The following is a 230,686-nucleotide window of genomic DNA, read 5'->3' as shown; positions in this document are numbered from 1 at the left end:
GCTATCCGGCGACCACCGCGACCTCCCTCGCCTCGGTCGGCACCGGTCTGCCGCCGGGCGCGCACGGCCTGCCCGGTTACATGGTGCGCGATCCGGCCACCGGTGAGCTGATGAACCAGCTGCGCTGGCAGCCGTGGACGGACCCGCGCGCGTGGCAGCCGTACCCCACAGTGTTCCAGCTGGCGCACGCGGCCGGTGTGCACACGGCCCAGGTCTCCTCGCCGACCTTCGAGAACACCCCGCTGACGAAGATCGCGCTCAGTGGCGGAACGTTCCGGGGGAAGCTCTCCGGCGAGGACCGGATGGACCTGGCGGCCGAGCAACTGGCCGCCGGTGACCGTTCGCTGGTGTACACGTACTACGCGGAGGTGGACGGCAAGGGCCACCGCTTCGGTGTCGACTCGGACCCCTGGCGCGGTCAGCTCATGTACGTGGACCGGCTCGTCCAGCGGCTGGCGGAACAACTCCCGCCGCGTGCCGCGCTGTACGTCACCGCCGACCACGGCATGATCGACATCCCGTTCGACGAGCAGCACCGCATCGACTTCGACGAGGACTGGGAACTGCGCGCCGGTGTCGCCCTGTTGGGCGGCGAGGGCCGCGCACGGCACGTGTACGCGGTGCGGGGAGCCGAGGCCGACGTACTGACCTGCTGGCGCGAGGTGCTCGGCGAACAGTTCTGGGTGGCCTCGCGCGACGAGGCGATCGCGGCGGGCTGGTTCGGACCGACGGTCGACGAGCGTGTGTACGGGCGGATCGGCGACGTGGTCGCGGCGGCCCGGGACGACGTCCTGATCGTCGCCTCCGAGCGGGAGCCGAGGGAGTCCGTGATGGTCGGCAACCACGGTTCCATGACCCCTGCGGAACAGCTGGTCCCGCTCCTGCAAGTACGCTCCTGACGCCCGCACCCGCCCGACAGCCCCTGCCCAGCCTCCTCGCCCTGCTCCCGTCCCCCGCGAATCTCGCCGAAAGGTGCTCGACCTCCCATGCCCGAGTTGGTGTTCTTCTCCGGAACGATGGACTGCGGGAAGTCGACGCTGGCGCTCCAGATCGGGCACAACCGGTCGGCACGAGGACTTCAGGGTGTGATCTTCACCCGCGACGACCGGGCGGGCGAGGGCAAGCTCTCCTCGCGGCTGGGGCTGGTGACGGAGGCGGTCGAGGCGACCGTGGGCATGGATCTGCACGCCTATCTGGTGGACCAGATGTCCAGGGGCGGCAAGGTCGACTACGTGATCGTGGACGAGGCACAGTTCCTCGCGCCGCAGCAGATCGACCAGTTGGCGCGGGTGGTGGACGACCTGGGACTGGACGTCTTCGCGTTCGGCATCACCACCGACTTCCGCACGAAGCTCTTCCCGGGCTCCCAGCGGCTGATCGAGCTGGCGGACCGGATCGAGACCCTCCAGGTGGAGGCGATGTGCTGGTGCGGCGCACGGGCCACGCACAACGCGCGCACCGTGGGGGGCGTGATGGTGGTGGAGGGCGAGCAGGTCGTCGTCGGTGACGTGAACCGACAGGCTGAGGAGATCGGCTACGAGGTGCTGTGCCGGCGCCACCACCGGCGCCGGATGACGAGCGCATCCGCGCACGCCTCCGTCATCTCTCCGGACGTCCTGCCGGTCAATTCGGCCTGATCGTTCTCCTAGGCGGTTCTTTCCGGCCGCTCTCGATACGATGAAGGTCACAATAACGTATCGGGCATTTCGTGCTTCAACCTTCACCTGAAGCACACAAGTTGGCTAAGTTGACCTCCGAACACCTTCCCAAACCTGTTGTCCGCACCTGACAGTGGGCCGGGGAGACGTACCACGGAAGGAGCTCGTCCCGCCATGGCGCCGGAACGAACCCGAGATGATGGGCCGAGCCGTGAGGAGGTCCAGCAACGGATCAACAGCCTCTACGACCAGGCCGAGAGCTTCACCGGGACCTTCAACGCCACCCGCGCGATGAGGCTCGGGATACGCAAGCGCGTCAACCCGGCGCCCGAGAGCGCGCGCAGGCGCTCCGATCCCGCCCTCGACGAGGTCGCCCGACCGTGGTTCGACGTGGGGCGCGCCCAGTTGGGCCCGACCGTGCCGGCGGTGCTGCCGCCCGACAGGAGGCCCGCCCGCGCGGCGGAGGCCCGGCCCACCCGGCCCGCGGGTCCCGGCGTCGAGCTGGCCGCCCTTCCGGTGGCGGAGTTGACCGCCGGACCCGTCGCCGCGCCGGCCGCCGGACCGACGGCCGCACTGCCTCCCGGGCTCATGGCCGAGCTGCCGCCCGCGCCGGTCGCCGAACTGCCCGCCGCACCCGTGGGCGCGCTGTCGGCCGTGCCCGCACCGCGTCAGGAACCTCAGGGGAGCCTGAACGCGCTTTCGGCCGAGCCCAGTTGGTTCCCGTCGGCCGCCCAGGGCGCCGCTCCTCTCCAGGTAGCCGGCCCCCTGCCCGTCGAGGATGCCTGGCGCCTCCCGAACCACGCGGAACAGGTTCGCCCCCAGCCCGCCGAGGAGTGGCAACTGCCCCAGCCGGCCGGTCTCAGCGCGGACGCGTTCCTGGACGCGGGCACACCCCTCTACGCGGGCACGCTCCGCGACGGGGACTACGCCCTCGTCACCGAACTGCCCCTGGTCACGGAACCGTTCCCGGTCGCCGACCCGTTCCCCGTGACGGAGGCGCCCTACGGCACGCAGACGCCGCCGCACGGGACGCCGTCCTACGGAGCGCACACGCCGCCCCACGGCACGCAGACGTCCTACGCCACGGGGACCTACCACTTCGGCACCGAATCGTTCCCGGGTGCCGGGTCCGGCGCGAGTATCGGCAACGGCCTCGCGCTGGGCCTGGAGCCCGGTGCCAAGGCCGCGAAGGCGGTCGCCTTCGCCCGCGCGCAGATCGGCAGGCCGTGCGTCTGGGGCGCGGTCGGGCCGGGCTCGTACGACAACTCCGGTCTCATCCAGGCCGCTTGGAAGGCCGCCGGGGTCGCGCTCCCGCGTTCCGTGCACGAGCAGGCGAGCGCCGGGATGGCGATCAACGTCGCCGACATCCGCTCCGGTGACCTGGTCTTCTACCACGGGGACGCGGGCCATGTCGGTCACGTGGGCATCTTCGTCGGCGACGGAATGATGATGCACGCACCGAGTCCGGGGGCGAGGGTCCGCGAGGACTCGATCTTCGCGGCCGGCGAGGCCGCGATCCACAGCGTCCTGCGGCCCGCGTAGGCGCCCTCCAGGGGGCCGTCAGTGGGCCCCCTGGATCAGCGAGAACAACGCCCCCTCCGGGTCCGTCACGGTCGCCACGCGGCCGTGTGCGCTGTCGTGCGGGGGGCTGACGACGTGGCCGCCCAGGTCCACCAGGCGGGTGGCCGCCGCGTCCGCGTCGGCGACCTCGAAGTACGTCATCCAGTGCGGGCCCCGGTCGCGCGGCAGGAGGTTGCCCACGCCGTGGATGCCGGCGACCGGCCGGCCCGCGACGTGCAGGGTGACGTAGTCGAAGTCCGCCGACACCACGGGCTCCTCCTCGTAGCCGAAGACGGTCTTGTAGAACTTGGCGACGCTCGACGAGTCGCGCGTCACCAGCTCGTTCCAGGCGGGGGTGCCGGGGACGCCGGTGATTCCCGTGCCCAGGTGGGCGGCGGTCTGCCAGATGCCGAACACCGCACCCGTCGGGTCGGAGGCGATCGCCAGCCGGCCCGCCTCGGCCGCGTCCAGCGGGCCCACGCCCACGGTGCCGCCGGAGTGCCGGACCATCTCCGCGGTGAGGTCCACGTCGTCCGAGGCGAGATACGGCGTCCAGGCGACGGGGAGGTGGCGGTCCGGCGGCAGCTGGCCGATGCCGGCCACCTCCTGGCCGTCGAGCAGGGCCCGTACGTACCAGCCGAGCTGCTGCGGGCCCAGCTCGAACTCCCAGCCGAACAACTCCCCGTAGAACTCCTGGGTCGCTGTCATGCCGTGCACCATCAGACTCACCCAGCAGGGTGTGCCGGGCGCGTGCCGGGCCGGCGCTTCGCTGTTCCGGTCGGCCGACTCCCGTGCCTCGGTCATCGTCACTCTCTCCTCGACCCCTCGCGGTGGCCGTGTCACTTCCGCCGTCCGCCGCGTCGGCGGACCTGCCGCATGCCGCCGTACGGCGTGCTCCGTTGGGTACGTCGCCCGTGCCGTGCCGCGTTCCCGCGTGCGGGCACGCTCCGTGCCGATGCTCGCACCACCCGCGGTACCGCGCGCCCGGGCCGCGCCGACTCCGCACGTCCTCGTCCCGAGGGTGCCCGAACCGGTGTTTCTCGCCTGTTTCCGCGCAATTGCCGCAAGGTGTCCATCAGTTGTACAGCATGTGCCCGATCCCGTACGCCGTGTGATCGAACCTGTCCGGCGGGAGAGTAGCCCGCCCTGGCCGCCGCGGCCACCCCGTGCGCAAGGATGGAGCCATGAACGCCATCATCTCCGCACTCGAACTCGTGAACGAGCTGGCCGGTTCCGACCCGCCGGTCCTGCTCGACGTCCGCTGGCAGCTGAGCATGCCCACCGCGGGCGGTGCGGCGCCCTTCGACGGGCGCGCCGAGTACGTCGCCGGGCATCTTCCCGGGGCGGTCTTCGTCGACCTGGACAGGGAGCTCGCCTCGGCGGCGGGACCGGCCGGCCGGCATCCGCTGCCCGACCCGGAGGTGTTCGGCGCCGCCATGCGACGCGCCGGGGTCTCGTTCGGGGTCCCGGTGGTCGTGTACGACGGCGGACAGGGCTGGGCGGCGGCCCGCGCCTGGTGGCTGCTGCGCTGGACGGGTCACCCGGACGTGCGGGTTCTCGACGGCGGGTTGCCGTCCTGGGAAGAGGTGCTGGACACAGATGTACCGGTGCCCGCCGAGGGCGACTTCACGCCGGTGCCGGGCGGGGTGGGACTGCTCGACGCCGACGGGGCCGCCGCACTGGCCCGCTCCGGACTGCTGCTGGACGCGCGCGCGGGGGAGCGTTACCGGGGCGAGGTCGAGCCCATCGACCGGGTCGGCGGACACATCCCGGGCGCGGTCTCGGCGCCCACGAACGAGAACGTGGCGGCGGACGGACGGTTCCTGCCCGCCGAGGAGCTGACGGCCCGGTTCAAGGCCCTGGGCGCGGCGGACGCCACCGCGGTGGGCGTGTACTGCGGATCGGGTGTCTCGGGCGCCCACGAGGTCCTGGCCCTGGCGGTCGCGGGCATTCCGGCCGCGCTGTACGTCGGTTCGTGGTCGGAGTGGTCGGGGGATCCGGCGCGGCCCGTGGCCGTGGGGCCCGATCCGCAGTAGCGCGGTGGTTCGACAGACCGTTGGCCGGTTCGGCCGGACGAGGGGCGCGATCGACTGTGGGGCCGCATCCGACCGGATGCGGCCCCACAGTCGTATGAGTAACCCGGACGGGTGACTACTCCTTGTTCTTCCGGCGTGTGCCGAACACGATCTCGTCCCAGCTCGGTACCGCCGCTCTGCGCCCGGGACGGACGCCGTCCGCCTCCGCCTGGCGGTCGGTGGCACCGACCAGTCGGTCCCGGTGGGCGCCGACCGAGCGGGGCATGAGCACGTCCGCGTACGCGGAGCCGGCCGAGGCCGCGGGAGCCGGGGGCTCCTCCACCTCGGGTTCGGCTGCCGGTTCCTCCACGACTTCCGTGGAGGAAGGGCGTTCCGGCACGACCATGTCGCCGCGGAAACTCGGCACCGCTTCCAGAAGGCTCGTCAGCGAGTCCCGCTCGCTCGCGCTCACGCCCTCCTCGGTGAGCTCGGACGACGGCGCGGGCAGGACCGGGCGGTCCAGCGGGCGGTCGCGCGGCAGCCGGGCGATGCGTGGTACGAACGGAAAACTGGGCTCGGGCGCCGCGAGGTCGTCCGACTCGCCGATCAGCGAGCGGGCCTCCTCGTCGACGGCCTGTACGAGCCGCCGGGGCGGGTCGTACGTCCAGCTCGCCGAGTGCGGTTCGCCGGCCACCAGGTAGACCAGCAGGACTTCCCAGGTGCCGTCGTCGCGGCGCCACGAGTCCCACTGGACGGTGTCCTTCTCGGCGCCACGGATCGTCAGCCGCTCCTGCACGGCTTCGCCGAGCTGTGGACCGGCGTTCTCACCGGGCCGACGGACCGGAGTCTTCCGGGCCCGCTCGGCCATGAAGGCTCGCTCGGCCAGCACGGGGCCCTCGAAGCGGCGTACGCGGTCCACCGGAATCCCGGCGAGCTGCGCCACCTCTTCCGCGGACGCGCCGGCACGTATGCGTGCCTGGATGTCGCGGGGGCGGAGATGACTCTCCACCTCGATCTCGATCTGGCCGAGGCGGGGACGGTCGCCGCGTACCGCGGCGCGCAGACGCTCATCGATCGGAAGCGTGTACTCCGTGCTGTCCGCAGCCTTCAGCACCAGCCGTGTGCCGTCGTTAGAGACGGCCACGACACGCAGTTCGGGCATGGGGACCTCCCGGGTGGTGCCTGCCGACGTCACGTGCGTCGCTGCTTCCGCTAGTCGAGTGTGGCCTGCCCGGGTGCAGCCTGCCACAACCTTGCCGAGTTGCCCGGCGTGTCGGGCAGGGGCCCGAACTCGCCGTTATACCACGGTTATCTATTCGCAACGCTAAGTGACAAACTCCGTCACCCTGTGCAACGAGCCCCCTCTTGGCGATCCTGGAAGCCCCCGGACGCCCAGGCGGGAGACCGGACCCAGGGCTCGCAACAGTACTCCATTTGGGCCACGTGCGTGGATTGGCACGCCACCCAATTCCAGCCGGAGAGTGCGAGTTGGCCGATCCCCCGCCGGCTCCGTGACCTCGGAGGCAGCGCACTTCACGTAAACATCGGAAACGGAACCAATTCCTTCGCTACGCGCCGAGAACTCGTCGCAAGTAGTCGTTCTGGAACAGGCGTTCAGGGTCGAGCCGGTCCCGCAGAGCGGTGAACTCCCCGAAGCGGGGGTAGACCCCGGCGAAGTACTCGGCGTCCCGCGTGTGCACCTTGCCCCAGTGCGGCCGTCCCTCGTGCGCCGTGAAGATGCGCTCGGCGGCGGTGAAGTACGCCTGGTAGGGCGTCCCGCGGAACATGTGGACGGCGACGTAGGCGCTGTCGCGGCCCGAGGCCGTGGAGAGCGTGATGTCGTCCGCCGGGGCCGTGCGCACCTCCACCGGGAAGCTGATCCGCATGTCCGACCGGTCGACCATCGCCTTGAGTTCGCGCAGCGTCGCCACCAGGGCCTCGCGCGGAACGGCGTACTCCATCTCCACGAAGCGCACCCGGCGCGGCGATGTGTAGACCTTGTACGGGATGTCGGTGTACGTCCGCGCGGACAGGGCCTTGCTGGAGATCTGGGCGATCGTCGGGATCGTGGCGGGCACCGTGCGGCCGACCAGCTGGGCCGCCTGGAAGACGCCGTTGGAGAGGAACTCGTCCTCGATCCAGCCGCTGATCCGGCTGACGGGCTTCTCGGGGCCCGCGCTGCGGTTGTTGCGCTTGGTGTTGGTGTTGCCGGTGTGCGGGAACCAGTAGAACTCGAAGTGCTCGTTCTCGGCCCAGAGTTCGTCGAAGGTGCTGGTGACCTTGTCGAAGGTCATCGGCTCCTCGCGGGCGGTGAGCAGGAAGAGGGGCTCCACGGCGAACGTGATCGCCGTGATGATCCCCAGGGCGCCGATGCCGACCCGGGCCGAGGCGAAGACCTCCGGATTCTCCTTCTCCGAGCAGACGAGCACCGACCCGTCCGCCGTCACCAGCTCAAGACCCTTGATCTGGGCGGCTATCGAGCCCGACTCGCGGCCCGTGCCGTGCGTGCCGGTGCTGGTGGCGCCCGAGACCGTCTGCTCCATGATGTCGCCCATGTTCGTGAGCGACAGACCCTCGCGGGCGAGGGCCATGTTGAGTCTCTTGAGCGGAGTGCCCGCCTCGACCGTGACCGTCATGTTCTCCCGGTCGATATTGCGGATGCCGGTCAACAGTTGAGGGCGGATCAACACCCCGTCCGTGGCGGCGGTCGCCGTGAAGGAGTGCCCGGTGCCCACGGCCTTCACCTTCAGGCCGTCCGCGGCTGCCTGCCGCACGGCCGCGGACAGTTCCTCCACGGAAGCGGGCGTGACCTCCCTGGCGGGCCGGGCGGTGACGTTGCCCGCCCAGTTACGCCACGTGCCGCTCTTGCCGCTCACTGTGCTGTTCAACGGTGCCTCCCCGACACGGAGCCGGTCTGTTCAGCCGGCGGTACCCGAGGAAACCGACCGCGACCGCGACGGCCCCGGACGCCACCGGAACCCCGTACCCGGCACTCGCACCGGCGGCGTCGATCACCCAGCCGGACACGGAGGAGCCGAGCGCGACGCCGACCGCGAGCCCGGTGCTCACCCAGGTCATGCCCTCGGTCAGTTGCGCGCGTGGTACGTGCTGTTCGATGAGGGACATCGTCGTGATCATCGTGGGAGCGATGGACAGACCCGCAACGAACAGCGCCACGGCCAGAGACGGCAAGTTTCCGACCAGTAGGAGGGGGATCATACTCACGGCCATCGCACATATGCCCAGCAACCACCGGCGTTCCAGGCGTCCCGGGAGGTGCAGCAGCCCGAACACGACTCCTGCCGCGCAGGAGCCCGCCGCGTAGAGGGCCAGCACGATGCTCGCGGCGCCCTTGTGGCCACGTTCCTCGGCGAAGGCGACGGTGACCACGTCGACGGCCCCGAAGATCGCCCCGGTCGCCGTGAAGGTGACCACCAGGACCTGGAGACCGGGAGAGCGCAGTGCCGAGCCGCTCCGGTGCCGCGCGAGCGGATGCGGCTTCGGCTCGGTGTCGCGCTGGGAGGTCAGCCAGAAGACGCCGACCGCCAGGAAACAGGCGGCGAGCAGCGGTCCCGCCTCCGGGAACCACGCCGTGGACAGCCCGATCGAGACGATCGGCCCGAGGATGAAGCAGACCTCGTCCACCACGGACTCGAAGGAGTACGCGGTGTGCAGTTGCGGGGTGCCGCGGTAGACGGCGGCCCAGCGCGCCCGGGTCATCGCGCCGACGCTCGGTACGCAGCCGATGCCGGCGCTGCACACGAACAGCAACCAGTCCGGCCATCCGAAGTGCGCGGTGAGCAGCAGACCGGCCGAGGCCAGCAGGGCGCACAGCGTCGCGGGACGCAGCACCCGGCGCTGCCCGTACCGGTCGACAAGGCGCGAGACCTGCGGGCCCACCACGGCGGCGGCCAGGGCGACGGTCGCCGAGAGCGCGCCCGCGAGCCCGTACCGGCCGGTGAGCTGGGAGACCATCGTGACCACGCCGATGCCCATCATGGACAACGGCATCCGGCCGAGGAACCCCGCGGCGGTGAAGCGCCGGGAACCGGGGGCGGCGAACAGGGCGCGGTAGGGGCTGGGCACGGAGGTCTCCGGTCGATCCGGTAAGGCGTGACGGATATGCGGGTAAGGCGTGAAGGAAGCTGTTACAGCTTACGAGTTAGGTGACCCTAACGCACCCTTGAGGACGGGCCGGGATCCCGTCTGTCAGTGGGGGGTGGCAGGATCGGAGCCATGCGAGATGCGCACGACGCCACCCCCTACGACGCCCTGCTCCTGCTCTCCTTCGGCGGCCCCGAGGGCCCGGACGACGTGGTTCCGTTCCTGGAGAACGTGACGCGTGGCCGGGGCATCCCCAAGGAACGCCTCAAGGAAGTCGGACAGCACTACTTCCTGTTCGGCGGGGTCAGCCCGATCAACGACCAGAACCGCGCCCTCCTGGACGCCCTGCGCAAGGACTTCGCCGATCACGGCCTGGAGCTGCCGGTCTACTGGGGCAACCGCAACTGGGCCCCGTATCTGACCGACACCCTGCGCGAGATGGTCCAGGACGGCAGACGCCGCATCCTCGTCCTCGCCACCAGCGCGTACGCCTCGTACTCGGGCTGCCGTCAGTACCGCGAGAACCTCGCGGACTCCCTGGCCGCGCTGGAGGCCGAGGGCCTCGACCTGCCCGAGGTCGACAAGCTGCGGCACTACTTCAACCACCCGGGCTTCCTGGAGCCCATGATCGAGGGCGTGCTCACCTCCCTCGCCGAGCTCCCCGAGGACGTCAGGGAGAGCGCGCACCTCGCCTTCTCGACCCACTCCATCCCGACCGCGTCCGCCGACACCTCCGGGCCCGTCGAGGACCACGGGGACGGCGGGGCCTACGTGAAGCAGCACCTGGACACCGCGCGGCTGGTCGCGGACGCGGTGCGCGAGCGGACCGGGGTCGACCACCCCTGGCGGCTCGTCTACCAGTCGCGCTCCGGAGCCCCGCACATCCCGTGGCTGGAGCCCGACATCTGCGACCACCTGGAGGAGCTGCACGGCGCCGGTGTCCCGGCTGTCGTGATCGCGCCGATCGGGTTCGTGTCGGACCACATGGAGGTCCTGTACGACCTCGACACGGAGGCCAGGGCGAAGGCGGAGGAACTGGGTCTGCCCATGCGCCGCTCCGCGACCGTGGGCGCCGATCCGCGCTTCGCCGCCGCGATCCGCGAACTCGTCCTGGAGCGGGCGGCCACCGAGAGCGGGCAGGACATCACGCCGTGCGCCCTCGGCGAGCTCGGCGCGAGCCGGAACCTCTGCCCTGTGGGCTGCTGCCCGTCCCGTGCCCCCAGGCCCGCCGCCGCGGGCGCCGACAGCCCGTACACGCGAGGACTCCTGTGAGCGGCCCGCAGTCGCCCGAACTGCTCCGGCTCGCCCGTGAGGCGGCCCGCCGCGCGGGAGAGCTGCTGCGGGACGGCAGGCCGGCCGATCTCGCGGTCGCCGCCACCAAGTCCAGCCCCATCGACATCGTCACGGAGATGGACATCGCGGCGGAGAAACTGATCACCGACGTGATCTCCGACCATCGCCCGGACGACGGTTTCCTCGGCGAGGAGGGTGCCTCCAGCGAGGGCACCAGCGGCATCCGCTGGGTCATCGACCCGCTCGACGGCACGGTCAACTACCTCTACGGACTGCCCACTTGGTCCGTGTCCATCGCGGCCGAGCAGGACGGCGAGCGCATCGTCGGCGTGGTCGCGGTACCGATGCGCGGCGAGACCTTCCACGCGGTGCGCGGCGGGGGAGCCTGGGCCACCGGGTCCTGGGAGGGCGAACGCCGGCTCACGGTCCGCCCGGCCCCGCCCCTGGACCAGGCCCTGGTGTCGACGGGCTTCAACTACGTCGCCGAGGTGAAGGCCCACCAGGCCGAGGTGGCCCGGCGACTGATTCCGCTGCTGCGCGACATCAGGCGCGGCGGCTCGGCGGCGGTCGACCTGTGCGACGTGGCGGCGGGCCGCCTGGACGGCTACTACGAGCGGGGTCTCAACGCCTGGGACGTTGCCGCAGGCGACCTGATCGCCCGAGAGGCGGGCGCGCTGACCGGTGGACGCCCCGGAGAGCGCCCGTCACGCGATCTGACGGTCGCGGGCACCCCCGGGGTCTTCGAACCCCTCCAGCGTCTCCTGGAGGACTTCGGCGCCTGGCACGACTGACGAAGGGCAACACACGCACCAGGGGCACCAGCGAGCCGACGGTGAGAGCCCACCAAGGCCCGCAGGGTCGAGCACGGTCGGCGCCTCGACACCGGCTTCCGCGCCCCGCAGGCGAACGAGCAAAAAGAGGTGAGCCCCGGCACTGGATCGATGCCGGGGCTCCTCTTTCTCTCTCTTACGGACTGATCAGACGCCGGCCGCGCCGACCTCCACGCCATGCTCGGCGGCGAGGCGGCGCAGTTCGTCGAGGTCGGCCTCTTCCACCTCGACGAGGAAGTCGTCGCCCTCGTCGCGAGCCCGCGTCAGGTCGGTCTCAGTCGCCCTTATGCGCTGCAGAAGTCCTGCGGTGAATGCGTCCATGCTGCGCCCCCTCGTCCTGGGTCGTGGGTCGACGGCACGGGGGTGTGCCGTCCGGAAGGGGCGATCACGTCTCCAACTGGATGCCCGGCGTTGCCCTGCCGGGCGGCCACGATGCCGGACACCCACGCCGCTCCGCGGAAAGCGGTTCGTTGTACCACTAGGTGTCATGGCACACGCAGAGCGTGATCGCGGGGTGTAAAGCCGTCCTCCCCGTGCTCCCCGCGGAGGAAACCTCCGCCCGCCAAGATTTCTTCCCCCCACCGTCGCCAGGGGCGTCCCCGGTCGCCGGAAAGGAGCCGTGCGGCGATGGTCCGAGGGCCCCTTACAACCGGTTTACGGGCGAAAGCGGCAGGATGGAGGCCTGACCGCAGGAAAAGTTTCCGCCAACGTGCCGTCCCGGCCCGCGGGCGACCCCGAGGAAGGACAAACGACGTGCGCGTACTCGTCGTCGAGGACGAGCAACTGCTCGCCGATGCGGTGGCCACCGGACTGCGCCGGGAGGCCATGGCCGTCGACGTCGTGTACGACGGCGCGGCGGCCCTGGAACGCATCGGCGTCAACGACTACGACGTGGTCGTCCTCGACCGGGACCTCCCGCTGGTGCACGGCGACGACGTCTGCCGCAAGATCGTCGAACTCGGCATGCCCACGCGCGTGCTGATGCTCACGGCTTCCGGGGATGTCAGCGACCGGGTCGAGGGGCTGGAGATCGGCGCCGACGACTACCTCCCCAAGCCCTTCGCCTTCAGCGAGCTGACGGCACGCGTGCGTGCCCTCGGCCGCCGTACGAGCCTGCCGCTGCCGCCCGTCCTGGAGCGCGCCGGGATCAAGCTCGACCCGAACCGCCGGGAGGTCTTCCGCGAGGGCAAGGAAGTCCAGCTCGCGCCCAAGGAGTTCGCCGTCCTGGAGGTGCTGCTGCGCAGCGAGGGCGCGGTCGTCTCCGCCGAGCAGCTGCTGGAGAAGGCCTGGGACGAGAACACCGACCCGTTCACCAACGTCGTCCGCGTGACCGTGATGACCCTGCGCCGCAAGCTGGGCGAGCCCCCTGTGATCGTCACCGTCCCGGGTTCCGGCTACCGGATCTGATCTCCGATGACCACGACACCCGCACCCCCGCAGGCACCTCCGAAGCCCACCTGGGACCCGAGGAAGCCACAGCAGCTGCCCCTGCCCTGGCTGCGCCCGACCATCCGCATACGTCTCACGCTGCTGTACGGCGGCATGTTCCTGATCGCGGGCATCCTGCTGCTGTCGATCATCTACCTGCTGGCCGCGCAGGCCATCCGGGAGGGCAGCGGCAGCCAGTCCTTCCGGATCGACGGCAGTGGCATCAGCATCACCAGTGACACCTGCCCGGCGCTGAACATCGCGACCAACGACGAGCAGCGCAGCGCCGCGCTCAAGGCGTGCTACGACACCCTGCGCCAGCACGCCCTGGACGGCCTGCTCAGCCGCTCCCTGCTCACGCTCCTGGGCCTCGCCGTGATCGCCTTCGCCTTCGGCTACGCCATGGCCGGCCGGGTCCTGACCCCGCTCGGCCGGATCACCCGTACCGCCCGCGCGGTGGCCGGCTCGGACCTGTCCCGCCGGATCGAGCTGGACGGCCCCGACGACGAGCTGAAGGAGCTGGCGGACACCCTCGACGACATGCTGGAGCGTCTCCAGCGGGCCTTCACCGCGCAGCAGAGGTTCGTCGGCAACGCCTCGCACGAGCTGCGAACGCCGCTCGCGATCAACCGCACGCTCCTGGAGGTGCACCTCTCCGATCCGGCGGCACCGCCGGAACTCCAGCAGCTCGGCAAGACGCTGCTGGCCACCAACGAGCGCAGTGAGCAGCTCGTCGAGGGACTGCTGCTGCTCGCCCGCAGCGACAACCAGATCATCGAGCGCAAACCGGTCGACCTCGCGGAGGTCGCCGAGCAGGCCGTCGACCAGACGCACGCCGAGGCCGAGGCCAAGGGCGTCGAGCTCCGCGGCAAGCGCGATCCCGCGGTCGTCCAGGGCAACGGCGTACTGCTGGAGCGGATCGCGCTGAACCTCGTACAGAACGCGGTGCGGTACAACGTGCCGGAGGGCGGCTGGGTCGAGGTGACCACGGCGGTCCAGCACGGGCAGGCGGTGCTGGTTGTCTCGAACACGGGTCCCGTGGTCCCGGCGTACGAGATCGACAACATCTTCGAGCCCTTCAGGCGGCTGCGTACGGAGCGAACGGGCAGTGACAAGGGTGTGGGCCTCGGACTGTCGATCGCGCGCTCCGTGGCGCGCGCTCACGGCGGCCACATCTCGGCGCTGCCGCGTGAGGGAGGTGGACTCGTGATGCGAGTCGCCCTGCCGATCTGAGATCATGTCGCCGACACGCGAGGATGTTCGCTTTGCGCGGAATTTCCGGGGTACCCTCCCGGCGACCTCGTGTGTGATCGATCACAAGGGCGAATTTATGGCCATCCACTCTCCGTGATTGCGCAAGTCGTCGTAAGGCCCGGTAGTTCCGGGTTTTCGAGGGTCTTGATCACGGGAAGTACACGGTGGGGGCCTTTGAAGTATGGCATTCGGACCGTGTACGGTCCCGATCGCCATCCATGCCGATCTCTCTCAGAGGGGCCGGTTGGGTGTCGATTGAGTAACAGACCTTGATGTGAGGCAAAATCTCCGCCTCAGGTCGGGCACAAGTCCGGCCTCTCACGCGTTACCTGCGCTGAGACACCGCAGACACCCAGAGGGGGAGAGCGCGACATGGCAACGGATTACGACACCCCACGCAAGACCGACGACGACGTCGACTCGGACAGCCTTGAAGAACTGAAGGCCCGGAGGAACGACAAGTCGACTTCCTCCGTCGACGTCGACGAGTTCGAGGCCGCCGAGGGCCTCGAACTGCCCGGAGCGGACCTCTCGAACGAGGAGCTGGCCGTCCGGGTACTGCCCAAGCAGCAGGACGAGTTCACTTGCATGACCTGCTTCCTGGTGCACCACCGCAGTCAGCTGGCCCGCGAGAAGAACGGTCAGCCGATCTGCCGCGACTGCGACTGAGGAAGGGTCGGCCGTGACTGGCTCGACCCCACCTTGGAAGCGCCGCTTCCCCCTGCGGGGAGCGGACCAGGGGCCGCAGGACGGCCCTCATGGTGTGCGTGACGACGAGCGGGGCTCATCCGGTACAGGATCGGCCTCGCTCGAACCGGCCGCCGGGCCGGCCGACCACAGGGATGACCTCCCGGTGCCGGCCGAGCCTTCCGCACCCGTCACCGGACGGGCGGCCACGATCCGGGAGAAGGCCAGGGAAGGCGTCCGCAAGGGCGGCAGCCGCGCGAGGGCGGGCCTGGCGTACCTCACGGACCGCATCATCGAGAACGCTCCTCGCATCCCCGTACGCGACCTCGCCACCCTCCGCCGGCAGTTCCCGGGTCTCGGTCCCGAGCAGCTCGCGGACAAGCTCGTCGCGGGCGCCGCGAGCGCGACGGCGACCGTCGGCGCGGGCATCGGGGCGGCGGCGATGCTGCCGGTGCCACCGGCCATGCCGACTGAACTGGCCGCCGAGATCACCGGCGTGGCCGCGATCGAGCTGAAGATGATCGCCGAACTGCACGAGGTCTACGGCGTACGGCCGGCGGGCAGTCTGAAGCAGCGCAGTACCGCCTACCTGAACTCGTGGTCGGGCGAGCGGGGGATCGACGTGACGAAGCCGTCGACGATCAACGCGGCCCTCGGGGGCCAGATGAAGCGCGAACTGCGTCAGCAGATCATGAAGCGGACGATCCGGGACCTGCCCAACCTGATGCCGTTCATGGTGGGCGCCGCCGTCGGCGCGGTCATGAACCGGCGCGACACCAGAAAACTCGCGGACCGCATCCGCAAGGACCTGCGCACGTTCCAGGTCCCCTGGGACCAGCTCCCGGAACTGCCCCCGCTGGAGCCGCCCACGGACGCGCTCAGCCTCGGGGACGGGCCGAAGGAACTCGGGCCGTAAAAGCGCCGACGGGCGCGTACGACCCTGGACGCAGGTGCGGCGGGCAAGTCTTTGCCCGCCGCCGGAGAAGAATTTGCCGACGCGCGCCGAGCCGCCGTGCCGACCGGTTCAGCCCGCGTCGCGCGCGGTCGCCCGCGCCGACTCCAGTGCCGCCACCAGCCGTTGGGGCTCCCGCGTCGACAGGTACAGGTAAGGGGTGGGGTCCGCGGGGTCCGTGACCTCGACGCGCAGCGCCGTGGGGATGTAGGAGCGCAGGAGCATGAAGGCACGTGTGTCGGCCTTGTACGTGCGCCAGGCGCGCGCCTCCTCCGCGTCCAGGATCTCCGCCTCGCCCAGGGCCGCCACCGGGATCTTCGCCTCGCCCGCGATCAACGCGTCCCCAACGACCCGGATCCGGATCGAGCCGTACGAACTCGCCGCCACCGCGGCCACCGCGGTGCCGCCCACCAGGCCGCCGAGCAGGGGCAGAGTGCCGAACGGGAGCAGGATCAGGGCGAAGGAGACGCCGACCAGGAACGAGATCAGCCACCAGGAGCGGGGGGCCGTGAGGCGTTCTTCGTACGGGGAGGCGGAAAGCTGCATGGAACCAAGCTTGGCATGGTGTCGGCCGACGGCCGACTCGCGGGTAAGGTCTGCGGCTGTGAGTGGTACTTCCGCAGCTCTGAAGCCCCCTGCCGACGCCGTGGCGCCCGTGCGGCACCCCGACGCGCCCGCGCCCGGAGAGCTCCTCGGTGCCCACTACGAACAGTGTTTCGGATGCGGCGGTGAACAGGCCCACGGGCTGCACCTCGCCGCCAGGGCCGGAGAAGGTGTCACGGTCACCGCCGAGTTCACCGTGCGGGAGGCCCATCAGGGCGCTCCCGGCCTCGCGCACGGCGGTGTGCTCGCCAGCGCGCTGGACGAGACGCTCGGCTCGCTGAACTGGCTGCTGCGCACCATCGCCGTGACCGGACGGCTGGAGACCGAGTTCGTCCGGCCCGTGCCCGTCGGCACCCTGCTGTACCTGGAGGCCGAGGTCACGGCGGTGGCCCGGCGCAAGATCTACTCGACCGCCACCGGACGCATCGGCGGCCCCGACGGGCCCGTCGCGGTGCGCGCCGAGGCCCTCTTCATCGAGGTCAAGGTCGAGCACTTCATCGACAACGGCCGCCCGGAGGAGATCCAGGCGGCCATGAGCGACCCGGACCAGGTCCGGCGCGCCCGCGCATTCGAGGTGAACCCGTGAACCCCGCACCCATGGGCCGTGAGCCCCTGGACGTTCTCATCCGCCGCGTCGATCCGGACGTACCGCTTCCGGCGTACGCGCAGCCGGGCGACGCCGGAGCCGACCTGCGGACCACCGAGGGGTGCGAACTGGCGCCCGGGGAACGGGCTGTTCTCCCCACCGGGGTGTCTGTCGCGCTCCCGGACGGGTACGCGGCCTTCGTGCACCCCCGTTCGGGCCTCGCGGCCCGGTGCGGTGTCGCTCTGGTGAATGCCCCGGGGACGGTTGATGCCGGGTACCGTGGGGAGATCAAGGTGATCGTGGTGAATCTCGACCCGCACGAACCCGTGCGATTCGAGCGCTTCGACAGGATTGCCCAACTGGTCGTCCAGCAGGTCGAGAAGGTCCGCTTCCGGGAGGTCGCGGAACTTCCCGGCTCGGCGCGGGCCGAGGCGGGCTTCGGGTCCACCGGTGGTCACGCCTCGGTGGGCGGTGCGAGCGGTCACAGCGGTCAGGCCGCAGTAGGCGGCACAACGGGTGGGAATCGATACGCTTCGGTCGTAGCCGACCGGGAAGGACAGTGACGTGTTCGGACGTCGCAAGAAGAAGGGTGCCGCCGAGGACGCGGCCGGCGAGGCCGAGCAGGTCGTCGACAGCGTCGACACTGAGGCGGACGAAGCAGCGGGCGGCCGTGGGCGCGTCCGGCTGGAGCCGGAGCCGCGTCCCGACGGGCCCTGGGACGACACCGAGGTGCGCGAGCCCGGCGAGGGCCGGGTGGACCTGGGCGGACTGTTCGTGCCCGGGGTCGACGGCATGGAGCTGCGGGTCGAGGTCGCGGGCGACGCGATCGTCGCGGCGACCGTCGTGCTGCGCGACAGCGCCGTCCAGCTCCAGGCCTTCGCCGCGCCCAAGCGCGAGGGCATCTGGGGCGAGGTGCGCGAGGAGATCGCCAGCGGCATCACCCAGCAGGGTGGCATCGTCGACGAGGTCGAGGGGCCGCTGGGCTGGGAGCTGCGGGCGCAGGTGCCGGTGCAGCTGCCGGACGGCACGGGCGGTTTCCAGGTCGTACGGTTCGTCGGTGTGGACGGTCCGCGATGGTTCCTGCGAGGGGTCATCTCCGGGCAGGGTGCCGTGCAGCCGCAGGCCGCCGGTCTCCTGGAACAGATCTTCAGGGACACGGTCGTCGTCCGTGGTGAGGGGCCGATGGCGCCCCGCGACCCGATCGTCCTGAAGCTGCCGAACGACGCGCAGATGGTGCCCGAAGGCGTGTCGCAGGTCGAGGAGGAGGCGGGTTCCCGCTTCGGAGGCGGCATGGGCCAGCTGCAGCGCGGACCGGAGATCACCGAGGTTCGCTAGCTCCGCACTTCTCACCGCACGGGCCGTACTCCTCGCAGAGGAGTACGGCCCGTGTTCCGTGCGCCCGTGCGTCAGGGTTGTGTCAAAGACCTGCCTCGGTCTCCCTCTCGTCCCTTTTGTCGACATTGCTGGACGTAGGGTCGACGCTGCGCAATCAGCGGGCGCGGGAAGACAATGAGGCCATGGGACGCGGCAAGCTTCGGATCTACCTCGGTGCGGCACCGGGCGTCGGCAAGACGTACGCGATGCTGTCCGAGGCGCACCGCCGCGTCGAGCGCGGGACGGACTGTGTGGTGGCCTTCGTGGAGCACCACGGACGGCCTCGTACGGAGGTGATGCTCCACGGGCTGGAGCAGATCCCGCGCAAGGACCTGCACTACCGCGGAGCCGTGTTCACCGAGATGGACGTGGACGCCGTGCTCGCCCGCCGACCGCAGATCGCCCTGGTGGACGAACTGCCGCACACCAACATTCCCGGCTCGCGCAACACCAAGCGCTGGCAGGACGTCGAGGAACTGCTGGCCGCGGGTATCGACGTGATCTCGACTGTCAACATTCAACATCTTGAGTCGTTGGGTGATGTGGTTGAGTCGATCACTGGTGTACGTCAACAGGAGACCGTTCCCGACGAGGTGGTCCGGCGCGCGGATCAGATCGAGCTGGTCGACATGTCCCCGCAGGCGCTGCGGCGACGGATGGCCCACGGCAACATCTACAAGTCCGACAAGGTCGACGCGGCTCTCGCCAACTACTTCCGGCCGGGGAACCTGACCGCTCTGCGGGAGCTGGCGCTGCTGTGGGTGGCGGACCGGGTCGACGAGTACCTGACCGAGTACCGCAGTGAGCACCAGGTCTCCAGGATCTGGGGTTCACGCGAGCGGATCGTCGTCGGACTGACCGGCGGCCCCGAGGGCCGCACGTTGATCCGGCGGGCCGCGCGGCTCGCGGAGAAGGGCGCCGGCGGCGAGGTCATGGCCGTCTACGTCGCCCGCAGCGACGGTCTGACCAACGCCTCGCCGAAGGAGCTGGCCGTCCAGCGGACCCTGGCCGAGGACCTTGGCGGAACGTTTCACCACGTGGTCGGGGACGACGTCCCGGTGGCGCTGCTGGACTTCGCGCGGGGCGTGAACGCCACGCAGATCGTGCTGGGCGTCTCCCGGCGCAAGACCTGGCAGTACGTCTTCGGGCCGGGGGTCGGCGCGACCGTGGCCCGGGACTCGGGGCCCGACCTCGACGTCCATCTGATCACCCACGACGAGGCGGGCAAGGGGCGAGGCCTGCCCGTGGCCAGAGGGGCCCGGCTCGGGCGGGCGCGGATCGCGTGGGGCTGGCTGGTCGGCGTGGCCGGCCCGGTGGTCCTCGCGCTGCTGCTGAACGCCGTAGACCTCGGCCTCGCCAACGACATGCTGCTGTTCCTGGCGCTCACGGTGGCGGCGGCCCTGCTCGGCGGCCTCTACCCGGCGCTGGCCTCGGCGGCCGTCGGCTCGCTGCTGCTGAACTACTACTACACACCGCCGTACCACCGGCTGACCATCGCCGACCCGAAGAACATCGTCGCCCTGGTGATCTTCTTCGGGGTCGCCGTGTCGGTGGCGTCCGTGGTGGATCTGGCCGCCCGGCGCACGCATCAGGCGGCCCGGCTGCGGGCCGAGTCGGAGATCCTCTCCTTCCTCGCGGGCAGCGTCCTGCGCGGCGAGACCAGCCTGGAGGCCCTTCTCGACCGGGTCCGGGAGACCTTCGGGATGGAGTCCGTGGCCCTGCTGGAGCGAGCCTCGGACGTCGATCCGTGGACCTGCGCGGGCAGCGTCGGCACCCGGCAGGCGGTGGAACGGCCGGAGGACGCGGACGTGGACATGCCGGTCGGCGACCACATGGCGCTCGCGCTGTCCGGCCGGGTACTGCCCGCCGCCGACCGGCGTGTGCTGGCCGCGTTCGCCGCCCAGGCGGCCGTCGTGCTGGACCGCCGACGCCTCCAGTCCCAGGCCGACCAGGCCCGTACCCTCGCCGAGGGCAACCGGATCCGCACGGCGCTGCTCGCCGCCGTCAGCCACGACCTCCGTACACCGCTGGCCGGGATCAAGGCGGCCGTCTCTTCGCTGCGGTCGGACGACGTGGCGTGGTCCGAGGAGGACCAGGCCGAACTGCTGGCCGGCATCGAGGACGGGGCCGACCGGCTCGACCACCTCGTGGGCAACCTGCTGGACATGTCCCGGCTCCAGACCGGCACCGTCACCCCGCTGATCAGGGAGATCGACCTCGACGAGGTGGTGCCGATGGCGCTGGGGGGCGTACCCGAGGACAGTGTCGAGCTGGACATTCCCGAGACCCTGCCGATGGTCGCCGTCGACCCCGGGCTGCTGGAGCGGTCGGTGGCCAACCTGGTCGAGAACGCCGTCAAGTACAGCCCGGACGGGGAGACGGTGCTGGTGGCCGCCAGTGCCATCGCCGAGCGGGTGGAGGTGCGGGTGGTGGACCGTGGGCCGGGCGTTCCGGACGAGGCGAAGGACCGCATTTTCGAGCCCTTCCAGCGGTACGGTGACGCTCCGCGCGGGGCCGGGGTGGGGCTGGGCCTCGCGGTTGCCAGGGGGTTCGCCGAGGCGATGGGCGGCACCCTGCGGGCCGAGGACACGCCTGGGGGCGGGCTGAGCATGGTGCTCACGGTGCGGGCGGCGACGGCGGGCGCGGGGAACGAGTTCCTGCGGCGCGACGGGGCGGGGGCGACGGAAGTGGGAACAGAAGTGCCGACAGCGGTCGCGGGGACAGCGGTACCGGAGACAGGGGCAGAGGCAGCGGTGGCGGAGACAGTGTCGGCGGAGTCGGAAAGGCAGGTTTCATGACCCGGGTGCTGGTCGTCGAGGACGAGCCGCAGATCGTGCGTGCCCTCGTGATCAACCTCAAGGCACGCAAGTACGAGGTCGACGCGGCCCCCGACGGTGCCACCGCCCTCGAACTCGCCGCCGCCCGCCATCCCGACGTGGTCGTGCTCGACCTGGGACTGCCCGACATGGACGGCGTCGAGGTGATCAAGGGCCTCCGGGGGTGGACCCGGGTGCCCATCCTGGTGCTGTCGGCCCGGCACTCGTCGGACGAGAAGGTCGAGGCGCTCGACGCGGGCGCCGACGACTACGTCACCAAGCCCTTCGGCATGGACGAACTGCTGGCCCGGCTGCGGGCCGCCGTCCGCCGGGCCGAGCCCACCGGGAGCGCCGAGGACGAGGTCATGGTCGAGACCGACGAGTTCACCGTCGACCTGGCCGCGAAGAAGGTCCACCGCGGTGGGCGCGACGTGCGGCTGACTCCCACGGAGTGGCATCTGCTGGAGGTGCTCGTGCGCAACACGGGACGGTTGGTCAGCCAGAGACAGCTGCTCCAGGAGGTCTGGGGGCCGTCCTACGGGACGGAGACCAACTATCTGCGCGTGTACATGGCGCAGCTGCGGCGCAAGCTGGAGGCGGATCCCTCGCATCCGAAGCACTTCATCACCGAACCCGGGATGGGGTACCGGTTCGAGCGGTAGCGCCGGCCGTGGGGAGGCATGGTCCCGGGGTACGTCGCTGTCGGTGGGCGCCGGTACGCTTCAGGTATGAGTGCTGTTCCTCGTTCCGAGAAGCCGGTGGGCCGGTTCCGGCGCATGCTCGACCGGCTCTCCTCGTCGCAGGAGGACCTGGAGTCCGAGGAGCTGCGCGAGGACACCGAGACCGCTGGCTGTACGCGTATCGGTGACTGCCACGACCGACAGATAGTGACGGTTACTGGTACCTTGCGCACGGTCACGCTGCGGCCGAGGGCGGGGGTTCCGGCCCTGGAGGCCGAGCTCTTCGACGGTTCGGCCGCGCTGGACGTGGTGTGGCTCGGCAGGCGTTCCATCGTCGGGATAGAGCCGGGGCGCAAGCTGATCGCGTCGGGGCGGATCTCGATGAGCCGGGGCCGCCGTGTGCTGTTCAATCCGAAATACGAACTGAGACCACTCGGACGGGAGTAGCCGGTGACGTCGCTCGACAAGCCGACCGAAGACGCCCAGCAGGATTCCAGGGCGGTGACCGAGGCCGCCCTCTTCGAGGCGTTCGGCGGTCTGCGGGGCATGATCGAGACGGTCCTGCCGGGGCTGCTCTTCGTCACGATCTACACGATCAACAAGGACCTGCACTCGTCGGCCATCGCGGCCCTCGGTGTCTCGGTGCTGCTGGTCGTGGTGCGCCTCGTCATGAAGGACACCGTCAAGCACGCCTTCAGTGGTGTGTTCGGTGTGGCCTTCGGCGTCGTCTTCGCGATGATGACGGGCAATGCCAAGGACTTCTATCTGCCCGGCATGCTCTACACGCTGGGGCTGGCCCTGGCGTACATCATCACGACGTTGTGCGGATTTCCGCTGCTCGGGGTGATCCTCGGCCCGGTCTTCAAGGAGAACCTCTCCTGGCGCAAGCGGAATCCGGGGCGCAAGAAGGCCTATGCGAAGGCCAGTTGGGCGTGGGGGCTGATCCTGCTCGCCAAGTGCGCGATTCTGTTCCCGCTGTACTGGTGGGCGGACACGGCGTCGCTCGGGTGGGTGCTGGTGGCGTTGAAGATTCCGCCGTTCCTGCTGGCCGTGTGGCTCACGTGGGTGTTCCTGGCGAAGGCGCCGGCGCCGATCGACGTGTTCGCCGAGATGGAGGCGGAGGAGCGGGCGGCCGAGGAGCGGAAGGCTGCGGCTTCCTCTTCCGAGTAGGTTCCGCGGGTTTCGAACAGGGGGAGTGGGGGCGGGCGTGGCTTGTTTCGCCCCCGCCGCCCCTACCCGTCCCATCCCTGGGGGCTGTGCCCCCAGACCCCCCTTTCGCGCTGAAGGCGCTCGTCCTCAATCGCCGGACGGGCTGAAAGCGCCGGTCAGCTCGGGGCTTCCTCCTTGCGCACCGACAGGAGGTCCTCCAGCTGTTCCTCCCTGGCCTGGGCGGCCACGAACAGGAGTTCGTCGCCGGCTTCCAGGGAGTCCTCCCGGGTCGGGGTCAGGACCCGGGTGCCGCGGATGATCGTCACCAGGGACGTGTCCTCCGGCCACTCCACGTCGCCGACCTGGGTGCCGGCCAGTGCCGACTCCGGGGGGAGGGTCAGTTCGACCAGGTTGGCGTCGCCGTGGCTGAAGCGGAGCAGGCGTACCAGGTCGCCGACGCTCACCGCCTCCTCGACCAGGGCCGACATGAGGCGGGGGGTGGAGACCGCCACGTCCACGCCCCAGGCCTCGGTGAACAGCCACTCGTTCTTGGGGTTGTTGACCCGGGCGACGACGCGCGGAACGCCGTACTCCGTCTTCGCGAGCAGGGACACGACCAGGTTCACCTTGTCGTCGCCCGTCGCGGCGATCACGACGTTGCAGCGCTGGAGGGCTGCCTCGTCCAGCGAGGTGATCTCGCAGGCGTCGGCCAGCAGCCACTCCGCCTGGGGGACCCGCTCGACCGAGATGGCCGTGGGGGCCTTGTCGATCAGCAGGATCTCGTGACCGTTCTCCAGCAGCTCGCCCGCGATCGAGCGGCCGACGGCACCGGCACCGGCAATGGCGACCCTCATCAGTGACCGGTCTCCTCTTCAGGGCCCTCGGCGAAGGACGCCTCGACCTTCTCGACGTGGTCCGTACGCATCATCACGTGCACCAGGTCGCCCTCCTGCAGCACCGTCTGCGAGGTGGGCAGGACCGCCTCGCCCAGGCGGGTGAGGAAGGCGACACGCACGCCGGTCTCGTCCTGCATCTTGCTGATCTTGTGGCCGACCCAGGCCGACGACGCATGCACCTCGGCCAGCTGGACGCCACCCGTGGGATCGCGCCACAGCGGCTCCGCACCGGACGGCAGCAGCCTGCGCAGCATCTGGTCCGCCGTCCAGCGGACCGTGGCGACGGTCGGGATGCCCAGCCGCTGGTAGACCTCGGCGCGGCGCGGGTCGTAGATGCGGGCCGCGACGTTCTCGATGCCGAACATCTCGCGGGCCACCCGGGCCGCGATGATGTTCGAGTTGTCACCGCTGGAGACGGCGGCGAACGCGCCGGCGTCCTCGATGCCCGCCTCACGCAGCGTGTCCTGGTCGAAGCCGACTCCGGTGACACGACGGCCGCCGAACCCGGAGCCCAGTCGTCGGAAGGCGGTGGGGTCCTGGTCGATCACGGCGACCGTGTGCCCCTGTTGCTCCAGGGTCTGCGCGAGAGCGGAACCCACTCTGCCGCAGCCCATGATGACGATGTGCACGACCGTCCTTCCGATCCGATGTCGAAGCCCGCCGTTGTCGACTTGGCTTGAACAGGGTCTCAGACCCCCGACCAAGCTATACACGCACGGTGGGCGCGGGGCACCCCCGCGTGCACTCCGTGTGTACCGGTGAGCCGCCTACCTGCGGCTGATGCTGCGCACGCTGGCCACGGTCAGCAGGGCGAGGACGACGAGTGCGGCGGCGGCGCCGATCAGCTCCGCGGCGAGATGCGGCATGAGGTCTCCCGGGCAAGAGGGGGGAAGGGGGAAGCCGGAACGGCGGCTAAAGGGGGCATAAAGGGTGCTGTGGTTTCGTCATATAGCCATGAGGACGCGGTACCAGGCGTGTTCGCCTGTCTCGGATGCCGGGATTTCACTCGGTGGACCGTCGGGTTTTCACCCGGATGTGCCCAGAACAAGGCGGGGAGCTTACGATCCTGTCCGTGTCCAAACTGACCGACGTGCCCAAACGGATCCTGATCGGGCGCGCACTGCGCAGTGATCGGCTCGGCGAAACGCTCCTGCCGAAGCGCATCGCTCTCCCCGTCTTCGCCTCCGACCCTCTCTCCTCCGTTGCCTACGCTCCCGGGGAAGTGCTGCTGGTCCTGTCGATCGCGGGCGTGTCGGCGTACCACTTCAGCCCGTGGATCGCGGTCGCTGTCGTCGTACTGATGTTCACTGTGGTCGCTTCCTACCGCCAGAACGTGCACGCGTATCCCAGCGGCGGCGGGGACTACGAGGTGGCGAACACCAACCTCGGCCCCAAGGCCGGCCTCACGGTCGCCAGCGCGCTGCTCGTCGACTACGTACTCACCGTCGCCGTGTCCATCGCCTCCGGTATCGAGAACCTCGGGTCCGCAGTCCCCTTCGTCGTCGAGCACAAGGTGTTCTGCGCGATCGCCGTCATCGTGCTGCTGACGCTGATGAACCTGCGGGGCGTCAAGGAGTCCGGGAAGCTGTTCGCGATCCCGACGTACGTGTTCGTCGCGGGTGTCTTCATCATGATCGCGTGGGGCGCGTTCCGCGGCCTGGTGCTGGGCGACCACATGCGCGCGCCGACCGCCGGCTACGAGATCAAGGCCGAACACCAGGGGCTGGCCGGGTTCGCCCTCGTGTTCCTGCTGCTGCGCGCCTTCTCCTCCGGCTGTGCCGCGCTCACCGGCGTCGAGGCCATCTCCAACGGTGTGCCCGCCTTCCGCAAGCCCAAGTCGAAGAACGCGGCGACCACCCTCGCGGCCATGGGCATCCTCGCCGTCACCATGTTCTGCGGGATCATCGTGCTGGCCATGACCACCAAGGTGCGGATGGCCGAGAACCCCGCGCACGACCTGCTGGACAAGGGCGTCGAGGTCGGCTCCGACTACGTCCAGAACCCGGTGATCTCGCAGGTCGCCGAGGCCGTTTTCGGTGACGGCAGCTTCTTCTTCATCCTGCTCGCCGCCGCCACCGCGCTGGTGCTCTTCCTCGCCGCCAACACTGCGTACAACGGCTTCCCGCTGCTCGGCTCGATCCTGGCGCAGGACCGCTACCTCCCGCGCCAGCTGCACACGCGCGGCGACCGGCTCGCCTTCTCCAACGGCATCGTGCTGCTCGCCGGCGCCGCCATCCTGCTGGTGTGGATCTACGGGGCGGACTCGACCCGTCTCATCCAGCTGTACATCGTCGGCGTGTTCGTGTCCTTCACGCTCAGCCAGACCGGCATGGTCCGGCACTGGAACCGCCACCTGGCCGTCGAGAAGGACCAGGTGAAGCGCCGGCAGATGGTCCGCTCCCGCGCCATCAACACCTTCGGCGCCTTCTTCACCGGGCTGGTGCTGGTCGTCGTACTCGGTACGAAGTTCACGCACGGCGCCTGGGTGGCGCTGCTCGGCATGGTGATCTTCTACGCGGTGATGACCGCGATCCGCAAGCACTACGACCGGGTCTCCGAGGAGATCGCCGCCCCGGAGGGCCCGAGCGACGACAGCGTACGGCCGTCCCGGGTGCACTCGGTCGTCCTGATCTCGAAGATCCACCGGCCCACGCTGCGCGCGCTCGCCTACGCGAAGCTGATGCGCTCCCACACGCTGGAGGCGCTCAGCGTCAACGTGGACCCGGCGGAGACGAAGGCGCTTCAGGAGGAGTGGGAGCGGCGGGGGATCACCGTCCCGCTGAAGGTGCTCGACTCGCCGTACCGGGAGATCACCCGGCCGGTGATCGAGTACGTGAAGGGGCTGCGCCGGGAGTCGCCCCGCGACGTGGTGTCCGTGATCATCCCGGAGTACGTGGTCGGCCACTGGTACGAGCAGCTCCTGCACAACCAGAGCGCGCTGCGGCTCAAGGGGCGTCTGCTGTTCACCCCGGGTGTCATGGTGACGTCGGTGCCCTATCAGCTCGAGTCGTCCGAGGTGGCGAAGAAGCGGGCCCGCAAGCGGCAGGACTGGAACGCGCCCGGATCCGTCCGGCGCGGGCCGGCCCAGGAGCGGACACACGAACCGACCGCGAAGAACTGACGGCTGTCGGCGACCGCGTCCGGTATCGGCTTGTGGTGAGTGGCCGGGCGGCACCCACGTAGACTGGTGGGCTGTTGTCCGGCCGTTCCCTTTTCTCTCCCCTGGAGTCACCCCGCCATGCAGGCAGAACCGAAGAAATCGCTGGCGGGGCAGGAGTACGAGGTCGAGGTCGGTCCCGTCGCCCATGGCGGCCACTGCGTCGCCCGTACGGACGACGGGCAGGTGCTCTTCGTACGGCACACATTGCCCGGTGAGCGGGTCGTGGCCAGGGTGACGGAGGGCGAGGAAGGCGCGCGGTTCCTGCGCGCCGACGCGGTCGAGGTGCTGACGGCGTCCAAGGACCGGGTCGAGGCCCCCTGTCCGTACGCCGGTCCCGGCCGCTGCGGCGGCTGCGACTGGCAGCACGCCAAGCCGGGCGCCCAGCGCCGCCTCAAGGGCGAGGTCATCACCGAACAGCTCCAGCGGCTCGCCGGCCTGACCCCGGAGGAGGCCGGCTGGGACGGCACGGTCATGCCGGCGGAGGGCGACAAGCTGCCCGCCGGCGAGGTCCCCCAGTGGCGTACGAGGATGCAGTACGCCGTGGACGCGGACGGCAACGCAGGCCTGCGGCACCACCGTTCGCACGAGGTCGAGCCCATCGAGCACTGCATGATCGCGGCGCCCGGCGTCAGCGAGCTGGGCATCGAGAAGCACGACTGGTCCGGCATGGAGTCCGTCGACGTGATCGCCGCGACCGGATCCCAGGACCGCATGGTCATCCTGGAGCCGAAGCCGGGCGCCCGGCTGCCCCTGGTCGAGCTCGACAAGCCCGTCTCCGTCATGCGGGTCGAGGAGCACGACGGCGGCATCCACCGCGTCCACGGCCGCGCCTTCGTGCGCGAGCGCGCCGACGGCCGTACGCACCGGGTCGGCAGCGGCGGCTTCTGGCAGGTCCACCCGGCGGCGGCGGACACGCTGACGAAGGCGGTCATGCAGGGACTGCTCCCGCGCAAGGGCGACATGGCCCTCGACCTCTACTGCGGCGTCGGCCTCTTCGCGGGCGCCCTCGCCGACCGGATCGGCGACAAGGGCGCGGTCCTCGGCATCGAGTCGGGCAAGCGCGCGGTCGAGGACGCCCGGCACAACCTCGCCGCCTTCGAACGCGTCCGCATCGAACAGGGCAAGGTCGAGGCCGTCCTGCCGCGCACCGGCATCACCGAGGTCGACCTCATCGTCCTGGACCCCCCGCGCGCGGGAGCCGGCCGCAAGACGGTCGAGCAGCTGGTGAAGCTGGGGGCACGCAAGATCGCTTACGTGGCGTGCGACCCGGCGGCGCTGGCGCGGGACCTGGGGTACTTCCGGGACGGGGGGTACCGGGTGCGGACGCTGCGGGCCTTCGATCTGTTTCCGATGACGCACCACGTTGAGTGCGTGGCGATTCTGGAGCCTGCCGCCAAGGCCGCCTGAGCCACGGCTCCGTGAGGCCACCGCTCCATGGGGCTACCGCTCCGTGGGGCTCAGGTGACGTTTGTTCTGTACTCGGTCGGGCTGACGCCGTGTTCGCGTTTGAACGCGGTGCCGAGAGCGAAGGCGCGGTGCCGCTGTCCGTGCCCGTGGGCGGGGCGGACCACGGGCACGTCCTTGCCGCCGAGCGGGCGTTCGAACGGGCGGGACTGGAGTGGACCGTGCTGCGCCCGCGGTGGTTCTCCAGAACTTCGGCGAGGACTTCCTGCTCGACCCCGTGCCGAGCGCCGGGATACGGCTGCCGGCCGGGGACGGCAAGGAGGCGTTCGTCGACGCCGAGGACATCGCCGAGGTGGCGGTCGCCGCCCTCACGGAGGCCCGGCACGCCGGGTGGCACTACGAACTCGGCGGGCCGCGGCTGATGACTTTCGGGGACGCGGGCGCGGAGATCGCTCGGGCCACCGGCCGTGACCTCGGCTATGTGCCGCTGACGCCGGAGGCGTACATGGACGAACAGCGGGCGCGGGGTGTGCCGGAGGAGTGGGGGCTGCTGTCGGCCGGCCTGTACGGCCGTGTCCGCTCGGGCGGCCTGGCCTCCCCCGGCGACTGCGTCCGGCGGGCGCCGGGCCGGTATCCCCGGGACTTCTCCGAGTACGCCGACACCGCCGCCAGGCAAGGGATCTGGAGCGGCTGACCTGTTCCGGTGGTCCGGCCGGTTCCCCGCGGGGAACCGACCGGGCGGGCTTCCCTTCCTCAGCGTGTCCCCGGGCGCCCCTTCAGGAACTCCGCGAGCGTCCGCGTCAGGGTGTTGTGGGCCGGGGCCGCGAAGAGCGGGTCGAGGTGGTTCATGCCGGTGTCGGTCTCGTAAGCGGCGTACGGGATGCGGGAGTTGGCCACCACCGTGCGTGCCGCCGCCTCGATCGTGCCGTTGGCGTAGCTCGTCCCGAAGGCGTACAGGGGTACGTCGAGACGGTCGGCGTGGTGCAGGCGCAGGCCCAGGGAGCGGGCGAGCGGGGAGTCGGTGTAGGCGTCCGTCACGTCGAGGTCGACGGAGAGCCTGGCGGGCCAGTACCACTCCCACACCGCCGGCACCGGACCGGCGTACGCCGCCGCGACCCGGCCCAACGGGGTGATCCCGTCGTCGACCCAGCCGCGTACGTCCCCGCTGTCGGCGAGGTGTCCGGAGTGGACGGTGATGGAGTTCGGCCAGCCGAAGCCGGCGTCCACGAAGAAGCCCAGCAGGCCCGCGTTGGTGACGGGGTAGGGCAGGCGCAGGGCGTCGGGCAGGCGGGGCTGGAGGAGGGAGGGGCCGTCGGGGTCGTGGAGCGCGTAGTGGCCGGCGAGCTGGTACCAGATCTGGGTGCTCTCCGCGCGGCTGCCGAGCCCCACGCCGCTGAGGGTCAGGTCGAAGACCGCCCCGGCGTCGATGGCCGCCAGCCGCTCCCGGATCTGCTCCGGCGAGTCGAGGACCGGCTCGCCCGTGCCGTCGAACGCCCCGAGCACACCGCCGTCGACGACCACGAGGCCCGCGAGGTCCCGGTAGCCGGGGCAGCCGTCGAAGTCCCAGGCCGCGTATGCCATCGCGGTCGTCGCTCCCCAGGAGTGCCCGCCGAGCACCACACGCCGGCCGCCGCGCCCCGCCGACCGGACGACGGCCCGGAGATCGGTGAGCGTCAGGGGCAGACCCCAGTGCGCGGCGAAGGGGGAGGCGGCCGGGTCCTGGGTGCGGTAGTGGCCGTCCAGGTAGTGGGCGAGGGGGTCCGGGCCCGCGAAACCCGACCGGTCGGAGAGGTTCTCCTCCCGCCGGTCGAGGGCCCACACCTGGAGCCCGGGCGCGGCCGCTACCAGGTCACGGGCCAGCAGCCGGAAGTCGTTGGCCGCCCCGAACATGCCGGGCACCAGAAGGAGAACGGTGGCCGCCGTGTCGGGGCCGACCTTGAGGACATGCACCCGGTCCGTCCCGGCGGGCCCGCCCCCGGCGCCCACGGCCACCGGCACGTACGGCTCCGGGCCGACGGCCCCTTGCCCGGTGGCGCCCGGTGCGCGTCCCGCGGCCACCGCGGATCCGGCCCCCGTGCCGGCCGCGGCCAGCGCCGCACCGCCGATCATTCCGCCCAGCACCGTACGGCGCGGCAGACGGCTCGTCATCTCACGTACCTCCAGGAAGAGTTGGTCGAGACCAGCTTCCCTCTCGCGCTCGACGGCCCGCGCACCAGGGGTCACTTGCACGACTCCTCGACGGCCATGCTGTGCGGCCCGGGAGGGGCCTCCCTCGGCCGCCGCCGAACGGTCACCGATTCGTCGGGCCTGTGGCCGACGACCGGGTCGAGGCGCCGGCGCCCGTCCCCGCCCTGTCGCGCACCCGTCGTACGAGGTCGGTGGCGGCCTCCGGCCACTCGGCGTGTTCGAAGGTGAAGCCCGCGTCGAGCAGCCGGCCGGGTACGACACGGCGGCTCTTCAGCAGGAGTTCGGTGTCCGAGCGGAGCGCGAACGCGCCGAGCTCCGCCATCCACCGCGTCGCGGGCAGGCCCACCGGAACGCCCCACGCGGCGCGCAGCGCGCGCATGAACTCGCGCTGCGGTAGGGGACGGGGAGCGGCGAGGTTCACCGGCCCGGCGAGGTCGTCCCGGTCGGCCAGGAACTCGACGGCGCGTACGAAGTCGTGGTCGTGGATCCAGGACACGTACTGCGCGCCGCCCGCGACCGGGCCGCCGAGGCCGAGCCGGGCCAGCCGCAGCAGGACGTCGAGGACGCCGCCGCGGTCCGGGCTCATCACCATGGCCGTCCGCAGGGCGACCTTGCGCGTGGCGGGGGTCGCTGCCTGCTCCTGGGCCCTCTCCCAGGCCCTGGCGATGTCGACGCTGTACGCCCAGTAGTCCGGTACGCCGGGTTCGGCGCCGCCGATGACGCCGGTCGCCTCGTCGTTCGGGGCGTCGAAGCGGTGGGCGTACACCGTGGCGGTGCTCATCTGGAGCCAGAGCCGGGGAGGTCGGGCGGCGCCCGCGATCGCCTCGCCGACGACCCGGGCGGAGTGCACGCGCGAGTCCATCATGGCCCGCAGGTTGGCGGGCGTGTAGCGGCAGCTGACGCTGCGGCCCGCCAGGTTGATCACGACGTCGCTGCCGTCGACCGCCTCGGCCCACGCGCCCAGGGTCTCGCCGTCCCAGCCGATCTCACGGTCGTGCGCCGGCCGCCGGGTCAGGACGGTGACGTCGTGACCGGCGGCGGTGAGAGCGCGGTTCAGGATGCCGCCCACCTGGCCGGTTCCACCGGGTATGACTACCTTCACGGCTCCCCCTCAGGGCTTGGAACGTGTGGGAGTGAGAGTAGCCCAATTATTTGAACGCGTTCAAAACATGTTCGGGAGGGGCGTCGGCGTTGCTGACAGGAACTGTGGGTTCGATCTGAGTGTGAGGGCCGGAGTCCGGCGGTGAGGCCTTCCGCGTCAGCCCTCTGGGCTGGGAATTCGCGGGTCCGAGGGGCTGTCCGCCGGGTGTCCGAGGGGGACCGCGCCGGTCGGCCGGGGTACCTCGTCGAAGGGTTGATCGGTACTTTGCGTACCTACCGGTGACGTCCGAGCACCGGCTGGGAGGATGTGGGCCGTCATGACTGCCGGGTGGGGTGTACGCACGCTACGGACCGCGGTGTTCGCGGCTGTCTGTGTGCTCCTCGCCTCCCTCGGCCACGTGCTCATGTCCGGCTCCACCGTCGCCTGGTGGACGCTGGCCCTGGGGGCCCTCGTCATGGGCGCCGCAGGCTGGTCCCTGACCGGCCGCGAGCGCGGACTCCCGCTGGTGGTGGGCGTGGTCGTCGCCGCCCAGGGCGCGCTCCACTCGGTGTTCTCGTTCACCCGGAGCGCGGGCGCGGGCGCGGGCGCGGGTACGGGTTCCGCCGGTGTGCCGATGGGTTCCATGGACATGGTCCACACCGGCGCCGACATGGACATGGCCGTGGGGCACATGGCCCACGGCGGCCACGGCCTGGACGTCCTGTCGTCCTCGTACGGCATGCTCGCCGCCCACACGCTCGCCGCGCTGCTGTGCGGTCTGTGGCTGGCGCACGGCGAGCGGGCCGCGTTCCGCATCCTGCGGGCGGTGGCCGGCCGGCTGGCCGCTCCGCTGCGGCTGGCGCTCGCGCCGCTCTCGACGCCCGACCGGCCCCGTCCGCGCCTGCGCCGCAGCGGTTCGGACCGGGCGCCACGGCTGCTCCCGCTCGTCCACGCGATCACTTCTCGGGGCCCGCCGACGGGGATCGCTGTCGTCTGAGACAGCTGGTTCCCCGGTCCGCTCCGGGTGGCGCCGACGCGATCTCCGTCGGCCGCCGCGGGAGCTCCGGGCCTCGGCCGTACCCGTCCACGTGGACGGCCGTCCTCCCTCTGCCGGTAGCGGCGTGCGCCCACGACCTCTCGTGCACCGCACCGCCCTCGCGTCGCGCTGCCCCGCATCGCGTCGTGCGGGCCGCCCTGCCGGATTCCGGATGATCCGATAAGGACACCAGGTGATCACTCCTGCACGCCCCGCCCCGACCGGCCCCACCGGCCCGGCCCTCCCGACCGCCTCGGCCTCCCCGGCCGTCACGGTCGACGAGTCGATAACCGCCTGGGCGCTCGCCGCCCGTGGCGGAGATCCGGTCGCCGTCGAGCGCTTCGTCGCCGCCCTGTACCGCGACGTGGTGCGCTACGTCGCCCACCTGTGTGCCGATCCGCAGGCCGCCGACGACCTCGCCCAGGACACGTTCCTGCGGGCGCTCGGCAGTCTGCACCGGTTCGAGGGGCGGTCCTCGGCCCGCTCCTGGCTGATGGCCATCGCGCGGCGCGCGGTGATCGACAGCTTCCGGCACGCCGCCGCCCGGCCCCGGCTGCACGACACGGAGGACTGGCGGCTGACCGTCGAACTGGCCCAGCCGCGCGGGCTGCCCGGGTTCGACGACGGGGTCGCGCTCCTCGACCTGCTGGCCGCGCTGCCCGACGAGCGGCGCGAGGCGTTCGTCCTCACGCAACTGATGGGGCTGCCCTATGCGGAGGCGGCCGAGGTCAGCGACTGCCCTGTGGGGACGGTGCGTTCACGTGTGGCCCGGGCCCGCGCGACCCTCGTCGACCTGCTCACGCAGGCCGAGAGCCGGCCGGTGCCGGAGCCCGTGTCCGAGGCCGCGAGCGAGCGCCCGCCGGCAGTGCTGGCCGCCTGACGCGGCGACGCGGGGGATCGGGGACGCAGAGGCTCAGGGGTGCGGGGCGCGGAGCCACGGGGAAACCGGTTCTCCCCGCTCGCGTCCGCCTGCTCCCTGCTCCGTCTACTCCCTACTCCGCTTGCTCCACCCGCTCCGGTGCCGTCGTTTCCTCCGGCAGGAGCCCGCACATCGTCTCGCGCTCCTCGGGGCTGATCTCCGTGAGCCCCGAGGCGACGGTGCCGGCCAGCGTCGGTGAGGCCTCCGTGAACAGGCGGCGGCCCTTGTCGGTGAGGGCCACCTCGACGCCCCGCTTGTCGCCGCACACCGAGCGCCGGGTGACCAGCCCGGCGTGCGAGAGGCAGGCGATCTGATAGGTGAGGCGGGTCTTGGGGCGCCCGAGCAGTTCCGCGATCCGCGTCATCCGCAGCCCGCCGTCGGGACGGTCCGCGAGCAGGCACAGCACCAGGAACTCGTCGTGGGAGACCCCGAGCGTGTCCTTGAGGACGGGGCCGAGCCGTTGCTCGATCGCCCCGGTGGCGGCCAGCAGGACCATCCAGCCCCGTAGCTCGGCCGGGAGCAGCCCGCCCTCCTGCGCGGCGGGACATCGGGTCGGCTCTGCGGAGTGTTCGGGAGGGGCGGCCATGCCGTCGATTCTACCGGTTGTCCAATTTTGCACGAGGGGTTGTTCATATTTGGATAACAGGCTAGCGTGGCGCCATCGCCCCGTCGTCCAAATTTGGATGACTGGGGTATCGCGACTCGCGGAACTTGGCGGAAGTCGCACGACCCTCGTTCCTGTCAGGAGACAGCTCATGACCGTTGCCGTGGAAACCGGCCTGTGGCAGCTCGACCGGACGGCCTCCACCGTCGCCATCAAGCACAAGACGATGTGGAACCTGGTCACCGTGAACGGCACCTTCGCCATCACCGGCGGCGGTGGCGAGGTCCTCCCCGACGGCTCCGCCACGGGCACCCTGACCCTGGACGCCGCCTCCCTGGACACCAAGCACGCCAAGCGTGACAAGCACCTGCACGGGGCCGACTTCTTCGACGCCGAGAACCACCCCGAGATCACCTTCGCGGTGCGCGGCGCCGAACTCCGTGACGGCGACACCGTCCACGTCAACGGTCAGCTGACCGTGCGCGGCATCAGCCGCCCCACGACCCTCACCGCGCGCCTCACCGACGCCGGCGCCGACGCGCTCACCCTGGACGCGGAGTTCACCGTGGACCGGGACCAGTTCGGCCTGGGCTGGAACCAGCTGGGCATGATCCGCGGCCTCACGACGGTCACGGCCACCCTCCGCTTCACCCGCACCCCCGCCTGAGGGGCGGTGCCGCAGGGCCGAGGGCGTCAGGACCGCTCGCCCGGCAGCTCGACGTCCATGCTCGTCAACGTGTCCGGCGACGCCGTGAAGGCGCGCAGCCGGATCCGCGTACCCGGGCGCCGGGGCACCTGGAACACCGGTCCGGGCGGCCGGAGCCGGTAGACGGCGCTCGCGCGGGCGGGCAGCGTGGCCGGGCCCTGGACCACCTTCCACCAGCGGCTCATGCCCTGGCCGGTGGTGAGCGTGAAGTGGGGGGCGAGGGCGCTGCCGTCCACGTTCGTGACCCGGAGGACCAGTTCCGACACGGCGCCCGGCCGGACCGTGAGCGCCCTCGTCACCCGCATCCGCAGCGGCGGCGAACCCGTCGCCGCCACGGCGGCACTCGCCAGCGCGGGTACGAGGAGCAGCGCGGCCGTCGCGATCAGCGCGGGACGCCTGCGCGGACCCGACAGGAAGCGCGGCCGGGGCTGCCACGCGCCGGCGAAGGACGCGGCCGGTGTCGTCACCGCGGCGGCCAGCCACAGCGGCGTCATCAGCAGGTAGTAGCCGTCCTGCGAACGCGTCGCCAGGTAGAAGGCGCACCACGGCAGCACCGTCGCCGCCGGACCGAGCCGCCGCACGAACAGGACGAGCAGCACCAGCAGGGCCCCCGTCAGCAGCATGCTCGCGTGGCTGTACCAGGCCAGCCGGTCGCTGCCGGAGGTGTAGTAGAGCGCGACGCCCACCAGGCCCTGCCCGTGGATCGTCGCGTTCTGCGTCAGCGGCAGCGCGACCCCGGCCGCCCAGGTCCGTGGCTCGCTCACGACGAAGTACGTGTTGATCAGCAGCCATACGGTGACCGCCGTACCGGCGATCCGCAGCACCACCCCGGCGGCGGGCCGCGCGCCCAGTTCGCCACGGCGCACGGCGTAGATCCCGGCCAGCAGGAACGGCACGAGGAACCACGGCAGTTGCTGCGCGGCGCAGGCCGCGCCCAGACAGGCGGCCCGCGCGAGGCCGCCCCACCCGAGCCGCCCGCCCGCACCGAGCCGCGGCCAGTGCACCACCATCGGGATCAGCAGCGCGAGCCCGAGGATCGCCGGGTAGCCGAGCCGCGCGTAACTCGGCAGGAAGCCGAAGCCCAGGCACGCCATGGTCGCCGCCGACCGCCACGGCACCGGCAGCAGCCGCCACAGCGTCACCGCGCCGACGAGCAGCGCCCCGGTCGTCACCGCGGTCGCCGCGAGCGCGCCGTGCCCGAGCCACAGGAGCGGCGCGGTCAGCAGCAGGGCCAGGGGCGGGTAGCCGTACGTGAGGTCGTAGCCGCCGTCCATCGTCGGGGTCAGGGCGACGTCGGGGTTGTGCTGGAAGAGCCACGGCCAGGGCTGCCCGTACACGGGGTGCCCGGCGACGAGTTCGCGGGCGGCCTGCGCGGTGAGGACGCCCTCGTCGCCGCCGGCGTGGTTCAGGGAGAACGTGCACAGGGTCAGCGTCACGGCCGTGACCAGGACGCACAGGTCGAGGCGGGCGAGCGAACGCGTCCGGCGTACGGTCAGCGCCAGTACTCCGCTGACCAGGATCGACAGATAGCAGAGCGAGATGACGGCGGCGACGACGGGCCGGTGGCTGGCGGCCTGCGTCCACACCGCGCGCGTTCCGATGAACAGGCTGACGGTCGCGAGCAGCGTCAGGACGCGGTGCCACTGCGCGGGGGCGTCGGCCGCCGGTGCGTTCGCCGGGGTACGGGACCGCAGGGGGCCGGTGTTCGCCGTGACGTCCGGCGCTGTCTCTGCCAAGTGCACGACACCGGAACGTAATCGTGCCCGGTGTGCCTCGCGCGGGTGGAGGTGAAGGGTCCGGTGTGAGGCCGGTAAGAATGTCCGCCAGTAGTCATTTATGGCGATTTGGTCGGCCTCACGTCACTCAGTACACGTCCCGTACATAGCGCTTCGCCGCCGTCAGCTGCTTCACGTACACGCCCGCCTCGTCCTCGCTCAGGCCGCCGTGCGCCACCGCGATGTCCCGCAGTGCCCGGTCCACGTCCTTGGCCATGCGGGAGGCGTCGCCGCAGACGTAGAAGTGGGCGCCCTCCTGCAGCCAGTGCCACAGCTCGGGTCCGTGCTCGCGCATCCGGTCCTGGACGTAGACCTTGTTGCGCTGGTCGCGGGAGAACGCGGTGTCCAGGCGGGTCAGCGTGCCCTCGGTGACCAGGCCGGCCAGCTCCTCCTCGTAGTAGAAGTCGGTGGCGCGGTGCTGTTCGCCGAAGAACAGCCAGTTCGGCGCCGTGTGCCCGAGCGCCCGCCGCTCCTCCAGGAACCCCACGAACGGCGCCACCCCGGTGCCCGGCCCGACCATCACCATCGGCGTCGAGGCGTCCGCGGGCGGCCTGAAGTGCGGCGAGCGCTGCACGAAGACGGGCACCGCCGTGTCCGGCCCGGCGTCGGCCAGGAAGGGCGAGCAGACTCCGCCGCGCGGCCGGCCGTGCAGGTTCTCGTACCGCACCACGGACACCGTCAGCGACACCCGCTCCGGGTCGACGAGCGGGCTCGACGATATGGAGTAGAGCCGGGGCTGCATCCGCCGCAGTACCGTCACCCACTCCTGTGCGGACGCCCGCACCCCGTACTCGGCGACCACGTCGACGGCCTGCCGCCCCCACGACCAGCGGGCCAGCCCGTCCTTGTTGTCGGACCGCATCAGCTTCTTCAACTCACGGTTGTCCCGGGCCCGTTCGGAGACGAAGCGCAGCAGGTCGGGTGTGATCCGGGTGATGTCGAGCTGCCGGTGCAGCGCCTCGGAGAACGGAAACTCACCGACTCCCTCCACCCGTACGCCGGTTGACGCGTCCAGCCCGGTCACGGCCAGCCATTCCGCCACCAGGGACGTGGAGTTGACGGGCCGTACCCCGAGCGCGTCACCCGCTTCGTACGTCAGTGCCGTACCGCTCGTGTCGAAGGTGAACCGGCGCACCTCCTTGGTCGCGCCGGGCAGGCTGAGCAGCCGGTTGCCGACGAGCCGGGCGGGCGAGGCGGCGGCCTTGGCGGACCGCGAGGCCGGAGGGGGAACGGGAGTCGGGACCTGGGCGGCGGTACCCCCCGTCCGCCGCTCCTGCGCGGTCCCCGCGCCCGTGGTGTCGCCCGTGGTGTTCGTGCCGTCCGTGCCGCTCGTGTCCAGCACGTCGAGCACCTGGTCGAGCCACGCGTCCGCGGACGGCTCGAAGTCGGGCTCGCAGTCGGTGCGCGGCGCGATCCGTACCGCCCCCAACTCGTCGAGCCGCGCGTCCAGCCGGCGCCCGTGCCCGCAGAAGTCGTCGTACGAGGAGTCGCCCAGCGCCAGGACGGCGTACCGCACGCCGTCCAGCCGCGGCGCCTGCTCCCCGGAGAGCGTGTCCCAGAAGCCCGAGCCGTTGTCGGGGGCGTCGCCGTCGCCGAACGTACTGGTGATGAAGAGGAGATCGGCGCTGCGCGCGAGGGCGGTCACATCGGCCTCGTCCATGCCGACGAGCCTCGCCCGGTGCCCGCCGGCGTTCAGCCGCTCGGCGGTGGCGCCGGCGAGTTCCTCGGCGTTTCCGGTCTGCGAGGCCCACAGCACGACGACTTCGCGCCCGTCGACCTCGACCCCCACACCGACCCGCTCCTGCGGCGGGGTCTCGACGGCCCGGGAGTACATGCCGGCGAGCATCCCGTTCACCCAGTCGGCGTGCTCGGCGCTGAAGGGAGCGGAGGCGGGCAGTACGGGAATCCCGGCGGCGCCGGTGGGCAGTCCGGCGAGGAAACCCGAGAGGTACTGGCGCTCCTGCGAGCTGAGGACGGGCGGGGGAGCGGGCGTGAACGCGAACTCCGGTACGGAGACCGGAACTTGGGGGCGGGCCGGCTCGGGGGTTTCCGGGTGCTTCCCCTCGGACTCGGGGCGGTGCACCTTCACCAGGGACACCGCGCACACCTTGAACTCCGGCTGGAGGGACAGCGGATCGACCGCGTCGCTCGTCACCGCGTTGATGCCGAGGTATTCACCGAAGAGGTCGTTCCAGTGGAAGGGCGCGAAGACGCACCCCGGCCGTACCCGGTCGGTGACAACGGCCGGCAGTACGGCCCGCCCGCGCCGCGAGGCGACCTCGACCGAGTCGCCGTCCACGACCCCCAGCTCCCGCGCGTCCTCGGGATGCACCTCCACGAACGGCCCGGAGTTCAGCCTGTTGAGCTTGGCGACCCTCCCCGTCTTCGTCAGGGTGTGCCACTGGTGCTGCACGCGCCCGGTGTTGAGGACGAACGGGAAGTCGTCGTCCGGCAGTTCGGAGGCGGGCAGATGCGGCCGGGCGTGGAAGACGCCACGCCCACTGGCGGTGGGGAACCGCAGCCCCTCGCTCTCCTTGTCGCCGTTGTCGTCGTACTGCTCCCGGTACCGGACGGGATTGCGCGCGGGCCCGTCCACCGAAGGCGCCGGCCACTGCACGGGGGTCTCCCGCAGCCGCTCGTAGGTGACTCCGCGGAGATCCCAGCCGGTCTTCGGGTTCCACGCCCGCTTGAGCTCCTCGAAGACGTCCTCCGCGCTCTCGTAGGCGAACCCCTCGAACCCCATCGCGCGGGCGACGGCCGCGATGATCCGCCAGTCGGCCATGGCGTCGCCGGGCGGGTCGACGGCCGCCTGGGCGAGGGTGAGACTGCGCTCGCTGTTGACGAGGACGCCCTCCGCCTCGGTCCACATCGCGCCGGGCAGGACGACATCGGCGTACGCGTTGGTCTCGGTCTCGGCGAAGACGTCCTGGGTGACGACGAACTCGGCGGCCTCCAGGCCCTCGATGACCGTACGGCGGTTGGCGACCGAGGCGACCGGGTTGGTGCAGATGATCCAGCAGGCCTTTATGTGACCCTCGGCCATCCGCCGGAACATCTCGATCGTGCCGTGCCCGGCGCCGTCCTTGCGGAGCGTGCCGGCCGGCAGCTCCCACAGCTCCTCGACGAACGCCCGCTCCTCGTCCACCAGCACGGACCGCTGCCCGGGAAGCCCCGGCCCCATGTACCCCATCTCCCGGCCGCCCATCGCGTTGGGCTGCCCGGTGAGGGAGAACGGCCCGCTGCCGGTGCGGCAGATCGCGCCGGTGGCGAGATGCAGGTTGACCAGGGCGTTCGTGTTCCAGGTGCCGTGCGTGGACTGGTTGAGCCCCATGGTCCAGCAGCTCATCCACTCACCGGACGCACTGGCCTCCCCGATGACCCGCGCCGCTGCCCGGATCTCGTCCTCGGGGATGCCGGTGATCGCGGAGACGGCGTCCGGCGCGTAGTCGGCGAGGAAGGCCGGCATCTCCTCCCAGCCCTCGGTGTGGGCGGCGATGAACTCCGGGTCCGTGTGCCCGTTCGCGTGCAGGAGATGGAGCAGGCCGTTGAGGAAGGCCAGATCCGTCCCGGGCTTGATCTGCAGGAACAGGTCGGCCTTGGCGGCGGTGGCGGTACGCCGTGGGTCGACCACGATGAGCCTGGCCCCCGCCTTGACCCGCTCCATCATTCGCAGATACAGGATCGGATGGCAGTCGGCCATGTTCGACCCGATGACGAGGAAGGCGTCGGCGTGGTCGAAGTCGTCGTACGAGCCGGGCGGCCCGTCGGCGCCCAGCGAGAGCTTGTATCCGGTGCCCGCGCTCGCCATGCACAGCCGGGAGTTCGACTCGATCTGGTTCGTGCCCACGAACCCCTTGGCCAGCTTGTTAGCCAGGTACTGGGCCTCCAGGCCCATCTGCCCGGAGACATAGAAGGCGACGGCGTCCGGGCCGTGCTCGTCGACGATCGCGCGCAGCCGCCGCGCGGTCTCGGCGATCGCGTCGACGACGGGCGCGGGGACCAGCTCCTCGCCCCGGTCGTCGAGGCCGTCCCTGACCAGCGCGGTGGTCAGCCGGCCGGGCGCGCTGAGCATGTCGGCGGTGGTCGCGCCCTTGGTGCACAGCCGCCCGGCGTTCGCGGGGTGCGCCTTGTCCCCGGACGCCTTGAAGACCGTACGCCGTCCGTCGGGTCCGAGTCCGACGTCCAGCACGATTCCGCAGCCCACCCCGCAGTACGAGCACACGGTCCGCACCTGCGTGGTCGTGGGGGTTGTGGTCACGTGCTGCCTTTCTCCGTCTTCCGTCGATCTCCGTCGATCTCCATGCCGGGCCCGCTACCCGTGAGCGTACGAATTGCCCGTTACGTCGATGTCACGTGATCCGATCATGAGCGGTTACGCCCGCTGCACAGCCGGACTGTCAGTGCTGTGAGGTACGTATGGGTGTTCGGATATTTCTCATACAGGAGGTCGCTGAGCGTGTCGTATTGGGCCGATCGGGTGACCATGAGTAAGAATTGGCTGATGCAGACAGTCAGTGCGAGCCAGGGCGGAGTGTGCCGATGAGAAGCCACGACGCCACCGACGAACAGTGGGAGGGGCTCGCCCAGGTCGTACCGCTGAGAGGCCGGGACGCCTGGCCGTCCGCGGTGGGCCACCGGTCGATACCCGAGGCGGCGACCGAGGCCAGACGCCGTTTCGTCGTCCTGCGCGTCAACGTCTTCGCGGACGCCCGCGAGGTCGCCGAGACACTGATGGCGGGGATACCGGTACTCCTCGATCTGACGGGCGCCGAGGCGGACACCGCCAAGCGCGTCCTCGATTTCAGCACCGGTGTCGTCTTCGGCCTCGCGAGCGGGATGCACCGGGTCGACCGGAACGTGTTCCTTCTCACCCCGCCCGGCACCGAGGTCGGGGGGCTCATGGGCGGAGCGGGGGTCCCGGGGCACTGAGACCGACCGGCCTGACTCCTCACGACACTCCGCACGACGAGATCCGTCCCCCGTTCGTAGGAAGGTGCGGCGGACGGAACGGTTCGCCTCGCGGGCGGAGGCCTACGGTCCGGATATGACCCTGTCACTGGACTTACCGCCCGGCCCGGCCACCGCAGCACGGCGGGCGGAGCGTCCCGACCGGCCGAGCGTCACCGAACTGAGGCTGTCCGCCTACGCGGGGCACCGGCGGGCCAGGTTCCCCCTCGGACAGCTCACGCTTCTCGCCGGGCCGAGCGGCGGCGGCAAGTCGACCGCGCTCAGGGCGTACGAGTCGCTCGCCCGGCTCGGCTCCGGCGCCGCCGTCGAGGAGGCGTTCCCGGACCCGGCGGCCTGCGTACCGGAACGCGCGCGGCCCGACGGCCAGCGCCGCCGCGGCTTCCGCATCGGCTGTACGGCGGACGGCCCGGAGGGTCCCGTACTGCTCGACGTCGCCGTCCAGGCCGAGCCCGAACTGCGCATCGTGGGCGAGCGGTTGAGCGCGGGCGGGGTCGTCCTGCTGGAGACGGCACTGCGCGATCCCAGCCGGCGCACCGTCCAGGCCGCCTGGCACACCGCCGGTTCGGCATCGGTCACCCGCGCCCCGATGCCGGACGACCGGCTCGGCACGGCCCTGCTGCCGCTGCGGGTGGCCGGGAAGACGGACGGGCAGCGCCAGGTCATCGCCGCCGCCGAGCAGATGGTGGTCGCCCTGCGGTCCGTCTTCGCCTGTGATCCCCGGCCCGACCGGATGCGTGCGGCGGTCCGGGTCGACAGTGGACGACTCCTGCCGGGCTGCGACAACCTGGCCGAGGTCCTCTGGCGTACCCGGACCGAATGCGCCATCCGCCACGGCCTGTTGGTCGCCGCGGTTCGCGAGGCCTGCGCGGGCCCGGTCACCGACGTACGGGCCGACGAGGTCGCCGACGGCCGTGTCCGGGCCGTGCTCGACCGGGGCGACGGCCCCCTCACCCACTTCGGCAGGCTGGGCGACGGCGAGTTGAGGTACACGGGTCTGGCCCTGGTCCTGCTGACCGGGCCCGGTGTGCTGGCGGTCGACCGGCCCGGCGAGGTGCCCGACGCCCTCCAGGCGCTCACGGTCCTGGCCGACGGTTTCGACCGGTCCCTGGACGTACGGCAGCGCGAGCAACTCCTGCGGCTGGCTGCCCGGATGTGCGACCGCGGGCACATCCGTCTCCTCGGGACGGTGAGCGACGCGTCCTGGGCGGAGGGCGTGCCGGGAGTGACGGTGGTACACCTGGAGCCGTGACTGATCAGGAACAGGTCGAAGGCGGCGAGAACTCCGGGGACTCCGACAACTCCGGAGGCTCCGGGCAGGCCGAACGCCGGGAGCGCGGCGGGCGGTTGGACGTGGCGAAACTCCAGCGCCGGCTGGCCGAGTTCGCGGCGGCACGCAGCTGGCAGCCGTTCCACACCCCCAAGAACCTCGCCGCCGCGCTCAGTGTGGAGGCGTCCGAACTGGTCGAGATCTTCCAGTGGTTGACGCCCGAGGAGTCGGCACGGGTGATGGACGACCCGGACACCGCCCACCGGGTGACGGACGAGGTCGCGGACGTGCTCGCGTATCTGCTCCAGCTGTGCGAGGTGCTCGGGATCGACGCGCTGGCGGCCCTCGACGCGAAGATCGACCGCAACGAACAGAGGTTCCCGCCCAAGGGATAGTTACTCTCCGAAGTCGAAGTGCGGTTCGTTCCTCGATTGTTGTCCGCAGATTTCCGCCTTCCTCTGGCTTTTCGTCCCACAGCACTTCACTCTGGGTAGTGGACGGTGGAGTTCGGGCGGGCGCGCGGACAGCGCGTCGGGGACAGACTGGGGCAGCGCATGGATGCGGTGCGGCTCATCCTGACGAGCAGACATGCCCTCGCGGGCAGCGAGGGTGTGCTTCAGACCCTGACGGAGGTGTGGCAGGCACAGGCGCTCGCGCAGGCGATAGGCAGCCGCCTCGCGGTCAACGGACCACCCGAACTGCGGGGTGAGGCGCTGGGGCTGACCGAACTGGCGGGCCGGGGCTGCGGCGTACTGGACGAACCGCGCCTCGCCGTCGGCGCCTTACGCGCGGCCCAGCTCACCGAGCTGGGCGACGCCCGCCAGGCCCTTTGCTGCCTCGGCGCCCTCCTCGGCGAGGCGGGCATGGCCCTGGTCGGCATCGCCAGCGCGGCGGACGACGAGACGACGTACTGGCAGTGCATGGAATCGATCGACGCGGCGGACGAGTCCCGCGACCGGGTCCTGGAAATGCTCCGCAAACTGGCGGCCAAGGAGGCGGCGGGGGGAGCGGAGCGGGTGGCTGGTTAGCGGTTCGTTCGTCCCGATGCCCTCTGCACGGGCTCTGTACGGGCTTTGTGCGGGCCGAGCCTTGCAGCTCGGCCCGGGCGTCTCAGCCCGTCCGGCGATTGAGGACGAGGCCGTTCAGGCCGAGCGGGAGTCCGGGGGCGGAGCCCCCGGTAGCGGTCGGCATCAACCCGCCTCAGGCTCCTCCGCGGACGTCGACGACACCCCCGCGGACTGAAGGTCGGCGTCGAGCGCGGACAGGTCCGCGTTCAGCGCGGCCATCAGTTCCTCCATCTGCTGCAGCAGCCCTTTCGGCTGTGTGGGCCCCGCCTGCTGCGGCACGACTTCTTCGGACAATGGACGGCCTCCTCGGCCCCTGGCCCCCGAGGGGGCCGACGCGGGTGCGCCCCGGAGCGAGCGAGCCGGCAAGGGAACTGGCCGACCGGTCGGTGCCGGCGCGGGCGCCGGTCGGGCCGGCTCCGCCCGAGCCAACGATCATCACGGTGGGGGGTCACTGGTACGGACCCGCACCTCGCACGTGGTTGACGGTTTTTCACCCGACCGGGGAGGCGTGGGGCAGGGGGTGCCGGTGAGATTGACCGGGGTCCGAGTGCAGGATGGGGGCATGGATCTTCGCATCTTCACCGAACCCCAGCAAGGCGCGACCTACGACACCCTGCTCGCCGTGGCGAAGGCCACCGAGGACCTTGGTTTCGACGCGTTCTTCCGCTCCGACCACTATCTCCACATGGGCTCCGGGGACGGCCTGCCCGGTCCCACCGACGCCTGGATCACCCTCGCCGGACTCGCCCGCGAGACCAGGCGCATCCGCCTCGGCACCCTGATGACGGCCGCCACCTTCCGCCTCCCCGGTGTCCTGGCGATCCAGGTCGCGCAGGTCGACCAGATGTCCGGCGGGCGGGTCGAACTCGGCCTGGGCGCGGGCTGGTTCGAGCAGGAGCACAAGGCGTACGGCATCCCGTTCCCGCAGGAGAGGTTCGCCCGCCTCGAAGAGCAGCTGGCGATCGTCACCGGTCTGTGGGAGGCGAAGACCGGCGAAACGTTCAGCCATCACGGCACGCACTACGACCTCACCGACTCGCCGGCCCTCCCCAAGCCCGCGCAGGCCAAGATCCCCGTGCTCATCGGCGGCCACGGCGCGGCCCGTACCCCGCGGCTGACCGCGCAGTACGCCGACGAGTTCAACATGCCGTTCTCCTCGGCCGAGGACACCGAGCGCCAGTTCGGCCGGGTCCGAGCGGCGGCCGAGCGCGCGGGCCGCAAGGCCGACGAGCTGACGTACTCGAACGCGCTCGTGGTCTGCGTCGGCAAGGACGACCAGGAAGTGGCCCGCCGCGCCGACGCGATCGGCCGCGAGGTCGACGAACTGAAGGCCAACGGACTGGCGGGCTCCCCGGCCGAGGTCGTGGAGAAGATCGGCCGGTACGCGGAGGCCGGCTCACAGCGGATCTATCTCCAGATCCTCGACCTCGACGACCTCGACCACCTGGAGCTGATCTCCTCGCAGGTGCAGTCGCAGCTGTCGTAGTCCCGGTACGCCGCCGGTGCGCACCCCGTCGACCGGTTCCGGCCGGTTCCCTTCCGGCCGCCGGGGTGCGCCCGTGGCACGCTACGGGCCGGCCGGCACCGGCAGCCCCGGGCCCGCGCAACGCACGTCCGCCGCCGGGACCCGCCCGGCGACCAGGTAGGCGGCGGCCGTCGAGTCGACGCACGCGTTGCCCCGGCTCGCGAACACGCCGTGGGAGTAGTCGTCGTCGAGGGTGACCAGACGGGAGCCGGGCAGCAGGCGGCGCAGCTCGTGGGCGCCCTCGATCGGGGTGACCGGGTCGTGGGCGGAGGCGATCAGCAGGACGGGCGGGGCCGCGGGGCTGCCCAGGGCGGTTCGGCGGGCGGGCCGGTGGTGCCAGAAGGCGCAGGCCGATGCCTCCATGCCGGTCAGCACGGGCTGCGGGTCCAGCCGTCGCGTGCGGCGGAGGTCGGCCAGGACGCGGGCGGGGGCCGGACCTGGTCCGTCGGCGCACTTCACGGTCCGGTTGGCCGCCTCGAAGGTGCGTGAGTCGGGCGAGCCGGGGGCGGTCGGGGGGCGCAGTGTGCCCGGCGTACCGTCCCGCAGATACGTACGCAGTCCGTCGGCCAGGCCCGCCCAGCGTTCGGTGCGGCCGAGGGCGCGGTAGACGGCCCGGTCGAAGGCCGCCGCCCCGAACCCGTCCACGGGCCGCTCGCGAAGTCCTTCCCGCACCCGCAGATACGCGTCCCGAACCGCCCCGGTGTCGTCGCCGAGCCCGAAGCGGTCCGGGTGGCGTGCGGTCCAGGCGAGGAAGGTGTCGCGCCCGCGCAGCAGTGCCCGGCTCTGCACGACGTCGAAGTCGTACCAGTCCCACGGTCCGACGACACTGTCCAGCACCATCCGCCCGACCCGGTGGGGAAAACGAGCCGTGTAGGCGGCGCCCAGATAACTCCCGTACGACACACCGAGGAAGCTCGTCCGGTGCTCGCCGAGAGCGGCACGGATCGCGTCCATGTCCCGCGCCGTCTGCTCCGTGGAGAGATACGGCAGCACCTCGTCGCCGACGCCCGCCGCACAGTCGTCCGCCAGGGCGCGCAGCGAGCGGAGGTACGCCGACTCGGCCCGGGGGCCCACGGGCACGGGGTCCGCGTGCGGGCGGTCGCCGTCGAAGAGGCCCCCCATCGCACCGCAGTCGACGGGTGAACTCAGGCCGGTGCCCCGCGGATCGAAGCCGATCACGTCGAACGCGCGCCGCACGCTCTCGGGAAGCCTGGCCCGCTTCGTGACCGCGTACGGCAGCCCGGCCCCGCCCGGGCCTCCGGGGTTCACCAGCAGGATGCCGCGCCGCTCGGCGGCCGTACCGGAGGCGCGGACCCGGGAGACGGCGATCCGCAGCCGTGGGCCGTCCACCGCCGGAGCGTCCCAGTTCAGGGGCACGTCGAGCCGGCCGCATTCGACGGTCTCGGGCGCCGCCGGTCTCGGTACGGAGTCCGGGCAGGTGCCGAAGTGGACGCGGGTGGGGGTGGTGGGGGCGGCCCGGGCCGCCGGTGCGGGGAGAAGGGCGGCGGCGCCGGCCAGGAAGGCGCAGAGCAGGGCCGTACGGCGTGAGGGCCGTGGCAGCGGGAGGCGTGGGGGAGGCGGCACGGGTCTCGCAATCTCGGCATCGGTAAGAGTCCGGTCATCAGATGACAATGAAAACGATTGTCGATAACGTGTCCACGGTCAAGTCCGAAGCCCTCCCCGACGGGGGTGCCTTCGCGCTGCCCCGGTGGTCTCAACCGCCGCGGTGGAAAGGGGAGTTGTGGCTCATTTGCTGGTGGTCGAGAGCTGGGTCGGATCGATGAGCAGGCTGCTGCCACGGGCGATCCGGGAGAGCGGGCACGAGTTCACCTTCCTCACCCGTGACCTGCACCACTATCTGCGCAGTGCGCCCGAGGGGGCCGCGCATCCGCTGCTCGGCGCCCGCAACGTGGTCACCGCCGACACCAACGACCTCGACGAACTGCTGCCGTACGTCGAGCGGTTGCACGCGGTGCTCGGCTTCGACGGTGTCGTCACCTCGTGCGACTACTACCTGCCCACGGTCGCCCGGATCGCCGGGCGCCTCGGGCTGCCGGGCCCCGGCCCCGAAGCCGTGGAGAACGCCTGCCGCAAGGACGCCACCCGGCGCGTACTGGCGGACGCCGGGGTGCCCGGGCCGCGCTTCGCCGTGTGCGAGGAGTGGGCCGACATCGTGCGCGAAGCGGTCGGCATCGGGTATCCGCTGGTCGTCAAGCCGGTCGACCTCTGTGCGGGGATGTATGTCCGCCGCGTCGACGACGAAGCCCAACTCGCCCAGGCCTGCCGGGCGTTGAGTGCGTTCCCGGTCAACGCCAGGGGGCAGCGGCGCCCGCCCGTCGTACTCCTCGAAGAGCTTCTCGACGGGCCCGAGGTGAGCGTCGAGACCGTGTCCTTCGCGGGCGCGGTCCAGGTGGTCGGAGTGACCGACAAGAGCATCGCCGGAGCACCCGCCTTCATCGAGACCGGCCATATGTTCCCGGCCGGACTGTCCGCCGCCGACACCGAGGCCGCCGAGCAGACCGCGCTGGGCGCCCTGAAGGCACTCGGTCTGGTGGAGGGGGTCGTGGCCCACACGGAGATCAAGCTGACGTCCGCCGGGCCGCGCGTCGTCGAGGTCAACCCGCGTCCGGCCGGCAACCGCATCACCGAACTCGTCCGCCACGTCACCGGCATCGACCTCGCCGCCGCCTTCGTGGACGTCTCCCTCGGCCTCGCCCCCGATCTGCGCCGCACCGACACGGGGCTGCGCAGCGCGGCCGTCGGCTTCCTCGTCCCGGAGACGGAGGGGACCCTGGAATCGCTGAACGGCGGCAGCGAACTCCGGGCCCGGGAAGGAGTGCTGGAGGTCCAGCTCGCCGAACCGGGAACCGTCGTCAAGGCCGCGGGCAGCAACAACGAATACCTCGGGCACGTCATGGCGGCCGACCCCGACGGACTCGGCGCCCGCGCCCGCGTCGACTCCCTGCTGAGCGAGTTGCGGGCCGGACTGGTGATCCGGTGAACGACGGACCGCGAACGCCGGTCATCGCCCCGGCAGCTGCCGCGGCGGTCTCCTCGGCAGTCGCCTCGCCGGATTCCTGCGACGGACTCGTGGCCCGGGCTCTCGCCGGTGACCTCGGACCCGATCCGCGTACGCAGCGCATCGCCGTGGCCTTCGCCACCCGGCAGGCCGTACGGCACGAGGGACGGGGCAGCGGATACCGCAACGAGGTCCTCAGCCTCCGCCTGGGCGCGGCCGTCGGGTCGTGCGCCGTCGAACCCGGGGAACTGCCGGACGACGCGATCGACGACTGCGTCGGCGCGGACGTCGCCCGGCTCCTTCAGCACCCCCTGCCGCCGGTGCGCGTGGCCGCCCTCGACGCCTACCTCATGCACATCACCCCGCACACTCCCGAGCACGGCGCCCGGGCGGTGCGGCTCCCGGCGGGGTCCTCGCTGGTGAAGTCACGGGCGCGGGCGAAGACCGTGGTGGCGCTTCTCGACCTGCCGCCGGGGGCCACGGTCCTCGTCGTCGGAGTCGTCAACTCCCTACTGGAGCAACTGCGTTCACGCGCACTGAACTACGTGCCGTGCGATCTCAAGGGCGGCACGACGGAGTGGGGCGATCCGGTGGTCACCGACGCCCTCGCCGAGGTGGAGAACGGACGCTGTGACGCCGTGCTCGCCTCCGGGATGACCCTCGGCAACGGGACGTTCGAGCCGCTGCGGCGCCACGCGCTCGCCCACGGAAGGCAGTTGGTCATGTTCGCCCAGACCGGCAGCGCGATCCTGCCCCGCCTCCTCGGACACGGTGTGAGCGCGGTCTGCGCGGAACCGTACCCCTTCTTCTGGCTCGACGGCGGCCCCGGCACCATCCACTGCTACGGCGGGAACGGCCCCCGATGACGACGACCGTTGTACGCTCCGCGCCCGCCGCCCGCCATGAGCTGCTGGCGCTCCTCGGCCGCACCCCCCTCGCCCGGATCACCGCCGAACTCCCGGGACCGCAACCGGGGTTCTGGGCCAAGCTCGAAGGGCTCGGGGTGGGCGGCATGAAAGCGCGCGCCGCCGTGTCCATGCTGCTCGGCGCCCGTGAACGCGGCGAACTGCGCTCCGGCGCACCGGTGGTGGAGTCCACGTCCGGCACCCTCGGAGTCGGGCTCGCCTTCGCCGGACAGGCCCTCGGCCACCCCGTCGTACTGGTCGGTGACAGCGAACTTGAGCCCTCCATGCGGCAGTTGCTGCGCTCCCACGGAGTCAGGCTGGAGATCGTCGACCGGCCGGCGGCACAGGGCGGCTGGCAGGCCGCGCGGCTCACCCGCCTCCGCGAACTCCTCGCCGCACTGCCCGACGCCTACTGGCCCGACCAGTACAACAACCCCGACAACATCGCCGGATACGCCTCCCTGGCCGCCGAACTCACCGCCCAGCTCGACCACTTGGACGTCCTGGTGTGCAGCGTCGGCACCGGCGGGCACAGCGCCGGAATCACCGGACCACTGCGCCGGCGCTGGCCCGGGCTGCGGCTCATCGGGGTCGACGCCACCGGCTCCACCATCTTCGGCCAGCCCGCCCGGCCCCGTCTGATGCGCGGCCTCGGCAGCAGCATCCACCCGCGCAACGTCGCCTACGACGCCTTCGACGAGGTCCACTGGATCGGCCCCGCCGAAGCCGTCGACAGCTGTCGCAGGCTCGCCCGCCAGAGCTTCGTCAGCGGTGGCTGGAGCACCGGCGCCGTCGCCCGCGTCGCCGCCTGGGCGGCCCGCGTCCACCCCGGCGCCGTCGTCGCCACCGTCTTCCCCGACGGCCCGCACCGCTACCTCGGCACCGTCTACGACGACGACTTCGCCCTCGCCCACGGCCTCGACCCGAACACGGCGGCGACCCGCCCCGTCGAGATACCCCACCCCCGCGCCGCCGAGGCCACCGGCTGGGTGCGCTGCACCCGCGTCACCGACCCGCTCTCCCCGCAGGAAAGGAACCAGTGAAGGCCAGCCTGCGCACCGTCCGCCTCGAACTCACCGAGCCGCTGCGCATCTCCCGCTCCACCATGGCCGCCCGCGACGCGGTGTGGCTCTGCATCGAACACGAAGGGCTGCGCGGCCACGGCGAGGCCGTCACCAGCGTGTACTACGGCCTCGACGCCGACACGCTCCAACGGCAGCTGAGCAGGGTGGAGTTGAGTCGTTTCGCCGACCCGGAAGACGCCCTGGAGGCGCTACGGGAAGGGGATCTGGCGGGCGGCGACAACACACCGGCCGCCGTCACCGCCGCGGTGGAGGCCGCGCTCCTCGACCTTGTCGGCAGGCGCGCCGGGGTCCCCGTGCACCGGCTGCTGGGGGCACCCGCCGCACCCGAGGCCATGACCGCCCGGACCATCGGCATCTCCTCGGCGCGGCACGCGGCCGGCGAGGCACGCCGATTCGCCGCGAGCGGCTTCCGGATCGTCAAGGTCAAGGCGGGGAGCCCGGACCCGGAGGACGACGTGGAGCGCGTACGTGTCATCCGCGACGCCGCGCCCGGCGTACGGCTGCTCCTCGACCCCAACGGGGCCTGGAACATCGCCCAGGCACGGGAGTTGCTGCCCCGGTTCGCCGAACTCGGCGTCGAGGCGGTGGAACAGCCCGTCGCTCCCGGCGACCCGGAGGCATTCGGGGCGCTGGCCGAGAGGTCGCCGCTGCCGCTCATCGCCGACGAGGACGCGGTGGACCTCCAGGACGCGCGGCGGCTCGCCGGTCGCGTGCACGGCATCAACGTCAAGCTCGCCAAGTGCGGCGGGGTGCACGCGGCCCTGCGTATCGCCGGGTTGATCGAGGGCAGCGGTACGGAGCTGATGCTCGGCTGCCTCACCGCCAGCACCCTCGGCATCGCACCCGCCGTCCACCTCGCCGACCGCGCCCGCTGGGCGGACCTGGACGGGCATCTGCTGCTGGCCCGGGACCCGTGGTCCGGAATCGGCGGCGCCGACGGCGTCGTACGCGCGAGTGACCGCCCGGGCCTCGGAGTCGACGAGCTCGAAGCCAATGAGCTCGAAGCCAAAGAGCTTGGAGTGAAGGCGTTCGGAGTGAAGGGGTCCGGAACTCAGGGGCTCGGAGCCGGGGAGGGCCAGCATGGGCACGTTGCGTGAGATGCGGCGCTTCCCGCTCGCCGTCCAGCTGCTCCTCGTCAACCAACTCGGCGTCAACACCGGCTTCTACCTCCTCATCCCCTACCTCGCGACCCACCTCAGCGAGGACCTGGGGATGTCGGCGGCCGTCGTCGGCATCGTCCTCGGGGTGCGCAACCTCAGCCAGCAGGGCCTGTTCATCATCGGCGGTTCCGCCGCCGACCGGCTCGGCGCGCGTGGGGTGATCATCGCCGGGTGCGGGCTGCGGACGGTCGGGTTCGGGCTGTTCGCGCTCGGCGACGGACTGCCGGTGCTGCTGGCCGCGTCCGTGCTGAGCGGGCTGGCCGGGGCGCTGTTCAACCCGGCCGTGCGGGCCTACCTCGCACAGGAGGCCGGAGGCCGCAAGGCGGAGGCGTTCGCGCTGTTCAACGTGTTCGCCACCACCGGCGCGCTGGTCGGACCGCTGCTCGGCAGCGCACTGCTCCTGGTCGACTTCCGGGCGTCCGCGCTCGCCGCCGCCGGCATCTTCGCCGTCCTCACGGTCGCCCAGGCCCTTGTCCTGCCCGCCCGAGAGGTCGAACCCGCGAAGGGGGGCGTGCTCGCCGACTGGCGCGAGGTGGTGAGCAACCGGGCCTTCGTCGCGTTCGCGCTCGCCATGGTCGGCATGTTCACCCTGGAGAACCAGCTCTACCTGCTCCTGCCCGACGGCGCCCGCCGGGCAACCGGCTGGAACGGCGCGGCGGGCCTCGTCTTCCTCGTCGGCACACTCGCCAACCTCGCGCTCCAGCTCCGGATCACCCGGTCGCTCAAGGCACGTGGCGCGCGGCCTCGTTGGATCTCGGTGGGGCTGGCGCTGATGGGGCTGGCGTTCCTCCCGCCGATGCTGGTGGCGGGGGTGGGAGACGGGTCGTGGTGGGCCGCCGTGCCCGTCCTGGTGGGGGTGCTGATCCTCAACCTCGGTGTGATGGTCGCCTCGCCGTTCGTCATGGAGCTGATCCCCGGCTTCGCCCGGCCCGAGCTGACGGGCACCTGCTTCGGCATCTTCTACGTCGTCTCCGGCATCGCCGCCGCCGTCGGCAACACGGTCGTCGGGTGGGCCATGGACGCCGGTGACCGGGGCGGCTCCGAGTGGCTGCCCTGGGCGTGCTGCGCGGTGTTCGGCCTGGCGTCGGCGGGAGGCGTGGCCTGGCTGCACCGGCTGGGGGCGCTACCGGTGAGCCCGGCTCCGGTGGCGGAGCGGAGCGCGGTGTGAACAGCGAAACCCGGAAAGCTGCTGTGAACCGTGATGACTCGGACCGCCCTGTGAACAGTCGTGACACGGACCGGCCTGTGAACGGTGATGACTCGGACCGCCCTGTGAACAGTCGTGACACGGACCGGCCTGTGAACGGTGATGACTCGGACCGCCCTGTGAACAGCCCTGTCGGGAATCGTCCGGTGAGCAGCGGCAACCTGCTCACCGACCACCCCGAGCTGTACGAGGCCCGCTTCCCCGACCCCGACCGGCTGGCCGGACGCTGGGCCGAGGACTGTCTGCGCCGGCACGGCGGCGGACCGCGCGTGCTCGACATCGGATGCGGTACGGGGCGCGACGCCGAGTACCTGCAGCGCGCCGGGCGGACCGTCACCGGGGCCGACCTCTCCGAGGCGATGCTGGCACACGCCCGCGCGAGGCACCCGGGCCCCGAGTACGTCGGCGCCGATCTCACCGCGTTCGAACTGGGCTCCGGTGTCTTCGACGCCGTCGTCTGCCTCGACAGCGCGCTGCTGTACTGCCACACCAACGAACAGCTCGACGGGTTCCTCGCCTCCAGCAGGCGAGCCCTCGCTCCCGGTGGGCTCCTCGTCGCCGAGATGCGCAACGGCGCCTACTTCCTCGGCCGGACCGACCTGCTCGACACCCCGGCCGTCGGCGGCTTCACCTGGCAGGGCACCGCCTACCGGTCCGTCACCACGCTCACAGTGGACCGGACGGCCGGGCTCCTGCGCCGCGTACGGGACTGGACGGCCGACGACGGTACGCCGCCCGCCCGACAGCGCTCCGCCTGGCGCCTGTTGTTCCCGCAGGAGCTGCGTCACGTCCTCGCCGTGCACGGCTTCGACGTACTCGAACTGCACGACGGACCGGGGCCACGAACCGAACCGCCCTGGCAGGAGGGCGAGTTGCCCGGCGGGAGCACGGACGCGGACCGACTGCACCTCGTCGCGCGCCGAAGGCACTGACACGCACTTCACACCACCCACCACTCACCTCGCACAACTCACCTCACCTCACACGCCGAAGACACCCGAAGGACTCCCATGAACGACTTCCCGGCCCTGCGCCGACGCGGTTTCCTCACCGCCGTGGGCACAACCGCAGCGCTCGGTGTGCTCGGCCTCGCGGGCTGCGCCGACTCCACGGACGACACGTCCGAAGGCAGCGGCTCCGACAGCGGTACGCCCAGACGCGGCGGGCGGCTGCGCGCCGCCTTCGCCGGCGGCGGCGCCAGCGAGACCCTCGACCCGCATCTGGCCGGCCTGTTCGCCGACGCCGCCCGGGCCAAGGCGCTCTACGACAAGCTCGCCGACTACGGCGCCGACCTCTCCGCGCAGCCCCGCCTCGCCGAGAAGTGGGAGGCCAACAAGACCCTGGACCGCTGGCAGGTCACCCTGCGCCCGGCAACCTTCCACGACGGCAGGCCGGTCACCGCCGAGGACGTGCTGTACAGCTACCGGCGGATCGCCGACCCCGACCAGACGTTCCGGGCGAAGGCGTCCCTGGAGCCGATCGACCTCGATGCCAGCCGGGCCACGGGCACGCACGGGATCGAGTTCGTCCTGAAGCGGCCCACGGCCGAATTCCCCAACATCCTGGCCGCGTTCGGCGCGTACATCGTGCCCGACGGCGCGACCGGAACCGACTTCGACACCAGGCCCGTCGGTTCCGGACCCTTCCGGTTCGTGTCCTTCGCGCCGGGCCGCTCGGCCCTGTTCCGCCGATACGACGACTACTGGGAGGGCGCCCCGCACCTCGACGAGATCGAGTTCGTCGTCGCCAACGAGGAGTCCGCACGCGTCAACGCGCTGCTCGGCGGTCAGGTCGAGTACGCCCACGAACTCAACCCGACCACCGCGCGGGCCCATGAGGGCAAGGGGCAGATCGAGATCGTGCGGCTGCGCAACAGCGCCATGCAGGGGTTCGCGATGAAGACCGACCGCGCGCCCTTCGACGACAAGCGCGTCCGCGAGGCCTTCTTCCTCATCGCCGACCGGCAGGAACTCGTCGACGGCGCGCTGTCCGGCGCGGGCGTCGTCGGTAACGACCTGTTCGGGAAGGGGTACGAGTACTACGCCGCCGACCTCCCGCAGCGCGCCCAGGACCTCGACCGGGCCAAGGCCCTGCTGAAGCAGGCCGGAGCCGAGAACCTCAAGGTCACGCTCGACACCTCCGCCGTCGCCGCGGGTTTCACCGAGGCCGCCGGGATCTTCCGTGACCAGGCCGCCAAGGCGGGTGTCACGATCGACGTGAGGATGGGCAGCAAGGACTCGTACTGGAGCGACATCCTCGACTCCGGCACGATCTGCTGCTACCGGTCCGGTGCCATGCCCATCGAGGCCCACATCTCGCAGCGGCTGCTCACCGACTCGACCACCAACGCGACGAAGTGGCACCACAAGGACTTCGACGCGCTCTACCAGCAGGCCCAGTCCACGAAGGACAAGACCGAGCGGACCGCCGTGTACGAGCGGATGCAGCGCCGGCTGTACGCCGAGGGCGGGTTCCTGGTCTGGGGGTTCGCGGACTGGATCCTCGGAACCGCCGACAACGTCAAGGGAGTTGCGGCCAAGGCGCCCGCCAACTCGCTCGACTGGGCGCGGTTCGACAAGGTCTGGCTGGCGTGAGCGGACTGCGCTCCTTCGTCGTCCGGCGGCTGCTTCTCGGCGGCGCGCAGACCGTGGCAGTGGTGCTGCTGGTCTTCGCGCTCACCGAGGCGCTGCCGGGCGACGCGGCCGTCGCACTCGCCGGGGACCAGCCCGACCCGGCACGTATCGCGGCCATCCGTGACGCCATGCACCTCGACCGGCCCGCGTACGAACGGTTGCTCGACTGGGCGGCGGGCCTCGCACACGGCGACTTCGGCACCTCGCTGATCTCCGGGCGCCCGGTCGGAACGTACATCGAGGACGGGCTCGGACCCACCCTGCTGCTCGCGACCGTCACCGTGACGCTCCTGATCCCTCTGGGAGTCGGGCTCGGGGTGCTCGCCGCCCAGCACGAGGGGCGGCTCGTGGACCGGCTCGTCAGCTCCGTCACCCTCGGCGTGTACGCCGTACCCGAGTTCGCCCTCGGAGTGCTGCTGGTGACCGTCTTCGCGCTCCGGCTGGGCTGGCTGCCGCCGACCGCCGTCGGCTACGGCACCGACCTGCTCGGCCACCCCGCCGCACTCGTCCTGCCCGTCCTGGTTCTCCTGTCCCGGCCGGTGTGCTCACTGTCCCGACTCGTCCGCGCCGGGATGGTCGACGCGCTCAACTCGCCGTACGCCGCCCAGGCGCGCCGGTACGGCGTCCCGGGCGCCCGCGTCCGCTACGGCCACGCCCTGCCCAATGCCGTGGCCCCGGCGGCGCAGCAACTCGCGCGCACCGTCGACTGGTTGCTGTGCGGCGTCATCGTCGTGGAGGCGCTGTACGTGATCCCGGGTCTGGGAACCGTCCTGATGAACGCCGTCGCCGAACGCGATGTGCCGGTCGTGCAGGGGATGGCGGTGGTGTTCGGCCTGCTCACCGTCGTCCTCAACCTGGGCGCCGATCTCGTCGCCCACCGGTTCGCACCCCGGGCGGGGGCGGCGGCGTGAAGGGCCGGTCGCGTTTCGTGTTCGGGGCCGCCGTCATCGGCGTACCCCTCGTACTCGCCCTGCTCGGACCGCTGTTCGCGGGCGAACCGGGGCCGCGGGCAGTCTCGTTCACCCTCGGGGACGGGCACTGGCTCGGTACCGACTTCGTGGGCAGGGACGTCTGGCAGCAGGTGCTGCACGGCGGTCGGCCGGTGGTGGTGACCGCGCTCGCCGCGACCGTGCTCGCCTACCTCGTGGCGCTGCCGCTCGGCCTCATCAGCGCGCTCACGCACCTGAGTTGGCTGGAGGAGTTGCTGATGCGGCCCCTGGACGTGCTGATCGCCGTGCCCTCGCTGCTGCTGATCCTGCTCGTGGCCTCGGTGTTCGAGCCGGGCGGGGTGGGGCTCGCCCTGCTCGTCGCACTGGCCAACATCCCCGACGCCGCCCGGATCGTGCGCGCGGCGGCAGCGGAGGCGGCCGCCCGCCCGGCTGTCGAGGCGCTGCGCATGCAGGGCGAGACCTGGTGGCGCATGGCCGTCGGATATGTCGGCCGCGCCATCCTCCGCACCCTCGCCGCCGACGCGGGCATCCGGCTCACCGGCGTGCTGTACCTGGTGGCCACGGCCGCCTTTCTCGGCGTCGGGGTCACGCCGGACGCCGCCGACTGGGCGGTCATGGTGGACCGCAACCGCACCGGGCTGTTCGTGCAGCCCTGGGCCGTGGTCGTGCCCGCGCTGCTGATCGTCGCGCTGACGACGGGCAGCAACCTGCTTCTCGACGCGGCGCTGGACCGGGGCACCGGCCGTATCCGGCGCCCCGGCGACAACCGGCGTACCGGTGAGAAGGGACGACTGGCATGAACGCCGACGTCACCAGCGATGTCCTTGACGTCCCTGTCGCCGAGATCGAGAACCTGCGCGTCGAGATCGACGGCCGTTCCCTCGTCGACGGAGTCAGCCTGCGGGTCCTCCCCGGCCGGGTGACCGCCCTGGTCGGCGCGTCCGGCAGCGGCAAGACCACCACCGGCCTGGCCCTCCTCGGCGAACACCCGCCCGGCGCCCGGGTGTCCGGAGAGGTACGGGTGTCCGGCGGGGGGCCCGTCGGATACGTCCCCCAGCATCCCGGCGCCGTCCTCAACCCCGCCCGCCGGGTGGGCGCCCTCCTCGACGACATCGCCCGCGGACAGGTACGGGACCTGCCCCGGACGGCACGCCGGACGGAAGTGCGCGCGCGGGTGCTGCGTGCATTGGCAGATGCCCAACTGCCGGAAGGCGAAGCCCTGTTGCGCCGATTCCCCCATCAGCTCTCCGGCGGTCAGCAGCAACGGGTGGTCCTGGCGCAGGCGTTGCTGCTGGGCGCCCGGGTCGTCGTCGCGGACGAACCCACCACGGGCCAGGACGCGTTGACCAAGAGCCGCATCGTCGAAGAGCTGGCGGCGGTCGCCGCACAGGGCATCGCCGTGGTCCTGCTCAGCCACGACCTCGACGTCGTTCGCGCGCTGGCCGACCAGGTGCTGGTGATGCGCGACGGCCGGGTCGTCGAGTCGGGTCCGACGGAGCGGGTGTGGCTCGCGCCCCGCCATGAGTGGACCCGCGAACTCCTCGCCCGGCAACCGCGGTTCGGTGTCAGAGTCCGTAACGACGGAGACGGAGACTGCCACGCCGACGACCGGACCGGCGCTCCTGTCCTTCACGTCCGGGACCTGACCGCCCGCCACCACCGCACACAGGTCCTCCACGTCCCCGAACTCGCACTGCACGCGGGCGAATGCCTCGCTGTCGTCGGCCGTTCGGGCAGCGGCAAGACCACTCTCGCCCGCTGCCTGGCCGGACTGCACCGGGAATACGACGGCCGGGTGAGCCTCGACGGCCACCTCCTTCCCCGCAGCCTGCGCGCCCGTGACCGGCGCCAACTGGCAGCCGTGCAGTACGTGTTCCAGGACGCGCGGGCCGCGTTCGACGAGTACCGGTCCGTCGTCGACCAGGTCGCGCGTACGGCCGTACGGCTGCGCGGTGCCGAAGCCCCGGCCGCCGGGACGGAGGCGCTCGCCGTCCTCGCGGAACTGGGCCTCACCGAGGAGCAGGCTCACCGCGTACCGGGCCGTCTCTCCGGTGGCGAACTCCAACGCGCCTCCCTCGCGCGGGCGTTGCTGGCCCGACCCCGGGTACTGGTCTGCGACGAGGTCACCTCGGGCCTCGACACGGTCGCCCGGTGCGCTCTCCTCGACGTCCTCACCGGGCTGCGGCGCGGGCGCGACGACCTGTCCGTCGTCCTCATCACGCACGACCTGGACATCGCGTCGCCGGCCGACCGGATCGCCGTACTCGACGCGGGGGAGGTGGTCGAACAGGGGCCGGCGGCGAGAGTGCTGACCGAGCCGTCGCACCCGTTCACCAGGCGGCTGTTGGCGGCGGCGCGGTAGAGGCGGAGGCCGGGGGACAGGGGACGAGGGACGGGAGGTCGGCTCGCGGTTCGGTGGCTCAGCGGATGCGGTGCTGCCTCCAGAAGGGGCCCAGGTCCTTGTCCGTCACCGACTGGGCGGCCTTCTTGAAATCGGCTGTGGTGGAGACGCCGTACCAGTGGTCGTGGGCGTACTGCTTGAGGAGCCGCGCCATGGTGTCGGCCCCGAGGGCGCGTTCCAGATCGGACAGGGCGCAGGGGCCGGCCGTGTACAGGAGGTGGTACTCGCCACGGTGCGCGGACCAGTAGGCCATCGAGTTGGTGAGCGCGGCGCGGTCGCTCGGCCACTCGTCCTCCGACCAGCAGCCGACGGTGTCCCAGCCGTAGAAGCGCGCGTTGGCGTACTGGGCGAAACTCTCGTCCAGCCAGGGCGAGTTGTATTCGTCGTTGCCCACGATGCCGTACCACCACTGATGGGCCACCTCGTGGACGACGGCGCCGCCCTCCTCGGTGGTGCCGAGAAGGACCAGGCCGGGGTACTCCATGCCGCCGCCGAACCCGCTGGTCATCACGAGGTCGATCTCGCCGTACGGATAGTGGCCGAACTCCCTGCCGAACCGGTCGACGGCGGCGACGCCGTCCTGGCGGTTGAGGCGGACGCCGGCGGCGGGTGTGTCCGGCGACCAGTACGACTTCACGCGCACGCCACCGGGCGAGATCTCGGTCGCGGTGCGGAACGGGCCCGCCGCCCAGGCGAAGTCCCGTACCCGCTGGGCGACACTGTGCGTGACCGTCCGCCCGGGCCGGCCGGGGCGGGTCCAAGTGCGGCCGGTCGCCGGGACCTTGAGGGCGGTCGGGTGATCGAGGCGCACCCGGAAGTCGCCTGCCAGAGCGTAGAAGCTCTCGCCGGTCGACACATACGGATCGAGGTGCCATCCCTTCGTGTCGTGCACGGCCAGGACCGGCAGCGCGTTGCCCAGGAAGCGGAACGCGCCCTCGCGGCCGAAGCGGCTGTTCCGTCCGGGCACGGTGATGGACACGTCGAAGGCGATGGCCGTCCGCCCGCCGCGTGCGAGCGGCTTCGGCAGGGTGATACCCAGCGCCGTGCAACCCACGGTGAGACGGCCCGGAGTGCCACCGCGCACCTTGGACACCCTGACGGGGGACGGTTTGCCGGGTGTGCCGCACCCGTCGTCGCCGTTGCCCCACAGCCGTACGTACACCTCGCGCAGGGGCCGGTCGGAGGCGTTGCGGAACGACACCCGTTGCCGGCCGGTCCAGTGGGAGCCGTCGGCGTCGCCGCGCAGTGTCACGTCGTAGCTGAGGCGGTCGGGCGTCGCGGCCCCGGTCGCGGACGCGGTCCCCGCCCGGGCACCGGGCGCCGTGCCGGCCTCGGCGACGACGGTGGAGCCCGCGGTCACGAGCAGCGCGAGCAGGACGGTCAGCAGACGGCGACCGGATCTTGAGGGCCACGCGGGCAACGTCGACATGGCAGCGGATCTTGTCACAGAGTTCTGACAGCCGACCCCTGCCTGCGACAAGCGAGGAGAGGGGCTCCGCTTGGGCGCGCGGAAAATGCCCGAGTGCTCCGGGGGCGTTCGCTGTACGTTGACGCACAGCAAGTTTTCCCAGTTCAAACCCTTCTCTGAGGCCTGGCCACCGTGTTCCTGACGATCAGCACCACCGGCACCCCCGAACGTCCCGCGACCGACCTCGGCTACCTGCTGCACAAGCATCCCGACAACGCGCAGACGTTCTCCACCTCCTACGGCACCGCGCACGTGCTCTACCCGGAGGCGTCCGACGAGCGCTGTACGGCCGCGCTGCTGCTGGAGGTCGACGCGGTCGCACTGGTCCGGCGCGGCAAGGGCAAGGGACGTGGCGGCGCACCCGACGCGGCACTCGCGCAGTACGTCAACGACCGTCCGTACGCGGCCTCTTCGCTGCTCGCGGTCGCCCTGAGCGCCGTGTTCAGCAGCGCGATGAAGGGCCAGTGCCGGGCGAAGCCCGAACTCCCCGGCCAGGCACGTCCGCTGAGCGTCGAGGTGCCCGCGCTGCCGGCCCGGGGCGGCGCCGACCTCGTACGGAGCCTCTTCGAGCCGCTTGGTTGGGCGGTGGCGGCCGAACCGGTCGCGCTGGACACGGAGTTCCCGGACTGGGGCGACTCCCGGTACGTGCGTCTCGTCCTCGAATCGGAGACGCTGACCCTCGCCGAGGCGCTGCGCCACCTGTACGTCCTGCTGCCGGTCCTCGACGACGCCAAGCACTACTGGGTGGCGTCCGACGAGGTCGACAAACTGCTGCGGGCCGGCGAGGGCTGGCTGCCCGCGCACCCGGAGCAGAAGCTGATCACCAGCCGCTATCTGTCCCGCCGTTGGTCGCTGACCCGGCAGGCGATGGAGCGACTGGAGCTGGTCAGGCTCGCCGAGGCCGACGACAGCGACGTCGAGGAGATCGACAACGCGGTCGGGGAGGAGACGGAGGCGGAACCGGAGGAGAAGCCGACTTCGCTCGCCGCACAGCGCCGGGACGCGATCATCGCGGCACTGAAGGCGTCCGGTGCCGCTCGGGTGCTCGATCTCGGTTGCGGGCAGGGCCAGTTGGTGCAGGCGCTGCTCAAGGACACCGCGTTCACCGAGATCGTCGGGGTGGACGTGTCGATGCGCGCGCTGACCATCGCCTCGCGGCGGCTGAAGCTGGACCGGATGGGGGAGCGGCAGGCGGCGCGCGTCAAACTGCTCCAGGGCTCGCTCGCCTACACCGACAAGCGGCTCAAGGGGTACGACGCCGCCGTACTGTGCGAGGTCGTCGAACACCTCGACCTGCCCCGGCTGCCGGCCCTGGAGTACGCGGTGTTCGGCGCGGCCCGCCCCCGCACGGTCCTCGTGACGACGCCGAACGTCGAGTACAACGTCCGCTGGGAGACCCTCCCGGCCGGCCACAGCCGCCACGGCGACCACCGCTTCGAGTGGACCCGGGAGGAGTTCCGCTCCTGGGCGGGCACGGTGGCCGAACGACACGGCTACGAGGCGGAGTTCGTGCCCGTCGGGCCGGACGACCCGGAGGTGGGTCCGCCCACGCAGATGGCCGTGTTCACGATGAGGACCGAGCCCGGGAGCGGGACCGATTCCGGGACCGGGGCCGAGAGCCGGCACCACCAGAGGGATGAGAAGGAAGAGAAGGAGGCGAAGGCCGCATGAGCAGCATCGAGAGCAACATCGCACGCGTTGAGAGCAAGGCGCGCGTGCTGCCCGTCACCGACCTCTCCCTCGTCGTCCTGATCGGGGCGTCCGGCTCGGGCAAGTCCACCTTCGCGCGGCGGCACTTCAAGCCGACCGAGGTGATCTCGTCGGACTTCTGCCGAGGACTGGTCGCCGACGACGAGAACGACCAGAGCGCCAGCGGGGACGCCTTCGACGTCCTGCACTACATCGCCGGCAAGCGGCTCGCGGCGGGCCGCCGTACGGTCGTCGACGCGACCAACGTCCAGGAGAGCAGCCGGAAGCAGCTCGTCGAGCTGGCGCGGCAGTACGACGTGCTGCCCATCGCCGTCGTGCTCGACGTGCCCGACGACGTGTGCGCCGAACGCAACGCCTCCCGCACCGACCGGGCCGACATGCCACGCCGGGTCATCCACCGCCACATCCGCGAACTCCGCCGCTCCCTGCGCCACTTGGAGCGCGAGGGGTTCCGCAAGGTGCACATCCTGCGCGGTGTGGAGGAGATCGAGAGCGCCGAGATCCGCACCGAGAAGCGCTACAACGACCTGACCCATCTCACCGGCCCCTTCGACATCATCGGCGACATCCACGGCTGCGCCGCCGAACTGGAATCCCTGCTCGGCAAGCTGGGCTACGAGGACGGGGTGCACCCGAGCGGCCGTACCGCCGTCTTCGTGGGCGACCTCGTCGACCGCGGCCCGGACACCCCGGGTGTGCTGCGCCGTGTGATGTCCATGGTCGGGTCGGGCAACGCGCTGTGCGTACCCGGCAACCACGAGAACAAGTACGGCCGTCACCTCAAGGGCCGCAAGGTCCAGCACACCCACGGACTCGCCGAGACCATCGAGCAGATGGCCGACGAGAGCGACGAATTCCGAGTCCGGGTAAGGGAGTTCATCGACGGCCTTGTCAGCCACTACGTCCTCGACGGCGGCCGACTGGTGGTCTGCCACGCCGGTCTGCCGGAGAAGTACCACGGCCGTACGTCGGGCCGGGTGCGCTCGCACGCCCTGTACGGCGAAACGACCGGGGAGACCGACGAGTTCGGCCTGCCGGTGCGCTACCCGTGGGCGGAGGACTACCGGGGCCGGGCGGCCGTGGTGTACGGCCACACCCCCGTCCCGGAGGCCACCTGGCTGAACAACACCATCTGCCTCGACACCGGTGCCGTGTTCGGCGGCAAGCTGACCGCGCTGCGCTGGCCGGAGCGGGAACTGGTCGACGTACCGGCGGAGCAGGTCTGGTACGAGCCGGTGAGGCCGCTGCGGTCGGAGGCGCCGGGCGGGCACGACGGCCGGCCGCTGGACCTGGCGGACGTCCACGGCCGCAGGGTGGTGGAGACGCGCCACGCGGGCCGGATCACCGTCCGGGAGGAGAACGCGGCGGCGGCCCTGGAGGTCATGAGCCGATTCGCGGTCGACCCGCGGCTGCTGCCGTACCTGCCGCCGACGATGGCTCCGACGGCCACTTCCCACGTGGAGGGCTACCTGGAGCACCCGGCGGAGGCGTTCGAGCAGTACCGGGCGGACGGGGTCGAGCGGGTCGTGTGCGAGGAGAAGCACATGGGCTCGCGGGCGGTGGTCCTGGTGTGCCGTGACGCGGAGGTGGCCCGGAAGCGGTTCGGCGTGAACGGCGGTGGTGCGGGTGCAGCAGGTGAAGCCGCCGGTGACGGTCCGACCGGGGCGCTGTACACGCGCACCGGGCGCCCGTTCGTCGACGACCCGGCGGTGACCGAGGAGATCCTCGGCCGGGTACGGGCGGCGGCGGACGGGGCCGGCCTGTGGGAGGAACTCGGCACCGACTGGCTGCTGCTGGACGCCGAGTTGATGCCGTGGTCGCTCAAGGCGTCCGGGCTGCTGCGGTCGCAGTACGCGGCGGTGGGCGCCGCCTCCGGGGCGGTGTTCCCGGGAGCGCTGGCCGCGCTGGAGGGTGCGGCGGCGCGGGGTGTCGACGTGCGGGACCTGCTGGCGCGCCAGCGTGAACGCGCCTCGGACGCCTCGGCGTTCACGGCGGCCTACCGCCGGTACTGCTGGCCGACGGAAGGGCTGGACGGGGTCCGCCTGGCCCCCTTCCAGGTCCTCGCGACGGAGGGGCGCAGTCTGGCCGGCCTGCCTCACGATGAGCAACTGGCCCTGCTGGACCGGCTGGTGGAGCACGACGGTACGGGTCTGCTGCAGGCGACGCGTCGGCTGTACGTCGAGACGGGGGACGCGGAGTCGGTGCGGGCCGGAGTGGACTGGTGGCTGGAGATGACCGGGCGGGGCGGTGAGGGCATGGTCGTCAAACCGCTGGGCGGGGTGGTGCGCGACGGGAAGGGGCGGCTGGTGCAGCCCGGGATCAAGTGCCGGGGGCGTGAGTACCTGCGGATCATCTACGGTCCGGAGTACACCCGGCCGGAGAACCTTGCCCGGCTGCGGGGGCGGTTCCTGAATCACAAGCGGTCGCTGGCGATCAGGGAGTACGCGCTGGGGCTGGAGGCGCTGGACCGGCTGGCGGAGGGGGAACCGTTGTGGCGGGTGCATGAGGCGGTGTTCGGGGTGCTGGCGCTGGAGTCCGAGCCGGTGGATCCGCGGCTGTAGGGGGTGGCGGGGGTTTTCGCCCCCGCCGCCCCTACCCGTCCCGTGCTGTTCCTGGGGGCTGCGCCCCGGACCCCCTTCGGCCCTGAAGGGGCCTTGTCCTCAAGCGCCGGACGGGCTGGGTTGCCCGGGCCTGGGCTGGAGGAGTGGCGGGGGTGGGTGGGGGACATGGCTTGGGCGGGTGGGGCCTTGTCCTCAAGCGCCGGACGGGCTGGGTTGCCCGGGCCTGGGCTGGAGGAGCGGCGGGGGCGGGTGGGAGACATGGCTTGGGCGGGTGGGGTCTCGTCCTCAAGCGCCGGACGGGCCGGACTTGGCCGGTGGGCCGGGGTGTCAGCCCACCAGGCGCAGGTGCTCTCCGCACACCCCCACCCGAACCGTCTGCCCCCACGTCAGCTGGACCGCATCCCCCTCCATCCCGTCCCCGAACGCCACCAACCGTTCCGACTCCACCGTGAGCCGAAGCCCCGATCCCGCCGCCAACTCGCCCGACACCAGCGACGTTCCCGTGACCGGCGAGGGCCATGCCTCCCGTACGAACCACAGCAGGCGGTCGTCGGTGGGCCGGGGCAGGGACAGGGTGGCGCCCCGCTCCTGCCACACCGACCGCAGCCATCCGCTCGCCCCGGTCCCCGTTCCCACCAGTACTCCGGAGGAGGCCTGGGCCTCGACGGCACCCCTGTCGTCGTCGAGGCCCAGGCGGTACCGGACCGTCTGGTGGCCTGGTGCCCCCAGGTAGATCTCGTTGAGGGCGACCAGCCGCTGCGTGTCGTCGGCGACCGCCTCGACCATGGTGAGTTCGTCGACCCCGGTGTCCCGCGCGAGCACCGCGGGCAGTAGTCCCGCCATGTCCCCGGGCCGGTGGCGCACCAGCACCCCGGGATTGCGTCCGGGATCGGTGTCGACGCCCAGAACCGGTTGCCCCGTGAGGTACTTGGCGACATTCGCCACCAGCCCGTCCTGCCCGACCACGACGACGACGTCCTCGGGTGCGAAGAGGAACCGGTCCAAGTCGGCGCGCTCGACCCGGGTCTGACGCCAGGTCAGCGGGATGGCCGCCGTCACCTCCGCCATGGACCGGAGGGTGCGGTGGTGGCGTTCGGCGACCTCCTTGATGTCCTGGCCCCGGGAGCGCAGGAAGTAGGCGGCCTGGCCGTGCGTGCCGTGTCGGGCCACCAACTCCTCGTACTCCGTGGTGCGGTGGACCAGGACGGCCCGTGGGGCGAGGCTCACTCCTGTGCTCCTCCCAGCCTGGCGAGCAGGCCGGTCAGTACGTCCGGCGACACCGTCAGGCTGTCGATCCGGGGCAGGTTCTCGGCGAGCCGGGTGCCCGTGAGGGCGTGCAGCATCGCCACGTCCGCGTCGGCGTGGGCGCGCAGCCACGCCGCCTGGGCCTCGGCCCGTGCCTCGCCCACCCCGCGCACGCTCGCGGCCTCCGCCTCCGCCAGCCGTACCACCCGCGCCGCCTCGGCTTCCGCCCGTACCGCGTCGGCCGCCGCGTACTCCTCGGCCTCCCGGCGGGCGTTCGTGCCCCGCTGGTCGACCAGCTGTTCTTCCCTGCGGGCGAGTTCGATCTGGCTGGCCAGTTCGTTCTCGGCGATGGCCCGCTCGCGCTCGACGGCCACCGCACGGCGTTCGTACGTCGCCCGGTCGGCCTCCTGCTGGATCTGTTCGCGGGCGGGAGTCCGCAGGGCCCGCTCCACCTCGGGCTCCGGCCGCAGTGCCACCACCCGTACGGCCACGACCTCGATGCCCGTGGCCGGCAGGCGCGGCTCGGCGGCCAGTCCCGCCGCGACCCGCTCCCGCACCGACGCCACCCCGTCGACCAGCGCGGACGACAGTGCCGTACGGGCCAGGACGTCCAGGGCGTGCTGCTGGGCCGTCTCCGTCAGGAGGGTCGCCAACTGTTCCAGGGGCGCGCTCCGCCAGACGCCCGTGTCCGGGTCGACGGAGAAGTCGAGTCGGGTGGCGGCCAGGGCGGGGTCGCTGATGCGGTAGGTGACGGTCGCCTGGACCGCCACGTCCTGGAAGTCGGACGTACGGGCGTGGAAGGTCATCGCCAGCTCCCGGTCGTCGACCGGGACTTCGGAGAGCGTGGCGGTCAGGGCGCGGTACCAGAAGCTGAGCCCGGGACCGTCGTGCGCCAGTCGGCCGGAGCGGTGGTGGCGGATGTGGGCGGTGGGTGTGCCGCGCAGGTGGCGCCAGCCCAGGCGCCGGGTGATGTCGGCCATGTGCCTGTCGTCCATCCCCTCGTCCGGTGCGGGGCGCCCGTTCGCAGGCACCCCGCACCATTTGTCGTCATGTAGACGATATTCGGTCCACCCCCTTATCGTCAAGGGGACGAGATGGAGGGATGTGCGGAGGGGTGTACGGAGGGGCGGGGTGCCGAGGGTTATCGCACATATACCGCCGACCAGCGGGTGAACAAGGTGCGGAGTGGTCAGGATGGAGGCATGGGATTCCATGTCGACTCCGAGGCCGGGCGGCTGCGCCGCGTCATCCTGCACCGGCCGGATCTAGAGCTCAAAAGGCTCACCCCCAGCAACAAGGACGCCCTCCTCTTCGACGACGTCCTGTGGGTACGCCGTGCGCGCGCCGAGCACGACGGCTTCGCCGACGTCCTGCGCGACCGGGGCGTCGTCGTCCACCTCTTCGGTGACCTGCTCGTCGAGGCCCTGGCGATCCCGGCGGCCCGCACCCTCGTACTCGACCGTGTCTTCGACGAGAAGGAGTACGGGCCGCTGGCCACCGACCATCTCCGGGCCGCCTTCGAGACCCTGCCCGCCGCCGAGCTGGCCGAACTGCTCATCGGCGGCATCACCAAACGCGAGTTCCTGGCCGCGCACGAGGAACCGGCCTCGGTCCGCTTCCATGTCATGGACCTGGACGACTTCCTCCTCGGCCCCCTCCCCAACCATCTCTTCACCCGTGACACCTCGGCCTGGATCTACGACGGCGTCTCCATCAACGCGATGCGCTGGCCGGCGCGCCAGCGGGAGACCGTGCACTTCGAGGCGATCTACCGGCACCACCCGCTCTTCCGTGACGAAACCTTCCATCTCTGGTCGGAGGGGCAGGCGGACTACCCCTCCACCATCGAGGGCGGGGACGTCCTCGTCATCGGCAACGGCGCCGTACTCATCGGCATGAGCGAGCGGACCACGCCCCAGGCGGTCGAGATGCTCGCGCACAAGCTCTTCGCCGCCGGTTCGGCCGAGACGATCGTGGCGCTCGACATGCCCAAGCGGCGTGCGTTCATGCACCTCGACACCGTGATGACGATGGTCGACGCGGACACCTTCACCCAGTACGCCGGCCTCGGCATGCTCCGCTCGTACACCATCGAACCGGGCGTCGGGGACAAGGAGTTGAAGGTCACCGACCATCCGCCGGAGCACATGCACCGGGCCGTCGCCGCCGCGCTCGGCCTGAGCGAGATCCGTGTGCTGACCGCGACCCAGGACGTGCACGCGGCCGAGCGCGAGCAGTGGGACGACGGCTGCAACGTCCTCGCCGTGGAGCCGGGTGTGGTCGTCGCGTACGAGCGCAACGCGACCACGAACACGCATCTGCGCAAGCAGGGCCTTGAGGTGATAGAGATCCCGGGCAGTGAGCTGGGGCGGGGGAGGGGCGGCCCGCGCTGTATGAGCTGCCCGGTGCAGCGGGACGCGGTGACGTAAGGGGGAGCGGGTGTGGGCGTGGGTGTGCGTGTGGGCGTGTTCGTCCGGGGCTTGTCCGGGGCTTGTCCGCGGCTTTCGGTCGGTCTCCTCGGTGGGCTCGAAAACCTGACCGCATAGAAATGTAATGAGTCGTATAGACTTCCATTCGTTCATGTCCCGTACGCCCTGCCGGATCACCTGGAGCGCCCCCATGGCGACTGTCCCGACCGCCCTCGCCGGGCGCCACTTCCTCAAGGAGCTGGACTTCACCGGGGAGGAGTTCCGCGGGCTGCTCGACCTCGCCGCCGAGTTGAAGGCGGCGAAGAAGGCCGGGGCCGAGACGCGGTACCTCGTGGGGAAGAACATCGCGCTGATCTTCGAGAAGACCTCGACGCGCACGCGCTGCGCGTTCGAGGTCGCGGCGGCGGACCAGGGTGCCTCGACGACGTACCTCGACCCGTCGGGCTCGCAGATGGGGCACAAGGAGTCCGTGAAGGACACCGCGCGGGTGCTCGGGCGGATGTACGACGGGATCGAGTTCCGGGGCGACAGCCAGGCGGCGGTGGAGGAGCTGGCCGCGTACGCGGGGGTGCCGGTGTTCAACGGCCTGACCGACGACTGGCACCCCACCCAGATGCTGGCCGACGTGCTGACGATGACCGAGCACAGCGACAAGCCGTTGACGGAGATCGCCTTCGCCTACCTCGGCGACGCCCGCTTCAACATGGGCAACTCGTATCTGATCACCGGTGCCCTGCTCGGGATGGACGTACGGATCGTCGCGCCGCGGGCCTACTGGCCCGCCGAGGGTGTCGTCGCCGACGCGCGGAAGCTGGCGGAGGCGAGCGGTGCGCGGGTGACCCTGACCGAGGACGTGCCGGAGGGGGTGCGGGGCGCCGACTTCGTCGCCACCGACGTGTGGGTGTCGATGGGGGAGCCGAAGGAGGTGTGGGCCGAGCGGATCGCGGCACTGGCCTCGTACGCCGTGACGATGGACGTCCTGCGGGCGACGGGGAACGCGGACGTGAAGTTCCTGCACTGTCTGCCGGCGTTCCACGATCTCGGTTCGAAGGTGGGGCGCGAGATTCACGAGACGTACGGTCTGGAGTCCCTGGAGGTCACGGACGAGGTGTTCGAGTCGGCGCACTCGGTGGTGTTCGACGAGGCGGAGAACCGGTTGCACACGATCAAGGCCGTGCTGGTCGCCTCGCTGGGGTGAGGGGTCTCTCGCCCCGGCCGCCCCTGTCCGCTCCCCCCGTCCTCGACCTGGGGGGGGCTGTGCCCCCGGACCCCCTCGGCCCCTGAACGGGCCTTGTCCTCAAGCGCCGGACGGGCTTGAAAACGTACCCCTACGCCCGGCGCCACTGTGCCGGCACCACCGGCACCCTGAACCACACCGCCTTGCCCGAGTCCGTGGTCCGGTGGCCGCACGACGAGCTCAGGGTCCGGATCAGCAGCAGCCCCCGGCCGTGTTCCTGCCAGGGGTCCGGCTCCTCCGACAACGGCCGTGTGAGATTCCCCGGCGGTGCCGGGTCGGGATCGTGGACCTCGACCTGGCAGCTGGTCGGCAGCAGCTCCACCACCAGCTCTATCGGCGCGTCCCCGGCCGTGTGCTCCACGGCGTTCGCCACCAGCTCCGCGGTGAGCAGCTCCGCCGTGTCGCAGTCCGCCGCCGCGTGTTCCAGCTCGGTCAGAGCCGTGCGGACCAGTGCGCGGGCGACAGGCACGGCCGCGGCGGTGTGCGGCAGGGCGATACGCCAGGAGGCGGGGGCGGGGGGTTCTTGCACGGCGGTTCCGTTCATGGAGCAGGTTGTCCTGCTTTCAACAATAGGAATGGTACGGCGAGGTCCGGCAGGGGCACTGGTCGGGCGCCGCACGGGACTTTCGGCCCCGCTCACCGTTCGGCTTACCCAGACCAACGGCCCGTCTCCCGCAACCACTCCCACTGTTACCGCGCTATTGACGCCTCGTGACGGGACCGGATCACCGGAACGGGCCGCAGCGGCCCCCTGTATCGCGTACTCATGACGACAGTCACAGATGAGTGATAACTTCGTGAGACAGCCGTCCCCGTCACGAGGAGGCCGCGCATGAGTCCCTTCACCGGCTCGACCCCCCGCACCTCCACCTGGCACCACCTCCGCCTCGACCTCGCCCCCACCGGCGTGGCCACCGTCACCCTCGCGCGCCCCGAGAAACTCAACGCCCTCACCTTCGGCGCCTACGCCGACCTGCGCGACCTGCTCGCCGAGCTGTCCCGGGAGCGATCCGTACGGGCGCTGGTGCTCGCCGGCGAGGGCCGCGGCTTCTGCTCGGGCGGTGACGTCGACGAGATCATCGGCGCGACCCTGTCCATGGACACCGCCCAGCTGCTCGACTTCAACCGGATGACCGGACAGGTCGTACGGGCCGTACGGGAATGCCCGTTCCCGGTGATCGCGGCGGTGCACGGGGTGGCGGCCGGCGCCGGTGCGGTTCTCGCGCTGGCCGCCGACTTCCGCGTCGCCGACCCGTCCGCGCGCTTCGCGTTCCTCTTCACCCGGGTCGGCCTCTCCGGCGGCGACATGGGCGCCGCCTACCTGCTGCCCCGGGTCGTCGGACTCGGCCACGCGACCCGCCTGCTGATGCTCGGCGAGCCGGTGCGGGCACCCGAGGCCGAGCGCATCGGCCTGATCAGCCGGCTGACCGACGAGGGCCGCGCCGACGAGGCGGCCCAGACGCTGGCCCACCACCTCGCGGAGGGCCCGGCACTGGCGTACGCGCAGACCAAGGCCCTCCTCACCGCCGAACTGGACATGCCGCTGGCCGCAGCCGTGGAACTGGACGCCGCGACCCAGGCCCTCCTCATGACCGGCGAGGACTACGCCGAGTTCCACGCCGCGTTCACCGAGAAGCGCCCCCCGAAATGGCGGGGACGATGAAACCGACGTCAGGGGCGGCACACCCAGGGGCGCGGGGAACTGCGCGGCCAGCCACAACGAACCCGCACCCGCCGTCGCATCCGAACCACCCCCACCGAATCGCGATCATCGGCGGCGGCCCCGGAGGCCTGTACGCCGCCGCCCTCCTCAAACGCCTCCACCCCGATCGGCAGATCACCCTCTGGGAACGCAACGCCCCCGACGACACCTTCGGCTTCGGAGTCGTCCTCTCCGACGAGACCCTCGGCGGCATAGAACACGCCGACCCCGTGGTCCACGAGGCCCTGCGGCGACACTTCACCCGCTGGGACGACATCCACATCGTCCACCGCGACACCCGCCACACCTCCGGAGGACACGGCTTCGCCGCCCTGGGCAGACGCCGGCTCCTGGAGATCCTGCACGCCCGCTGCCGCTCGCTCGGCGTCGAACTGCGCTTCCGTACGGAGGCGCCGTACCCGGAGTGGCTGGCGCAGACGTACGACCTGGTCATCGCCGCCGACGGCGTGCACAGCACCACCCGCGAGGCCTACGCCCAGGAGTTCCGGCCCAGCCTGACCACCCACCGCTGCCGCTACCTCTGGCTCGCCGCCGACTTCGCCTTCGACGCCTTCCGCTTCGAGATCGCGGAGACGGAGCACGGCGTGATGCAGCTCCACGGATACCCGTACTCCGCCGACGCCTCGACCGTGATCGTCGAGATGCGGGAGGAGGTGTGGCGGGCGGCGGGCTTCGACCGGACGGACGTACCGGAATCCGTCGACCGCTGCGCCAAGATCTTCACGGACGCCCTCGGCGGACGGCCGCTGCGCGCGAACAGGCCCGCGTGGACCACCTTCCGTACGGTCGTCAACGACCGCTGGTCGCACGGCAACATCGTGCTCCTCGGGGACGCCGCCCACACCGCCCACTTCTCCATCGGCTCCGGCACCAAGCTCGCCGTCGAGGACGCCCTCGCGCTCGCCGCCTGTCTGGAGGAGCGGCCGACGCTGGCCGAGGCGCTGGCGGCGTACGAGGAGGAGCGGCGGCCCGTCGTCGCCTCCACCCAGCGGGCGGCCCGCGCCAGCCTGGAGTGGTTCGAGAACCTGCCCCTCTACCTCGACCAGCCGCCCCGCCAGTTCGCGTTCAACCTCCTCACCCGCAGCCGCCGCGTCACCCACGACAACCTGCGGCTGCGGGACCCGCACTTCACCGCCGGCGTGGAGCGGGAGTTCGGCTGCCCACCCGCCACCCCGCCGATGTTCACGCCCTTCCGATTGCGCGGGCTGACCCTCCGCAACCGCGTCGTCGTGTCCCCCATGGACATGTACTCGGCCACGGAAGGCGTCCCCGGCGACTTCCACCTCGTCCACCTGGGCGCCAGAGCACTCGGCGGCGCCGGACTGGTGATGTCCGAGATGGTGTGCGTCGGCGCCGAGGGACGCATCACCCCGGGCTGCGCCGGCCTCTACACGGACCGGCAGACGGAGGCCTGGCGACGCATCACCGACTTCGTCCACTCCCAGGCCCCCGGCACCGCACTCGGCGTCCAGCTCGGCCACTCCGGCCGCAAGGGCTCGACGAAGCCGATGTGGGAGGCCGCCTACGGCGCCGAGCCGCTGGAGGAGGGCAACTGGCCGCTGGTCGCCGCTTCCCCGATCCCGTACCGGCCGGGCAGCCAGACCCCACGAGAACTGACGGTCGCTCAACTCTCAACGATCCGAGAGCAGTTCACGGCAGCCGCCCACCGAGCCGTCCACGCCGACTTCGACCTCCTCGAACTGCACTGCGCCCACGGCTACTTGCTCTCCGGCTTCCTCTCCCCGCTCACCAACCACCGCACGGACGCGTACGGAGGCCCGCTCGCCGCGCGGCTCCGTTTCCCCCTCGAAGTCTTCGACGCCGTACGGGAGGTGTGGCCGGAGGGCCGGCCCATGACCGTCCGCATCTCGGCCACGGACTGGGCCGACGGCGGTACGACGGCCGAGGACGCCGTCGCGATCGCGCGCGCCTTCGTCGCCCACGGAGCCGACGCGATCGACGTGTCGACCGGCCAGGTGGTGCCCGACGAACGTCCGGAGTACGGCCGCTCCTACCAGACCCCGTTCGCCGACCGCATCCGCCACGAGACCGGCGCCCCGGTGATCGCCGTCGGCGCGATCTCCTCCTGGGACGACGTCAACTCCCTGATCCTGGCGGGCCGTACGGACCTGTGCGCGCTGGCCCGCCCGCACCTCTACGACCCGAACTGGACCCTGCACGCGGCGGCCGAGCAGGAGTACGACGGTCCGGGCGCCGTCTGGCCGGCCCCGTACCGGGCGGGCAACCGACGCCCGCGCACCGGGCGCACGGACGCCCCCAAACCCCGTCTCGCACTGGGGAGTTGACCTCGGCCGTCCCTGCCGTCGACGTCGAACCGTCAGCCGGATCGTCCGGCCGGAACCCGCTCACACGAGCCCCCGCTCGGCCAGCACCGCGTACACCGCGTCCGCCGACTCCGCCGGGGTCTGCTCCTGCGTCGGCAGGGTCAACGCCGGGTCCACCGGGGGCTCGTACGGGTCGTCGACGCCGGTCAGGCCGGTCAGCCGGCCCGCCGCCTGCCGGGCGTACAGGCCCTTCACGTCCCGCTCGCCGCACACCTCCACCGGAGTCGCGACATGCACCTCGATGTACGGCGTCCCGCTCGCGTCGTGCCGTTTGCGTACCGCCTCGCGGCTGTCGGCGTACGGGGCGATCACCGGGACGATGGACAGGACGCCGTTGCGGGCCAGCACCTCGGAGACGAGCCCGATGCGCTGGACGTTGGTGTTGCGGTCCTCGCGGGAGAAGCCGAGGCCCGCGGAGAGGAAGCGGCGGATCTCGTCGCCGTCGAGGATCTCCACCCGGCGTCCCTCGGCGCGCAGCCGCTCACCGAGCACCTGGGCGATCGTCGTCTTACCCGCGCTCGGCAGCCCGGTGAGCCAGACGGTGGCTCCCCGAGCCCTGGTGGGTCCCGTGGGCCTGGCCGTGGTGGTCATACGCAACAGTCCTCGTCTCTCTCCCCGCGTGCGGCCCCCCGGACGCTAGGTAAGAAACTTGAGAAGAGGCGAAGAGGAACCTGAGGGTTGCGTGAGTGACGCCCGATGTGGCTGAGGTCACACCCCCGCGAATGCCGCCCCCGCGTCCCGCAGCCGGGCGTGCAGCCCCTGGAAGACGGCAGCCGAGCGTACGCCCGGCCAGTCCGCCGGGAGCAGGTGGGCGGGCAGGCCCGGGTCGGCGTACGGCAGGTGGCGCCAGGAGTCCAGCGCCATCAGATAGTCGCGGTACGCCTCCGCCGGCGGGGTGTCCGCGCGCTTCTCCCAGTCGTGCAGCACGCGCGCGTGGCGGTCGAGGAAGGCCTCGTGCTCCTTGGCGATCGCGGCCAGGTCCCACCAGCGGGAGACCGCCTCGACCGTCGCCGCGAAGCCCAGGTGCTCGCCGCGGAAGAAGTCGACGTACGGGTCGAGGCGCAGCCGCTCCAGGGTGTGGCGGGTCTCCTCGTAGAGGCGCGCCGGGGCCACCCACACACCCGGGGCGGCCGTGCCGAAGCCGAGTCCGGCCAGCCGGGAACGGAGGACATGGCGCTTCTGGCGCTCCGACTCGGGGACGGAGAACACGGCGAGGATCCAGCCCTCGTCGAGCGGGGGAGGGGCGGCGGCGTACACGCGCCGGTCGCCGTCGTCGAGCAGCTGGCGGGCGTCCGGCGAGAGTTCGTACCCGGCCGCGCCCTGGGCCGTACGGGCCGGCACGAGCAGGCCGCGCCGCTTCAGGCGGGACACGGACGACCGTACGGACGGCGCGTCGACGCCGACCGCGGCGAGGAGCCGGATCAGCTCGGCGACGGGTAGCGGGCCGGGCATGAATCGGCCGTACGCGCCGTAGAGCGTGACGATGAGAGACCGCGGGGCGTGCTGTTCGGACACGTTGATCATTTTAGGCCGCCGGAATCACTGCTGCTTGCCATTTCCGCTGGTCAACTACCTCGGGTGAATGACTTTCGGTCAAGATCACTTCAGGGCGGGGCCGGGACGGCGTCAGATCGGCCTCGCGTCGGTGCGCAGCCGGAAGCGTTGGAGCTTGCCCGTCGCCGTCCGCGGCAGGGCGTCCAGGAAGACGATCTCGCGCGGACACTTGTACGGTGCCAGCTCCTCCCTGACGAACGCGCGCAGCGCCTCCGCGTCCTGGCGTACGCCCTCCCTGAGCACGGCGTACGCCACCACGACCTGACCGCGCGACTCGTCCTCCCGTCCCACCACGGCCGTCTCCACGACGTCCGGATGGCGCAGCAGCGTCTCCTCGACCTCCGGGCCCGCGATGTTGTACCCGGCCGAGATGATCATGTCGTCGGCCCGGGCCACATAGCGGAAGTAGCCGTCGCTCTCCCGGACGTACGTGTCCCCGGTGATGTTCCAGCCACCCCGCACATACGCGTCCTGGCGCGGATCGGCGAGATACCGGCACCCGACCGGGCCGCGCACCGCGAGCAGCCCGGGCGTGCCGTCCGGCACCGGCTCGCCGTTCTCGTCCTGCACGCGCGCGTGCCAGCCCGGCACCGGAATCCCGGTCGTGCCGGGCCTGATGTCCTGGTCGGCCGCCGAGATGAAGATGTGCAGCAGTTCGGTCGCGCCGATGCCGTTGATCAGCCGCAGGCCGGTGTGCTCGTACCAGGCCCGCCAGGTGGCCTCGGGGAGGTTCTCGCCCGCCGAGACGCAGCGGCGCAGCGAACCGGTGTCGTACGCGTCCAGCTCGTCGAGCATCGCGCGGTACGCCGTCGGCGCGGTGAACAGCACCGAGACGCGGTGCTCGGCGATGGCCGGCAACAGCTGTTTGGGTCCCGCCTGTTCGAGGAGGAGCGCGCTGGCCCCGGCCCGCATCGGGAAGACCACCAGACCGCCGAGCCCGAAGGTGAAACCGAGCGGCGGACTGCCCGCGAACACGTCGTCCGCGCGCGGCTTCAGCACGTGCCGCGAGAACGTGTCGGCGACGGCGAGCACGTCCCGGTGGAAGTGCATGCACCCTTTCGGGCGGCCGGTGGTCCCGGACGTGAACGCGATCAGCGCCACGTCGTCGGCCGCGGTGTCCACGGCGGGATACGGGGTGCCCGGCACCGGACGGTTCAGCAGGTCGTCGAGGCCGTCGCCGCCGTACGTCGTGATCCGCAGCCCCGGTACCTCCGCCTTGGCGAGGTCGTCGAGGGCCCGGATGTCGCACAGCGCGTGCCGCACCTGGGCGATCCCGCACATCGTGCGCAGCTCGTGCGGACGCTGCTGGGCCAGCACGGTGACCGCGACCGCGCCCGCCTTCAGCACCGCCAGCCAGCAGGCCGCGAGCCACGGTGTGGTGGGACCGCGCAGGAGGACACGGTTGCCGGGGACGACCCCGAGATCCCGGGTCAGGACATGCGCGACCCGGTCGACGCGGGTGCGCAGCTCGCCGTACGTCCACACCTCGCCGGTGGCGGTACGGAACGCGGGGCGTCCGGCCGCGGGCCCGTCCAGCAGCTCGGCCGCGCAGTTCAGCCGGTCGGGGTAGCGCAGTTCGGGCAGGTCGAGGCGGAGGTCGGGCCACTGGTCCGGGGGCGGCAGATGGTCGCGCGCGAAGGTGTCGACGTGGGCCGAGGGGATCCGCCGGGCGGTGGCGTCGGCGCGGTCCTCGGGAACCCTGCCGTACCCGGGCTGCCTGGAGTGCGTGGGGTCCATGGCGGGTCGCCCCCTTGCCGTGGTGGGCGTACTGGTGGGCTCGCAGAACGAGCGTATCGTGTTGGTGACGACAGTCAACGGTGCGCGATACCGTCGGGGAGGGGTCGCGACCGGTGGCCTCGGAGGGAGGACCGGCGATGCCCGCATTCTCGCTCGAACCGGGTCAGGCCGCCTGGTGTGCCGAGCTGCGCACGCTGGCCGCCGACCGGCTGCGCCCACTCGCCGACAAGGGCGAACCGGGCCGAGTCAACCGTCCCCTCGTCGCCGAACTCGGCCGACTCGGCCTGCTCTCCCGGCTGTTCACCTCCGGGGCACTCGACCTGTGCCTGATGCGGGAGTCCCTCGCCCGCTCCTGCACCGAGGCGGAGACCGCCCTCGCCCTCCAGGGCCTCGGCGCCCACCCCGTCCACGCCCACGGGACGCCGGCCCAGCGCGAACGCTGGCTGCCCCGGGTGAGCGAGGGCAGCGCGGTGGCCGCGTTCGCGCTGAGCGAGCCGGGCGCGGGCTCCGACGCGGCGGCCCTCTCGCTCACGGCCACCCCCGACGGCCCCTCCGGCTGGCGCCTCACCGGCGAGAAGTGCTGGATCTCCAACGCCCCCGAGGCCGACTTCTACACCGTCTTCGCCCGTACGACAGTGGGAGCCGGGGCCCGTGGAGTCACGGCGTTCCTCCTCCCCGCCGACCGGCCCGGCCTCACCGGCAGCGCCCTCGACATGCTCTCCCCGCACCCCATCGGCGCCCTCGCCCTCGACGCCGTACCGGTGACCGCGGACGACGTCATCGGCGAACCCGACCGCGGATTCCGGGTCGCCATGGGCACGTTGAACCTGTTCCGGCCGAGCGTCGGCGCCTTCGCGGTCGGCATGGCCCAGGCGGCCTTGGACGCGACCCTCGCCCACACCGGCCAACGGGACGCGTTCGGCGGCAAGTTGAAGGATCTCCAGGCCGTCGCCCACCAGGTCGCCGAGATGGCCCTGCGCACCGAGGCGGCCCGGCTGATGGTCTACGCGGCAGCGGCGGCGTACGACGAAGGCGGCCAGGACGTCCCCGGGCGCGCCGCGATGGCGAAGCTGCTGGCCACCGAGACCGCGCAGTACGTCGTCGACGCGGCCGTCCAACTGCACGGCGCCCGGGCGCTGCGGCGCGGCCACCTCCTCGAACACCTCTACCGGGAGGTGCGGGCACCGCGCATCTACGAGGGCGCGAGCGAAGTCCAACGGACGGTCATCGCGAAGGAGTTGTACAGGGGCTCGCAGGGTTCGAAGGGCTCGCCGGGCCTGGCCGAAGGGACGGGTGCCGAATGAGTGCCGAGCGCGTCAATCCCGACGGTCTCTCGCCGCCCGCCGGCTTCTCGCACGCCGTCGTCGCCACCGGCTCCCGGATCGTGTTCCTCGCCGGGCAGACCGCGCTCGACGCCGACGGGAAGGTCGTGGGGGACACCCTGCCCGAGCAGTTCGAGCGGGCCCTCGGGAATCTCCTCGCCGCACTCCACGCGGCCGGCGGTACGCCCGCCGACCTGGCCCGCGTCACCGTGTACGCCACGGACGTCGCCGAATACCGCGCCCAGGCCCCTCGACTCGGCCGTATCTGGCGGAGCTTGGCGGGGCGCGACTATCCGGCGATGGCGGTGGTCGGGATCGTACGGCTGTGGGACGAACGGGCCCTGGTCGAGCTCGACGGCTTCGCGGTGCTGCCGTAGCGAGTCGGCGGACCGGTGGGCCGGGGCCCCGGGTGGTTCAGGCCGCAGCGGTCAGACGGTGCGGGGTGATCACGCTGCCGTCGGGCAGCAGCTCGCCGGTGTCGTCGAAGACGATCGCACCGTTGCACAGGAGGTTCCAGCCCTGCTCGGGGTGGAAGGCGACGATGTGCGCGGCGTCGCGGTCGGGACGGTCGGCCGAGGGGCACGGGGGCTGGTGTGAACACATGGTGTGCCTCCGGATCGGATGCGGGTGCTCGGGTGCGATGCGGTGGTGCGGTGGTGCGGTGGTGCGGTGGATCCTCGGTTCCTTGCCACTTCTGACGATGCCCGTGCCGGGGGCTCCGCGCCAAGTCGTGCCGGGGAAGCGTGACACCACGCGGACGTGCTGTGACACCACCCTGACATTCGGACCCGACCTGCGGAAATGATCCGAAAAGCGTGGCAGTCGGAGCGCGCGACTCGCCGACGAAGGGGTGATGATCACGCGCGCGGGCGCGTGGGACCAGTACCTGTGGAGTCCCCCCAAGGAGGTTTCCCCATGTCACTGTCCTTCCCGCCGGCCTTCCGGTCCTTCCCGGCGTTCTCGTCCCTCTGCCGTGCCGCGGCCGTCGCCGCCGGCGCCGTGCTGCTGACCGTGGCCCCGGCCGCGACGGCGGCCCAGGCCGCGGACGAGGGCTTCGACCGGGTGACGGTCGAATCCGGCAGCATCACGTCCGACGGCGAGCTCACGCTCTCCGGCAGCTACCGCTGCCTCAGCACCGGCGACTCCGTCCGCGTCGCGGCCTCGGTCGAGCGCGGCGAGAACGTCTGGTACGGCATGGACAGCATCCCCGCCAGCTGTGACGGCTCCTGGCACCAGTGGTCGAACACCAAGGCCACCGAGCCGGGCGCCTACGAGCCCGGCCCGGTGCGGGTGAAGACCAGCCTGGTGGAGTTCCGCCGCTCGGGCTTCATCCCGATGCCGACCGTCCGCTCGGAGCAGGTCCAGGAGGTCGTCCTCACGGAGGTCTGACCCGCGCGCCCGGCCCCACGGGACCGACGGGGGCCGGCCGGTGCTACGCGCCGGTCAGCCCCCGCATCCATGCCTCGACCTCGTCGGACGTACGGGGCAGCCCGGCCGACAGGTTCTCGTGACCGTCCGCCGTCACGAGGATGTCGTCCTCGATCCGGACCCCGATGCCCCGGTACTCCGCCGGCACGGTCAGGTCGTCCGGCTGGAAGTACAGGCCCGGCTCCACCGTGAGGATCATGCCGGGTTCGAGGGTGCCGTCGACGTACAGCTCGGTACGGGACTTGGCGCAGTCGTGCACGTCCAGGCCGAGCATGTGACCGGTGCCGGCCATGGTGAATCGGCGCTGGAGGGCCAGCTCGTACACGTCCTCCGGGTCGCCCTCCAGGAGGCCCCACTCGACGAGCTTCCCGGCCAGGTACCGCTGGGCGGCGACGTGGAAGTCCCGGTACGCGGCACCGGGCTTGACCGTCCGGATGCCGGCCTCCTGCGCCTCGTACACCGCGTCGTAGATCTTGCGCTGGAGCGGGGAGAAGGTGCCGCTGATGGGGAGGGTGCGGGTGACGTCGGCGGTGTAGAGGGAGTTCGTCTCCACGCCCGCGTCGAGCAACAGCAGTTCGCCCGGCCGGACTTCGCCGTCGTTGCGGACCCAGTGCATGATCGTGGCGTGCTCGCCGGCGGCGCAGATCGAGCCGTAGCCGATGTCGTTGCCCTCAAGTCGGGCGCGGCGGAAGAAGGTTCCCTCGATCCAGCGCTCCGAGGTGGCGATCGCGGTCGACAACTCCTTCACCACATCCACGAATCCACGCACGGTCGAGTCGACCGCCTTGCGCATCTCGCCGATCTCCCAGTCGTCCTTCACCAGCCGCAGGTCGGACAGGACCGACTTCAGCTCGGTGTCACGCTCCTCGTCCGTCGGCACGGCGGCTTCCAGCCCGGCGTCGTAGCCGCGCACGATCCTGGTGGGGACGGCGGGGGCCGCGCGCAGCTCGTCGGCGGCCTCGCGGACGTCACGGCAGGGCAGGCCGAGGAGCTGCTCGGCCTCCGCGAGGGAGTGACGGCGGCCGACCCACAGCTCGCCCTTGGCCGCGCCCTGCCAGAACTCGCCGCTCTGCCGGTCGGAGCGGGGCAGGAGGTAGGCGACGGCGTCATGACCGGCGCCGTCCGCGCGGGGTTCGAGGACGAGGAGCGCGTCCTCGGTCTGGTCGCCCGTGAGATGGACGTACTCGGTGGACGGACGGAACGGGTAGTGCGTGTCGTTGGCGCGGACCTTGAGGTTGCCGGCCGGGACGATCAGACGCTCGCCGGGGAACCGGGCGGAGAGGGCGGCGCGGCGCTCGGCGGCGTAGGGCGCCTGCTCGATCGGGCGCAGGTCCCGCAGCTCGGTGTCGGCCCACCCCGTCGTCATCAGCTCGGCCAGCTGCGGGGATACGGACGGGTAGAGGCGGTTCTTGCGGTCCTTGGTCTCGGCGGTCTCGGTGGGCTGGGTGGTCCCCGTGGATTCCCTGGACACCTGTCGGCACCTTCTTCGTCTTGAGGTCGGGGTGGTGAGGGCGGGCCGCTGGGAATGAGAGTCGACAAGTCCTTCGACCTGCCCACTGTCACTTTCACGGTCATCGAAGTGGCTCGGGCTTGTGGAGCTGACAATGAGAGTGTGCCTGACCAGCGTTTATCGAGTGAGGGCGCAGGGCCTCCAGGGGGCGGTGGCCGTCCGGGCGGGGCGTACGACGGAGCGTTCCCTCCAGCGCGGGACGGTGACCAGCACCCGGCCGCGCGTGCCCGCGTCGACCCGTTCGTGGGCGTGGGCGATGCCGGCCAGTGGGTGGCGGTCGCCGCTGCCGACGGCGTGGGGACAGGGACACCTCGACGTGTTGGTGTTCGGTCAGGTCGATTCGGGTGGGCGGGGCTGCTGCCAAGGCGGCCTGACCAGGCCTGTCTCGTAGGCGAACACGACGGCCTGCACCCGGGCGCGGGCGCCGATCTTGGCGAGGATGCTGCTGATGTGGGTCTTGACCGTGGTCGGCGCTATCGACAGCTGTTCGGCGATCTCCGAGTTGCTCCAGCCGGAGGCGAGAGCGGCGAGCACCTCGGTTTCGCGTTCGGTGAGGCGGGACAGCCGCCGGCCTCGGTCGGGCTCGTCGGTGGAGTCCCGTTCCCGGACGGCCTCGATCAGGGCGCGCGTGAGGCGGGGGGACAGAACCGAGCCTCCCAGCGCGACGATGCGCACGGCCGCGGCGAGTTCTTCGGGGAGGGCGTCCTTGAGGAGGATTCCGTCGGCGCCCGCGCGCAGGGTGGCGCAGGCGTACTCGTCGCCGTCGGACGCGATCAGCACGAGTACCCGCGGGGGGAGTGGGCCGGGCGGCTCGGAGCATGACGCCTTGGCATGGCAGTCGGTTCGGGTGATGCGGCGTACGGCCCGAACGCGGTCGGCGTCCGTCGGGCCCGGGTCCAGGAGGACGACGTCGGGCCGGAGGGCGGTGGCGGCCCGGACCGCTTGGGCGCAGTCGGTCGCCTCGCCCACGACCGTGAGGTCGGGCTGGGTTTCCAGGAACATGCGCAGGCCGAGACGTTGCAGGGCCTGGTCGTTGACGATGAGTACGGTGGTCATGGGGGCGTTCTCCCGGCGGACCGGGCCCGGAGGCGTTCGGCCGCCATGTTCGCAGCGGAGCGAAGCGGGGGCGGGGTGGGGCGGAGCAAGGGGGGGGCGGGGCCCGGCCGCGGTCCTGGGGTTCGGGATCCGCGGCCGGGCCCTGCCTCGCACCGGCGCCTGTCCCCACGGGAGCCGGTGCGTACCGGGCGCGCGCTCCGCTTGAGCACACGCGCCCGGAGCCGAGGGTGTGCGAAGGACGTGGACGGGGCCGGCTTCCCGCCGGTTGTCCGCGGTCAACGTCGTTGGCCGGGGTGTCGTCAGTTCCTCATGGCGCTCAGGACGGCGGTGGCCATGCCTCGTTCACCGTGTACGTCGTGGATGCTCGGCTGCGGTGCCGCCGAGGTGGCCGGGCTTCGGGGACGTGGCGGTGAACACGGTTGGGGACGTGGGGAGCTGGCCCGGGCATCCGACGAGCCGGGGGAGCGGGACGAGCAGGGCGAGCGGGGTGGGTCATGCCGGGCGGACGAGTCCGGTGTCGTAGGCGAAGATCACGGCCTGGACGCGGTCGCGGGCGTCGATCTTGGTGAGGATGCGGCCGATGTGCGACTTGACGGTCGACTCGGCGAGGTGGAGGCGTTCGGCGATCTCCGTGTTGGTCCAGCCGCTGGCGACGGCGGTGAGGACTTCGCGTTCACGCTGGGTGAGTTCGTCGAGTCGGCGCTGCTGCTGCGGGGAGTGGCCGGGGAGGCGGTCGCCGAAGGTGTCGATGAGCTTGCGGGTCAGGCCGGGTGAGATGACCGCGTCACCGGCGGCCACCGCGCGGACGCCGGCGACGAGTTCCTCGGGAAGGGCGTCCTTGAGCAGGAAGCCGCTGGCCCCGGCGCGCAGGGCGTCGTAGGCGTACTCGTCGAGGTCGAAGGTGGTCAGGACCAGGATGCGGGAGCGGCCACCGGACTCGACGATGCGCCGGGTGGCCTCGATGCCGTCCATGCCGGGCATGCGTACGTCCATCAGGACGACGTCGGGGCGCAGTTCGGCGGTCGCACGGACCGCTTCGGCGCCGTTGGTGGCCTCGCCGACGACGGTCATGCCGGGCTGCGCTTCGAGGAGCATGTTGAAGCCCATGCGTTGCAGGGCCTGGTCGTCGACGATGAGAACTGTGGTCATGAGCGGTGCTCCGGGGAGGACGGGGGCTCCCCCTGCTCGTGCGAGGACGCGAAGCCGGGGAAGGGCGGGTTGGGGACGAGGAACGCGCGGACGGTCCAGCCCCCGCGGGAGTTGGGGCCCGCGGTGACGGTGCCCTTGTAGAGGGCGACGCGTTCGCGCATGCCGACCAGGCCACGGCCGCCCCCGGACCGTCCGCGCCGGGTTCGCGGAGTACGGGGCGGGCCGTCGTCCTCCACGGTGACCTGGAGAGCTTCCGGGCCGGCGGTGAGCGACACGCGGACGGAGGTGTCGGAGGCGGCGTACCTGACGGTGTTGGTCAGGGCCTCCTGGACGATGCGGTAGACGGACAGTTGGAGACCCGGGGGCAGGTGTGCGAGGTCGCCGTGGGTGTCCAGGGTGACGGTGGGGCCCGCCGCGCGGACGCGCTCCAGCAGTGAGCCGAGGTCGCTGAGACCCGGCTGTGGGGCGAGTGGTGCCTCGTCCACGCGCTCGTTGTCGTCGCCGACGACAGCGAGCAGGCGGCGCAGTTCGGCCAGGGCGTCGCGTCCGCTGGCGCTGATGATGCGGAGTGTCTGGGCGCCGCGTTCCGGTTTCGTCTCGGCGAGGGCGGCGGCGCCGTCGGCGAGGCCGACGATGACGGAGAGGGTGTGGCCGAGGATGTCGTGCATCTCGCGGGAGACGCGGGCGCGTTCCTGCGCGGTGGCGAGGCGTGCCTGCTGGTCGCGTTCCTTCTTCAGGGTGTTGATGTAGGCGTTGGCCAGTCGGCTCAGCAGACCGAGCGCGGCGAACGCCGCCATCGCGGTCATCGCCAGCATCGTCACGACCTCCGGTCGTGTGGCGTACTCCAGTTGGCGCCCGGTGAACACGGCGGCCCACGCGACGAGCTGCGCGGTGGTGACACCGACGGCGAGGGCCAGTTGGCGCGGTGTGCAGTACCGGCCGACGTTGAAGAGGGACACGACGCGTGCGGACTCGGAGCCGGTCAGCACCCCCAGGGGGAGGGCCGCCACGGACACGGCCGTGGTGAGGGCGAAGACGAGCATGGGCCTGCGCTCCCGCCACAGGAGCGGGACGGCGAAGGCGACGACGAGTGCCAACTGCGCCGGGATGTCACCGGTGTTGTAGGGGTTGAGGTTGGAGGTGGCGCCGAGCGCGGCGCAGAAGACCGGCACACCCCAGTGCCGGACCCTGGGGTGTGCCCGGTCTGCCTGCCGCAGTGCCGCCAGCCGGTAGGCGACCGAGGCGATCACGGAGTCGTCGGCCAGTATCTGCAGGGTCCGGTCGTCGTCCGGGCGGGCAGTGGGGGCGCTCGGCACGGTCACGGGGAGTCCTTCACGGGTCGGGGGCCGCCCGCCGGTCCCGGGGGACCGGACCGGCGGGCGGGTCCGGGGAGCCGGCCGGTGGGAGGCGGCCGTTCCGGCGGTGTGGGTCGGGCGGTGGTCGGCGGCTGCCGCTGCGGCCCTACTCTGTCAGCGCTTACGGAACATCTTCTTCCGTATCCCCTTCGGCGTGCCCTTCGTCATGCCTTTCGTCGCGCCGTCCTTCGGCTCGGTCGTGTCGGGGGCCGGGGCGGTGGTGTCGCCGGTGCGTGCGAGACGCCGCTTGAACCGGGACAGTCCCAGCTTCTCGCCGAGGAGCCGCGCACGACGGCTCGGCGACGCCGTGTCGCCGGGGCTGTCGGCGCCGGTGGAGCCGCTGTCCGGGGCCGGGGTGTCGCTCCCGGCGCCCGTGTCCGCGAGGCTCTCGGCACCATGGTGGTCGGCGCCGCGCTGCCTGAGCCCGGACAGACCCCGGGGCCGGCCGTGGTGGTGTCGCGGAAGCGGCGACGCGTACGTGTTCGGGTCGGGGGCACCGGGGCCGGAGCCGGAGCCGCTGCTGAAGACCTGCGGGGCGCTGTGGCCGCCCGAGCCCTGGTGGACCCCGGCGCCCACGCCGGCGAGCACGGGTTCGGGTGCGGTGCTCGTGCTGTCGGAGTCCAGGATGTGGCGCAGCTTCTCGCCCTCGACGTCCACGTCGGGCATCACCCGGTCGAGCCATGCGGGCAGCGCCCAGGCGCGGTGGCCGAGCAGGGCCAGCACCGCCGGGACGATGGTCATGCGGACCACGAAGGCGTCGAACAGGACGGCGGAGGCGAGCCCCAGGCCGACCGACTTGATCAGAGCGGCGTCGTCGAGGAGGAACCCGGAGAAGACGGCGATCATGATGACCGCGGCGGCGGTGACCACCCGGCCGCTGTGCCGGAAGCCCCCGATGACTGCCTGGGCGGGGGCGGCCCCGTGGACGTACTCCTCCCGCATCCGGGTGACGAGGAAGACCTCGTAGTCCATGGCGAGGCCGAAGACGACACCGATCAGCAGGATGGGCAGCACGCTGACGATGGGCGCCGTCTGGTCGACGCCGAAGACATCCGCGAGCCAGCCCCACTGGAAGACGGCGACCAGGACACCGAGGGTGGAGGCGATGGTGAGCAGGAAGCCGAGAGCGGCCTTGAGCGGGATCAGGATCGAGCGGAAGACCAGCAGGAGCAGGATCAGGGCCAGGCCGACGACGATGGCGAGGTAGGGAATGAGTGCCTGGGCGAGCTTGGTGGAGACGTCGATGTTGACGGCGGTGGTGCCGGTGACCATCAGGTCCGCGCCGGCGTCCTTCCGCAGGGCGGCGCTGTGGTCACGGATGTCGGCGACCAGGTCCTTGGTGGCCTGACTGGTCGGGGAGCTCTCCGGGACGACACCGATGATGGCGACGTCACCGGCCTCGTTGAAGGCCGCGTCACGGACCGAGGCGACATCGTCCAGCTTGCCGAGCACCGCGGTCGCGTCCGCGGCGGCGGCCTTCGGGTCGTCACTGCCGCGGGCGTCGACGACCACGGTCAGCGGGCCGTTGAAGCCCGGTCCGAAGCCCTTGCTGAGGGTGTCGTAGGCAAGGCGCTGGGTGCTGCCAGGGGGCTTCATGGAGTCGTCGGGCAGGGTCAGGCGCAGTGACAGGGCGGGGATGGCCAGCAGACCGAGGCCGATCACCGAGACGGCGAGGACCTTGACGGGGTTGCGGGTGACGAACTTCGCCCAGCGCACGCCCATCGACTCGCCCTCGCCGCGCTCCAGGGCCTTCATACGGCGGGACAGCAGCTTGTTCTTCATGATCCGCATGCCGGCGAAGCCGAGCAGGGCGGGCAGCAGGGTCAGCGCGATCACCACGGCTACGGCGACCGCGAAGGCGGAGCCCAGGCCCATGGAGGTGAGCATCTGGATGCCGATGACGCTCAGTCCGGCCAGCGCGATGATCACGGTCAGGCCGGCGAAGACGACCGCGGAGCCGGCGGTGCCCAGGGCCCGTCCGCAGGCCTCCTCCGGCTCGTGGCCGTCGCGGATCTCGTTGCGGTAGCGGGAGACGATGAACAGGGCGTAGTCGATGGCGACGGCGAGGCCGAGCATCAGCGCCAGCGCGGACGTCTGGGAGGCGATGTCGAAGAACTGGGTCGCGACGGTGATCGACAGGATGGCCGCGCCGACGCCGAGGATGGCGGTGAGCAGGGGCAGTCCGGCGGAGATCAGCGAGCCGAAAGTGATGATCAGGGCGACGGCGGCGACGCCCAGACCGATCAGCTCGGCGGCCTTGCTGGCAGCCTGGTCCGCGACGCCGTCGCCGCCCAGGCTCACCGTGATGCCGGCCTTCTCGCCCTGCGCCACGACAGCGGTCTGGACGTCGTGCGCGGCGTCGCTGACGTCGGCCTCGGCGACCTTGTACGTCACCCCGGCGTAGCCGATGGTGCCGTCCTCGCTGACCTGACCGCTGGTGAAGGGGTTGGAGACGCTCGCCACCTGCGGCGACTTCTCCAGCTTCGCCACCAGCGACTCCACCGCCGCCTTGTGGGCGGTGGCGGTCAGCTTCTGCCCGTCGGCCGCCTCGAACACGACCCGGGCGGAGGCGCCGCCGGCGGATGCCTGCGGGAACTCCTCGCCCAGCAGGTCGATGGCCTTCTGGGACTGGGTGCCCGGCAGCGTGAAGCTGTCGGAGGTCTTGCCGGTGGAGCTCATGGCGCCGATGCCCACGGCGGCCAGGACGGCGATCCACAAGATGACGACGAGGCGTCGTCGCCGAAAGGCGAGCCGTCCCAGTCGGTACAGGAAGGTGGCCACGGAGTACTCCCACAGGAGAAGAGATCGTTACGTGAGTGCGTGGGGTCGATCGACCCTTGATCTCAAGCTAGGGGCGGGTTCTCGCGCTCCCTGCCTCCTGCGGGACCGAACTGGCGGGTTGCGGCTAGTACCCCGGTACTAATGCCTCTCGTCCTCGCGGCGCGGTCAGGGGAGTGCCGCTGAGCACCGTGTCGAAGGTGGTGCACCGGCGCCCCGACGCGGGTGCGGCGACGCGCGTACGGGTCGAGGAACTACCGGCGCTGCACGGGTACGTCCGCGCTGGAGGCCGCCCGTCGACCGGCCGTGGTGGCTGGTGGCGGCGGCGGGTCGAACCCGGGTGCCCTTGGCGGGAATAGAAACATGTGACATTGTACTGATGTGAGCAAGCGACTGACCTGCGACGTTGTGGTCATTGGCGCCGGAATGGTCGGCGCCGCCTGCGCCCTGTACCTCGCCCGGGCGGGCCTCGTGACCCTGGTCCTCGACCGGGGACCGGTGGCCGGCGGCACCACCGGCGCCGGTGAGGGCAACCTGCTCGTCTCCGACAAGGAGCCGGGGCCCGAGCTGGAGCTCGCGCTGCTCTCCGCCCGCCTCTGGCACGACCTCGCCGCCGAGCCGGGCATCGGCGGCACCGTCGAGTTCGAGGCGAAGGGCGGCATCGTCGTCGCCTCCGACACCGAAGGCATGGCCGCGCTGACCGGCTTCGCCGCCGGACAGCGGGCGGCGGGTGTCGAGGCCGAGGTGGTCGACGCCGGACGGCTCGCCGACCTGGAACCGCACCTGGCCCCCGACCTCGCGGGCGGCGTCCGGTACCCGCAGGACTGCCAGGTGATGCCCTCCCTCGCCGCCGCCCAGGTCGTCCGGGCGGCCCGGCGGGCCGGAGCCGAGCTGCGCACCGGCACCGCCGTCACGGACATCCTGCGCGCGGCGGACGGTTCCGTGCACGGCGTACGCACGGCGGAGCACGGGGACATCCACGCCCCGGTCGTCATCAACGCGGCCGGCACCTGGGGCGGCGAGGTCGCCGCGCTGGCCGGGGTGCGCCTGCCGGTGCTGCCGCGCCGCGGCTTCGTCCTGGTCACCGAGCCGTTGCCGCCCGGCACCGTCCGGCACAAGGTGTACGCCGCCGACTACGTCGCCGATGTCGCCAGCGGCGACGCAGGGCTCCAGTCCTCGGCGGTCGTCGAGAGCACGGCCGCGGGCCCGGTGCTGATCGGGGCCAGCCGGGAACGGGTCGGTTTCGACCGGACCTTCTCCCTCCCGGTCGTGCGCCGACTGGCCGCCCAGGCGACGGCGCTCTTCCCGGTCCTCGGCACGGTCCACGCGATGCGCGCCTACCTGGGCTTCCGCCCGTATCTGCCGGACCACCTGCCGGCCATCGGGGCGGATCCCCGGGCACCGGGGCTCTACCACGCGTGCGGTCACGAGGGGGCGGGGATCGGGCTCGCGGTCGGCACCGGGCACCTGATCGCACAGTCGTTGACGGACCGGACGCCCGACCTCGATCTGACGCCGTTCCGCCCGGACAGGTTCGCGGGGGAGGAGCGATGAGGAACGTGAAGAGGACCAAACACGTGGAGAAGGCCGAGAAGGTCGAGAAGACCGAGTGGGTCGGGAAGGCTGGGAAGGCCGTGAGGGGCGAGAGGGGGGAGGAGATGACTCCGCTGGAGCTGGCCCGGGCCCGGCCCGGAACCCCGTTCACCGTCACCGTCGACGGGGACGAGACCGCCGCGCTGCCCGGTCAGACCGTCGCCGCCGTGCTCTGGTCGGCCGGCATCACCTCCTGGCGCCGCACCCGGGGCAGCGGTGCCCCACGCGGGATCTTCTGCGGCATCGGGGTCTGCTTCGACTGCCTCGTCACGGTCAACGACCGCCCCAACCAACGGGCTTGCCTCGTCCCGGCCACCCCGGGCGACGCGATCCGCAGCCAGGAAGGCACCGGTCATGGCGAACTCCGGTAAGGCCGTTCTCGCGGTGGTCGGCGCCGGTCCGGCAGGCCTCGCCGCCGCGCTGGCGGCAGCCGACCGGGGTGTCCGGGTCGTGCTGCTCGACGCCGGCGAACAGGCGGGCGGGCAGTTCTACCGGCAGCCCGCGGCGGCGCTGAAGGCACGCAGGCCGCAGGCCCTGCACCACGCCTGGGGCACCTGGAAGAAACTGCGGGACCGGCTGGCGGCCCATGTGGCGGCGGGCCGGGTCACGCACCTGACCAATCGCCATGTGTGGTCTGTGGAAAGGGAGTTCGCGGGCGGCAGCGGCTTCGGTGTGCACGCCCTCATCGGTCCCGGGCAGCTCGTCGGTCCCGGGCGGACCGGGTCGCAGACCGTCACCGCCGACGCCGTCCTCCTCGCCACCGGCGGCTACGAGAAGGTGCTGCCCTTCCCCGGCTGGACCCTCCCCGGTGTGATCAGCGCGGGCGGCGCGCAGGCGATGCTCAAGGGCGGCCTCGTCCTGCCGGGCCGGACAGCGGTCGTCGCCGGGACCGGGCCGCTGCTGATGCCGGTCGCGGCCGGCCTCGCCGCGGCGGGCGCCGAAGTCGCCGCGTACGTCGAGTCCACGCACCCCGCCGACTTCGTACGGCACTCCGCGACGCTCGCCGCCAACCCGGCGAAGGTCGCCGAGGCCGCCCGGTACGCGGCCCAACTGCTGCGCCACAAGGTCCCGGTGACGGTACGTCACACCGTGGTCGCGGCGCACGGCACCGACCGCGTCGATGCCGTCACCGTCGCCGCCCTGGACACCCACGGCCGGGTACGGCCGGCCACCAGGAGGCGGATCGCCTGCGACACCCTGGCCGTCGGGCACGGCATGCTCGCGCACACCGACCTCGCCGAGACCCTGGGGTGCGCGATCGACGCCACCGGGGACCCCTTCGTCGTCACCGACACCGAGCAGCGCACCGACGTCGAGCGTGTCTGGGCGGCGGGCGAGGCCACCGGCATCGGGGGAGCGGTGCTCGCGCTGGCCGAGGGGGAGATCGCCGGACACTCGATCGCCGCCCGGCTGAGGGGAGTTGAGCCAAGCCCCGCCGACTGGTCGACGGCCGCCCGGACCCGTACCCGGCTGCGGAAGTTCTTCGCCGCCCTCGACACCGCCTACGCCCCGCCCGCGCACTGGGCGGAACAGGTCGCCGACGACACCGTCGTCTGCCGCTGCGAGGAGGTCACGGCAGCGGAAGTCCGTGAGGCGGTGGAGGAGTTGGGCGCGACCGATCTGCGGACCGTCAAGCTCCTCACCCGGGCCGGGATGGGCTGGTGTCAGGGGCGGGTCTGCGCGCCTGGCGTCGCCGGGGTCGCCGGGTGTCCGGTGGGCCTGGCGAAGCGGCCGTTCGCTCGGCCGGTGCCGTTGGGTGTGTTGGCGAAGGAGCCCGAGCGCTCATGACCGTGTGTTGTCTGCGGGGCCGTTGTGGCTGGTCGCGCAGTTCCCCGCGCCCCTTCAGGGCGCTTCTCCCTACCCCCGATTCCGAAAGTTGAGGTCCCTCATGAGTAGCACCCCCGCCCCTGTCTGGCGAGGCGTCCTCGTCGCCACCGCGCTGCCGTTGAACGACGATCTGAGCGTCAACTACGAGGCCTACGCGGACCATTGCCGGTGGCTCGTCGAGAACGGCTGCGACGGTGTCGTACCGAACGGCTCCCTCGGTGAGTACCAGGTGCTCACCGCCGAGGAGCGGGTGAAGGTCGTCGAGACCGCCGTCGCCGCGATCGGCGGGGACCGGGTCATGCCGGGTGTGGCCGCCTACGGCTCCGCCGAGTCCGCCCGCTGGGCCGCACAGGCCAAGGACGCCGGCTGCGCGGCCGTCATGCTGCTGCCGCCCAACGCCTACCGCGGCGACGAGCGTTCGGTGCTCGCGCACTACGCCGCCGTCGCCGAGGCCGGTATCGACATCGTGGCGTACAACAACCCGATCGACACCAAGATCGACCTCACCCCCGAACTGCTCGCCGAGCTGCACGCGGCCGGACACATCAAGGGCGTGAAGGAGTTCTCCGGGGACACCCGGCGCATCTACCAGATCCAGGAACTCGCCCCGGAACTCGACGTGTTGATCGGCGCCGACGACGTCCTGCTGGAGCTGGCCACGGCCGGGGCGGTGGGCTGGGTCGCCGGTTACCCCAACGCCCTGCCCAGGGCGACCGTCGAGCTGTACCGCGCCGCCGTGGCGGGCGACCTGGCCACCGCCCTGCCGCTCTACCGGCAACTGCACGCACTCCACCGCTGGGACTCCAAGGTCGAGTTCGTGCAGGCCATCAAGCTCTCGATGGACATCGTCGGCCGGCACGGCGGTCCCGTCCGCCCGCCGCGCATGCCGCTGCTGCCGGACCAGGAGAAGGCGGTCCGCGAGGCCACCGAGAAGGCCGTCGCCCTCGGCCTCGCCTGAGCCGACAGCCCGCCGACCTGAGCCGACAGCCCGCCGACCTGAGCCGACGGCACGTCGGCCCGAGTTGACCTGAGAGGATCGCGATCATGCGCAGCAAGCTCGTCCTGCACGCCGTCGACTCGCACACCGAGGGCATGCCGACCCGGGTCGTCACCGGCGGAATCGGCACGATCCCCGGCGACACGATGAACGAACGCCGGCTGTGGTTCCGCGAACACCGGGACGACGTACGGAACTTCCTGATGAACGAGCCGCGCGGGCACCCCGCCATGAGCGGGGCGGTCCTCCAGCCACCGACCCGGCCCGACTGCGACTACGGCGTCGTCTACATCGAGGTCTCCGGCTATCTGCCGATGTGCGGGCACGGCACGATCGGCGTGGCGACCGTGCTCGTCGAGACCGGCATGGTTCCCGTCGTCGAGCCGGTCACCACCATCCGCCTCGACACCCCGGCCGGGCTCGTCGTCGCCGAGGTGGCGGTGGAGGACGGCGCGGCGAAGGCGGTCACGATCCGCAACGTGCCCTCGTTCGCGGTGGACCTGGACCGCAAGGCGACCCTCGCCGACGGCCGCACGGTGACGTACGACCTCGCCTTCGGAGGCAACTTCTACGCCATCCTGCCCCTCGACGAGTTCGGCCTGCCCTTCGAACGTGAGCGCAAGGACGACATCCTCGCCGCCGGACTCGCCCTGATGGACGCGATCAACGCCGACAGTCCCCCCGTACACCCGGAGAACCCGACCATCAACGGCGTCCACCACGTCTATCTGGCGGCCCCCGGCTCGAACGCGAACCGCTCCCGGCACGCGATGGCCATCCACCCCGGCTGGTTCGACCGCTCGCCCTGCGGCACCGGCACCTCCGCCCGGATGGCACAGCTGCACGCGCGCGGTGAACTCCCGCTGCACCAGGACTTCTTGAACGAGTCCTTCATCGGTACGTCGTTCACCGGGCGGCTCGTCGAGAGCACGGAGGTCGCCGGACGTCCCGCCGTGGTGCCCACGATCACCGGCCGCGCCTGGATCACGGGCACCGCCCAGTATTTGCTGGACCCCGACGACCCGTTCCCGGCGGGCTTCGTACTCTGACACCGCCCGACCCGAGATCCATCAGATCCACCAGGAGAACCCATGGCCGCCGAGCGCACCGGCCCCGCCCTGCCCAGCATCGGCGGGCCGCGGCCCAGTTACCGGGCGAGCGTCGCCGACGCGCTGCGGGCCGCGCTCGTCGCCGGTGAACTGCGGCCCGGCGAGGTCTACTCGGCGCCCTCGCTCGCCGCCCGTTTCGGCGTCTCGGCGACCCCGGTGCGCGAGGCCATGCTCGACCTGGTGAAGGAGGGCATGGTCGACCCCGTGCCCAACAAGGGTTTCCGGGTCACCACGGTCTCCGAGGGGCAGCTCGACGAGTACACCCACATCCGGTCGCTGATCGAGATCCCGACCACCGTGGGCCTCGCCGCGACCGCCGATCCGGTCGCGCTGGAGGCGCTGCGCACGTACGCGGTGGAAAGCGTCGCCGCGGCGGACAGCGGCGATCTCATCGCGCATGTCGAGGCCGACCGCCGCTTCCACCTCGGCCTGCTCGCCCTGGCCGGCAACCAGCACCTGGTCGAGGTCGTCGGCGACCTGCGCAAACGGTCCCGGCTGTACGGGCTCACCGCACTGGCCGAACGCGGTCTGCTGAAGTCGACCGCCGAGGAGCACCTGGAGATCCTCGACGCGCTCCTCGCCCGGGACGCGGAGCGCGTACGGACCGTGATGACCCGGCACCTCGGCCATGTCCGGGGCGACTGGGCCCACTGAACTCCTGAAGCCCCTGTACCTCTCCACCCGTCCACCTCGGTCGAGCCTCCTCCGCGAATGGCGTACACGAACTCCGCGTGCGCGTTCGGACGTGTTCGGTTGTTGCCGTCCGGGTGGGGGAGGACACTGAATCCATGGCCTCCGAGCGCGCTGACGACGACCATCCCGACGGACCTGACCTGGTGGAACAGGCGTTTCGGCAGGCGGCCTTCTCGATGTCCGTCTTCGACATCGAGCAGCGCTACCGGCGGCTCAACGACGTGGCCTGCCAGGTGATGGGCGTCGAGGAGGACGTACTGCTCGGCCAGGTCTTCCCGTACGGCGTACCGGCGGACGTCGAGCAGCTCGGCATGCTGGCGGCCCTGCGGGACGTGGCCGAGACGGGCAAGCCCACGCACTACGAGAGCTTCACGCGGGCACCCTCCGGTATCCGCGAGCACGCCTGGAACCTGGAGCTGTGGCCCGTCCGGGACGCCTCGGGCGAGGTGTGCGCGGTCGGGATGGCCGCGTTCGACAGCAGTGAGCAGCACTGGGCGCGGCAGCGGCTGGCGGTGCTCGACGAGGCGGCCGTCTCGATCGGCACCAGCCTGGACCTCGACCGCACCGCCCAGGAACTCGCCGACCTGGTCGTTCCCCGGTTCGCCGACTTCGCCAGCGTGGACCTGCTGGAGGCCGTCATGCGCGGCGACGAGCCCGCCGAGGCCGGTCCGGACGGCGCCGTCGTGCTGCGCCGCCTCGCCCACGCCGCCGGGAGCGCCGGGGCGCCCGCGCCCGCCCTCGGCCCGGGCGCCACCGACACGTACCCGCCGTACTCCCCGCCCGCCCGGGCGCTGCGCACCGGACAGCCGGTGCTCAGCCGCAGCGGCGCCCCCGACTTCGACCACTGGATGGCGAGCGCGCCCGAGCGGGCCCAGAGCCTGCGCGGAGTCGTCGTCACCTCGCTGGTGGCCGTGCCGCTCATCGCGCGCGGTACGACACTCGGGGTCGCCGTCCTGCTGCGCACCAGGCCCGACGTCTTCAACGAGGACGACTTCGTCCTGGCGAGGGAGCTGGCGAGCCGCGCCGCCCTCTGCGTCGACAACGCCCGCCGCTACACCCGCGAGCGCGGCACCGCCCTCGCCCTCCAGGAGAGCCTGCTGCCGCGCGGCCCCTCCCGGCAGTCGGCGGTGGACGTGGCCTCCCGCTATCTGCCCACCGACTCGCGCGCCGGTGTCGGCGGCGACTGGTTCGACGTCATCCCCCTGTCGGGCGCGCGCGTCGGCCTGGTCGTCGGCGACGTGGTCGGCCACGGCATCCAGGCGTCGGCGACCATGGGCAGACTGCGTACGGCGGTCCAGACGCTCGCCGATGTCGACCTGCCGCCCGACGAGCTGCTGGCCCACCTCGACGACCTGGTGCTGCGCCTCGCCGCGGACGACGACAGCGCCACCGGCGGCGGCCGGGCGGCCGTCGGCGCCACCGGGGCGACCTGCCTGTACGCGGTCTACGACCCGGTCTCCCGCGAGCTGGCCGTCGCCAGCGCCGGCCACCCGCCGCCCGTGCTGGTCCTGCCGGACGGCGAGACCAAGGTCGTCGACGTCAGCGTCGGGCCGGTGCTCGGGGTGGGCGGTCTGCCCTTCGAGACCACCGAGATCCAGTTGCCGGAGGGCAGCCTCGTCGCCCTGTTCACGGACGGGCTGGTCGAGGCCGCCGCGGGCGACCCGGACCTCGGCATCGCCCTGCTGGCCCGGACCCTCGCGGACGGTCACAGCGCGCACGCCTCGCTGGAGGACCGCTGCGACCGGGTCCTGTCCGCCCTGCTGCCGAAGAACCCCGGCGACGACGTCGCCCTGGTGCTGGCCCGCACCCGCGCCCTGGACGCCGGCCACGTCCGCGTCTGGGACCTGCCCGCCGACTTCGAGGTGGTCGCCGAGGCCCGCAGACGCGCCGTCGCCCAGTTGGAGCAGTGGGGCCTGGAGGATGCCGCCTTCGTCACCGAACTGGTCGTCAGTGAACTCGTCACCAACGCGATCCGCTACGGCGCCGACCCGATCCAGCTCCGGCTGATCCACGACCGTACGCTCATCTGCGAGGTCTCCGACGGCAGTTCGACCTCACCGCACCTGCGCCGGGCCAGGATCTTCGACGAGGGCGGCCGGGGACTCCTCCTGGTCGCCCAGCTCACCACCAGCTGGGGCACCCGGCACACCAGGACCGGCAAGACGATCTGGGCCGAACAGGCGCTGGACTGATCCCGTCCGCCGGGGCTCAGGAGCCGGCCGCACCGCCCGTGGTACGCAGCCGCTCCGGTACCGCCCACCACTGGTCCGGCCGGTCCACCACCGCTGCCTCGGGCCCCGTCTCGACGAACCGGGCCAGCCGGAAGAGGTACGCCGCGATGCCCGCCGCGCCCTGCATCCACGAGGTGCCCGGCGGCAGCAGCGGGTCCTCCTGACGGTATTCGATGAAGCGCCAGCGGGCGCCCGCCCCGTCCCTGATCGCCCGCTCCACCAGCGCGTCGCCCATCACGCGCGCCGCCCGCACCAGGGGCTCCGCGGCGTCCGTGTCCCCGCGGTCCTGCGCCGCGTCCAGGAGTACGTCGCCCACGCCCGCCGTGCCGCAGCAGCGGCCGTCGTTGTCCCAGAAGCCGGGACGCAGGCGCTCGGGGAGGCCCGAGGTGAGGAGCGAGGTCATGCAGCGCTGCCGCAGCTCGCCGACGCCGAGCCCCGACACCTCCGCCACGCCCGCGTGCGCCAGCGCCGAGAACAGGTGCGAGGTACCCGCCGGACCGTGGCACCAGGTGTACGTCACCGGCTCGACCTCGCGCTTCGACGGCGGGATCGTGTGCGGAACGACGAAGCCGCCGTCGTCCAACTGGCCAACGGACAGAACGTGTTGGGCCCCCAGGACGGCCGCCTCGACGAAGTCCTCGCGGCCCAGCGCCGCCCCCGCCACGGCCAGTGCCGAGGCCACTCCGGCGGTGCCGTGGGAGTAGTTCGGCGCCCGCCACTCCGTGGTCGCCCCGATGCCCCAGTCCAGGCCCGCCTCCGTGCGGTCCGCCACCCGCAGCAGCGCCTCGCAGCCCGTCGTGGCGATCGGCTCCGCGAACTCGCCGCCCGCCCAGACGGCGGTGAGGACCACGCCCGCGGTGCCCATGATGATGTCGTTGAGGGGCGCGTCCGAGCCGGCTTCGAAGTCGACGGTGGTCCGCCAGCCGTCCGGCGCCGCCAGCTCGGCCAGCCGCCGCAGCGCCACCGACTCCGTGCCCGGTGCGAGCAGCCTCAGCGCCGTCACGTCACCGGACAGGCCGTCGTACAGCGAGGGTTCCGTGCGGGTTTCCGCCGCCGCCGACAGCCTGGTCACGATCCCGGCCGTCAACGACCGCTCCCGCTCGGTCGGTTCGCGGTGGCGGGCGATCTCGGCCAGCACGGGGGCCAGGCCGGCGATCCCCGCGTACAGACAGTCGCGGTCCTTGGCCGGTACGGGGTCCGGAGCGTCCTTCGCCGTGTCCTCGGACACCGTCTCCGGCAGCCACGGGCCGTCGTCGTCGCGGACCTGGTCCAGCACCCACGACCAGGCGGCCTCGCCCAGTTCCCGGTACTCGTCGTACGAACGCTTCGCGTGGCTCACGCTGTTCTCCGGCACCCGGTCACGCTACAACCGCCCGATCACCCACCGGAAGGCGCCCACCTGCGGTGCCGCGATGCTCCCGCTCCGCCGCCACGGTCACGGGCAGGGAAAGTCTGTTCCCCTCGGGTGCGGGAGGGTTCACCGCGGCACGGTAGAAAGGACCCATGGCGGAGCGCGAGACCCCCGCGGGGGACATGGACGATGTTGACGCGGTGACCCGTGCGGTGCTGACCGCGTCGCGGCTGCTGGTGGCGGTCTCCGCCCGTTCTCTCGCGGAGGTCGAGGAGCGTGTGACGCTCCCGCAGTTCCGCATGCTGGTCGTCCTGTCCACGCGCGGCGACACCAAGCTGGTCACGCTCGCCGACCAGCTCCAGGTGGCCCCGTCCACCGCGATGCGCATGATCGACCGGCTGATCGCGGCGGGCCTCGCCGAACGGCACCTCAACCCCGACAACCGCCGTGAGACGCAGCTTGGCCTCACCGAGGAGGGGCGTCGCACGGTCGAGGACGTCACGGCGCGGCGGCGGGCCGAGATCTCCGGGATCGTGTCGCGTCTGGCCCCGGCACAGCGGGCAGCGCTCGTCGAAGCACTCACCGCCTTCAGCGAGGCGGGTGGCGAACCCCCGGCCCCGGCGGCGGGCGACACGGAGCCGCACCCGCTCGGCTGGGCGGACAGCGCGATCGTCTGACGCCGTCCACGGCGGGCGGGATCCGGGCCGAGGTCTCTCAGCCCGCCGACGGCGACGGACCCGACGGTCCCGTGGGCGCCGGGGCGGCCGTGTGGATGTTCAGGTCCGGGCGCGGGGTGAGCGCGACCATCGGTGCGCCCGGCAGGGGCGGCGGTGGGGTCGTGTCGTCCTTGGGCAGTTTCGGGGGCGTGCTCTGCTGGAAGTTGACCTGGTCGATGTTGACCAGGCCGGTGTTCTCCAGCACGGTGATGTGGTCGAGGACGGTGTCGTTGGCCAGGTCGGCCAGGGCGCGGACCATGACGTTCCTGGTGGTGGCGCGGGTCTTGGCGATGACCGGGAAGATCTGGCCGTGGGTCACCCGCATGATGGTGACCGCGGTGGAGTCGAACTCCTTGCCGGCGGCGGCGTCCGCGGTGGCCACGAACTGCTGCTGTTGCGGCGACGCCACGTTGGGCAGGACCACCCCGAGTTCCGGGGCGATCCTGCGGCACATGTCGTCGAGTCCGGCGTGACCGACGATCAGGTGCTTGCCGGCCTCCCGCATCTCCACGGTCGTGCCCCGCTCCATCGCCATCTCGCCCAACGGGTACTCCCACAGCCCCGCCGCGCGCACCTTGACCACGAAGTCCCGGTCGGCCTCGGTCAGCGGTCCGTAGCGGGTGTTGGCGATGACGCGGTCCGGTGAACTCGTCGTGTTCTGCACCCCGACCATGGCGGGGTAGGCCAACGCGGTGAGCGTCAGGCCCAGAGCGCCGAACACGAACACGTTTCCAGCCGTTTTGGCCGATATGGGCATGAAAGCCTCCTGGTGCGAGCGGCTCGTACGTCAGGAGGTACGGGGGAGAGTCGGCTTTCAATCATTGCTCAGGGTAAATTTTGCACTCTGCCAAATCCGGGGACGCGGCATGATCGGTGGATGGCAGCTGTAGAGGACGAGAACGGGGGCGGCGAGGCGGCCCGACGGGCGGAGATCTCGTCGCCGCGAGAGGCCGCGAACAACGCGCTGGTGCTGGCGTTCGGGCGGCTTCAGGGCGCGGCCAACCGGCTGGAGTACATCCTCGGCCGGTCGCTGGAGCAGGAGTGCGGCATCAGCCACCTCATGTTCGAGGTGCTGCTCATCCTGGGGCGGGCGGGAGAGCCCGGGCTGTCCATGCGCGCCGTCGCCCAGGAACAGGTGCTGACCACGGGCGGCGCGACCCGTCTGGTCGACCGGATGGCGGCGGCCGGACTGGTCGAACGAGCCGAGGACCCGGACGACCGGCGCGGCCGGCTGGTGCGTCTGACCCCGCTGGGGGAGGAGACCGCGGTGCGGGCCTCCCGGCTGCACGTGGAGAACATTCGGCGCTATTTCGTGGCGCCGCTGCCGCCCGAGGACTGGGAGCGGTTCGCCGAGGACCTGCGCATCCTCAGTCACTCCGCGCGCGACGAGCTGCCCCGCCTGCCCTGAGGCCGCGGCCGTGTCGCCGCGGCCCGCTGACCCGGTCGGCATTCACGGCGTCTCGTGGAGGCGCCGGTCAGTGCTCCGGCGCCGTCCGGCGCGTCCGCGTCCCGGTCCCGTGGGCGGCCGCCGCCAGGCAGGCGACCGTCGCCGCGACCCACAGGGGATGCCCCACCAGCCAGGTCTGGACGCCCTCGAAGGGGTCGGCGGAGGTGAGGGCCGCGCGTTCGAGCATCCAGGACGACGAGAACAGCAGGCCGACCACCGCCACGGCGACGCGGAAGGCCGGATAGAAGCGGGTGCGGGCCAGGACGAGCAGCGACGGCATCAGCAGGGCCACGACCAGGAGCTGGGTCAGTTCGATGCCCAGGTTGAAGCCCAGCAGGGTGGTCACCAGGGAGCCCCGGTCCAGGCCCAGGCCGGTGATCAGGGAGGCGAAGGCCAGGCCGTGGATCAGGCCGAAGCCGGAGGCGATCAGGACCTCGCCGTGCGCCACCAGGGGGCGGATCGCGTGGATCGCCGACACCGCGATCGAGAGGGCGATCAACGTCTCCACCGGGCGCGTCGGGAGGTCGATCACCCCGGTCGCCGCCAGGGCCAGGGTGAGCGAATGGCCCACCGCGAACGCCGACACCACGTGCACGACCCGCATGATCGCCCGCCGCCGTGACGGAGCCGCGCGCCAGCCGCCGCCGACCGCCACCAGGGGCGCCGGGATCAGCAGCATGAGCAGGAAGAGGAGATGGTCGGCGCCTTCGCCGATGTGCTCGATGCCGAGGGCGGCCGTCGAGGCGAGGCCACGCAGCCAGGAGCCCTCGTCCGCCGGGACCGTGAGGGTCTTCGTCGCGTGGTCGAAGATGCCCAGGGTCTCGGCGTCGTCCGCCTTGAGGATGCCCCGGTCGAAGTCGTACCGCACGGTGACGACGACCTTGTGCGTGAGCAGTTCCTCGACGATGACGTCGTACCGCAGGTCGAAGGCGGTGACCTCGCCGTCGGGCGGACGGATCTCCAGGGGGTAGACGAGGTGGGGCGACGCGTCGATCGACCTGACCGTTCCCGTGCCGAGTTCCACCGTCCAGGGCCTGCCGTCCCTGCCGACGGCGCTGATGTGCCGCGCCGCGTAGCTCTTCAGGAACGCCCGGTCGGCGCCCAGGGCGCGGGCGCCGGTCAGCTCGCGGTCCACCGCGACGGACAGACGGTCCAGGGGGAGCTGGATCTCGCCGTCCACGCTGTCGTCGCCGATGTCCAGAAGGACCGCCGAGGTGGCCATCGGGTGCGCCTCGGCCGCCGGCGCCAGGAGGCCGGTGAGGAAGAGGGCCGCGAGGAGGAGCGCGGGCAACAGCCGGTACGTCGTTCTGCTCATGATCTTTCCTGTGTCCCTGCGTTCCCGTGTGCCGGTGTCCCGTGCTCCTCCTCGCGGCTTCCGCTCGGTCAGTTCCAGCCGTAGTCGGCCGTCTCGTCGCGGAAGATCGTGTGCTGGTGGATCTCGTCGGTCGAGGCGCCGGGCTGGTTGGAGAACTCGATCCAGGCGGACGGGCCGTCGAGGCGCACGTAGGTCTGGTCGTTGTCGAGGGTCGTGCCGCCGCTCCACCCGATGTACGTCTTGTCGTACTCGGAGGCGTACTTGGCGAGGAGCCGCCTGGCGGCGGTCTCGTCGAGGTCGTCCACCCACGCCTTCAGCATCGCGGTCACCTTGGCCTGCTGCTTCCTGGTGAGGGAACTGACGAGTACGCCCTCGGGCTCCGTCGGGAAGGGGCCGTCGTTGCCCGGGCCCAGGAACAGGTCGTCGAAGCTGCCGTCGATCTCGGCGGAGGTCAGCTCGGTCGCGGTCAGGGACTGGATCGCGCCGATGGTGGCGGTCCGCTTGTCCTCCATGGGGGCGTAGAACATCTCCTCCCAGTTGAACTCCATCGGCTCGACGGCCGTCAGGGTCGGGGAGATGGACACGTTCTGGCCGGCGTAGGTGAGGTTGTACGCGGCGTGGTGGCCGCCGTACTGAAGCGTGAACTGGCCGGTCCTGCTGGGCTGCCCGAAGAAGGAGATGTAGTACCACTCCGAGCCGAAGTTGGCGCCTCCGCCGCCTCCGCCACCCCCCGGGGGACGGGTGCCGCCTCCGGTGGGAGTACCGCTCGGGGTGCCCGTCGGAGCCGTGGTCGGGGTGGCAGACGGTGACGGGCTGCTGGTCCCGTCGTCGGCCGTCAGCGAGGCGAGGTAGTCGTCGGCCTTGCGGATCTCGACGAGTTCCTCGTAACCCTGCTTGCTGAGCGCGGCCTCCATGACCTTCAGGGCCGCGGCCTCCTGCTCGTCGGTGAGGTCACCCAGCTTGAGGCCGTTGCGCTCCACGACGGGGGTCGGGAAGTTGGACCAGCCGGTCTTCTTGGCGGCGTCGTCGAAGTCGTACAGGACGGTGTCCTGCTGCTCGGCGGAGAGCGTCGCCAGGAACGCGTCGGCGGCGGCCACGACCTTGGCCGTGTTCGCGCCTCCCACGCCCTTGACCTTCTTCGCCACCTGGGCCGCGTTCAGGGCCGCCGGCGCGGCCGAGGACGTGGTGTTCGCGGCGGAACAACCGGTGACGCCCAGGCTGACGCATACCGCCAGAGCTGTCATGGTGCGGCGCATTGATACTCCTGTGGAGGGGGTGATCAGGAGAACCCATGCTGTGCGGCCGTCCTTGGACCCCGGCGGGAGCTGTTCGGGAATTGGATGAGAACCGAGGACGATGTCCGACGGCCGCCCGTGGGCCAAAATGAAACCCATGCCGAACCGTGTCCTCATAGCCGACGACGATCGTGCGATCCGCGAATCCCTGGAACGCGCCCTGGAGTTGGAGGGATACGAGGTCGTCACCGCCGTCGACGGAGTGGAGGCGCTGACCCAGGCCCGCCGGGGTTCCTTCCACGCGCTCGTCGTGGACGTGATGATGCCCCACGTCGACGGCGCCGGGGTCTGCCGGGTACTGCGCGCCGACGGCGACCGCACCCCGGTACTGATGCTCACCGCGCGGGTCGGGACCCCGGACCGCGTCGCCGGCCTGGACGCGGGCGCCGACGACTATCTGGCCAAGCCCTTCGCGGTGCCCGAACTGCTCGCCAGGCTGCGGGCGTTGCTGCGCCGGGCCGCGCTGACACCGGGCGGCGACGACGAAGCCGACGTGTCCGGGGCCGAACTGCGGATCGCCTCCCTGCGGATCGACCCCTCCGGGCGGCGGGTGTGGTGGGGCGGGGCCGAACTGCGGTTGTCCAAGACCGAGTTCGACCTGCTGGAACTGCTCGTGCGCAACGAGGGCATCGTGCTCGACCACGCGACCGTCTACCGGGAGATATGGGGCGAGGACTTCGCCGTGGACGGCAAGAACCTCGCCGGGTACATCGGCTATCTGCGGCGCAAACTGGGCGACGCCGGTGCGCCCGACCTCATCCACACCGTGCGGGGCGTGGGTTACGCGGTACGGCGGCCATGAGCACCCGGTCAGGGGTGGTCGCGCGGCTGTGGACACGGTGTCGGCGGCTTTCGCCGTCACGGACACGGCCGGTGGCGTGGCTGAGGGGTTCGGGGCCGCGGGCACACCTCGGGCTGAGTCTGAGTCTGCGTACGCGGTTCGCGCTCGCCTTCGCCGCCGTGGGCGCCGTGGTCGCCGTACTCGTCGGGCTGCTCAGCTACGGTGCCGCCTCCGACCGGGTCATGGCGGAGATCGACCGTTCGCTGCGGTCGGCCACGGTGGCCCTGGCCCAGGATCCCGACCAGGCGCTGTCCCTGTCCGAGGCGGTCGAGCGCGCCCCCGACCTCTACCCCGGCCCGGACCTGCCCGGTCCCGGTGACGAGGACGAGCGGACCGTCACCGCGCGGGCCGTGGCCAAGGACGGCACCCTCACCGGACTGGGCGGCCCGCCCGTGCGGTTGCCCCTGTCCGGCACCGCCCGAGCGCTCGCCGCCGGCGGCACCGCCGGACAGGCGGACACCACCGAGGCCGTCGTCGGTTCCCAGACGTTCCGCCTGCTGACCACCGCGCTCGGCGGCGACCGCGGCGCCCTGCAGGTGGCCGTACCGGTCGACCAGACCCACTACGTGCTCGGAGGCATGGCACGCCAGATCGCCGCCGCGAGCCTCACGGTCATGCTCGCGGCGGCCTGCGCCGGCTGGCTGCTCGCCCGGCGCATCACCCGGCGCCTGGAACGCCTGGCCGGGGTCGCCGAGGAGGTCAGCGTCGGCGACCGGTTCGACGGCGCGGGACTGGTGGACGGACGCGACGAGGTCGGGCGGCTCTCGGCGTCGCTGAGCCGGATGCTCGGCCGGCTCGCCGCCGCCCGCGAGGCCCAGGAGCGGCTGGTGCAGGACGCCGCGCACGAACTGCGGACCCCGCTGACCAGCCTGCGTACGAACGCCAGTGTGCTGCGCCGCGTCACCGAACTCTCCCCGTACGCCCGTGACCGGCTCCTCGACGATGTGGAGGGCGAGACCGAGGAACTCGGCCAACTGGTCGACGAACTGGTCGAGTTGGCCATGGCCCGGGACCGCGGGGAAGCGGAGGAGCCGGTGGAACTGGCCGCGCTCGCCCGGCGCGTGGCGCAACGTGTCCATCGGCGCACCGGGCGCTTCGTCCTGCTCGACGTCGACGACACGGTGATCAGGGGCCGCAGGCAGGGGCTCGAACGGGCGCTGGGCAACCTGCTGGAGAACGCCGCCAAGTTCGACACCGACGGCGACTCCCCGGTCGAGGTGCGCGTCCGCCGGGGGGAGATCACCGTCGCCGACCACGGACCGGGCATCGCCGCCGCCGACGCCGTCCACGTGTTCGACCGCTTCTACCGGGCCGACACCGCCCGCGCCCTGCCCGGCTCCGGGCTCGGGCTGGCCATCGTCCGCGACGTCGCCGAGTCCCACGGCGGCACGGCCTTCGCCCGGACCCGACCGGGCGGGGGCGCGGAGGTGGGGTTCACGGTCGAGAACTCCCGGCTCCTGGAACCGGAGACGCCCGGGGCGAAGAAGGTGAAGGAGGCGAAGAAGGCGGGGGAGACGGGAGGGGACCCACGAGTCCCGTGACCCGGTCGCCGGTGCGCCGGTGTTCAGGCCGGCCGGACGGTGAGGAGTACCGTCGCGTCGGTCTCGGCGGTCAGGCTGTGCCGTTGGCCGGGGACGGCGACGATGTCGCCCTGGCCGAGGGGCCAGGCGCGGTCGGTGGTGTGGAGTGTCACCCGGCCGGTCAGGCAGGTGAGGGTGGCGGCGCCGGGGGCCTCGTGTTCGGCGAGTTCGGAACCCGTCGCGAGCGCGATCAGGGTGACGCGGAGTCCCGGCAGGGTGACGACGGTTCGTGCCGCCCGCCCCGAACTGCCGGAGTCCGTGGACCGGGCATCGGCGAGCAGTTCCTTTCCCATGGCCGGCAGGCTGGTGATCTCGCCCGCTGACAGGTGTGTCTCGGGAGGCCGGGCGGAACCGTTGTGGTGGGTGTTCATCAGGTGCGTTCCCATCCGCGCCGGGGCGTGCGGGAGCCCAGCTGCGCGTCCCGGCTGCGATAGACGATGTAGGGGCGGGTGAGGTAGCCGAGGGGGGCGGTCAGCATGTGCACGAGCCGGGTGAACGGCCAGACGCCGAACAGCATCAGGGCGCTGAGCGCGTGCAGTTGGAACAGCGGTGGCGCACCGGCCATCAGCGCCGGGTCGGGTTGCAGGAAGAAGACCGACCGGAACCAGGGCGAGACGGTGGTGCGGTAGTCGTATCCCGAGCCGATGATGTTGCTGGCCACGGTGGCGGACAGCCCGAGTGCCAGGGTCACGGTGAGCATGACGTACATGAGCTTGTCGTTGCGGGTGGTGGCGCTGAACACCGACCCGACCGTACGCCGCCGGTAGACGAGGATCGCGAGCCCGGCCAGGGTACTGACCCCGGCGACGGTCCCCAGCGTGGTGGCCATGAGGTGGTAGGCGTGCTCGCTGATGCCGATGGCCCCGGTCCAGTCCTTCGGGACCACCAGACCGCCCACGTGGCCGAGTACGACCGCCAGGACCCCGAAGTGGAACAGCGGGCTGCCGATGCGCAGGAGCCGGTTCTCGTACAGCTGGCTGGACCGGGTGGTCCAGCCGAACTTGTCGTAGCGGTAGCGCCAGACATGGCCGACGACGAACAGGGACAGGGCGATGTACGGCAGGACGACCCACAGCACGACGTCGAGCGTGTCCGAGTTCGTGTCCGGGGTCATGACCGGCCTCCCGTCGGAGCGGGCATGAACTCCGGCGGCGCGAACGGCGCGAGACCGACCTGCTCCTCGGGCGGTCCCTGGGCGGCGAGTCTGGCGACGGCCTCGCGCTCGTCACCGGCCGGCGGGGGCAGGGTCGCCGATACGGAGTCGAGGACGTCGGCCCAGGCGGATCGCGCGTCGCGCAGTGCCAGGCGCAGCAGTTCCAGACCGGCCCGGTGCTCGGTGAGGAGGCGCCGTCCTGCTTCGGGGTCGCCGATGGCGGCGAACTCCAGGACGACGCACAGGTGGTCGGGCAGTTCCTCGTCGGTCAGCCGCAGTCCGGCGGCGGCGTAGGTCTGCTTGAGGCGCAGCAGTGCGGCGCCGCGGTTGCGGGTGTCGCCGTGGGCGTAGTACGTCAGGAAGAGGCAGTTGCGTTTGCGGTGGTCGAAGGTGGCGACGTAGTCCGCCGCCAGTTCGGTGGCGGGCGTCCGGTCGAGGTGCCCGAGGAACCGGCGCAGCGGCTCGGCGATCCGGTCGGGCAGCGTGTCGGTGACCACCCGTAGCAGCAGCGTCTGTTCGAGCAGCTGTTTGTCGGGATAGCCGAGGAGGAGGGACTGGATCTGCCAGGCGGCATTGTGCCGGGCGGTGTCCCCGCGGGCGGCTGCTCCGCGCTTCTTCGTGGAGGTCATGGACGCGGCTCGCTCTCGGTGTTCGTGTTCGGTTCCGTGCCGTCCTCGCCCTTGGAGGAGCGGGGGAACAGGCCCCGCGGGCGGCCGTTGCCGTCCCAGTCGAGGAGGTTGAGCCGGGTGGACCTGTCACCGGGGGCGGCCGGGGAGTCGGCTGTGGTGTCCACGGCGTCGGCTCTCTGGCGGTCGCGCAGCAGGTGGAAGTTCTCCACGGCGATCGGGGCCGGAGCGCTGCCGGACGCCTCGCCGAAGGGACCGGAGCCTCCCATGCCGGGGCCGTCCTCGGAGTCGAGGCTGCACTCGGTGGCCAACTCCTCCAGGCTGTGCGCCTGTTCGGCGTGCGCGGGCGGGATGACGTATCTGTCCTCGTACTTGGCCAGCGCCAGCAGCCGGAACATGTCGTACATCTGCTCCTCGGTCATGCCCACCGCGGCGGGGATGGTCTCGTCGGGTTCGCGGCCGAGATTGATGTCGCGCATGTAGCTGCGCATGGCGGCCAGCCGTCGCAGCACGGCGTCGACGGGGGCCGGATCACCGGCGGTGAAGAGCTGGGCGAGGTAGTCCACGGGGATGCGCAGGGCGTCGATCGCGGCGAACAGGTTGCCGCGGTCCTCGGCGTCGTAGCCGGTGTCGCGGACCACGTCCACGACCGGGGACAGCGGCGGGATGTACCAGACCATGGGCAGCGTGCGGTACTCCGGGTGCAGCGGCAGGGCGACCTTGTACGTGTTGATCAGGGCGTGCACCGGGGAGCGCCGGGCGGCCTCGATCCAGTCCCGTGGGATGCCCGACCGTTCGGCGTCGGCGGCCACCTGCGGGTCGCCGGGGTCGAGGAAGACCTGCCGCTGCGCCTCGTAGAGGTCGGTGTCGTCGGGGGTGGAGGCGGCTTCGAGGACCTGGTCGGGGTCGTAGAGGACCAGGCCGATGTAGCGGAGCCGGCCGACGCAGGTCTCGGCGCAGACGGTGGGCTGGCCGACCTCGATGCGCGGGAAGCAGAAGGTGCACTTCTCCGCCTTGCCGGTGCGGTGGTTGAAGTAGATCTTCTTGTACGGGCAGCCGGACACGCACATCCGCCAGCCCCGGCAGCGGTCCTGGTCGACCAGGACGATGCCGTCCTCGGAGCGCTTGTAGATCGCTCCGGAGGGGCAGGAGGCGACGCAGGACGGGTTGAGGCAGTGCTCGCAGATCCGCGGCAGATAGAACATGAAGGTCTGCTCGAACTCGAACTTGACCTTCTCGGCGATCCCCGCGAGGAGGACGTCCTTGTCGCCGTGGTCGGCCGAACCGCCCAGGTTGTCGTCCCAGTTGGCCGACCAGGTGATCTTCATGTCCTTGCCGGTGATCAGCGACTTGGGCCGGGCGACCGGGGTGTGCTCCTGGAGCGGGGCGTTGGTCAGGGTCTCGTAGTCGTACGTCCAGGGCTGGTAGTAGTCGTCGAGCGAGGGCAGCGTGGGGTTGGAGAAGATGTTGATCAGCTTCTTGAACCGGCCGCCGCCCTTCAGCTTCAGGTTGCCGCGCTTGTTCAGGTCCCAGCCGCCGCGCCACTTCTCCTGGTCCTCGTAGCGGCGTGGATAGCCCTGGCCGGGGCGGGTCTCGACGTTGTTGAACCACACGTACTCGACGCCGGGGCGGTTGGTCCACGCCTGTTTGCAGGTGACCGAGCAGGTGTGGCAGCCGATGCACTTGTCGAGGTTCATCACCATCGCCATCTGCGCCATGACCCGGCGGCCGGGCACCGCACTTGAGGCCATCAGTACGTCACCTCCTGGTCGGTGCGGCGCCGGATGACCGTGACCTCGTCGCGCTGGTTGCCGGTCGGGCCGAGGTAGTTGAAGGCGTACGTCAACTGGGCGTAGCCGCCGATGAGATGGCTGGGCTTGACCAGCAGCCGGGTCAGCGAGTTGTGGACGCCGCCGCGCCGCCCGTTGGTCTCGGTGCGGGGGACGTCGATGAGCCGGTCCTGGGCGTGGTGCATGTAGACGGTGCCTTCCGGCATGCGGTGGGAGACGACCGCGCGGGCGGCGACGACGCCGTTGCGGTTTACCGCCTCGATCCAGTCGTTGTCGTGCACGCCGATCTTCGCCGCGTCCTCCTTGCTCATCCAGACGGTCGGGCCGCCCCGGGAGAGCGAGAGCATGAACAGGTTGTCCTGGTACTCGGAGTGGATGGACCACTTGTTGTGCGGGGTCAAGTAGCGCACGGTGATGCCGAGTTCGCCCTGGTCGCCGACCGCCGGCTCGTCGAAGAGGGCGTGCATGTTCAGCGGCGGCCGGTAGACGGGCATCCACTCGCCGAGTTCGGCGATCCAGTCGTGGTCGATGAAGAAGTGCTGACGGCCCGTCAGGGTGTGCCAGGGCTTGAGGCGTTCGACGTTGATGGTGAACGGCGAGTAGCGGCGCCCGCCGGACTCCGTCCCCGACCACTCCGGCGACGTGATGACCGGGACGGGGCCCGCCTGGGTGTCGGCGAAGGTGACCCGCCTGCCCTCCGCCTCGGCGGCCAGATCGGCCAACTCGACGCCGGTACGGGCCTCCAGGGTGCGGAACCCCTGGGTGGCCAGGTGCCCGTTGGTGGTGCCGGAGAGGGCCAGGATCGCCTCGCAGACCTGCACGTCCCGGGCGATCGACGGGCGGCCGTCGGCCGGACCGCCGCGCACGGTGCCGTTCTTGTGGCGCAGGTACTCCAGCTCCTGCCGTACGTCGAAGGTGACGCCCTTGGTGGTGGCGCCCAGGGTGTCGAGCAGCGGGCCGAGGGCGGTCATCCGGTCGGCTACGGCCGGGTAGTCGCGCTCGATCACCACCAGCTTGGGCATGGTCCGGCCGGGGACCGGCTCGCACTCGCCGGCCTTCCAGTCCCGGACCCGCCCGTGCGGGGTGGCCATCGCGTCGGGGGTGTCGTGCAGCAGCGGCGCCGCCACCACGTCCTTCACCGTGCCGAGCCGTCCCTCGGCGAGACGGCTGAACGCCGCCGCGACGGTGTTGAAGGCGTCCCAGTCGGTGCGGGTCTGCCACGGCGGCGGGATGGCCGGGTTGAAGGAGTTCACGAACGGGTGCATGTCCGTGGTGTTCAGGTCGTGCTTCTCGTACCAGGTCGCCGCCGGCAGCACGATGTCGGAGTAGACGGTGGTGCTGGTCATCCGGAAGTCCAGGGTGAGCAGCAGGTCGAGCTTGCCCACCGGCGCCTCCTCCCGCCACACCACGTCGCGTGGACGGGCACCGGGCGGTGCCTCGGTGGCGCGTACGGCGGAGTCGGTGCCGAGCAGGTGCTTGAGGAAGTACTCGTTGCCCTTGGCGGAGGAGCCGAGCAGGTTCGCCCGCCAGATGGTCAGTATCCGGGGGAAGTTCTCCGGCGCGTCCGGGTCCTCGCCCGCGAACTTCAGCCGCCCGGCCTTGAGTTCGTCCACGACGTACTCCGACACCTCCTGCCCGGCGGCTGCCGCGTCGCTCGCGAGGGTGAGCGGGTTGCGGTCGAACGTCGGGTAGGACGGCATCCAGCCCATCCGGGCCGAGGCGGCGATGACGTCCGCGGTGCTCTTCCCGGCGAACGCGCCGCCCGCGCCCGCCGCGGCGAGGGTGTCGGCGCTGAAGGGGTCGTAGCGGAACTGGTCGGTGTGCAGGTACCAGTAGGCCGTCTGGATCATCTGGCGGGCGGGCCGGTGCCAGTCGGCGGCCGTCGCGACCGCCGAGTAGCCGGTGATCGGGCGGACCTTCTCCTGCCCCACGTAGTGGGCCCAGCCGCCGCCGTTGACGCCCTGGCAGCCGGTCAGTGTCGTCAGGGTGAGGAAGGAGCGGTAGATGGTGTCGGAGTGGAACCAGTGGTTGGTCCCCGCCCCCATGATGATCATCGAGCGGCCCTTGGACTCCTCCGCGTTGGTGGCGAACTCGCGCGCGATGCGGGCCGCCGTCTCACCGGGCACCCCCGTGATGGCCGCCTGCCAGGCCGGGGTGTAGGGCTGGTCGGGGTCGTCGTAGCCGGTCGGCCAGCTCCCCGGCAGCCCCTCGCGGGCCACGCCGTACTGGGCGAGGAGCAGGTCGAACACCGTGGTCACCAGCTGCCCGGCGACCCGGCGTACGGGGACACCGCGCCGCAGCTGCCCGGCGGTCCCGTCCGGGGTGTCGAACCGGGTCAGCTCGACTGTCACGGCGTCCTCGCCGCCGTCAGCACCGGCTGCGGTCAGCAGCGGGTCGGTGTCGCCGAGGTCGAGGTTCCACTTCCCGGCGCCGGACTCGCCGTAGCGGTGGCCGAGCGAACCGTTCGGGACGACCGGCTCGCCGGTCGCGGCGTCGAGCAGGACGGTCCTGAACTCGGCGTTCTCCGCCTCGGCCGCCGTGCCGCCCAGGTCGGCGGCGGTGAGGAACTTCCCGGGTACGTAGGTCGACTCGGGCCCGGTGCCGCGCTGTTCGAGGGTGACGAGGAAGGGCAGGTCGGTGTACCGCTTGACGTAGTCGGTGAAGTAGCCGGCCCGGCGGTCGACGAAGAACTCCTTCAGGATCACGTGTCCCATCGACATGGCCAGCGCGCCGTCGGTGCCCGGCGCTGCGGGCAGCCACTCGTCGGCGAACTTCACGTTGTCGGCGTAGTCCGGGGCGACCGCGATGACCTTCTGCCCCCGGTAGCGGGCCTCCGCCATCCAGTGCGCGTCCGGGGTGCGGGTCACCGGCAGGTTCGAGCCCCACATGATCAGATAGCCGGCGTCCCACCAGTCGCCGGACTCGGGGACGTCGGTCTGGTCCCCGAAGACCTGCGGGGAGGCGACCGGCAGGTCGGCGTACCAGTCGTAGAACGACAGCATCACCCCGCCGAGCAGTGAGTAGAAGCGGGCCCCCGCCGCATGGGAGACCATCGACATCGCCGGGATCGGCGAGAACCCGGCCAGCCGGTCGGGACCGTACTCCTTGATGGTGTGGACGTGTGCGGCGGCGATCATCTCGCTCGCCTCGTCCCAACTCGCCCTCACCAGGCCGCCCTTGCCGCGCGCGGACTTGTAGCGCCGGGAGCGCTCCGGGTCGGAGACGACGTCCGCCCACGCCAGCACCGGGTCACCGAGCCGGGCCCTGGCCTCCCGGTACATCTCCAGGAGCACCCCGCGCACATAGGGGTAGCGGACCCGGGTGGGCGAGTAGGTGTACCAGGAGAACGCGGCGCCGCGCGGGCAGCCGCGCGGCTCGTACTCGGGGCTGTCCGGACCGACCGTGGGGTAGTCGGTCTGCTGGGACTCCCAGGTGATGATCCCGTCCTTGACGTACACCTTCCACGAACACGAGCCGGTGCAGTTGACGCCGTGGGTGGAGCGCACCACCTTGTCGTGGCTCCATCGGTCCCGGTAGAAGTCGTCGGCCTTGCGGCCACCGATCCTGTACAGGGTGCGGTGGTCGGCGGAGACCTCGGCTCTGGTGAAGAACCGGCGGGTGCCCACCAGCGCGTCCGCCAACTCGCTGTCCAGACCGGCCGGTCGGCCCCCCGGCCGGCGTGACTGCGGGTCGGTGTCCGCGGTGCCTGAGGTGTCCGAGGTGTCCGAGTCTTCCGGGCTCATGATGCCGCCTTCCCGGGCGTCAGCGGCCCGTCCTGCTGTGATCCGGTGTGCCGCTGATCGGCACCGGCTTCCGGGGCGAACTCCGTCGGGGCGGATCCCGTTGCCGCGAAATCCGCGCTCAGCGTGCCGACGCGGGAGCGGACCGCGTCCATGGCCTCCCAGTCCTCCGTGCTCAGCCCGGCCAGGGCGGCCGGAAACACGCCGTCCTGTTCCTTGAGGATGTGGTCGCGCAGCAGATCCAGGATGTCCAGGAGCCGCCGGGGCCAGGCGGGGTCGTCCGGGACGCCCGCGGCGGCCTCGTCGAGAACCGCCTCGACACGCCGGTGTTCGGCCCGGAGTGCCGCCATGCCGTCGGGGAACTCCTCTGCCAACGGCGGGAAGAGCCCCTCCTCCTCCACCGCCGTGTGCGGCACGAGTACGGCGGAGACGCGGCGCGCGATCCACGCCATCCGGGAGACGTCCGCGTCGCGGTGCGCGGTACGGACGTCCCCGATGAGATTGACGACCAGCTCGTGCTCACGGGTCAGTTCGGCGATCCCGGGCAGTGCCTGGCAGCCGCAGTACTCACACATGGTGACTCGTCTCAGGCCGGGTTGACGGCCGTCGGAGGGCGGTGGGCGCCCCGGGTGACGGCCTTGCGGACGGTGGTCGCGGTGAACGCCAGGGCACTGGCGGCGATCAGGGCGAGCAGGGCCAGCCCGAGCGCGTAGTCGCCGTAGGCGCCGTACAGCGAACCCATCAGCAGGGGTGGGACGAAGCCGCCCAGCCCGCCGGCCGCGCCGACGACGCCGGTGACGGCGCCGACCTTGCCGGCCGGGGCGAGCAGGGCGACGAGGGCGAAGGTGGCGCCGCTGCCCGCGCCGAGCGCGGCGGCGATCGCCAGGAACGCGATGGTGCCCAGCGGGGCCAGCGCCGGGGCGAAGGACTGGACGGCCGCGCTCACCGCGACCACGGCGAGCGCGGCCGTCAGTACGCGGGTGGGGCCCAGCCGGTCGGACAGCCAGCCGCCGACCGGCCGCATCACCACCGCCAGCAGCACGAACCCGGCCATCCGGTTGGCCGCGTCGGCCTGCGCCAGCCCGTACCCGGACTTCAGGTAGGTGGGCAGATAGACGGAGAAGGCGACATAGCCGCCGAACGCCACCGCGTACAGCGCCGCTGCCTGCCAGGTGACACCGAGCCTGACGGTGGCGGCGAGCCGGCCCGTCATGGTCCCGGCCGGTACGGTCCTGCCCGGGGCGTCGCGCAGCAGGAACGCGGCCAGCGTCGCGTAGCAGGCCAGCACGATCGCCGTCACCACGAACGGGGTCGCCAGACCGTGCGTCTTCACCAGGTTCACCGTGGTCAGGGCGCTGATGGCGGTACCTCCCATCCCCGCCCCGAAGACACCGATCGCGAGCCCCCGGCGCTCGGGCGGGAACCAGGCGCTCACGAACGGCACCCCCACCGCGAACGCGGTGCCGCCGACGCCGAGGAAGAACCCGCCCACCAGCAGCCGGCTCAGGGAGGAGTGTCCGGCCAGCCCCAGGTACAGGACGGGGACGATGGTGGCCGCGGAGACCAGCGGGAACATCACCCGGCCGCCGAACCGGTCCGTCAGCGCACCCACCGGTATGCGGCCCAGCGAACCCACCACCACCGGCACGGCGACCAGCAACGCCTGCTGGAACGAGCTCAGTTGCAGGCTGTCCTTGAACCGTGGGCCGAGCGGGCTCAGCAGTGCCCAGGCCCAGAAGTTCACCGCGAACCCGGCCGTGGCGAGCACCAGCATCAGCCACCGTCGGCCGGCCGACGGCGGCGCCTGCGCGTCCGGGCCGGGGCCGGACCGGGGTGGGTCGATGCCGTCCCGCGGGCTGTCCGCCGGGTCGCCCGTCGGCGACGTGCCTGCCGAGGACCTGTCTGCTGCGGACTTGCCCGCCGAGGACTTGTCTGCTGCGGACTTGGCTGTCGGGGTCTCCGGCTTCGCAGGGCGGGGGTGGGGCGTCGTGGGCATGGTCTTCTCGGCTCCTCAAGAGTGCCGTCGCACGGTCGCGTCCCGCGTCCCGTGTCCCGTGGACGGCATGGCCCGACCACGCCGTCCCCGCAAGAATCCCCAGGGGCCGGCTCCCACGGCAGGGGCCGTTGGTCCTCGTCTTCCGCGCCGACCGGGGTACATGCGCCGGGCGGCACCCGTCGGTCGCCGTCGAGGGCCGAACGGGGCCGATCGGCCTCTTGTACGGGCCGATCGGCTCTGCTCCGGTGTGCGGAGTGTGTGCGACCGTCGCTGCTGGTTACTCGTACCGCCGTGAACGGAAAGCGGGTTCGGCCATGGGCATGAGGGTGCGGTGGTGGCGGTGGCGGCGCAATCCGCTCAGGCGCCGCTCGGATGCCGTCGAGGCATGGGTCGTCCTGGTGACGTCCGTGCTGATGGCGGCGGGCATGCCCCTCGCCGGAGCCCTCGGATCGGTACGGGTCGGAAGCGTGCTGCTCCAGGAACGCCAGGAGCGGCACCGTACCTCCGCCGTGCTGACCGAGGACGCCGGCGCCCCGGGGCCCGGCGCGTACGCCCGCACCTGGGCGCTGGTGCGGTGGACGGCACCCGACGACTCCGTCCGTACGGCGGAGGTACGGGTCGTGGCGGGCAGCCGGGCGGGCGCCGGCACCGTGATCTGGACGGACGACCAGGGCCGGCTCGTCGGCGCGCCGCCCACCCCGGGGCAGGCCGTCGCGCTGTCCGTCTTCGCCGGGATGCTGGCGGCGAGCGGCGTCGCCCTGTTCCTGCTGGTCGGCCGCCGGGCCGTACGGATGGGACTGGACCGCCACCGCGCTCGGCAGTGGGAGCGGACGTGGGCCCTCACCGGGCCCCGGTGGAGCGGCAGTACACCTGACAATGCCCCGGGCTCCGGACAGGAGGGGCCGACGGTTCCACCGCCGTGACGGCGCACACCAGTGGTGATCGCGTGCCAGAACCGGCACGCACCCCGTGCATACCGGGTGCCTGCCCCGAGACCGCGCACCACCGGCGGCCACCGCATCGAACCCGGAGAGAACCATGACAGCTCAGCCGGCGCCCGCCCCCGGCATCGCGCACCCGGTGGGGCTCACCGAGGACCGGGCCGCCCGGCTGTTGTCGGAACACGGTCCCAACGAGCTGGGCGCGCAGCGCCGCATACCGCTGCGGTCGCGGATCGGCGCGCAACTGCGCGATCCGATGATCCTGATCCTGCTCGCGGCGGTGGTCCTCACCGTGGCGACCGGGGACTACGCGGACGCGGTGGTCATCGCCCTGGTGATCGTGGCGAACACCGCCGTGGGGGTGGCCCAGGAGGTACGCGCGGACAACGCCGTCGCCGCGCTGTCCGCCATGACCGCCCCGACGGCCCGGGTGCTGCGCGGCGGCACCGAGCGCGAGGTGCCGTCCGCGGCCGTCGTACCGGGCGACGCGCTGCTGCTCGGCGAGGGCGACATCGTCCCTGCTGACGCGACGCTGGCCGAGTCGTCCGCGCTGCTGGTCGACGAGTCGGCGCTGACCGGGGAGTCGGTGCCGGTGGACAAGGACGCCCGGGCCGACGACCCGGACGCCGCACGGCTCCAGGCGGGCACCGTCGTGGTGCGGGGCCGGGCCGTCGCCACCGTCACCGCGACCGGGCCGCACAGCGCGCTCGGCCGTATCGCCGCCCTGCTGCACCCCCACCCCGAACCCACCCCGCTGCAACACCGGCTGGCCGGTCTCGGCCGGGTGCTGGCCCTGGTGGCGGTGGGCCTGTGCCTGGTCGTCTTCGTGCTCGGCCTGGCCCGCGGTCAGTCGCCGCAGGCCATGGCGGTCGTCGCGATCAGCCTCGCCGTGGCCGCCGTACCGGAGTCGCTGCCCGCCGTGGTCACCCTCGGCCTGGCGCTCGGCGCCCGGCGGATGGCCGCCCGCCACGCGCTGGTGCGGCGGCTGTCCGCGGTGGAGACCCTCGGTTCGGTCACCATGCTGGCCACCGACAAGACGGGCACCCTCACCGAGGGCCGGATGGTCGTGGAACGGGTGTGGACCATCCGGGGCACGGCCACGCTCACCGGTTCCGGCTACGGGCCCGCCGGTGAGGTCCTGGTCGCGGGCGGGCCCCCCGACCCCGCCGCACTGCGCGCCGTACAGGCCCTGCTCACGGCGGCGGCGCTGTGCAACGACGCCTCGCTGCGGCCACCCGGGAACAGTACGAAGGGCACGGACGGCGCTGACGACAGCGACGGCACCGACGACGTGGAAGACACGCACGGCACCGACGCCACCGACGGCGCCGACGGTCCCGACGCCACCGACGTCTGGACCGCGCTCGGGGATCCCACCGAGGCCGCGCTGCTCGCCGCCGCGGTCAAGGCCGGCCGGGACCGCGACGAACTGCTGCCCGCTCACCCGCGTATCGGCGAGGTGCCGTTCGACAGTCTCCGCAAGCGCATGACCACGCTGCACCGCGCCCCCTCCGGCCAGGTGGAGGTCTGCCTCAAGGGCGCGCCGGAGGCGGTGCTCGACGGCGCGACCCTGGACGAGAGCCCCGACCTGCTGGAGCGCGTCCGCAAGGAGGCCGCCGCGCTCTCCGCCGAGGGCTTCCGCGTCCTGGCCGTGGCATCGGCCCTGCGCGCGGACCTCCCGGCCCGGTACGAGGACGCCGAGACCGGGCTGCGACTGCTCGGGCTGGTGGCCATCAGCGACCCGCCCAAGGAAGCGGCGGCGGCGACCGTCACCGCCTGCCGACAAGCCGGCATCACCCCGGTGCTGATCACCGGCGATCATCCGGCCACCGCCCGCGCCATCGCGATCAGGGTCGGCATCCTCGGCCCCGGCGACGCCGTTTCCGGCGACACCGCCTCCGCCGAGGTGGTCACCGGCCGCAAGCTGGCCGCCGGGGAGGTTCCGGACCTCACCCGGGTCCGGGTGTTCGCCCGCACCACTCCTCAGCAGAAGCTGGACATCGTCCAGGCATGGCGTGCCGGCCGTGCCGTCACGGCCATGACCGGCGACGGCGTCAACGACGGCCCGGCGCTGCGGCAGGCCGACATCGGCGTGGCCATGGGCCGCCGGGGAACCGAGGTCGCCCGGCAGGCCGCCGACCTGGTGCTCGCCGACGACGAACTGTCCACCGTGGTCACGGCGGTGGAGGAGGGCCGCAGGGTCTACGACAACATCCGCCGCTTCCTGCTCTACGCCCTGGCCGGTGGCGTCGCGGAGATCCTCGTCATGCTGCTCGGCCCGCTGCTCGGCCTCGCCCTGCCCCTGCGGGCCGGCCAGATCCTGTGGATCAACCTCCTCACCCACGGTCTGACCGGCGTCGCCATGGGCGCCGAGCCGGTCTCCCGGCACGCCATGCGGCGCTCGCCGCGCCCGCCCGGACAGCATGTGCTCGGCGGTGGGCTGTGGCAGCGGGTACTGCGCCTCGGCACGGTGGCCACCTGCACGAGCCTCGCCGCGGCGCTGTGGGTCCGGCACACCGGGCAGCCCTGGCAGACCACGCTGTTCCTCGCGCTGCTGGCCGCCCAGCTCGGCGTCGTACTGGGGCTGCGGGAGCGGCTGTTCACCCGCGAGAACCCCTTCCTGCCCTGGGCGGTGCTGGCCGCGGCGCTGCTGGGAGCCGCCGCGCTGTACGTGCCGTTCCTGCGGGCCGTCCTGGAGACCGCGCCGCCGTCCTGGCCCGGTCTCGTGGCCGCCCTCGGCGCGGGGCTCACCGGATTCGTCACCGCCCGCGCGGAGAGCCGGTCCACCCGGGCCGTCGGACGCCCGGACGGGGACCGGTCCGGGACCGGTCCCCATCCCATGACCGACGAGTGACAACGCGAAGGGAAGTGACCGGCCGTGCCGGAACCGACGAGGAACGCCGGAGACATCGGACGACGGGTGGCAGCGCGGCGCGAGGAGTTGGGACTCACCGGGGACCAGGTGGCCGCGCTGGCGGGCACGGCTCCGGACTACCTGCGGTACGTGGAGGAGCGGCCGACGGCGTCCCCGGGCACGGGCTTCCTGATTCGGCTGGCCGACGCGCTGGAGACCACGGTGGCCCAACTGCGCGGCGGCGATGCCGACCTGCCGTCCGGCATCGGCCGGGCCGCCCGCCACCCCGACCTGACGGAGCTGGACCCGGGCGAGTGCTGGGCCCGGCTGTCCACCCACGGTGTCGGACGCGTCTCGGTGTCCACACCCGACGGCCCCGCCATCGTCCCGGTCAACTACACGGTCGTGGACGGCTCGGTCGCCTTCAGTACCGCGCGCGGCACCACGCCCGCCCTGGCAGCCGGAGCCGAGGCCGCCTTCGAGGTGGACCACATCGACGAGGCACTGAGCGAGGGCTGGAGCGTCCTCGTCGTCGGCCGTGCCGAATGGGTCACCGACCCCGCCGCCGCCCGGCACCTCGTCGGCGCTGCCCACTCGGCGCCCTGGGCGGGCGGTGACCGCGAACTGTGGGTGCGCATCACCCCGGAGCGGGTCACCGGACGCCGGATCCGCGCCCGCTGATCCCCTCCGGGGTGGGCGCGCGGGCCCCGGTCCGTCATGGCCGGTCAACCCACCAGCGGGGTCTCCTCGCGGCCGTCGCCGCCGCTCTGCCACGGATGCGTGCCACCGGTACGACCGGCCTCGACCGCCGAGCCTCGACCGCCGAGCCTTGACCGCCGAGCCCCGACCGCCGAGCCCCGACTGTGCGGCCCAGCCTGCGGTGGCGGTACAGGAGCAGGGCCCGGGAGACCTCCGGGAGACCTCCCGGGAGGTGCGGGTGCAGGTGAAGGTGCAGCCGTAGGCGCGGGTGCGGGTGAAGGTTCTGGCACAGGTACAGAAACGGGAGGACGAACGACTCGTCCCGGAAGACACGGCCCCGGTCCGCCTCAACATGGCGGTGGCGGCGGCGGAGGTGGTGCAGTCGCGGAATTCTTCCGGCCTCGCCCGGGATGCCCAACTCCGTTTGCTGCGACTGGCGTTCCCGCACGGCGCTGCGGGAAGCCGGCAGCCGGCCCGGCGAAGCCGACGGCACCCCGCACCCGGTCGATCGCGGGGTGCGGGGGATCGCCGGACGCCGGCTCGCGCGCGAGGCGCGCAGGGCCACCGTCCTCTCCAGGGCGACGGGACGCCGGGTCCGATCGGCGGTGTCGGCAGGTGTGCGACGGCCCGCTCTCCCGGGACCGGGTCGACGGTCCGTGGGGGAGCGGGCGGTGTTCAGCGGAGCCAGGCGTGGTCGCTGACGACAGGGAGACGGGCCCAGGCCCTGCCGAGGCCCCAGGTGGTGCCGGCCGAGGTGACCGCGAGGGCGATCAGGACGGCCGCGTACAGGACGTGGTAGTCGACGACCGGGTTGGAGGACATGCTCGGGGTGCCGTCGGACAGCGCCTTGGCGGGCGGCCACTCGGCGATCCACATGAACGCCATCAGGGCGGTTCCGGCGACCGCGGCGAGCCGCAGGGCGATGCCACTGACCAGGGCGAGGCCGACGCCGAGCAGGCCGAGCATGAACAGCCAGTTCGCCCAGCCCGCTCCGGCCCAGGAGTGGAAGGTGGATTCCATGGGTCCGGCGGCGACGCCGCTGAGGAAGCCCTTGGTGGGTGAGCCGCCGTCGGCCCAGCCCTTGCCGGAGGCGGTGGCGTAGCCCCAGCCGAAGGTCTTGTCGAGGAAGGCCCACAGGAAGACGAACCCGGTGACGATCCGCAGCCCCGCGAGAACCCGGGCGCGGGTCGCCGTGGCCGTCGAGTCGGTCGTGGTCTCGTCGGCCCTCCGGGCCGTCCCGGCCCGGTGTCGCGACGGGAGGTGGAAACCCGTGTGCCGGCCGGGAGTTTCGTGTACCGCCATGATGCTCATCCCTGTCCGGGGCTCTGGTGGGCGTGGCGCGACGGCTGTCCGCGTGCCGTCGTCGTCCAGGGTCCGACTCTCCCGCGCGGGCAGTCCGGGCCGTCAGGTGCCGACAGGTACCGCCACAGGGGCCGAACGTCCCTGCTCCGAAGCGGACCGTAGAAGGCCCCGGGTCTTCCACCGCCATGGCCACCGCTACGGCCACGCGCGGTGGGTGACCCTTGTGCCTGCGCCGAATGGGGCTAGGCTGCTGATCAGACGTCCTGGACCCCGGCGCCCACCGCCAGTTGACACGGATGCACCGGAGTGGCCCCGCACGGTCGCCGATGCTTCCCGGCGGCCACCGGCTCGATCCCGAACCCTCCTGCCGTACGGCCGCGTCCAGAGACACACGGCGCTGCGCCAGGAGTCCACGACCGTGTCCTGGGGCATCAGGAAGGACCGTCGCTCCGGTCCTCCTCCCCGAGGACCACGACGTCCTGCCGCGCTGCACGGCGCCGTGCCGACCGCTTCCGGACGGAGCACCATGCCCACCTTTCAGGTGCTGCCAGCCTCTTGGCACGGCACTCACGGCCGGGCCCTGGTCACCAGGGCATGCGAACCCGGCAAGGATCCAGTGCCGCGCACGGGACCTCCCGGGAAGCACGGCAGGCACGGGAGGCAGGAGTGGCAGCGGTCGACGCACCCGGGCCCCGGGACCGACGCGCGGAGCCGGACGTGGTGACCACACCGGACACCACCCGGGCTCCCGACACGTCACCCCGCCACCAGGCCGAACGGCTCCTCGCCCGCCGACGCTCGGTCGTCGCCTGGTGCGACCGCCACCTGATGGCCATCCACGCCCTGTCCACCCTCATGACGGACACCCCCGGTGTCGTCGACTCGGCCCTGGCCGAGGTGCTCACAGACCCCGTCGACCCTCCCGCCGTCCTCGGACCGGGTGAGTACCCCGCTGCCGTCCCCGCCTCCCCTGCGACACGCGCCGCCCGCGCACACCTGCCCGTCACCGGGGGCCGCTGTCCCGACGGTGCCTCCTCGCCCCTCGACCGCGTCGAGCTCGCGCTCCACCTCATCGGAGACCGCTCCTGCGCGGCCGTCTCCCACACGCTCGGCCTCCCCGAGCGTTCCGTCGCAGCCCGCCTCCGCTCGGGCCTGTGGGTGCTGTTCACCCCCTGCGCGGGCGATTCCGGCTACTCGTTGCGGGGCCGGCTCTCCGCCGTCGCGGTGGACCATCGTCACGACCCGCGCTGAACGGCCCCGTTCGCCCGCCTCGCACATGAGCAGAGGCGAGGAGCACCTTCGACGACTGTGACTGCGGCCGATGCCGGCCCGATGGCGCGCGCCGACCAGGACGGCCGGCCGGACCGGCCGACGCGCGCCGGTCGGAACGAAGGCGTGGTCAATCGTGCGGGATCACCGCGACCGGGGCGGCCGCGTGTTGCAGCACCGTGTGCGTCACCGGTCCGATGTGGTTCCCGGCCCGCGTACGACGGTTCCGCCGCCCGACGACGACAAGCGCGGCGTCCCGGGAGGCGTTCACCAGGTGGGAGCCCGCCGGTCCGACCGGAGTCCGCTCGCTCACCTCGACGCCGGGGAACCTCGACCGCCACGGCCGCAGTACGTCGCCCAGCTCGCGCCGCACCCGCGCGCCCAGTTCCGCGTTGGGCTCGATGTCGAAGGCGTCGCCGTAGCCGGAGGAGGACGGTGGCTGCCAGCCGTGGACGACGCGCAGGTTCGCCGCACGGCGGAAAGCCGACCGGAACGCGAACCCGATCACGGGGTCGTCGGGGTCCTCCAGGTCGAGCCCGAGCACGACATCGCCCGACATGTGTACGGTCCCGGCGCCTTCACCGGCTCGGACAAGGACGACCGGCCGCTCGGTCCGGGCCACGACGGACAGCGCGACGGAGCCGGCCAGGAACCCGGTCACTCCGCTCAGGCCCCGGGAGCCGAGCACCAGGAGATCGGCGTTCCGGGAGGCGGCCAGCAGGGCCGTGACGGGCCGCTCCGTGCTCTGTTCGGCGCTGACGCGCAGACCGGGATGACGTTCGGCGAGCCGGGCCGATGTCTCGCGCGGCAGGCGTTCGGCCCGGTCGTGGTGCGATCCTCGCGCGGGCGACGGTATGCGGGTGCCCGCCAGTGACGCGTACGTGTGGGGCTGCCGGTGCAGGGCGTGCACGAGGCGCAGGGGCAGGTCGCGGAGCTGGGCCTCGTGGGCCGCCCAGTCGGCGGCGGCGAGGCTCTCCGGTGAGCCGTCCAGGCCGACGGTGACGTTGCGGAGCATGTCGAGCCCTCCTTGAGGGGACGCGATTTCGTGTCCGGGCAGGAGACATGCGTCAGCAGGGGCCGCCGGGCCACGGCAGTGCCCCGGGTCCCGCGCCGGGGGCAGGGCACTCCCGGCAGACACGGATGACGACGGTGAACCGGGGCAGGGGGTACGGGCGCCCCCGGCCGGGTCGGCTCCGTGGCGAGGTTCGCCCCCTTGCCGCCGAGCACGTCCGCCAGGTCCCCGGACACCCTCGGCGAACGCGTGCCCGTGCCGGGCCGACTGTCCTGTCCCCAGGGCTTGTTCAGGTGTGCGGGACGACGGCGACGGGGCAGGGCGCGTGATGCAGCGCCGCGTGTGCGACGGGGCCGAGGTGGGTGCCGAGACGGTACTCGCGGATCCGGCGTCCCACCACGACGAGGGCCGCGCCGGCCGAGGCACCGATCAGCTCGTCGGCCGCACGTCCTTCGGTGACGCTCTCGGTGACGGCGACCTCGGGGAACTTCTCGTACCAGGGGCGCAGCACGGCGACCACGGCCTGCTCCTGCTCCGCCCGCAGCTCCGGGCCGCTCACCGGGACGATCCTGTCCGCCGCCGCGAAGTCCGGCGCCCGCCTGAAGGCGTGGACCACGCGCAGCGAGGAGCCCCGCCGCGCGGCGGCCTCGAAGGCGAACCCGATCAGTTCGTCACAGGGCCGGCCGGTGTCGAGACCGAGGACGACATCGCGGTACGGGATCCCGGGGATCTCCTCCGGGGAGATGCCGTCGGGCGCCGAGAAGTGCTCGTCGGCGATGCTCCCGCCCGTCCTCACCAGCACCACGGGACCCGACGCCCTGGCGACGACCCGCTGTGACACGGACCCCGTCAGGAACCCCGCGACGCCGCCGAGTCCACGGGAGCCGAGGACCAGCAACTCGGCCAGCTCGGCCGCCTTGAGAAGGACTGAGACCGGCGAGTCCGCCAGCGCCTGGCCGATGACCTGCAACCCTGGGTGCGCGGCGCGCACGCTGTCGGCCACCCGTTCCGGCAGATCCTCGGCCAAGGCCCGTTCGGACATGTCCGCGGGCACGGACGGGGCCGGACGCGGATGCCACTCCCAGGCATGCACCAGGCACAGCGCGGCGCCCCGGCGCGTGGCTTCGCGGGCCGCCCAGTGAGCTGCTGCCAGGCTTTCGGGAGACCCGTCGATCCCTGCGGTGACGTGTCGAAGCATGAGGCGTACCTCCAGCGTTGCTGCCCATGGGTCGCTCTTCCGCCGCCGAGCCTGGTACCGGGGCGGGTACCGGGACAGAGGCCGGGCAGGCCCTTCCGAGGGGCCCTTCGGCCCTGGTTCGCCCGGTTCGGCCGGATGCCGACCGTCAGCACGGTCGGTATGCGGTCCGCGGTCCACCAACGAACGAGGGTTCGTCCGTCCGGCCCCGCCTCGTCGTCCGGGCCGGCGAACCGCGTTCCGCAGTCCCCGCAGGCGGTATCGAACTCGGGCGGCACCTTCGATTTCACTACCGTCGGCGAGGAAGTCCGCCACGTCCGGCGCGCCCGGAGCGGGACGAGCCCCGCGCCCAGGCGTGACCAAGGCCGGACGGCGGCACACGGCGGTCTTCGAACCCGTGCCGGTCACCATGGCGTGGGACGCCCCCCGCCCGGCCGGGACGCCGACGGAGGCCAGGCACCGGCCGGGTTCACCCTGCTGGAGTAGGCGCGCCTCCCGAGGGCCCCCGGGGCGGCGCGTCGCCGACGTGGGCGCGTAGGGCGGGTCGGTGATCACCAGGCCGAAGCGGCGGCCGGGTGCGGCTGTCGCCCGGACGACGGACGATGTTTGGCGAGGCCGCTCGGGGTCACGCGGCTTGTGGGCCTCGGGAGGGCCGGCGACACCGGAGCCGGCTTGTCGACCCGATGCGCGGCGCGTTCCGGCGTGTGCCCGTCCCGCGCGACGACCGTGAAAGCCGTCGACAGTCGGCAGAAGGAGTGTCATGACAGAAATCCGCCCCGCCACCACGACCGACTCGGGCGCTCCGGTGGAGAGCGACGAGCACTCACTGACCGTTGGACCTGGAGGGCCGGTCCTTCTGCAGGACGCCTACCTGATCGAGCAGATGGCGCAGTTCAACCGGGAACGCATCCCCGAGCGCCAGCCCCATGCGAAAGGGAGCGGCGCCTTCGGTCGCTTCGAGGTGAGCCACGACGTGAGCGCCTACACCAAGGCGGCCGTGTTCCAGCCGGGCACACACACCGACCTGGTCATCCGGTTCTCGACCGTGGCGGGGGAGCGTGGCAGCCCGGACACCTGGCGCGACCCGCGTGGTTTCGCGGTGAAGCTCTACACCAGCGAAGGCAACTACGACATGGTCGGCAACAACACGCCGGTCTTCTTCATCAAGGATCCGATGAAATTCCAGCATTTCATCCGGTCCCAGAAGCGCCGCGCCGACAACAACCTGCGCGACCACGACATGCAGTGGGACTTCTGGACGCTCTCCCCGGAATCCGCCCACCAGGTCACCTGGCTGATGGGCGACCGCGGAATCCCGCGCACGTGGCGTCACATGAACGGGTACTCGTCGCACACGTACATGTGGATCAACGCCGACGGCGAGCGGTTCTGGGTGAAGTACCACTTCAAGACCGACCAGGGCATCGAGTTCTTCACCCAGCACGAGGCCGACCAGATGGTCGCCGTCGACACGGACTACCACACGCGTGACCTCTTCGAGCACATCCGTGACGGGGACTGTCCCAGCTGGACCCTCCACGTGCAGGTCATGCCGTACGAGGACGCCGCGAGCTACCGGTTCAACCCGTTCGACCTCACCAAGGTGTGGCCGCACAGCGACTACCCGCTCATCCCGGTCGGCCGTATGACGCTCGACCGCAACCCGACGGACAACCACGCCGAGATCGAGCAGGCGGCCTTCCAGCCGAACAACCTGGTCCCCGGCATCGGGCCGAGTCCTGACCGGATGCTGCTGGGCCGCCTGTTCGCGTACGCGGACGCGCACCGCCACCGGATCGGCGCCAACTACCAGCAGCTTCCCGTCAATGCGCCCGTCGTCGACGTCCACACCTACTCCAAGGACGGAGCGATGGCCTACCGCAAGACGGCGGACCCGGTCTACGCCCCGAACTCCAAGGGCGGTCCGGCCGCCGACACAGCCCGTTACGGAACCCCGCCCGGCTGGGAAGCGGACGGCGAGATCACTCGTGCCGCGTACGTGTCCCACCCGGAGGACGACGACTGGGGACAGCCGGGCACCCTGGTGCGCGAGGTCATGGACGACGCGGCCCGCGACCGCCTGGTCGACAACGTCGTCGGCCATCTCCTCAACGGGGTGAGCGAGCCCGTCCTCGAACGCGCCTTCGCGTACTGGTCGCGTATCGACGAGACGACCGGCAAGCGCATCGCCGACGGCGTGCGAGCGAAGTCCCACGAGAAGGACCCGAAGGCGGCGGAACAGGGCAACCCCGCGCGCCGCGCCATGCAGCACAAGGCATAGAACCCGTCGGCTGCGTCCGCGACGAGCGGACGCAGCCCGAGTCCCGAGTCCCGAAACCCGAGTGAGGGGAACCCCATGAAGACCTCCGACGACGAGACACCTCCGGTCGACGAGGAGACGCGCGAACGGTCCGCGGAGCAGCGGAACGTCGTCACACCCACACCGCGAGACGTCCGGGACAAGGCCGAGGACGACGACGAGCCCGATCTCCCGCCCGGAGACGATTCCTGACCGGTGCGACGGGTGTCGTCGAGCGTCAGCACGGGGGTGCGGCTGCCCGTGAGGATCTCCGCCGCCTCCGGAGCGAGCAGGAATCCGACGTGTTCGCCGCCGTCGATCCGGTCCTCCACACGACCGACGAACCAGACGGCGGCCTCGTCGAGGGTCGTACCAGCGCTTGGTGTTCCCGATGGGTGGCACCTGCGTCGACACCGTGATTGCTGTTTCGGCGCGTTTATGGCCCCGGTCGTCCATCGGGCGAAGGGGAGACCGCAGACCGCCCCATTTACGGACTGCCCGTCGGCGGGTCGAACCTGTGGGAAAACGGCGGAGAAATGTGCAACCGAGGACTTCGACGGCGGGCAGCGGTCGCGGGTGCATGTCACAGCGCGGCAACAGAACAACGGGAGCGGGCTGAAAGACTTTGACGGGGGCACTCGGTTCTTCGCAGCACCGATGGATGCTGCTCCCTGAAGGAAAGAGAAGCTCGTGTATATAGGCCTGGGTACCGTCGTCGTCATCATTGTCATCGTCGCTATCGTCCTGATGCTGCGCCGCCGCTGAACCGTGCCCCTCGTGCGGCACGATCGGCCATGACCACAGCCCGCCCTGGAATCCCTTCCCCGGATTCCAGGGCGGGCATGGTCGTGATTCGGTCCGCATCGGATGGGACACGTCGCGCCCGGTGCCGAACGGCTCCGCCGCTGTGGTGTCCCTGGCCCCTCGCAGACGATGCTGCGGAGGTCCCGGTCGAAGAGATACCGGTCGAAGTCCCGCTCGGAGCAGTGGTGTCGCAGTTCGGGACGGATACGCTCCAGCCGGAAGCAGGCGCGCCCGAGCGTCGGATGGCAGCGGCGGCTCCGGTTCTCGGCACGACCCACGGGTAACCCGCTTCGCCCGTCTCATGCGGACCGGCCGCGTCGACCGGGCGTTCCTGGACACCGCGGACGGCCGGCACGACGGCCCTTTGAAAAGAGGAATCGACAGGGGAATCGACATGACTGTGTTGATTCTTGTACTTCTCCACGCCCTGATATGTGCGGAGCCGTATTCGCCCTTCACGTTCTGTGGTGGATCGCCGTCGGCGCAGCCGTTCCGCGACTTCTGGGATTCGTCTTCCGGAGTGCCGGAACCGGTGGAGCGAAGGGCCGTCGGTACCGCTGGTGAGCCCGGTCACCCGTACCGTCCGTCGCGTTCTCTGCCGTGTCGACGGACGCGCGGACCGAAAACAAATTGTGTGGGACGAGAAACGCTGGGCACCCGACCTACTGAGGGACGCCCACTGGAATATCGGACGGGCTTCCTCGGTATTCACGTACTGCAAGGGGAGGTTTTTGTATGACGGACAACATGTGGGGCTACCCGGCCGAGTCGGGTCACCGGACGGGGACGGACCTGGTCGGATTCAAGGTCGAGGCGAGCGACGGCTCGATCGGCAAGGTCGACAAGCACTCCGAGGATGTCGGGGCCGCGTACATCGTCGTCGACACCGGAGTGTGGATCTTCGGCAAGCAGGTTCTGCTCCCTGCCGGTGTCATCTCGTCCATCGACGTCGCGGAGCGGACGATCCATGTCGGCCGCACCAAGGACGAGATCAAGAACTCCCCCGAGTTCGACAAGGACAAGCACGTCGGTGACCCCGGCTACCACGAGCAGCTCGGCGGCTACTACGGGGACCACCGAGCCTGACCGTCACTCCGCGGCACACGGGGGCGGGCACCGGCGTACTGCCGGTGCCCGCCCTTCGCCGTGCCCGGCGGCCCCACCGGTGGCCTGGACGCCCGCACGGTCCGGGACCCTCTCCGTCCGGGGCGTGGAGGTCCGCATCATCGTCGGCCGTCGGGGTACCTGCGCCTGGCACCCGCCCTGCGCGAGGAAGCGAGAAGTCCACCGACGAGCAGCACCAGCCGGGTCGTGATCCGGATGCGGGGATCCCCGACTCGAAGATCCCCGACTCGAAGATCCTCGACCCGAAGACTCCCGACACGGACGAGGCCGGCCCCGTGAACGGGTGCGTCCGATCATCCATGTTCCATCGCGTGCAGAAGGAGAGTGAGCCTGATGGCCACCGTGTCCCTCACCGGAGCGTCCAAGGAGGACGCTGCCACCGTGTTCGGCGTTCTGCGGACGGCGTTCCCCGCAGACAGGCCTGTCGACGACGTGCCCAGGGAGCAACCGGGCGGCGACTCCATCGTGTGGAGCGCGGAGTTCGAGCCGACGCAGGAATGGATCCCGACCGATCCGATCCCCCTGGAGGGCTCGGTCTCCGCCACGCTCCAGGGCGACTACACCGCCGTGGACCAGCTCCGCGAAGCCCTGGGGGTCGCGTTCGCCGTGGAGGAGCGGGGCACGGCGTCGGGAGACCAGGAGAAGGAGGCCGACCTGCGGCTCACGACGAAGCGGTGACGGGACGGAAGAACGTCCTCTCACGATCCCGACCCACGAGGAGATGAGCGGCATGGTGCAGATCGGGTACACGATGATGACCGAACAGGCGGGTCCGCGAGAGCTCGTCGGCCATGTGGTCGGCGCCGAACGCGCCGGCTTCGACTTCTCGGTCACGTCCGACCACTACTTCCCCTGGCTGGAGTCCCAGGGCCACGCCTCCTACGCGTGGAGCGTGCTCGGTGCCGCCGCGCAGGCCACCGAACGCATTCCCCTGATGACGTACGTGACGTGCCCCACGACCCGCTACCACCCGGCGGTCGTCGCCCAGAAGGCCGCCACCGTGCAGCTCCTCTCCCAGGGCCGGTTCCGGCTGGGACTCGGCTCCGGGGAGAACCTCAACGAGCATGTGGTGGGCGGGGGTTGGCCCGCAGCGCACGTCCGCCTGGAGAGGCTGGAGGAGGCCGTGGAGATCATCCGCTCGCTGTTCGCGGGGGAGAACGTCAACCACCACGGCGCCCACTTCGACGTGGAGAACGCCAGGTTGTGGGATCTGCCCGACGCGCCCCCGCCGATCGGTGTCGCCGTCTCGGGCGACCGCTCGTGCCAACTCGCCGGTCACCTGGCCGACTTGCTGATCGCCACCGAACCCCGGCCGGAACTGATCTCCGCGTTCGACCGGCACGGCGGCACGGGCAAGCCCAAGGTCGGCCAACTGCCGATCTGTTACGACACCGACCGCGACGCGGCGATCATGCGCGCCCACGACCAGTTCCGCTGGTTCGGCGGCGGCTGGCCGGTCAACTCCGAACTTCCCGGGCCCGCCGCGTTCGCGGGCGCCACACAGTTCGTACGGCCCGAGGACGTGGCCGAGTCCATTCCGTGCGGCGACGACGTGGACGCGGTCGTCGAGGCCGTACGCCCTTACGCCGACGCGGGGTTCACCGAGGTCGCGCTCGTCCAGATCGGCGGCGAGCACCAGGAGCCGTACCTGGAGTGGGCCGAGCGGAAGCTGCTGCCCGCCCTGCGCTACGAGCTGTGAGAGGACGAGGACACCCGGCATGACCACGAAACGCGCCGCGATCTTCGACGTCGACGGAACGCTCGTCGACACCAATCACCTGCATGTCGTCACCTGGTGGGAGGCGCTCCGGCAGGCGGGCCACCAGGTCCCCATGCGGGAGATCCACCGTGCCGTGGGCCTCGGCGGCAGCGACCTGCTGGACCATCTGCTCGGCGATCCCGCCGGCCGCGATGCCGGCGCCCGCGATCCCGATGAGGACGAGCAGCTCGTCGCGGCTCACCACGCCCTCTACGCCACGTACTTCGAGCGGCTGCCGACGCTCGGCGCGGCGGGCGACCTGCTGCGCACGCTGGCCGGACGGGGCTGGGGAATCGTCCTGGCGACCTCGGCGAGCGGCGCCGAACTCTCCGCGCTACGGAGGGGCATCGGGGCGGACGACGTCATCCTCGGGGCGGCCGGCGCGGACGACGTCGCCGTCGGCAAACCCGCCCCCGATCCTGTCCGGCAGGCCAGGGAGCTCGCCGGTGCGCCCAGTGAACGGGCCGTGTTCGTCGGCGACACCGTCTGGGACATGGAGGCGGCCCGGCGGGACGGGGTGACGCCCGTCGCGGTGCTGTCCGGCGGAATCCCCCGCGCGGACCTGGAGGCCGCAGGCGCCCGGGCCGTGTACCGGGACCCCGCAGACCTCCTCGAAAGCCTCGACTCCAGCGTCTTCGCCGACGAGGAGTGACCGGAGTCCGGGGAGGCACGAGGCCGGCTGATGGTGAGTACGGATGGGCTGGTCACGCGGGTCATGTGGGTCATGTGGGGCTGCTTCAGGGAGGCGCGGAGCCGAGGTGGGCGCAGCGGGCCGAGACCGCGTGGAGCCGGCCGTTCCCGTCGCGGTGAACGGCGTACTGCCGGGGCAGACGCTGGTCCGCGGCCCGGTCGGGGAGCAGCGGGTCGCCGGTGCGAGGTGCCGCGTCGACCGGGGATGTGTCCGTTGTGCGGTGTGAAGGCCGTTTCGCCGGGCACTCGGAGAAGTGACGCATTGGTCGGGTGTGCCCTGTGGGGTTCGCCCGTGAGGTGCCCCTCGCATTGAGCCACCCGTCGGGTGCGTCCGGTGACACGCTCGGGGCACGGCTGCGAGGTGTACGTGGTGCTCGGAATGATGGCGCGGAACGACAGCGAGGGCGGCTTGGTGCTGGCCCCGTGGCGGGTGTACGCCCCACAGCGCGACACCGAACTGCTGACCCAGGCCCTGGACCGGGAGTACGTGCCCGGGGGAGCCGCCGTCCTGGACCTGGGAACCGGTACCGGGGCCCTCGCCCTGGCCGCGGCCCGGCGGGGCGCCCACGTCACCGCCGTCGACAGGACCCGCCGGGCGGTCCTCACGACCCGGCTCAACGCCCGGCTCGCCCGGCTGCCCGTCGAAGTCCTCCACGGCGACCTGTTCGTGCCCGTCGTCGGCCGCCGGTTCGACCTCGTCGTGAGCAATCCGCCCTACGTCCCGACGCCCGGGGCCGTCCCGAGCCGCCACCGTGCCGCGGTCGCGTGGGACGCGGGCGCCGACGGACGCCTCCTGCTGGACCGGATATGCCGCAGGGCGCACACGTCGCTGCGTCCCGGCGGGGTGCTGCTGCTCGTGCACTCCACCCTGTGCGGTATCGCACCGACGCTGGCCATGCTGGAGCGGTCGGGGCTCGACGCCCGGGTGACCGACCGGTGTCTCGTGCCGTTCGGGCCCGTGCTCCGCTCGCGTGGGGCGTGGCTGCGGGAGCGGGGTCTCGTGGACGCCGACGAGGAGAAGGAAGAGCTGGTGATCATCCGTGCCGAACGAACCCGCTGAACAGTCGCACCGCGTCACGCTGACGAGCGACGGGCCGATCCTCGTCGAAGGGCCGGTCGAGGTCGTGCTCGACGACGGGCGCACCGTGCGTTCGGACCGGTTCGTCGTCGCGCTCTGCGTGTGCCGGCGCAGCCGCTCCTACCCCTGGTGCGACACCAGCCACCGGGCCCGAGTCAAGAGGCGGACCGTATGACCACCACCGCACCGGCCGCCCGTGACCACACCACCGGCCCCCTGCTGCCACGAAGCAGGGGCGAACTCTCCCGTACGGTCCGCCAGACCCTGACCAGGCCCGCCGGGACGCCGCTGTCGCAACGGGTGACGGCGGCGCACGCGGACCCCTACGGGGACGATCTGCAACTGGCGCTCCACCTCTGCTACGAACTGCACTACCGCGGCTTCGCCGGCGTCGACCCCGCGTGGGAGTGGGACCCCGGGCTGCTGCGGCTGAGGGCGGAGATGGAGCACCGCTTCCTGTCCGCGCTCCGCGCCGACGTCGGCCCGCCGAGAACGGCCGACGAGGCCCTCGCGGACCTTCTCGTGGAACCCGTCGACGCCGACGGACCCTCCCACTTCCTCATGGAACAAGGAGAGTTGTGGCAGTTCCGCGAGTACGCGGCCCAGCGCTCCCTCTACCACCTCAAGGAAGCAGATCCGCATGCCTGGGTCATCCCGCGGCTGACGGGACGCGCGAAGGCCGCGATGGTCGCCGTGGAGTACGACGAGTTCGGCGCCGGACGGCCCGAGCGCATCCACGCCCGGCTGTTCGCCGACCTGATGGCGGACCTGGGCCTGGACACCGCGTACGGACGGTACGTCGACACGGCCGGCGCGGAGATGCTGACGAGCGTCAACCTGATGTCCCTGTTCGGACTCCACCGGGCGCTGCGCGGAGCGCTGGTGGGCCACTTCGCAGCCGTGGAGACGACCTCGTCGCCCGGCTCGCGACGCCTCGCTCGCGGACTGCGACGCGTCGGCGCGGGCCCTGCCGCCGTCCGCTTCTACGCCGAGCACGTCGAGGCCGACGCGGTCCACGAACAGATCGTCCGCCGGGACGTCGTCGGCGGTCTCCTCGAAACCGAGCCCTTTCTCGACGAGGACATCGCCTTCGGCGTCGACGCCACCGAATGGACCGAGAACCGGCTGGGCACCCACCTCCTCACCGCCTGGCGCGACGGCCGCACCTCACTGCGTACACCGCTGTGACCCACCGCCGCGGTCACGGAGCAGAGGTGCGTCCGGCGGGTCAGTGAGCGATGACCCGGGTGCTCGACCCGCGGTTCTGGCAGGGGCCCGCTGTCGACGCGGGGGACGACGCCGGGTGTCCTCGTCGCACGGGAAGAGGACGAGAGGCTCCGGGACCTGCCCGTCGTCATCCTGGCCACCCTGGGCGCGAGGAGCGGCAGGAGCCGCAAGACCCCGGTCATGCGGGTGGACCACGGCGGCTCCTGCGCCGTGGTCGCCTCCATGACAGGAGCCCCCCACCCACCCCGTCTGGTACCACAACGCGGTGGCCGACCCCCGCGTCGAGCTCCAGGACGGCCCGCTGCGCCAGGACACGGCGGCACGCGAGGTGACCGGGGACGAGAGGCCCTGTGGCGGGCCCGAGCCGTCGAGGCGTTCCCCGACCACGCCGACTACGCGCGAACGAGGCGGCCCTGGAGACCCTCCTCGGCAACTGGCGCGCGCCCCTGCGTCAGATGTCCCGGAAGATCTCGATCTGTGCCCCCACCGAGTTGAGCCGCTCCGCCAGGTCCTCGTACCCGCGGTTGATGACGTAGACGTTGCGCAGTACGGACGTGCCGTCGGCCGCCATCATGGCGAGCAGGACGACCACGGCGGGCCGCAGCGCGGGCGGGCACATCATCTCGGCGGCCCGCCAGCGGGTCGGGCCCTCGACCAGCACCCGGTGCGGGTCGAGGAGCTGGAGGCGTCCGCCGAGGCGGTTCAGGTCGGTCAGATAGATCGCGCGGTTGTCGTAGACCCAGTCGTGGATGAGGGTCTGGCCCTGCGCCGAGGCCGCGATGGCCGCGAAGAAGGGCACGTTGTCGATGTTCAGGCCGGGGAACGGCATCGGGTGGATCTTGTCGATCGGCGCCTCCAGCTTGGAGGGCCGGACCGTCAGGTCGACCAGCCGCGTACGGCCGTTGTCCGCGAAGTACTCGGGCGTACGGTCGTGGTCGAGCCCCATCTCCTCCAGGACCGCCAGCTCGATCTCCAGGAACTCGATCGGCACCCGGCGCACGGTCAGTTCGGACTCCGTGACGACCGCCGCCGTCAGCAGGCTCATGGCCTCGACCGGGTCCTCGGAGGGCGAGTAGTCCACGTCGACGTCGATGGTCGGTACGCCGTGCACGGTGAGCGTCGTCGTGCCGACGCCCTCGACCCGGACGCCGAGGGCCTCCAGGAAGAAGCACAGGTCCTGGACCATGTAGTTGGAGGACGCGTTGCGGATGACGGTCACGCCGTCGTGCCGGGCGGCGGCGAGCAGCGCGTTCTCGGTGACGGTGTCCCCGCGCTCGGTCAGCACGATCGGGCGGCCGGGGGAGACGGAACGGTCGACGCGGGCGTGGTAGAGCCCCTCCGTCGCCGCGATGTCCAGCCCGAACCGGCGCAGCGCGATCATGTGCGGCTCGATGGTCCGGGTGCCGAGGTCGCAGCCACCCGCGTACGGCAGCCTGAAGCTGTCCAGGCGGTGCAGCAGCGGGCCGAGGAACATGATGATCGAGCGGGTCCGGCGGGCGGCCTCGGCGTCGATGGCCGCCATGTCCAGCTCGGCCGGCGGCACGATCTCCAGGTCGACGCCGTCGTTGATCCACCGCGCCCGTACGCCGATCGAGTTGAGCACCTCCAGCAGGCGGTACACCTCTTCGATGCGGGCGACGCGGCGCAGCACTGTGCGCCCCTTGTTGAGGAGCGAGGCGCACAGCAGCGCGACACACGCGTTCTTGCTGGTCTTGACGTCGATGGAACCGGACAGCCGACGACCGCCGACCACGCGCAGGTGCATCGGACCCGCGTAGCCCAGGGAGACGATCTCGCTGTCGAGTGCTTCACCGATTCGAGCGATCATCTCAAGGCTGATGTTTTGATTGCCGCGCTCGATGCGGTTGACCGCGCTCTGACTGGTGCCGAGAGCCTCGGCGAGCTGCGTCTGTGTCCAGCCCCGGTGCTGTCTGGCGTCACGGATGAGCTTGCCGATACGTACGAGGTAGTCGTCTGCCATGGGGTTGAGGTTATCTCAGATATGAGATGACGCCCCTTGTGGGATCCGTTCGAGTGACGGCCGGTCAGTCGTCCTTCTTCGTGCGGGTCTTCCGCCACCCGAAAGGTCCGGGCAGGTTCATCGATGTCGTACGGCGTCCCGTGGTGCTGCGCGTGTGCCGCGGCCCGTGCTTGCTGCCTGTGGTGAACGACATGGATCGCCTGTTGATGTTCAGTCGGAGCCAGGGAAGGATCCGGAAGCTCTTGCGGAACGTGAGAGTCATAGGGCCCGGTTACCCCGGATCGGCGCGGTGATGGGTACATCACACGACGGCCGGGCATGACCATTCGCCACCCATGCACTAGAGTTATCTCGACATCGAGATATTTCTGCCACTTAGGCTTACCTAACTTAGCCTTACCTTAGCGGATCGGCCAAGTCGTCGTGGCGGCAGGATGCGGTGGAACGCGCACATCAATGAAGGAGACTGTCGTGTCGGCGAACAGCTTCGACGCCCGTAGCACGCTCAGCGTGGGCGACGAGTCGTACGAGATCTTCCGGCTGGACAAGGTGGAAGGCTCGGCTCGCCTTCCGTACAGCCTGAAGGTGCTGCTGGAGAACCTGCTCCGCACCGAGGACGGCGCGAACATCACCGCCGACCACATCCGGGCCATCGGCGGCTGGGACTCGCAGGCGCAGCCCAGCCAGGAGATCCAGTTCACGCCGGCCCGCGTGATCATGCAGGACTTCACCGGCGTGCCCTGTGTCGTGGACCTCGCCACCATGCGTGAGGCCGTCAAGGCCCTCGGCGGCGACCCGGCGAAGGTCAACCCGCTCTCCCCGGCCGAGATGGTCATCGACCACTCCGTCATCGCCGACAAGTTCGGCACCAACGAGGCCTTCGCGCAGAACGTCGAGCTGGAGTACGGCCGCAACAAGGAGCGCTACCAGTTCCTTCGCTGGGGCCAGACGGCGTTCGACGACTTCAAGGTCGTCCCGCCCGGCACCGGCATCGTCCACCAGGTCAACATCGAGCACCTCGCCCGTACGGTCATGGTCCGGGGCGGCCAGGCGTACCCCGACACCCTGGTCGGCACCGACTCCCACACCACCATGGTCAACGGCCTCGGTGTGCTGGGCTGGGGCGTCGGCGGTATCGAGGCCGAGGCCGCGATGCTGGGCCAGCCCGTCTCGATGCTCATCCCGCGCGTCGTCGGCTTCAAGCTCACCGGTGAGCTGACGCCCGGCACCACCGCCACCGACCTCGTGCTGACCATCACGGAGATGCTCCGCAAGCACGGTGTCGTCGGCAAGTTCGTCGAGTTCTACGGCGAGGGCGTGGCCGCCACCTCCCTCGCGAACCGCGCCACCATCGGCAACATGTCGCCGGAGTTCGGTTCCACCGCCGCGGTCTTCCCGATCGACGGCGAGACCATCAAGTACCTCAAGCTCACCGGCCGCTCCGAGCAGCAGCTCGCGCTCGTCGAGGCGTACGCCAAGGAGCAGGGCCTCTGGCTGGACCCGGCCGCCGAGCCCGACTTCTCCGAGAAGCTGGAGCTCGACCTCTCGACGGTCGTCCCCTCCATCGCCGGCCCGAAGCGCCCGCAGGACCGCATCGTCCTCGCGAACGCCGCCGAGCAGTTCAAGGTCGACGTCCGCAACTACGTCGACTCCGTCGACGAGGCCGGCCAGGAGTCCTTCCCGGCCTCCGACTCCCCGGCCGTCGCCCCGAACGGCGTCCCGTCGAGCCCGGTCACCGTGACCGCCCCCGACGGCTCGACGTACGAGATCGACCACGGCGCGGTGACGGTCGCGGCCATCACCTCCTGCACCAACACCTCGAACCCGTACGTCATGGTCGCCGCCGCGCTCGTCGCGAAGAAGGCCGTGGAGAAGGGACTGACCCGCAAGCCGTGGGTCAAGACCACCCTCGCCCCGGGCTCCAAGGTCGTCACCGACTACTTCGACAAGGCGGGGCTCACCCCCTACCTCGACAAGGTCGGCTTCAACCTCGTCGGCTACGGCTGCACCACCTGCATCGGCAACTCCGGCCCGCTGCCGGACGAGGTCTCCAAGGCCGTCAACGACCACGACCTGGCCGTCACTTCGGTGCTCTCCGGCAACCGCAACTTCGAGGGCCGGATCAACCCCGACGTCAAGATGAACTACCTGGCGTCCCCGCCGCTGGTCGTCGCGTACGCCCTCGCGGGTTCCATGAAGGTGGACATCACGCGCGACGCGCTGGGTGTGGACCAGGAGGGCAAGCCGGTCTTCCTGGCCGACATCTGGCCCTCCGAGGCCGAGGTCAACGACGTCGTGGCGAACGCCATCGGCGAGGACATGTTCTCCAAGTCCTACTCCGACGTCTTCGCGGGCGACGCCCAGTGGCAGGCCCTGTCGATCCCCGAGGGCAACACCTTCGAGTGGGACCCGCAGTCCACCTACGTGCGCAAGCCCCCCTACTTCGAGGGCATGACGATGGAGACCACCCCGGTCTCGGACATCGCCGGCGCCCGCGTCCTCGCCAAGCTGGGCGACTCGGTCACCACCGACCACATCTCCCCGGCCGGCGCGATCAAGGCCGACACCCCCGGCGGCAAGTACCTCACGGAGCACGGTGTCGAGCGCCGTGACTTCAACTCGTACGGCTCCCGCCGTGGCAACCACGAGGTGATGATCCGCGGCACGTTCGCCAACATCCGCCTGCGCAACCAGATCGCGCCGGGCACCGAGGGCGGCTACACCCGCGACTTCACCCAGCCCGACGCGCCCGTGGCGTTCATCTACGACGCCTCGCGCAACTACATCGAGCAGGGCATCCCGCTGGTCATCCTGTCCGGCAAGGAGTACGGCTCCGGCTCGTCCCGCGACTGGGCCGCCAAGGGCACCGCGCTCCTGGGCGTCAAGGCCGTCATCGCCGAGTCGTACGAGCGCATCCACCGCTCGAACCTCATCGGCATGGGCGTGCTGCCGCTCCAGTACCCGGAGGGCGTCACCGCCGAGTCCCTCGGCCTCACCGGCGAGGAGACCTTCTCCTTCACCGGCGTCGAGGAACTGAACAACGGCACCACCCCGCGCACGGTCAAGGTGACCACCGACACGGGCGTCGACTTCGACGCGGTCGTCCGCATCGACACCCCCGGTGAGGCCGACTACTACCGCAACGGCGGCATCATGCAGTACGTGCTGCGCAACCTGATCCGCAACTAGGCCGAACGGCGAAGGGCCGCGCTCCCGTGGGGAGCGCGGCCCGACCGTCGCAGACGTCTCACTTCAGGCCGAACGCCCGCAGCACCGTCTGGTCGATCCGGTTGCCGTCCTTGTCGGCGGCCCGTACCCGCAGCGACACCGACCCGGCGCCCTTCACGGCCTTGAACCGCGCCGTGCCGCCGCTGACCTTCACCTCCTTCCAGGAGGTGCCGTCGTCGTAGGAGACCCAGGCCTTGAGGCTGCTCGCCCTCACGCTTCCCAACTGGTTGGCGACGGGCAGCGCGACCTCCAACTCCCCCTTGTGCTCGGCCCGGTTGAGAAGGTCGAGACCCTTCGGGGCGATACCGACAGTGAGCACCGGCAGCGCCGTCCCGGCGTCGGTGTGCGCCGAGGCGAACGTCCACTCGGTGTGCGTGCTCGTGGAGTACCTGGCCCACTCCGCCCGCCGCTGCACATCCAGCTCGAAGCGGTACGAGGCCTTGGCCGCCGGCACGTCGAAGACGCCGTAGCCGCCGAGCACCGAGTTGCCGACCAACTGCCCGTCCGCGTAGAGCTTGCCCTTGGCGGTGCTGTCGGTGCCGTCGATGTACCCGTAGTGGCCCGGCGTGGAGTCGGTCAACTCCGCCACCGACATGGTGAGTTTGTCGCCGGTGCGCTCGGAGAGGCCGTACTCCTCACTGGTCCCGGGGCGGATGACCTGGCGCAGCCAGTTCTCCGTGGTCTTCTCCGTGCCCGCCTTGTCGAAGGTCCGCAGCGGGCTCCACTGGCCCCTGAACGTGTTCCAGTTGGGGTAGACGACGTGCCAGGTACGGGTGTCGGGGTCGACGTAGTAGTACTCGTCGCGCTCCGTGCCCAGCTGTGTGTACACGCTGCTCTCGATACCGAAGAGCTGCCAGGGGCGGAACGTGTACAGGGCGTCCGCGCCCATCTCGCCGGCCGTCGCCCCGTAGTAACGGGCGTGCCGCTTCACCGTGTTGGACTTGTCCAGGCTGTACGTCTGATCCGCGGAGATGGAACCGCTCTGCGCGACGAGCACGTTGTAGACGTACGGACTGACCGGTGTGCCGCTCAGCTTCAGCGTGACCTTCTTGCCGGTCTTCAGCAGTCCGGTGAGCTCGGCGCCCTCCTCGCCGGTGGCGATCATCAGCGGGACCGTGGTCGCGCGGTCCACGGCCTCGATCCAGAAACCGGGCTTGTCGCGGTACACGATGAGGTAACCCGCACCGGCCTTGGTCGCGTTGTCCAGAGCGCTCTGCGCGCGGTCCGTGGCGCCGACCCGGACCACCGCCACCTTGCCCTTGACGTCGAGCCCCGCGAAGTCGGCCTCGGTACCGCCGCCCGCGTCCACCGCCCGGACCTTGTGGTCACCGCTGATCTTCAACGGGAAGTCCTCGTACGTCTGGGAGTAGTAGAGCGAGGACAGCTCGGTCTTCTCCGGGCCGGTGACGCTCGCCGTCAACTCCTTCTCGTACAGCCGGAACTTGGCGGAGAACTCCAGGCTTCCGATGGTGACCTGCGGGGTCGGCGTCACATAGACGTGGTCGGTCCAGAAGCCCTGGCTGTAGGTGAGCCCCCAGGCGTTGCCCGGCCCCTCGCGGTGCACATTGGTGCTGAAGCCCTTGAACTCGGAGTTCTGCTTGGTCCTCGGCTTGATCTCCACCGCCTTGCGGGCGTCGAGCACGACCTCCGTGTCCCCGCCCACCTTGATCTCGGGGCTGGTGACGACCGAGGTGCCGACGACCGTCCCGCCCGCGTCACGGTCGGGGATCCAGGTCGAGATGGCGTAGGTGCCGGCCGGGACCTGCCAGGTCCAGCCGGTGCCGAGGAAACCGTACTCGTCGGGGACGGCGCCGCTCAGCTCCATGAGCGTGTAGATCGAGCCCCCGGTGGGCGCCTTGCCGTCGCGGCCGAGGAGGGAGACCTTGAGGTCGTGGGTCTTCGGTGCCTTCTCGAAGCCGACGGCCGTGGTGACCTCGACGCCGTCGGCGGTCGCCGTGACGTGGCCCGTGTACCGGCCCTGGGCCTGCGCCGCCGGGTCGACCGTGACCGGGACCGTCGCGGTGCCCTTGGCGGGAACAGTGACGGTTCCGGCGCCCGGGGCGGCCGCGGCGAGGGTGGACGAGACCGTCAACTCCACCGCCTTGTCGGTGGTGTTGGTGTACGTGATGTCCTTGCCGACGGTTCCGGTGTCACCGTCCTCGAACAGGCCGAAGCTCAGCGCCGAGGTCGCGAACACGCCCTGCCCGACCGCCCGTACGGCGTCGACCCGGCCGTCTCCCTGCTCGAACACGGAGTTGACCTTGTTCGTCTTCGCCGTACTGGCCAGGGACTGCTTGATCTGCTCGCCCGTCCAGTCGGGGTGGGCCTGCGCGACCAGCGCCGCGGCACCCGCGACATGCGGGGTCGCCATCGACGTACCGTTCGCCGCCGTGTAGTTGGCGTCGACCGGCGTACCCATGGTGGTGCCCGCCGCACGGGCCGCCACGATGCCGACACCCGGCGCGGTGATCTCCGGCTTGACCGCGAAGTCGCCGAGGCGCGGGCCACGGCTGGAGAACGACGCGAGTTTGTCGGACTTGTCGACCGCGCCCACCGTCAGCGCCGAGTCGGCGATGCCCGGGGTGCCGACCGACTGCGCGTAGGGGCCCGCGTTGCCCGACGCGACCACGAAGAGGGTGCCGGTGGAGGCGGACAGTTCGTCGACGGTCTCACTGAGCACGTCGGACGCGCCGGTCGCCGTACCGCCCAGCGACATGGAGACGATCTTCGCACCGGAGTGCGCCGCCCACTCCATGCCCGCGATGATCCACGAGGACTGGCCGCGACCGTCGTTGCCGAGCACCTTGCCGACCAATAGCTCCGCGCCCGGGGCGACGCCCTTGAGCCTGCCGTCCGAGGCCGCGCCGGAGCCGACGATCGTGGACGCCACATGGGTGCCGTGGCCGTGGCCGTCCTGCACCGACTGGTCGGGCACGAAGCTGGTCGACTCGGCGATCTTCCCGGCCAGATCCGGGTGACCGGTGTCCACGCCGGTGTCCAGGACGGCGACCTTGACGCCCTTGCCGTCGTAGCCCGACCTCCACACCTCGGGTGCGCCGATCTGCGGCACGCTCACATCGAGGGACGCCTTCACCTGGGCGTCCAGCCAGAGCTTGTCGATGCCCTCGCCGAGCTGCCTCGCGGCCTTCGCGGTGGGCTCGGTGCCCAGGGCAGGGGCGATGTCCGTCCAGAAGGCGCTGGACTTCTTCGCGCTGAGCGCGGCACCGTCGATGCCGGGCAGCGCGAGCGTCCGGCGCGCGCCCTCGGGGGTCGCGCTGCCCTTGCTGTACGTCGCGATGACAGGGGTGGTGCCGGTCTTCGCGTCCGAGTAGCCCTGCTTGACCAGCTGGGTGACATTGAACAGGGCCGGGTCGAGGCGGCCCGCCCGGACCAGCGGGATCGCGTCCGCCGGCAGGACGCTGACCTCGCCGTTCTTCTCGCTGGACAGGAAGGTGGCCGCCTCACGGCCCTGGCCGCGCCGGACGTCGACGGCGTTCTTGCCGTCCGCTCCCGTGGTGACGGAAACCGTGTCGCCGGTGATGAGGGTGACGGTCTGCGTGCTCGTGGCGCCCGATCGGGTGAGGTCCGGTGTGCTTGTGGCGCGGGACGTGGGGACCGGGGACCGGGGGCCGGCCGTCGCGGGGGCGATGGCCCCCGCGAGCAGTCCGGCCGCTCCTGCCACGGCCCAGAGGGCGTGGAGTCTTCGCATGTGTGGACTTCCTCCCCTGAACTCTGGAAAGACTTCCGGCCTTGTGGGCGGAAGCCTTGGATCAGAGTGGGCGTTGCGCGGAACGCGACTCAAGGGATTCCTGTGGCCGGGGAGTGCCAATGCACCCTTCGGCCACGGCAGCCGACGGAGCGAGGGCCCCGCTCCCGGCCGGAGCACGGCCCTTCGACCCGTTGGAGCCGCGGCGGCTACACCCAGCCGCGTTGAGAAGCCCGCATCCCCAGCTGGAACCTGCTCGCCGCCCCCAGCCGCTCCTGCAGCTCGCTCACCCGCCGCCGCAGGGTCCGCAGACTCACCCCCAGATGGCGAGCCACCGCCTCGTCCTTCATCCCGGCCGCCAGCAGCCGGGTCAACGTCCTCTCGCTCTCGGAGAGTTCACTGTCGTCCGCCGCCTGGCCCAGCGGAGTCGCCTGCTGCCAGGCCATCTCGAAGAGCTTCTGCAGGGCCTCGGTCACCGCCGAGTGCCAGATCACGACGGCGCAGTAGCCGCCGGCCACGGAGGCGGTCAGCGGCAGCAGCGCCCGGCATCCGTCGACCACCAGCAGCTTGAGGGGCACGGAAGGCAGTACCCGGGCCTGCTCGCCGAGTTCGACCATCCTCAAGGCGCGGGACAGGACCTTCGGATCCTCCAGGCCGGTCGCCGCGTAGATCCCGCGGGAGACGATCCCGCGGTTGAGCAGATCGGCCTGGAGATCCGCCTGCGGACCGGCCGGGGCGAGATACGGCGGTGTGTCGAAAAGGCACACCTCGTGTTCTGCGCGCGCGTACATCTCCTCCAGGCGTGCCGCGATGGCGCCCTCGCCGGACGCCACCTCGACCAGCCGGGAGGGCTCCTCACGCAGCAGCCCCGCCTCGTACGCGGTCGCCATCTCCTCGGCGGTGGCGGACAGCAGTTCGGACTCCGTCTCGCGCCGCCGGATCAGCGCGCGGATCGCCACCCGGGGGTCGACCGCCCGTAATCCGCCCATGGAGTCCGGTGGTTGCAGCAGACCGAGCGTGAGAAGCCGGTTGCAGGCCTCGCGGACCCGGGCCGGGGAGGCACCGGTCAGCAGCGCCCAGCCGGCCGCGCCGGCGTCGGGCTGGTTGAGGATGGCCTGATACAACAGCTCGTCGAACGCGGAGACCCCCACCGCGGCCCAGGGGCTCGCGGCAGGGGTCTCCCTTGCCGTGTCGTATGCCGTGTTCACCATGGCCCGGCACGTTAGACGATCTTTGTTAAGGATTTTCGCAATGTTTGACCGAGGTCGTCTACTTCAGGCCGAACGCCCGTGCGATCGTCTGGTCGATCGTGTTGCCGTCCCGGTCGGCGGCCCGTACGCGCAGTGACACGAACCCGGCGCTCTTCTTCGGGTGCTTGAGCTCCGCCTTGCCGTTCTTGACCTTCACTTCCTTCCAGGAGGTGCCGTCGTCGTACGAGACCCAGGCCTTCAGGGAACCGGCGGTGACGCCGCCCGACTGGTTCCGGAGGGAGAGGCCGAGCTTCGACGTGTGTCCGGCCCCGGCGCTGTTGAGGAGGCTGAGTCCGGCCACGTCGTAGTCGACCGAGAGCAGCCCGAGCGCCGTCTGCTGGTCCGTGTGCGCCGAGGCGAAGGACCATTCGGTGTGGGTTCCGGTGGAGTACGCCGCCCAGTCGGCCGTGCGCTGTGTGTCGACCACGAGGCGGTACGAGGACTTCGCCGCCGGGACGGTGAAGGTGCCGTAGCCGCCGAGCGCGGTGTCGCCGACCAACTGCCCGTCCGCGTACAGCTTGCCCTTCGCGGTGTCCAGGACGTTGTCCACGGATCCGTAGTGGCCCGGTGTCGCATCGCTCAACTCCGGGATGCGGAAGGTGAGTTTGTCACCGGTGCGCTGGGAGAGGCCGTACTGCTGGGCGGTCGCCGGGCGGACGACCTGGCCCAGCCAGTCCTCGGCGGGCTGCTTGCCCGCCTTGTCGAAGGTCCGCACGACACCCCGCTGAGGCTGGGCCGCCTTCCAGTTGGGATAGACGGCGTGCCAGATCCGGGTGTCGGAGACGTTGTAGTACTCGGTGCGCTCTGTGCCGAGCTGTACGTTGTTGGTGGTCGCGATGTCGGCCGACTGCCAGGGGCGGTACCGGTACACGGCGTCCTTGCCGACATCACCGGCCCGGGCCCCGAGGTAGCGAACCGTCTGCTTCACCGTGTTGGAGCTGTTCAGGTTGTACGTCTGGTTGGCCGAGACGCCCCCCACCTGCGGGAACATCACGCTGTACACGTACGGACTGACCGGCGTGCCGGCCAGCTTCAGCTTGACCTTCTTCCCGCTCTTCAGCAGGGCGCCGAGCTTCGCGCCGTCCTCGCCGGTGGCGAGCATCAGCGGGATGGTCATGCTCTGCACGGAGCCCAGCCAGTACCCGGGCTTCTCCTGGTAGGCGAGGACGTAACCGGCCCCGGCCGCCGTCGCGTTGGCCAGCGCCTCGTCCGCCCTCTTGCCGGCGCCCACGTGGACGACCGCCACCTTGCCCTTGACGTCGAGTCCCTTGAAGTCGGCCGCGGCTCCGGCGCCCGCGTCCACCGCCCGCACCGTGTGATCACCGCTGACCTTCACGGGGAGGCCGCTGTACGTCTGCGCGTAGTCGAGGGGCAGCGCGTACTTCTCCGGGCCGGTGACGCTCGCCGTCAGCTCCTTGGCGTACAGACGGAACTTCGAGGAGAACTCGAACACGCCCTGGGTGACCTGCTCGGTGGGCGCCACATAGACGTGGTCGGTCCACCAGCCCTGGCTGTAGGTCACCCCCAGGCCAGTGCCCGGACCTTCCCGGTGCCAGGTGGTGCTGAAGCCCCGGAACTCGGAGTCCTCCTTGGTCTTCGGCTTGATCTCGACCGCCTTGCGGGCGTCGAGGACGACCTCGGTGTCCTTGTCGACCTCGATCTCGGGATCACCGACGATCGAGGTGTCGATCTCCAGTCCGGCCGCGTCCCGCTTGGAGATCCAGGACGCCATGGAATACGTACCGGCCGGCACCTTGAAGGTGTAGCCGCTGCCGAGGAACCCGTAGGTGTCCGCGTACGCGCCGTTCAGCTCCTGCAGCATGAAGAGCGACGCGGCCGTGGACGGCTTGCCGTCGCGGCCCAGCAGCGACACCTTCAGGTCGTAGGTCTTCGGCAGCTTCTCGAAGCCGATGGCGGTGGTGACGAGGACACCGTCGGCGCTCGCGGTGATGTGGCCCGTGTACCGGCCCGTCGCCTCCTTGGCCGGGTCGACCGTGACCGCGACGGTGGCGGTGCCCTTCGCCGGGACGGTGACCGTGTCCGCGTTCGGCGCGGCGTCGCGCAGTGACGAGGACACCTTCAACTCCACCGCTTTGTCCGTGGTGTTGGTGTACGTGATGTCCTTGGCGGCGACCTCGGTGTCGGCCTCCTCGTACTTGCCGAAGCTCAGTGCCGGGGTCGCGAAGACGCCCTGATTCACCGCCCGTACGGCGTCGACGCGGCCGTCGCCCTGCTGGAAGACGTCGGCGTCCGGCATGGTCTTCGCCGTGGTCGCCAGCGCCTGCTTGATCTGCCGGCCCGTCCAGTCGGGGTGGGCCTGGGCGACCAGCGCCGCGGCACCCGCGACATGCGGGGTGGCCATCGACGTGCCGCTCGACGTCGTGTAGTAGTCGTCGACCGGCGTACCCATGGTGGTGCCGGCGGCGCGGGCCGCGGTGATGCCCGCGCCCGGCGCGGTGATCTCCGGCTTGACCGCGTAGTCGCCGACGCGCGGGCCCCGGCTGGAGAAGTAGGCCAGTCTGTCGGACTTGTCGACGGCGCCGACCGTCAGCGCCGAGTCGGCGATGCCCGGGGTGCCGACGGTCTGCTCGGCCGGACCGGAGTTGCCCGCAGCGATCACGAAGAGGGTGCCGGTGGACTCGGACAGCTCGTCGACGGTCTCGCTCAGGATGTCGGAGGGCCCGGTGGCGTCACCGCCCAGCGACATCGACACGATCTTCGCCCCGGAGCGGGCCGCCCAGTCCATGCCCGCGATGATCCACGAGTCCTGGCCGTGGCCGGTGTTGTCGAGCACCTTGCCGACGAACAGCTCGGCGCCCGGGGCGACGCCCTTGCGTTTGCCGTCCGAGGCCGCGCCGGAGCCGACGATCGTGGACGCCACATGGGTGCCGTGGCCGTGACCGTCCTGCACCGTCTCGCCCGGCACGAAGGTCTGTGTCTCGGCGATCTTCCCGGCCAGATCCGGGTGACCGGTGTCCACGCCGGTGTCCAGGACGGCGACCTTGACGCCCTTGCCGTCGTAGCCCGACCTCCACACCTCGGGTGCGCCGATCTGCGGCACGCTGACGTCGAGGGACGCCTGCACCTTGCCGTCGAGCCAGAGCTTGTCGATGCCCTCGCCGAGCTGCTTCGCGGCCTTCGTGGTGGGCTCGGTGCCGAGTGCGGGAGCGATGTCGGCCCAGAACGAGGTCGACTTCCTCGCGCTCAGCGCGGCCCCGTCGATCGCCGGCAGCTTGAGCGTCCGGCGCGCGCCCTCGGGGGTCACGCTGCCGCTCCTGTACGTCGCGATCACCGGCGTGGTGCCGGTCTTCGAGTCCGCGTAACCCTGCTTGACCAGCTGGGTGACGTTGAACAGGGCCGGGTCGAGGCGGCCCGCCCGGACCAGCGGGATCGCGTCCGCCGGCAGGACGCTGACCTCGCCGTTCTTCTCGCTGGAGAGGAAGGTGGCCGTCTCACGGCCCTTGCCGCGCTCGACCTCGACGGCGGATCTGCCGTCGGGCCCGGTGGTGACGGAGACCGTGTCGCCGGTGATGAGGGTGACGGTCTGGGTGTCGGTGTGCGGTGTCTGCGTGCTGCCCGGTTCGATGGTCGGGGACACGGGACCTGCCGCCGCGGGCGTGACCGCCCCGGCGAGCAGCCCGGCCGCTCCTGCCACGGCCCAAAGGGCGTGGAGTCTTCGCATGTGTGGACGTCCTCCCCTGAACGCTGAAACGCCTCCGCCCTCGTGGAGCGGAAGCCAGTGATCAGAGTGCGTGCAGTGCGCAAAGGGACTCAAGGGATTCCTGTGGCCGGGGAGTGCCAATGCCCCCTTCGGTCACGGCAGTTGACCGCGTCCGAGGCCCCCGGGAAGGCGTCCCACGGCCGCCGCCCAGCTTGAACACAGGGTTCCCCCAGGAAACCGGGACACGATTCGTACATGTCTGGCACTTCTGGGGTTCGCGGCGGTCACGTCCGTGTGCTGATCGTCGACGACGAACCGGCGCTCACGGAACTGTTGTGCGTGGCCGTCACCGAGGCGGGCTGGCGGCCCTACCCCGCCGCCGACGGCGAGAGCGCGCTGCGGATCGCCCGCTCCTCGGCCCCGCACGCGGTCGTCCTCGACGGCATGCTGCCCGACCTCGACGGCCTCCAGGTGCTCCGCAGGCTGCGGTACGAGAGCCCGCGGCTGCCCGTCCTCATGCTCACCGCCCGCGACGCCCTCGAACACCGTCTCGACGGACTGGAGGCGGGCGCCGACGACTACGTCACCAAGCCGTTCTCCCTGGAGGAGGTCGTGCTGCGGCTGCGCGGACTGCTGCGCCGGTGCGGCGCCGAACAGACACGCACCGACGACTCCGTACGCGTCCTCGGCGACCTCGTGATCACCGAGGAGTCCCGCGAGGTGCACCGTGACGGTACGCCCGTCCAGCTCACCGCCAAGGAGTTCGACCTGCTCAGCCTGCTGATGGGCCATCCGCGCCAGGTGCTCAGCAAGGCGCAGATCCTCGACCGGGTGTGGTCCAGCTGCTTCGACAGCGGCGACAACCTCGTCGAGGTGTACATCTCCAGCCTGCGCCGCAAGATCGACAAGGGGCGGGCGCCGATGATCCACACCGTGCGCGGACTCGGGTACGCGATCCGGGCGGGGGAGAGCGGGAGATGACCGTACGTCTGCGCGGGCGCTCCCTGCGGACCCGCCTGCTGTTCTTCATCGGGGTCACCCTGGCCGTCGTGTGCGCCGCCATGGCGGTCACCACCATCTTCGCCCAGCACAAGTACCTCCTGGGCAGCCTCGACGACCGCGTGGCCAACGCCGTCGCGCGCAGCCAGGGCGGCGCCGCGCTCCACCCCGAACTGGAGTCCAACCTCGGCTTCCTCAACGAGAGCGGCCAGCCCGCCGGCACCCTGGCCGCCCGGCTCGCCGCCGACGGCACCCTGCTCACCGCCCAGGTCGTCACCCAGGACGCGGCGCCCCAGGACCTGACCCCCGCCCAGCGGGCGGCACTCGTCGGCATCAAGGCCGACGGCTCGATGCACACCCGTACCGTGCCGGGCCTCGGCACCTACCGGATCACGGCGATCGGCGGCACCGCCGACAACGGGGTCCGCGTGCTGACCGGGCTGCCGATGGACGACGTCCAGACCATGATCCGCGGCCTGGTCGTCGTCGAGGCCGCGGTCGCCGTGGTCGGACTGACGGTCGCGGGCTGTGTCTGCGCTGTCGTCATACGGCGCCAACTGCGGCCCCTGGGCCGGGTCGCCGCCACCGCGGTCGAGGTCTCGCGCGCACCGCTGGGCCGGGGCGTGGTCGTCGGCCTCACCCGCGTCCCGGAACGCGACACCGACCCGCAGAGCGAGGCCGGCCAGGTCGGCGCCGCCCTCAACCGGATGATCGACCACGTCGAGTCGTCCCTCGCCGAACGCCAGGCCGGCGAGGAACGCATGCGGCGCTTCCTGTCCGACGCCAGCCATGAACTCCGCACCCCGCTCGCGTCGATCGCCGGATACGCGGAACTCATGAACCGGGGTACGCAGCGGATCGAGCCGACGCTGGCCTGGCGGCGCGTGTCGGCGGAGTCGGCGCGGATGACGGGGCTGGTGGAGGACCTGCTGCTGCTCGCCCGTCTCGACGAGGGGCGGCCGTTGCAGTCGGACGAGGTGGATCTCGCGGCGGTGGTCGCCGAGTCGGTGTGGGACGCGCGGGCCGCGGGGGAGGACCACCACTGGCAGCTGGCGCTGCTCCTCGACTCCCCGGCGCTGGTCGTCGGCGACGAGGCCCGGCTGCACCAGGTGGTGGCCAACCTGCTGGCCAACGCACGGGTCCACACACCGGCCGGCACGACGGTGGTGGCCTCGGCGGAGGTCGTGGACGAGCGGTGCGTCATCCGGGTACGCGACGACGGCCCGGGCATCCCGCCGCACCTGCTCCCGTCCGTCTTCGAACGCTTCACCCGAGCGGACGTCTCCCGCGCCCGCAGCGGCCCCCAGGACGGCGGCTCGGGCCTCGGCCTCGCCATCGTGTCGGCCATCGTGGCCGCCCACGGAGGCACCATCGACGTCGAAAGCACCCCGGGACACACCGAGTTCACGATCGAACTGCCCACCGCGAGAGTGGCGCCGGTGGCGACGTCGCGCCCTGAACTCCGGACACCCCTGCGGAGGTGACCGGGTTCGCACCGCGGAGGCTCCACCGGGGACGGGTGCGACCTCCGCGAGCCCGGTGGACGACCGGCGGCGAAGCGGCACCCCGGCCCCCGCGCTCAACTCCCGCTCTCGACCCCCGCGCTCAACCCCTGTCCCTGAACTCCTCCCTGAACTCCCGCCTTCGGCTTCAGGATTCGCGAGGGCCGCATCCTTCCGGGTGCGGTCCATGTGCGTCAGGCGTTTACAACGGCACCGCGCGGCGCTAGCTTCAAGGGAGGGTGAGGTGGGAGCGCTCCCACACCGAGCGGACCGGAACCCGTAAGCGGGAGCCGCTCCCACCTCACCACCCCCCACGCGTCACCCCGCGCGCATCGCGCATCACGCGCGCCCTCAGCCGGGCGCGCCCCTTCACCCGGACGTTCCGTACGTCCGCACGACGTACGGCGCATCGCGTACGACTGAAGGAGCACATGACATGGCCCTGACATCAATGTCCCCATCCTCCCCCCGGACCTCACGCCGATTACCGCTGCCCACCCGGGGCAGAGCCCTCTTCCTCGTCCTCCTGGCCCTGCTCACCGCGATCCCGGCACTCGGCCTGGTCGTCACGGCGGGCGGCGACGCGGAGGCCCACGGCACCCCGATGAAACCCGGCAGCCGTACCTTCCTGTGCTGGCAGGACGCCCTCACGGACACCGGCGAGATCAAGGCGATCAACCCGGCCTGCAAGACGGCACAACAGGTCAGCGGAACCACCCCGTTCTACAACTGGTTCTCGGTGCTGCGCTCGGACGGCGCCGGCCGCACCCGGGGCTTCGTCCCCGACGGCCAGCTGTGCAGCGGCGGCAACACCAACTTCACCGGGTTCAACACCCCCAGCGCCGACTGGCCGTTGACCCACCTCACCTCGGGCGCCAACGTCGACTTCTCGTACAACGCGTGGGCGGCACACCCGGGTTGGTTCTACGTCTACATCACCAAGGACGGCTTCGACCCGACCAAGACGCTCACCTGGGACGCGATCGAGTCCCAGCCGTTCCTGAGCGTCGACCACCCGCCGCTCAACGGCACCCCGGGCAACGTCGAGGCCAACTACTCCTGGAACGGCACGCTTCCGGCGAACAAGTCCGGGCGTCACCTCATCTACATGGTGTGGCAGCGTTCCGACAGCGCGGAGACCTTCTACTCCTGCTCCGACGTCGTCTTCGACGGCGGAAACGGTGAGGTGACGGGCATCAAGGACCCCGGCAACCCGCCCACCGAGCCCCCGCCCGGCGCGTGCACCGCCAGCCGCCGTACGACGGGCAGCTGGAACGGCGGCTACCAGTCCGAGGTGACCGTCACCAACTCCGGGACCGTGCCGATGCTCGGCTGGATGGTCGACTGGACACTCCCGGCGGGCCAGACGGTGGACAGCCTCTGGAACGGCAACGCGACCTACAACGGCCAGGCGGTGATGGTCCACAACGCCAACTGGAACGGCTCGCTCGATCCCGGCAGGACCACGACGTTCGGGTACGTCGTCCGCGGTACCGGGGGTGATACGGCAACTACCCTGCCCTGCCGGGTCGGTTAGACGCGCGGGGCCGCACATTCGGGATCAGCTCGTGTTCCAGCGGGTGCGAGACCGCTCAGGGCGGACCCGGTGGTCGATACCCACCGGGTCCGCGAGCCGGGCCGGCACGGGGGATGAGGCCCGGGTGGAGTGCGTCCGGGAGGTGACCGACGGGAGACAACGTTGTCCAGCGGTTCGATGATCACTCCATCGCCCCAACGGACGGCACCGTCAAACCGGTTGCCTGCCCCACCGGGGTGGCCGCGGTACCCCGCACGCGTGACCGGCGTGCGCGTCCCCGCACCGGCACTCGGCCTCCCGTGGTACCGCTGGCGGACGTCACTGTCCCCGCGGCTTGTGCGACCTGTGGTGCGCGACCCGTCCGAAGGAGGAGGGGCCGCGTCATGCGTGTCCGCCGTACGTCCCTGTTGCCGGCCGCCGCCCTGGCACTCGCCACGCTCTCCCCGGCGCCCGTGGCGACGGCGGCACCCGGGGATCCCCTGGTCCAGGACCCCACTCCGTACGTCGATCCGCTCATCGGCACCAGAGGCGGCGGCGATGTCTTCCCCGGCGCCGTCGTCCCGCTCGGCATGCTCTCCTGGAGCCCGGAGAACACCCGGGGTGACGCCACCCGCACCGCGGCCCCCGGCGGCTACCACTACGACGCCACCCGCATCCGGGGCTTCAGCCTCACCCACATGTCCGGCACGGGCTGCGCGGGCGGCAGCGGCGACATCCCGTTCTTCCCGTACGCCGGTCAGGTCACGTCCTCCCCGGCGAGCGACACCAAGGACGCGGTGTACGCGGCCGACTTCAGCCACGCCGACGAGACGGCGGAGCCCGGCCACTACCGGGTGGGCATGGCGTCCGGGGTCACCGCCGACCTCACGGCGACCGCCCGCACGGGCTCCGCCCGCTTCACCTACCCGGCCGGCAGACCGGCGTCGATGCTGATCCGCACCGCCAACTCCGAGGTGGGCTCGACGGATTCGACGCTCACGATCGACCCCGCCGCCCGCACGGTCTCCGGCTCGGTCACCTCCGGCAACTTCTGCGGCCACCTCGACCCGGAAGGCCGACGCGCCTACTACACCCTGCACTTCACGGCCCGCTTCGACCGCGCCTTCAAGACGACGGGCACCTGGCAGGACGACCGGCTGAGTCCGGGCAGCACCTCGGCAGCCGGCGGAACAGGCGGCTTCACCGCCGACAGCGGCCGTCCCGTGGCGGGCAAAGGGGCAGGCGGATACGTGGAGTTCGAGCCCGGCACGGGCCCGGTGGGGGTCAAGGTCGGCGTCTCGTACGTCAGCCGGGCGGGCGCCGAGACCAACCTCGCCGCCGAGAACCCGCCGGCCCGCTCCTTCACGTCGGTCCGGCACGCGGCCCGACTCGCCTGGCGGGACAGGCTCGCCGCCATCAAGGTCGGCGGTGGCACGGAAGCCGAACGCACCACCTTCTACACCGCCCTCTACCACTCCCTCCTCCACCCGAACGTCATCAGCGACGCCGACCGCCGATACCGGGGCGCCGACGGCAGGGTCCATCTGGTCCGGGCGAGCCACGACCACCAGTACGGCACCTTCTCCGGCTGGGACGTCTACCGCTCCCAGGTCCAGCTGCTCACCCTCCTCGACCCCGGCGCTGGCTCGGACATCGCCCAGTCCCTCTACGAACTCGCCCGCCAGAACGGCGGGTTGTGGGACCGCTGGCTGCACGGCGCGAGCGGCACCCACGTCATGAACGGCGACCCCTCACCCGCCTCCCTCGCCGGCATCCGCGCCTTCGGCGGCAGCCGCTTCGACCTGCGCGGCGCGCTGGACTCCCTGCTCCGTGCGGCGACGGCACCGACGCGTCAGGACCTGTCCCCGGTGGGCAGGCCGGTCCTCTCGGTCGGCCAACGCCCCTCCCTGGACAAGTACTTGGCACGCCACTACATGCCGTCGGTGTCCAACGCGTGGGGTGGCGCCGCGGAGACGCTGGAGATGTCGGGAGCGGACTTCGCCCTCGCCGAACTGGCCCGCGCGGCGGGGCGGACCAGGACGGCGGACAGCCTCATGAAGCGTGCCCAGTGGTGGCAGAACACCTTCAACATCGCGGCCCATCGCAGCGGCGGCTACATCACCGACCGCAAGGCGGACGGCAGTTGGGTTCCCGGCTTCACCCCGGCCACCGGCAACGGCTTCGTCGAGGGTACGGCGGCCCAGTACACCTGGATGGTCCCGCACAACCCGGCGGGCCTGTTCGCGGCGATGGGCGGCACCGCCACGGCCGTCGACCGCCTGGACGCCTTCTTCCACCACGCCGATGGCACCTGGGCGCTCACCGGCAGCGGCGGCGAGAAGTCCGAGCTGGACAACGAGCCCTCGGTCAACGTCCCCTACCTGTACGCCTACGCGGGCGCACCGCACAGAACCCAGGAGACGGTTCGCGCGGCGATGACCAGGCTCTGGTCGACGCGCCCGGACGGCATCCCCGGCAACGACGACCTGGGCGCGATGTCCTCCTGGTACGTCTTCGCCGCGCTCGGCATGTACCCGCAGGTGCCGTCCCGGGCCGAACTGGTCCTGGCCTCGCCCCTGTTCCCGAGGATCGAGATCAACCGCCCGTACAACGACATCTCGATCCGCGCACAGGGAGCGGCGGCGGACGCCCCGTACGTCCGGTCCCTCGCCGTCAACGGCCGCACGAGCGACCGCCCCTGGCTCCCGGCGTCCTTCGTCCGGCGCGGCGGCACCCTGGACTACACCCTCGCCGCCACCCCGGACCCCACCTGGGGCACCGCTCCGTCCGACGCCCCGCCGTCCTTCCGCGCGGGCGAGCAGCCGTACCAGATCGGCGTCGGCCCCACCACGGCGACGCTCGCACCGGGCGGCAGCGCGGAGGTGGACATCCGGGCACTGTCCCTGACGGGTGCCGCCACCCCGGGCCCGGAGGTGCGCTTCGAGGTGGAGACCCCGGTCGGCGTAACGGCAACTCCCGCCTCCGGAACGGTGGTCGACGGCACCCGGCGGATCACACTCACCGCACAGCCCGCCGCCGAGCAGGGCTTCCACGAGGCGAGGATCAAGGTCACGTCGACGGAAACGGCGTACGAGCAGCCGATCGCCCTCACCGTGGCAGCCCCCGGCTCCCTCCTCGCCGCGTACAACAACACGGGCATCTCCGACGACACCGGCGACCACACCGAGGCCGACTACGACGGCGGCGGCCGGAGCTACTCGCGCCAGGCCCTGACAGCGGCCGGCCTGCCCCCGGGCACGCGGGGCCGGCTGGCGTCGGGCCCGACCTTCACCTGGCCGAGCTCACCGCCGGGCCGGCCGGACAACGCGTCCGCGACCAGCCAGTCCATCCGACTCCAGGCGCCGGCAGCCCAGTTGTCGTTCATCGGCAGCGCGGTCTTCGGCGACCGGCGGACCCGGGCGACCGTCACCTACACCGACGGCACCACCGACACGGTCGACCTGGCCCTCACCGACTGGACCCTCGGCGGCGGCACGGGAACCGTCCGGTACGGCAACGAGGTCGTCGCCAGGACCGCGTACCGGAACGTCTCGGGAGCGGGCCGGGACCCGGTCCCGACATACGTCTTCGCCACCAGCCCCTTCCAGGCACCGGCGGGCCGGCGCATCGCGAGCGTCCGCCTCCCGGCCGACACCGACCTGCACATCTTCACTCTCGGGACCGCCTGACCGTCGCCCTGGTGGACCCGCCGGTCGCTGTCCCGCCTCCCCGAGCCCTGAACGACGAAGCGGGCCCGGAGCCGTGCGATTCCCCCGGAGCCCGCTCCACCGCACCTCCACCACCGGTCAGCCCAGCAGCTCCACCTCCGCCAGCGTCGACTCGTCGTCGAGGACCAGCCGGTACCGCGCGTACGAGCCCACGGACGCCACGGAGAACGCCCGGGTCTGCCGGTCCCACCTGAACGATTCGCCGGAACGCCGGTCCAGCGTCCGCCAGTTCGTGCCGTCGGGGGAGCCCTGGAGCTTCCAGCCCGTCGGGGCCCCGGTGCGGTCCGAGGACGTCAGCGTGTACTGAACGGCCTCCGTGTCACCGGCGACCGGCAGGTTCACGGACGTCACCGTCGCGTCGGTCGCCGACGTGTTGTCGAACAGGGCTCCCCCGCCGGTCACCACGTCCGCCCGTGGCGTCGGCACCTCGTCGTCCTGGGTGATCGACACCGGGGCCGCGCCCTTGGCCGCGCCCCAGACCGAGGGCTCGGGGCCCATGTCGAACTCCAGGGTTCCGCCCCGGGAGACGAGCGAGTGGGGGAGTGAAGTGGACGTCCAGGGAAGGCCGTTGACCCTCAGGCCCTGGACGTACACGTTCCGCGCGCTGTTGTCCGGGGCCTTGACCACCAGGTCCCGCCCGTTCTCCAGATGGACGGTCGCCCTGGTGAACAGCGGGGAGCCGATGGCGTATTCGCCGCTGCCCATGACCAGCGGATAGAAGCCGAGCGCCGAGAACAGGTACCAGGCCGACTGCTCGCCGTTGTCCTCGTCGCCGTGGTAGCCCTGGCCGATCTCGCTGCCCGTGTAGAGACGGGACAGGACCTCGCGGACGTTCTTCTGCGTCTTCCAGGGCCGGCCCGCCGCGTCGTACATGTAGTTCACGTGGTGGGCCACCTGGTTGGAGTGGCCGTACATGCCCATCCGGACGTCCCGGGCCTCCGTCATCTCGTGGATGACCCCCTTGTACGAGCCCACGAACTCCGGTGAGGCCGTCTCCGGGGTCTCGAAGTACTCGTCGAGCTTGTCCGCGAGACCCGCCCGGCCGCCGTACAGGTTGGCCAGGCCCCGGCTGTCCTGCGGGGCGGTGAAGGCGTAACCCCAGCCGTTCGTCTCCGTGTAGTCGTGGCCCCAGACCCGCGGATCGTACGCCGACGACTCCACCCGCCAGTCGCCCCGCGCGTTCCGGCCCTGGAAGAAGCCGGCCCTGACGTCGAACAACTGGACATAGTCCTGGGCCCGGTTGAGGAAGTACTCGGACTCCTCCCTGTACCGTTGCTGCCCCGTCTCCCGGTACAGCTCCTGGCCCATCCGGGCGATGCCGTAGTCGTTGAGGTAGCCCTCCAGCGCCCAGGACAGGCCCTCACGGGTCTCGGTGCTCGTGTAGCCGAGGAAGGGCGAGGTCGCCATGCCCTTGCGGCCCACCCCCGACGTCGGGGGCACGACGGTCGCGTTCTTCACGGCCGCGTCGTACGCCGACCTCGCGTCGAAACCGACGCCCTTCACATAGGCGTCGGCGAACGCCACGTCCGACGAGGTGCCCGTCATCAGGTCGGCGTACCCGGGGGAGGACCAGCGCGAGGTCCAGCCGCCGTCCTTGTACTGCTGCACGAACCCGTCGACCATCTCGCCCGCCTGACGGGGCGTCAGGAGCGAGTAGGCCGGCCACGTCGTCCGATACGTGTCCCAGAAGCCGTTGTTGACGTACACCTTGCCGTCCACGATCCTCGCCCCGGTATGCGTCGGGGTGTCGGGACCCGGCATCGGGGAGAACGGCGACGCGTACTGGTACTTCGAACCGACCTTCTCGAAGCCGGAGTTGGGGTACAGATACAGCCGGTACAGGCTGGAGTACAGCGTCGTCAGCTGGTCCGGCGTCGCCCCCTCCACCTCGACCTTCCCGAGCAGCCCGTCCCACTGCCGCTGCGCGGCGGCCCGCACCGCCTCGAAGGACGTACCCTCCGGAATCTCCTGACGCAGATTGGCCCTGGCCTGCTCGACACTGATGAGCGAGGTGGCCAGCCGCAGTGTCACCACCCCGGTCGGCGCCCTGAACCGGAGATAGCCCTTGACCCCGCTCGACGACCCCTCCGTGACCACCGCGTCGTCGTCGAACTCCCCGTACACGAACAGCCGGGTCGCCCCCGTCGACAGTCCCGACTTCACGTCCGAGTAGCCGGTGAAGGTGCCGTTGTCCTGGTCGAGGGTCAGACCGGCCTGGTCGGTGACGTTGTCGAACAGGACGCTCGCGTCGGCGCCGGGGTAGGTGAAGCGCAGGACCGCCGCGTGGTCGGTCGGGGTCATCTCGGCCCTGACGCCGTTCTCGAACCGCACCCCGTAGTAGTAGGGCCGCGCGGTCTCGTTCTCGTGCCGGAAGGCCAGCGCCCGTGCCGTGCGGCCGGTGTCCGGGGTGCCGGCGGCGGCCGACGGCATCACCTGGAAGGTCTGCCGGTCGCCCATCCAGGGGCTCGGCTCATGGCTCGCGCTGAACGCCTGGATCGTCGGCAGGTTGTCGGCGTTGTTGGCCCGCGCGTAGTCGTACAGCCAGCTCAGCGACCCCGCGTTGGTCACCGGCGTCCAGAAGTTGAAGCCGTGCGGCACGGCCGTCGCCGGGAAGTCGTTGCCCCGGGAGAAGCCGCCGCTGGAGTTGGTGCCCCGCGTCGTCACCGCGTAGTCGGACAGGTGTTCCCGAGGCGGCTCGGGGGCGACGGACCGGAGCGTCACGTCGTCGATCCAGCCCCGGAACCTCGCGGGACCGGCCGGCGAGTCGTACGCCACCAGCACGCGGTCGACGGTCCTGCCCTGCGCCACCGCCCCGATCCGCGAGGCGACATGGTTCCACTGGTTGACGTACAGCCCCTTGGCCGCGCCCTGCCCCTGCGGCGTCAGCGCGAACCCGTGCTGGTCGACCGCCCGAAGTTCACTCAGAAGGGTGCCGTCCGTGAAGACCAGGTCCACCGACACGTTCGTGGCGTCGTAGTCGAGATCGCCGTCCGCCATCGAGGGGAAGATCCGGTACGACAGCTCGGTGTCCCGGTCGACGGCCACATTCACGTCGAACACCTTGTTGGCCGAGTACGCCCGTCCGGCCGCCCGGTGTGTCCCGGCGTACCGCAGCGCCCGTTTGCCCGTGAAACCGGCGCGCGCCTTCGCGGTCGGTGAGCCGCTCGGGCCGCGGTCGACCAGCGACAGCATGTCCCGGGGCACGGGCGTGTCGGCGCTGCCCGTCGAGAACTGGACATCGGCGAGCTGCGTGATGGCGCCCCCGTTGTTCCGCCCGATGTCGAGCCGGAAGTGCCGGTACTCGGCAGGCGAGGACAGGTCGTACGACCTGGTCCGGAACCGTTCGGCGAACGTCTCGCCCGTGCGGCTGTCGAGGGTCCTCCAGCCCGTCGTCCCGTCCGCCGAGCCCTGGAGCGTCCAGTCGGCAGGGTCGCGCTCGGCGTGGTCGTTGGCCGAGGTCAGAGCGTAGGTGAGCACCCGGACCGGCTCGTCCAGGTCGAACTCGGCCCAGCCGGTCGAAGCGAACGTCAGCCATTTGGTCCCCGGCACACCGTCGACGAGGTTCTCCTTCACCTCGCCCCCGCCGGTGTTCTCGCCGCTCGCCCGTACGTCCGTCACATGGTCGGTCACATTGCCCGGAATGCCGCTGCTGTAGCCGCCGTCGACACCCGAGGCCCGCTTCGTGCCGTCCGGCCCGGTGTCGACGGTGTTCAGCCAGTCCGGCGCCGGCTCACCCGCCTCGAACGAGGAGGCGAACTCCCGGTCCGCGGCCGGTGCGGTGACCGGCATGGCGGTCGCCGCACCTTGTCCGCCGATCACCAGTGCGAACACTGCCGCGATGGCCGGAATTGATCCGAACCGCCATCCGTACCGAGCCCTGCATCGAACTCCCTGCCGCATGCGAGAGCACCCTCCCTGCCGCTGGACAACGTTGTCACCTTGGCTGCGCAGGAACCAGTAGGGAGTCAAGTGGTCAGTGGTGTCAAGGGCGTTGGGTGTGGCATTCGGGCCCAATATCGCGAATTTTTCGCGCGAAGGGACGCGCGCCGTCCACATATTTCCGCGAGGTCTCAACTCGGAAAAGACCCGCGACCAACCCTGCTTTCGATCTTGCCCCTTTGACGGGAAGTGGACTATACCTGTCGGCAGCTGCCACTGTTCGACCGGCCGACATCAGGTGTGAGGGGAGCCGGAAGGGTGGTTTGACGTGCTGAACGCGCGGCCCGCCGGGTATTCCCTCTGATCAGGGCGCATCACGCACTAAGTACTTCCTGCACGACCCAGTTCGACCCGATCGCGGTGCCGGGAGGATCCGGTTCACCGCCTGAGTCCTGGAGAAGGCGAGGACTTGAGCATGGGATCCACTTCCGACGAGAGCCGCACCCCCGACCGCACCACCGGTACCACCAGCACCACCACTGGCACCACGGCCACCGGCCTCGGCCGCCGCGACCTGATCAAACGGTCAGCGGCGCTCGGCCTGATCTCCGTCCCCACGATGAGCTTCCTGGCCTCCTGTGCGAGCAGCGGCGGAGGCGACGAGGACAAGGCCAAGGCGGGTACGAAGACCGCGAAGAACCCCCTGGCGGTCAACGACACCGCGCAGATGGAGTTCGTGCTCTTCGACGGCGGCTTCGGCAAGGAGTACGCCGAGGACGCGGTCAAGATCTACGAGCAGAACTTCCCGAAGGCGAAGGTCAAGTTCTCCGCCACCCAGAAGATCCAGTCCACGCTCCAGCCCCGCTTCAACCAGGGCACCCCGCCGGACCTCATCGACAACTCCGGCGCCGAGCAGATGGACATGGGGGTCCTGGCGGGCAAGAACCAGCTCGCCGACCTCACCCCGCTGCTGGACGCCCCGTCCTACGACGACCCGGACAAGAAGGTCCGCGACACACTGCGGCCGGGCATCGTCGAGATGGGCCAGCTCGACGGCGACCCGGTGTGGATCATGTACTACGCCTACACGGTGTACGGCGTCTGGTACTCCCAGAAGGCCCTCGACTCGCTCGACGCCACCTACCCGGAGACGTGGGACGAGATGCTCGCCGTGTGCGAGAAGGCCAAGAAAAAGGGCATCGCCGGCTGGACCTACGCGGGCAAGTACCCGTACTACCTGCCCTTCTCGCTCTACGCGATGATCGGCAAGGTCGGCGGGGTCGAGGTCCTCGACGCGATCGACAACCTGGAGCCCAACGCCTGGAAGGCCCCGGCTGTCAAGGCCTGTTTCGAGGCGTACTACGAGCTCTACAAGAAGGGCTACGTCCTCAAGGGCACCCCCGGTCTCGACCACATCCAGTCGCAGACCGCGTGGGCCAAGGGCAAGGCGCTGTTCATCCCGAACGGCTCCTGGGTGGAGAACGAGTCGGCCAACGTCATCCCCGCCGACTTCGACCTCGCAGTCTCCGCGCCGACCGGCATCGACAGCTCCGACAAGCTGCCGTTCGGCACGATCTGGGCCTCCGGCGGTGAGCCGTTCATCGTCCCGGCCAAGGCGAAGAACACCGCGGGCGGCATGGAGCAGCTGCGCATCATGCTCAGCGAGGCCTCCTCGAAGAACTTCACCACGAAGGTCAAGTCGCTGACCGCGTACAACGGCGGTACCGACGGCATCACCCTCACCCCGGGCCTCAAGTCGGGTGTGGCGGCGCTGGAGAAGGCCGGCGACAACGTCGTCAACCCGCGCCTGCAGGACTGGTACGTGCAGCTCCAGAAGGAGCAGATCGGGGTCTCCGGGCTCGGCGAGATGATGGCCGGGCGGCTCACCCCGGCCGAGGCCATCAAGAAGATCCAGGCCTTCGCCGACGCGACCGCGAAGGACACGTCGATCAAGCACTACAAGCACCAGTGATCAGAAGCCGATGAACTGTCACCAGCGGCGGCACCCGCGCACGGAACGGGGTCTGTGGTAATGCAGCACGGCAAGTACCGCTTCATCGTGGGATTTCTGTCGGTCCCTCTCGGGCTGTACGCGCTTTTCGTCATCTGGCCGTTCATCCAGTCCATCTATTACTCGTTCACGGACTGGACCGGACTGAGCCCGGAATTCAAGATGGTGGGCTTCGACAACTACGAGAGGATGTTCGACGACGACATCTTCTGGAAGTCGTTGCAGCACAGCCTGCTGTTCGCGTTGGTGCTGCCGCTGTTGACGATCAGTCTGGCGCTGTTCTTCGCCTTCATGATCAATGTGGGCGGGAAGCGGCGCCGTGGCGGACCGGTGATTTCCGGGGTCCGCGGTTCCTCGTTCTACAAAATCGTCTACTTCTTTCCGCAGGTGCTGTCGATCGCGATCGTCGCGCTGCTGTTCGCCTTCGCGTACAACCCGGACAGCGGCGCGATCAACTCGCTGCTGCGCGGCATCGGACTCGACAGCGTCCAGCCGCTCTGGCTGGGCGACCCGGGTCTCGCCCTGTGGTGCGTCATGGCGGTGCTGGTCTGGTCGACGGTCGGCTTCTTCGTGGTGCTCTTCTCCGCGGGCATGGCGTCGATCCCGGCGGACCTCTACGAGGCCGCGCTGCTCGACGGCGCCGGCCGGGCCACCACGTTCTTCCGGATCACCCTGCCGCTGCTGTGGGACACCGTGCAGTCCGGCTGGGTCTACATGGGCATCCTCGCGCTGGGCGCCGAGTCGTTCGCGGTCGTCCAGATCATGACGACCGGGCCCGGCGGACCGGACTACTCGACGACCGTCATGGTCCTGTACGTCTACCAGAAGGCCTTCCGCGACGGTCAGGCCGCCTACGCAACCACCATCGGGGTCGCCCTGCTCGTCGTCACGCTGGCCTTCGCGGCCCTCGTGCTGCGGCTGGGCCGGCGCGAGCGGCTGGAGTACTGACACTCATGAAGACGACCGACAGCACACCGCCGGACACGGTTCCCCAGCACTCCGCAGGGCCCGTGCGCAAGGAGAACGCGTCCGGGAAGGAGGGGCGCGAGAAGAAGGAGGGCACGGTCCTCAACGTCTTCTCGCACGGCATGCTCGTCCTGTGGGCGTTCATGGTCGTGATGCCGCTCGTGTGGGCGGTGATGACGTCCTTCAAGGACGACAACGCGATCTTCAGCTCCCCCTGGTCCCTGCCGGACAAGCTGCACTTCGACAACTGGGCGCGGGCCTGGACCGACGCCAACATGAGCGACTACTTCCTCAACACCATCCTGGTGGTGGGCGGTTCGCTCATCGGCACCCTGGTGCTGGGCTCGATGGCGGCGTACGTCCTGGCCCGCTTCGACTTCCCGGGCAACGGGTTCATCTACTACCTGTTCATCGGCGGCATGAGCTTCCCGATCATGCTGGCGCTGGTCCCGCTGTTCTACGTGGTGAACAACATGGGCCTGCTGAACACGATCCACGGGCTGATCCTGGTCTACATCGCCTACTCGCTGCCGTTCACGGTCTTCTTCCTGACCGCGTTCTTCCGGACCCTGCCGACCTCGGTGGCGGAGGCGGCCTTCGTCGACGGCGCCTCGCACTCCCGGACCTTCTTCCAGATCATGCTGCCCATGGCCAAGCCCGGGCTGATCAGCGTGGGCATCTTCAACTTCCTCGGCCAGTGGAACCAGTACATGCTGCCGACGGTGCTCAACACCGACCCCGACAAGAGGGTGCTCACCCAGGGCCTCGTGCAGCTGGCCGCCAGCCAGGGCTACAAGGGCGACTGGTCGGGTCTCTTCGCCGGCCTGGTGATGGCGATGCTGCCGGTGCTCGCCGCGTACATCGTCTTCCAGCGTCAGGTGGTGGCGGGGCTGACGGCGGGCGCGCTGAAGTAACCGGAACCTTCTGTTCAGCCGCCGTACGCGCGCGTGCATACCGCAAACCGTGCACGCGCGCAGCTATGTGTACAAGACCTCGGATGCAGTTCAACCTCTTGACGGGAGGTGACCCGAACGGCTCAGCTTAGAGTTCACTAGTTGGACATAGACGGGGCCTCATCGAAGCGGTCCCGCGCGCAGGAGGTCGTCGTGGAGACTCCGGGGTCGCAGTCGTCACTGCACCGAGCCAACCTGGAACGGGTCGTACGGGCCGTGCGCCTCGCCGGGTCGCTCACGCAGGCCGAGATCGCCAGGACCACCGGCCTGTCCGCGGCCACGGTGTCCAACATCGTCCGGGAGCTGAAGGACGGCGGAACCGTCGAGGTCACGCCCACCTCGGCGGGCGGCCGAAGGGCCCGGGCCGTCTCGCTGAGCGGGGACGCGGGCATCGTGATCGGGGTCGACTTCGGCCATACGCATCTGCGGGTCGCGGTCGGCAACCTCGCACACCAGGTGCTGGCCGAGGAGTCCGAACCGCTGGACGTGGACGCCTCCGCCGCGCAGGGCTTCGACCGGGCCGAAGAGCTGGTCAATCGCCTGATCGCAGCAACGGGCGTCGACCGTTCCAAGATCGCCGGTGTGGGCCTGGGCGTACCGGGTCCGATCGACGTGGTGTCGGGCACCCTGGGCTCCAGCGCGATCCTGCCCGGCTGGAGCGGCACCAGACCCGGTGAGGAGCTGCGCGGGCGCCTGGACGTGCCGGTGCACGTGGACAACGACGCCAACCTCGGCGCCCTCGGTGAGCTGGTCTGGGGCAGTGGCCGGGGGGTGCGCGACCTGGCGTACATCAAGGTCGCGAGCGGTGTCGGGGCCGGTCTGGTGATCGAGGGCAAGATCTACCGGGGCCCGGGTGGCACAGCGGGAGAAATCGGGCATATTACTCTTGATGAATCCGGCCCCGTCTGCCGCTGCGGAAACCGGGGCTGTCTGGAGACCTTCGCGGCGGCGCGCTATGTGCTGCCGCTCCTCCAGTCCAGCCACGGAACCGACCTGACCATGGAAGGTGTCGTGCGGCTGGCGCGGGACGGCGACCCGGGCTGCCGTCGCGTGATCGCCGACGTCGGCCGTCATATCGGCAGTGGAGTCGCCAATCTCTGCAATCTGCTGAATCCGAGCAGGGTGGTCCTCGGCGGTGATCTCGCCGAGGCCGGTGAGCTGGTGCTCGGTCCCATAAGAGAGTCTGTCGGCCGCTATGCGATCCCCAGTGCGGCACGTCAACTGTCCGTTCTTCCAGGGGCACTTGGAGGCCGTGCGGAGGTGCTCGGAGCGCTCGCTCTCGCGTTGAGTGAAATGGGCGATTCGACCCTTTTGGACGGCACGCTGAACACGGCGACTCCTGTCTTCACCTAGAGAACGAACAAAGCCGTTGCCAACCCGTTAAGGATTTACTTCTTGACGTCGCACGTGTGGCCGAGTTGACTTCCAGCCACCTCGGCCGCAGCGTTGCGGCCCTGTCAGGGAGGCACCACCAAATGAACGCGATGATGCGTAGAGTCGTGATCGGTACCACTGCTGTTTCCATGGCGCTCGCCGTGGCCGCTTGTGGCAAGGCCGGCGACGACGACAAGGACAGCGGCTCGGGCGACAAGACCATCGGTCTGCTGCTCCCCGACAGCGTGACCGCGCGCTACGAGAAGTTCGACAAGCCGTTCTTCGAGGCCAAGGTCAAGGAGCTGTGTTCCGACTGCAAGGTCGAGTACGCGAACGCAGCCGGTGACGCGGCCAAGCAGGCCCAGCAGGTCAGCAGCATGATCACCAAGGGTGTCAAGGTGATCGTGGTCAGCGCCCAGGACTCCGCCGCCATCAAGTCGTCCATCCAGACGGCGGTCGACAAGGGCATCAAGGTCGTCGCGTACGACCGTCTGGCCCAGGGCCCGGTCTCCGCCTACGTCTCCTTCGACAACGTCAAGGTCGGCCAGCTCCAGGGCGAGGCCCTGCTCGCCTCCCTCGGCGCCAAGGCGACCCCGAAGGCCAAGGTCGTCATGATCAACGGTGACGACGCCGACCCGAACGCCGGTCAGTTCAAGAAGGGCGCGCACGAAGCCCTCGACGGCAAGGTCGACATCGCCTACGAGCAGTCCGGCCTGTGGAAGGACACCGTCGCCGCCCAGAAGATGTCGGCCGCCATCACGCAGCTCGGCGCCAAGAACATCGCGGGCGTCTACGCCGCCAACGACGGCATGGCCGGTGGCATCGCCAACACCCTCAAGGGTGCGGGCATCAGCGGTATCCCGCTGACCGGTCAGGACGCGGAGCTCGCGGGCATCCAGCGCATCGTCGCCGGCACCCAGTCCAGCACCGTCTACAAGGCCTTCAAGCCGGAGGCCGACGCCGCCGCCCAGATCGCGGTCAACCTGCTCGACGGCAAGAGCATCGACTCGCTCGCCACCGAGACGCTGACCAGCGGCTCGGGCGACAAGGTCCCCTCGCAGCTGCTGACCCCGGTGTCGGTCACCAAGGCCAACATCGCGGACACGGTCGTCAAGGACAAGCTCTACACCGTCGCCGAGATCTGCGCCGGCGAGTTCGCCGCCGCCTGCAAGACCGCCGGTCTCCAGTAGGCGGTCGCCCCACCAGGACCGCCGGCACCGGGCGGGCGCCCACCGGCGCCCACCCGGACATGACCGCCCGGCGGTCCCGCGAGACCTGTCCGACGCCCGACCCGGCCTTCATACCCCGCTGCCGGGCCGGGCGTCGGACGGAACCGTTGCCATCGGCAGCGGGTTCGCGCATGTTCGTCCTGTAATCCAGTGCCATCGCGCACACCCCTCCGCGCCTACCCCAAGCGCGGCATCCCCGCCGGTCAGGCGGCGAAGGAGATGGTTCACGTGTCCGCTACGCCCGTGTTGGCGTTGCGCGGAGTCTCCAAGCGGTTCGGTGCGGTCCAGGCCCTCACCGACGTAGAGCTGGAGGTCCATTCCGGAGAAGTGGTCGCCCTGGTGGGCGACAACGGCGCAGGAAAGTCGACCCTGGTCAAGACGATCGCGGGCGTTCACCCCATCGATGAGGGCGTCATCGAGTGGGAGGGCAACCCGGTCAGCATCAACAAGCCGCACGACGCCCAGGGACTCGGCGTCGCGACCGTCTATCAGGACCTCGCCCTGTGCGACAACCTCGATGTGGTCGGCAACCTCTACCTCGGCCGAGAGCTGCTGCACCGCGGTGTCATCGACGAGGTGTCGATGGAGAAGAACGCCCGGGAGCTGCTCAGCACCCTCTCCATCCGCATCCCGAGCGTGCGCATCCCGATCGCCAGCCTCTCCGGAGGCCAGCGCCAGGTCGTCGCCATCGCGCGCGCCCTGATCGGTGACCCCAAGGTCGTCATCCTCGACGAGCCCACCGCCGCCCTCGGCGTCGAGCAGACGGCGCAGGTCCTCGACCTGGTCGAGCGGCTGCGCGAGCGCAACCTCGGCGTCATCCTCATCAGCCACAACATGGCCGACGTGAAGGCGGTCGCGGACACCGTCCACGTCCTGCGCCTCGGCAAGAACAACGGCTCCTTCCCCGTGAAGACCACGAGCCACGAAGAGATCATCGCCGCGATCACCGGAGCCACGGACAACGCCGTGACCCGTCGTGCGGGGCGTCGCGACACGGAGGCGGCAAAGTGAGCGACACGTCCAAGACCGTGAAGCCCGACCCAGGGGCGGAGCACCAGAACACGGTGGCACCCGCCGACGACCCGACCGCGGCGCCGGTGTCCGTCGTCGACCCGCGTCTGCTGGTCCGCGACGAGGGCCTCAAGGGCTACGCCACCGAGTTCAAGCGCAAGGTGAAGGGCGGTGAGCTGGGCTCGCTGCCGGTCGTCATCGGCCTGATCGTCATCTGGACGATCTTCCAGCTCCAGAACGACCGCTTCCTCAGCGCCGACAACCTCTCCAACATCAGCTACTACCTCTCGGCCACCGGCATGCTCGCCATCGGCCTGGTGTTCGTGCTGCTGCTCGGCGAGATCGACCTCTCCGTCGGCTCGGTCAGCGGGTTCGCGTCCACGCTGTTCGCCGTCTTCGTGGTCACCCACGGGATGAACGGCTGGCTGGCGCTGATCCTGACCATCGTGACCGGTATCGGCATCGGCGCGCTGCACGGCTGGTTCTTCGCCAAGATCGGCGTACCCGCGTTCGTCGTGACGCTGGCCGGCTTCCTCGGCTGGAACGGCCTGATGCTGTGGCTGCTGGGCTCCAGCGGCACCATCAACATCCCGGCCGACCAGGGCCCGGTCAAGCTGCTCGGCCAGAGCTCCTTCTTCATGGACCAGGCCGTCATCGGCGCCTATCTGCTGGCCGGCCTCGGTGTTCTGTCGATGCTCGTCGGCTCCTTCGGTGAACAGCGCCGGCGCAAGGCCGCCGGGGTGCCCTTCCGGCCCACCAGCGAGATCGCTCTGCGGGTCGGCGCGCTCGCCGTGGCGTCCTTCGCCGCCGCGGCCGTGCTGAACAACTCGGCCGGTGTGTCCAACGCCCTGGTGATCTTCCTCGCGGCGCTGGTGATCGTGGACTTCGTGCTCCGTCGTACGACGTACGGCCGCAAGGTCTTCGCGGTCGGCGGTGGCATCGAGGCGGCCCGCAGGGCCGGTATCAACGTGCCGATGATCCGTATCACCGTGTTCGCCATCTCCGGCGGTTTCGCGGCGATCGGCGGCATGTTCTTCGCCGGCCAGACGGCGAGCGCCACGCTGAACGCGGGTGGCGGCAACACGCTGATGCTCGCCATCGCGGCGGCCGTCATCGGTGGCACCAGCCTGTTCGGCGGGCGCGGCACGGTGTGGTCGGCGCTGCTGGGCATGCTGGTGATCCAGTCGATCCAGACAGGTCTGGATCTGCTGAACATGAACACGTCGATCCAGTACATGATCACCGGTGCGGTGCTGCTGGGTGCGGTTGTCATCGACTCCGTGTCCCGGCGGAGCCAGAAGGCCGCGGGGCGCGCGTGACGCGGTAGCGCCGTAGGGCGTGGGGCGATCTGACGGCCGGCCGTCACCTGTGGCTTGTCGTGCAGTTCCCCGCGCCCCTGAAAGTGGCGCCTGCGGCGTACTTTCGAATAAATGTGCCCGGTACCGCGAGCGCGGTGCCGGGCACAGCTGTGTCATAGACGGCACGTTTCTTGGGTACGGCCGATCGCGTGACGTATCACGCAGAGGCCGGGCGTCGGCCGCGAAGGCGGAACACTAGACTCGACACGCCCGGCGAAAGCTCGATCAGCTCTACTGCAAGGAGGCACGGGTGCCGCTGCTGACCCGCATCAAGGGACCGCGCGATCTTGACCGGCTCAGCCTGGAACAGCTCGACCAGCTGGCCGAGGAGATCCGGACCTTCCTCGTCGACGCGGTCTCCAAGACCGGCGGCCACCTCGGCCCCAACCTCGGGGTCGTCGAGCTCACCATCGCGCTGCACCGGGTCTTCGAGTCGCCGAAGGACAAGGTGCTCTGGGACACGGGTCACCAGTCCTACGTCCACAAGCTGCTCACCGGCCGCCAGGACTTCTCCAGGCTGAAGATGAAGGGCGGCCTGTCGGGCTACCCCTCGCAGGCCGAGTCCGAGCACGACGTCATCGAGAACTCGCACGCCTCGACGGTCCTCGGCTGGGCCGACGGCCTCGCGAAGTCCAACCAGGTACTGAAACGCGACGACCACCACGTGGTCGCCGTCATCGGTGACGGCGCCCTCACCGGTGGTATGGCCTGGGAGGCGCTGAACAACATCGCCGACGCCAAGGACCGCCCGCTGGTCATCGTCGTCAACGACAACGAGCGTTCGTACGCGCCCACCATCGGCGGCCTCGCCAACCATCTGGCCACCCTGCGCACGACGGACGGCTACGAGCGGTTCCTCGCCAAGGGCAAGGACCTGCTGGAGCGGACCCCGGTCGTCGGCAGACCGCTGTACGAGACCCTGCACGGCGCCAAGAAGGGCCTCAAGGACTTCATCGCCCCGCAGGGCATGTTCGAGGACCTGGGGCTCAAGTACGTCGGCCCGATCGACGGCCACGACATCGAGGCACTGGAGTCCGCGCTGGCCCGCGCCAAGCGCTTCGGCGGCCCGGTCATCGTGCACTGCCTCACCGAGAAGGGCCGCGGCTACCAGCCCGCCCTCCAGGACGAGGCCGACCGCTTTCACGGCATCGGCCCCATCCACCCCGACACCGGCCTGCCGGTCAAGGCCTCCGGCGCCGACTGGACCTCCGTCTTCGGCGACGAGATGGTCGAGCTGGGCCGGGAGCGCGAGGACATCGTCGCGATCACGGCCGCGATGCTCCAGCCCGTCGGCCTGAAGAAGTTCGCGGACGCCTTCCCCGACCGCATCTACGACGTCGGCATCGCGGAGCAGCACGGCGCCGTCTCGGCCGCCGGGCTCGCCACCGGGGGAGTGCACCCCGTCTTCGCGGTGTACGCCACCTTCCTGAACCGGGCCTTCGACCAGGTCCTCATGGACGTGGCGCTGCACAAGTGCGGAGTGACGTTCGTGCTCGACCGGGCCGGCGTCACCGGCACCGACGGCGCCTCGCACAACGGTATGTGGGACATGTCGATCCTCCAGGTCGTCCCGGGCCTCCGGCTCGCCGCGCCGCGCGACGCCGACCAGGTCCGCGCCCAGCTCCGCGAGGCCGTCGAGGTCGAGGACGCGCCGACCGTCGTCCGCTTCTCGAAGGGCGCCGTCGGCCCGGCCGTACCCGCGGTGGGACGCGTCGGCGGCATGGACGTGCTGCGCGAGCCCGGCACCGGCACCCCGGACGTGCTCCTCGTCTCCGTGGGCGCGCTGGCGCCCATGTGCCTGGAGATCGCCGGGCTGCTGGAGCAGCAGGGCATCTCGACCACCGTCGTCGACCCGCGCTGGGTCAAGCCGGTCGACGAGGCCATGGCGCCGCTCGCCGAGCGGCACCGTGTGGTCGTCACCGTCGAGGACAACTCCCGGGTGGGCGGCGTCGGTTCGGCCGTCGCGCAGGCCCTGCGGGACGCCGGGGTCGACGTACCGCTGCGCGACTTCGGTATCCCGCCGCGCTTCCTCGACCACGCCTCCCGGGCCGAGGTCATGGCGGAGATCGGCCTGACGGCACCGGACATCGCCCGCCAGGTCACCGGGCTGGTCTCCAGGATCGACGGACGGTTCGAGCAGTCCGAGGTCGACCCGGTGGAGTCCGCCCGCGACTGACTCACGGCTGCCCCCAATGGGCCGGTTTCCCCACTCTTTACGGTGGTGGGACCGGTCCATCGGCGTGAAATCCCCCGCGCCGGGGCAGGCGCACCACGCCCGCTCCTGATCATGTCCGGGACGACACAGCGTGGGAGGTCCGCCCGTGAGCAGCACCCTCTTCAGGACGAAGAAGGTCGAACAGTCCATCCGCGACACCGAGGAACCGGAACACGCGCTCAAGAAATCCCTGTCCGCGCTGGATCTGACGGTCTTCGGTGTCGGTGTCATCATCGGCACCGGCATCTTCGTCCTCACCGGCACGGTCGCCAAGAACAACGCCGGCCCCGCCGTCGCCCTGGCCTTCGCGGTCGCCGGGGTCGTCTGCGCCCTCGCGGCGCTCTGCTACGCGGAGTTCGCCTCCACGGTCCCGGTGGCCGGGTCCGCGTACACGTTCTCCTACGCCTCGCTCGGCGAACTGCCCGCCTGGATCATCGGCTGGGACCTGGTGCTGGAGTTCGCCCTCGGTACGGCGGTGGTGGCCGTCGGCTGGTCCGGGTACATCACCTCGCTCCTCGACAACGCCGGCTGGCACCTGCCGGAGGCGCTCAGCGGCCGGGACGGGGCCGACGGCTTCGGCTTCGACATCCTCGCCGCCGCGCTGGTCCTGGCGCTGACCGGCATCCTCGTGCTCGGCACGAAGCTCTCCGCGCGGGTCACCTCGATCGTCGTCGCCGTCAAGGTGATCGTCGTCCTGACCGTGATCGTCGCGGGTGCCTTCTTCGTCAAGAGCGACAACTACGACCCGTTCATCCCGAAGGCGCAGGAGGTGCCGGCCGGCGACGGACTCCAGTCGCCGCTCATCCAGCTGATGTTCGGCTGGGCACCCTCGAACTTCGGCGTGATGGGCATCTTCACGGCGGCCTCCGTCGTGTTCTTCGCCTTCATCGGCTTCGACGTGGTGGCCACGGCCGCCGAGGAGACCCGGAACCCGCAGCGCGACATGCCCCGGGGCATCCTCGGCTCCCTGGTCATCTGCACCGCCCTGTACGTCGCGGTGTCGATCGTGGTGACCGGTATGCAGCACTACACCGAACTGTCGGTCACCGCGCCGCTCGCCGACGCCTTCAAGGCCACCGGGCACCCGTGGTTCGCGGGCTTCATCAGCTTCGGCGCCGCCGTGGGCCTGACGACGGTCTGCATGATCCTTCTCCTCGGCCAGACCCGGGTCTTCTTCGCGATGAGCCGCGACGGCCTGCTGCCCCGCTTCTTCTCCCACGTCCACCCCCGCTTCAGGACCCCGCACCGGCCGACGATCCTGCTGGGCGTGATCATCGCGATCGTCGCCGGCTTCACCCCGCTGAGCGAACTCGCCGAACTGGTCAACATCGGGACGCTGTTCGCCTTCGTGGTCGTCGCGATCGGCGTGGTCATCCTCCGTAAGTCCCGCCCCGACCTGCCCCGGGCCTTCCGGACCCCGTGGGTGCCGTTCATCCCGATCCTGTCGGTGCTCGCCTCGTTCTGGCTGATGCTCAACCTGCCCGCCGAGACCTGGCTCCGGTTCGGCGTCTGGATGGCGCTCGGCTTCCTCGTGTACTTCCTGTACGGCCGCTCCCACAGCCGCCTCGGACAGGAACAGCGGGCGACAGCCGACACCGACTGACCCGAGCGGTCGGCCATGGGGCGCCGTACGGTACGACAGGCCCTAGTCGCTCCGTACCGTACGGGGCCCGGTGACCTCGGCGCCCAACTCCGTTACCCTGCGCCGCAGTTCACGGTCGGCGGTGACCACGAGGCGGTCGCGGTCCGCGGCCTCGGCGACCAGTTCGACCATCCGGTCGTCCCCGCTGCCGGGTGCCGGCTCGACCCGTACTCCTGGCACCGGAGTCACCCCGCGGGCCGCGCCCTCGACCACCAGGACGATCTCCACGGGGCCCGCCCGCCCCGGCAACCCGCCCTCCGCGTACGCCGCCAGCCGGTCCCGCAGGCGTTCCGTCGCCCCGCGCCGGTCCCGCCACCAGCCGTCGGGCACCGAGCCGACGACATTCGCGGCGTCGACGATCACGAGCAGAGGGGCAGCCATGGGGTTCAGGGTCGCACGCGGGACCGGAACCAGGGGTACCGGATGAGGGGGCCGGGGGGCGCGCCGAAGGTAAGAGCACACTAAAGTAGTCCAGTGCCCATTGTTCCTCCTTCCCCCACCACGGCCTCGGGGAGTCCCGAGTCGGTCAACGGCGACTGGCTCGTACGGGGTCGCGACGGCCGGCTGAGCGCGTACGACGCCGTAGGAGACGGGATCGTCTGCCGCGCGGAGTCCCGGCCCGGCGGGCCCTGGCTCCCGCCCCGGCGCATCGGCGGCGACCAGCGCGTGCATCCCATGCTCGGAGTCGGCCAAGGCGCCGACGAATACGCCCACTTGGCGACGTGGCGGCCCACGGTGAAGGGCGAGGCGGGCCTCGTCCACACCACGCACTTCCGCCCTGCCCTCGCCGCCCTCGACTGGACGCCCCTCGGTCACCCGAACCAGAAGGGCGACCGGACCGGCGTACCGGCGGTCGCCGTCGACGCGGAGGGCCGCGCCCATGTCTTCGTACGGAACGCCGTGGGCGGGGTCAGCATGCGCGGCCAGAAGGAGCGCGGCGGCTGGGGTCCCTGGCGCGACCTCAAGGGCGAGGACGTGGAAGAGCAGTTGACGGCCGTCACGCGTGCCTCCGGGCGCGTCGAGCTCTACGGCAACTCGCCCCACGGCATCCTGCGCTGGACGCAGGGCGGACCCGGCTGGATCCCGGAACTCGACGAGAGCCCGCTGAAGGTGACGGCCCGTCAGGGAAGCCTGCGGGCGCTGGTCACGTCCGAGGACCATGTGACGCTGTTCTACACGGACGAGACGGACACGGTGTGCGCGTGGCGGCCGGGCAGCGACCCGGTCGAACTGCTCCCCGGAGCCGGTCCCGGCCCGGTGGCGGTGGTCCGCTGCACGCTGGACGAGGTCGACTGCACGTTGCTCGCACAGCGCTCCGCGAGCGGCCGGGTGGCCTTCGCCGCCTATCCGACGGAGCAGGAGTCGGCTGGGGCGTGGTGGACCGAGTCCGGCCCTCAACTCCCCCTGGACGCAAGGGTGTCGCTGACGGAGGACGCAAGTGGACGGGTGGTGGCCGCGACGATGAGCGCGGGAGGACTGTCCGTGGTCCGGCAGAAGGACGAGCCGGGGCTGGCGCTGGAGGCCTGGCGGACGGTCTGAGGCCGGGCCCCTCCCGCCCCGGCCCGCGTGCGGGCCGGGGCGGGAGGGGTTGGGTAAGGGGATCGTAGGAGAAGTGCTAACTTCCGCCGCCCGCCGGGGACTTCTTCGCCGACTCGGGGATCGCGGAGTCGGTGCGGATCGCCTTCCACAGAGCCGCCGCCTGCGGCTCGACGGCCACCACCCGGTTCGGGTCGATCTTGTCGTACGCGACCGGCAGCATGACCGTCTCCATGCTCGCCGGGTCGATGCCCTGCACGCTCCGCCCGAACTCGGCCAGGGCGGTGAGCGAGGCCAGCTCGGAGTCCGTGGTCAGCGACTCGGTGAGGGTGTCGGCGATCCGGTACAGCTTCGTCGGGCTGCCGAGCAGGTCCTGCCGCTTGATCTCACTCAACAGGGCGAGCATGAACTGCTGTTGGAGCCCGATGCGGCCCAGGTCGCTGCCGTCGCGGTAGCCGTACCGGGTCCGTACGAACTTCAGTGACTCCGTGCCGTCGAGGCGGTGCGCGCCGGCGCTCAGCCCCAGTTTGGTGATCGGTTCGTCGAGCGTGACGGTCACCCCGCCGACCGCGTCGACGAGTTCCTTGAAGCCGGCGAAGTCCAGCTCGATCAGGTGGTCGACGCGGACGTCGCTCATCGCCTCCACGGTCTTCACCGTGCACGCCGAACCGACCTGCGAATACACCGAGTTGAACATCACCCGCTTCGCGGAGGGCACCACGGTGCCGTCGGGCGCGGTGCACTCGGGCCGGGTGACGAGGGTGTCGCGCGGAATGCTCACCGCGACCGCCTGGGTCCGCCCCTTGGCGATGTGCACCAGCAGGGCGGTGTCGGATCTCGCCCCGCTCACCTTGGCGTCGTCCAGCGCGGCGTTGTCCCCGGCGCGTGAGTCCGACCCGAGGACGAGCAGGTTCGTCGCGCCGGCGGCCGCCGCCGTCCGGGCCGGCCGGTTCTTCCCGTCGCCCAGCGCCTTGTCCAGGTCGACGGCGCCCTCCTTGAGATTCGAGTCGAGCCCCTGGTACATCCACCAGGCCGTCCCGCCGCCGACGAGCACCAGCACCAACAAGCCCCCCAGGAGGGCGCGGCGTATCGTCCGGCCGCGGCTGCGGGGGCGCTCGCGCCGAGGTGAGCGCTGGTCGGCGGCGGCGGGGAGTCGGGTCTGACTCATGGTGCTCCGGTCGTGATCGGCGCCCCCTCCATGCGAAGGGAGCGCAGCGGGATGAGTTGAGACACACAAGGTGGGCGAAGGGTTGTACGTGTCCGTGAGTGAGAAGCAGCACTGCGTGACCCGTGTTTGGGGTGTGAAGTATTTGTTAGCATCCTCACTCTTGTTTTGTTCGAATTGTGTTACTGAGGACCGAAGTTTTACCTTCACGCGGCGATTCGCCGGTGGAACGGGGATGGGAATGATGTCGTGAGCAGAGCCACCACCGTGGATCTACTAGTAGTGGGGCTCGGTTACGTCGGGCTTCCCCTCGCCCGGTCCGCTTCGGCGGCAGGGCTGAAAGTGGTCGGTCTCGACCGCAGCCGACGGGTTGTGGACGGGTTGAACGCCGGCCGGTCGCATGTGGACGACATCACCGACGCAGAGGTCCGCTCCATGCTGGAGCAGGGCTTCACAGCGGTCGACCGGGCAGAGGCCATAGCCGACGCCGCCGCGGTCGTGGTCTGCGTCCCGACCCCGCTCACCGACCACGGCTCCCCGGACCTCGGCGCGGTGCACGCGGCCGTCGAGGACATCGCGGGGAACCTGGCTCCGGGCACCCTCGTCGTCCTGGAGTCGACGACGTATCCCGGAACCACCGACGAGGTCGTACGGCCGCGGCTGGAGGCCGGTGGCCTGCGCGTCGGCAAGGACTTCCATCTGGCCTTCTCCCCGGAGCGCATCGACCCGGGAAACCCCCGCTACGGCCTGGAGAACACGCCCAAGGTGGTCGGCGGCATCACCCCGGACTGCACCAAGGCGGCCCGCGCCCTCTACGAGCGTTTCGTGACGCGCGTGGTCGAGGCGAAGGGTACGCGCGAGGCCGAGATGGCCAAGCTGCTGGAGAACACCTACCGGCACGTGAACATCGCCCTCGTCAACGAGATGTCGATGTTCTGCCGTGAGATCGGTGTCGACCTGTGGGACGCGATCCGCTGCGCCGCCACCAAGCCGTTCGGCTTCGCGCCCTTCTACCCAGGTCCGGGAGTGGGCGGTCACTGCATTCCCATCGACCCCAACTACCTGTCGTACAAGGTCCGTTCGCTCGGGATCCCGTTCCGCTTCGTGGAGCTGGCGCAGGAGATCAACCAGCGTATGCCCGTACACGTGGTCAACCGGGCGGCCGACCTGCTCAACGACCGGAGCAAGGCGGTCCGCGGCTCGCGGGTCCTGCTGCTCGGTGTGACCTACAAGCCCGACATCTCCGACCAGCGCGAGAGCCCCGCCCTGGCGGTGGCCGAGAACCTGCGCGCCCGGGGCGCCGAACTGGTCTACTTCGACCCGCGCGTCGCCGACTGGACGGTCGGCGGACTGCCGGTCGAGCGGGCCGACGACTACCTGGCCGAGGCCGAGGCGGCGGACCTCACCATCCTGCTCCAGCCCCACCGCGAGATCGACCTGGACCTGCTGGCCGACCGCGCCCGGATGCTCTTCGACACCCGCGGCAAGTCCGCCGATCATCCCCGGGTGGTCAAGCTGTGAGTTCCGAGGACCCGTACATACCCGGCGCCGTCGACACCGACGGGCGTCAGCGGCACCGCAAGCGCAGGCATCTGAAGGTCTCGTACCTCGTCTTCCTCGGCCTCGCCGCGCTGATCGCCACCCGGCTCGACGCCGGTTCACTGCACCTGTACTCGATGGGGGCCATGGGCCTGCTGGCCCTGAAGATGTTCGGTGCCCTCTTCTACCGGCCGGCCAAGGCGGACCGGGAAGGACTGGAGTACCTGGAGAACTCCTGGGTCACCGCAGTCATCCCGATCTACAACGAGGACCCGGTGATGTTCGAGCAGGGCATGCGCAGCCTCCTCGTACAGAGCCGGCTCCCCAACGAGATCCACATCATCGACGACGCCAGCGCCAGCGACAGCGGCATCAGGACGGCGAAGAAGATGCGCCGCGAGTTCGAGGCCCGCGGTGTGAAGTACACGGTCAGCGTGCAGCCGGAGAACAAGGGCAAGCGCGAGGCGCTCGCGCTGGGCTTCGAGGCGGCGCCCTACACGGACATCTTCCTGTGTGTCGACTCCGACACCGTGCTCTCCCGGGACACCGTCCGTGAGCTGCTCCTGCCGATGGCGGACGAGAAGATCATGGCCTCCACGGGCATGGTGCTGGCGCTCAACCACGACAGCAACATCTTCACGCGCCTCCAGGATCTGCGGTACGGCAACTCGTTCCTCTTCGAGCGGGCCGCGTACTCACGTCTGAAGTCCGTGCTGTGCTGCTGCGGCGCGCTCTCCGCCTACCGGGGGACGCTGGTCCGCAAGTACCTCCCCGACTTCCTCAACCAGCAGTTCCTGGGCAAGCCGGCCGTCTTCGGCGACGACCGCCGCATGACCAACTACTGCCTGATGGAAGGCCAGGTGGTCTTCCAGGAGACCGCCGTCGGCTACACGGCGGTGCCGGAGAAACTGCCGCACTTCCTGCGTCAGCAGGTCCGCTGGAACAAGTCCTTCTTCCGCGAGTCCCTGTGGGCCTTCCGGCACCAGAAGAAGTACCGGCCGGCCTTCTGGCTGACCTGCATGGAACTGGCGCTGTGGCTGGTCTTCGGCTCGGCGATGTTCTACTCGATGGTCATCCTGCCCATCATGAAGCCGGACCAGTTCCTCCGTCACCTCGGCGACTACGGCATCTTCATGGTGCTCATGGGATACCTCCGCAACGTGCGGTACCTCGACTTCCCGCGCCGGGGAATGGGCTTCGTCAAACGCTTCGGCATGTTCCTGCTCGCACCGATCTACGGTGTGATCCAGCTGACCCTGCTCACCCCGCTCCGCTTCTACGCCCTCCTCACCCTGCACAAGGGCAGCTGGGGCACCAGGCAGGGCGGCGTCGAGGTTTCGGTCGCCGGGGACCACGAGAACGACGTGACGGAGATCTACGAGGAAGAGGACCCGTACTCCGACCCCAAGGTCGGCGAAACGCTCCAGCTGATGCGTCTCGAAGGCGTGGCACTGGCGCGTACGGCTCCTCGCCCGTCCGCCGTCGTCTTCGAGCAGCCGCTACCGGCCGCTCAGGACGCCGGTCGGCTCCAGGGCGTTCCCCAGCAGCGCGTGACATGGGGGGCGCAGGGCCCGGGTGCCCAGCAGTACAACACCCAGCCCCAGCAGCAGAACGGCGAGTGGTATCCCGCCGAGGGCCAGTACCCCGGCCGGCAGCAACAGCAGGGCGGGCAGCCGGGTCAGTACCCCCAGGAGGGCGAGTACGTGGATCCCTACTGGCACCAGGGACAGGGACAGGGACAGGGACAGGGGCACGGTCACGGGCAGGGCCAGGGGCCGGGCTGGTAGAGCCCCGGCGGGCAGGGGAAAGGGGGCGGGCCACGTGGCCCACCCCCTTTCCCCTGCCCACCGGTCGCGTCAGGTGTAGTAGGCCATCGCCTCCGAGACGGTCACCACCGGGATGCCCCGGGAGCTGATCGCCGCCATGAGCGTGTCGAGCCCGGCCTGGCTGATCTCCGTACTGCTGGCCGGAGTTCCGGCGACGATCCTGTGCAGACAGAGGATGAGCCAGTCGCCGTTGTTCGCACAGCGGTCCAGCCTGCCGCCCGCGGCGGTCAGGGCGGCCAGCGTGGTGCCTCCGATGCCCGAACCGTCGTTGATGCCCGTCAGGGCCTTGAGGCGGTACGGCATCGCCGGGGCGAAGGACTCGATCGTCTCGGAGATGATCGATCTGGCCGTGGTGAAGTGGCGGGTCGCGATGAGATCCACCGGAACGCCGTCCGTCGTCTTCTGGAACGCGCCGTGCGGATACGCGAAGTGCTCGCTGTTGAAGCCATTGGACACCAGCCACTCCCGCAACTGCCGGAAGTCGTCGTCCACCTGCTGCGCGGTGAGGCTGCTGTAGCTCGCCGTGTGGGCTGCCGTCGCGTACGAGTGCCCGCCCATCTCCCAGCCGGAGAAGTCCTGCATCGAGCGCATCTGGTCGACGGTCAGGAAGGTGCCGGTGCCGATCGCGTCGGCGATGTTGTAGACCGTGCCGGCGAACCCGTACGCGTCCATCGTCGGCCGGGCCAGGCTGTGGACCGAGCTGTGGGAGTCGTCGAAGGTGAGCGAGACGGCTCCCTTCGGGAAGACGGTGCTGGTGTCGGGTACCAGCTCGACGGACTGCAGCCGGTACGTCACCGGTCCGCCCGCGTTGTCGTACACGGCGAACGACATGTCGGTGAACCCGGTCCTGGTGGAGGGCACACCGGCGGCGGACATCGAGTACGTGCCGACCGCGCTGGTGACGTCGGCCCACTGGAGGTGGACCGTGACCCATTCACCCGACTGGACGTAGTTGGCCGACGTGGCCGAGTGGTTGTGGAACGTCCAGGCGAAGAAGTTCGCGAACGAGCCGCTGCCGAGGTAGAAGACCAGCTTGGACAGCTTGGCCGTGTCCTCGACCCGCAGCAGCAGACGGATCATCTTCCCGGTCAGGTTCATCGCGGGCTGGGCGGTCCTGCGGACGTACGACTGGGTGCCCGTACCCGTGGTGGTGACCCGCACCGACTGTGTTCCGCGGACGAAGACCGAGGTGTCGTTCGGTTCGGCCGACGCGGTGCCGGCGCCCCCGGCGGACCAGCCGTGCCCTGCCTGGAACTGCTGGCTCCAGGTGGCCCGACGGTACTTGGGCCGGCGTCCCGACGGGGCGTACGGCGGCGGTGTGCCGAGTCCGCCGATCGCCGCTGCTGCTGCGGCAGCCGCCGCGGGCTGGGCCGTCGCGGCGCCCACCAGCGTGCCTCCGGCGGTCGCGAGACCTCCCGTGCCGGCCAGGCGCAGTGCGGAGCGCCGGCTCAGGGCGCGTGGTGACAACGGCTCATTGCTCATCGGGGGCTCCTGCGTGTGTGCGCCTGTGCGTGTGTGCGGCTGTGGACCGCGGTGGACGGACCCGGGGGTCAGGGCTTGGCGACCGTGTCGAAGTAGTTCATGCCGCTGTCGCTGAAGCCCTTCACCGCCGTTTCGACCTGCTTCTGCGAGAGGGTGGCGCCGGCGTTGTAGTACAGCCAGTCGACCTTCATGTCCCAGGTGCGGTCGCCCTTGAACGGCAGGTCCACGAACCAGGTGTTGAAGTTCACCGACATACCGGCGCGAGGGACGTACTTGCCGGTGCTGGTGAACAGCTTCCGGCCGTCCATGCGGTAGGTGACCACGTCGTCGGCGACCGTGATCAGCATGGTGTGCCACCCGGCGAGGCTCTCCTCGGTCTTGGTGGTGACCCGGTCCCCGGCCTCGACGCTGTACCAGCTGGTGGTGTCGAGCTTGGGGCCGGGCGCGCCCCAGCCGCCGTTCGGCATGTACTCGTTGTCCAGTTCGCTGTACTTGGTGCCGCTGCCGCCGATCGTGTAGAAGGTCTGGTTGACGTGGTCGCCGTTCTCGCCCTCGGTCGGCTTGTCGCTGAAGTGGATCCGGGCCGCGTACGTGCCTTCGCGGAACTCGGTGGCGGCGGTCCCGAGGCTCGCCTGCTTCGTACCGGCCTTGGTGCCGTCCGTGGTGGCGCGCAGCTGGAGCACCTGGCCGTGGCCCTGGGCGTTCGCCTCGGTGGGGAAGCTGACGCCGTCCGCCGACCAGGTGTCGTCGATTCCCGGGCCGCCCTTGCTGGTGCGGACCAGCCAGCCGTGCTTGAAGAGTGCCGGGTCCTTGGGGCCGAGGTAGTTGAAGTTGTCGAAGACGGCCTTGGCGGGGACGACCGGCGCCCGGCCGGCCGCGGCGGATGCCGACGGCGTCCCCGCGCTGTCGCTCTTGGGCTTGTCGCCGTTCGGTTCCTCGCCCCAGGCGAGGACACCGCGCTTGTACGCGGTCACCTTCTTCGACTCCTTGTAGCTCGTCATCGTGTCGTCGAAGGAGCGGTCGTTGGACTGCTTCAGCTCCTTGTGGTCGACGCGGTAGAGCTGCACTTCGATGCCCTCGCTGTTCGCACCCGGCTTCAGGGAACCCGCCCCGGCCGTGAACGCGATTTCGAGGTACCGGTCGGCGGTGTCGGTGGGCTCGTCCGGTGTGCCGATGGTTCCGGCGATGTTCGAGCAGCCGACAGCGGCCTGGACGCAGTTGAAGGCGTACGCGGAGGCGCCGTCCGCGGTGAAGTAGTACCGGAGCGTCACCTCGCTCAGGGGCAGCGACTGCTTCGACTCGTTGAAGACCTCCAGCGACGGCCTGGCCGCCACCGCCGTGGCCGCCGTGTCGGTCCGGTACCGGACGGTGAGCTCCGGCGGATCCGGATTCGCGGCTCGCCACAGCGGATAGAGCGCCGTACCGCCGGCAACGACCGCGCCCACGAGGAGCAGCAGCTTGATCTTGGGCCAGACCCGGCTGCGGGGGCGGGGCTGTCGGCGGTTGGACGACACGGAAGTTCCTCCGCAGGATGGTTGGACGACATTGGGACCGAAATGGTCGTATGAGTGATCCATATGGTCGGATCTTGTGCAGATCCTATCGGTGAGGTGTTATCCGCAGGAGCTGAACAGAACACAAGACGGAAACGTCCGTACAGGCCCGGTGCGGTCCGCGCCCCGCGATGGCGCGGCAAAGCGGCGGGCCGCACGGTGAGGTCACCGTGCGGCCCGCGCTCCCGGCGGAATGTTCCGCCGTGAATGTTCCGTTACGCCGGGACGCTCGCCAGGCCCTGGGCCAGGAACCGCTTCCCGTTCACCCGCTCGGAGACACCCTCGCGGTCCAGGTACGGCGTGACACCGCCCAGGTGGAAGGGCCACCCCGCGCCGGTGATCAGGCACAGGTCGATGTCCTGGGCCTCGGCGACGACACCCTCGTCGAGCATGAGCCCGATCTCCTGGGCGACCGCGTCGAGCACCCGGTCCCGCACCTGCTCCTCGCTCAGGACGACGTCACCCTGCTTCAGCAGCGCGGCGACCTCGGGGTCCAGCTCGGGCTTCCCGCTGTCGTACACGTAGAAGCCGCGCTTGCCGGCCTTGACGACGGCGGCGAGGTTCGGCGAGACCGTGAAGCGGTCCGGGAACGCCCGGTTGAGGGTCTCCGAGACGTGCAGACCGATCGCCGGACCGACCAGCTCCAGCAGCACCAGCGGCGACATCGGCAGGCCCAGCGGCTCGACCGCCTTCTCCGCGACCTCGACCGACGTACCCTCGTCGATCACGTTCTGGATCTCGCCCATGAAGCGGGTGAGGATGCGGTTCACGACGAACGCCGGAGCGTCCTTCACCAGCACCGCGGTCTTCTTCAGCTTCTTGGCGACACCGAACGCCGTGGCCAGCGAGGCGTCGTCGGTCTGCTCGCCGCGCACGATCTCCAGCAGCGGGAGGATCGCGACCGGGTTGAAGAAGTGGAAGCCCACGACCCGCTCGGGGTTCTTGAGCTTGGACGCCATCTCCGTCACCGACAGGGACGACGTGTTCGTCGCGAGGATCGCGTGCGCCGGGGCGACCGCCTCGACCTCCGCGAACACCTGCTGCTTGACGCCGATCTCCTCGAAGACGGCCTCGATGATGAAGTCGGCGTCGGAGAAGCCCTCCGCCTTGTCCAGCACACCGGTGACCAGGGCCTTCAGGCGGTTGGCCTTGTCCTGGTTGACGCGGCCCTTGAGCAGCAGCTTGTCGATCTCGGAGTGGACGTAGCCCACACCCTTGTCGACGCGCTCCTGGTCGATGTCGGTCAGCACGACCGGCACCTCAAGGCGGCGCAGGAAGAGCAGCGCGAGCTGCGAGGCCATCAGACCGGCGCCGACGACACCGACCTTGGTGACCGGACGGGCCAGCGACTTGTCCGGCGCGCCGGCGGGGCGCTTGCCGCGCTTCTGGACCAGGTTGAAGGCGTAGATGCCGGAGCGCAGTTCGCCGCCCATGATCAGGTCGGCGAGCGCCACGTCCTCGGCGTCGTACCCCTTCTGCAGGTCGCCGTCCTTGGCCGCGGCGATGATGTCCAGCGCGCGGTAGGCGGCCGGGGCGGCCCCGTGCACCTTGCTGTCGGCGACGGACCGGCCGCGCGCGACGGCCTGGTCCCAGGCCTCGCCGCGGTCGATCGCCGGGCGCTCGACGACGATCTCGCCCTTGAGGACGGCGGCCGTCCACAGCAGCGACTGCTCCAGGAAGTCCGCGCCCTCGAAGAGCGCGTCGGCGATCCCGAGGTCGTAGACCTGCCCGCCCTTGAGCTGCTTGTTCTGGTTGAGCGAGTTCTCGATGATCACCGTGACGGCCTTGTCGGCGCCGATCAGGTTCGGCAGCAGCGTGCAGCCGCCCCAGCCGGGGACCAGACCGAGGAAGACCTCGGGCAGCGAGAAGGCCGGCAGGGCCGCGGAGACGGTCCGGTACGAGCAGTGCAGACCGACCTCGACGCCACCACCCATGGCGGCACCGTTGTAGTAGCCGAAGGTCGGGACGGCGATCTGGGCCAGCCGCTTGAAGACCTCGTGGCCGCCCTTGCCGATGGCGAGCGCGTCGGAGTGGTTCTTCAGGAGCTCGACGCCCTTGAGGTCGGCGCCGACCGCGAAGATGAACGGCTTGCCGGTGATGCCGACACCGACGATCTCGCCGGCCGACGCCTCCTTCTCGACCTGGTCGATGGCGATGCTCAGGTTCGCCAGCGAGGCCGGGCCGAAGGTGGTCGGCTTGGTGTGGTCGAAGCCGTTGTCGAGGGTGATCAGCGCGAAGCGGCCGGCGTTGAACGGCAGGTCGAGGTGGCGTACGTGCGCGGACGTCACGACCTCGTCGGGGAACAGCTCGGCCGCGCCCTTGAGGAGTTCGGTGGTGCTCACTTGTCGCCTCCGGCGTCCTTGTGGTTCGGGTTCTCCCAGATGACGGTGGCGCCCATGCCGAAGCCGACGCACATGGTGGTGAGGCCGTAACGGACCTCCGGCTGCTCCTCGAACTGACGGGCCAGCTGCGTCATCAGACGCACACCCGAGGAGGCGAGCGGGTGACCGAAGGCGATGGCACCGCCGTACTGGTTCACGCGCGCGTCGTCGTCCGCGATGCCGTAGTGGTCGAGGAAGGCCAGGACCTGGATGGCGAAGGCCTCGTTGATCTCGAACAGACCGATGTCGCCGATGCCGAGGCCTGCCTTGGCGAGGGCCTTCTCGGTCGCCGGGATCGGACCGTAGCCCATGACCTCGGGCTCGACGCCGACGAAGGCGTACGAGACGAGGCGCATCTTGACGGGCAGGTCGTTCTCGCGCGCGAAGTCCTCGGACGCGATGATCGACGCGGTGGCACCGTCGTTCAGACCGGCCGCGTTGCCCGCGGTGACCCGCCCGTGCACCCGGAACGGCGTCTTCAGCCCGCTCAGGTTCTCCAGGGTGGTCCCCGGCCGCATCGGCTCGTCGGCGGTGACCAGGCCGAAGCCCGTCTCGCCGACCTCCGCGTTGGTGTTCCGTACGGAGATGGGCACCAGGTCCTGCTGGATCTTGCCGTTGGCGTACGCCTTGGCGGCCTTCTCCTGCGAGCGCACGGCGTACTCGTCGGCGCGCAGCTTGGTGATGTGCGGGTAACGGTCGTGCAGGTTCTCGGCGGTCATCCCCATGAACAGGGCGGACTCGTCGACGAGCTTCTCGCTCACGAACCGCGGGTTCGGGTCGACGCCCTCGCCCATGGGGTGACGGCCCATGTGCTCGACGCCACCGGCGATGACGGCGTCGTACGCGCCGAAGGCGATCGAACCGGCGGCGGTGGTGACGGCGGTCAGCGCGCCCGCGCACATCCGGTCGATCGAGTAACCCGGTACGGACTGCGGCAGCCCGGCGAGGATGCCCGCCGTGCGGCCCAGGGTCAGCCCCTGGTCGCCGATCTGCGTGGTCGCGGCGATGGCGACCTCGTCGATCTGCTTGGGGTCGAGACCCGGGTTGCGGCGCAGCAGCTCCCGGATGGCCTTCACGACGAGGTCGTCGGCGCGGGTCTCGTGGTAGATGCCCTTCGGGCCCGCCTTGCCGAACGGGGTGCGGACGCCGTCGACGAAGACGACATCCCTGACGGTACGAGGCACGATGGCTCTCCTCCAAAGGTGCGGGACGGCACTGCTGCGAAACGCAACCGCTGAGCGGGCGCTCAGCCCCATGCTACTTGTGAGTAACCGTGCTGCCCACCCCTGGGGGGAGGAGCGGTGAACGTCACACAGCTCATATGTTACCGCCGGTTACATCAGGGGCGCGGGAACCCCCTGGGCGGCGCGGTGGAACCCCGGGGAGTGAGCACGGGAGTGGCCGCCGGATGCGACCCGCCGACGTCCCCGGCGATCACCCCGAACAGCGTCCGGGCGACATCCGCCCCGAACCCGTGCACATCATGGCTCATCGCCGACAGCGTGGGCCGCGTCAACCTGCACAGCTGCGAGTCGTCCCAGGCCAGCAGCGACACGTCGGCCGGCACGCCCAGTCCCATCTCCGCGGCCACGGACAGGCTCGCGACCGCCATGATGTCGTTGTCGTACAGGATCGCCGTGGGCCGGTCCGCCGACGCGGCGGACAGCAGCGACCGGGTGGCCCGGGCCCCCGCGTCGCCGGAGTAGTCGGTCGAGACCTGGGACGCCCCGGCCAGACCGAGCTCCCGCGCGGCCTCGTCGAACGCCGCCGTACGGATGTTCGTGTGCCCGAGTGCCGCCGCACCCCCCACCCGGGCGATCCGCCGGTGCCCGAGCGCCGCGAGATACCGCACCGCCTCCCTCACGGCCGTGGCGTCGTCGGTCCACACGGAGGTGAGGCCGCCGGTGAACGACGGATGCCCGACCGCGACCGCGGGCATCCCGAGCCGCTCGACCGCCGGGACCCGGGGATCGTCCGCCCGGAGGTCCACCAGGATCGCCCCGCCGATGAGCCGCCCCTTCCACCAGGACTCCTGGAGCCCGACCTCCTCCTCCAGATTCCGTACGAGCCTGAGCAGCAGCGAGCACGAATGCTCGGTCAGGACGCTCTCCACGCCCGAGATGAAGTCCATGTAGAACGGTTCGAGCCCGAGCAGCCGGGCCGGCCGGCAGATCGCCAGCCCCACCACGTCCACCCGGGCCCCGGCCAGCGACCGCGCGGTGAGGTTCGGCTCCCAGCCCAGCTCACGGGCGGCGGTGAAGATCCGGTCCCGGGTCGCCTCGGCGAGCCCCGGCTTGTGGTTGAAGGCGAGGGACACGGCCCCCTTGGACACGCCCGCACGCGCGGCGACGTCCTTGATGGTGACGCGGGGGGTCGGCAATGCCGTCATCTGGCGGGCTCCACGCAGTACAGGGCCGATCGGGCGGTCTCGGCATCCGGAGTCTCCCAGCCACGCACCCCGATGGTCACCCGTTCCCCGGGCAACAGGGTCACCAGCCCGCGATCGGCCCGCGCTCCCGGGTCCAGCCGGTCCGCCTGCAGCAGCAGATCCCGTACGAGGGTACGAGCCGTCACCGTGACCACCCCCGGAGCGACATGCACGTCGAACTCGGGCCGGGGGTAAGGGATTTCACGGTCGGGGACGGGGAGGTACAGCGCCCGCAGCGCCTCCCCGCCGGCTCCGGCGGACCCGTCGGCCTCCTCCGTGCCGACGTCGGCATCCGCGACCAGGAACTCCTTGGCCCCCACCGGCACGAGTTCCCCCGGCACCCGCACCTCGGCGACCGCCCGCCGCTCCGCCGCGAACCGGACCCGCACCGGCTCACCCACCACCCCTCCGTCCACGGACATCCGCCGCAGCTCCACCGTCCCCGCCCACGGCTCCGCCGCCTGGTTGACGACGGCCAACACCACACCCGCTCCTCGCACTTGAAGGCTGAGCAGCCGGTCCGCGTACAGCCGCCGCAGCTCGTGGTACAGCGGTTTCTCCCGCCCGTCCCCGTCGACCGCCGCCCATGACGTCACCGGCCAGCAGTCGTTGAGCTGCCACACGATGGTCCCCGCGCACACCGGCCAGTGCGCACGCCAGTGCTCGATCCCGGCGGCGACGGCACGGGCCTGGTTGAGCTGGGTGAGGTAGTGCCACCGGTCGAAGTCCCCCTCCGGCAGGGGGAAGTGCGGGGCGAGCCCGCGCTCCAGCTTGTCGTTGCCGTCCTCGGCCTTCTGGTGGTGCAGCATGCCCGGAGAGTCCGATGCGAGTGTCTCGCCGGGCAGCGCGCGCCGCAGCGTGGCGTACGCCGGCGGTGCCTGCCACCCGAACTCGGCCACGAATCGCGGGACTTCGCGCCGGTAGTCGGCGTAGTCCGCCCGGTTCCACACCTCCCACGAGTGGTGCGTACCGTGCGCCGGATCGTTCGGATGCCGCTCCCAGGACCCGGACCAGGGACTGCCCGCCGTGTAGGGCCGGGTGGGGTCCAACTCGGCCACCACGCGCGGCAGTACACCCAGGTAGTACCCCTCGCCCCACGACTCCCCGGCGAGAGTCCGCTCCCACCCCCAGTCCCTGAAGCCCCACAGGTTCTCGTTGTTCCCGTTCCACAGCACGAGCGAGGGGTGCGGCATCAGCCGTACGACGTTCTCCCGGGCCTCCGCCTCCACCTCGCCCCGCAGCGGCTGTTCCTCGGGATAGGCGGCGCACGCGAAGGGGAAGTCCTGCCAGACCAGCAGCCCCAACTCGTCGCAGACGTCGTAGAAGTCCTCGCTCTCGTAGATCCCGCCGCCCCACACCCGGACGAGGTCCACACCGGCACCGGCCGCCTGCGCGAGCCGCTCCCGGTACCGCTCCGGGGTGATCCGGGACGGGAACACGTCGTCCGGGATCCAGTTGACGCCCCGCGCGAACAAGCGCTCCCCGTTGACGACCAGGGTGAACCCGCTCCCGTGGGCGTCGGAGGACGTGTCGAGCCCGACGGTCCGGAACCCGACCCGCCGCCGCCAGCCGTCCAGCGGGACATCACCGTGAAGGAGCGTCAACTCAACCTCGTACAGCGGCTGTTGCCCGTACCCGCGGGGCCACCACAGCTCCACGTCCGGCACTTCCAGCCGTACGGCACCACCGGCCCCGTCGACCTCGCCCCGGGCCAGGACCTCGCCGACACCGGAGAGGCCGCGACCGCGCACCCGGGCCTCCAGGGTCAGCCCGGCCTCGACTCTGGTGCGCTCGACGTCGACCGCCAACTCCACGTGTCCCAGGCCGTGTTCGTCGACCGTCACCGCGGGGCGCACCTGGGCGATCCTGGCCGTCGACCACTGCTCCAGGCGCACCGGCCGCCAGATCCCCGCGGTGACGAGGGTCGGCCCCCAGTCCCAGCCGAAGGAGCAGGCCATCTTCCGGATGTACTGGTAGGGCTCGGCATAGGCGCCGGGCCGCTCACCCAGCCGCTTCCGTACGGCCTCGGCCTCGGCGTAGGCGGAGGCGAACCGCACGGACAGCCGTCCGGTCATGCCGGTCACGTCGAAGCGGTACGAGCGGTGCATGTTCCGCACCCGGCCCAGGAGTTGACCGTCGAGCCGGATCTCGGCGGCGGTGTCGAGCCCGTCGAAGACCAGGTCGGTCTGCTCATGAACCTCGTGCCGTCCACCGGGAGACGGGGTCGCGAGCTGTGTCTCGTACGTCCACTCCCGGCGCCCCACCCAGGCGACCTCCGCCTCGTTCCGGCCGACGAAGGGGTCCGGGATCACCCCGGCCGCCAGCAGGTCGGTGTGCACGCACCCGGGGACGGTGGCCGGCAGTCCGCCCGCCTCGTACCGCACGGTCCAGCCCTCGGTGAGTGGTGTGGCCTCCAGCATGCGCACTCCTAAACCGTTCCATTCCCGCGATGGTCAAGCGCGGAAAACATGGTGGCACCCTTGGCGAAATAGGGACTGTACCGGTTCAGTAAGTGGTGTCAGAGTGCCGAATCAGCCATCCCAGTAGTGCTCGTCCGTCCCGAACGGAGCTGATGCACATGAACCGCCGTACGATTCCCGCACTCCTCACCGCCGGCCTGCTGCTCTCCGCGTGCACCGGAACCGGAGGAACCTCGGAGGGCGCCGACGCGAAGGCGCCTGACGATCCGTCAAAAGTGACCGGCACCATCAAGGTCCTCACCGTGCGGACCGATCTCGTGCAGGACGGCACGTTGAAGAAGTACGCCGACGACTTCCGGAAGACGTATCCGAAGGTGAAGGTCGAGTTCGAGGGCCTCACCAACTACGAGGCCGAAGTCAAGATCCGGATGAACACGGAGAACTACGGCGACGTCCTGCTGATCCCCGCGGTGATCAAGAAGAGCGACTACCCGAAGTTCTTCGCGTCGCTCGGCACCCAGGCGGAGCGCGCCAAGAAGTACCGCTTCACCGACTACACCACCGTCGACGGCAAGGTCTACGGCCAGAGCCCGGTAGGAGTGGCCCCCGGGTTCCTCTACAACAAGAGGATCTGGCGGGAGGCCGGCATCACCGACTGGCCCACCACACCCGCCGGGTTCCTCACCGCCCTGAAGGCGATCAAGGCGAAGACGGACGCGGACCCGTACTACACCAACTTCGCCGCCCAGTGGCCGCTCACCTCATGGACGTCCGTCAACGGCTCGGTCGGCTGCGACACCGGGGCCACGACGAAACTGGTCGAGAGCGACCCGTGGGCCGAGGGCGCGGACCTGCGCGTCGGCGACACCCTGCTGTACGACATCGTGCACGACGGACTCGCCGAGAAGGACCCGACGACCACCAACTGGGAGGCGTCCAAGCCCCGGATGGCGAAGGGCGAGATCGCCACGCAGTGGCTCGGCACCTGGGCGATCGTCCAGTTCCAGGACGCCGCCGAGAAGGCCGGCGTCGACCCCGCCGACATCGGGTTCATGCCCTTCCCGGCCCAGGTGGACGGAGAGTTCTGCGCGGTTGTCGGCCCCGACTACAACCAGGGCGTCAACGTCCACAGCAAGCACAAGGAGGCGGCCCGCGCCTGGATCGACTGGTTCACCGACAAGTCCGGTTACGCGGAGGACAACCTGGCCATCTCCCCGCTCAAGGACGCCCCCCTGCCCGAGGTGCTCCAGCCGTACGAGGAGGCGGGGGTGAAGTTCATCGAGGTCGACGACACGGCGGGCGCGCAGCTCAAGCTCATCGACACCGAGTCGGAGGTCGGCCTCTACGCCCCCGACTACCGCCAGGATCTCGTCGACCTGGCCCGCGGCGCCCGCAAGGGCAGCCTCGACGACTTCCTCGGAGACCTCGGCAAGCGCTGGACCGAGGCGCAGCGGTCCGTGGGGTCGTCGTGACGGACACCACCGAGGCCGGCATGGCGGGACGAAGGGCGGCGCGACGGAAGGAACCGCCGCCCGCGCCCGTCACCCCGGGCCCGCCGGCACCCCCGCGCAGGGCACACCTGTGGCGGGGGGTCACCCCCTGGCTGTTCCTGGCCGCCCCGCTCGCGCTGCTCCTGACCTTCACCTACGCGCCGATCGTCAACATGGTCGCGTACAGCTTCACCGACTGGGACGGCGTCAGCCCCGAACTGCACTACACGGGTGCCGGGAACTACACCGAACTCCTCACCCGGCCCGAGCTGTTCGAGGTGTTCTTCGTCAGCGGCTACTACCTGGCCGCCTCCGTGCTCCAGATCGTCGCCGCGCTCTACTTCGCGACGATCCTCAGCTTCAACGTCCGTTTCCGGAACTTCTTCAAGGGCGTGCTGTTCTTCCCGTACCTGATCAACGGGGTCGCGATCGGCTTCGTGTTCCTCTACTTCTTCCAGGACGGCGGCACCCTCGACTCGGTGCTGAGCGTGTTCGGCGTCCACACGGACCATGCCTGGCTGGGCACCCCGACGTCGGCGAACATCTCGCTCGCCGGTGTCTCGGTCTGGCGCTACACGGGCCTGAACTTCGTCCTGTTCCTGGGCGCGATCCAGTCCATCCCGGGGGAGTTGTACGAGGCGGCGGAACTCGACGGGGCGAACCGCTGGCACCAGTTCCGGTACATCATCGCGCCGGGCATCAAACCGGTGCTGAGCCTGACCGTGATCCTCTCGATCTCCGGCTCCCTCTCGGTCTTCGAGATCCCGTACATCATGACCGGCGGGGCCACCGGCACCGAGACCTTCGTGATCCAGACGGTGAAGCTGGCGTTCCAGTTCAACAAGACGGGGCTCGCCTCGGCGGCGGCCGTCGTACTGCTGCTGATCGTGCTCGCCGCGACCTGGGTGCAGCGGCGGCTCGTTCCTGACGACAGGGTGGACCTCGTATGACGCGCCGAGCGGTTGCCCGTACGTTCGTGTACCTGTCCCTGGTCCTCGCGGTGGTGGTGGTCCTGCTGCCGCTGGGCGTGATCGTGCTGACCTCGCTCAAGTCCGAGCAGGAGATGGCGGACGACAGCGGGGCGCTCTCGCTGCCCGGCGATCTCCTGAACCTCCACAACTACGTGACGGCGTTCCAGGACGGCGAGATGCTGGCCGCGTTCGCCAACACGGCCTTCATCCTCCTGTTCGCCGTCGCGGGAACCGTCCTCATCGGCTCGATGACGGCATACGCGATCGACCGCTTCACGTTCCGTTTCCGGAAGCTGGTGATCGCCCTGTTCCTGGTGGCGACCCTGGTCCCCGGCGTCACCACCCAGGTGGCGACGTTCCAGATCGTCAACAGCTTCGGCATGTTCGACACCCTCTGGGCGCCCATCGCGCTCTACATGGGCACGGACATCGTGTCGATCTACATCTTCCTGCAGTTCGTCCGGTCGATCCCGGTCTCCCTGGACGAGTCGGCACGCCTCGACGGCGCCAACGCCTTCACGATCTACCGGAAGATCATCTTCCCGCTGCTCAGGCCGGCGATCGCCACGGTGGTGATAGTGAAGGGGATCACCGTCTACAACGACTTCTACATCCCCTTCCTCTACATGCCCTCCGAAGATCTTGGCGTGATTTCGACGTCCCTTTTCCGCTTCAAGGGCCCCTTCGCCGCCCACTGGGAGACCATTTCGGCGGGTGCGGTCCTGGTCATCCTGCCGACGCTGGCCGCTTTCCTGTCGTTGCAGCGGTTCATCTACAACGGCTTCATGAAGGGGGCGACGAGGTGATTTCGCGGTGTGCCTACGGCGCCTCGGCGGACAGCGCCTCGACCAGGACCGGCGTCACCTGCTCGACCTGCCAGCCTCTCGCCCCGTACCCGGCGAGGGCCGCGGCCACGGACCCGGCGTCCAGCGGAGCGGGCGGCTCCCAGCAGACCCTGCGCACCGTGTCCGGGGTGATCAGATTCTCCTGAGGCATGTTCAGCCGCTCGGCCAGGGCGGAGACCCCGGCCCGGGCGGCGGACAACCGGGCAGCGGCCACCGGGTCCTTGTCGGCCCAGGCGCGCGGCGGCGGCGGCCCGACCACGGGCTGCCCGGGCTGGGGCAACTGGGCGTCGGTGAGAGCCTTCACGTTGTCCACCGCCGCCTGCCACTGCTCCAGCTGCCGCCGCCCCATCCGATGCCCGAAGCCGGTCAGCCCGGCCAGCGCGTGGACGTTGGCCGGCACGGCGAGCGCGGCCTCGACGATGGCCGCGTCCGACAGCACCTTGCCCGGGGACACGTCGCGGCGCTGCGCGATCCGGTCCCGGGTCTCCCACAGCTCCCGTACGACGGCGAGCTGCCGACGCCGACGCACCTTGTGCATGCCCGACGTGCGCCGCCACGGATCCTTGCGGGGCTCCGGCGGCGGCGCCGACGCGATCGCGTCGAACTCCTCGCGGGCCCACTCCAGCTTGCCCTGCCGGTCCAGCTCCTTCTCCAGGGCGTCCCGCAGGTCGACCAGGAGTTCGACGTCAAGCGCCGCATACCGCAGCCAGGGCTCGGGCAGCGGCCGGGTCGACCAGTCGACCGCGGAGTGGCCCTTCTCGAGTACGAAGCCCAGGACGCCCTCGACCATCGCGCCCAGGCCGACCCGGGGGAACCCGGCCAGCCGTCCGGCCAGCTCGGTGTCGAACAGGTGAGTGGGGACCATACCTATCTCGCGGAGACAGGGCAGATCCTGGGTGGCGGCGTGCAGTACCCATTCCACGCCGCTGAGCGCCTCGCCGAGGCCCGACAGGTCAGGGCAGGCGACCGGGTCGATGAGCGCGGTGCCGGCGCCCTCGCGGCGCAACTGCACCAGGTAGGCGCGCTGTCCGTAGCGGTATCCGGACGCGCGTTCGGCGTCGACGGCCACGGGGCCGGTGCCCGCGGCGAACGCCGCGATGACCTCGGCGAGCGAGTTCTCGTCGGTGACGACGGGCGGAATCCCGTCACGGGGTTCGAGAAGTGGGATCGGCGCCTGAGCCTCAGAAGATCCGTTGTCGTCCGGAGGGGCGCCTCCGGTGGTTCGCAGTGAGCTGTCTGCTGCGGTCTCTTGGGCTTCGGTCACCTGTCAAGGGTATCTGTGTATGGACGGCGCCCGCCGACGGAACGTTCCGTCGACGGGCGCCTTGGGGTCGTAAACCGGTCACGTGTCACACGTGTCAGTGAATTCTGTCGGTCATCTCGGTCAGGAGTAGTGGCGGAACGGTCGTCAGCGGCCGGGCGCCGACGGTCGTTCGTCAGTGATCAGGATCAGCGGTCAGGAAGGTCAGATCAGATCAGGTCGGATCGGGTCGTGATCGGGACCGGAATCAGTGTCAGTGGATGATTCCGGTGCGCAGGGCCACCGCCACCATCCCGGCGCGGTCGCCCGTGCCGAGCTTGCGGGCGATACGGGCGAGGTGGCTCTTGACGGTCAGCGCGGACAGGCCCATGGAGACGCCGATCGCCTTGTTCGACTGGCCCTCGGCGACCAGTCGCAGGACCTCGACCTCGCGGCCGGACAGCTCGCGGTAGCCGCCCGGGTGGCTCGGGGCGCCCGGGGGGCGGCGGTGCATACGGGCGCCGGCGCCGATGGGAGCGGCACCCGGTCGGTTGGGGAGCCCGATGTTGTTGCGGGTTCCGGTGACGACGTAGCCCTTCACACCGCCCGCGAGGGCGTTGCGCACGGCTCCGATGTCGTCGGCGGCGGACAGGGCCAGGCCGTTGGGCCAGCCCGCGGCACGGGTCTCGGACAGCAGGGTGAGCCCGCTGCCGTCGGGCAGGTGGACGTCTGCGACGCAGATGTCGCGGGGGTTGCCGATGCGGGGACGAGCCTCCGCGATGGACGAGGCCTCGATCACATCGCGCACACCGAGCGCCCACAGGTGGCGGGTGACGGTGGAGCGGACGCGGGGGTCGGCCACGACCACCATGGCGGTCGGCTTGTTCGGGCGGTAGGCGACCAGGCTTGCGGGCTGCTCAAGAAGAACGGACACCAGGCCTCCTGGAGTGCGGAACGGATCCGGTCCTGGGGGTGAAACCGGATCGACCGTGCTTTCAAGGTCACAGAGGTCTTCGGCATCAAACCTGTGCTCCTTTAGAGAAAGATCACGATCTGGTGAGTAACAATCCGTGCAATTCGGACACGCGATCGATCATCCGAAGATCGAACGGTTTCACTCTGCGTCGATACGCGGCCGAAAGTGGCCGTATCGACAAAGAGCTACTAAAGACGGCGTGCCGATACCGGGAACAAGGGGGCGCGTGGAGGGGCGACAAAGGAACGGCCTTGCGGTCCCCGCACGGGGACCGCAAGGCCGTTCAGCCGGTCGGTGGGAAGTCGGGGTGGTTCAGCGGGACTGGGGCCCCCGCCGCTGCGGCAGCGTCACCACCGATGCGTCCCCGGGGCCGGCCGGCGGCAGGCCCGCGATCTGGGCGAGCAGGTCGCACCAGGAGGCGAGGTGGGACGCCGTGTCCGGGACGCCGCCGAGGCCCTCACGGGGCGTCCAGGAGGCACGGATCTCGATCTGGGAGGCGGCGGGCCGCTCCGACATCCCGCCGAAGTAGTGCGAACTCGCGCGCGTGACCGTGCCGCTGGCCTCGCCGTACGACAGCCCGCGCGCCTGGAGCGCCCCGGTCAGCCAGGACCAGCACACGTCAGGCAGCAGCGGGTCGGCGGCCATCTCCGGCTCCAGTTCGGCGCGCACCAGCGTCACCAGCCGGAAGGAGCCCTGCCAGGCGTCGTGCCCGGCCGGGTCGTGCAGCAGGACGAGCCGGCCGTCGGCCAGATCCTCCTCGCCGTCGACGACCGCCGCCTCCAGCGCGTACGCGAACGGCGCCAGGCGCTGGGGCGCCCGCGTCGGCTCGATCTCGATCTGCGGCCTCAGCCGCGCGGTCCGCAACGCGTCGACAGCGGCCCGGAAGGGCAACGGAGCAGCATCCATCGCGTCCCGGTCCCCCTCCTTCGCGTCGTCCATTCCGCCAGTGCCGTCCGACAGTCGTCCCTGAGCCGCAGCCATGCGGGGAAGATTAAGGGGAACCGGGCCTCCTTGCGGGGAGGGACACCCGTGGGACGGGCCACAGTCCGGTGAGAGCCGTCGGCAGGGCTGTTCGCGGGACTGTCGGCGGAGCGTGCGAGACTTCTGGTCGTGAGCGCGAACCAGAGCCCCGCGGGCCAGCAGCCGACAGCGACGTCCGGCGCCGTCAAGAACGACGCCGTGCAGGATTCCCCCTTCCTGAAGGCGTGCAGACGCGAGCCCGTGCCGCACACGCCCGTGTGGTTCATGCGCCAGGCCGGGCGTTCTCTGCCCGAGTACCGCAAGGTCCGCGAGGGCATCCCCATGCTGGAGTCCTGCACCCGACCCGAGCTGGTCACCGAGATCACGCTCCAGCCGGTGCGCCGGCACGACGTGGACGCGGCGATCTACTTCAGCGACATCGTCGTCCCGCTCAAGGCCATCGGTGTCGACCTCGACATCAAGCCCGGCGTCGGGCCGGTCGTCGAGAAGCCGATCCGCACCCGCGCCGACCTCGCCCAGCTCCGCGACCTCACCCCCGAGGACGTCCCGTACGTCACCGAGGCCATCGGCCTGCTCACCCGCGAACTCGGCGCCACCCCGCTCATCGGCTTCGCCGGCGCGCCCTTCACCCTGGCGAGCTACCTCGTCGAGGGCGGCCCGTCCCGGACGTACGAGAACGCCAAGGCGATCATGTACGGCGACCCGCAGCTCTGGGCGGACCTCCTCGACCGCCTCGCCGACATCACGGCGGCCTTCCTGAAGGTCCAGATCGAGGCCGGCGCCGGCGCCGTCCAGCTGTTCGACTCGTGGGCCGGCGCCCTCGCCCCGGCCGACTACCGCCGCTCGGTGCTCCCCGCCTCCCGGAAGGTCTTCAAGGCCGTCGAGGGATACGGCGTGCCGCGCATCCACTTCGGCGTCGGCACCGGCGAGCTCCTCGCCCCCATGAGCGAGGCCGGCGTGGACGTCATGGGCGTCGACTGGCGCGTCCCGCTCGACGAGGCCGCCCGTCGCATCGGTCCCGGCAAGGCGCTCCAGGGCAACCTCGACCCGACGGTCCTGTTCGCCTCCACGGAGGCCGTCGAGGCCAAGACCCGCGAGGTCCTCGACTCCGCGAAGGGTCTGGAGGGCCACATCTTCAACCTCGGCCACGGCGTCATGCCGAACACGCCCCCGGACGCCCTGACCCGCCTCGTGGAGTACGTCCACACGAACACCGCCCGCTGAGTAGCGAGTCGGCGACCGTCACCACGTGTGCCGTGCCTGCCTGCCCCACAGCAGGCGGCCCGGCTCCGGCGGCGGCGGGGTGCCGGCCCTGAGCGGCCAGGCGAGGAACATGCCCGCGAGGAAGCCGACGACGTGGGCCGCGTACGCCACGGTGCCGGCCTCGGTGACGCCCTCGCCGGACGAGTACACCGCCTGCAGCGCGAACCAGAAGCCCAGCACCAGCCAGGCGGGCAGCCGCAGCGGCAGGAAGACCAGGAAGGGCACCAGGACCCACACCCTGGCCTTCGGGAACAGCACCAGATAGGCGCCCAGGACACCGGCGATGGCTCCGGAGGCGCCGATCAGGGGGTCGCCCGAGTCGGCGTTGAGGAGCGCGAAGCCGTACGACGCCGCGTAGCCGCAGGCGACGTAGAAGAGCAGATACCGCACATGTCCCAGGCGGTCCTCGATGTTGTTGCCGAAGATCAGCAGGAACAGCATGTTGCCCAGCAGATGCAGCCAGCCGCCGTGCAGGAACATCGCGGTGAACACGGAGAGCGCGGGCGACTTGTCGTAGCCCGGTGGGCCGATCACACAGCCCGGCCCTCCGGTGCCGATGCCGACGTCGCCCGTCGGCACCAGGCGCGGCAGCTGATGGTGGATCAACTCCTGTGGCACGGCGGCGTACTGGTCCAGGAAGGCCTGGAGGTGGCACAACTGTGCCAGGCCGCTCTCGCCGGTCACCGAGCCCGCTGTGCCGGGCATGGAGAGGAACACGAGGACGTTGGCGGCGATCAGCGCGTACGTGACCCAGGGGGTACGACTCGCGGGGTTCACGTCATGGACGGGGATGACCACAAGGAAGTACTGCCCGCGATGCGTCTCGCGAATCGGTGAACGCGGCTGTCCGTGTGCCCGTATCTGTCCTCAACGTCCGCGGCGCGACGAAGGCGCACCGCGGGGACGACGTGAGGAACAGGCGATGAACGACCGAGTTACTCCTCCGATGCAGTCGGTGCAGGCTCTGCCGAACGGCGAGGCCGAACTCGCGCTGGTGGTCCACCTGCCATGGGAGGACGTGGCCCGGCTCGGCCAGGAGGCGGGGCGGCTGGCCACGCAGATGCAGCGGCCGGTGTCGCTCGACGAGGCGGTGAGCCATCGGCTGCGGTCCAGTGGGCTGGGCGCCCACGCGAAGCCGGCCCAGGCACAGCAGCCCCCGGCGGTCTCGACGTCGGCGTCCGTGTCGGCGTTGCCGTCCCGGCCGCCGGGGGAGCAGGCCCGGCAGGCCATTGATCGGATCAACGGGACCGCGTAGCGCGCCCTAGGGGTGCTGTGCGTCGCCGGGTGCGGGCCCGCTGTGGCTTGTCGCGCGGTTCCCCGCGCCCCTGGGTGAGTGGCCTGCTCCCCTGTTAAGAAGTGCCCGCGCGTACCGCTGCGGTCGCTTTCCTGGCCGCTACCAGTACGGGGTCCCAGACCGGGGAGAACGGGGGCGCGTAGCCGAGGTCCAGGGCTGTCATCTGTTCGACCGTCATGGCTGCCGTGAGGGCCACCGCGGCGATGTCCACCCGCTTCGCCGCGCCCTCGCGGCCGACGATCTGGACGCCGAGGAGTCGGCCCGTGCGGTGTTCGGCGAGCATCTTCACCGTCATCACGGCTGCGCCGGGGTAGTAGCCCGCGCTGTTCGTCGACTCGATGGTGACCGACACGAACCGGAGACCCGCCCGGCGCGCGTCCTTCTCCAGCAGGCCGGTGCGGGCGATCTCCAGGTCGCAGACCTTGCTCACGGCGGTGCCGACCACGCCGGGGAAGGTGGCGTAGCCGCCGCCCGCGTTCGCGCCGATGACCTGGCCGTGCTTGTTGGCGTGCGTGCCGAGGGGGATGTGCCGTTCCTGGCCGGAGACGAGGTCCAGGACCTCGACACAGTCGCCGCCCGCCCAGATGTTCTCGTGCCCGCGCACCCGCATCGCCAGGTCGGTGAGGAGGCCGCCGTGGTCGCCCACGGGGAGTCCCGCCGCCCGTGCGAGCGTCGTCTCGGGGCGGACGCCGATACCGAGCACCACCACGTCCGCCGGGTACTCGGCGTCCTCCGTGGCGACCGCGCGGACCGGGCCGTCGTCGCCGGTGAGCACCTTGGTGACCTCGGCGTCGTTGACCATGGTGATGCCCAGACCCTCCATCGCCTCGTGCACCAGGCGGCCCATGTCCGGGTCGAGCGTGGACATCGGCTCCCTGCTGCGGTTGACGACCGTCACCTCGTAGCCGCGCTTGATGAGCGCCTCGGCCATCTCCACGCCGATGTAACCCGCGCCGACCACTACCGCGCGGCGGCCCTTCGTGGTGGCCAGGGTGTCCAGGAGCGCCTGGCCGTCGTCCAGGGTCTGTACGCCGTGCACCCCGGGTGCGTCGACACCCGGCAGTGAGGGACGGATCGGGCGGGCGCCCGTGGCGATCACCAGTTTGTCGTACGACGTCCATGACTCGGCGCCCGTTTCCAGGTCACGGGCGCGCACCCGGCCGCCCGGCACGTCGATCTCCGTGACCTCCGTACGCATGCGCAGGTCGATGTCGCGGGCCCGGTGCTCCTCGGCCGAGCGGGCGATCAGCATGTCCCGGTCCGGGACGTCGCCGCTCACCCAGTAGGGGATGCCGCACGCCGAGTAGGAGGTGAAGTTGCCGCGTTCGAACGCCACGATCTCCAGTTCGCCGGGTTTCCGGAGCCGGCGTGCCTGCGACGCGGCGGACATGCCCGCCGCGTCGCCGCCGATCACCACCAGACGCTCGGTCACACGCTTCGTGCCACTCGTACGGCCGTCGCCGTTGCCGTCGCCATCACTCATGCTCATGCGAACACGCTACGGGGGCCCCGCGTTTCGACGCAGTCGGATCCGGGCGGGGCCGATCGATCCTGGTCAGTCCTCGTCCGGGCCCTTCGACGGCATCGGAGGAGCCGTCGGCAGGGACGTCGTCGGTGCCGGGCCCGCGGCTGTCACCGGAGCGCGGTGGTGCTCCCGGCGGGGCCGGGCGAAGCGCAGCCAGGCGAACACCAGCAGGGCCGCCACAGCCGCGAACGGCAGCACCGCGGCGATGGCCACCACGATCCAGCGCAGCATCGACACGAACGCGTGCCAGCCGCCCGCGAGAGCGTCCAGGACGCCCGGGTCGTCGTTCTCGTCGGACTCCTTGGGCGGGGTCTCGGACAGGGAGAGGTTGATCGTGGCCAGGGAGGTGCGGTCCTTCAGGGAGGACTGGCGGGCGAGCAGCGACTCCAGGTCGGCCTGACGGCGGCTCAACTCGCCCTCCAGGGTGACCACGTCGGAGAGCTTGGTGGCCTTGTCCATCAGCTCACGGATGCGGTTCACGCTGGCGCGCTGCGTGATGATGCGGCTCTCCACGTCGACGACCTGCTCGGTGACGTCCTTCGCCTCGGCCTCCCGGTGCAGGAGCTTGCCGGTGCCCTCCAGGTCCTTGAGGACCTTCTCGTACTCGGCGACGGGCACCCGCAGGACGACGTCGGTGTTCTCGCCTCCTTCCTCCTCGTCCAGGGTCGTCGTCTCGCTGCCGACGAAACCGCCCGCGTTCGCGGTGACGGTGCGGACCTTGGTCAGGGCCTTCGACACGTCCTTGACCTGCACGGAGACGGACACGGTACGGATGATGTGCGGGCCGACGGCCGCCTGGGGCGCCGCACTGGCCTGGGCGCCCGGCTTGCCCTCGGACCCGGCCTCTTCCTGCAGGGCGCCCGAGTCGGCCTTGTCCGCACCGCCCTTCGAGTCGCTGGTCGTGCCGGAGTCGGCGCCCATGCCGCTGCATCCGGTGAGCGCGAGGGCCGCGGCGAGGAGGAGGCCCGCCAGGGCCTGAACAGGACGTGCATGGGTTGTGCGCAGGGTGTTCATCGTGCGGATCCCCCCGAGGGCTGTCATTGGACGGTCCTGGACCGTCTTGGGACGTCGTGGAACGTCGTGGTGTACGACCGACGCTCCTTCGACGCCCGAAGGGGCCGGGACGTTGGCCCCCTACGGTCCCGATGAGGTCACGGTCGGGACTCGTGCCGGACACCGGGGGCCGGAGTGCGCCGACGGGAGTGTCAGCGGGGTCTGGCAAGGTGGTGGCATGAGCGCAGTGGAGGCCCGCGCGGGTGCCGGGCATGTCGTCGTCATCGGGGGCGGGATCGCGGGTCTGGCCGCCGCCCACCGGCTGCTGGACCGGGGCGCGCGGGTCACGGTCCTGGAAGCGTCCGACCGCGTCGGCGGCAAGCTGCTGCCCGGCGAGATCGCGGGCGCGCGGGTCGATCTCGGTGCCGAGTCGATGCTCGCCCGCAGACCCGAAGCGGTCGCGCTCGCCCGCGAGGTGGGCCTCGACGACCAGCTTCAGCCGCCCGCCACCTCGACGGCCTCGATCTGGACCCGGGGCGCGCTCCGCCCGTTTCCCAAGGGGCACGTCATGGGCGTTCCCGGCAATGCCTCGGCCCTGGCCGGTGTCCTCTCGGACGAGGGTCTTGCCCGTATCGGGCGTGACGCCGACCTCCCGCGCACGGAGATCGGGGACGACGTCGCGGTGGGGGAGTACGTCGCCGAGCGCCTCGGCCGCGAGGTCGTCGACCGGCTGGTGGAACCGCTGCTGGGCGGGGTGTACGCGGGCGACGCGTACCGCATCTCGATGCGCTCGGCCGTACCCCAGCTCTTCGAGGTCGCCAAGAAGCACGCCTCCCTGACGGAGGGGGTCCGCGGCATCCAGGCCCGGATGGCCGCCGCTCCCCAGCAGGGCGGGCCGGTCTTCATGGGCGTCCAGGGCGGTGTGGGCCGACTGCCGCTCGCCGTCGCGGAGTCGGTGCGTGCGCGGGGCGGCGAGATCGTCACCGGGGCACCGGTGACCGAACTGCGCCGGGCGGCCGGGACAGCGGCGGCGTGGCGGGTCGTCGCCGGGGACCGGGTGCTCGACGCCGACGGGGTCGTCGTCGCCGTACCGACCCCGGTGGCCGCCGGACTGCTGCGCGCCGAGGCACCGGCCGCCGCCGCCGAACTCGCCGGCGTGGAGTACGCGTCGATGGCCCTGATCACCCTGGCCTACCGCCGCGCCGACGTCAGCCTCCCCGAGGGCAGCGGCTTCCTCGTCCCGCCCGTCGACGGACGCACCATCAAGGCGTCGACGTTCGCCTCCCAGAAGTGGGGCTGGATCGCCGAGGAGAACCCGGACCTCTTCGTCCTGCGCACCTCCGTGGGGCGGTACGCCGAGACGCAGATCCTCCAGCGCCCCGACGCCGACATGGTCGAGGTCTCACGCCACGACCTCAAGGAGGCGACCGGGCTGACGGCGGCGCCCGTCGAGAGCCGCGTCACCCGCTGGGACGACGGCCTGCCCCAGTACCCCGTCGGCCACCACGCGCGTGTGGACCGCGTCCGCGAACACATCGCCAAGCTCCCGGGCCTGGCCGTGTGCGGCGCGGCGTACGACGGGGTCGGCATCCCCGCCTGCATCGCGAGCGCGTACGCGGCCGTGGACACGCTCGGACCGCTTCAGCCGCCCGGACCGTCGGAGCCGCCTGAGGCCGACCCGGTGCGAAACGCGCCCGGCGGAGCGGGAGAATAGGCACATGAGTGACGACGCCCCCACCACCGACGCGGCCCGCATCCCCAACAAGGGCAAGCTGGCCAAGGACCTCAACGAGGTCATCCGCTACACCCTGTGGTCCGTCTTCAAGCTGAAGGACGTCCTGCCCGAGGACCGCACGGGCTTCGCCGACGAGGTCCAGGAGCTCTTCGACCAGCTCGCCGCGAAGGACGTGACCGTCCGCGGCACGTACGACGTCTCGGGGCTGCGCGCCGACGCCGACCTGATGATCTGGTGGCACGCCGAGACGGCCGACCAGCTCCAGGAGGCGTACAACCTCTTCCGCCGCACCAGGCTGGGCCGCGCGCTGGAGCCGGTGTGGTCGAACATGGCGCTGCACCGCCCCGCCGAGTTCAACCGCTCGCACATCCCCGCGTTCCTGGCCGACGAGACGCCCCGGAACTACATCAGCGTCTACCCGTTCGTGCGCTCGTACGACTGGTACCTGCTGCCCGACGAGGACCGTCGCCGGATGCTCGCCGACCACGGCAAGATGGCCCGCGGCTACCCGGACGTGCGCGCCAACACGGTCGCCTCGTTCTCCCTCGGCGACTACGAGTGGCTGCTGGCCTTCGAGGCCGACGAGCTGTACCGCATCGTCGACCTCATGCGCCACCTCCGCGCCTCCGAGGCCCGTATGCACGTCCGCGAGGAGGTCCCCTTCTACACGGGCCGCCGCAAGTCGGTTGCCGAACTGGTCGAAGGGCTTGCCTGATCACCCGACCGGGGCGGCGCTCCGCGGGTCGCCGGGGTCCGGGACGCCGTCAGGCGGGACCGGCGAGCTGATCGCCGGTCCCGCCTGACGGCTGCCGCTGCCTCAGGCCGCCTGTGGCCGGCCGGAACGGCCGCCCGGGGCCGCGGGCCGCGGCTCGGCGTGCGGGGCGCACTCCGCGTTCCGCCCCGGCAGGCGGCCCGTCAGCAGATACGCGTCCAGGTGGGCGTTCACGCATGGGTTCGGGCCGCCCGCGATGCCGTGCGTGCCCGCGCCCCGTTCGGTCACCAGGGCCGAGCCGGACAGCCGGCGCCGCAGTTCGAGGGCGCCCGCGTACGGTGTCGCCGCGTCCCGTTCGGCCGCCAGGATCAGCACCGGCGGCAGTTCACCCGGCCCGGTCCGCACGTCGAGGGGCGTCTGACGGGGCGCCGGCCAGTAGGCGCACGGCAGGTTCATCCACGCGTTGTCCCAGGTCTCGAAGGGCGCCGTGCGCGCGAGCCGCGTGTTGTCGCGGTCCCAGACCCGCCAACTCGTCGGCCAGGGCGCGTCGTTGCACTCGACGGCCGTGTAGACCGCGTTGCCGTTCTCCGCCTCGACGGCAGCCTCCGTCACCGGCGCCGCCTGGTCGATCAGCGGCTGCGGATCACCCTTCAGGTAGGCGGACAGCGCGTGTGCGCGGTGCGGCCAGTAGTCGTCGTAGTACCCGGCCTGCAGAAACGCGCCCTGCAACTGCCCCGGCCCCACCTTCCCGCCGGCCGGCTCGGCGGCGAGCTCGGCCGCCGCCCTGTCGTAACTCCGCAGCACGGCCTCGGGCGTGGCGCCCAGTCCGTACACGTCGTCGTGCCGGGCGACCCAGGCCCGGAAGTCCGCCCAGCGGTTCTCGAACGCGGCCGACTGGTCGAGGTTGTTGCGGTACCAGATCCCGGCCGGGTCCGGGTTCACCGCCGAGTCGAACACCATCCGCCGCACGTGCGAGGGGAACAGCGTGGCGTACAGCGCCCCGAAGTACGTGCCGTACGAGGCGCCCATGAACGTCAGCCGGTCCTCGCCGAGCGCGGCGCGCAGAACGTCCAGGTCACGGGCGTTGTTGAGGGAGTTGTAGTGGCGCAGCGCGTCCCCCGAGCGCTCGGCGCACCCGTGTGCGTACGCCTTCGCCTCGGCGACGCGCTCCATCTTGTACGACTCGGAAGGGTGCGCCGGGGCCTGCGTGGGTCCCTTGAAGAACCGCTTCGGGTCCTTGCAGGACAGCGGCGCCGACCGGCCCACCCCGCGCGGGGCGTATCCGACCAGGTCGTACGCGCCCGCGATGCGCTTCCACTCCGGGATGACGCCGATCATCGGGAAGAACATGCCGGACGCGCCGGGGCCGCCCGGGTTGTAGACGAGGGCGCCCTGGCGTTCCACCCTGTGCTCGGGGTCGCGCGGGTTCTTGCCCGTCGCCTCGGCCCGGCTGACCGTGAGCTTGATCTGCTTGCCGTCGGGGTGCGCGTAGTCCAGCGGCACGGTGACGGTGCCGCAGCGCAGACTGTCCGGCAGTTCCTCCTCCTCCGGGCACTTGCCGAAGCTGATACCGGCCGCCCCGGCGCGCGCGGCGGCCAGCACGGAACCCCGGAACTCGGCCGAGCCGGGGCCTCCCGGCAGGCCGGCCCCGCCCGGGGCACTGTCCGCAGGGGCGGCGGCCAGAGTGGTCAGCAGCAAGGACCCGGCAGCAGAGTAGAGGGCGGCAGCTCGCATCGCGTATCCCTTCGGTGGCAACAGAAGGGATGTTTCGGGCGCCGGTCGGCGAAGGCAAGCACCGCCCGCCCGGTGTCGCCGCGAGCACTCCTATGCGCCCCCGCACACCCCCGGGGCGCCGGGGTCCCCGGTCACGGCCGGGCAGGCCCTACGGCTCCCGGTGCGCGAAGGCGGCGCGCAGATCGGGCTCGTCGACCGCGCGGACCCCGAGTACGGCGACGGAGGTGAGGTACGTGCGTTCGTCGCCGGCGTCCTGAGGATCGGCGGTCCTGGTCCGCCGGGTCAGGGCGGTGAGCAGCCGCTGTCCGGCCGGTGACGCCCAGCGCGAGTACGGGTGGACCTCGATCCGGGCGATGGCGAGGCAGCTCAGGGTGAGGACGAGGGGGAGCGCGAACCAGAGGGCGACCAGGTCGCGCGGTACGGCACCCCGCCCCGGCACCAGCAGGGCCACCGCGCCCAGCGCGACGACGGCCAGCGCGGCGGCCCGTACCTGACGGACCGCGAACGCGATTCCGCGCCGGGCGCCGTCGGGCACGGCCAGGCCCGCCGCGACGAGCCGGTCCGCGAGCCTCCGTACGGCTTCCGTGCCGGCCGCGGCCGTCCGCACCGGAGCGATGCGCGACTGGCCCTCCGGCCCGATGGCGCCTATCACCGACCGTTCCATCTCGTCGCGCCCGCTCGGGTCCACGACGGTCGCCCAGCCGGTGTGGGCGAGCAGCAGCCGCCGTTGGCGGGCCATCGACACCAGCGTGAGATCGGCGACCCGCGCCGGTCCGCCGGACAGGAACGCGGCCTCGTACAGGGTCAGTTCGCGTCCGCGTCCGCCGGGGCCGGCGTCCGGATCGACGGCAGCCGCGTGGACGGCCGCCAGGCACAGCCGGATGCATGCCGTACCGGCGGCGATCCAGGCCAGCAGCAGGAGGAAGGACCAGAACATGCCGTTGTTCTATGCGAAGGGTGCCTGGAACGCCATGGGCTTTCAGGATATGGACGAGGTATGGCCGGTACGTGACGTATGGGCCGTGGCCGGTTCGGGCCGGGTCAGGTCGTCTCGGCGGGCTCCGTCGGGCTCGGTGGCGGGCTCGTCGCCGGAGGCGGCAGGGGATAGGTCGCGGCCGGCGAGGGTGTCACCGGTACGGCGGACGCGGGGGCGGTCGTCGGGCCGGGCGGGGCCGGGGAGTTGGTGAGCGGCGGGGTGCTCGCGGCGGCCATGTCCTGGGCGAGGGCGTCGAAGTCGACGTATCCCGTGGCCTCCAGGACCTGGATGTGGTCGAGGACGGTCCTGTTGGCGTCGTCGGCGAGGGTGCGGACCAGGGAGTTGCGGGTGCTCGCGCGGACCTGCGCGACGACGGAGAACACCTTGCCGTGCGCCATCCGCAGCAGGTTGGCGAACTCACGGTCGAAGTCCTCGCCCTGGGCCGCGTCCATGGTGCCGAGCCACTCGCGCTGCTGCTCGCTCGGCTGGTTGGGCAGTTCGAAGCTGAGCCGCGAGGCCACGTCCCGAACCCGCTCGTCCAGGAACGTGTGCCCCTCGATCAGATGCCGGCCCGCGATCCGTACGGCCTCGGTGGTGCCGCGTTCCTGGGCCTGCTGACCGGCGGGCAGCTCCCACAGTCCGGCCAGCCGGACCTTGGTGAGGAAGTCGCGGTCGAGCGCGGACAGCGGACCGAACCGTGTCGACACGGTCTGCGCGTTGAGTACGTCCACACCGGTTCCGGAGCGGTCCGTGTACGACCACACCGGGAAGATCAGTGCCACGAGGGTCGCCGCCAGACCCGCGACGAGGAGCCCGGTACCGCCGAGTCCGGGACGTTGGATGGATCGCATGGTGCCTCCTGCTTGCGGCACCGCACGCTAATGCGCTTCGGGCACGGAGTTCGCATCGTACTGCGGGCCCTACGTCGGCTGCGGTACGGGAGGAGACGGCCCCGGGGGAGAGGACGGACGCCCGATGGGGGAGCGCGAGGACTGTGCATACCTTGCCAAATCCCAATGAACCGGACGGAGAAGTGTCGTGTAATGGGTGGCCCTGTTAACCGCCGCACAGTTTGCGCGGGTTGAGGTGGAGGTGCCCGTCCGGCGACGGGGGGTGGGACGGTGTACTCGGGGGTAGTGACGTTCGTCGCTCGGTGCTCCCCGTGCCCCCGCGCGTCAGCGGCGCAGGAGTACGCGGCGGGTGGCCCGGGCCAGCCGGGCCGTGGGGCGCCGGGAGCGCGGGGCCGGACCCGAGCGGTCGAGCCACCACTCGCGCAGTCGCCGCCGGCTCTCCGCGTTCTCCGGGGTCCCGGGCTGTCCGCCGAGCAGCAGATGCGCGGCGAAGTCCAGCGCGTCGTGCCGGTAACCGTCGGACATGGGGTGCCCGTGCGCGTACGAGAGGAAGGCGGGCCGGTATCCCGCCCCGAGGATCTCGGGCAGTTCCGGCGCGATCTTCGCCACGACGTCGGCCCGCTTCGCCCCGAGCGCCCGCGACTGCACCCCGAGCCGCACCCGGTCGAACCCCTCCGGCGCGGGCGTCCCCGCGACGAGCGCGGAGAGCAGCGCGGCCTGCGCGAGGGCGAGGCGCTGACGGGCGGGGGCGTAGTCGGATGCCTGGTCGGCCTCGCTCCCGCTCTCGCCTTCGCCCTTGTCCTCTTCCTCGGCTACGGGCGCGGCTGTCGTCGCCGAAGGGGCCGTCTTCGAGGTGGCCGACCCCGAGGGCGCAGCCGCTTCCAGCGCCCCGCGGATCGCGTCCAGTTCCCGTTCCAGCTCGCCCGCCTCGGGGAAGTTGTCGTCCCGCTCCAGCAGGACGCCGGGCGGGGTGACCCGGGAGGCGAGGTCCGTGAGGATGTCGAGGACCTGGGGCGGGACCGGGTGGGCGTGGCTGTCGTGCCAGACGCCGTCCCGTTCGAAGCCGCCCGCGACATGGACGTACGCGATGGCCTCGACGGGCAGGTCGGCCAGGGCCTTCGCCGGGTCCTCGCCCCGGTTGACGTGGTTCGTGTGGAGGTTGGCCACATCGATGAGGAGGCGTACGCCGGTCCGGTCCGCCAGTTCGTACAGGAACTGGCCCTCCGTGAGTTCCTCGCCGGGCCAGGCCAGGAGCGCGGCGATGTTCTCCACGGCGAGCGGTACGGGCAGCGCCGCCTGTGCGATGCGGACGTTCTCGCACAGCACGTCGAGCGCGTCCCGGGTGCGGGGCACGGGCAGCAGGTGCCCGGCCTCCAGCAGCGGGGACGCGGTCAGCGGACCGCCGGCCCGGACGAACGCGATGTGCTCGGTGACCAGGGGCGAGCCCAGTGCCTCGGCCCGCTCGGCGAGCGCGGTGAGCCGGTCCTCGGACGGCCGGTCGGCGCCGCCGAGACCCAGGGAGACACCGTGCGGGACGACGGTCACGCCGCGCTCGCGCAGCCGCAGCAGCGACTCGGGGAGATGCCCCGGGCAGAGGTTCTCGGCCACGGCCTCGACCCAGTCGATGCCCGGCATGGCCTCCACGGCGTCCGCGATCTCCGGCCGCCACCCGATGCCCGTACCCAGCCGTCCCGGTCGCTTCATGGTCCGTCCCCTTCTCCGACCTTCCCGGTCCACGGAGTGATGGCCCGGGTTCCGGGGGTCGAACCCCTCCCGGGCGACCTTCAGAGCAACATTTGAGCTTGCGCCCGTCCGTTCCCGTCCGCCTACTGGCCCTGGGCGAGCTTGTTGGGGTCCGGAGCCTCCGGCCGGTTGGTGTTGATCGTGCCGGGTGCCGGCGGCGACGGCTTGGAGGACAACACGGGGTTGCCGGTCGGCTCCACGGCGGGCGCGATGGGCGGCACCACTCCGGGGGACGGCGGCGGCGGACCGGTCGGACTGGCGCTGGGCCCGGCGGCCTTCTCGGCGATCTTCTGGAAGTCGATCTTGCCGGTCTTCTCCAGGATCGTGATGTGGTCGAGCACGGTCTGGTTGGTGTCCGAGGCCAGTTGACGCACGAGAGTGTTGCGGGTCTGGTTCCGCACCGTCGCGATGACCGGGAGGATGTTGCCGTGCGCCTGCCGCAGGAGGTTCGCCCAGACCTCGTCGTAGTCCGCGGGCGAGGCCGCCGTCATCTGGTCCAGGAAGCCCTGCTGCTGTTCGTTCGGCTGGTTGGGGATCGGGACACCGAGCTGCTGGGAGACGCTCCGTGCCCGCTTGTCGAGGTCGTTGTGGCCCGTGATCAGGTGCTGGGCCGCCTCCTTGACGGCGGGATTGCTCGACTTCGTCATCGCCTGCTGTCCCGCGGGCAGTTCCCACAGCCCGGCCAGCCGGACGCGCACGATGAGTTCGCGGTCCAAGGCGGTCAGCGGTCCCCACTGGGTGTTCACCGTGTCCCCGGTGATCGCGGCGGCCGTCGTGGCGTCGTTGCGGTGCGGGTACGAGTAGAACACGGGGTACGCGAGCGCGCCGACGGTGCCTGCGATGGCGAGGCCGACGAGGAACGTGCCGTTCAAGCGGGGCAAGGGAGCCTCCCGGGGGAACCCAACCGGTCGTTGGGGACTGATACGTGGCTGGTGAGGGACGTACGTGAGGAGTGGCCAGGACGCCGAGCGGGCCCGGGCCGTTGTCACGTGTACACGAGTCAGATCGTGCCGTTGGCGATGGCGTCGAAGTCGACCGCTCCGGTCTTCTCCAGCATCGTGATGTGGTCGAGCACGGTCTGGTTGGTGTCCGTCGCCAGTTGACGCACCAGCGAGTTCTGGGTCTGGTTCCGGATCGTCGCGATGTCCGGGAAGATCGTGCCGTGTGCCTTCCGCAGGAGGCTCGCCCAGACCCGGTCGAACTCCTTGCCCTGGGCGGCGTCCATCTGGGCCAGGAAGCCCTGCTGCGCCTCGTTCGGCTGGTTGGGCAGCTCGACATTGAGCTGGGCGGCGACCTTCCGCACCCGCTCGTCCAGGTCGCTGTGGCCCACCAGCAGGTGGTCCGCCGCCGCCTTGACGGTGGCGCTGCTGGACTTGTCCATCGCCTTCTCCCCGGCGGGCGCTTCCCACAGCCCGGCCAGCCGCACGCGCACGATCAGGCTGCGGTCCGAGGCGGTCAGCGGCCCCCACTGGGTGTTCACCGTGCCGGCGGCCGTGTTCGCCACTCCGGTGCCGGAGCGGTCGGCGTAGGACCACACCGGGAACGAGAGCGCGGCGATGGTCGTGGTCAGGGCCGCGATGACGAGGGCGGAGTGGTTGAAGCGCGGCAAAGGAGCCTCCCGGGGAAACCAACTGGTCGTTGGGCATGTGGTACATGGCCAGCGCCAGAAGGTACGGGCGGCAGCCCGGGGATGTTCAACGAAGATGTTTGAACCCTGTGCGGCCCAGGGGGCGATGGTCCGCCACCACCGTGGCCGAACCGGGTGCGATCTCCGTGAAACCGGCATCCCGGACCAACGGGAGCCCGCTGGAGATCAGTTCGCGCCATCGGTCCGGCTCCGCCGTGCGGACGGCGAGCGGGAAGCCCGCGTCGCGCCAGGCCGCGCGGGCCTCGTCCGACAGCTCCCACCACGCCAGCTGGGCGCCGTGTCCCGTCTGGGCCATCGCCTTGCCCGCCGACATCTCCAGCTCCGGGTTCAGCCAGAGGACGGGCACCGCCGGGTCGGGGCCGGGCGGCGGCTGCGGATCCTCCAGGTCGGTCCCGGAGACCTGGAGCCGCGCCAGGTCCTTGGGCCAGCCGTCCAGCGGTACGGGCGGGAAGACCCGTACCTCGGCCGACTTGCCGGTGACCGTGATGCCGGGCAGTGCCTCGGCCCGCCGCCACTCGGCACCCCGTGCCCGCCGCACGACCTTGCGGATCCGGGCGTCCTGCCAGTCCCGCACGGCCTCCGCCCACTCCCCGTCCCCGGCCGACCGCTCGTCCCCGAGGATCACCAGAACGGCCCGGGCGGCGGTCTCCAACGCGTCCGTACGAGCGGGCGGCTCGGCCTTCTCGATCCGCGCGACGAGGGGGAGGACGAACTGGGGGGCCTCGTCACGCGGTGAGGGCTCGGAACGGAAAGGGCTGTCGCCGGGAACGGCCGGGTCATTGGTCACGTCCTTCAGTCTGCCAGGCGGAAGATCGGTTCTTCCGGGGGAGAGGACGGGGGCCGCATGCAGAGTGAGCTTCGACTGGACGGCGTGGGCCGCCGCTACGGCATACGCGGCCCCTGGGTCCTGAGAGGCGTCGACCTGACCCTCACCCCAGGCACGCTCACCCGCATCGAGGGCGCCAACGGCACCGGCAAGTCCACCCTCCTGCGCGTGCTCGCCGGCATCGACACCCCCACGGAGGGCACCCGCACCGGCCGCCCGCGCACCGCGTACGTCCCCGAACGCTTCCCGGCGGCGCTCCCCTTCACCGCGCACGGCTACCTCACGCATCTCGGCGCCGTGCACGGACTGGACCGTACGACCGCCGCCCGCGCCGCCGAGGAGTGGCTGGAGCGGCTCGGCGCCGCAGCGTACGCCCGGACGCCCATGGCGGAGCTGTCGAAGGGCAGCAGCCAGAAGGTCGCGGTCGCGCAGGCACTCCTCGCCGACCCCGAGCTGCTCGTCCTCGACGAGGCGTGGACGGGCCTCGACACCGCGGCCCGGGGCGAGTTGGAGCGGGTCGTCGCCGAACTCACCGCGTCCGGCGCCTCGGTGGTGTTCGTCGACCACGACCCGGGCCGCCTGGCTGGGGCGCCCGACGCGACGTACACCGTGATCGAGGGCGGCCTCGACCTCCGTACGGCACAAGCCGGTTCACCGGAGGCCACCGGTCCGCACCTGGTCGTCGAGGCACAGGGGCCGCCGGGCGCGCGGCCCCCGGCCGAGGCGCTGAGGTGGACGACGTCGAGCACGGAGGCCGCGACGCCGGGCGGCCACCGGCTCACCGTCCCCGGGACCCACTCGGACGTCGTGCTCCGCGCCCTGCTCACGGCCCGCCCGCCCTGGCACGTGGTGAGCGTGGCGGCGGAAGCGTCCGGAACCCCCGGAGCCTCGCGCACGACCGGCAAGCCCGCCGGCACCGCCGTGTCCGCCCCGCCCGCCACCGACGAAAGCCGCCGATGACCGCCCTCCTGCGCTACCAGGCAGCCCTGCTCGTGCGTTCGCAGCGCTGGCTGCCGCCGTTCATCCTGTACGCCGTGTTCCTGGGCGTCGGGGTGCAGGGCGGCCAGCCGGTGCTCGACTCGCTCGGGTACGCCGCGGCGGCCGTCCTGCCGGTGGCCGCCTGGCTGGTGCGGATCTGCGCGGGCAACGAGCCCCCCGCCGCCCGCGCCGCCGTGGCGGCGGCCGTCGGCCCCGGACGGGCACACCTGGCCTGTCTCCTGGTGGCACTGGCCGCCGCCGTGGCGCTCGGGACGACCGCGACCGTCGTGGTGACCCTGATCAGCGACCCGGCGAGCGCCGATCACCGGATCCGGGTGGAGCCGCTCCCGGCCGGTGGAGCCGGGCTGCTCGCCGCCCTGGTGTGCGCCCTGCTCGGCACGGCCGTCGGCGCGCTCACGACCTGGCCGCTGCTGCGCTCGCCCGGCCGGGCGGTGCCCGCGATGATGCTCGCCGCGCTGGTGGCGATGGTGGTGACGGGCTCCCCGGCCAGGTCGGCGATCACGTCCCTGGTGACCGGCTCGCGCTCGGGCACGATCCCGGTGCCCCTGCTGCCACTGGCCGCGGCGGCCCTGGTCACGGTGGCGGCGATCGCCGCGGCCTGCGCGCTCACCTCGCGCCGCTCACCCTGAACAGGCGTTGCGCTGAGCCTCCTGCCATTCACATACGGGGCAGAGTGTGACGCCCTTCCGCGACCTCGGGTACTCGGTCGGCTCCCGGCACAGCACGCACTCCGCGTACGGCGGTCCACCGGCTTCGCCCTCGTGCCCGTGCTCGTGCTCGTCGCTCATGTCACCAGCGTAAGCCGGTCGTCGCCGGTCACCGTCGGCCGCTCGTGGCCCCGATCAGCTCGGACACCTTCACGAACCGGAAGCCGCGCCCGCGCAGCGCGGGCACGATGGTGCGGACGGCCCGTTCGGTCGCCGGGGCGGCACTGCGCGTGCAGTGCATGACGACGACCGACCCGGGCTGTACACGGTCCAGCACCTCCCTGGCCACGGCGTCGGCGTCCGTCGCGAAGGCGTCCCCGCTGACGACGTCCCACTGCACGGCGGTGACCCCTGCCGTGCTCAGGGCACGCAGCGCCCGCCGGTCGTGACACCCGCCGGGGAAGCGGAAGTACGGCATCGCCCCGGGCACCCCGGCGGCCCGGAAGGCGCTGAAGGCCCGCTCGACGTCGGCACGCATCCGCTCCTCGGAGCCGGAGCCGTCGCCCGCGATCGTCGGCAGCCCGTAACAGTCCTCGGTGAAGGCGTAGTGGCTGTACGAGTGGTTGCCGATCTCGAAGAGGGGGTCCCGTCCGATGGAGCGGGCCTGGACCGGGTACTCCTCGGCCCACCGGCCCGTCATGAACACGGTCGCCGGCACCTTGAGTGTCCGCAGCGAGGCGATCAGCCCGGGATTGTCGAACCGCTCGCCCCGCCCCGCCCGGTCGCCCTGCCCGGCGGTCATGTCGGCGTCGAAGGTGAGGGCGACGGCCTTGTCCGGGGTGCGCGGGCCGTTCCGGAAGACGGGGGTCAGGCCGGCGGGCCCGGGGGCGAGGGTCGGCGGCCGGGAGGGGGCGACGGACGGGAGCGCGGAAGGCTGCCGCTCGGCCCGTTGCGGGACCGGGCCGGTGCCGCAGGCGGCGAGGGTGGTGAGGGCGGCGCCGAGAACACAGACGGTGGCGACTCGTCGTACGAGACTGATCATCGTACGAAGGTAGAAATGTCCGGGTTGCCCGGTGGGTCGCCGCGAGGGTGAGCCGCGCTGATGTCACCCGCCTGGCCGCGACCCGCCGGGACCGGATCCCCGGGCGCGCCGCCCGCCGGGCTACGGCCGGGTGCAGCGCCCGGTGGGGTTGGCGGCGGGCGGGCGGCACTGGTCGTCGAAGTCGTCGGCGTCGTCGCTCAGATAGCGGCCCAGACAGGTGCTCGGTGTCGTCAGGCCGCGTTCGCCGCAGAAGGCCAGCGCGGCACGGCCGTCGGCGAACGGGCCGGGGGCGTAGATGACCCAGTAGCCCGGCCGCAGGGACGCGTACTCGTCGCTGCGCACGAACACCGCCTCCGGCACCGTCTCCCTGATCTTGGCGAGCCGTGCGTCCCGGGCGGCGGTCCCGGAGTCGACCGGCTCGGAGTGCAGCTGGGCGATCCAGCGGCCCGCCGGGACGGGCGAGGCGGTCGAGGTGTTGGGCGAGGTTCCCGTACTTGCCGACGGGTCCGGGTCCGAGTCGCCGCCCGTTCCGTTCCCGTCGAGGAGGCGCGGCGTGAGGAGGACGGCCGCTGCCGCGACGAGGACCGCGAGTACGGCGGACACGGCGAGCCGCTTGCGGCGCTTCGGCGGCGACGGGATCCGCTCTCCCGACTCGCGCCGGTCCGCGCCGCCCGCCACGGTCGCGGAGCGCGGTGGCGTCCCCCCGGACTCCGGTCCGTGGCCCATGGACCGGGGCGCCGTCAGCGTCCGCTGAACCGACCTCGCCGTCCCGCCCGCCGCCACCCGCTCCAGCATCGCCGCCAGCCGGCCCGTGTCGGGTCGTGCCGCCGGATCCCGGTCGAGCAGCGCTTCGAGTACGGGGGTCAGCGGGCCGGAGCGGGAGGGCGGCGGGACCTCGGACTCCAGGACCGCGGCCAGTGTCGCGAGCGAGGTCTCGCGGCGCAGGGGGTTCACGCCCTCCACACACACGTACAGGACGACCCCCAGGGACCACAGGTCGGAGGCCGGGTCGTCGGAGGGGCCGCGGATGCGTTCCGGGGCGATGTACTCGGGGGAGCCGACGAGTTCGCCGGTCATCGTCAGGGCCGTCGCGCCCTGGAGTGCCGCGATCCCGAAGTCGGTGAGCACCGCGCTCCCGTCCGGCCGCAGCAGGATGTTCGCCGGTTTCACGTCCCGGTGCTGGACGCCCGCCGCGTGCGCCGCGCGCAGCGCGTCCAGTACCTGGCCGCCGATCCGTGCCGCCTCCGCCGGGGTCAGCGGGCCGGATTCCAGGCGCTTGTCGAGCGAGACGCCGGGCACCAGCTCCATGACGATCCAGGGATGCGGGTCGTCGTCGATGATCTGGTGGACGGTGACCACGTGCGGGTGGCTGAGCCGGGCGAGCGCCCGGGCCTCGCGCATCACCCGCTCCCGTACGGCGTCGGTCGCCGCCGCGTCCGGCCGTACCGCCTTCAGCGCGACCTCGCGGTGCAGCACGGAGTCGCGGGCCCGCCACACCGTGCCCATTCCGCCACTGCCGAGCCGCTCCAGCAGCTCGAACCGCCCGTCCACCAGGTCCCCCGATGCGTTCATGGCGGACAGGTTAGAGCCTGCCCGCCATGTCCTGGTTCAAGGGGCGCCCGTTACCGCTTCCACGGGCCCCGTACTGCGAACGTCGTCCCGGGCGTGTAGCAGTTGACGTACATCGTCCGGCCGTCCGGAGAGAAGGTGACGCCCGCGAACTCGCCCCACTCGGGGGCGTCCGGGGTGCCGATGTTCTGGGCGTTGCGGGCCATCGCGTACACCTCGCCCCGGCGTGTCACGCCGTACACGTGCTGGGCGCCGTTCCCGTCCTCGCACACCATCAGGCCGCCGCTCGGGGCGAGGCAGATGTTGTCCGGTGACTCGCCGGGCAGCTGGATGTCCGTGTCCGGGCCGAAGACGACGACGAGGGTGAGGTGGCGTGCGGCGGGGTCGTAGCGCCAGATCTGGCCGAAGTGGGTCGCCGCCGAGCCCTCGCTCGCGTGGGCGAACGACGACACGAAGTAGACGCACCGCCCGCCCCAGTAGCAGCCCTCCAGTTTCTGCGCGTGCGTGATGCCCTTCGGCCCGAAGTCCTGGAGCCGGACGGGGGTCTCGGCGGCCAGCGGATCGGGTACGTCCACCCACTCGACGCCGTCGAAGCGGGCACCCGGTTCCTGGACCGAGGAGAGGTCGGGTACGCCCGGCACGCGCATCGCCTGGAGCCGGCCGCCCGCGCGCAGTGAACCCACCCCGCCCAGCGGCCTCTTGGGCAGGAAACGGTAGAAGAGGCCGAAGGGGCGCAGGAAGGCGTCCTCCGTCTCGTAGACGATGCCGGTCCTCGGGTCGACGGCGATCGCCTCGTGCTGGAAGCGACCCATCGCGGTGAGCGGGACGGCGCCGGTGCGGTGCGGGTCGGCCCCGTCGACCTCGAAGATGAAGCCGTGGTCCTTGGTGTAGCCGTTGGTGCCGGCCTTGTCCTCGGTCTCCTCGCAGGTCAGCCAGGTGCCCCAAGGCGTGGGCCCGCCCGCGCAGTTGACGGCCGTACCGGCGATGGCGACCCGTTCCGTGAGGACGTCTCCGTCCCGGTCGAGGGTGAGGGACGTACAGCCGCCCTTGCCCATGGGGTCGTAGGTGAGGCCCTTGACCGTCGGGACCTGGGTTCTGGCGGTGACGCGGTTCTCGTGGTTGCGGACCAGGTGGACGCGGCCGTGCCGGCCGGCGAAGGCCGCCATGCCGTCGTGGTTGGAGGGGACCGGGCCCTCACCGGAGCGCAGGGGGTCGCCCTCACGGGACAGGACCCGATAGCGGAAACCTTTCGGCAGGTCGAGCAGGCCCTTCGGGTCGGGGATCAGCGGGCCGTAGCCGGAGTGGCCCAGTTCCTGGGCGGCGGCGGTACCGGCGAAGAGTTCGGAGAGGGCTCCGGTGAAGGCGATACCGGCTCCCAGGGCGCCGGTGCGGGCGAGGACCTGGCGTCGGGATGCGGAGGTGTCGTCGACTGCCGTGGGCTGAGCGCCGGTTGAGGGGCCGTCGAGTTCGGGCGTACCGAAGGCGGACATGGGGGCAACCTTCCTGCTGGCGGACAGGACTGTGACCTTGCCGTGTGTATCACGCCGTACGGGCCTCGGGAACCACGCGCGTAGCGAGCCTCATCCGGGTGGCCCGCCCGGCCGCGGCGGCTGGACCTGCGCCCGTTCCAGGAAGCGGAGCAGTTCCCCGCGAGGGGCAGGGCGGGCGTCGAGTTCTTCTCGGCGGCGACCGCCACCATCGTCTGGAGCAGCCGGAGTCGGAGTGCGGCGGCCTGCTCGGACACCACGTCGGCGGCGATGCCCGCGGTCAGTGGTTCCTCAAGCACGACGACGACCTCTCGCAGCCGTCCCGTACGTGCCGATCGGCACCCCTGACAAGCGACATGCCCGGTCCGGGGCTCGGGTCGAGCCCCGGACCGGGCGGCCTCGTGGGTGAGACCCACGGTGGGCGCTGCGGCTACGGCGTCGGCGTCATCATCCTGACCGGTTCCGTCCCGGCCGCGCTGTGCCGCTCCGCCCAGCTCTCCAGGGCCGTGCGGCAGGCGTGGTCCAGGTGGTGCAGACCCGACAGGTCCAGCTCTATCGGCCGGTCCTGGGGCAGCGCCTCCAGACTGTCGAGGATCTTCGGCAGCCGCAGGAAGGTCGCGTTGCCCGACAGATAAGCCTGGACGGGACCGGCACCCTTGTCGATGATCTCCAGCTTGAGGTGCGAGGCCTCCCAGGCGGTCTTGCCCACCGACAGGGCGAGACCGATCAGCACGCCCTCGAACATGTTCACGGACACGATCGCCAGGGCTGTGACGACCAGGATCAGCGCCTCACCCCGGTGCTCGCGCCAGAGCGAGACGACCCCGCGCAGCGGTATGAGCTTCCAGCCGGCGTGGACGAGGATGCCGGCCAGTGCGGGCAGCGGGATGAGCGCCAGCGCGCCGGGCAGCAGCGCCGCGAACAGCAGCAGCCATACGCCGTGCAGTACCCGGGACGCCTTCGTCCGCGCCCCCGCCTGGACGTTGGCCGAGCTGCGCACGATCACCGCGGTCATCGGCAGCGCGCCCAGCAGCCCGCACACGGTGTTGCCGGCGCCCTGCGCCATCAGCTCCTTGTCGTACTGGGTACGCGGACCGTCGTGCAGCCGGTCCACGGCGGCGGCGCTGAACAGGCTCTCGGCGGACGCGATCAGCGTGAACGCCACGACCGTGCCGATCACGCTCGGGCTCGCCAGTTCACCGAGGGCGCCGAGCCCGGGCAGCTGGACGGCGTCCAGCAGGCCCTTCACCTCGACGGTCGCCACCGGCAGGCTGAACACCAGGGTGACGACGGTCGCCAGGACCACCGCCGCGAGCGCGCCGGGCACCGCCCGCACCTTCCTGGGCAGCCGTTGCCACAGCACGATCACGGCTATCGTGCCCGCGCCGACCGCCAGCGAGGCCAGTGCGCTGGTGCTCCCCACGGCCTTCGCGGCGGCCTCGGGCAGCCCGGTGATCTTGTCGAGCCCGGCGGCCGGCGCCTTCAGTCCGGCCGCCGCGTACAGCTGCCCGGCGATGATCACGAGCCCGATTCCGGCCAGCATGCCCTCGACGACGGACACCGAGATGGCCCGGAACCAGCGCCCCAGTTTCAGGGCGCCCATGGCGAGCTGGAGCAGCCCGGCGGCGAGCACGATCACCCCGAGCGCGGGCAGCCCGTGCTCCCGTACGGCCTCGAAGACCAGGACGGTGAGGCCGGCGGCGGGCCCGGACACCTGGAGGCTGCTGCCCGGCAGGAGTCCGGTGACGATGCCGCCCACGATGCCGGTGACCAGGCCGAGTTCGGCCGGCACACCGGACGCGACGGCGACGCCCACGCACAGCGGCAGGGCGACCAGGAACACGACGAGCGAGGCGGCGAAGTCCTGCCGCAGATGAGGGACCTTGGTACGTATGGACATGGCGGCCCTCACAGTGCTTCGAACGCGTCGGTGGCGGCGCGGTGCTCGCGTACGGACCCGGTGTGCACCTCGTAGTACCAGCCGCGCAACCGCAGTTGACCCCTGGCCAGGCGTTGCTCCACGCACGGGTAGGAGCGCAGCCGCAACAGCTGTGCCAGGACGTGGTTCTGGACGGCGGAGGCGACCGTCGGGTCGCCGGTGTCGGACGGGGTCGCGGTGTCGGGTTCGCCGGCGGCGTGCGCGAGCCAGTCGCGTACGGCGGGTACGGCGGTGAGGTCGTCGCCGCGCACCAGGGCGCCGACGGCACCGCAGTGCGAGTGGCCGCAGACGACGATGTCGCTGACGCCGAGGACCTCCACGGCGTACTCGATGGTGGCGGCCTCGCCGGTGGGGCGGGCGGAGGCATACGGGGGGACGATGTTGCCCGCGGTGCGCAGCTCGAAGAGCTCGCCGGGCCCGGCACCTGTGATCAGGGCCGGGACGACCCTCGAATCGGAGCAGGTGATGAACAGGACCTGGGGGGACTGGCCTTCGGCGAGCTTGGCGAACTTCTCGGGGCGCCGGCCGAAGGTGCGGGCGTTGTCGATGAGGGGCTGCATGTGGTGACTCCTCCTGGCGCGCCTCGACGGCGCGTCGGACGTACATGACAGTCGGACGTGGTGACAGGCGTGGGGGGACGTTCCTGCTGTCAGCAGCGGAACACTTGGAGCGCGGCCGGGGTGTGCGCGGTCAGTGATCTGGGCGCCTGATGACGGGCCGTGACGCGCGTCCGCGGTTCGTGCGGAGCCGTGGGGTCCACTGCGAGGAGCGGGCGCTCGGGCACCTGGGGACCCGAATCGGCGATGCGATGCCGGTCGCGGGTGCGCAGCGGCAGGCCCGGGTCGTGATGACGGCCGCCATCACCACAGGTGACGTACTCGTCGCGCTGGGCTGCCACCCTGGGTTTGTTTCTGGGCTCGGTCTTGGCCTCGGCATGACGGGCTGTGTGCGCGGAAGCGAAGGACGCCGTGGGAGCGAAGAACTGGAGCGCCAGCAGGGCGGCGGCGAGGAGCGAGATCACGGTCCGGGCCGTTGCACCTCGGAACATGCGCCCCCCTCCAGGCGATTCGCGATCTCTTGCACGCGTCAACTGTTGGTCAACCGCGGGTCAAGAAACACGTTAACCCTGCAAAGTTGTTTGCAGGGTTAACCTAGCGTTTCAGGCTGAAGAGAGCCTGAAAAGCGCGGGTGGGGTGACGCGAACTGATCCTTGACCTGCGGTAGTTCATATGGTCAGCGGGTCAGGGCCTCATCAGGGCTCCACGAGGCCCTTGGCGTCGCGGGCCAGCGAGGTCAGGCGGGAGATCGCGCGGAAGTACTTCTTGCGGTAGCCGCCGTTCAGCATCTCCTCGCTGAACAACTGGTCGAAGGGCAGCCCGGAGGCGAGCACCGGCACCTCGCGGTCGTACAGCCGGTCGGCGAGCACCACGAGCCGCAGCGCCGTCGACTGGTCCGGAACCGGCCGCACATCGGTGAGGCACACGGCCTTCAGACCGTCGGTGAGGGCGCCGTACCGGCTGGGGTGCACGCGGGCGAGGTGGTCGAGGAGCTGCGGGAAGTCGTCGAGCGACGTGTCCTCGTTGGCGTACGCGGCCTTGGTCACCTGCTCCTCGGAGTACGGCACCGGCGCCTGGGGCAGCCCCCGGTGGCGGTAGTCCTCGCCGTCGATGCGCAGCGCGTGGAAGTGGGCGGACAGGCCCTGGATCTCGCGCAGGAAGTCGGCCGACGCGAACCGGCCCTCACCGAGCTTGCCCGGCAGGGTGTTCGAGGTGGCGGCGAGGGCGACGCCCGCGTCGACCAGCTTGCCGAGCAGGGTCGAGACGAGGACGGTGTCGCCCGGGTCGTCCAGCTCGAACTCGTCGATGCAGAGCAGCCGGTGGCCGGACAGGGTCTGGACGGTCTTCTGGAAGCCGAGGGCGCCGACCAGGTTCGTCAGCTCCACGAAGGTGCCGAAGGCCTTGAGCGCGGGCTCGGCCGGGGTGGCGTGCCAGAGGGAGGCGAGGAGGTGGGTCTTGCCGACGCCGTAACCGCCGTCGAGGTAGACGCCGCGGGGACCGGTCGGCACCTTGGACGCCCTGACCTTCCCGAACCCGAAGAACCCCCGTCTGCCGCCCCCCACGGCGTGCGCCCCGCCGAGCCCGCCCGCGAACCCGTCGAGGACCCGCACGGCCTCGGTCTGGCTGGGCTGGTTCGGGTCCGGGAGGTACGTGTCGAAGCGCACCGAGTCGAACCGGGGCGGCGGCACCATCTCGGCGACCAGCCGGTCCGCGGGGACATGCGGCTCGCGGACGCACAGGGACAGCGGGGCCGTGTCGGCTATCGGACCGAAACCGGGGGACGCGGGGATGGTAGGCACGGTTCACCATGCTAAGGGCCGTGCCAGACTGCCTGGCATGCGACGTCTGTTCCCTGTGACCGAAGAGACAGTGGCCGAAGCCCCGGGAGGGGCCGCGGACGGCGGTGGTTCGCCCGGTGCCGGAGTGGCCGACCGCGAGTGGAGCCTGGAGGAGCTGGCCGCCGCCTACGCCTACCCCGGGCCGACGGACGGGCGCCGGGAGGCCTGGCTGCGCGCCAACATGGTGTCCACACTCGACGGCGCAGCCCAGCACGACGGCCGTTCCCAGCCCATCTCGTCCGCCTCCGACATGCGGATCTTCGGCACCCTGAGGGCGCTGGCGGACGTGGTCCTGGTTGGTGCGGAAACGGTACGCCAGGAGGGTTACCGTCCGGCACGCGCGCGTGCGGAGTTCGCCGCGGCCCGGGCGGCGGCCGGGCAGGCGGAGGCGGCGGCGATCGCGATCGTCAGCGCGAGCCTGGAGCTGGACTACTCGCTCCCGCTGTTCACCTCGCCCCTGGTCCCCACCCTGATCCTCACGGGTGCCGCTGCCGCGCCCGACCGGGTCGCGGCGGCCGAGAAGGCGGGCGCCCGGGTGGTCGTCGCGGGTGACGGCATGGGCGTGGACCCGGCACGTGCCGTGCGGGCCCTCGCCGGCCTCGGGCACACCCGGCTGCTGGCCGAGGGAGGGCCGCGTCTGCTCGGGCAGCTGGTGGCGGCCGGAGTGCTCGACGAGCTGTGTCTGACGGTCTCCCCGATGCTCACCGTGGGGGACGCCCAGCGGATCTCGGGCGGGCCCGCGATGCCGGTTCCCCGTCGCTTCGAACTGGTGTCCTTGCTGGAGGACGCCGGCTTCCTGTTCAGCCGTTATCGCCGCTCCTGACGCACGGGGTGCCGCTCGTCCCGACACGATCCGGAACCTGCCGTTCCGTTTGGCTTTCGGTGGGCACACTAAATTTCGCAGTCCCCGTGCGATCACGGGGCAGGATGGTTTCAGCAGGGGCCTACGAACGGCCCACGGAGGAGAAGGGCGCCTGTCGTGTTCACAAGCGTACTGATGATCGAGAAGGCCCTGACGTCCGCCGACGTGGAGTTCGTCACCACCTTGCACGGCGACGAGGACGTGGCCTTCCACGTCCTGCTCCAGCCCCGTGGCGACCAGGCAGACCGGCTGTTGCGGGCCATCGACGACATCGCGCTGGGCGAGCTCGACGAGGCGGCGCACGAGCGGGAGACCCCGGAGGGCGAGGACGCGGCGGTGCTGGGGGAGCGGGCACTTGAGGTGTCGCTGACGGCGCTGCGCGGGTCCGGGCACGAGGCGGAGGGGCGGATCGTCGAGGACCATCCGCTCGACGCGCTGCGGGGGCTGGTGGACGAGATCGGGGCGGACGAGGTCATCGTGCTCACCGATCCCCACTACGTGGAGGAGTTCTTCCACCGGGACTGGGCTTCGCGGGCCCGGCACAAGGTGGGGGTGCCGGTGCTCAAGTTGTTCTCGCACAGCAAGGCGTGACGCCGTAGGGGCCGGGCCGGCGGCTGCGGGGCCGCTGTGGCCGGTCGCGCCCACGCGGCGGAGCCGCACATCCGTCCAGCCCCGCGCCCCTGGGCCGATGAGCCGAGCGTCGGCCATGAGGCGCCCCCTTGGCAGGGAATAGGCTGGGGGCTCGACTTCTGTACCGGATCTTGGGGAGAACAGCACATGGCACCCGGCCTTCCTACCGCCATGGACCGACCGCACTTCATCGGCATCGGCGGCGCCGGGATGTCGGGGATCGCGAAGATCCTGGCGCAGCGCGGGGCCGTCGTGGCCGGCAGCGACGCCAAGGAGTCGGAGACCGCCGCGGCCCTGCGGGCGCTGGGGGCGACCGTGCACATCGGGCACGCGGCCGGGCACCTCGCCGACGACGCCACCTGTGTCGTGGTCTCCTCCGCGATCCGCGCGGACAACCCGGAGCTGGCGCGGGCGGCGGAACTGGGAATCCCGGTGGTCCACCGTTCGGACGCGCTCGCCCGGCTGATGGACGGCCTGCGGCCGATCGCGGTCGCGGGCACCCACGGCAAGACGACCACGACGTCCATGCTGGCGGTGTCGCTGAGCGAGCTGGGGCTGAACCCGTCGTACGCGATCGGCGGCGACCTGGACGCGCCCGGCTCGAACGCCCTGCACGGCGACGGAGACATCTTCGTGGCCGAGGCGGACGAATCGGACCGCAGCTTCCACAAGTACGCGCCCGAGGTCGCGATCGTCCTCAACGTCGAACTCGACCACCACGCCAACTACGCCTCCATGGAAGAGATCTACGAGTCCTTCGAGACGTTCGCGGGCCGGATCGTGCCCGGCGGCACGCTCGTGATCTCCGCCGACCACGACGGCGCCCGCGAGCTGACGCGACGTCTGCCGGACTCCGTGCGGGTGGTGACGTACGGGGAGTCGGCGGACGCGGACGTACGCGTGCTGTCCGTCGTACCCCAGGGGCTGAAGAGCGAGGTGACCGTCGAGCTGGACGGGGACCGGCTCACCTTCACGGTCTCGGTGCCCGGCCGGCACTACGCGCACAACGCGGTGGCCGCACTGGCCGCGGGCGTCGCGCTGGGCGTGCCCGCCGCCGAGCTGGCCCCCGCCCTGGCCGCGTACACGGGAGTGAGGCGACGGCTCCAGCTGAAGGGGGAGGCGGCCGGCGTCCAGGTCATCGACTCGTACGCGCACCACCCCACCGAGATGACGGCGGACCTGGAGGCGATGCGGGCGGCGGTCGGCGATGCCCGCATCCTGGTGGTCTTCCAGCCGCACCTCTTCTCCCGTACCCAGGAGCTGGGCACGGAGATGGGCCAGGCGCTGGCGCTCGCCGACGCGTCGGTGGTCCTCGACATCTACCCGGCCCGCGAGGACCCGGTCCCCGGCGTGACCAGCGCGCTGATCATCGACGCCGCGCGGGCCGCGGGCGCCGACGTGACGGCCGTGCCGGACAAGGCCGAGGTGCCGGAGACCGTCGCGGGAATGGCGAAGCCCGGTGATCTCGTTCTCACCATGGGCGCGGGTGATGTCACGGACCTGGGCCCGCGGATCCTGGACCGTCTGGCACGGTGACGTTCGCGGTTCCGCAGTGACTTTCGCGGTGACTTTCGCAGTAAGGGGCTGAGCTTCATGTCGTACGACGTCGAAAAGCCGGACGAGCAGTGGCGCGCGGAGCTGACTCCGGCCGAGTACAAGGTCCTGCGGCAGGCCGGCACGGAACCCGCCTTCGTGGGTGAGTACACGGGCACCAAGACGAAGGGCGTCTACTCCTGCCGGGCCTGCGGCGCCGAACTCTTCACCTCGGACACGAAGTTCGAGTCGCACTGCGGCTGGCCGTCCTTCTTCGACCCGAAGGACTCCGACGCGGTGGAACTGATCGCGGACCGCTCGCTCGGGATGGTACGGACCGAGGTGCGGTGCTCCCGGTGCGGGTCGCACCTCGGGCACGTGTTCGAGGGGGAGGGGTATGCGACCCCGACCGATCAGCGGTACTGCATCAACAGCATCTCGTTGCGGCTGACGCCCGACGAGAACTGAGGACCGGAAGCGCCGCCGGCTGAGGAAGCCGGAACGGCTGAAGGGGGCCTGCCTGTCGTACGCGTCGTACGACAGGCAGGCCCCCTCGGTGTTTCCCTACGAGGTGCAGACGTCCTTCAGGCGGTCGGCAGCCGCGTCGATCCTGCTGGAGTCCGGGCTCGTGTCGCCGTTCAGGATCGACTTGTTGTAGTCGTCTATCGCCTTGTCCAGGTCGTCGACCGCCTTGTCGACCTTGCTGTCGTCCGTCTCCTTGTTGATCTTGTCCAGGTTCTTGTCGATGGTGTCGATGGAGTCGTCGGTCTTCGACGGGTCCTGCACCGCGTCCCAGCCGGCCTCGTGGATCGCCCTGATGCTGTCCGAGATCGAGTCGGCGTTGCTGAGGCAGCCGAGGGAGTTGTCGATGTCCTCGCAGCCGGTCAGGAGTCCGGCGGTCAGGGTGACGGCGGCGACGGCGGTGGCGACGGTGGCGGTGCGACGGCCACGACGGCGGTTCGAGCGCATGGAAAGGGTCCCTTCACTTCGTTCATGGGTTGATGAGGTCTTCGGTGCTCGGAAGGTCAGGCCCAGGGCTGCTGTACGAGCGCGGGCGACGTCCGCTCCTTGCGGGCGGAGACGAGGCCGCCCGCCGCGCCGAGGGAGACCAGGCCCATACCGACGGCGGTCGCGATCCCCTTCACGCCGTCCATGGTGAAGTAGCAGAACGCGGCCACACCGCCGTTGAACAGGAACAGGAACCAGAGCGTGGACGGCCTCGCCAGGAACGCCTTGATCTTCGGCTTCCTGGCGATGCGGGAGCCCGCCAGCAGTGCGACGGCGATGCCGGCGTAGGTGGCCACGTCCTTCTCCGTGCCGTCGAGGACGGCGCCGGACGCGGTGCTCGCGGCGAGACCGCCCAGGAAGAACGACCACAGCAGCAGATTGGTGATGAACGACTTCACGGCGGCGAGCAGCGTCTTCACGGACATTCCTTCGGCGGGAACGGATGGGTTCTGATCTCTGCCGACTACGATCCCGTCACCTGATCGCCGCCACGAGGGACCCTTCTCCCGAATGGATGGTGTAGCCCGCTACACCATCCGCACACCGTCCGCCGCGCTGCGCGTTCGCGGCGTCACGTCCTGCCTGTTGCGTTGTACCGACCGTTTGGTCTAACTTTCGTGAAGAGGGCCGCAATGGAGCTGTGATCAGGAGTCGTGCATGAGCAGCGAGGGTGACACTCAGGGCAAAAGCGCTGGTCGGACTACTGGTCGGCTGCCTGGGTGGGTGCTCGTGGTGGGTGCCTCGGCGGCGGGTTTGTCGACAGTAGAGGCGTTGCGGCGTCGGGGTTTTGTGGGTGGGGTGACGGTGGTGGGTGATGAGCGGCATGTGCCGTACGACCGGCCGCCGTTGTCGAAGCAGGCGCTGTCGGGGGTGTGGGAGCCGGGCAGGGCTGAGCTGCGGACGCGGGAGCAGCTGGCTGCGCTGGATGCGGAGTTCGTGATCCGCGTCGAGGAGTGAGCGGCGCTCGCCGTCGAGTTCTGCCCGCCCCCACCCGCACGGCCGGGTGGAGCCGCCTCCCGTGCCCGCGCCGAAGCTGCGGGGGCTGTCGGCTGATTGATGGATGCGGGTCCGGGGCGGCCCGGGCGAACGTGCCCCAGATGTTTCATTGACCGATCGGTACACGATACATGACATGCAGGTGGCAGGCCGTCGACGAGGACTGGCGCCAGGAAGCGGAGTGACCATGACGACGAAGCGTTGGAAGCAGCGTCCGCCGGGTTCGACCTGGGGCGACTGGGGCGAGGACGACGAGCTGGGCCGGATCAACCTGCTCACCCGGGAGAAGGTCCTCCAGGGCGTGCGCGAGGTCGAGCACGGCATCGCCTTCAGCCTGAGCCTGCCCCTCGACTATCCCGGCGGCACGGCCATGAACCAGCGCCGCTACCCGCCGATCCTGCGCCCCACCGAGGACCTCCAGCACAACCAGGACGTCTTCTACAACATCAGGGCCAGCGAACACTTCTCCCCCGACCTCATCGACGTGTGGTCCGACGACGTGGTCACCCTCTGGCTCCAGTACTCCACCCAGTGGGACGCCCTCGCCCACCAGGGCGCCGAGTTCGACGCCGACGCCGACGGCGTCGCCGAGGCCGTCTACTACAACGGCTACCGCGCCGGCACCGACCTCGTCGGACCCCAGGACGACGCCAAGGGCGACGGCAGCGGCAGCCTCGGCTTCGCCCGCCACCTCGGCCTCGAACACATGGCCCAGCACGGCGTCCAGGGACGCGGCGTCCTCATCGACATCGCCCACCACCTCGGCACCGGCTACCAGGCCGTCAACCACCAGCAACTGCGCGAGATCATGGACGCCGACAACGTCACCGTCGAACCCGGCGACATCGTCCTGCTCCACACCGGCTTCGCCACCCAGATCCTCGCCTGGAACAAGAACCCCGACCCCGTCGCCATCCACCGGACCGCCGCCTACCTCGACGCCCACGACCCCGCGATCCTCCAATGGATCACCGACTCCCAACTCGCGGGTCTCGTCGCGGACAACTACGCCGTCGAGGGAGTGGGCGTCGGCAACGAGACCGGCCCCCACTCCCTCCTGCCCATCCACCACCTCTGCCTCTTCAAACTGGGCATCCCCCTAGGCGAACTCTGGTACCTCGACAAACTCGCCACCTGGCTGCGCCAACACAACCGCAGCCGCTTCCTCCTCACCGCACCCCCACTCAACCTCCCAGGAACACAAGGCAGCCCCCTCACACCGATCGCCACCGTCTGACGGACGCGGTCGGCATCGAGCGCCGTTCGGTGCGGGTCGGGAATCCTGCCCCCGACCCGCACCGAACTGGCACTTCGCCGCCGCCTCCCCGGCGAAGGACACGTATTGATCGTGTATGGTCACGCGGTGCTACAGGCAATTCCGGGACGCCAGTTGTGGCTCCCGTGACGATGTACCGGGTTGCGAAGGATTTGGTGAGATGCCGGCCACTCGCAAGGAGCGCGGCAAGACCGAGCGCTACTACCGCATGCGTGAGAGCGTGGTGGACATCGCCGTCGAGCTGTTCTCGAAGAACGGGTACACCGGTACCGGTGTGGCGGACATCGGGGAGGCGGCCGGACTGGCCCGGGGCGCCCTGTACTACTACATCGGCTCGAAGGACGCGCTCCTCGCCGAGATCCACGACCGCGTCATGGATCCGCTGCTGAGAGAAGCCGCCGCGATCGTCGAACTCGACCTGAGTTTCCAGACCCGGCTGCGACTGCTGTCGGAGTCCCTGCTCTGGCAGATCGTCAACAGGCACGACCACGTCTGGGTGTTCCTGCACGAGTACCGCCAACTCCAGGGCGAATACCGCGAGTTGTTCCGTAAGAAGCGGCACCGTTTCGAGTCGCGCATCCGCGACGTACTCGCCGACGGGCACCGCCGGGGACAGCTCCAGGGGCGCCCGCGGGAGGACTTGGAGCTGGCGACGCTCGCGTTCCTGAACCTGCACAACTACACGTACCAGTGGCTTGCCGGTCATCGGGACATGCGGGTCGAGGAGCTCTCCGCCTTCTACTGCGACATCTTCTTCAACGGCATCCTGGCCGAACCCGTCGACCGGGCGCGCGAGGAGGACGAGCTGGAGCGGGGGCGGTCCGTCCTCCAGGAGCTGCGAGGCGAGAAGTCCGAGGTCGACGCCGGGTCCGAGGCGTAGGTTCCTGTTCTGTTCCTCCGGGGTGTGCGCTACGCTCCCAGAAATGTACCGACCGGTCGATACTTTGATGGAGGGCCGAATGCCGACAACCGCCGGAAACCCCGAGGCCGCCGGGCGACGTGTGGTGATCACCGGGGCCGGGCGCGGCCTGGGGCGTGTTCTCGCCCAGGCCTTCGACTCCGCGGGGGCGCGGCTGGGCCTGGTGGCGCGCTCCGAGGACGCGCTCAAGGAGGTCGCCGGGACGCTCCACGGCGACCCCCTGGTGTGCGCCGGTGATGTGCGCAACGAGGCCTTCAACGCGTCCGTCGCCGAGGGCATGGTCGAGCGGTTCGGCGGTGTGGACGCCTGGATCTGCAACGCCGGGGTCTCGCCGGGGGTCGCGACGGTGACCGACACCAGCCCCGACGCCTGGCGTCAGGTCATCGACGTCAACCTGACCGGCACGTTCCTCGGGGCGCGGGCCGCCGCCGCGGTGATGGGCGCCGGAGGGCGGATCATCGTCACCGGTTCCGTGCTGGGCGACCGGCCCAAGGGCGGTCTCGCCGCGTACTCGGCGTCGAAGAGCGGCGTGCAGTCCCTGGTGGGGGCGTTGGCGCAGGAACTCGGGCCGCGCGGGATCACCGTCAACACGGTGGCCCTCGGCTGGTTCGACACCGGGCTCGGCGCGCACTGGCGGCGCAGCTCGGAACGGGACAGCGGGATCGTCGAGCACACGGCGCTGGGGCGCTGGGGCACGCCCGACGATCTGCCCGGCATCTATCTGTTCCTGGCCTCCGAGTCCTCGGCCTATGTCACCGGCACGACGATCACGGTCGACGGCGGCTACTCACTGCTCTGAACGCGTCGCGTGCCGGGGGCTGTTGGCATCGCGCCACGCCAACAGCCCCCGGCCCGGCCGTCAGTCGACGCTGAACACCCGTACGTCCCAGGCGCCGAGGTCCAGTTCGGTGCCCGTGGGGACCGGGCTGCCGTTCAGTACGTCGGTCAGGTCGGCCGGGGCCGTGACGCGCGCGGGCTCCCAGCTCCAGTTGTGGACGATGTGCACGCGCCGCCCGTCCCCGGCCGTACCGGTGGTCGCCGTGACCGAGGCCGGGAGGTCCCCCCAGACGCTGCGGGTGGTGGGGGCCAGCCAGACGGCCAGCTCGCGGGCGAGGTCGCGGCCCGGCACCGTCCCGACGTACGTCACCCGGCCCGCGCCGTGACGGCGGGTGGTGACCGCCGGCCAGCGGCCGAAGTGCGGGTGGTCGTACGTGACCAGCGGCTCGGCGTCGGTGACGGTGAGACCGTCGGCCCAGTGCAACGCCGTTGCCCCGTCCGGAAGTCGGAGCGGACCGCCGGGCACGGCACGGACCGGGATCCCTGTGGTCAGGTTGCTGAACTCGTCGTAGCTGACGCCCGCCGCGTCCACCAGGCGCCCGGGGGCGAGCTCGTTGCGGGCCCGCGCCTCTTGGTCGGCGTACGCCGTGCGCGGGCCGAGGACCAGGTGGCCACCCGCGTGGGCGTACGCGGCGAACCAGTCGAGGGTCGTGTCGTCGACGACGTACAGCGCCGGGACGACCAGGACCGGGTGCCGGCGCACCGCCTCCTCGGGGGACAGACCCTCCCGTTCTCCGCGCGGGTCGTGGAGCTGTCGGGCGTGGACGATCCGGACCTGGCGGCCCGCGTCGAAGGCGCCCCGGTAGAACGGGTCGAAGATCCGGTGGTAGGCGGTGTCGTCCGGGCCGCCGTCGCCCGTCGCGAGCGGCGGATACTTCTGCATCAGCCACTTGCTGGGCGTCGAGTAGACCATCGTGATGTCGGCGTCCGGTTCGAGATCGGCGACCAGCGGGCCCGCCGCGTCCAACTCGGCGCCCAGCTTCGCCAGTTCGGCGTAGGTGCGGCCGGGCCGGCCGCTGTGCGGAAGGACGCCGCCCCAGTACGTCTCGGCGCCGAAGTGCAGGGTGTGCCAGTGCCAGTACTCGATCATCCTGGCCCCGCGCCCGACCAGCGCCCAGGCGGCCTGGCGCCACTGGCCGTCGTAGGCGGGGCGGTTGTCCCACGCGAAGCCGATGGAGGAGGCGTTGGTCTCGGTGACCAGGAACGGCGCCTGCTTCGAGGAGAACATCCAGTCGGCGGTCTGGTAGAGGGCCCAGACGCCCGTGGTCTTCCAGCGCTGCGCGTGCGCGTCCGGCGTGCGGTCCGGGAGCGCGAGGCTGTCCTGCATGTCGTAGTAGGGGTTGCCCGACGCGATGTCGAGCCGGTCGGTCAGCTCGTCGTCCTCCACCGCCGGGCGGGTGTACGAGATGCAGGTGGTGACGAACTGGTCGGGGTTCGCGTACTCGCGGACGATGTCCGCCTGCCAGCCGATGAACTCGGTGACCTGGCGGGCCTGGAACTCCCGCCAGGCGACGTCGTATTGGGGCTGGACGTTGCCGTCCGGGGTCCACAGGTCGGCCCAGGTGGAGAGGCGGTGCGACCAGTAGACGAGGCCCCATTCGCGGTTCAGGGTCTCGATGTCCCCGTACTTCGCCCGGAGATGGTCGACGAAGCGCTCGAACACGCCCCGGTTGTGCAGGAGTTCGTTTCCGGGTTCGTTGTCGACCTGGAAACCGATGACCGCAGGGTGTCCGGCGTACCGTGCGACGATCTTCCGGATCACCCGTTCGGCGTGGAACCGGAACGCGGGGTGCGTGAAGTCGACCTCCTGCCGGGCACCCCAGCCGATGCGCTGCCCGGTGGCCCGCTCGCCGGTGATCTCCGGGTACTGGCGGGCCAGCCACGGCGGCACGGCGTACGTCGGGGTGCCGAGGACCACGGCGATACCGCGCTCATGGGTGCCGTCGAGCACCGGCTCCAGCCAGTCGAGATCGAAGCTCCCGTTCTCGGGCTCCCAGGTCGACCAGACCGACTCGCCGACCCGGATCACGGTGAACCGGGCGTCGGCCATCAGATCGAGGTCGGTCTTGAGCTGTTCGCCGGGACGGTACTCGGGTCCATGGGCGGGCTGGTACTCGTGGTAGTACGCGGCGCCGAAGAGGACGCGGGCGGGCAGAACCGCCATGAAGTCAACCTCCAGTGGGGGAAGGGGAGTTGGGTAACCGCTATGGCCGGGCGGGGAGTTACTGCTTGACCCCGCCGGTGGCCAGGCCGCTCTGCCAGTACCGCTGGAGCAGCACGAAGGCCACGACGAGCGGGACCACCGAGATCATCGACCCGGTCACGACGAGCGCGAGCATGTCGCTGCTGGCACCCGCCCCGCCGTTCTGTGCCTGGGCGGCCCAGGAGGAGAGCCCGACCGTGATCGGGTACAGGTCCGGGTCGTTGAGCATGATCAGCGGCAGGAAGTAGTTGTTCCAGGTCGCCACGAGCGTGAACAGCAGCACCGTCACCAGGCCCGGCGCCAGCAGCCGCAGCACGATCTGGAAGAAGATCCGGAACTCGCCGGCCCCGTCCATCCGGGCGGCTTCGAGGATGCTGTCGGGCACGGCGTCCTGCGCGTACACCCGCATGAGATAGAGCCCGAAGGGACTCACCAGCGAGGGCAGGATGATCGCCCACGGCGTGTTCACCAGCCCCACCTTGGCGAACAGCAGGTACGTCGGAATGGCCAGGGCGGTCGCCGGCACCATGACGGCGCCGAGTACGAGGTTGAAGGCGGCACCGTTCCCGCGGAACCGGAACTTGGCGAACCCGTACCCAGCGGCGGCGGCCAGGACCGCGGCGCCGACGGCGCTGACCCCGGCGTACAGCAGGGTGTTGAGCAGCCAGTGCAGGAAGACGCCGTCGTCCTGGGTGAAGGTGTCGCGGATGTTCGTCAGCAGTTGCGGGGTGTCGGAGAACCACAGGCCGAAGCTGTTGATCAGGTCCCGGGTGCTCTTGGTGGAGGCGATCAGCAGCCAGAGGAGGGGGAGGAGGAAGTAGGCGAGCGCCGCCAGCATGGCGATCGTCAGGGGTGTGCTGCGACGGCCGGCCTGTCGCCCGCGCCGCTCCTTCGGCGCCTTGGATACCTGGTCCGTCGTACGAACCACGGCGGTGGCGGGGGGAGTTGTGGTGGTCACGCGGGCCTCCTGCGGTTCGCGGTGAGCAGGAAGGCGTACGAGATGATCACGATGAGCAGGCCGAGGAGGAAGGACACGGCCGCCGCGTAGTTGATCTGCTGGCTGGTGAAGGCGAGCGTGTAGGCGTAGAGGTTGGCGGTGTACGCGCTGTCGATGACGTCCGGGACGATCTTCATCAGCAGGTTGGGCTCGTTGAAGAGCTGGAAGCTGCCGATCACCGAGAAGAGCAGCGTGAGCGTCAACGCGGGCCGCAGCGCCGGGAGTTTGATGGACCAGGCGATCCGCCAGGCGCCCGCTCCGTCCAGTGCGGCGGCCTCGTACAGGTCCTGCGGAATGGTCCGCAGGGCCGCGTACAGGATGATCATGTTGTAGCCGACGAACTCCCAGGTCACGATGTTCGCCAGACTGCCGAGCATCCAGCTGTCGGTGAGGAAGTGCGGGGCGGGCAGGCTCAGTTTGTCGCTGAGCTGGGCGAACGGGCCGAAGTCCGGGCCGTAGAGGTAGCCCCACATGAGGGTGGCGACCACGCTCGGGACGGCGTACGGCACGAAGATGCCCAGCCGGATCACCCGGGACAGCCGCAACAGGCCGCTGTCCAGGGCGAGCGCGAAGAGCAGGGCGAGCAGCAGCATCACCGGGACCTGGATCACGAAGAACGTCGCGACCCGGACGACACCCTCACGGAGCTGCGGGTCCTTCACGGCGGTGAGGTAGTTCTCCAGGCCGACGAACGACGTGCCGCCGACCAACTTCTCCTGGAACAGGCTCAGATAGGCCGCGTAGCCCAGCGGGGCGAGGAAGAGGAGGAGGAACAGGACCATGAAGGGGGCGATGAACAGCGGGCCCGCCGACCGGGGCCGTGCGAGAAGCCTGGGCATGTCAGGGAGCCGCCTTCACGGTGAAGCCCTGGCTCTTGGCGAACGTGGTGATCCGCGTCTG

General features: G+C 71.0%; 185 protein-coding genes and 3 pseudogenes (2 of these 188 running past the window's edge). 106 read left to right on the top strand and 82 right to left on the bottom strand.

Annotated features, from left to right (window positions below):
* The 3 genes from OG595_RS09485 to OG595_RS09475 form a co-directional block, all read left to right on the top strand.
* On the top strand, positions 1 to 899 hold the 3' portion of the coding sequence (locus OG595_RS09485; RefSeq protein ID WP_329269966.1) for an alkaline phosphatase family protein. Its footprint begins 292 nt before the window's first position; only the last 899 of its 1,191 coding nucleotides appear in the window; its start codon lies beyond the left edge, outside the window; its stop codon occupies positions 897 to 899.
* Positions 900 to 986: 87 nt separating this feature from the next.
* Positions 987 to 1,637 (top strand): thymidine kinase, encoded by a 651-nt coding sequence (locus OG595_RS09480; protein ID WP_329269964.1) that lies wholly within the window; start codon positions 987 to 989, stop codon positions 1,635 to 1,637.
* A 195-nt stretch (positions 1,638 to 1,832) separates the two neighbouring features.
* A complete protein-coding gene (locus OG595_RS09475; protein WP_329269962.1) occupies positions 1,833 to 3,200 on the top strand; it encodes a C40 family peptidase in 1,368 nt (455 codons plus the stop codon).
* An 18-nt stretch (positions 3,201 to 3,218) separates the two neighbouring features.
* Here OG595_RS09475 and OG595_RS09470 read toward each other — a convergent pair whose 3' ends face one another.
* Complete coding sequence (locus OG595_RS09470; RefSeq protein WP_329269961.1) at positions 3,219 to 4,022, bottom strand: VOC family protein; 804 nt, start codon at positions 4,020 to 4,022, stop codon at positions 3,219 to 3,221.
* 380 nt (positions 4,023 to 4,402) lie between these two features.
* Here OG595_RS09470 and OG595_RS09465 point away from each other — a divergent pair, with 380 nt between their 5' ends.
* Positions 4,403 to 5,254: a sulfurtransferase gene (locus OG595_RS09465; protein ID WP_329269959.1), complete on the top strand. Its 852-nt coding sequence runs from the start codon at positions 4,403 to 4,405 to the stop codon at positions 5,252 to 5,254.
* 115 nt (positions 5,255 to 5,369) lie between these two features.
* Here the strand turns inward: OG595_RS09465 and sepH are convergent, their stop codons facing one another.
* The 3 genes from sepH to OG595_RS09450 all read right to left on the bottom strand — a co-directional run bounded on the left by sepH (position 5,370) and on the right by OG595_RS09450 (position 9,319).
* The gene (gene sepH / locus OG595_RS09460; protein ID WP_329269957.1) at positions 5,370 to 6,395 is read right to left on the bottom strand and encodes a septation protein SepH; all 1,026 of its coding nucleotides are present in this window, start codon (positions 6,393 to 6,395) and stop codon (positions 5,370 to 5,372) included.
* 406 nt (positions 6,396 to 6,801) lie between these two features.
* On the bottom strand, positions 6,802 to 8,121 hold the full coding sequence (locus tag OG595_RS09455) for a D-arabinono-1,4-lactone oxidase (protein WP_329269954.1): 1,320 nt from the start codon (positions 8,119 to 8,121) through the stop codon (positions 6,802 to 6,804).
* Positions 8,081 to 9,319: an MFS transporter gene (locus OG595_RS09450; RefSeq protein WP_329269952.1), complete on the bottom strand. Its 1,239-nt coding sequence runs from the start codon at positions 9,317 to 9,319 to the stop codon at positions 8,081 to 8,083. The genes OG595_RS09455 and OG595_RS09450 overlap by 41 nt, the downstream gene beginning before the upstream one ends.
* A gap of 150 nt (positions 9,320 to 9,469) precedes the next feature.
* Between OG595_RS09450 and OG595_RS09445 the strand changes: the two genes are divergently transcribed.
* Entirely contained in the window at positions 9,470 to 10,609 is a 1,140-nt protein-coding gene (locus OG595_RS09445; protein ID WP_329269949.1) for a ferrochelatase, read from the top strand.
* Entirely contained in the window at positions 10,606 to 11,421 is an 816-nt protein-coding gene (locus tag OG595_RS09440; RefSeq protein ID WP_329269947.1) for an inositol monophosphatase family protein, read from the top strand. Before OG595_RS09445 ends, OG595_RS09440 begins: the two co-directional genes overlap by 4 nt.
* A 186-nt stretch (positions 11,422 to 11,607) precedes the next feature.
* On the opposite strand, the gene OG595_RS09435 is transcribed toward OG595_RS09440, so the two are convergent.
* Positions 11,608 to 11,781, bottom strand: a complete 174-nt coding sequence (locus OG595_RS09435; protein ID WP_329269945.1) for a hypothetical protein — start codon at positions 11,779 to 11,781, stop codon at positions 11,608 to 11,610.
* A 432-nt stretch (positions 11,782 to 12,213) separates the two neighbouring features.
* Here OG595_RS09435 and OG595_RS09430 point away from each other — a divergent pair, with 432 nt between their 5' ends.
* The 4 genes from OG595_RS09430 to OG595_RS09415 all read left to right on the top strand — a co-directional run bounded on the left by OG595_RS09430 (position 12,214) and on the right by OG595_RS09415 (position 15,745).
* Complete coding sequence (locus OG595_RS09430; protein ID WP_189147587.1) at positions 12,214 to 12,867, top strand: response regulator transcription factor; 654 nt, start codon at positions 12,214 to 12,216, stop codon at positions 12,865 to 12,867.
* A 6-nt stretch (positions 12,868 to 12,873) separates the two neighbouring features.
* Positions 12,874 to 14,121, top strand: coding sequence for a sensor histidine kinase (locus tag OG595_RS09425; RefSeq protein ID WP_329269940.1), 1,248 nt, complete (start codon positions 12,874 to 12,876; stop codon positions 14,119 to 14,121).
* Between the two features lie 393 nt (positions 14,122 to 14,514).
* A complete protein-coding gene (locus OG595_RS09420; protein ID WP_006380512.1) occupies positions 14,515 to 14,811 on the top strand; it encodes a DUF4193 domain-containing protein in 297 nt (98 codons plus the stop codon).
* Between the two features lie 13 nt (positions 14,812 to 14,824).
* Complete coding sequence (locus tag OG595_RS09415; RefSeq protein ID WP_329269936.1) at positions 14,825 to 15,745, top strand: hypothetical protein; 921 nt, start codon at positions 14,825 to 14,827, stop codon at positions 15,743 to 15,745.
* A 108-nt stretch (positions 15,746 to 15,853) separates the two neighbouring features.
* On the opposite strand, the gene OG595_RS09410 is transcribed toward OG595_RS09415, so the two are convergent.
* Positions 15,854 to 16,327 carry a DUF3093 domain-containing protein gene (locus OG595_RS09410; protein ID WP_329269934.1) on the bottom strand — a complete coding sequence of 158 codons (474 nt, stop codon included), beginning with the start codon at positions 16,325 to 16,327 and terminating at the stop codon, positions 15,854 to 15,856.
* A 58-nt stretch (positions 16,328 to 16,385) separates the two neighbouring features.
* Here OG595_RS09410 and OG595_RS09405 point away from each other — a divergent pair, with 58 nt between their 5' ends.
* From OG595_RS09405 to OG595_RS09375, 7 genes are all read left to right on the top strand, one after another.
* Positions 16,386 to 16,970: a PaaI family thioesterase gene (locus OG595_RS09405; protein ID WP_329269931.1), complete on the top strand. Its 585-nt coding sequence runs from the start codon at positions 16,386 to 16,388 to the stop codon at positions 16,968 to 16,970.
* Between the two features lie 11 nt (positions 16,971 to 16,981).
* Positions 16,982 to 17,533 (top strand): dUTP diphosphatase, encoded by a 552-nt coding sequence (gene dut / locus OG595_RS09400; RefSeq protein ID WP_329282761.1) that lies wholly within the window; start codon positions 16,982 to 16,984, stop codon positions 17,531 to 17,533.
* A 1-nt stretch (position 17,534) separates the two neighbouring features.
* Complete coding sequence (locus tag OG595_RS09395; protein WP_329269929.1) at positions 17,535 to 18,305, top strand: DUF3710 domain-containing protein; 771 nt, start codon at positions 17,535 to 17,537, stop codon at positions 18,303 to 18,305.
* A 182-nt stretch (positions 18,306 to 18,487) separates the two neighbouring features.
* On the top strand, positions 18,488 to 21,142 hold the full coding sequence (locus tag OG595_RS09390; protein ID WP_329269927.1) for a sensor histidine kinase KdpD: 2,655 nt from the start codon (positions 18,488 to 18,490) through the stop codon (positions 21,140 to 21,142).
* Complete coding sequence (locus OG595_RS09385) at positions 21,139 to 21,822, top strand: response regulator (RefSeq protein WP_329269925.1); 684 nt, start codon at positions 21,139 to 21,141, stop codon at positions 21,820 to 21,822. The genes OG595_RS09390 and OG595_RS09385 overlap by 4 nt, the downstream gene beginning before the upstream one ends.
* Positions 21,823 to 21,888: 66 nt before the next feature.
* Positions 21,889 to 22,287: an OB-fold nucleic acid binding domain-containing protein gene (locus OG595_RS09380; RefSeq protein ID WP_123763560.1), complete on the top strand. Its 399-nt coding sequence runs from the start codon at positions 21,889 to 21,891 to the stop codon at positions 22,285 to 22,287.
* Positions 22,288 to 22,290: 3 nt separating this feature from the next.
* Positions 22,291 to 23,010: a DUF3159 domain-containing protein gene (locus OG595_RS09375; protein ID WP_329269922.1), complete on the top strand. Its 720-nt coding sequence runs from the start codon at positions 22,291 to 22,293 to the stop codon at positions 23,008 to 23,010.
* 155 nt (positions 23,011 to 23,165) lie between these two features.
* Here OG595_RS09375 and OG595_RS09370 read toward each other — a convergent pair whose 3' ends face one another.
* Both OG595_RS09370 and OG595_RS09365 read right to left on the bottom strand, forming a co-directional pair.
* On the bottom strand, positions 23,166 to 23,843 hold the full coding sequence (locus OG595_RS09370; protein ID WP_329269919.1) for a potassium channel family protein: 678 nt from the start codon (positions 23,841 to 23,843) through the stop codon (positions 23,166 to 23,168).
* The gene (locus tag OG595_RS09365) at positions 23,843 to 24,514 is read right to left on the bottom strand and encodes a potassium channel family protein (RefSeq protein WP_329269916.1); all 672 of its coding nucleotides are present in this window, start codon (positions 24,512 to 24,514) and stop codon (positions 23,843 to 23,845) included. Before OG595_RS09365 ends, OG595_RS09370 begins: the two co-directional genes overlap by 1 nt.
* A 443-nt stretch (positions 24,515 to 24,957) precedes the next feature.
* Between OG595_RS09365 and OG595_RS09360 the strand changes: the two genes are divergently transcribed.
* From OG595_RS09360 to OG595_RS09350, 3 genes are all read left to right on the top strand, one after another.
* Complete coding sequence (locus OG595_RS09360; RefSeq protein WP_329269914.1) at positions 24,958 to 27,006, top strand: APC family permease; 2,049 nt, start codon at positions 24,958 to 24,960, stop codon at positions 27,004 to 27,006.
* Positions 27,007 to 27,123: 117 nt separating this feature from the next.
* Positions 27,124 to 28,452, top strand: a complete 1,329-nt coding sequence (locus OG595_RS09355) for a class I SAM-dependent RNA methyltransferase (protein ID WP_329269912.1) — start codon at positions 27,124 to 27,126, stop codon at positions 28,450 to 28,452.
* 211 nt (positions 28,453 to 28,663) lie between these two features.
* Positions 28,664 to 29,143 (top strand): hypothetical protein, encoded by a 480-nt coding sequence (locus OG595_RS09350; protein ID WP_329269910.1) that lies wholly within the window; start codon positions 28,664 to 28,666, stop codon positions 29,141 to 29,143.
* A 59-nt stretch (positions 29,144 to 29,202) separates the two neighbouring features.
* On the opposite strand, the gene OG595_RS09345 is transcribed toward OG595_RS09350, so the two are convergent.
* Both OG595_RS09345 and OG595_RS09340 read right to left on the bottom strand, forming a co-directional pair.
* Complete coding sequence (locus tag OG595_RS09345; protein ID WP_329269908.1) at positions 29,203 to 30,672, bottom strand: alpha/beta fold hydrolase; 1,470 nt, start codon at positions 30,670 to 30,672, stop codon at positions 29,203 to 29,205.
* Between the two features lie 67 nt (positions 30,673 to 30,739).
* The gene (locus tag OG595_RS09340; RefSeq protein WP_329269905.1) at positions 30,740 to 31,738 is read right to left on the bottom strand and encodes a TIGR01777 family oxidoreductase; all 999 of its coding nucleotides are present in this window, start codon (positions 31,736 to 31,738) and stop codon (positions 30,740 to 30,742) included.
* A gap of 316 nt (positions 31,739 to 32,054) precedes the next feature.
* Here OG595_RS09340 and OG595_RS09335 point away from each other — a divergent pair, with 316 nt between their 5' ends.
* Both OG595_RS09335 and OG595_RS09330 read left to right on the top strand, forming a co-directional pair.
* Positions 32,055 to 32,714, top strand: coding sequence for a hypothetical protein (locus tag OG595_RS09335; protein WP_329269902.1), 660 nt, complete (start codon positions 32,055 to 32,057; stop codon positions 32,712 to 32,714).
* Positions 32,715 to 32,946: 232 nt separating this feature from the next.
* On the top strand, positions 32,947 to 33,633 hold the full coding sequence (locus tag OG595_RS09330) for a sigma-70 family RNA polymerase sigma factor (RefSeq protein WP_443072989.1): 687 nt from the start codon (positions 32,947 to 32,949) through the stop codon (positions 33,631 to 33,633).
* A 112-nt stretch (positions 33,634 to 33,745) separates the two neighbouring features.
* Here OG595_RS09330 and OG595_RS09325 read toward each other — a convergent pair whose 3' ends face one another.
* Positions 33,746 to 34,258, bottom strand: a complete 513-nt coding sequence (locus OG595_RS09325) for a MarR family winged helix-turn-helix transcriptional regulator (RefSeq protein ID WP_329269900.1) — start codon at positions 34,256 to 34,258, stop codon at positions 33,746 to 33,748.
* 169 nt (positions 34,259 to 34,427) lie between these two features.
* Between OG595_RS09325 and OG595_RS09320 the strand changes: the two genes are divergently transcribed.
* Positions 34,428 to 34,943 carry a YceI family protein gene (locus tag OG595_RS09320; RefSeq protein ID WP_329269898.1) on the top strand — a complete coding sequence of 172 codons (516 nt, stop codon included), beginning with the start codon at positions 34,428 to 34,430 and terminating at the stop codon, positions 34,941 to 34,943.
* A gap of 26 nt (positions 34,944 to 34,969) precedes the next feature.
* On the opposite strand, the gene OG595_RS09315 is transcribed toward OG595_RS09320, so the two are convergent.
* Together OG595_RS09315 and OG595_RS09310 are read right to left on the bottom strand one after the other, a co-directional pair.
* The gene (locus tag OG595_RS09315) at positions 34,970 to 36,676 is read right to left on the bottom strand and encodes a hypothetical protein (protein ID WP_329282755.1); all 1,707 of its coding nucleotides are present in this window, start codon (positions 36,674 to 36,676) and stop codon (positions 34,970 to 34,972) included.
* Positions 36,677 to 36,845: 169 nt separating this feature from the next.
* Positions 36,846 to 41,015 (bottom strand): bifunctional nitrate reductase/sulfite reductase flavoprotein subunit alpha, encoded by a 4,170-nt coding sequence (locus tag OG595_RS09310; RefSeq protein WP_329269896.1) that lies wholly within the window; start codon positions 41,013 to 41,015, stop codon positions 36,846 to 36,848.
* Positions 41,016 to 41,296: 281 nt separating this feature from the next.
* On the opposite strand from OG595_RS09310, the gene OG595_RS09305 reads away from it, so the two are divergent.
* The 4 genes from OG595_RS09305 (at position 41,297) to OG595_RS09290 (ending at position 44,020) form a co-directional block, all read left to right on the top strand.
* On the top strand, positions 41,297 to 41,686 hold the full coding sequence (locus OG595_RS09305) for a cell division protein SepF (protein WP_329269893.1): 390 nt from the start codon (positions 41,297 to 41,299) through the stop codon (positions 41,684 to 41,686).
* 115 nt (positions 41,687 to 41,801) lie between these two features.
* Complete coding sequence (locus OG595_RS09300) at positions 41,802 to 42,974, top strand: ATP-binding protein (RefSeq protein ID WP_329269890.1); 1,173 nt, start codon at positions 41,802 to 41,804, stop codon at positions 42,972 to 42,974.
* Between the two features lie 95 nt (positions 42,975 to 43,069).
* On the top strand, positions 43,070 to 43,387 hold the full coding sequence (locus tag OG595_RS09295; protein ID WP_329282753.1) for a nucleotide pyrophosphohydrolase: 318 nt from the start codon (positions 43,070 to 43,072) through the stop codon (positions 43,385 to 43,387).
* 159 nt (positions 43,388 to 43,546) lie between these two features.
* Complete coding sequence (locus OG595_RS09290) at positions 43,547 to 44,020, top strand: DUF6099 family protein (RefSeq protein WP_329269888.1); 474 nt, start codon at positions 43,547 to 43,549, stop codon at positions 44,018 to 44,020.
* Positions 44,021 to 44,182: 162 nt separating this feature from the next.
* Here OG595_RS09290 and OG595_RS09285 read toward each other — a convergent pair whose 3' ends face one another.
* Complete coding sequence (locus OG595_RS09285) at positions 44,183 to 44,353, bottom strand: hypothetical protein (RefSeq protein WP_329269885.1); 171 nt, start codon at positions 44,351 to 44,353, stop codon at positions 44,183 to 44,185.
* A gap of 268 nt (positions 44,354 to 44,621) precedes the next feature.
* On the opposite strand from OG595_RS09285, the gene OG595_RS09280 reads away from it, so the two are divergent.
* Positions 44,622 to 45,545 carry an LLM class F420-dependent oxidoreductase gene (locus OG595_RS09280; protein WP_329269883.1) on the top strand — a complete coding sequence of 308 codons (924 nt, stop codon included), beginning with the start codon at positions 44,622 to 44,624 and terminating at the stop codon, positions 45,543 to 45,545.
* An 81-nt stretch (positions 45,546 to 45,626) separates the two neighbouring features.
* Here the strand turns inward: OG595_RS09280 and OG595_RS09275 are convergent, their stop codons facing one another.
* On the bottom strand, positions 45,627 to 47,168 hold the full coding sequence (locus tag OG595_RS09275; RefSeq protein WP_329269882.1) for an alpha/beta fold hydrolase: 1,542 nt from the start codon (positions 47,166 to 47,168) through the stop codon (positions 45,627 to 45,629).
* Positions 47,169 to 47,325: 157 nt separating this feature from the next.
* On the opposite strand from OG595_RS09275, the gene OG595_RS09270 reads away from it, so the two are divergent.
* From OG595_RS09270 to OG595_RS09225, 10 genes are all read left to right on the top strand, one after another.
* On the top strand, positions 47,326 to 48,585 hold the full coding sequence (locus tag OG595_RS09270) for an ATP-grasp domain-containing protein (RefSeq protein WP_329269880.1): 1,260 nt from the start codon (positions 47,326 to 47,328) through the stop codon (positions 48,583 to 48,585).
* Between the two features lie 89 nt (positions 48,586 to 48,674).
* On the top strand, positions 48,675 to 49,469 hold the full coding sequence (locus OG595_RS09265; protein ID WP_329282751.1) for a Rossmann-like domain-containing protein: 795 nt from the start codon (positions 48,675 to 48,677) through the stop codon (positions 49,467 to 49,469).
* Entirely contained in the window at positions 49,466 to 50,551 is a 1,086-nt protein-coding gene (locus OG595_RS09260) for a PLP-dependent cysteine synthase family protein (protein ID WP_329269877.1), read from the top strand. Before OG595_RS09265 ends, OG595_RS09260 begins: the two co-directional genes overlap by 4 nt.
* Complete coding sequence (locus tag OG595_RS09255) at positions 50,548 to 51,690, top strand: dipeptide epimerase (RefSeq protein ID WP_329269874.1); 1,143 nt, start codon at positions 50,548 to 50,550, stop codon at positions 51,688 to 51,690. Before OG595_RS09260 ends, OG595_RS09255 begins: the two co-directional genes overlap by 4 nt.
* The gene (locus OG595_RS09250; protein ID WP_329269872.1) at positions 51,674 to 52,921 is read left to right on the top strand and encodes an MFS transporter; all 1,248 of its coding nucleotides are present in this window, start codon (positions 51,674 to 51,676) and stop codon (positions 52,919 to 52,921) included. Before OG595_RS09255 ends, OG595_RS09250 begins: the two co-directional genes overlap by 17 nt.
* Before the next feature lie 185 nt (positions 52,922 to 53,106).
* Entirely contained in the window at positions 53,107 to 53,892 is a 786-nt protein-coding gene (locus tag OG595_RS09245) for a class I SAM-dependent DNA methyltransferase (RefSeq protein WP_329269870.1), read from the top strand.
* A 78-nt stretch (positions 53,893 to 53,970) separates the two neighbouring features.
* Positions 53,971 to 55,554: an ABC transporter substrate-binding protein gene (locus OG595_RS09240; protein ID WP_329269867.1), complete on the top strand. Its 1,584-nt coding sequence runs from the start codon at positions 53,971 to 53,973 to the stop codon at positions 55,552 to 55,554.
* Complete coding sequence (locus tag OG595_RS09235; RefSeq protein WP_329269864.1) at positions 55,551 to 56,504, top strand: ABC transporter permease; 954 nt, start codon at positions 55,551 to 55,553, stop codon at positions 56,502 to 56,504. Before OG595_RS09240 ends, OG595_RS09235 begins: the two co-directional genes overlap by 4 nt.
* The gene (locus OG595_RS09230) at positions 56,501 to 57,343 is read left to right on the top strand and encodes an ABC transporter permease (protein WP_329269861.1); all 843 of its coding nucleotides are present in this window, start codon (positions 56,501 to 56,503) and stop codon (positions 57,341 to 57,343) included. Before OG595_RS09235 ends, OG595_RS09230 begins: the two co-directional genes overlap by 4 nt.
* On the top strand, positions 57,340 to 58,905 hold the full coding sequence (locus tag OG595_RS09225; RefSeq protein ID WP_329269859.1) for an ABC transporter ATP-binding protein: 1,566 nt from the start codon (positions 57,340 to 57,342) through the stop codon (positions 58,903 to 58,905). The genes OG595_RS09230 and OG595_RS09225 overlap by 4 nt, the downstream gene beginning before the upstream one ends.
* A gap of 58 nt (positions 58,906 to 58,963) precedes the next feature.
* Here OG595_RS09225 and OG595_RS09220 read toward each other — a convergent pair whose 3' ends face one another.
* Complete coding sequence (locus tag OG595_RS09220) at positions 58,964 to 60,373, bottom strand: M1 family metallopeptidase (RefSeq protein WP_329269856.1); 1,410 nt, start codon at positions 60,371 to 60,373, stop codon at positions 58,964 to 58,966.
* Between the two features lie 171 nt (positions 60,374 to 60,544).
* Between OG595_RS09220 and OG595_RS09215 the strand changes: the two genes are divergently transcribed.
* Complete coding sequence (locus OG595_RS09215) at positions 60,545 to 62,083, top strand: 3' terminal RNA ribose 2'-O-methyltransferase Hen1 (protein WP_329269854.1); 1,539 nt, start codon at positions 60,545 to 60,547, stop codon at positions 62,081 to 62,083.
* Positions 62,080 to 64,683 (top strand): polynucleotide kinase-phosphatase, encoded by a 2,604-nt coding sequence (locus OG595_RS09210; protein WP_329269851.1) that lies wholly within the window; start codon positions 62,080 to 62,082, stop codon positions 64,681 to 64,683. Before OG595_RS09215 ends, OG595_RS09210 begins: the two co-directional genes overlap by 4 nt.
* Before the next feature lie 327 nt (positions 64,684 to 65,010).
* Here the strand turns inward: OG595_RS09210 and OG595_RS09205 are convergent, their stop codons facing one another.
* Positions 65,011 to 65,910, bottom strand: coding sequence for a hypothetical protein (locus OG595_RS09205; RefSeq protein ID WP_329269848.1), 900 nt, complete (start codon positions 65,908 to 65,910; stop codon positions 65,011 to 65,013).
* The gene (locus OG595_RS09200; RefSeq protein WP_329269845.1) at positions 65,907 to 66,908 is read right to left on the bottom strand and encodes an SPFH domain-containing protein; all 1,002 of its coding nucleotides are present in this window, start codon (positions 66,906 to 66,908) and stop codon (positions 65,907 to 65,909) included. The genes OG595_RS09205 and OG595_RS09200 overlap by 4 nt, the downstream gene beginning before the upstream one ends.
* A 222-nt stretch (positions 66,909 to 67,130) precedes the next feature.
* Between OG595_RS09200 and OG595_RS09195 the strand changes: the two genes are divergently transcribed.
* Positions 67,131 to 68,357 carry an arginine deiminase gene (locus OG595_RS09195; RefSeq protein ID WP_329269842.1) on the top strand — a complete coding sequence of 409 codons (1,227 nt, stop codon included), beginning with the start codon at positions 67,131 to 67,133 and terminating at the stop codon, positions 68,355 to 68,357.
* Positions 68,358 to 68,547: 190 nt separating this feature from the next.
* On the top strand, positions 68,548 to 69,555 hold the full coding sequence (gene argF / locus OG595_RS09190) for an ornithine carbamoyltransferase (protein ID WP_329269839.1): 1,008 nt from the start codon (positions 68,548 to 68,550) through the stop codon (positions 69,553 to 69,555).
* A 130-nt stretch (positions 69,556 to 69,685) separates the two neighbouring features.
* On the opposite strand, the gene OG595_RS09185 is transcribed toward argF, so the two are convergent.
* The gene (locus OG595_RS09185) at positions 69,686 to 70,138 is read right to left on the bottom strand and encodes an ATP-binding protein (protein ID WP_327698198.1); all 453 of its coding nucleotides are present in this window, start codon (positions 70,136 to 70,138) and stop codon (positions 69,686 to 69,688) included.
* Between the two features lie 288 nt (positions 70,139 to 70,426).
* Between OG595_RS09185 and OG595_RS09180 the strand changes: the two genes are divergently transcribed.
* Both OG595_RS09180 and OG595_RS09175 read left to right on the top strand, forming a co-directional pair.
* Positions 70,427 to 71,257 (top strand): enoyl-CoA hydratase family protein, encoded by an 831-nt coding sequence (locus tag OG595_RS09180; RefSeq protein ID WP_329269836.1) that lies wholly within the window; start codon positions 70,427 to 70,429, stop codon positions 71,255 to 71,257.
* Entirely contained in the window at positions 71,254 to 73,623 is a 2,370-nt protein-coding gene (locus OG595_RS09175) for a bifunctional salicylyl-CoA 5-hydroxylase/oxidoreductase (protein ID WP_329269834.1), read from the top strand. The genes OG595_RS09180 and OG595_RS09175 overlap by 4 nt, the downstream gene beginning before the upstream one ends.
* 60 nt (positions 73,624 to 73,683) lie before the next feature.
* Here OG595_RS09175 and cysC read toward each other — a convergent pair whose 3' ends face one another.
* The 3 genes from cysC to OG595_RS09160 form a co-directional block, all read right to left on the bottom strand.
* Entirely contained in the window at positions 73,684 to 74,253 is a 570-nt protein-coding gene (cysC, locus tag OG595_RS09170; RefSeq protein WP_329269831.1) for an adenylyl-sulfate kinase, read from the bottom strand.
* A gap of 117 nt (positions 74,254 to 74,370) precedes the next feature.
* Complete coding sequence (locus OG595_RS09165; protein ID WP_329269829.1) at positions 74,371 to 75,186, bottom strand: PaaX family transcriptional regulator; 816 nt, start codon at positions 75,184 to 75,186, stop codon at positions 74,371 to 74,373.
* A gap of 102 nt (positions 75,187 to 75,288) precedes the next feature.
* Positions 75,289 to 76,953, bottom strand: a complete 1,665-nt coding sequence (locus tag OG595_RS09160; RefSeq protein WP_443072986.1) for an AMP-binding protein — start codon at positions 76,951 to 76,953, stop codon at positions 75,289 to 75,291.
* 137 nt (positions 76,954 to 77,090) lie between these two features.
* Between OG595_RS09160 and OG595_RS09155 the strand changes: the two genes are divergently transcribed.
* Positions 77,091 to 78,257, top strand: a complete 1,167-nt coding sequence (locus OG595_RS09155) for an acyl-CoA dehydrogenase family protein (protein WP_329269824.1) — start codon at positions 77,091 to 77,093, stop codon at positions 78,255 to 78,257.
* Positions 78,254 to 78,652: a RidA family protein gene (locus OG595_RS09150; protein WP_329269821.1), complete on the top strand. Its 399-nt coding sequence runs from the start codon at positions 78,254 to 78,256 to the stop codon at positions 78,650 to 78,652. Before OG595_RS09155 ends, OG595_RS09150 begins: the two co-directional genes overlap by 4 nt.
* 37 nt (positions 78,653 to 78,689) lie before the next feature.
* On the opposite strand, the gene OG595_RS09145 is transcribed toward OG595_RS09150, so the two are convergent.
* On the bottom strand, positions 78,690 to 78,878 hold the full coding sequence (locus OG595_RS09145; RefSeq protein ID WP_164411263.1) for a DUF5999 family protein: 189 nt from the start codon (positions 78,876 to 78,878) through the stop codon (positions 78,690 to 78,692).
* A gap of 312 nt (positions 78,879 to 79,190) precedes the next feature.
* Here OG595_RS09145 and OG595_RS09140 point away from each other — a divergent pair, with 312 nt between their 5' ends.
* Entirely contained in the window at positions 79,191 to 79,664 is a 474-nt protein-coding gene (locus tag OG595_RS09140) for a DUF6299 family protein (RefSeq protein ID WP_329269815.1), read from the top strand.
* A 43-nt stretch (positions 79,665 to 79,707) separates the two neighbouring features.
* On the opposite strand, the gene OG595_RS09135 is transcribed toward OG595_RS09140, so the two are convergent.
* From OG595_RS09135 to OG595_RS09115, 5 genes and pseudogenes are all read right to left on the bottom strand, one after another.
* A complete protein-coding gene (locus OG595_RS09135; RefSeq protein WP_329282749.1) occupies positions 79,708 to 81,069 on the bottom strand; it encodes an aminopeptidase P family protein in 1,362 nt (453 codons plus the stop codon).
* Between the two features lie 474 nt (positions 81,070 to 81,543).
* Complete coding sequence (locus OG595_RS09130) at positions 81,544 to 82,269, bottom strand: response regulator transcription factor (RefSeq protein ID WP_329269811.1); 726 nt, start codon at positions 82,267 to 82,269, stop codon at positions 81,544 to 81,546.
* Positions 82,270 to 82,761: 492 nt separating this feature from the next.
* On the bottom strand, positions 82,762 to 83,418 hold the full coding sequence (locus tag OG595_RS09125) for a response regulator transcription factor (RefSeq protein ID WP_329269809.1): 657 nt from the start codon (positions 83,416 to 83,418) through the stop codon (positions 82,762 to 82,764).
* Positions 83,415 to 84,740 (bottom strand): sensor histidine kinase, encoded by a 1,326-nt coding sequence (locus OG595_RS09120; RefSeq protein ID WP_329269807.1) that lies wholly within the window; start codon positions 84,738 to 84,740, stop codon positions 83,415 to 83,417. Before OG595_RS09120 ends, OG595_RS09125 begins: the two co-directional genes overlap by 4 nt.
* A 606-nt stretch (positions 84,741 to 85,346) precedes the next feature.
* A pseudogene (locus OG595_RS09115) lies at positions 85,347 to 87,554 on the bottom strand (MMPL family transporter); the annotation flags it as partial.
* A 378-nt stretch (positions 87,555 to 87,932) separates the two neighbouring features.
* Between OG595_RS09115 and OG595_RS09110 the strand changes: the two are divergent.
* The 7 genes from OG595_RS09110 (at position 87,933) to OG595_RS09080 (ending at position 95,962) form a co-directional block, all read left to right on the top strand.
* The gene (locus tag OG595_RS09110) at positions 87,933 to 89,105 is read left to right on the top strand and encodes an NAD(P)/FAD-dependent oxidoreductase (protein ID WP_329269803.1); all 1,173 of its coding nucleotides are present in this window, start codon (positions 87,933 to 87,935) and stop codon (positions 89,103 to 89,105) included.
* Positions 89,106 to 89,209: 104 nt separating this feature from the next.
* Positions 89,210 to 89,515: a (2Fe-2S)-binding protein gene (locus tag OG595_RS09105; RefSeq protein ID WP_329282746.1), complete on the top strand. Its 306-nt coding sequence runs from the start codon at positions 89,210 to 89,212 to the stop codon at positions 89,513 to 89,515.
* Entirely contained in the window at positions 89,499 to 90,932 is a 1,434-nt protein-coding gene (locus tag OG595_RS09100) for an NAD(P)/FAD-dependent oxidoreductase (RefSeq protein WP_329269800.1), read from the top strand. Before OG595_RS09105 ends, OG595_RS09100 begins: the two co-directional genes overlap by 17 nt.
* 100 nt (positions 90,933 to 91,032) lie before the next feature.
* A complete protein-coding gene (locus tag OG595_RS09095; RefSeq protein WP_329269798.1) occupies positions 91,033 to 91,929 on the top strand; it encodes a dihydrodipicolinate synthase family protein in 897 nt (298 codons plus the stop codon).
* A gap of 86 nt (positions 91,930 to 92,015) precedes the next feature.
* Positions 92,016 to 93,017, top strand: coding sequence for a proline racemase family protein (locus tag OG595_RS09090; protein WP_329269797.1), 1,002 nt, complete (start codon positions 92,016 to 92,018; stop codon positions 93,015 to 93,017).
* Between the two features lie 42 nt (positions 93,018 to 93,059).
* Positions 93,060 to 93,731: a GntR family transcriptional regulator gene (locus OG595_RS09085; protein WP_329269796.1), complete on the top strand. Its 672-nt coding sequence runs from the start codon at positions 93,060 to 93,062 to the stop codon at positions 93,729 to 93,731.
* 134 nt (positions 93,732 to 93,865) lie between these two features.
* The gene (locus OG595_RS09080; protein WP_329269794.1) at positions 93,866 to 95,962 is read left to right on the top strand and encodes an ATP-binding SpoIIE family protein phosphatase; all 2,097 of its coding nucleotides are present in this window, start codon (positions 93,866 to 93,868) and stop codon (positions 95,960 to 95,962) included.
* Between the two features lie 16 nt (positions 95,963 to 95,978).
* On the opposite strand, the gene OG595_RS09075 is transcribed toward OG595_RS09080, so the two are convergent.
* Positions 95,979 to 97,340: a lanthionine synthetase LanC family protein gene (locus OG595_RS09075; protein ID WP_329269791.1), complete on the bottom strand. Its 1,362-nt coding sequence runs from the start codon at positions 97,338 to 97,340 to the stop codon at positions 95,979 to 95,981.
* Positions 97,341 to 97,504: 164 nt separating this feature from the next.
* Here OG595_RS09075 and OG595_RS09070 point away from each other — a divergent pair, with 164 nt between their 5' ends.
* Positions 97,505 to 98,029 carry a MarR family winged helix-turn-helix transcriptional regulator gene (locus OG595_RS09070; RefSeq protein WP_329269789.1) on the top strand — a complete coding sequence of 175 codons (525 nt, stop codon included), beginning with the start codon at positions 97,505 to 97,507 and terminating at the stop codon, positions 98,027 to 98,029.
* Positions 98,030 to 98,066: 37 nt separating this feature from the next.
* Here the strand turns inward: OG595_RS09070 and OG595_RS09065 are convergent, their stop codons facing one another.
* Complete coding sequence (locus OG595_RS09065; protein ID WP_329269787.1) at positions 98,067 to 98,825, bottom strand: DUF4142 domain-containing protein; 759 nt, start codon at positions 98,823 to 98,825, stop codon at positions 98,067 to 98,069.
* 120 nt (positions 98,826 to 98,945) lie between these two features.
* Between OG595_RS09065 and OG595_RS09060 the strand changes: the two genes are divergently transcribed.
* On the top strand, positions 98,946 to 99,476 hold the full coding sequence (locus OG595_RS09060) for a MarR family winged helix-turn-helix transcriptional regulator (protein WP_329269786.1): 531 nt from the start codon (positions 98,946 to 98,948) through the stop codon (positions 99,474 to 99,476).
* A 67-nt stretch (positions 99,477 to 99,543) separates the two neighbouring features.
* On the opposite strand, the gene OG595_RS09055 is transcribed toward OG595_RS09060, so the two are convergent.
* Complete coding sequence (locus OG595_RS09055) at positions 99,544 to 100,830, bottom strand: HupE/UreJ family protein (RefSeq protein ID WP_329269784.1); 1,287 nt, start codon at positions 100,828 to 100,830, stop codon at positions 99,544 to 99,546.
* 68 nt (positions 100,831 to 100,898) lie between these two features.
* Positions 100,899 to 102,086, bottom strand: a complete 1,188-nt coding sequence (locus tag OG595_RS09050; protein ID WP_329269782.1) for a DUF3500 domain-containing protein — start codon at positions 102,084 to 102,086, stop codon at positions 100,899 to 100,901.
* A 136-nt stretch (positions 102,087 to 102,222) separates the two neighbouring features.
* Between OG595_RS09050 and OG595_RS09045 the strand changes: the two genes are divergently transcribed.
* Positions 102,223 to 102,927, top strand: coding sequence for a response regulator transcription factor (locus OG595_RS09045; protein ID WP_329269780.1), 705 nt, complete (start codon positions 102,223 to 102,225; stop codon positions 102,925 to 102,927).
* 71 nt (positions 102,928 to 102,998) lie between these two features.
* Positions 102,999 to 104,507 (top strand): HAMP domain-containing sensor histidine kinase, encoded by a 1,509-nt coding sequence (locus OG595_RS09040; protein WP_329269778.1) that lies wholly within the window; start codon positions 102,999 to 103,001, stop codon positions 104,505 to 104,507.
* Between the two features lie 23 nt (positions 104,508 to 104,530).
* Here OG595_RS09040 and OG595_RS09035 read toward each other — a convergent pair whose 3' ends face one another.
* From OG595_RS09035 to OG595_RS09005, 7 genes are read right to left on the bottom strand one after another with little or no spacing between them, the layout of a single operon-like run.
* The gene (locus OG595_RS09035; protein ID WP_329269777.1) at positions 104,531 to 104,917 is read right to left on the bottom strand and encodes a cupin domain-containing protein; all 387 of its coding nucleotides are present in this window, start codon (positions 104,915 to 104,917) and stop codon (positions 104,531 to 104,533) included.
* Positions 104,917 to 105,660 (bottom strand): respiratory nitrate reductase subunit gamma, encoded by a 744-nt coding sequence (gene narI / locus OG595_RS09030; RefSeq protein ID WP_329269776.1) that lies wholly within the window; start codon positions 105,658 to 105,660, stop codon positions 104,917 to 104,919. Before narI ends, OG595_RS09035 begins: the two co-directional genes overlap by 1 nt.
* Entirely contained in the window at positions 105,657 to 106,328 is a 672-nt protein-coding gene (gene narJ / locus OG595_RS09025; protein WP_329269775.1) for a nitrate reductase molybdenum cofactor assembly chaperone, read from the bottom strand. Before narJ ends, narI begins: the two co-directional genes overlap by 4 nt.
* Positions 106,325 to 108,076, bottom strand: a complete 1,752-nt coding sequence (gene narH, locus OG595_RS09020) for a nitrate reductase subunit beta (RefSeq protein ID WP_329269773.1) — start codon at positions 108,074 to 108,076, stop codon at positions 106,325 to 106,327. Before narH ends, narJ begins: the two co-directional genes overlap by 4 nt.
* Positions 108,076 to 111,858 (bottom strand): nitrate reductase subunit alpha, encoded by a 3,783-nt coding sequence (locus tag OG595_RS09015; protein WP_329269770.1) that lies wholly within the window; start codon positions 111,856 to 111,858, stop codon positions 108,076 to 108,078. Before OG595_RS09015 ends, narH begins: the two co-directional genes overlap by 1 nt.
* Positions 111,855 to 112,430, bottom strand: a complete 576-nt coding sequence (locus OG595_RS09010) for a hemerythrin domain-containing protein (RefSeq protein ID WP_329269768.1) — start codon at positions 112,428 to 112,430, stop codon at positions 111,855 to 111,857. Before OG595_RS09010 ends, OG595_RS09015 begins: the two co-directional genes overlap by 4 nt.
* 11 nt (positions 112,431 to 112,441) lie before the next feature.
* Entirely contained in the window at positions 112,442 to 113,629 is a 1,188-nt protein-coding gene (locus OG595_RS09005) for an MFS transporter (RefSeq protein WP_329282744.1), read from the bottom strand.
* Between the two features lie 536 nt (positions 113,630 to 114,165).
* On the opposite strand from OG595_RS09005, the gene OG595_RS09000 reads away from it, so the two are divergent.
* From OG595_RS09000 to OG595_RS08990, 3 genes are all read left to right on the top strand, one after another.
* Positions 114,166 to 114,774 (top strand): Rv1733c family protein, encoded by a 609-nt coding sequence (locus tag OG595_RS09000; RefSeq protein ID WP_329269766.1) that lies wholly within the window; start codon positions 114,166 to 114,168, stop codon positions 114,772 to 114,774.
* A gap of 115 nt (positions 114,775 to 114,889) precedes the next feature.
* The gene (locus tag OG595_RS08995; protein WP_329269765.1) at positions 114,890 to 117,646 is read left to right on the top strand and encodes a cation-translocating P-type ATPase; all 2,757 of its coding nucleotides are present in this window, start codon (positions 114,890 to 114,892) and stop codon (positions 117,644 to 117,646) included.
* 24 nt (positions 117,647 to 117,670) lie between these two features.
* Positions 117,671 to 118,327 (top strand): helix-turn-helix domain-containing protein, encoded by a 657-nt coding sequence (locus OG595_RS08990; protein ID WP_329269763.1) that lies wholly within the window; start codon positions 117,671 to 117,673, stop codon positions 118,325 to 118,327.
* Between the two features lie 693 nt (positions 118,328 to 119,020).
* On the opposite strand, the gene OG595_RS08985 is transcribed toward OG595_RS08990, so the two are convergent.
* Positions 119,021 to 119,647, bottom strand: a complete 627-nt coding sequence (locus OG595_RS08985; RefSeq protein ID WP_329269761.1) for a hypothetical protein — start codon at positions 119,645 to 119,647, stop codon at positions 119,021 to 119,023.
* A gap of 717 nt (positions 119,648 to 120,364) precedes the next feature.
* On the opposite strand from OG595_RS08985, the gene OG595_RS08980 reads away from it, so the two are divergent.
* Complete coding sequence (locus tag OG595_RS08980; protein ID WP_329269759.1) at positions 120,365 to 120,898, top strand: hypothetical protein; 534 nt, start codon at positions 120,365 to 120,367, stop codon at positions 120,896 to 120,898.
* A 148-nt stretch (positions 120,899 to 121,046) separates the two neighbouring features.
* Here the strand turns inward: OG595_RS08980 and OG595_RS08975 are convergent, their stop codons facing one another.
* Both OG595_RS08975 and OG595_RS08970 read right to left on the bottom strand, forming a co-directional pair.
* On the bottom strand, positions 121,047 to 121,931 hold the full coding sequence (locus tag OG595_RS08975; RefSeq protein ID WP_329269758.1) for a universal stress protein: 885 nt from the start codon (positions 121,929 to 121,931) through the stop codon (positions 121,047 to 121,049).
* Positions 121,932 to 122,217: 286 nt separating this feature from the next.
* Positions 122,218 to 123,126, bottom strand: coding sequence for a universal stress protein (locus OG595_RS08970; RefSeq protein WP_329269756.1), 909 nt, complete (start codon positions 123,124 to 123,126; stop codon positions 122,218 to 122,220).
* A gap of 757 nt (positions 123,127 to 123,883) precedes the next feature.
* On the opposite strand from OG595_RS08970, the gene OG595_RS08965 reads away from it, so the two are divergent.
* From OG595_RS08965 to OG595_RS45330, 10 genes and pseudogenes are all read left to right on the top strand, one after another.
* Entirely contained in the window at positions 123,884 to 125,404 is a 1,521-nt protein-coding gene (locus OG595_RS08965) for a catalase (RefSeq protein ID WP_329269755.1), read from the top strand.
* Positions 125,405 to 125,479: 75 nt separating this feature from the next.
* On the top strand, positions 125,480 to 125,635 hold the full coding sequence (locus OG595_RS08960) for a hypothetical protein (RefSeq protein WP_329283640.1): 156 nt from the start codon (positions 125,480 to 125,482) through the stop codon (positions 125,633 to 125,635).
* A 1,326-nt stretch (positions 125,636 to 126,961) separates the two neighbouring features.
* Positions 126,962 to 127,312 (top strand): PRC-barrel domain containing protein, encoded by a 351-nt coding sequence (locus OG595_RS08945; protein ID WP_329269754.1) that lies wholly within the window; start codon positions 126,962 to 126,964, stop codon positions 127,310 to 127,312.
* A gap of 372 nt (positions 127,313 to 127,684) precedes the next feature.
* Positions 127,685 to 128,029, top strand: a complete 345-nt coding sequence (locus OG595_RS08940; RefSeq protein WP_329269752.1) for a hypothetical protein — start codon at positions 127,685 to 127,687, stop codon at positions 128,027 to 128,029.
* 52 nt (positions 128,030 to 128,081) lie between these two features.
* Complete coding sequence (locus tag OG595_RS08935) at positions 128,082 to 129,050, top strand: LLM class F420-dependent oxidoreductase (protein WP_329269750.1); 969 nt, start codon at positions 128,082 to 128,084, stop codon at positions 129,048 to 129,050.
* Positions 129,051 to 129,069: 19 nt separating this feature from the next.
* Positions 129,070 to 129,762, top strand: a complete 693-nt coding sequence (locus OG595_RS08930) for an HAD family hydrolase (protein WP_329269749.1) — start codon at positions 129,070 to 129,072, stop codon at positions 129,760 to 129,762.
* A 420-nt stretch (positions 129,763 to 130,182) separates the two neighbouring features.
* Positions 130,183 to 130,860, top strand: a complete 678-nt coding sequence (locus OG595_RS08925; protein WP_329282742.1) for a HemK2/MTQ2 family protein methyltransferase — start codon at positions 130,183 to 130,185, stop codon at positions 130,858 to 130,860.
* Positions 130,841 to 131,053, top strand: a complete 213-nt coding sequence (locus tag OG595_RS08920) for a CDGSH iron-sulfur domain-containing protein (RefSeq protein WP_329269747.1) — start codon at positions 130,841 to 130,843, stop codon at positions 131,051 to 131,053. The genes OG595_RS08925 and OG595_RS08920 overlap by 20 nt, the downstream gene beginning before the upstream one ends.
* The gene (locus tag OG595_RS08915) at positions 131,050 to 132,066 is read left to right on the top strand and encodes an iron-containing redox enzyme family protein (protein ID WP_329269745.1); all 1,017 of its coding nucleotides are present in this window, start codon (positions 131,050 to 131,052) and stop codon (positions 132,064 to 132,066) included. Before OG595_RS08920 ends, OG595_RS08915 begins: the two co-directional genes overlap by 4 nt.
* 90 nt (positions 132,067 to 132,156) lie before the next feature.
* Positions 132,157 to 132,348 (top strand): annotated as a pseudogene (locus OG595_RS45330) (nitroreductase/quinone reductase family protein); the annotation flags it as partial.
* Between the two features lie 208 nt (positions 132,349 to 132,556).
* On the opposite strand, the gene OG595_RS08905 reads toward OG595_RS45330, so the two are convergent.
* Together OG595_RS08905 and OG595_RS08900 are read right to left on the bottom strand one after the other, a co-directional pair.
* Positions 132,557 to 134,086, bottom strand: coding sequence for a helix-turn-helix domain-containing protein (locus tag OG595_RS08905; protein ID WP_329269743.1), 1,530 nt, complete (start codon positions 134,084 to 134,086; stop codon positions 132,557 to 132,559).
* A 64-nt stretch (positions 134,087 to 134,150) separates the two neighbouring features.
* On the bottom strand, positions 134,151 to 134,348 hold the full coding sequence (locus tag OG595_RS08900; RefSeq protein ID WP_329269741.1) for a DUF4236 domain-containing protein: 198 nt from the start codon (positions 134,346 to 134,348) through the stop codon (positions 134,151 to 134,153).
* Between the two features lie 209 nt (positions 134,349 to 134,557).
* Here OG595_RS08900 and acnA point away from each other — a divergent pair, with 209 nt between their 5' ends.
* Positions 134,558 to 137,275 (top strand): aconitate hydratase AcnA, encoded by a 2,718-nt coding sequence (gene acnA, locus OG595_RS08895; protein WP_329269739.1) that lies wholly within the window; start codon positions 134,558 to 134,560, stop codon positions 137,273 to 137,275.
* 58 nt (positions 137,276 to 137,333) lie between these two features.
* On the opposite strand, the gene OG595_RS08890 is transcribed toward acnA, so the two are convergent.
* From OG595_RS08890 to OG595_RS08880, 3 genes are all read right to left on the bottom strand, one after another.
* A complete protein-coding gene (locus tag OG595_RS08890; RefSeq protein ID WP_329269737.1) occupies positions 137,334 to 141,023 on the bottom strand; it encodes a S8 family peptidase in 3,690 nt (1,229 codons plus the stop codon).
* Between the two features lie 206 nt (positions 141,024 to 141,229).
* The gene (locus OG595_RS08885; protein ID WP_329269735.1) at positions 141,230 to 142,231 is read right to left on the bottom strand and encodes a helix-turn-helix transcriptional regulator; all 1,002 of its coding nucleotides are present in this window, start codon (positions 142,229 to 142,231) and stop codon (positions 141,230 to 141,232) included.
* A gap of 58 nt (positions 142,232 to 142,289) precedes the next feature.
* On the bottom strand, positions 142,290 to 145,952 hold the full coding sequence (locus OG595_RS08880; protein ID WP_329269733.1) for a S8 family serine peptidase: 3,663 nt from the start codon (positions 145,950 to 145,952) through the stop codon (positions 142,290 to 142,292).
* Positions 145,953 to 146,186: 234 nt separating this feature from the next.
* Between OG595_RS08880 and OG595_RS08875 the strand changes: the two genes are divergently transcribed.
* The 4 genes from OG595_RS08875 to OG595_RS08860 all read left to right on the top strand — a co-directional run bounded on the left by OG595_RS08875 (position 146,187) and on the right by OG595_RS08860 (position 153,637).
* Positions 146,187 to 146,912 (top strand): response regulator transcription factor, encoded by a 726-nt coding sequence (locus OG595_RS08875; protein ID WP_329269732.1) that lies wholly within the window; start codon positions 146,187 to 146,189, stop codon positions 146,910 to 146,912.
* A complete protein-coding gene (locus OG595_RS08870) occupies positions 146,909 to 148,414 on the top strand; it encodes a sensor histidine kinase (RefSeq protein WP_329269730.1) in 1,506 nt (501 codons plus the stop codon). Before OG595_RS08875 ends, OG595_RS08870 begins: the two co-directional genes overlap by 4 nt.
* Positions 148,415 to 148,868: 454 nt before the next feature.
* Entirely contained in the window at positions 148,869 to 149,969 is a 1,101-nt protein-coding gene (locus OG595_RS08865; RefSeq protein ID WP_329269728.1) for a lytic polysaccharide monooxygenase auxiliary activity family 9 protein, read from the top strand.
* Between the two features lie 383 nt (positions 149,970 to 150,352).
* Positions 150,353 to 153,637, top strand: a complete 3,285-nt coding sequence (locus OG595_RS08860) for a GH92 family glycosyl hydrolase (protein ID WP_329269726.1) — start codon at positions 150,353 to 150,355, stop codon at positions 153,635 to 153,637.
* Positions 153,638 to 153,754: 117 nt separating this feature from the next.
* Here OG595_RS08860 and OG595_RS08855 read toward each other — a convergent pair whose 3' ends face one another.
* Positions 153,755 to 157,576 (bottom strand): GH92 family glycosyl hydrolase, encoded by a 3,822-nt coding sequence (locus tag OG595_RS08855; protein ID WP_443072984.1) that lies wholly within the window; start codon positions 157,574 to 157,576, stop codon positions 153,755 to 153,757.
* Between the two features lie 454 nt (positions 157,577 to 158,030).
* Between OG595_RS08855 and ngcE the strand changes: the two genes are divergently transcribed.
* The 9 genes from ngcE to OG595_RS08810 all read left to right on the top strand — a co-directional run bounded on the left by ngcE (position 158,031) and on the right by OG595_RS08810 (position 170,275).
* Entirely contained in the window at positions 158,031 to 159,527 is a 1,497-nt protein-coding gene (gene ngcE / locus OG595_RS08850) for an N-acetylglucosamine/diacetylchitobiose ABC transporter substrate-binding protein (protein WP_329269722.1), read from the top strand.
* A gap of 60 nt (positions 159,528 to 159,587) precedes the next feature.
* A complete protein-coding gene (locus OG595_RS08845) occupies positions 159,588 to 160,514 on the top strand; it encodes a carbohydrate ABC transporter permease (protein WP_329269720.1) in 927 nt (308 codons plus the stop codon).
* Between the two features lie 5 nt (positions 160,515 to 160,519).
* Positions 160,520 to 161,446, top strand: coding sequence for a carbohydrate ABC transporter permease (locus OG595_RS08840; RefSeq protein WP_329269718.1), 927 nt, complete (start codon positions 160,520 to 160,522; stop codon positions 161,444 to 161,446).
* Between the two features lie 192 nt (positions 161,447 to 161,638).
* Complete coding sequence (locus OG595_RS08835) at positions 161,639 to 162,838, top strand: ROK family transcriptional regulator (protein ID WP_329269717.1); 1,200 nt, start codon at positions 161,639 to 161,641, stop codon at positions 162,836 to 162,838.
* Positions 162,839 to 162,960: 122 nt separating this feature from the next.
* Positions 162,961 to 164,049 (top strand): sugar ABC transporter substrate-binding protein, encoded by a 1,089-nt coding sequence (locus tag OG595_RS08830; RefSeq protein ID WP_329269715.1) that lies wholly within the window; start codon positions 162,961 to 162,963, stop codon positions 164,047 to 164,049.
* Between the two features lie 258 nt (positions 164,050 to 164,307).
* Positions 164,308 to 165,099, top strand: coding sequence for an ATP-binding cassette domain-containing protein (locus OG595_RS08825; protein ID WP_329282740.1), 792 nt, complete (start codon positions 164,308 to 164,310; stop codon positions 165,097 to 165,099).
* Positions 165,096 to 166,418, top strand: a complete 1,323-nt coding sequence (locus OG595_RS08820) for a sugar ABC transporter permease (RefSeq protein WP_329269713.1) — start codon at positions 165,096 to 165,098, stop codon at positions 166,416 to 166,418. The genes OG595_RS08825 and OG595_RS08820 overlap by 4 nt, the downstream gene beginning before the upstream one ends.
* A gap of 289 nt (positions 166,419 to 166,707) precedes the next feature.
* Positions 166,708 to 168,633 (top strand): 1-deoxy-D-xylulose-5-phosphate synthase, encoded by a 1,926-nt coding sequence (gene dxs, locus OG595_RS08815; protein WP_329269712.1) that lies wholly within the window; start codon positions 166,708 to 166,710, stop codon positions 168,631 to 168,633.
* A 145-nt stretch (positions 168,634 to 168,778) separates the two neighbouring features.
* Positions 168,779 to 170,275, top strand: coding sequence for an amino acid permease (locus OG595_RS08810; RefSeq protein ID WP_329269710.1), 1,497 nt, complete (start codon positions 168,779 to 168,781; stop codon positions 170,273 to 170,275).
* Positions 170,276 to 170,317: 42 nt separating this feature from the next.
* Here OG595_RS08810 and OG595_RS08805 read toward each other — a convergent pair whose 3' ends face one another.
* Entirely contained in the window at positions 170,318 to 170,695 is a 378-nt protein-coding gene (locus OG595_RS08805; RefSeq protein WP_329269708.1) for an NTP pyrophosphohydrolase, read from the bottom strand.
* A 93-nt stretch (positions 170,696 to 170,788) separates the two neighbouring features.
* Between OG595_RS08805 and OG595_RS08800 the strand changes: the two genes are divergently transcribed.
* A complete protein-coding gene (locus OG595_RS08800; RefSeq protein WP_329269706.1) occupies positions 170,789 to 171,853 on the top strand; it encodes a hypothetical protein in 1,065 nt (354 codons plus the stop codon).
* A 76-nt stretch (positions 171,854 to 171,929) separates the two neighbouring features.
* Here the strand turns inward: OG595_RS08800 and OG595_RS08795 are convergent, their stop codons facing one another.
* Positions 171,930 to 173,018: an LCP family protein gene (locus tag OG595_RS08795; RefSeq protein ID WP_329269705.1), complete on the bottom strand. Its 1,089-nt coding sequence runs from the start codon at positions 173,016 to 173,018 to the stop codon at positions 171,930 to 171,932.
* Between the two features lie 246 nt (positions 173,019 to 173,264).
* Between OG595_RS08795 and OG595_RS08790 the strand changes: the two genes are divergently transcribed.
* Together OG595_RS08790 and OG595_RS08785 are read left to right on the top strand one after the other, a co-directional pair.
* Positions 173,265 to 174,536, top strand: coding sequence for a nucleotide sugar dehydrogenase (locus OG595_RS08790; protein ID WP_329269703.1), 1,272 nt, complete (start codon positions 173,265 to 173,267; stop codon positions 174,534 to 174,536).
* A complete protein-coding gene (locus OG595_RS08785; RefSeq protein ID WP_329269701.1) occupies positions 174,533 to 176,341 on the top strand; it encodes a glycosyltransferase in 1,809 nt (602 codons plus the stop codon). The genes OG595_RS08790 and OG595_RS08785 overlap by 4 nt, the downstream gene beginning before the upstream one ends.
* 69 nt (positions 176,342 to 176,410) lie before the next feature.
* On the opposite strand, the gene OG595_RS08780 is transcribed toward OG595_RS08785, so the two are convergent.
* The 6 genes from OG595_RS08780 to OG595_RS08755 all read right to left on the bottom strand — a co-directional run bounded on the left by OG595_RS08780 (position 176,411) and on the right by OG595_RS08755 (position 186,644).
* Positions 176,411 to 177,862 carry a polysaccharide deacetylase family protein gene (locus tag OG595_RS08780; protein ID WP_329269699.1) on the bottom strand — a complete coding sequence of 484 codons (1,452 nt, stop codon included), beginning with the start codon at positions 177,860 to 177,862 and terminating at the stop codon, positions 176,411 to 176,413.
* Between the two features lie 68 nt (positions 177,863 to 177,930).
* Complete coding sequence (locus tag OG595_RS08775; protein ID WP_329269697.1) at positions 177,931 to 179,376, bottom strand: cellulose binding domain-containing protein; 1,446 nt, start codon at positions 179,374 to 179,376, stop codon at positions 177,931 to 177,933.
* A gap of 254 nt (positions 179,377 to 179,630) precedes the next feature.
* The gene (locus OG595_RS08770; RefSeq protein WP_329269695.1) at positions 179,631 to 181,757 is read right to left on the bottom strand and encodes a 3-hydroxyacyl-CoA dehydrogenase NAD-binding domain-containing protein; all 2,127 of its coding nucleotides are present in this window, start codon (positions 181,755 to 181,757) and stop codon (positions 179,631 to 179,633) included.
* Positions 181,754 to 182,980 carry a thiolase family protein gene (locus OG595_RS08765; protein WP_329269692.1) on the bottom strand — a complete coding sequence of 409 codons (1,227 nt, stop codon included), beginning with the start codon at positions 182,978 to 182,980 and terminating at the stop codon, positions 181,754 to 181,756. The genes OG595_RS08770 and OG595_RS08765 overlap by 4 nt, the downstream gene beginning before the upstream one ends.
* A 155-nt stretch (positions 182,981 to 183,135) precedes the next feature.
* Entirely contained in the window at positions 183,136 to 184,185 is a 1,050-nt protein-coding gene (locus OG595_RS08760) for a LacI family DNA-binding transcriptional regulator (protein WP_329269690.1), read from the bottom strand.
* Positions 184,182 to 186,644, bottom strand: a complete 2,463-nt coding sequence (locus OG595_RS08755; RefSeq protein WP_329269688.1) for a glycoside hydrolase family 2 protein — start codon at positions 186,642 to 186,644, stop codon at positions 184,182 to 184,184. Before OG595_RS08755 ends, OG595_RS08760 begins: the two co-directional genes overlap by 4 nt.
* A 158-nt stretch (positions 186,645 to 186,802) precedes the next feature.
* Here OG595_RS08755 and OG595_RS08750 point away from each other — a divergent pair, with 158 nt between their 5' ends.
* From OG595_RS08750 to OG595_RS08740, 3 genes are read left to right on the top strand one after another with little or no spacing between them, the layout of a single operon-like run.
* Positions 186,803 to 188,116, top strand: a complete 1,314-nt coding sequence (locus tag OG595_RS08750) for an ABC transporter substrate-binding protein (RefSeq protein ID WP_329269686.1) — start codon at positions 186,803 to 186,805, stop codon at positions 188,114 to 188,116.
* 20 nt (positions 188,117 to 188,136) lie between these two features.
* Positions 188,137 to 189,084: a carbohydrate ABC transporter permease gene (locus OG595_RS08745; protein WP_329282738.1), complete on the top strand. Its 948-nt coding sequence runs from the start codon at positions 188,137 to 188,139 to the stop codon at positions 189,082 to 189,084.
* Positions 189,081 to 189,911, top strand: coding sequence for a carbohydrate ABC transporter permease (locus OG595_RS08740; protein ID WP_329269684.1), 831 nt, complete (start codon positions 189,081 to 189,083; stop codon positions 189,909 to 189,911). Before OG595_RS08745 ends, OG595_RS08740 begins: the two co-directional genes overlap by 4 nt.
* A gap of 13 nt (positions 189,912 to 189,924) precedes the next feature.
* On the opposite strand, the gene OG595_RS08735 is transcribed toward OG595_RS08740, so the two are convergent.
* The 3 genes from OG595_RS08735 to OG595_RS08725 all read right to left on the bottom strand — a co-directional run bounded on the left by OG595_RS08735 (position 189,925) and on the right by OG595_RS08725 (position 193,147).
* The gene (locus tag OG595_RS08735; protein WP_329269682.1) at positions 189,925 to 191,214 is read right to left on the bottom strand and encodes a ribonuclease D; all 1,290 of its coding nucleotides are present in this window, start codon (positions 191,212 to 191,214) and stop codon (positions 189,925 to 189,927) included.
* 250 nt (positions 191,215 to 191,464) lie between these two features.
* Positions 191,465 to 192,124, bottom strand: a complete 660-nt coding sequence (locus tag OG595_RS08730) for a response regulator transcription factor (RefSeq protein ID WP_055530968.1) — start codon at positions 192,122 to 192,124, stop codon at positions 191,465 to 191,467.
* 354 nt (positions 192,125 to 192,478) lie between these two features.
* A complete protein-coding gene (locus tag OG595_RS08725) occupies positions 192,479 to 193,147 on the bottom strand; it encodes a DUF3000 domain-containing protein (protein ID WP_327698258.1) in 669 nt (222 codons plus the stop codon).
* A gap of 129 nt (positions 193,148 to 193,276) precedes the next feature.
* Here OG595_RS08725 and hemE point away from each other — a divergent pair, with 129 nt between their 5' ends.
* A complete protein-coding gene (gene hemE / locus OG595_RS08720; RefSeq protein WP_329269678.1) occupies positions 193,277 to 194,371 on the top strand; it encodes a uroporphyrinogen decarboxylase in 1,095 nt (364 codons plus the stop codon).
* 18 nt (positions 194,372 to 194,389) lie between these two features.
* On the opposite strand, the gene OG595_RS08715 is transcribed toward hemE, so the two are convergent.
* Entirely contained in the window at positions 194,390 to 195,208 is an 819-nt protein-coding gene (locus tag OG595_RS08715) for a rhomboid family intramembrane serine protease (protein ID WP_329269676.1), read from the bottom strand.
* A gap of 124 nt (positions 195,209 to 195,332) precedes the next feature.
* Between OG595_RS08715 and OG595_RS08710 the strand changes: the two genes are divergently transcribed.
* Positions 195,333 to 195,665, top strand: a complete 333-nt coding sequence (locus OG595_RS08710; RefSeq protein ID WP_329269674.1) for a hypothetical protein — start codon at positions 195,333 to 195,335, stop codon at positions 195,663 to 195,665.
* Positions 195,666 to 195,759: 94 nt separating this feature from the next.
* Here OG595_RS08710 and OG595_RS08705 read toward each other — a convergent pair whose 3' ends face one another.
* Both OG595_RS08705 and OG595_RS08700 read right to left on the bottom strand, forming a co-directional pair.
* Entirely contained in the window at positions 195,760 to 197,193 is a 1,434-nt protein-coding gene (locus OG595_RS08705) for an FAD-dependent oxidoreductase (RefSeq protein WP_443072983.1), read from the bottom strand.
* A 66-nt stretch (positions 197,194 to 197,259) separates the two neighbouring features.
* Complete coding sequence (locus OG595_RS08700; protein WP_329282734.1) at positions 197,260 to 198,243, bottom strand: DUF4349 domain-containing protein; 984 nt, start codon at positions 198,241 to 198,243, stop codon at positions 197,260 to 197,262.
* 217 nt (positions 198,244 to 198,460) lie between these two features.
* Between OG595_RS08700 and hemG the strand changes: the two genes are divergently transcribed.
* Positions 198,461 to 199,936 carry a protoporphyrinogen oxidase gene (gene hemG / locus OG595_RS08695; protein ID WP_329269672.1) on the top strand — a complete coding sequence of 492 codons (1,476 nt, stop codon included), beginning with the start codon at positions 198,461 to 198,463 and terminating at the stop codon, positions 199,934 to 199,936.
* A gap of 4 nt (positions 199,937 to 199,940) precedes the next feature.
* Entirely contained in the window at positions 199,941 to 200,672 is a 732-nt protein-coding gene (hemQ, locus tag OG595_RS08690) for a hydrogen peroxide-dependent heme synthase (protein ID WP_329269671.1), read from the top strand.
* 102 nt (positions 200,673 to 200,774) lie between these two features.
* Here the strand turns inward: hemQ and OG595_RS08685 are convergent, their stop codons facing one another.
* From OG595_RS08685 to OG595_RS08655, 7 genes are all read right to left on the bottom strand, one after another.
* Positions 200,775 to 202,403 carry an alpha/beta hydrolase gene (locus OG595_RS08685; protein ID WP_329269670.1) on the bottom strand — a complete coding sequence of 543 codons (1,629 nt, stop codon included), beginning with the start codon at positions 202,401 to 202,403 and terminating at the stop codon, positions 200,775 to 200,777.
* 148 nt (positions 202,404 to 202,551) lie between these two features.
* Positions 202,552 to 203,340, bottom strand: a complete 789-nt coding sequence (locus OG595_RS08680) for a TIGR04222 domain-containing membrane protein (protein WP_329269668.1) — start codon at positions 203,338 to 203,340, stop codon at positions 202,552 to 202,554.
* 104 nt (positions 203,341 to 203,444) lie between these two features.
* Positions 203,445 to 204,230 carry a DUF4142 domain-containing protein gene (locus OG595_RS08675; protein WP_329269666.1) on the bottom strand — a complete coding sequence of 262 codons (786 nt, stop codon included), beginning with the start codon at positions 204,228 to 204,230 and terminating at the stop codon, positions 203,445 to 203,447.
* A 324-nt stretch (positions 204,231 to 204,554) separates the two neighbouring features.
* The gene (locus OG595_RS08670; RefSeq protein ID WP_329269664.1) at positions 204,555 to 205,934 is read right to left on the bottom strand and encodes a DUF692 domain-containing protein; all 1,380 of its coding nucleotides are present in this window, start codon (positions 205,932 to 205,934) and stop codon (positions 204,555 to 204,557) included.
* Between the two features lie 122 nt (positions 205,935 to 206,056).
* Positions 206,057 to 206,854 carry a DUF4142 domain-containing protein gene (locus OG595_RS08665; protein WP_329269662.1) on the bottom strand — a complete coding sequence of 266 codons (798 nt, stop codon included), beginning with the start codon at positions 206,852 to 206,854 and terminating at the stop codon, positions 206,057 to 206,059.
* 119 nt (positions 206,855 to 206,973) lie between these two features.
* A complete protein-coding gene (locus OG595_RS08660; protein ID WP_329269660.1) occupies positions 206,974 to 207,582 on the bottom strand; it encodes a DUF4142 domain-containing protein in 609 nt (202 codons plus the stop codon).
* Between the two features lie 85 nt (positions 207,583 to 207,667).
* Complete coding sequence (locus tag OG595_RS08655) at positions 207,668 to 208,408, bottom strand: peptidyl-tRNA hydrolase (RefSeq protein ID WP_329269658.1); 741 nt, start codon at positions 208,406 to 208,408, stop codon at positions 207,668 to 207,670.
* A gap of 57 nt (positions 208,409 to 208,465) precedes the next feature.
* Here OG595_RS08655 and OG595_RS08650 point away from each other — a divergent pair, with 57 nt between their 5' ends.
* On the top strand, positions 208,466 to 209,407 hold the full coding sequence (locus tag OG595_RS08650) for an ABC transporter ATP-binding protein (RefSeq protein WP_329269656.1): 942 nt from the start codon (positions 208,466 to 208,468) through the stop codon (positions 209,405 to 209,407).
* On the top strand, positions 209,404 to 210,075 hold the full coding sequence (locus OG595_RS08645; RefSeq protein WP_329269654.1) for an ABC transporter: 672 nt from the start codon (positions 209,404 to 209,406) through the stop codon (positions 210,073 to 210,075). Before OG595_RS08650 ends, OG595_RS08645 begins: the two co-directional genes overlap by 4 nt.
* Before the next feature lie 187 nt (positions 210,076 to 210,262).
* Here OG595_RS08645 and OG595_RS08640 read toward each other — a convergent pair whose 3' ends face one another.
* The 7 genes from OG595_RS08640 to zapE form a co-directional block, all read right to left on the bottom strand.
* Positions 210,263 to 211,135: a polysaccharide deacetylase family protein gene (locus tag OG595_RS08640; RefSeq protein WP_329269652.1), complete on the bottom strand. Its 873-nt coding sequence runs from the start codon at positions 211,133 to 211,135 to the stop codon at positions 210,263 to 210,265.
* A gap of 120 nt (positions 211,136 to 211,255) precedes the next feature.
* A complete protein-coding gene (locus OG595_RS08635) occupies positions 211,256 to 212,707 on the bottom strand; it encodes a serine/threonine-protein kinase (RefSeq protein WP_329269650.1) in 1,452 nt (483 codons plus the stop codon).
* Between the two features lie 50 nt (positions 212,708 to 212,757).
* The gene (locus OG595_RS08630) at positions 212,758 to 214,194 is read right to left on the bottom strand and encodes a PhoX family protein (protein WP_329269648.1); all 1,437 of its coding nucleotides are present in this window, start codon (positions 214,192 to 214,194) and stop codon (positions 212,758 to 212,760) included.
* 427 nt (positions 214,195 to 214,621) lie between these two features.
* On the bottom strand, positions 214,622 to 216,091 hold the full coding sequence (locus OG595_RS08625) for a SulP family inorganic anion transporter (RefSeq protein WP_329269647.1): 1,470 nt from the start codon (positions 216,089 to 216,091) through the stop codon (positions 214,622 to 214,624).
* Positions 216,092 to 216,099: 8 nt separating this feature from the next.
* The gene (locus tag OG595_RS08620; protein WP_329269646.1) at positions 216,100 to 216,690 is read right to left on the bottom strand and encodes a carbonic anhydrase; all 591 of its coding nucleotides are present in this window, start codon (positions 216,688 to 216,690) and stop codon (positions 216,100 to 216,102) included.
* A gap of 89 nt (positions 216,691 to 216,779) precedes the next feature.
* Positions 216,780 to 217,178, bottom strand: coding sequence for a hypothetical protein (locus OG595_RS08615; RefSeq protein ID WP_329269644.1), 399 nt, complete (start codon positions 217,176 to 217,178; stop codon positions 216,780 to 216,782).
* A gap of 204 nt (positions 217,179 to 217,382) precedes the next feature.
* Positions 217,383 to 218,486: a cell division protein ZapE gene (zapE, locus tag OG595_RS08610; RefSeq protein WP_329269642.1), complete on the bottom strand. Its 1,104-nt coding sequence runs from the start codon at positions 218,484 to 218,486 to the stop codon at positions 217,383 to 217,385.
* Positions 218,487 to 218,523: 37 nt separating this feature from the next.
* Between zapE and OG595_RS08605 the strand changes: the two genes are divergently transcribed.
* From OG595_RS08605 to msrB, 4 genes are all read left to right on the top strand, one after another.
* The gene (locus OG595_RS08605; protein ID WP_329269640.1) at positions 218,524 to 219,348 is read left to right on the top strand and encodes a pyrimidine reductase family protein; all 825 of its coding nucleotides are present in this window, start codon (positions 218,524 to 218,526) and stop codon (positions 219,346 to 219,348) included.
* Between the two features lie 156 nt (positions 219,349 to 219,504).
* A complete protein-coding gene (locus tag OG595_RS08600) occupies positions 219,505 to 219,978 on the top strand; it encodes an indole-3-glycerol phosphate synthase (protein ID WP_329269638.1) in 474 nt (157 codons plus the stop codon).
* 186 nt (positions 219,979 to 220,164) lie between these two features.
* Positions 220,165 to 221,553 carry a UDP-N-acetylmuramate--L-alanine ligase gene (gene murC, locus OG595_RS08595; protein ID WP_329269636.1) on the top strand — a complete coding sequence of 463 codons (1,389 nt, stop codon included), beginning with the start codon at positions 220,165 to 220,167 and terminating at the stop codon, positions 221,551 to 221,553.
* Between the two features lie 57 nt (positions 221,554 to 221,610).
* Entirely contained in the window at positions 221,611 to 222,018 is a 408-nt protein-coding gene (msrB, locus tag OG595_RS08590; RefSeq protein ID WP_329269634.1) for a peptide-methionine (R)-S-oxide reductase MsrB, read from the top strand.
* Between the two features lie 96 nt (positions 222,019 to 222,114).
* Here msrB and OG595_RS08585 read toward each other — a convergent pair whose 3' ends face one another.
* On the bottom strand, positions 222,115 to 222,519 hold the full coding sequence (locus tag OG595_RS08585; RefSeq protein ID WP_329269632.1) for a hypothetical protein: 405 nt from the start codon (positions 222,517 to 222,519) through the stop codon (positions 222,115 to 222,117).
* Positions 222,520 to 222,575: 56 nt separating this feature from the next.
* Complete coding sequence (locus OG595_RS08580) at positions 222,576 to 222,983, bottom strand: hypothetical protein (RefSeq protein ID WP_443072982.1); 408 nt, start codon at positions 222,981 to 222,983, stop codon at positions 222,576 to 222,578.
* Between the two features lie 232 nt (positions 222,984 to 223,215).
* On the opposite strand from OG595_RS08580, the pseudogene OG595_RS08575 reads away from it, so the two are divergent.
* From OG595_RS08575 to OG595_RS08560, 4 genes and pseudogenes are all read left to right on the top strand, one after another.
* A pseudogene (locus OG595_RS08575) lies at positions 223,216 to 223,500 on the top strand (FAD-dependent oxidoreductase); the annotation flags it as partial.
* Positions 223,501 to 223,741: 241 nt separating this feature from the next.
* Positions 223,742 to 224,791: a cyclase family protein gene (locus tag OG595_RS08570; RefSeq protein ID WP_329269629.1), complete on the top strand. Its 1,050-nt coding sequence runs from the start codon at positions 223,742 to 223,744 to the stop codon at positions 224,789 to 224,791.
* Positions 224,792 to 224,990: 199 nt separating this feature from the next.
* Positions 224,991 to 225,710 (top strand): TetR/AcrR family transcriptional regulator, encoded by a 720-nt coding sequence (locus OG595_RS08565; RefSeq protein WP_329269627.1) that lies wholly within the window; start codon positions 224,991 to 224,993, stop codon positions 225,708 to 225,710.
* A 79-nt stretch (positions 225,711 to 225,789) separates the two neighbouring features.
* Positions 225,790 to 226,548, top strand: a complete 759-nt coding sequence (locus tag OG595_RS08560) for an SDR family NAD(P)-dependent oxidoreductase (RefSeq protein WP_329269624.1) — start codon at positions 225,790 to 225,792, stop codon at positions 226,546 to 226,548.
* 60 nt (positions 226,549 to 226,608) lie between these two features.
* On the opposite strand, the gene OG595_RS08555 is transcribed toward OG595_RS08560, so the two are convergent.
* The 4 genes in view from OG595_RS08555 to OG595_RS08540 are tightly spaced (at most 58 nt apart) and all read right to left on the bottom strand, a layout consistent with a single transcriptional unit that may run on beyond the window.
* The gene (locus OG595_RS08555; RefSeq protein ID WP_329269622.1) at positions 226,609 to 228,750 is read right to left on the bottom strand and encodes a beta-galactosidase; all 2,142 of its coding nucleotides are present in this window, start codon (positions 228,748 to 228,750) and stop codon (positions 226,609 to 226,611) included.
* Positions 228,751 to 228,808: 58 nt separating this feature from the next.
* Complete coding sequence (locus tag OG595_RS08550; RefSeq protein WP_443072981.1) at positions 228,809 to 229,747, bottom strand: carbohydrate ABC transporter permease; 939 nt, start codon at positions 229,745 to 229,747, stop codon at positions 228,809 to 228,811.
* Positions 229,744 to 230,625, bottom strand: coding sequence for a carbohydrate ABC transporter permease (locus OG595_RS08545; protein WP_329269620.1), 882 nt, complete (start codon positions 230,623 to 230,625; stop codon positions 229,744 to 229,746). Before OG595_RS08545 ends, OG595_RS08550 begins: the two co-directional genes overlap by 4 nt.
* A gap of 1 nt (position 230,626) precedes the next feature.
* Positions 230,627 to 230,686, bottom strand: partial view of an ABC transporter substrate-binding protein gene (locus OG595_RS08540; protein ID WP_329269618.1) — the end only. Its footprint extends 1,329 nt past the window's final position; 60 of the gene's 1,389 nt are visible here — the last part of the coding sequence; its start codon lies off the right edge, out of view; its stop codon occupies positions 230,627 to 230,629.

The organism is Streptomyces sp. NBC_01451, assembly GCF_036227485.1.
GTDB lineage: Bacteria > Actinomycetota > Actinomycetes > Streptomycetales > Streptomycetaceae > Streptomyces.
This window is presented reverse-complemented; position numbering and strand designations above follow the sequence as displayed.

What these genes read in the sequence shown, in the direction of transcription:
- OG595_RS09480 (WP_329269964.1), top strand. Translation starts at nt 987, where the DNA reads ATGCCCGAGTTGGTGTTCTTCTCCGGAACGATGGACTGCGGGAAGTCG.
- OG595_RS09475 (WP_329269962.1), top strand. Translation starts at nt 1,833, where the DNA reads ATGGCGCCGGAACGAACCCGAGATGATGGGCCGAGCCGTGAGGAGGTC.
- OG595_RS09470 (WP_329269961.1), bottom strand. Translation starts at nt 4,022, where the DNA reads ATGACCGAGGCACGGGAGTCGGCCGACCGGAACAGCGAAGCGCCGGCC.
- OG595_RS09465 (WP_329269959.1), top strand. Translation starts at nt 4,403, where the DNA reads ATGAACGCCATCATCTCCGCACTCGAACTCGTGAACGAGCTGGCCGGT.
- sepH (WP_329269957.1), bottom strand. Translation starts at nt 6,395, where the DNA reads ATGCCCGAACTGCGTGTCGTGGCCGTCTCTAACGACGGCACACGGCTG.
- OG595_RS09445 (WP_329269949.1), top strand. Translation starts at nt 9,470, where the DNA reads ATGCGAGATGCGCACGACGCCACCCCCTACGACGCCCTGCTCCTGCTC.
- OG595_RS09435 (WP_329269945.1), bottom strand. Translation starts at nt 11,781, where the DNA reads ATGGACGCATTCACCGCAGGACTTCTGCAGCGCATAAGGGCGACTGAG.
- OG595_RS09425 (WP_329269940.1), top strand. Translation starts at nt 12,874, where the DNA reads ATGACCACGACACCCGCACCCCCGCAGGCACCTCCGAAGCCCACCTGG.
- OG595_RS09420 (WP_006380512.1), top strand. Translation starts at nt 14,515, where the DNA reads ATGGCAACGGATTACGACACCCCACGCAAGACCGACGACGACGTCGAC.
- OG595_RS09410 (WP_329269934.1), bottom strand. Translation starts at nt 16,327, where the DNA reads ATGCAGCTTTCCGCCTCCCCGTACGAAGAACGCCTCACGGCCCCCCGC.
- dut (WP_329282761.1), top strand. Translation starts at nt 16,982, where the DNA reads ATGGGCCGTGAGCCCCTGGACGTTCTCATCCGCCGCGTCGATCCGGAC.
- OG595_RS09390 (WP_329269927.1), top strand. Translation starts at nt 18,488, where the DNA reads ATGGGACGCGGCAAGCTTCGGATCTACCTCGGTGCGGCACCGGGCGTC.
- OG595_RS09385 (WP_329269925.1), top strand. Translation starts at nt 21,139, where the DNA reads ATGACCCGGGTGCTGGTCGTCGAGGACGAGCCGCAGATCGTGCGTGCC.
- OG595_RS09380 (WP_123763560.1), top strand. Translation starts at nt 21,889, where the DNA reads ATGAGTGCTGTTCCTCGTTCCGAGAAGCCGGTGGGCCGGTTCCGGCGC.
- OG595_RS09370 (WP_329269919.1), bottom strand. Translation starts at nt 23,843, where the DNA reads ATGAGGGTCGCCATTGCCGGTGCCGGTGCCGTCGGCCGCTCGATCGCG.
- OG595_RS09355 (WP_329269912.1), top strand. Translation starts at nt 27,124, where the DNA reads ATGCAGGCAGAACCGAAGAAATCGCTGGCGGGGCAGGAGTACGAGGTC.
- OG595_RS09335 (WP_329269902.1), top strand. Translation starts at nt 32,055, where the DNA reads ATGACTGCCGGGTGGGGTGTACGCACGCTACGGACCGCGGTGTTCGCG.
- OG595_RS09325 (WP_329269900.1), bottom strand. Translation starts at nt 34,258, where the DNA reads ATGGCCGCCCCTCCCGAACACTCCGCAGAGCCGACCCGATGTCCCGCC.
- OG595_RS09320 (WP_329269898.1), top strand. Translation starts at nt 34,428, where the DNA reads ATGACCGTTGCCGTGGAAACCGGCCTGTGGCAGCTCGACCGGACGGCC.
- OG595_RS09305 (WP_329269893.1), top strand. Translation starts at nt 41,297, where the DNA reads ATGAGAAGCCACGACGCCACCGACGAACAGTGGGAGGGGCTCGCCCAG.
- OG595_RS09300 (WP_329269890.1), top strand. Translation starts at nt 41,802, where the DNA reads ATGACCCTGTCACTGGACTTACCGCCCGGCCCGGCCACCGCAGCACGG.
- OG595_RS09290 (WP_329269888.1), top strand. Translation starts at nt 43,547, where the DNA reads ATGGATGCGGTGCGGCTCATCCTGACGAGCAGACATGCCCTCGCGGGC.
- OG595_RS09280 (WP_329269883.1), top strand. Translation starts at nt 44,622, where the DNA reads ATGGATCTTCGCATCTTCACCGAACCCCAGCAAGGCGCGACCTACGAC.
- OG595_RS09260 (WP_329269877.1), top strand. Translation starts at nt 49,466, where the DNA reads ATGACGACGACCGTTGTACGCTCCGCGCCCGCCGCCCGCCATGAGCTG.
- OG595_RS09250 (WP_329269872.1), top strand. Translation starts at nt 51,674, where the DNA reads ATGGGCACGTTGCGTGAGATGCGGCGCTTCCCGCTCGCCGTCCAGCTG.
- OG595_RS09240 (WP_329269867.1), top strand. Translation starts at nt 53,971, where the DNA reads ATGAACGACTTCCCGGCCCTGCGCCGACGCGGTTTCCTCACCGCCGTG.
- OG595_RS09225 (WP_329269859.1), top strand. Translation starts at nt 57,340, where the DNA reads ATGAACGCCGACGTCACCAGCGATGTCCTTGACGTCCCTGTCGCCGAG.
- OG595_RS09220 (WP_329269856.1), bottom strand. Translation starts at nt 60,373, where the DNA reads ATGTCGACGTTGCCCGCGTGGCCCTCAAGATCCGGTCGCCGTCTGCTG.
- OG595_RS09210 (WP_329269851.1), top strand. Translation starts at nt 62,080, where the DNA reads ATGAGCAGCATCGAGAGCAACATCGCACGCGTTGAGAGCAAGGCGCGC.
- OG595_RS09200 (WP_329269845.1), bottom strand. Translation starts at nt 66,908, where the DNA reads ATGGCCGACATCACCCGGCGCCTGGGCTGGCGCCACCTGCGCGGCACA.
- OG595_RS09195 (WP_329269842.1), top strand. Translation starts at nt 67,131, where the DNA reads ATGGGATTCCATGTCGACTCCGAGGCCGGGCGGCTGCGCCGCGTCATC.
- argF (WP_329269839.1), top strand. Translation starts at nt 68,548, where the DNA reads ATGGCGACTGTCCCGACCGCCCTCGCCGGGCGCCACTTCCTCAAGGAG.
- OG595_RS09185 (WP_327698198.1), bottom strand. Translation starts at nt 70,138, where the DNA reads ATGAACGGAACCGCCGTGCAAGAACCCCCCGCCCCCGCCTCCTGGCGT.
- OG595_RS09180 (WP_329269836.1), top strand. Translation starts at nt 70,427, where the DNA reads ATGAGTCCCTTCACCGGCTCGACCCCCCGCACCTCCACCTGGCACCAC.
- OG595_RS09175 (WP_329269834.1), top strand. Translation starts at nt 71,254, where the DNA reads ATGAAACCGACGTCAGGGGCGGCACACCCAGGGGCGCGGGGAACTGCG.
- cysC (WP_329269831.1), bottom strand. Translation starts at nt 74,253, where the DNA reads ATGACCACCACGGCCAGGCCCACGGGACCCACCAGGGCTCGGGGAGCC.
- OG595_RS09165 (WP_329269829.1), bottom strand. Translation starts at nt 75,186, where the DNA reads ATGATCAACGTGTCCGAACAGCACGCCCCGCGGTCTCTCATCGTCACG.
- OG595_RS09160 (WP_443072986.1), bottom strand. Translation starts at nt 76,953, where the DNA reads ATGGACCCCACGCACTCCAGGCAGCCCGGGTACGGCAGGGTTCCCGAG.
- OG595_RS09155 (WP_329269824.1), top strand. Translation starts at nt 77,091, where the DNA reads ATGCCCGCATTCTCGCTCGAACCGGGTCAGGCCGCCTGGTGTGCCGAG.
- OG595_RS09150 (WP_329269821.1), top strand. Translation starts at nt 78,254, where the DNA reads ATGAGTGCCGAGCGCGTCAATCCCGACGGTCTCTCGCCGCCCGCCGGC.
- OG595_RS09145 (WP_164411263.1), bottom strand. Translation starts at nt 78,878, where the DNA reads ATGTGTTCACACCAGCCCCCGTGCCCCTCGGCCGACCGTCCCGACCGC.
- OG595_RS09140 (WP_329269815.1), top strand. Translation starts at nt 79,191, where the DNA reads ATGTCACTGTCCTTCCCGCCGGCCTTCCGGTCCTTCCCGGCGTTCTCG.
- OG595_RS09135 (WP_329282749.1), bottom strand. Translation starts at nt 81,069, where the DNA reads ATGACGACGGGGTGGGCCGACACCGAGCTGCGGGACCTGCGCCCGATC.
- OG595_RS09130 (WP_329269811.1), bottom strand. Translation starts at nt 82,269, where the DNA reads ATGACCACCGTACTCATCGTCAACGACCAGGCCCTGCAACGTCTCGGC.
- OG595_RS09125 (WP_329269809.1), bottom strand. Translation starts at nt 83,418, where the DNA reads ATGACCACAGTTCTCATCGTCGACGACCAGGCCCTGCAACGCATGGGC.
- OG595_RS09105 (WP_329282746.1), top strand. Translation starts at nt 89,210, where the DNA reads ATGACTCCGCTGGAGCTGGCCCGGGCCCGGCCCGGAACCCCGTTCACC.
- OG595_RS09100 (WP_329269800.1), top strand. Translation starts at nt 89,499, where the DNA reads ATGGCGAACTCCGGTAAGGCCGTTCTCGCGGTGGTCGGCGCCGGTCCG.
- OG595_RS09095 (WP_329269798.1), top strand. Translation starts at nt 91,033, where the DNA reads ATGAGTAGCACCCCCGCCCCTGTCTGGCGAGGCGTCCTCGTCGCCACC.
- OG595_RS09090 (WP_329269797.1), top strand. Translation starts at nt 92,016, where the DNA reads ATGCGCAGCAAGCTCGTCCTGCACGCCGTCGACTCGCACACCGAGGGC.
- OG595_RS09085 (WP_329269796.1), top strand. Translation starts at nt 93,060, where the DNA reads ATGGCCGCCGAGCGCACCGGCCCCGCCCTGCCCAGCATCGGCGGGCCG.
- OG595_RS09080 (WP_329269794.1), top strand. Translation starts at nt 93,866, where the DNA reads ATGGCCTCCGAGCGCGCTGACGACGACCATCCCGACGGACCTGACCTG.
- OG595_RS09070 (WP_329269789.1), top strand. Translation starts at nt 97,505, where the DNA reads ATGGCGGAGCGCGAGACCCCCGCGGGGGACATGGACGATGTTGACGCG.
- OG595_RS09065 (WP_329269787.1), bottom strand. Translation starts at nt 98,825, where the DNA reads ATGCCCATATCGGCCAAAACGGCTGGAAACGTGTTCGTGTTCGGCGCT.
- OG595_RS09060 (WP_329269786.1), top strand. Translation starts at nt 98,946, where the DNA reads ATGGCAGCTGTAGAGGACGAGAACGGGGGCGGCGAGGCGGCCCGACGG.
- OG595_RS09055 (WP_329269784.1), bottom strand. Translation starts at nt 100,830, where the DNA reads ATGAGCAGAACGACGTACCGGCTGTTGCCCGCGCTCCTCCTCGCGGCC.
- OG595_RS09050 (WP_329269782.1), bottom strand. Translation starts at nt 102,086, where the DNA reads ATGCGCCGCACCATGACAGCTCTGGCGGTATGCGTCAGCCTGGGCGTC.
- OG595_RS09045 (WP_329269780.1), top strand. Translation starts at nt 102,223, where the DNA reads ATGCCGAACCGTGTCCTCATAGCCGACGACGATCGTGCGATCCGCGAA.
- OG595_RS09035 (WP_329269777.1), bottom strand. Translation starts at nt 104,917, where the DNA reads ATGAACACCCACCACAACGGTTCCGCCCGGCCTCCCGAGACACACCTG.
- narI (WP_329269776.1), bottom strand. Translation starts at nt 105,660, where the DNA reads ATGACCCCGGACACGAACTCGGACACGCTCGACGTCGTGCTGTGGGTC.
- narJ (WP_329269775.1), bottom strand. Translation starts at nt 106,328, where the DNA reads ATGACCTCCACGAAGAAGCGCGGAGCAGCCGCCCGCGGGGACACCGCC.
- narH (WP_329269773.1), bottom strand. Translation starts at nt 108,076, where the DNA reads ATGGCCTCAAGTGCGGTGCCCGGCCGCCGGGTCATGGCGCAGATGGCG.
- OG595_RS09015 (WP_329269770.1), bottom strand. Translation starts at nt 111,858, where the DNA reads ATGAGCCCGGAAGACTCGGACACCTCGGACACCTCAGGCACCGCGGAC.
- OG595_RS09010 (WP_329269768.1), bottom strand. Translation starts at nt 112,430, where the DNA reads ATGTGTGAGTACTGCGGCTGCCAGGCACTGCCCGGGATCGCCGAACTG.
- OG595_RS09005 (WP_329282744.1), bottom strand. Translation starts at nt 113,629, where the DNA reads ATGCTGGTGCTCGCCACGGCCGGGTTCGCGGTGAACTTCTGGGCCTGG.
- OG595_RS09000 (WP_329269766.1), top strand. Translation starts at nt 114,166, where the DNA reads ATGGGCATGAGGGTGCGGTGGTGGCGGTGGCGGCGCAATCCGCTCAGG.
- OG595_RS08995 (WP_329269765.1), top strand. Translation starts at nt 114,890, where the DNA reads ATGACAGCTCAGCCGGCGCCCGCCCCCGGCATCGCGCACCCGGTGGGG.
- OG595_RS08985 (WP_329269761.1), bottom strand. Translation starts at nt 119,647, where the DNA reads ATGGCGGTACACGAAACTCCCGGCCGGCACACGGGTTTCCACCTCCCG.
- OG595_RS08975 (WP_329269758.1), bottom strand. Translation starts at nt 121,931, where the DNA reads ATGCTCCGCAACGTCACCGTCGGCCTGGACGGCTCACCGGAGAGCCTC.
- OG595_RS08970 (WP_329269756.1), bottom strand. Translation starts at nt 123,126, where the DNA reads ATGCTTCGACACGTCACCGCAGGGATCGACGGGTCTCCCGAAAGCCTG.
- OG595_RS08965 (WP_329269755.1), top strand. Translation starts at nt 123,884, where the DNA reads ATGACAGAAATCCGCCCCGCCACCACGACCGACTCGGGCGCTCCGGTG.
- OG595_RS08960 (WP_329283640.1), top strand. Translation starts at nt 125,480, where the DNA reads ATGAAGACCTCCGACGACGAGACACCTCCGGTCGACGAGGAGACGCGC.
- OG595_RS08945 (WP_329269754.1), top strand. Translation starts at nt 126,962, where the DNA reads ATGACGGACAACATGTGGGGCTACCCGGCCGAGTCGGGTCACCGGACG.
- OG595_RS08940 (WP_329269752.1), top strand. Translation starts at nt 127,685, where the DNA reads ATGGCCACCGTGTCCCTCACCGGAGCGTCCAAGGAGGACGCTGCCACC.
- OG595_RS08935 (WP_329269750.1), top strand. Translation starts at nt 128,082, where the DNA reads ATGGTGCAGATCGGGTACACGATGATGACCGAACAGGCGGGTCCGCGA.
- OG595_RS08930 (WP_329269749.1), top strand. Translation starts at nt 129,070, where the DNA reads ATGACCACGAAACGCGCCGCGATCTTCGACGTCGACGGAACGCTCGTC.
- OG595_RS08925 (WP_329282742.1), top strand. Translation starts at nt 130,183, where the DNA reads ATGGCGCGGAACGACAGCGAGGGCGGCTTGGTGCTGGCCCCGTGGCGG.
- OG595_RS08915 (WP_329269745.1), top strand. Translation starts at nt 131,050, where the DNA reads ATGACCACCACCGCACCGGCCGCCCGTGACCACACCACCGGCCCCCTG.
- OG595_RS08905 (WP_329269743.1), bottom strand. Translation starts at nt 134,086, where the DNA reads ATGGCAGACGACTACCTCGTACGTATCGGCAAGCTCATCCGTGACGCC.
- OG595_RS08900 (WP_329269741.1), bottom strand. Translation starts at nt 134,348, where the DNA reads ATGACTCTCACGTTCCGCAAGAGCTTCCGGATCCTTCCCTGGCTCCGA.
- OG595_RS08890 (WP_329269737.1), bottom strand. Translation starts at nt 141,023, where the DNA reads ATGCGAAGACTCCACGCCCTCTGGGCCGTGGCAGGAGCGGCCGGACTG.
- OG595_RS08885 (WP_329269735.1), bottom strand. Translation starts at nt 142,231, where the DNA reads ATGGTGAACACGGCATACGACACGGCAAGGGAGACCCCTGCCGCGAGC.
- OG595_RS08880 (WP_329269733.1), bottom strand. Translation starts at nt 145,952, where the DNA reads ATGCGAAGACTCCACGCCCTTTGGGCCGTGGCAGGAGCGGCCGGGCTG.
- OG595_RS08875 (WP_329269732.1), top strand. Translation starts at nt 146,187, where the DNA reads ATGTCTGGCACTTCTGGGGTTCGCGGCGGTCACGTCCGTGTGCTGATC.
- OG595_RS08870 (WP_329269730.1), top strand. Translation starts at nt 146,909, where the DNA reads ATGACCGTACGTCTGCGCGGGCGCTCCCTGCGGACCCGCCTGCTGTTC.
- OG595_RS08865 (WP_329269728.1), top strand. Translation starts at nt 148,869, where the DNA reads ATGGCCCTGACATCAATGTCCCCATCCTCCCCCCGGACCTCACGCCGA.
- OG595_RS08860 (WP_329269726.1), top strand. Translation starts at nt 150,353, where the DNA reads ATGCGTGTCCGCCGTACGTCCCTGTTGCCGGCCGCCGCCCTGGCACTC.
- OG595_RS08855 (WP_443072984.1), bottom strand. Translation starts at nt 157,576, where the DNA reads ATGCGGCAGGGAGTTCGATGCAGGGCTCGGTACGGATGGCGGTTCGGA.
- ngcE (WP_329269722.1), top strand. Translation starts at nt 158,031, where the DNA reads ATGGGATCCACTTCCGACGAGAGCCGCACCCCCGACCGCACCACCGGT.
- OG595_RS08845 (WP_329269720.1), top strand. Translation starts at nt 159,588, where the DNA reads ATGCAGCACGGCAAGTACCGCTTCATCGTGGGATTTCTGTCGGTCCCT.
- OG595_RS08840 (WP_329269718.1), top strand. Translation starts at nt 160,520, where the DNA reads ATGAAGACGACCGACAGCACACCGCCGGACACGGTTCCCCAGCACTCC.
- OG595_RS08830 (WP_329269715.1), top strand. Translation starts at nt 162,961, where the DNA reads ATGAACGCGATGATGCGTAGAGTCGTGATCGGTACCACTGCTGTTTCC.
- OG595_RS08825 (WP_329282740.1), top strand. Translation starts at nt 164,308, where the DNA reads ATGGTTCACGTGTCCGCTACGCCCGTGTTGGCGTTGCGCGGAGTCTCC.
- OG595_RS08805 (WP_329269708.1), bottom strand. Translation starts at nt 170,695, where the DNA reads ATGGCTGCCCCTCTGCTCGTGATCGTCGACGCCGCGAATGTCGTCGGC.
- OG595_RS08795 (WP_329269705.1), bottom strand. Translation starts at nt 173,018, where the DNA reads ATGAGTCAGACCCGACTCCCCGCCGCCGCCGACCAGCGCTCACCTCGG.
- OG595_RS08780 (WP_329269699.1), bottom strand. Translation starts at nt 177,862, where the DNA reads ATGAGCAATGAGCCGTTGTCACCACGCGCCCTGAGCCGGCGCTCCGCA.
- OG595_RS08760 (WP_329269690.1), bottom strand. Translation starts at nt 184,185, where the DNA reads ATGACGGCATTGCCGACCCCCCGCGTCACCATCAAGGACGTCGCCGCG.
- OG595_RS08755 (WP_329269688.1), bottom strand. Translation starts at nt 186,644, where the DNA reads ATGCTGGAGGCCACACCACTCACCGAGGGCTGGACCGTGCGGTACGAG.
- OG595_RS08750 (WP_329269686.1), top strand. Translation starts at nt 186,803, where the DNA reads ATGAACCGCCGTACGATTCCCGCACTCCTCACCGCCGGCCTGCTGCTC.
- OG595_RS08745 (WP_329282738.1), top strand. Translation starts at nt 188,137, where the DNA reads ATGGCGGGACGAAGGGCGGCGCGACGGAAGGAACCGCCGCCCGCGCCC.
- OG595_RS08740 (WP_329269684.1), top strand. Translation starts at nt 189,081, where the DNA reads ATGACGCGCCGAGCGGTTGCCCGTACGTTCGTGTACCTGTCCCTGGTC.
- OG595_RS08725 (WP_327698258.1), bottom strand. Translation starts at nt 193,147, where the DNA reads ATGGCTGCGGCTCAGGGACGACTGTCGGACGGCACTGGCGGAATGGAC.
- OG595_RS08710 (WP_329269674.1), top strand. Translation starts at nt 195,333, where the DNA reads ATGAACGACCGAGTTACTCCTCCGATGCAGTCGGTGCAGGCTCTGCCG.
- OG595_RS08705 (WP_443072983.1), bottom strand. Translation starts at nt 197,193, where the DNA reads ATGAGCATGAGTGATGGCGACGGCAACGGCGACGGCCGTACGAGTGGC.
- OG595_RS08700 (WP_329282734.1), bottom strand. Translation starts at nt 198,243, where the DNA reads ATGAACACCCTGCGCACAACCCATGCACGTCCTGTTCAGGCCCTGGCG.
- hemG (WP_329269672.1), top strand. Translation starts at nt 198,461, where the DNA reads ATGAGCGCAGTGGAGGCCCGCGCGGGTGCCGGGCATGTCGTCGTCATC.
- hemQ (WP_329269671.1), top strand. Translation starts at nt 199,941, where the DNA reads ATGAGTGACGACGCCCCCACCACCGACGCGGCCCGCATCCCCAACAAG.
- OG595_RS08685 (WP_329269670.1), bottom strand. Translation starts at nt 202,403, where the DNA reads ATGCGAGCTGCCGCCCTCTACTCTGCTGCCGGGTCCTTGCTGCTGACC.
- OG595_RS08680 (WP_329269668.1), bottom strand. Translation starts at nt 203,340, where the DNA reads ATGTTCTGGTCCTTCCTCCTGCTGCTGGCCTGGATCGCCGCCGGTACG.
- OG595_RS08675 (WP_329269666.1), bottom strand. Translation starts at nt 204,230, where the DNA reads ATGCGATCCATCCAACGTCCCGGACTCGGCGGTACCGGGCTCCTCGTC.
- OG595_RS08670 (WP_329269664.1), bottom strand. Translation starts at nt 205,934, where the DNA reads ATGAAGCGACCGGGACGGCTGGGTACGGGCATCGGGTGGCGGCCGGAG.
- OG595_RS08650 (WP_329269656.1), top strand. Translation starts at nt 208,466, where the DNA reads ATGCAGAGTGAGCTTCGACTGGACGGCGTGGGCCGCCGCTACGGCATA.
- OG595_RS08645 (WP_329269654.1), top strand. Translation starts at nt 209,404, where the DNA reads ATGACCGCCCTCCTGCGCTACCAGGCAGCCCTGCTCGTGCGTTCGCAG.
- OG595_RS08640 (WP_329269652.1), bottom strand. Translation starts at nt 211,135, where the DNA reads ATGATCAGTCTCGTACGACGAGTCGCCACCGTCTGTGTTCTCGGCGCC.
- OG595_RS08635 (WP_329269650.1), bottom strand. Translation starts at nt 212,707, where the DNA reads ATGAACGCATCGGGGGACCTGGTGGACGGGCGGTTCGAGCTGCTGGAG.
- OG595_RS08630 (WP_329269648.1), bottom strand. Translation starts at nt 214,194, where the DNA reads ATGTCCGCCTTCGGTACGCCCGAACTCGACGGCCCCTCAACCGGCGCT.
- OG595_RS08625 (WP_329269647.1), bottom strand. Translation starts at nt 216,091, where the DNA reads ATGTCCATACGTACCAAGGTCCCTCATCTGCGGCAGGACTTCGCCGCC.
- OG595_RS08620 (WP_329269646.1), bottom strand. Translation starts at nt 216,690, where the DNA reads ATGCAGCCCCTCATCGACAACGCCCGCACCTTCGGCCGGCGCCCCGAG.
- OG595_RS08615 (WP_329269644.1), bottom strand. Translation starts at nt 217,178, where the DNA reads ATGTTCCGAGGTGCAACGGCCCGGACCGTGATCTCGCTCCTCGCCGCC.
- OG595_RS08605 (WP_329269640.1), top strand. Translation starts at nt 218,524, where the DNA reads ATGCGACGTCTGTTCCCTGTGACCGAAGAGACAGTGGCCGAAGCCCCG.
- murC (WP_329269636.1), top strand. Translation starts at nt 220,165, where the DNA reads ATGGCACCCGGCCTTCCTACCGCCATGGACCGACCGCACTTCATCGGC.
- msrB (WP_329269634.1), top strand. Translation starts at nt 221,611, where the DNA reads ATGTCGTACGACGTCGAAAAGCCGGACGAGCAGTGGCGCGCGGAGCTG.
- OG595_RS08585 (WP_329269632.1), bottom strand. Translation starts at nt 222,519, where the DNA reads ATGCGCTCGAACCGCCGTCGTGGCCGTCGCACCGCCACCGTCGCCACC.
- OG595_RS08580 (WP_443072982.1), bottom strand. Translation starts at nt 222,983, where the DNA reads ATGTCCGTGAAGACGCTGCTCGCCGCCGTGAAGTCGTTCATCACCAAT.
- OG595_RS08570 (WP_329269629.1), top strand. Translation starts at nt 223,742, where the DNA reads ATGACGACGAAGCGTTGGAAGCAGCGTCCGCCGGGTTCGACCTGGGGC.
- OG595_RS08565 (WP_329269627.1), top strand. Translation starts at nt 224,991, where the DNA reads ATGCCGGCCACTCGCAAGGAGCGCGGCAAGACCGAGCGCTACTACCGC.
- OG595_RS08560 (WP_329269624.1), top strand. Translation starts at nt 225,790, where the DNA reads ATGCCGACAACCGCCGGAAACCCCGAGGCCGCCGGGCGACGTGTGGTG.
- OG595_RS08555 (WP_329269622.1), bottom strand. Translation starts at nt 228,750, where the DNA reads ATGGCGGTTCTGCCCGCCCGCGTCCTCTTCGGCGCCGCGTACTACCAC.
- OG595_RS08545 (WP_329269620.1), bottom strand. Translation starts at nt 230,625, where the DNA reads ATGCCCAGGCTTCTCGCACGGCCCCGGTCGGCGGGCCCGCTGTTCATC.